At 64.9% G+C, this 223,745-nt stretch carries 202 protein-coding genes, 2 tRNA genes, 1 pseudogene and 2 riboswitches (2 of these 207 only partly in view); of the genes and pseudogenes, 111 read left to right on the top strand and 94 right to left on the bottom strand.

Annotated features, from left to right (window positions below; translation table 11 throughout):
* On the bottom strand, positions 1–495 hold the 5' portion of the coding sequence (locus AB4Y35_RS20410) for a helix-turn-helix transcriptional regulator (RefSeq protein WP_368705667.1). The gene continues 111 nt to the left of window position 1, outside the view; the window shows 495 of its 606 coding nt (coding positions 1–495); it begins with the start codon at positions 493–495; its stop codon lies off the left edge, out of view.
* A gap of 159 nt (positions 496–654) precedes the next feature.
* Between AB4Y35_RS20410 and AB4Y35_RS20405 the strand changes: the two genes are divergently transcribed.
* From AB4Y35_RS20405 to AB4Y35_RS20385, 5 genes are all read left to right on the top strand, one after another.
* On the top strand, positions 655–1,659 hold the full coding sequence (locus AB4Y35_RS20405; RefSeq protein WP_368705666.1) for a catalase family peroxidase: 1,005 nt from the start codon (positions 655–657) through the stop codon (positions 1,657–1,659).
* Between the two features lie 69 nt (positions 1,660–1,728).
* On the top strand, positions 1,729–1,965 hold the full coding sequence (locus AB4Y35_RS20400; protein WP_368705665.1) for a hexameric tyrosine-coordinated heme protein: 237 nt from the start codon (positions 1,729–1,731) through the stop codon (positions 1,963–1,965).
* Between the two features lie 87 nt (positions 1,966–2,052).
* Positions 2,053–2,445: a tautomerase family protein gene (locus AB4Y35_RS20395; protein ID WP_368705664.1), complete on the top strand. Its 393-nt coding sequence runs from the start codon at positions 2,053–2,055 to the stop codon at positions 2,443–2,445.
* 112 nt (positions 2,446–2,557) lie between these two features.
* On the top strand, positions 2,558–3,124 hold the full coding sequence (locus AB4Y35_RS20390) for a helix-turn-helix domain-containing protein (RefSeq protein WP_368705663.1): 567 nt from the start codon (positions 2,558–2,560) through the stop codon (positions 3,122–3,124).
* A gap of 181 nt (positions 3,125–3,305) precedes the next feature.
* Entirely contained in the window at positions 3,306–3,713 is a 408-nt protein-coding gene (locus AB4Y35_RS20385; RefSeq protein WP_368705662.1) for a VOC family protein, read from the top strand.
* Positions 3,714–3,727: 14 nt separating this feature from the next.
* On the opposite strand, the gene AB4Y35_RS20380 is transcribed toward AB4Y35_RS20385, so the two are convergent.
* From AB4Y35_RS20380 to AB4Y35_RS20370, 3 genes are all read right to left on the bottom strand, one after another.
* Positions 3,728–4,966: an amidohydrolase family protein gene (locus tag AB4Y35_RS20380; protein ID WP_368705661.1), complete on the bottom strand. Its 1,239-nt coding sequence runs from the start codon at positions 4,964–4,966 to the stop codon at positions 3,728–3,730.
* Between the two features lie 24 nt (positions 4,967–4,990).
* Complete coding sequence (locus AB4Y35_RS20375; RefSeq protein WP_368705660.1) at positions 4,991–6,298, bottom strand: MFS transporter; 1,308 nt, start codon at positions 6,296–6,298, stop codon at positions 4,991–4,993.
* 168 nt (positions 6,299–6,466) lie between these two features.
* Positions 6,467–7,375: a LysR substrate-binding domain-containing protein gene (locus tag AB4Y35_RS20370; protein ID WP_368705659.1), complete on the bottom strand. Its 909-nt coding sequence runs from the start codon at positions 7,373–7,375 to the stop codon at positions 6,467–6,469.
* Between the two features lie 154 nt (positions 7,376–7,529).
* Between AB4Y35_RS20370 and AB4Y35_RS20365 the strand changes: the two genes are divergently transcribed.
* Together AB4Y35_RS20365 and AB4Y35_RS20360 are read left to right on the top strand one after the other, a co-directional pair.
* Positions 7,530–10,304 (top strand): HAD-IC family P-type ATPase, encoded by a 2,775-nt coding sequence (locus tag AB4Y35_RS20365; protein ID WP_368705658.1) that lies wholly within the window; start codon positions 7,530–7,532, stop codon positions 10,302–10,304.
* A 39-nt stretch (positions 10,305–10,343) separates the two neighbouring features.
* Positions 10,344–12,086, top strand: coding sequence for a Na/Pi cotransporter family protein (locus AB4Y35_RS20360; RefSeq protein WP_368705657.1), 1,743 nt, complete (start codon positions 10,344–10,346; stop codon positions 12,084–12,086).
* A 31-nt stretch (positions 12,087–12,117) separates the two neighbouring features.
* Here the strand turns inward: AB4Y35_RS20360 and AB4Y35_RS20355 are convergent, their stop codons facing one another.
* The 6 genes from AB4Y35_RS20355 to AB4Y35_RS20330 all read right to left on the bottom strand — a co-directional run bounded on the left by AB4Y35_RS20355 (position 12,118) and on the right by AB4Y35_RS20330 (position 18,888).
* Positions 12,118–13,638, bottom strand: coding sequence for an ATP-binding cassette domain-containing protein (locus AB4Y35_RS20355; protein WP_368705656.1), 1,521 nt, complete (start codon positions 13,636–13,638; stop codon positions 12,118–12,120).
* Positions 13,635–14,561, bottom strand: a complete 927-nt coding sequence (locus AB4Y35_RS20350) for a branched-chain amino acid ABC transporter permease (RefSeq protein ID WP_368687316.1) — start codon at positions 14,559–14,561, stop codon at positions 13,635–13,637. The genes AB4Y35_RS20355 and AB4Y35_RS20350 overlap by 4 nt, the downstream gene beginning before the upstream one ends.
* Before the next feature lie 22 nt (positions 14,562–14,583).
* Complete coding sequence (locus AB4Y35_RS20345) at positions 14,584–15,459, bottom strand: branched-chain amino acid ABC transporter permease (protein WP_368687317.1); 876 nt, start codon at positions 15,457–15,459, stop codon at positions 14,584–14,586.
* 91 nt (positions 15,460–15,550) lie between these two features.
* A complete protein-coding gene (locus AB4Y35_RS20340; protein ID WP_368706121.1) occupies positions 15,551–16,813 on the bottom strand; it encodes an ABC transporter substrate-binding protein in 1,263 nt (420 codons plus the stop codon).
* A gap of 227 nt (positions 16,814–17,040) precedes the next feature.
* The gene (locus AB4Y35_RS20335) at positions 17,041–17,448 is read right to left on the bottom strand and encodes a GFA family protein (RefSeq protein WP_368705655.1); all 408 of its coding nucleotides are present in this window, start codon (positions 17,446–17,448) and stop codon (positions 17,041–17,043) included.
* Between the two features lie 63 nt (positions 17,449–17,511).
* On the bottom strand, positions 17,512–18,888 hold the full coding sequence (locus AB4Y35_RS20330) for an NAD-dependent succinate-semialdehyde dehydrogenase (RefSeq protein WP_368705654.1): 1,377 nt from the start codon (positions 18,886–18,888) through the stop codon (positions 17,512–17,514).
* Between AB4Y35_RS20330 and AB4Y35_RS20325 the strand changes: the two genes are divergently transcribed.
* Positions 18,887–19,246 (top strand): hypothetical protein, encoded by a 360-nt coding sequence (locus tag AB4Y35_RS20325; protein WP_368705653.1) that lies wholly within the window; start codon positions 18,887–18,889, stop codon positions 19,244–19,246. The two genes, AB4Y35_RS20330 and AB4Y35_RS20325, sit on opposite strands and share 2 nt — an antisense overlap.
* Positions 19,243–20,319, top strand: a complete 1,077-nt coding sequence (locus AB4Y35_RS20320; RefSeq protein WP_368705652.1) for a LacI family DNA-binding transcriptional regulator — start codon at positions 19,243–19,245, stop codon at positions 20,317–20,319. The genes AB4Y35_RS20325 and AB4Y35_RS20320 overlap by 4 nt, the downstream gene beginning before the upstream one ends.
* Positions 20,320–20,332: 13 nt before the next feature.
* On the opposite strand, the gene AB4Y35_RS20315 is transcribed toward AB4Y35_RS20320, so the two are convergent.
* From AB4Y35_RS20315 to AB4Y35_RS20270, 10 genes are all read right to left on the bottom strand, one after another.
* Positions 20,333–20,587 carry a hypothetical protein gene (locus tag AB4Y35_RS20315; protein ID WP_368705651.1) on the bottom strand — a complete coding sequence of 85 codons (255 nt, stop codon included), beginning with the start codon at positions 20,585–20,587 and terminating at the stop codon, positions 20,333–20,335.
* Between the two features lie 35 nt (positions 20,588–20,622).
* A complete protein-coding gene (locus AB4Y35_RS20310) occupies positions 20,623–21,021 on the bottom strand; it encodes a VOC family protein (protein WP_069267035.1) in 399 nt (132 codons plus the stop codon).
* Between the two features lie 67 nt (positions 21,022–21,088).
* A complete protein-coding gene (locus AB4Y35_RS20305) occupies positions 21,089–22,654 on the bottom strand; it encodes a methyl-accepting chemotaxis protein (protein WP_368705650.1) in 1,566 nt (521 codons plus the stop codon).
* A gap of 239 nt (positions 22,655–22,893) precedes the next feature.
* Positions 22,894–23,334, bottom strand: a complete 441-nt coding sequence (locus tag AB4Y35_RS20300; protein WP_368705649.1) for a CBS domain-containing protein — start codon at positions 23,332–23,334, stop codon at positions 22,894–22,896.
* 171 nt (positions 23,335–23,505) lie between these two features.
* Positions 23,506–24,528 (bottom strand): DUF2891 domain-containing protein, encoded by a 1,023-nt coding sequence (locus AB4Y35_RS20295; RefSeq protein ID WP_368705648.1) that lies wholly within the window; start codon positions 24,526–24,528, stop codon positions 23,506–23,508.
* Positions 24,529–24,538: 10 nt separating this feature from the next.
* Entirely contained in the window at positions 24,539–25,489 is a 951-nt protein-coding gene (locus AB4Y35_RS20290) for a DUF979 domain-containing protein (RefSeq protein ID WP_368705647.1), read from the bottom strand.
* Positions 25,486–26,196, bottom strand: coding sequence for a DUF969 domain-containing protein (locus AB4Y35_RS20285; protein WP_368705646.1), 711 nt, complete (start codon positions 26,194–26,196; stop codon positions 25,486–25,488). Before AB4Y35_RS20285 ends, AB4Y35_RS20290 begins: the two co-directional genes overlap by 4 nt.
* 282 nt (positions 26,197–26,478) lie before the next feature.
* A complete protein-coding gene (locus AB4Y35_RS20280) occupies positions 26,479–27,225 on the bottom strand; it encodes a 2OG-Fe(II) oxygenase (protein ID WP_368705645.1) in 747 nt (248 codons plus the stop codon).
* A 19-nt stretch (positions 27,226–27,244) separates the two neighbouring features.
* Positions 27,245–27,796, bottom strand: coding sequence for a methylated-DNA--[protein]-cysteine S-methyltransferase (locus AB4Y35_RS20275; RefSeq protein ID WP_368705644.1), 552 nt, complete (start codon positions 27,794–27,796; stop codon positions 27,245–27,247).
* A 27-nt stretch (positions 27,797–27,823) separates the two neighbouring features.
* A complete protein-coding gene (locus AB4Y35_RS20270; protein ID WP_368705643.1) occupies positions 27,824–28,549 on the bottom strand; it encodes a 2OG-Fe(II) oxygenase in 726 nt (241 codons plus the stop codon).
* Positions 28,550–28,792: 243 nt separating this feature from the next.
* Here AB4Y35_RS20270 and AB4Y35_RS20265 point away from each other — a divergent pair, with 243 nt between their 5' ends.
* Positions 28,793–29,242: an ester cyclase gene (locus tag AB4Y35_RS20265; RefSeq protein ID WP_368705642.1), complete on the top strand. Its 450-nt coding sequence runs from the start codon at positions 28,793–28,795 to the stop codon at positions 29,240–29,242.
* Positions 29,243–29,434: 192 nt separating this feature from the next.
* On the opposite strand, the gene AB4Y35_RS20260 is transcribed toward AB4Y35_RS20265, so the two are convergent.
* From AB4Y35_RS20260 to AB4Y35_RS20215, 10 genes are all read right to left on the bottom strand, one after another.
* Positions 29,435–29,776 carry a Rieske 2Fe-2S domain-containing protein gene (locus AB4Y35_RS20260; RefSeq protein WP_028204513.1) on the bottom strand — a complete coding sequence of 114 codons (342 nt, stop codon included), beginning with the start codon at positions 29,774–29,776 and terminating at the stop codon, positions 29,435–29,437.
* A 3-nt stretch (positions 29,777–29,779) separates the two neighbouring features.
* A complete protein-coding gene (locus AB4Y35_RS20255) occupies positions 29,780–30,100 on the bottom strand; it encodes a YciI family protein (protein WP_254314915.1) in 321 nt (106 codons plus the stop codon).
* The gene (locus AB4Y35_RS20250) at positions 30,097–30,969 is read right to left on the bottom strand and encodes an intradiol ring-cleavage dioxygenase (protein ID WP_368705641.1); all 873 of its coding nucleotides are present in this window, start codon (positions 30,967–30,969) and stop codon (positions 30,097–30,099) included. Before AB4Y35_RS20250 ends, AB4Y35_RS20255 begins: the two co-directional genes overlap by 4 nt.
* A gap of 55 nt (positions 30,970–31,024) precedes the next feature.
* Positions 31,025–32,092, bottom strand: coding sequence for a maleylacetate reductase (locus AB4Y35_RS20245; RefSeq protein ID WP_368705640.1), 1,068 nt, complete (start codon positions 32,090–32,092; stop codon positions 31,025–31,027).
* Positions 32,093–32,099: 7 nt separating this feature from the next.
* Positions 32,100–33,566: an aldehyde dehydrogenase family protein gene (locus tag AB4Y35_RS20240; RefSeq protein WP_368705639.1), complete on the bottom strand. Its 1,467-nt coding sequence runs from the start codon at positions 33,564–33,566 to the stop codon at positions 32,100–32,102.
* 53 nt (positions 33,567–33,619) lie between these two features.
* A complete protein-coding gene (locus tag AB4Y35_RS20235) occupies positions 33,620–34,639 on the bottom strand; it encodes a hydroxyquinol 1,2-dioxygenase (RefSeq protein ID WP_368705638.1) in 1,020 nt (339 codons plus the stop codon).
* Positions 34,640–34,680: 41 nt separating this feature from the next.
* Positions 34,681–35,175 (bottom strand): hydroxyquinol 1,2-dioxygenase, encoded by a 495-nt coding sequence (locus AB4Y35_RS20230; RefSeq protein WP_368705637.1) that lies wholly within the window; start codon positions 35,173–35,175, stop codon positions 34,681–34,683.
* 130 nt (positions 35,176–35,305) lie between these two features.
* The gene (locus AB4Y35_RS20225) at positions 35,306–36,235 is read right to left on the bottom strand and encodes a LysR substrate-binding domain-containing protein (RefSeq protein ID WP_368695788.1); all 930 of its coding nucleotides are present in this window, start codon (positions 36,233–36,235) and stop codon (positions 35,306–35,308) included.
* A gap of 117 nt (positions 36,236–36,352) precedes the next feature.
* Positions 36,353–37,636: an MFS transporter gene (locus AB4Y35_RS20220; RefSeq protein ID WP_368705636.1), complete on the bottom strand. Its 1,284-nt coding sequence runs from the start codon at positions 37,634–37,636 to the stop codon at positions 36,353–36,355.
* 405 nt (positions 37,637–38,041) lie between these two features.
* Complete coding sequence (locus AB4Y35_RS20215; protein WP_368705635.1) at positions 38,042–39,127, bottom strand: FUSC family protein; 1,086 nt, start codon at positions 39,125–39,127, stop codon at positions 38,042–38,044.
* A gap of 325 nt (positions 39,128–39,452) precedes the next feature.
* Here AB4Y35_RS20215 and AB4Y35_RS20210 point away from each other — a divergent pair, with 325 nt between their 5' ends.
* Positions 39,453–40,463, top strand: a complete 1,011-nt coding sequence (locus AB4Y35_RS20210; protein WP_368705634.1) for a glycosyltransferase family 2 protein — start codon at positions 39,453–39,455, stop codon at positions 40,461–40,463.
* A 16-nt stretch (positions 40,464–40,479) separates the two neighbouring features.
* Here the strand turns inward: AB4Y35_RS20210 and AB4Y35_RS20205 are convergent, their stop codons facing one another.
* The 4 genes from AB4Y35_RS20205 to AB4Y35_RS20190 all read right to left on the bottom strand — a co-directional run bounded on the left by AB4Y35_RS20205 (position 40,480) and on the right by AB4Y35_RS20190 (position 45,451).
* The gene (locus tag AB4Y35_RS20205; RefSeq protein ID WP_368705633.1) at positions 40,480–41,901 is read right to left on the bottom strand and encodes an MmgE/PrpD family protein; all 1,422 of its coding nucleotides are present in this window, start codon (positions 41,899–41,901) and stop codon (positions 40,480–40,482) included.
* 106 nt (positions 41,902–42,007) lie between these two features.
* Complete coding sequence (locus tag AB4Y35_RS20200) at positions 42,008–42,691, bottom strand: MmgE/PrpD family protein (protein WP_368705632.1); 684 nt, start codon at positions 42,689–42,691, stop codon at positions 42,008–42,010.
* Complete coding sequence (locus tag AB4Y35_RS20195; RefSeq protein ID WP_368705631.1) at positions 42,684–44,042, bottom strand: MmgE/PrpD family protein; 1,359 nt, start codon at positions 44,040–44,042, stop codon at positions 42,684–42,686. Before AB4Y35_RS20195 ends, AB4Y35_RS20200 begins: the two co-directional genes overlap by 8 nt.
* Positions 44,039–45,451 carry an MFS transporter gene (locus AB4Y35_RS20190; RefSeq protein ID WP_368695783.1) on the bottom strand — a complete coding sequence of 471 codons (1,413 nt, stop codon included), beginning with the start codon at positions 45,449–45,451 and terminating at the stop codon, positions 44,039–44,041. The genes AB4Y35_RS20195 and AB4Y35_RS20190 overlap by 4 nt, the downstream gene beginning before the upstream one ends.
* A gap of 214 nt (positions 45,452–45,665) precedes the next feature.
* Here AB4Y35_RS20190 and AB4Y35_RS20185 point away from each other — a divergent pair, with 214 nt between their 5' ends.
* Positions 45,666–46,349, top strand: coding sequence for a GntR family transcriptional regulator (locus AB4Y35_RS20185; RefSeq protein ID WP_368705630.1), 684 nt, complete (start codon positions 45,666–45,668; stop codon positions 46,347–46,349).
* Positions 46,350–46,510: 161 nt separating this feature from the next.
* Complete coding sequence (gene argG, locus AB4Y35_RS20180; protein ID WP_110383903.1) at positions 46,511–47,845, top strand: argininosuccinate synthase; 1,335 nt, start codon at positions 46,511–46,513, stop codon at positions 47,843–47,845.
* Positions 47,846–48,080: 235 nt separating this feature from the next.
* Here argG and AB4Y35_RS20175 read toward each other — a convergent pair whose 3' ends face one another.
* The 3 genes from AB4Y35_RS20175 to AB4Y35_RS20165 all read right to left on the bottom strand — a co-directional run bounded on the left by AB4Y35_RS20175 (position 48,081) and on the right by AB4Y35_RS20165 (position 55,010).
* Positions 48,081–49,442, bottom strand: coding sequence for a hypothetical protein (locus tag AB4Y35_RS20175; RefSeq protein ID WP_368705629.1), 1,362 nt, complete (start codon positions 49,440–49,442; stop codon positions 48,081–48,083).
* An 88-nt stretch (positions 49,443–49,530) separates the two neighbouring features.
* Positions 49,531–53,223 (bottom strand): type VI secretion system Vgr family protein, encoded by a 3,693-nt coding sequence (locus tag AB4Y35_RS20170; protein ID WP_368705628.1) that lies wholly within the window; start codon positions 53,221–53,223, stop codon positions 49,531–49,533.
* Between the two features lie 446 nt (positions 53,224–53,669).
* Entirely contained in the window at positions 53,670–55,010 is a 1,341-nt protein-coding gene (locus tag AB4Y35_RS20165; protein ID WP_368696210.1) for a replication initiation protein, read from the bottom strand.
* A gap of 1,395 nt (positions 55,011–56,405) precedes the next feature.
* Here AB4Y35_RS20165 and AB4Y35_RS20160 point away from each other — a divergent pair.
* The 6 genes from AB4Y35_RS20160 (at position 56,406) to AB4Y35_RS20135 (ending at position 67,909) form a co-directional block, all read left to right on the top strand.
* Positions 56,406–57,614: an AAA family ATPase gene (locus AB4Y35_RS20160; protein ID WP_028208684.1), complete on the top strand. Its 1,209-nt coding sequence runs from the start codon at positions 56,406–56,408 to the stop codon at positions 57,612–57,614.
* Positions 57,611–58,606, top strand: coding sequence for a ParB/RepB/Spo0J family partition protein (locus AB4Y35_RS20155; RefSeq protein WP_368687347.1), 996 nt, complete (start codon positions 57,611–57,613; stop codon positions 58,604–58,606). Before AB4Y35_RS20160 ends, AB4Y35_RS20155 begins: the two co-directional genes overlap by 4 nt.
* A gap of 2,900 nt (positions 58,607–61,506) precedes the next feature.
* Positions 61,507–62,757 (top strand): exonuclease SbcCD subunit D, encoded by a 1,251-nt coding sequence (locus AB4Y35_RS20150; protein ID WP_368705627.1) that lies wholly within the window; start codon positions 61,507–61,509, stop codon positions 62,755–62,757.
* Between the two features lie 3 nt (positions 62,758–62,760).
* Positions 62,761–66,231 (top strand): AAA family ATPase, encoded by a 3,471-nt coding sequence (locus AB4Y35_RS20145; RefSeq protein WP_368705626.1) that lies wholly within the window; start codon positions 62,761–62,763, stop codon positions 66,229–66,231.
* A 233-nt stretch (positions 66,232–66,464) separates the two neighbouring features.
* Positions 66,465–66,977 carry an H-NS histone family protein gene (locus tag AB4Y35_RS20140; RefSeq protein ID WP_368705625.1) on the top strand — a complete coding sequence of 171 codons (513 nt, stop codon included), beginning with the start codon at positions 66,465–66,467 and terminating at the stop codon, positions 66,975–66,977.
* A gap of 134 nt (positions 66,978–67,111) precedes the next feature.
* Entirely contained in the window at positions 67,112–67,909 is a 798-nt protein-coding gene (locus AB4Y35_RS20135) for a sulfite exporter TauE/SafE family protein (RefSeq protein ID WP_368705624.1), read from the top strand.
* A gap of 12 nt (positions 67,910–67,921) precedes the next feature.
* Here AB4Y35_RS20135 and AB4Y35_RS20130 read toward each other — a convergent pair whose 3' ends face one another.
* Entirely contained in the window at positions 67,922–69,247 is a 1,326-nt protein-coding gene (locus AB4Y35_RS20130) for an MFS transporter (protein WP_368706120.1), read from the bottom strand.
* Between the two features lie 305 nt (positions 69,248–69,552).
* The gene (locus AB4Y35_RS20125; RefSeq protein ID WP_368705623.1) at positions 69,553–70,962 is read right to left on the bottom strand and encodes a GGDEF domain-containing protein; all 1,410 of its coding nucleotides are present in this window, start codon (positions 70,960–70,962) and stop codon (positions 69,553–69,555) included.
* Between the two features lie 267 nt (positions 70,963–71,229).
* On the opposite strand from AB4Y35_RS20125, the gene AB4Y35_RS20120 reads away from it, so the two are divergent.
* From AB4Y35_RS20120 to AB4Y35_RS20105, 4 genes are all read left to right on the top strand, one after another.
* Positions 71,230–73,116, top strand: coding sequence for an SPFH domain-containing protein (locus AB4Y35_RS20120; RefSeq protein WP_368705622.1), 1,887 nt, complete (start codon positions 71,230–71,232; stop codon positions 73,114–73,116).
* Positions 73,117–73,245: 129 nt separating this feature from the next.
* Positions 73,246–74,229: a protease modulator HflC gene (gene hflC, locus AB4Y35_RS20115; RefSeq protein ID WP_368705621.1), complete on the top strand. Its 984-nt coding sequence runs from the start codon at positions 73,246–73,248 to the stop codon at positions 74,227–74,229.
* Positions 74,226–75,260, top strand: a complete 1,035-nt coding sequence (gene hflK, locus AB4Y35_RS20110) for a protease modulator HflK (protein ID WP_368705620.1) — start codon at positions 74,226–74,228, stop codon at positions 75,258–75,260. Before hflC ends, hflK begins: the two co-directional genes overlap by 4 nt.
* Positions 75,257–77,257, top strand: coding sequence for a heavy metal translocating P-type ATPase (locus AB4Y35_RS20105; protein WP_368705619.1), 2,001 nt, complete (start codon positions 75,257–75,259; stop codon positions 77,255–77,257). The genes hflK and AB4Y35_RS20105 overlap by 4 nt, the downstream gene beginning before the upstream one ends.
* 9 nt (positions 77,258–77,266) lie before the next feature.
* Here the strand turns inward: AB4Y35_RS20105 and AB4Y35_RS20100 are convergent, their stop codons facing one another.
* Positions 77,267–78,175 (bottom strand): LysR family transcriptional regulator, encoded by a 909-nt coding sequence (locus tag AB4Y35_RS20100; protein ID WP_368687357.1) that lies wholly within the window; start codon positions 78,173–78,175, stop codon positions 77,267–77,269.
* 107 nt (positions 78,176–78,282) lie between these two features.
* Here AB4Y35_RS20100 and mdlC point away from each other — a divergent pair, with 107 nt between their 5' ends.
* From mdlC to AB4Y35_RS20075, 5 genes are all read left to right on the top strand, one after another.
* Positions 78,283–79,926, top strand: coding sequence for a benzoylformate decarboxylase (gene mdlC, locus AB4Y35_RS20095; RefSeq protein ID WP_368705618.1), 1,644 nt, complete (start codon positions 78,283–78,285; stop codon positions 79,924–79,926).
* A gap of 49 nt (positions 79,927–79,975) precedes the next feature.
* The gene (locus AB4Y35_RS20090) at positions 79,976–81,427 is read left to right on the top strand and encodes an aldehyde dehydrogenase (RefSeq protein WP_368705617.1); all 1,452 of its coding nucleotides are present in this window, start codon (positions 79,976–79,978) and stop codon (positions 81,425–81,427) included.
* A 9-nt stretch (positions 81,428–81,436) separates the two neighbouring features.
* Positions 81,437–82,360, top strand: coding sequence for a ketopantoate reductase family protein (locus AB4Y35_RS20085; protein WP_368705616.1), 924 nt, complete (start codon positions 81,437–81,439; stop codon positions 82,358–82,360).
* Between the two features lie 74 nt (positions 82,361–82,434).
* On the top strand, positions 82,435–83,832 hold the full coding sequence (locus tag AB4Y35_RS20080) for an MFS transporter (protein ID WP_368705615.1): 1,398 nt from the start codon (positions 82,435–82,437) through the stop codon (positions 83,830–83,832).
* Positions 83,833–84,021: 189 nt separating this feature from the next.
* On the top strand, positions 84,022–85,158 hold the full coding sequence (locus tag AB4Y35_RS20075; protein ID WP_368705614.1) for a porin: 1,137 nt from the start codon (positions 84,022–84,024) through the stop codon (positions 85,156–85,158).
* Between the two features lie 80 nt (positions 85,159–85,238).
* On the opposite strand, the gene AB4Y35_RS20070 is transcribed toward AB4Y35_RS20075, so the two are convergent.
* Positions 85,239–86,387, bottom strand: coding sequence for a branched-chain amino acid ABC transporter substrate-binding protein (locus AB4Y35_RS20070; RefSeq protein WP_368705613.1), 1,149 nt, complete (start codon positions 86,385–86,387; stop codon positions 85,239–85,241).
* A gap of 397 nt (positions 86,388–86,784) precedes the next feature.
* Between AB4Y35_RS20070 and AB4Y35_RS20065 the strand changes: the two genes are divergently transcribed.
* Together AB4Y35_RS20065 and AB4Y35_RS20060 are read left to right on the top strand one after the other, a co-directional pair.
* Positions 86,785–87,627, top strand: a complete 843-nt coding sequence (locus tag AB4Y35_RS20065; RefSeq protein WP_368705612.1) for an intradiol ring-cleavage dioxygenase — start codon at positions 86,785–86,787, stop codon at positions 87,625–87,627.
* Between the two features lie 69 nt (positions 87,628–87,696).
* Positions 87,697–88,287 carry a methyltransferase domain-containing protein gene (locus tag AB4Y35_RS20060; RefSeq protein WP_368705611.1) on the top strand — a complete coding sequence of 197 codons (591 nt, stop codon included), beginning with the start codon at positions 87,697–87,699 and terminating at the stop codon, positions 88,285–88,287.
* Positions 88,288–88,431: 144 nt separating this feature from the next.
* Here AB4Y35_RS20060 and AB4Y35_RS20055 read toward each other — a convergent pair whose 3' ends face one another.
* Together AB4Y35_RS20055 and AB4Y35_RS20050 are read right to left on the bottom strand one after the other, a co-directional pair.
* The gene (locus AB4Y35_RS20055; RefSeq protein WP_368696195.1) at positions 88,432–88,734 is read right to left on the bottom strand and encodes a DUF4148 domain-containing protein; all 303 of its coding nucleotides are present in this window, start codon (positions 88,732–88,734) and stop codon (positions 88,432–88,434) included.
* Positions 88,735–89,040: 306 nt separating this feature from the next.
* Positions 89,041–89,808: a sulfite exporter TauE/SafE family protein gene (locus AB4Y35_RS20050; protein WP_368705610.1), complete on the bottom strand. Its 768-nt coding sequence runs from the start codon at positions 89,806–89,808 to the stop codon at positions 89,041–89,043.
* A 91-nt stretch (positions 89,809–89,899) separates the two neighbouring features.
* On the opposite strand from AB4Y35_RS20050, the gene AB4Y35_RS20045 reads away from it, so the two are divergent.
* On the top strand, positions 89,900–90,781 hold the full coding sequence (locus tag AB4Y35_RS20045) for a LysR substrate-binding domain-containing protein (protein WP_368706119.1): 882 nt from the start codon (positions 89,900–89,902) through the stop codon (positions 90,779–90,781).
* A 47-nt stretch (positions 90,782–90,828) separates the two neighbouring features.
* Here AB4Y35_RS20045 and AB4Y35_RS20040 read toward each other — a convergent pair whose 3' ends face one another.
* From AB4Y35_RS20040 to AB4Y35_RS20030, 3 genes are all read right to left on the bottom strand, one after another.
* Positions 90,829–91,401, bottom strand: a complete 573-nt coding sequence (locus AB4Y35_RS20040; protein ID WP_368705609.1) for an OsmC family protein — start codon at positions 91,399–91,401, stop codon at positions 90,829–90,831.
* A gap of 46 nt (positions 91,402–91,447) precedes the next feature.
* Positions 91,448–92,380: a hypothetical protein gene (locus tag AB4Y35_RS20035; protein WP_368705608.1), complete on the bottom strand. Its 933-nt coding sequence runs from the start codon at positions 92,378–92,380 to the stop codon at positions 91,448–91,450.
* Positions 92,381–92,609: 229 nt separating this feature from the next.
* Entirely contained in the window at positions 92,610–93,653 is a 1,044-nt protein-coding gene (locus AB4Y35_RS20030) for an AraC family transcriptional regulator (protein WP_368706118.1), read from the bottom strand.
* Between the two features lie 466 nt (positions 93,654–94,119).
* Here AB4Y35_RS20030 and AB4Y35_RS20025 point away from each other — a divergent pair, with 466 nt between their 5' ends.
* Positions 94,120–94,299 carry a hypothetical protein gene (locus tag AB4Y35_RS20025; RefSeq protein WP_368705607.1) on the top strand — a complete coding sequence of 60 codons (180 nt, stop codon included), beginning with the start codon at positions 94,120–94,122 and terminating at the stop codon, positions 94,297–94,299.
* Between the two features lie 152 nt (positions 94,300–94,451).
* Here AB4Y35_RS20025 and AB4Y35_RS20020 read toward each other — a convergent pair whose 3' ends face one another.
* Positions 94,452–94,742, bottom strand: coding sequence for a hypothetical protein (locus AB4Y35_RS20020; RefSeq protein WP_368705606.1), 291 nt, complete (start codon positions 94,740–94,742; stop codon positions 94,452–94,454).
* A gap of 246 nt (positions 94,743–94,988) precedes the next feature.
* Here AB4Y35_RS20020 and AB4Y35_RS20015 point away from each other — a divergent pair, with 246 nt between their 5' ends.
* Together AB4Y35_RS20015 and AB4Y35_RS20010 are read left to right on the top strand one after the other, a co-directional pair.
* On the top strand, positions 94,989–96,434 hold the full coding sequence (locus AB4Y35_RS20015; protein WP_368705605.1) for a DEAD/DEAH box helicase: 1,446 nt from the start codon (positions 94,989–94,991) through the stop codon (positions 96,432–96,434).
* A gap of 368 nt (positions 96,435–96,802) precedes the next feature.
* Complete coding sequence (locus tag AB4Y35_RS20010) at positions 96,803–97,678, top strand: LysR substrate-binding domain-containing protein (RefSeq protein ID WP_342919764.1); 876 nt, start codon at positions 96,803–96,805, stop codon at positions 97,676–97,678.
* Positions 97,679–97,695: 17 nt separating this feature from the next.
* On the opposite strand, the gene AB4Y35_RS20005 is transcribed toward AB4Y35_RS20010, so the two are convergent.
* Both AB4Y35_RS20005 and AB4Y35_RS20000 read right to left on the bottom strand, forming a co-directional pair.
* On the bottom strand, positions 97,696–98,778 hold the full coding sequence (locus AB4Y35_RS20005; RefSeq protein WP_368705604.1) for a porin: 1,083 nt from the start codon (positions 98,776–98,778) through the stop codon (positions 97,696–97,698).
* 544 nt (positions 98,779–99,322) lie between these two features.
* Complete coding sequence (locus tag AB4Y35_RS20000; protein WP_368705603.1) at positions 99,323–100,534, bottom strand: polysaccharide pyruvyl transferase family protein; 1,212 nt, start codon at positions 100,532–100,534, stop codon at positions 99,323–99,325.
* Between the two features lie 180 nt (positions 100,535–100,714).
* Here AB4Y35_RS20000 and AB4Y35_RS19995 point away from each other — a divergent pair, with 180 nt between their 5' ends.
* On the top strand, positions 100,715–101,140 hold the full coding sequence (locus AB4Y35_RS19995; RefSeq protein ID WP_028206271.1) for a Fur family transcriptional regulator: 426 nt from the start codon (positions 100,715–100,717) through the stop codon (positions 101,138–101,140).
* A 24-nt stretch (positions 101,141–101,164) separates the two neighbouring features.
* On the opposite strand, the gene AB4Y35_RS19990 is transcribed toward AB4Y35_RS19995, so the two are convergent.
* Positions 101,165–101,338 (bottom strand): zinc-binding dehydrogenase, encoded by a 174-nt coding sequence (locus AB4Y35_RS19990; protein ID WP_368706117.1) that lies wholly within the window; start codon positions 101,336–101,338, stop codon positions 101,165–101,167.
* Between AB4Y35_RS19990 and AB4Y35_RS19985 the strand changes: the two genes are divergently transcribed.
* A complete protein-coding gene (locus AB4Y35_RS19985; RefSeq protein WP_368706116.1) occupies positions 101,306–101,557 on the top strand; it encodes a LysR substrate-binding domain-containing protein in 252 nt (83 codons plus the stop codon). The genes AB4Y35_RS19990 and AB4Y35_RS19985 overlap by 33 nt on opposite strands.
* A gap of 16 nt (positions 101,558–101,573) precedes the next feature.
* On the opposite strand, the gene AB4Y35_RS19980 is transcribed toward AB4Y35_RS19985, so the two are convergent.
* Positions 101,574–102,365, bottom strand: a complete 792-nt coding sequence (locus AB4Y35_RS19980; protein WP_368705602.1) for an HpcH/HpaI aldolase/citrate lyase family protein — start codon at positions 102,363–102,365, stop codon at positions 101,574–101,576.
* A 291-nt stretch (positions 102,366–102,656) separates the two neighbouring features.
* On the opposite strand from AB4Y35_RS19980, the gene AB4Y35_RS19975 reads away from it, so the two are divergent.
* Positions 102,657–103,094, top strand: coding sequence for a PRC-barrel domain-containing protein (locus tag AB4Y35_RS19975; RefSeq protein WP_368687373.1), 438 nt, complete (start codon positions 102,657–102,659; stop codon positions 103,092–103,094).
* 18 nt (positions 103,095–103,112) lie between these two features.
* Here the strand turns inward: AB4Y35_RS19975 and AB4Y35_RS19970 are convergent, their stop codons facing one another.
* On the bottom strand, positions 103,113–103,967 hold the full coding sequence (locus AB4Y35_RS19970) for an urea carboxylase-associated family protein (RefSeq protein ID WP_368687374.1): 855 nt from the start codon (positions 103,965–103,967) through the stop codon (positions 103,113–103,115).
* Positions 103,968–104,238: 271 nt separating this feature from the next.
* Here AB4Y35_RS19970 and AB4Y35_RS19965 point away from each other — a divergent pair, with 271 nt between their 5' ends.
* The 3 genes from AB4Y35_RS19965 (at position 104,239) to AB4Y35_RS19955 (ending at position 106,682) form a co-directional block, all read left to right on the top strand.
* The gene (locus tag AB4Y35_RS19965; RefSeq protein WP_368705601.1) at positions 104,239–105,138 is read left to right on the top strand and encodes a LysR family transcriptional regulator; all 900 of its coding nucleotides are present in this window, start codon (positions 104,239–104,241) and stop codon (positions 105,136–105,138) included.
* A gap of 199 nt (positions 105,139–105,337) precedes the next feature.
* Entirely contained in the window at positions 105,338–105,649 is a 312-nt protein-coding gene (locus tag AB4Y35_RS19960; RefSeq protein ID WP_368705600.1) for an antibiotic biosynthesis monooxygenase, read from the top strand.
* A gap of 19 nt (positions 105,650–105,668) precedes the next feature.
* On the top strand, positions 105,669–106,682 hold the full coding sequence (locus AB4Y35_RS19955) for a zinc-binding alcohol dehydrogenase family protein (protein ID WP_368705599.1): 1,014 nt from the start codon (positions 105,669–105,671) through the stop codon (positions 106,680–106,682).
* A 13-nt stretch (positions 106,683–106,695) separates the two neighbouring features.
* Here the strand turns inward: AB4Y35_RS19955 and AB4Y35_RS19950 are convergent, their stop codons facing one another.
* The 3 genes from AB4Y35_RS19950 to AB4Y35_RS19940 form a co-directional block, all read right to left on the bottom strand.
* Positions 106,696–107,244, bottom strand: coding sequence for a cysteine hydrolase family protein (locus AB4Y35_RS19950; RefSeq protein ID WP_368705598.1), 549 nt, complete (start codon positions 107,242–107,244; stop codon positions 106,696–106,698).
* 263 nt (positions 107,245–107,507) lie between these two features.
* Complete coding sequence (locus AB4Y35_RS19945) at positions 107,508–107,735, bottom strand: hypothetical protein (protein WP_042263805.1); 228 nt, start codon at positions 107,733–107,735, stop codon at positions 107,508–107,510.
* Between the two features lie 246 nt (positions 107,736–107,981).
* Complete coding sequence (locus AB4Y35_RS19940; RefSeq protein ID WP_368687379.1) at positions 107,982–108,476, bottom strand: MarR family winged helix-turn-helix transcriptional regulator; 495 nt, start codon at positions 108,474–108,476, stop codon at positions 107,982–107,984.
* Between the two features lie 198 nt (positions 108,477–108,674).
* On the opposite strand from AB4Y35_RS19940, the gene AB4Y35_RS19935 reads away from it, so the two are divergent.
* The gene (locus tag AB4Y35_RS19935) at positions 108,675–110,696 is read left to right on the top strand and encodes an FAD-dependent oxidoreductase (protein WP_368705597.1); all 2,022 of its coding nucleotides are present in this window, start codon (positions 108,675–108,677) and stop codon (positions 110,694–110,696) included.
* A gap of 45 nt (positions 110,697–110,741) precedes the next feature.
* On the opposite strand, the gene AB4Y35_RS19930 is transcribed toward AB4Y35_RS19935, so the two are convergent.
* Together AB4Y35_RS19930 and AB4Y35_RS19925 are read right to left on the bottom strand one after the other, a co-directional pair.
* A complete protein-coding gene (locus tag AB4Y35_RS19930; RefSeq protein ID WP_368705596.1) occupies positions 110,742–112,043 on the bottom strand; it encodes an MFS transporter in 1,302 nt (433 codons plus the stop codon).
* A gap of 42 nt (positions 112,044–112,085) precedes the next feature.
* Positions 112,086–113,561: a mannitol dehydrogenase family protein gene (locus tag AB4Y35_RS19925; protein WP_368705595.1), complete on the bottom strand. Its 1,476-nt coding sequence runs from the start codon at positions 113,559–113,561 to the stop codon at positions 112,086–112,088.
* 135 nt (positions 113,562–113,696) lie between these two features.
* Between AB4Y35_RS19925 and AB4Y35_RS19920 the strand changes: the two genes are divergently transcribed.
* From AB4Y35_RS19920 to AB4Y35_RS19905, 4 genes are read left to right on the top strand one after another with little or no spacing between them, the layout of a single operon-like run.
* Positions 113,697–114,428, top strand: a complete 732-nt coding sequence (locus AB4Y35_RS19920) for a GntR family transcriptional regulator (RefSeq protein ID WP_368705594.1) — start codon at positions 113,697–113,699, stop codon at positions 114,426–114,428.
* Between the two features lie 19 nt (positions 114,429–114,447).
* The gene (gene manD, locus AB4Y35_RS19915) at positions 114,448–115,656 is read left to right on the top strand and encodes a D-mannonate dehydratase ManD (protein ID WP_133180697.1); all 1,209 of its coding nucleotides are present in this window, start codon (positions 114,448–114,450) and stop codon (positions 115,654–115,656) included.
* 35 nt (positions 115,657–115,691) lie between these two features.
* Positions 115,692–116,720 (top strand): Zn-dependent oxidoreductase, encoded by a 1,029-nt coding sequence (locus tag AB4Y35_RS19910; RefSeq protein WP_368706115.1) that lies wholly within the window; start codon positions 115,692–115,694, stop codon positions 116,718–116,720.
* A 36-nt stretch (positions 116,721–116,756) separates the two neighbouring features.
* Positions 116,757–117,254 (top strand): DUF523 domain-containing protein, encoded by a 498-nt coding sequence (locus AB4Y35_RS19905; protein ID WP_368705593.1) that lies wholly within the window; start codon positions 116,757–116,759, stop codon positions 117,252–117,254.
* A gap of 34 nt (positions 117,255–117,288) precedes the next feature.
* On the opposite strand, the gene AB4Y35_RS19900 is transcribed toward AB4Y35_RS19905, so the two are convergent.
* On the bottom strand, positions 117,289–118,167 hold the full coding sequence (locus tag AB4Y35_RS19900; protein ID WP_368687386.1) for a LysR family transcriptional regulator: 879 nt from the start codon (positions 118,165–118,167) through the stop codon (positions 117,289–117,291).
* Between the two features lie 97 nt (positions 118,168–118,264).
* Here AB4Y35_RS19900 and bla point away from each other — a divergent pair, with 97 nt between their 5' ends.
* Both bla and AB4Y35_RS19890 read left to right on the top strand, forming a co-directional pair.
* A complete protein-coding gene (bla, locus tag AB4Y35_RS19895) occupies positions 118,265–119,170 on the top strand; it encodes a class A beta-lactamase (RefSeq protein WP_368705592.1) in 906 nt (301 codons plus the stop codon).
* A gap of 150 nt (positions 119,171–119,320) precedes the next feature.
* Positions 119,321–121,054 (top strand): methyl-accepting chemotaxis protein, encoded by a 1,734-nt coding sequence (locus tag AB4Y35_RS19890; protein ID WP_368705591.1) that lies wholly within the window; start codon positions 119,321–119,323, stop codon positions 121,052–121,054.
* A 93-nt stretch (positions 121,055–121,147) separates the two neighbouring features.
* Here AB4Y35_RS19890 and AB4Y35_RS19885 read toward each other — a convergent pair whose 3' ends face one another.
* Complete coding sequence (locus AB4Y35_RS19885) at positions 121,148–122,569, bottom strand: aldehyde dehydrogenase family protein (RefSeq protein ID WP_368705590.1); 1,422 nt, start codon at positions 122,567–122,569, stop codon at positions 121,148–121,150.
* A gap of 101 nt (positions 122,570–122,670) precedes the next feature.
* On the opposite strand from AB4Y35_RS19885, the gene AB4Y35_RS19880 reads away from it, so the two are divergent.
* Both AB4Y35_RS19880 and AB4Y35_RS19875 read left to right on the top strand, forming a co-directional pair.
* Complete coding sequence (locus tag AB4Y35_RS19880) at positions 122,671–123,621, top strand: LysR family transcriptional regulator (protein ID WP_368705589.1); 951 nt, start codon at positions 122,671–122,673, stop codon at positions 123,619–123,621.
* Between the two features lie 108 nt (positions 123,622–123,729).
* Positions 123,730–124,482, top strand: a complete 753-nt coding sequence (locus AB4Y35_RS19875) for an SDR family oxidoreductase (protein ID WP_368705588.1) — start codon at positions 123,730–123,732, stop codon at positions 124,480–124,482.
* Here AB4Y35_RS19875 and AB4Y35_RS19870 read toward each other — a convergent pair.
* Positions 124,436–125,377, bottom strand: coding sequence for a LysR family transcriptional regulator (locus AB4Y35_RS19870; protein WP_368705587.1), 942 nt, complete (start codon positions 125,375–125,377; stop codon positions 124,436–124,438). The two genes, AB4Y35_RS19875 and AB4Y35_RS19870, sit on opposite strands and share 47 nt — an antisense overlap.
* A gap of 43 nt (positions 125,378–125,420) precedes the next feature.
* Positions 125,421–125,723 carry a pentapeptide repeat-containing protein gene (locus AB4Y35_RS19865; protein WP_368705586.1) on the bottom strand — a complete coding sequence of 101 codons (303 nt, stop codon included), beginning with the start codon at positions 125,721–125,723 and terminating at the stop codon, positions 125,421–125,423.
* On the opposite strand from AB4Y35_RS19865, the gene AB4Y35_RS19860 reads away from it, so the two are divergent.
* The 3 genes from AB4Y35_RS19860 to AB4Y35_RS19850 all read left to right on the top strand — a co-directional run bounded on the left by AB4Y35_RS19860 (position 125,622) and on the right by AB4Y35_RS19850 (position 128,469).
* Complete coding sequence (locus tag AB4Y35_RS19860; RefSeq protein WP_368705585.1) at positions 125,622–127,898, top strand: TonB-dependent siderophore receptor; 2,277 nt, start codon at positions 125,622–125,624, stop codon at positions 127,896–127,898. The two genes, AB4Y35_RS19865 and AB4Y35_RS19860, sit on opposite strands and share 102 nt — an antisense overlap.
* Before the next feature lie 134 nt (positions 127,899–128,032).
* Positions 128,033–128,117: transfer RNA gene (locus AB4Y35_RS19855), tRNA-Leu, on the top strand.
* A 276-nt stretch (positions 128,118–128,393) separates the two neighbouring features.
* Positions 128,394–128,469, top strand: a tRNA-Ala gene (locus tag AB4Y35_RS19850).
* A 111-nt stretch (positions 128,470–128,580) separates the two neighbouring features.
* Here the strand turns inward: AB4Y35_RS19850 and AB4Y35_RS19845 are convergent.
* A complete protein-coding gene (locus AB4Y35_RS19845) occupies positions 128,581–129,081 on the bottom strand; it encodes an Lrp/AsnC family transcriptional regulator (RefSeq protein ID WP_368696230.1) in 501 nt (166 codons plus the stop codon).
* A gap of 195 nt (positions 129,082–129,276) precedes the next feature.
* Between AB4Y35_RS19845 and AB4Y35_RS19840 the strand changes: the two genes are divergently transcribed.
* The 4 genes from AB4Y35_RS19840 (at position 129,277) to AB4Y35_RS19825 (ending at position 133,852) form a co-directional block, all read left to right on the top strand.
* Positions 129,277–130,293: a 1-aminocyclopropane-1-carboxylate deaminase gene (locus AB4Y35_RS19840; protein WP_368705584.1), complete on the top strand. Its 1,017-nt coding sequence runs from the start codon at positions 129,277–129,279 to the stop codon at positions 130,291–130,293.
* Between the two features lie 521 nt (positions 130,294–130,814).
* Complete coding sequence (locus AB4Y35_RS19835; RefSeq protein ID WP_368705583.1) at positions 130,815–132,485, top strand: MASE1 domain-containing protein; 1,671 nt, start codon at positions 130,815–130,817, stop codon at positions 132,483–132,485.
* Positions 132,486–132,513: 28 nt separating this feature from the next.
* On the top strand, positions 132,514–133,131 hold the full coding sequence (locus AB4Y35_RS19830; RefSeq protein ID WP_368705582.1) for a response regulator: 618 nt from the start codon (positions 132,514–132,516) through the stop codon (positions 133,129–133,131).
* Between the two features lie 412 nt (positions 133,132–133,543).
* Positions 133,544–133,852, top strand: a complete 309-nt coding sequence (locus tag AB4Y35_RS19825; RefSeq protein WP_368696233.1) for a DUF4148 domain-containing protein — start codon at positions 133,544–133,546, stop codon at positions 133,850–133,852.
* A 143-nt stretch (positions 133,853–133,995) separates the two neighbouring features.
* Here the strand turns inward: AB4Y35_RS19825 and AB4Y35_RS19820 are convergent, their stop codons facing one another.
* Entirely contained in the window at positions 133,996–134,568 is a 573-nt protein-coding gene (locus tag AB4Y35_RS19820; protein WP_368705581.1) for an isochorismatase family cysteine hydrolase, read from the bottom strand.
* A gap of 387 nt (positions 134,569–134,955) precedes the next feature.
* On the opposite strand from AB4Y35_RS19820, the gene AB4Y35_RS19815 reads away from it, so the two are divergent.
* Positions 134,956–136,389, top strand: a complete 1,434-nt coding sequence (locus AB4Y35_RS19815; protein ID WP_368705580.1) for a hypothetical protein — start codon at positions 134,956–134,958, stop codon at positions 136,387–136,389.
* Between the two features lie 101 nt (positions 136,390–136,490).
* The gene (locus AB4Y35_RS19810; protein WP_368705579.1) at positions 136,491–137,006 is read left to right on the top strand and encodes a DUF2867 domain-containing protein; all 516 of its coding nucleotides are present in this window, start codon (positions 136,491–136,493) and stop codon (positions 137,004–137,006) included.
* 206 nt (positions 137,007–137,212) lie between these two features.
* Here AB4Y35_RS19810 and AB4Y35_RS19805 read toward each other — a convergent pair whose 3' ends face one another.
* Positions 137,213–137,833 carry an NADPH-dependent F420 reductase gene (locus AB4Y35_RS19805; RefSeq protein ID WP_368705578.1) on the bottom strand — a complete coding sequence of 207 codons (621 nt, stop codon included), beginning with the start codon at positions 137,831–137,833 and terminating at the stop codon, positions 137,213–137,215.
* Between the two features lie 154 nt (positions 137,834–137,987).
* On the opposite strand from AB4Y35_RS19805, the gene AB4Y35_RS19800 reads away from it, so the two are divergent.
* The 4 genes from AB4Y35_RS19800 (at position 137,988) to AB4Y35_RS19785 (ending at position 141,224) form a co-directional block, all read left to right on the top strand.
* A complete protein-coding gene (locus tag AB4Y35_RS19800) occupies positions 137,988–138,440 on the top strand; it encodes a winged helix-turn-helix transcriptional regulator (protein ID WP_368705577.1) in 453 nt (150 codons plus the stop codon).
* Between the two features lie 244 nt (positions 138,441–138,684).
* Complete coding sequence (locus tag AB4Y35_RS19795) at positions 138,685–139,587, top strand: DMT family transporter (protein ID WP_368705576.1); 903 nt, start codon at positions 138,685–138,687, stop codon at positions 139,585–139,587.
* 6 nt (positions 139,588–139,593) lie between these two features.
* Positions 139,594–140,631 (top strand): LysR family transcriptional regulator, encoded by a 1,038-nt coding sequence (locus AB4Y35_RS19790; protein ID WP_368705575.1) that lies wholly within the window; start codon positions 139,594–139,596, stop codon positions 140,629–140,631.
* 98 nt (positions 140,632–140,729) lie between these two features.
* Positions 140,730–141,224, top strand: coding sequence for a GNAT family N-acetyltransferase (locus AB4Y35_RS19785; protein WP_368705574.1), 495 nt, complete (start codon positions 140,730–140,732; stop codon positions 141,222–141,224).
* 1 nt (position 141,225) lies between these two features.
* On the opposite strand, the gene AB4Y35_RS19780 is transcribed toward AB4Y35_RS19785, so the two are convergent.
* From AB4Y35_RS19780 to gcvA, 3 genes are all read right to left on the bottom strand, one after another.
* Positions 141,226–142,605 (bottom strand): MFS transporter, encoded by a 1,380-nt coding sequence (locus AB4Y35_RS19780; RefSeq protein WP_368705573.1) that lies wholly within the window; start codon positions 142,603–142,605, stop codon positions 141,226–141,228.
* Between the two features lie 34 nt (positions 142,606–142,639).
* Positions 142,640–142,951 carry a winged helix-turn-helix transcriptional regulator gene (locus AB4Y35_RS19775; RefSeq protein ID WP_342919801.1) on the bottom strand — a complete coding sequence of 104 codons (312 nt, stop codon included), beginning with the start codon at positions 142,949–142,951 and terminating at the stop codon, positions 142,640–142,642.
* A 130-nt stretch (positions 142,952–143,081) separates the two neighbouring features.
* Positions 143,082–143,981 (bottom strand): transcriptional regulator GcvA, encoded by a 900-nt coding sequence (gcvA, locus tag AB4Y35_RS19770; RefSeq protein WP_368705572.1) that lies wholly within the window; start codon positions 143,979–143,981, stop codon positions 143,082–143,084.
* A gap of 145 nt (positions 143,982–144,126) precedes the next feature.
* Between gcvA and AB4Y35_RS19765 the strand changes: the two genes are divergently transcribed.
* A complete protein-coding gene (locus tag AB4Y35_RS19765) occupies positions 144,127–145,410 on the top strand; it encodes an adenylosuccinate synthase (protein ID WP_368705571.1) in 1,284 nt (427 codons plus the stop codon).
* A gap of 15 nt (positions 145,411–145,425) precedes the next feature.
* On the opposite strand, the gene AB4Y35_RS19760 is transcribed toward AB4Y35_RS19765, so the two are convergent.
* The 3 genes from AB4Y35_RS19760 to AB4Y35_RS19750 are packed head-to-tail and all read right to left on the bottom strand — an operon-like array spanning position 145,426 to position 147,081.
* Positions 145,426–145,836: a VOC family protein gene (locus AB4Y35_RS19760; protein ID WP_368705570.1), complete on the bottom strand. Its 411-nt coding sequence runs from the start codon at positions 145,834–145,836 to the stop codon at positions 145,426–145,428.
* Positions 145,837–145,894: 58 nt separating this feature from the next.
* On the bottom strand, positions 145,895–146,110 hold the full coding sequence (locus tag AB4Y35_RS19755; RefSeq protein ID WP_028208077.1) for a DUF3820 family protein: 216 nt from the start codon (positions 146,108–146,110) through the stop codon (positions 145,895–145,897).
* A gap of 38 nt (positions 146,111–146,148) precedes the next feature.
* The gene (locus tag AB4Y35_RS19750; protein ID WP_368705569.1) at positions 146,149–147,081 is read right to left on the bottom strand and encodes a LysR family transcriptional regulator; all 933 of its coding nucleotides are present in this window, start codon (positions 147,079–147,081) and stop codon (positions 146,149–146,151) included.
* A gap of 119 nt (positions 147,082–147,200) precedes the next feature.
* Here AB4Y35_RS19750 and AB4Y35_RS19745 point away from each other — a divergent pair, with 119 nt between their 5' ends.
* Positions 147,201–148,058 carry an oxidoreductase gene (locus tag AB4Y35_RS19745; protein WP_368705568.1) on the top strand — a complete coding sequence of 286 codons (858 nt, stop codon included), beginning with the start codon at positions 147,201–147,203 and terminating at the stop codon, positions 148,056–148,058.
* Positions 148,059–148,095: 37 nt separating this feature from the next.
* Here the strand turns inward: AB4Y35_RS19745 and AB4Y35_RS19740 are convergent, their stop codons facing one another.
* Positions 148,096–148,719 (bottom strand): glutathione S-transferase family protein, encoded by a 624-nt coding sequence (locus AB4Y35_RS19740; protein ID WP_368706114.1) that lies wholly within the window; start codon positions 148,717–148,719, stop codon positions 148,096–148,098.
* Positions 148,720–148,892: 173 nt separating this feature from the next.
* On the opposite strand from AB4Y35_RS19740, the gene AB4Y35_RS19735 reads away from it, so the two are divergent.
* The gene (locus AB4Y35_RS19735; RefSeq protein WP_368705567.1) at positions 148,893–149,552 is read left to right on the top strand and encodes a glutathione S-transferase family protein; all 660 of its coding nucleotides are present in this window, start codon (positions 148,893–148,895) and stop codon (positions 149,550–149,552) included.
* A gap of 100 nt (positions 149,553–149,652) precedes the next feature.
* On the opposite strand, the gene AB4Y35_RS19730 is transcribed toward AB4Y35_RS19735, so the two are convergent.
* Both AB4Y35_RS19730 and AB4Y35_RS19725 read right to left on the bottom strand, forming a co-directional pair.
* Positions 149,653–149,844, bottom strand: coding sequence for a hypothetical protein (locus AB4Y35_RS19730; RefSeq protein ID WP_368705566.1), 192 nt, complete (start codon positions 149,842–149,844; stop codon positions 149,653–149,655).
* A gap of 67 nt (positions 149,845–149,911) precedes the next feature.
* Entirely contained in the window at positions 149,912–150,544 is a 633-nt protein-coding gene (locus AB4Y35_RS19725) for an ABATE domain-containing protein (RefSeq protein ID WP_368705565.1), read from the bottom strand.
* A gap of 124 nt (positions 150,545–150,668) precedes the next feature.
* Between AB4Y35_RS19725 and AB4Y35_RS19720 the strand changes: the two genes are divergently transcribed.
* From AB4Y35_RS19720 to AB4Y35_RS19650, 15 genes are all read left to right on the top strand, one after another.
* Positions 150,669–151,364, top strand: coding sequence for an alpha/beta hydrolase (locus tag AB4Y35_RS19720; RefSeq protein ID WP_368705564.1), 696 nt, complete (start codon positions 150,669–150,671; stop codon positions 151,362–151,364).
* A 34-nt stretch (positions 151,365–151,398) separates the two neighbouring features.
* Entirely contained in the window at positions 151,399–152,250 is an 852-nt protein-coding gene (locus tag AB4Y35_RS19715) for an alpha/beta fold hydrolase (protein ID WP_368705563.1), read from the top strand.
* A gap of 35 nt (positions 152,251–152,285) precedes the next feature.
* A complete protein-coding gene (locus tag AB4Y35_RS19710) occupies positions 152,286–153,056 on the top strand; it encodes an SDR family oxidoreductase (RefSeq protein ID WP_368705562.1) in 771 nt (256 codons plus the stop codon).
* 354 nt (positions 153,057–153,410) lie between these two features.
* On the top strand, positions 153,411–153,755 hold the full coding sequence (locus tag AB4Y35_RS19705) for a DUF3649 domain-containing protein (RefSeq protein WP_368705561.1): 345 nt from the start codon (positions 153,411–153,413) through the stop codon (positions 153,753–153,755).
* On the top strand, positions 153,752–155,365 hold the full coding sequence (locus AB4Y35_RS19700; protein ID WP_368705560.1) for a PepSY-associated TM helix domain-containing protein: 1,614 nt from the start codon (positions 153,752–153,754) through the stop codon (positions 155,363–155,365). Before AB4Y35_RS19705 ends, AB4Y35_RS19700 begins: the two co-directional genes overlap by 4 nt.
* Positions 155,362–155,646, top strand: a complete 285-nt coding sequence (locus tag AB4Y35_RS19695) for a DUF3325 domain-containing protein (protein WP_368705559.1) — start codon at positions 155,362–155,364, stop codon at positions 155,644–155,646. The genes AB4Y35_RS19700 and AB4Y35_RS19695 overlap by 4 nt, the downstream gene beginning before the upstream one ends.
* A 197-nt stretch (positions 155,647–155,843) precedes the next feature.
* Positions 155,844–157,019: a porin gene (locus AB4Y35_RS19690; protein ID WP_368705558.1), complete on the top strand. Its 1,176-nt coding sequence runs from the start codon at positions 155,844–155,846 to the stop codon at positions 157,017–157,019.
* 289 nt (positions 157,020–157,308) lie between these two features.
* Complete coding sequence (locus tag AB4Y35_RS19685; RefSeq protein WP_342919814.1) at positions 157,309–157,782, top strand: glycine zipper family protein; 474 nt, start codon at positions 157,309–157,311, stop codon at positions 157,780–157,782.
* A 189-nt stretch (positions 157,783–157,971) separates the two neighbouring features.
* Positions 157,972–158,550, top strand: a complete 579-nt coding sequence (locus AB4Y35_RS19680) for a YSC84-related protein (protein WP_342919815.1) — start codon at positions 157,972–157,974, stop codon at positions 158,548–158,550.
* Between the two features lie 12 nt (positions 158,551–158,562).
* Complete coding sequence (locus AB4Y35_RS19675; protein WP_368705557.1) at positions 158,563–159,153, top strand: hypothetical protein; 591 nt, start codon at positions 158,563–158,565, stop codon at positions 159,151–159,153.
* Between the two features lie 96 nt (positions 159,154–159,249).
* Positions 159,250–159,636: a response regulator transcription factor gene (locus AB4Y35_RS19670; protein ID WP_368706113.1), complete on the top strand. Its 387-nt coding sequence runs from the start codon at positions 159,250–159,252 to the stop codon at positions 159,634–159,636.
* Positions 159,637–159,709: 73 nt separating this feature from the next.
* On the top strand, positions 159,710–161,044 hold the full coding sequence (locus tag AB4Y35_RS19665) for a paraquat-inducible protein A (protein ID WP_368689930.1): 1,335 nt from the start codon (positions 159,710–159,712) through the stop codon (positions 161,042–161,044).
* Positions 161,028–162,650, top strand: coding sequence for an intermembrane transport protein PqiB (locus tag AB4Y35_RS19660; RefSeq protein WP_368705556.1), 1,623 nt, complete (start codon positions 161,028–161,030; stop codon positions 162,648–162,650). Before AB4Y35_RS19665 ends, AB4Y35_RS19660 begins: the two co-directional genes overlap by 17 nt.
* Complete coding sequence (locus AB4Y35_RS19655) at positions 162,647–163,279, top strand: membrane integrity-associated transporter subunit PqiC (protein WP_368705555.1); 633 nt, start codon at positions 162,647–162,649, stop codon at positions 163,277–163,279. Before AB4Y35_RS19660 ends, AB4Y35_RS19655 begins: the two co-directional genes overlap by 4 nt.
* Before the next feature lie 19 nt (positions 163,280–163,298).
* Entirely contained in the window at positions 163,299–164,132 is an 834-nt protein-coding gene (locus tag AB4Y35_RS19650) for a hypothetical protein (RefSeq protein ID WP_368705554.1), read from the top strand.
* A gap of 30 nt (positions 164,133–164,162) precedes the next feature.
* On the opposite strand, the gene AB4Y35_RS19645 is transcribed toward AB4Y35_RS19650, so the two are convergent.
* Both AB4Y35_RS19645 and AB4Y35_RS19640 read right to left on the bottom strand, forming a co-directional pair.
* On the bottom strand, positions 164,163–165,080 hold the full coding sequence (locus AB4Y35_RS19645; protein WP_368705553.1) for a DUF2950 domain-containing protein: 918 nt from the start codon (positions 165,078–165,080) through the stop codon (positions 164,163–164,165).
* A gap of 11 nt (positions 165,081–165,091) precedes the next feature.
* Entirely contained in the window at positions 165,092–166,615 is a 1,524-nt protein-coding gene (locus AB4Y35_RS19640; protein ID WP_368705552.1) for a DUF3300 domain-containing protein, read from the bottom strand.
* Between the two features lie 240 nt (positions 166,616–166,855).
* On the opposite strand from AB4Y35_RS19640, the gene AB4Y35_RS19635 reads away from it, so the two are divergent.
* From AB4Y35_RS19635 to AB4Y35_RS19625, 3 genes are all read left to right on the top strand, one after another.
* Positions 166,856–167,083 carry a hypothetical protein gene (locus AB4Y35_RS19635; protein WP_368705551.1) on the top strand — a complete coding sequence of 76 codons (228 nt, stop codon included), beginning with the start codon at positions 166,856–166,858 and terminating at the stop codon, positions 167,081–167,083.
* A 616-nt stretch (positions 167,084–167,699) separates the two neighbouring features.
* Positions 167,700–168,998, top strand: a complete 1,299-nt coding sequence (locus tag AB4Y35_RS19630) for a nitrogen regulation protein NR(II) (RefSeq protein ID WP_368705550.1) — start codon at positions 167,700–167,702, stop codon at positions 168,996–168,998.
* Positions 168,995–169,636, top strand: coding sequence for a response regulator transcription factor (locus AB4Y35_RS19625; protein WP_368705549.1), 642 nt, complete (start codon positions 168,995–168,997; stop codon positions 169,634–169,636). Before AB4Y35_RS19630 ends, AB4Y35_RS19625 begins: the two co-directional genes overlap by 4 nt.
* 44 nt (positions 169,637–169,680) lie before the next feature.
* On the opposite strand, the gene AB4Y35_RS19620 is transcribed toward AB4Y35_RS19625, so the two are convergent.
* Positions 169,681–170,682: an AraC family transcriptional regulator gene (locus AB4Y35_RS19620; RefSeq protein ID WP_368705548.1), complete on the bottom strand. Its 1,002-nt coding sequence runs from the start codon at positions 170,680–170,682 to the stop codon at positions 169,681–169,683.
* Positions 170,683–170,928: 246 nt separating this feature from the next.
* Here AB4Y35_RS19620 and AB4Y35_RS19615 point away from each other — a divergent pair, with 246 nt between their 5' ends.
* The 10 genes from AB4Y35_RS19615 (at position 170,929) to AB4Y35_RS19570 (ending at position 180,396) form a co-directional block, all read left to right on the top strand.
* Entirely contained in the window at positions 170,929–171,984 is a 1,056-nt protein-coding gene (locus AB4Y35_RS19615) for a 3-keto-5-aminohexanoate cleavage protein (RefSeq protein ID WP_324140444.1), read from the top strand.
* A gap of 127 nt (positions 171,985–172,111) precedes the next feature.
* Positions 172,112–173,446 (top strand): MFS transporter, encoded by a 1,335-nt coding sequence (locus AB4Y35_RS19610; protein WP_368705547.1) that lies wholly within the window; start codon positions 172,112–172,114, stop codon positions 173,444–173,446.
* A 74-nt stretch (positions 173,447–173,520) separates the two neighbouring features.
* Complete coding sequence (locus AB4Y35_RS19605; RefSeq protein WP_368705546.1) at positions 173,521–174,501, top strand: quinone oxidoreductase; 981 nt, start codon at positions 173,521–173,523, stop codon at positions 174,499–174,501.
* 10 nt (positions 174,502–174,511) lie between these two features.
* The gene (locus AB4Y35_RS19600; RefSeq protein ID WP_368705545.1) at positions 174,512–175,360 is read left to right on the top strand and encodes a TauD/TfdA dioxygenase family protein; all 849 of its coding nucleotides are present in this window, start codon (positions 174,512–174,514) and stop codon (positions 175,358–175,360) included.
* A gap of 22 nt (positions 175,361–175,382) precedes the next feature.
* Positions 175,383–175,943, top strand: a complete 561-nt coding sequence (locus AB4Y35_RS19595; protein WP_368705544.1) for an RBBP9/YdeN family alpha/beta hydrolase — start codon at positions 175,383–175,385, stop codon at positions 175,941–175,943.
* Positions 175,930–176,640 (top strand): DsbA family oxidoreductase, encoded by a 711-nt coding sequence (locus AB4Y35_RS19590; RefSeq protein WP_368705543.1) that lies wholly within the window; start codon positions 175,930–175,932, stop codon positions 176,638–176,640. Before AB4Y35_RS19595 ends, AB4Y35_RS19590 begins: the two co-directional genes overlap by 14 nt.
* Before the next feature lie 31 nt (positions 176,641–176,671).
* Positions 176,672–177,004 (top strand): Rieske (2Fe-2S) protein, encoded by a 333-nt coding sequence (locus AB4Y35_RS19585; RefSeq protein ID WP_368705542.1) that lies wholly within the window; start codon positions 176,672–176,674, stop codon positions 177,002–177,004.
* A 59-nt stretch (positions 177,005–177,063) separates the two neighbouring features.
* Positions 177,064–178,695, top strand: a complete 1,632-nt coding sequence (locus AB4Y35_RS19580; protein WP_368705541.1) for a 3-(methylthio)propionyl-CoA ligase — start codon at positions 177,064–177,066, stop codon at positions 178,693–178,695.
* Between the two features lie 109 nt (positions 178,696–178,804).
* Complete coding sequence (locus AB4Y35_RS19575) at positions 178,805–179,995, top strand: porin (protein ID WP_368705540.1); 1,191 nt, start codon at positions 178,805–178,807, stop codon at positions 179,993–179,995.
* A gap of 32 nt (positions 179,996–180,027) precedes the next feature.
* Positions 180,028–180,396, top strand: coding sequence for a BON domain-containing protein (locus AB4Y35_RS19570; RefSeq protein WP_368689948.1), 369 nt, complete (start codon positions 180,028–180,030; stop codon positions 180,394–180,396).
* Positions 180,397–180,630: 234 nt separating this feature from the next.
* Here the strand turns inward: AB4Y35_RS19570 and AB4Y35_RS19565 are convergent, their stop codons facing one another.
* Both AB4Y35_RS19565 and AB4Y35_RS19560 read right to left on the bottom strand, forming a co-directional pair.
* On the bottom strand, positions 180,631–181,440 hold the full coding sequence (locus AB4Y35_RS19565) for a DUF2182 domain-containing protein (RefSeq protein WP_368705539.1): 810 nt from the start codon (positions 181,438–181,440) through the stop codon (positions 180,631–180,633).
* 8 nt (positions 181,441–181,448) lie between these two features.
* A complete protein-coding gene (locus tag AB4Y35_RS19560) occupies positions 181,449–182,213 on the bottom strand; it encodes a DUF899 domain-containing protein (protein WP_368705538.1) in 765 nt (254 codons plus the stop codon).
* Between the two features lie 149 nt (positions 182,214–182,362).
* Here AB4Y35_RS19560 and AB4Y35_RS19555 point away from each other — a divergent pair, with 149 nt between their 5' ends.
* Positions 182,363–183,583: a helix-turn-helix domain-containing protein gene (locus tag AB4Y35_RS19555; protein WP_368705537.1), complete on the top strand. Its 1,221-nt coding sequence runs from the start codon at positions 182,363–182,365 to the stop codon at positions 183,581–183,583.
* 35 nt (positions 183,584–183,618) lie between these two features.
* Positions 183,619–184,260: a glutamine cyclotransferase gene (locus tag AB4Y35_RS19550; protein ID WP_368689950.1), complete on the top strand. Its 642-nt coding sequence runs from the start codon at positions 183,619–183,621 to the stop codon at positions 184,258–184,260.
* Between the two features lie 48 nt (positions 184,261–184,308).
* Here AB4Y35_RS19550 and AB4Y35_RS19545 read toward each other — a convergent pair whose 3' ends face one another.
* Entirely contained in the window at positions 184,309–186,240 is a 1,932-nt protein-coding gene (locus AB4Y35_RS19545; protein ID WP_368705536.1) for a TonB-dependent receptor, read from the bottom strand.
* Positions 186,241–186,344: 104 nt separating this feature from the next.
* Positions 186,345–186,527: riboswitch (cobalamin riboswitch) on the bottom strand.
* Between the two features lie 90 nt (positions 186,528–186,617).
* A riboswitch (cobalamin riboswitch) is annotated at positions 186,618–186,752 on the top strand.
* A 246-nt stretch (positions 186,753–186,998) separates the two neighbouring features.
* Here AB4Y35_RS19545 and AB4Y35_RS19540 point away from each other — a divergent pair.
* The gene (locus AB4Y35_RS19540; RefSeq protein WP_368705535.1) at positions 186,999–188,093 is read left to right on the top strand and encodes a porin; all 1,095 of its coding nucleotides are present in this window, start codon (positions 186,999–187,001) and stop codon (positions 188,091–188,093) included.
* Positions 188,094–188,153: 60 nt separating this feature from the next.
* Here AB4Y35_RS19540 and AB4Y35_RS19535 read toward each other — a convergent pair whose 3' ends face one another.
* Together AB4Y35_RS19535 and AB4Y35_RS19530 are read right to left on the bottom strand one after the other, a co-directional pair.
* On the bottom strand, positions 188,154–190,115 hold the full coding sequence (locus AB4Y35_RS19535; protein ID WP_368705534.1) for a phosphatase PAP2 family protein: 1,962 nt from the start codon (positions 190,113–190,115) through the stop codon (positions 188,154–188,156).
* A gap of 159 nt (positions 190,116–190,274) precedes the next feature.
* Positions 190,275–191,858 (bottom strand): MFS transporter, encoded by a 1,584-nt coding sequence (locus AB4Y35_RS19530; RefSeq protein ID WP_368705533.1) that lies wholly within the window; start codon positions 191,856–191,858, stop codon positions 190,275–190,277.
* Between the two features lie 317 nt (positions 191,859–192,175).
* Here AB4Y35_RS19530 and AB4Y35_RS19525 point away from each other — a divergent pair.
* From AB4Y35_RS19525 to AB4Y35_RS19515, 3 genes and pseudogenes are all read left to right on the top strand, one after another.
* Positions 192,176–192,532: pseudogene (locus AB4Y35_RS19525) on the top strand (DUF305 domain-containing protein); the annotation flags it as partial.
* 65 nt (positions 192,533–192,597) lie between these two features.
* Positions 192,598–194,073 carry a YncE family protein gene (locus AB4Y35_RS19520; protein ID WP_368705532.1) on the top strand — a complete coding sequence of 492 codons (1,476 nt, stop codon included), beginning with the start codon at positions 192,598–192,600 and terminating at the stop codon, positions 194,071–194,073.
* Between the two features lie 163 nt (positions 194,074–194,236).
* Complete coding sequence (locus AB4Y35_RS19515; RefSeq protein WP_368705531.1) at positions 194,237–194,629, top strand: hypothetical protein; 393 nt, start codon at positions 194,237–194,239, stop codon at positions 194,627–194,629.
* Between the two features lie 15 nt (positions 194,630–194,644).
* Here the strand turns inward: AB4Y35_RS19515 and AB4Y35_RS19510 are convergent, their stop codons facing one another.
* Positions 194,645–195,556 (bottom strand): CHAD domain-containing protein, encoded by a 912-nt coding sequence (locus tag AB4Y35_RS19510; protein WP_342919849.1) that lies wholly within the window; start codon positions 195,554–195,556, stop codon positions 194,645–194,647.
* Between the two features lie 231 nt (positions 195,557–195,787).
* On the opposite strand from AB4Y35_RS19510, the gene AB4Y35_RS19505 reads away from it, so the two are divergent.
* A complete protein-coding gene (locus AB4Y35_RS19505; RefSeq protein WP_368689958.1) occupies positions 195,788–196,156 on the top strand; it encodes an NUDIX hydrolase in 369 nt (122 codons plus the stop codon).
* Between the two features lie 110 nt (positions 196,157–196,266).
* On the opposite strand, the gene AB4Y35_RS19500 is transcribed toward AB4Y35_RS19505, so the two are convergent.
* Complete coding sequence (locus AB4Y35_RS19500) at positions 196,267–196,755, bottom strand: hypothetical protein (RefSeq protein WP_368705530.1); 489 nt, start codon at positions 196,753–196,755, stop codon at positions 196,267–196,269.
* A gap of 230 nt (positions 196,756–196,985) precedes the next feature.
* On the opposite strand from AB4Y35_RS19500, the gene pstS reads away from it, so the two are divergent.
* Positions 196,986–198,011 (top strand): phosphate ABC transporter substrate-binding protein PstS, encoded by a 1,026-nt coding sequence (gene pstS, locus AB4Y35_RS19495; RefSeq protein ID WP_368705529.1) that lies wholly within the window; start codon positions 196,986–196,988, stop codon positions 198,009–198,011.
* An 81-nt stretch (positions 198,012–198,092) separates the two neighbouring features.
* Here pstS and AB4Y35_RS19490 read toward each other — a convergent pair whose 3' ends face one another.
* The 3 genes from AB4Y35_RS19490 to AB4Y35_RS19480 all read right to left on the bottom strand — a co-directional run bounded on the left by AB4Y35_RS19490 (position 198,093) and on the right by AB4Y35_RS19480 (position 200,593).
* Positions 198,093–198,290, bottom strand: coding sequence for a DUF3562 domain-containing protein (locus AB4Y35_RS19490; protein WP_342919853.1), 198 nt, complete (start codon positions 198,288–198,290; stop codon positions 198,093–198,095).
* A gap of 136 nt (positions 198,291–198,426) precedes the next feature.
* Positions 198,427–199,131, bottom strand: a complete 705-nt coding sequence (locus tag AB4Y35_RS19485; protein WP_368705528.1) for a response regulator — start codon at positions 199,129–199,131, stop codon at positions 198,427–198,429.
* Positions 199,132–199,138: 7 nt separating this feature from the next.
* Positions 199,139–200,593: an ATP-binding protein gene (locus tag AB4Y35_RS19480; RefSeq protein ID WP_368705527.1), complete on the bottom strand. Its 1,455-nt coding sequence runs from the start codon at positions 200,591–200,593 to the stop codon at positions 199,139–199,141.
* 232 nt (positions 200,594–200,825) lie between these two features.
* On the opposite strand from AB4Y35_RS19480, the gene AB4Y35_RS19475 reads away from it, so the two are divergent.
* The 4 genes from AB4Y35_RS19475 to AB4Y35_RS19460 all read left to right on the top strand — a co-directional run bounded on the left by AB4Y35_RS19475 (position 200,826) and on the right by AB4Y35_RS19460 (position 204,951).
* Complete coding sequence (locus tag AB4Y35_RS19475; RefSeq protein WP_342919856.1) at positions 200,826–201,557, top strand: response regulator transcription factor; 732 nt, start codon at positions 200,826–200,828, stop codon at positions 201,555–201,557.
* A 286-nt stretch (positions 201,558–201,843) separates the two neighbouring features.
* Positions 201,844–202,809, top strand: a complete 966-nt coding sequence (locus AB4Y35_RS19470) for a glycosyltransferase family 9 protein (RefSeq protein ID WP_368705526.1) — start codon at positions 201,844–201,846, stop codon at positions 202,807–202,809.
* Positions 202,810–202,898: 89 nt separating this feature from the next.
* Positions 202,899–203,771, top strand: coding sequence for a glycosyltransferase family 9 protein (locus AB4Y35_RS19465; protein WP_368705525.1), 873 nt, complete (start codon positions 202,899–202,901; stop codon positions 203,769–203,771).
* Between the two features lie 67 nt (positions 203,772–203,838).
* Positions 203,839–204,951, top strand: a complete 1,113-nt coding sequence (locus AB4Y35_RS19460; protein ID WP_368705524.1) for a glycosyltransferase family 4 protein — start codon at positions 203,839–203,841, stop codon at positions 204,949–204,951.
* A 9-nt stretch (positions 204,952–204,960) separates the two neighbouring features.
* Here the strand turns inward: AB4Y35_RS19460 and AB4Y35_RS19455 are convergent, their stop codons facing one another.
* The 3 genes from AB4Y35_RS19455 to AB4Y35_RS19445 form a co-directional block, all read right to left on the bottom strand.
* Complete coding sequence (locus AB4Y35_RS19455; RefSeq protein ID WP_368705523.1) at positions 204,961–205,863, bottom strand: transglutaminase N-terminal domain-containing protein; 903 nt, start codon at positions 205,861–205,863, stop codon at positions 204,961–204,963.
* Complete coding sequence (locus AB4Y35_RS19450; protein ID WP_368705522.1) at positions 205,860–208,493, bottom strand: circularly permuted type 2 ATP-grasp protein; 2,634 nt, start codon at positions 208,491–208,493, stop codon at positions 205,860–205,862. Before AB4Y35_RS19450 ends, AB4Y35_RS19455 begins: the two co-directional genes overlap by 4 nt.
* A gap of 77 nt (positions 208,494–208,570) precedes the next feature.
* A complete protein-coding gene (locus AB4Y35_RS19445; RefSeq protein WP_368705521.1) occupies positions 208,571–212,029 on the bottom strand; it encodes a DUF2126 domain-containing protein in 3,459 nt (1,152 codons plus the stop codon).
* Between the two features lie 173 nt (positions 212,030–212,202).
* On the opposite strand from AB4Y35_RS19445, the gene AB4Y35_RS19440 reads away from it, so the two are divergent.
* The gene (locus AB4Y35_RS19440) at positions 212,203–213,276 is read left to right on the top strand and encodes a putative zinc-binding metallopeptidase (protein WP_368705520.1); all 1,074 of its coding nucleotides are present in this window, start codon (positions 212,203–212,205) and stop codon (positions 213,274–213,276) included.
* A 37-nt stretch (positions 213,277–213,313) separates the two neighbouring features.
* On the opposite strand, the gene AB4Y35_RS19435 is transcribed toward AB4Y35_RS19440, so the two are convergent.
* Both AB4Y35_RS19435 and AB4Y35_RS19430 read right to left on the bottom strand, forming a co-directional pair.
* Entirely contained in the window at positions 213,314–214,762 is a 1,449-nt protein-coding gene (locus tag AB4Y35_RS19435; RefSeq protein WP_342919908.1) for a circularly permuted type 2 ATP-grasp protein, read from the bottom strand.
* 167 nt (positions 214,763–214,929) lie between these two features.
* Positions 214,930–215,589, bottom strand: a complete 660-nt coding sequence (locus AB4Y35_RS19430) for a glutathione S-transferase family protein (RefSeq protein ID WP_254315068.1) — start codon at positions 215,587–215,589, stop codon at positions 214,930–214,932.
* A gap of 265 nt (positions 215,590–215,854) precedes the next feature.
* On the opposite strand from AB4Y35_RS19430, the gene AB4Y35_RS19425 reads away from it, so the two are divergent.
* Complete coding sequence (locus AB4Y35_RS19425) at positions 215,855–217,195, top strand: polyhydroxyalkanoate depolymerase (RefSeq protein WP_368705519.1); 1,341 nt, start codon at positions 215,855–215,857, stop codon at positions 217,193–217,195.
* Between the two features lie 19 nt (positions 217,196–217,214).
* Here AB4Y35_RS19425 and AB4Y35_RS19420 read toward each other — a convergent pair whose 3' ends face one another.
* A complete protein-coding gene (locus AB4Y35_RS19420) occupies positions 217,215–217,652 on the bottom strand; it encodes a cupin domain-containing protein (protein ID WP_368705518.1) in 438 nt (145 codons plus the stop codon).
* 206 nt (positions 217,653–217,858) lie between these two features.
* Between AB4Y35_RS19420 and AB4Y35_RS19415 the strand changes: the two genes are divergently transcribed.
* The 4 genes from AB4Y35_RS19415 to AB4Y35_RS19400 all read left to right on the top strand — a co-directional run bounded on the left by AB4Y35_RS19415 (position 217,859) and on the right by AB4Y35_RS19400 (position 222,106).
* Entirely contained in the window at positions 217,859–218,971 is a 1,113-nt protein-coding gene (locus tag AB4Y35_RS19415) for a BMP family ABC transporter substrate-binding protein (RefSeq protein WP_368705517.1), read from the top strand.
* Positions 218,972–218,997: 26 nt separating this feature from the next.
* Positions 218,998–219,534 carry a nucleoside deaminase gene (locus tag AB4Y35_RS19410; protein WP_368689975.1) on the top strand — a complete coding sequence of 179 codons (537 nt, stop codon included), beginning with the start codon at positions 218,998–219,000 and terminating at the stop codon, positions 219,532–219,534.
* 347 nt (positions 219,535–219,881) lie between these two features.
* Positions 219,882–220,649: a ParA family protein gene (locus tag AB4Y35_RS19405; RefSeq protein ID WP_368705516.1), complete on the top strand. Its 768-nt coding sequence runs from the start codon at positions 219,882–219,884 to the stop codon at positions 220,647–220,649.
* Between the two features lie 101 nt (positions 220,650–220,750).
* Positions 220,751–222,106, top strand: coding sequence for a tryptophan leader peptide (locus tag AB4Y35_RS19400; RefSeq protein WP_368705515.1), 1,356 nt, complete (start codon positions 220,751–220,753; stop codon positions 222,104–222,106).
* Between the two features lie 47 nt (positions 222,107–222,153).
* Here the strand turns inward: AB4Y35_RS19400 and AB4Y35_RS19395 are convergent, their stop codons facing one another.
* Positions 222,154–222,915 (bottom strand): ABC transporter permease, encoded by a 762-nt coding sequence (locus AB4Y35_RS19395; protein ID WP_042270119.1) that lies wholly within the window; start codon positions 222,913–222,915, stop codon positions 222,154–222,156.
* Positions 222,912–223,745, bottom strand: partial view of an ABC transporter ATP-binding protein gene (locus tag AB4Y35_RS19390; RefSeq protein ID WP_368705514.1) — the 3' portion only. It continues 165 nt past the right edge of the window; 834 of the gene's 999 nt are visible here — the last part of the coding sequence; its start codon lies beyond the right edge, outside the window; it ends in the stop codon at positions 222,912–222,914. The genes AB4Y35_RS19395 and AB4Y35_RS19390 overlap by 4 nt, the downstream gene beginning before the upstream one ends.

Genomic DNA, 223,745 nt, shown 5'->3' with positions numbered 1-223,745 from the left:
GCATGGCGTTTCGCGCACCGCACCCGCGACCGGGCAGCTGTAGTTGCGGACCATGATTGCATCGCCGTCGGGGACCGCTTCTGTGTGCGCGCCGAGCGCGTCGACGACTGCCATGGCGTCGGCCAGATTCGTCTTGAAGTCGCGTGATGCGGGCAGGCCGTTCTCGCGCGCAAGGCGGCGGCCCGTTTCCGTGAGGATTGCCTCGAGTTCACGGTCGTCGAAGCGATCCTTGAGTGTCGCGAGGAGGCCGAGCAGGAACCCCGGGTACGCGCTCGACGATGCATCTTCACTGCCCGGCGCGGCCTCGTAGAGGACTGCCGGTTTTCCCGGCGTCCCGGTTTGCAGCGATTTACGCCGTTGCACGAGTCCCTCCGCTTCCAGCTGCTTCAACTGCATGTTGATCGCCGTGCGCGTCACGGCCAGCCGTTCGCAGAGCTGGACGACAGTCAACGGTTCTCGTTGCAGCGCGCGCAAGACGTCGTTCTTGGTAGTCACGGGAAAGAGGTATGGATCAGCAGGCGTAGCGGGCGATTATAGCCTCGCCCAGGACGGGACCATATTAACCATAATGACATATATAATTGTCATTATTGTCGATATCAACTAGACTTGCGCTGTCTCGCCCAGCCCACATCCAACCGAAGAGTCCCCAGCATGAACCGATCCGTGCCCCGTTTTTCGTTAGCGATCCTGTTAGCCCTGTCGACGGGGCAAGCCGCGACTGCCCAGACAGCGGCATCCCCGCCCGCTCAAAAGTCGACTCCGGTGCAACTCGTCGACGCCCTGAATGGTGTATTCGGCAAGCATCCGGACGCGCGGGCGGTGCATGCGAAAGGCATCGTGCTCGAAGGCACCTTCACCCCCAGCGCGGCCGCGCCGGGGGTGAGCAAGGCACCGCATTTCCAGACCGCGGTTCCGGTCGTCGTGCGGTTTTCGAACTTCGCCGGCATCCCGGATATCGCCGACGACCATCCTCTCGCGTCGCCGCGCGGCATGGCCATCAAGTTCAAGCTGCCGGACGGCAGCGACACCGATATCGTCGCGCACTCGTTCAACGGATTTCCTTCCGCGACGGCCGACGATTTTCGCGATCTTCTGATTGCCCTCGGAACGAGTGGCCCGAACACACCGAAGCCGACTCCGCTGGACGCCTATCTGGGCAGCCACCCGGTGGCAAAGGCATTCCTCACCGCCCGCAAGCCATTCCCGCGCAGCTATGCGTCGCTGCCCTACTTCGGGGTCAACACGTTCAGGTTCATTGATTCGAAGGGCGTCGTGACGTACGGGCGCTATCAGATCGTGCCGGTTGGCGGCGAACACTACCTGGCGGATGCCGACGCAGCAAAGAAGGCGCCGGATTACCTGCAGTCGGAAATCCGCCAGCGCGTATCGCGTGCGCCGGCGCGGTTCCGTCTCGTTCTGCAGATCGCTCGAGCGGGCGACAAGCTCGACGATCCGTCAGTAGCGTGGTCGAGCGCGCATCGCACCGTGGAACTGGGCACGATCTCGATCACGAAAGCGGTGGCGGACAATCAGGCGGCCCAACGTAGCCTGCTGTTCCTTCCCAACGCCTTGCCGCCCGGCATTGAAGTGGAAGATCCGATGATCAATGCGCGTTCCGCTGCCTACCCGGTCTCGTTCGCCCGCCGCCAGCAATAAACGCCAACGCCGAAATTTGGTACTCGACTACGATTCATTTCGCCATCCTGAACAGATAGGTCCGTCACGATGAATATCACACTGGTTCCCGGCAATACGCTCATCACCGCAACACCGGAAGAAGGGCGCCAACTCGCCGTCAAGATGGCGCGGTTAGTGATCAAGACAACCCAGCCGGATGAGGCTATCCGGGAGAACCTGCGTGACGTGTATGCGAACGACGCGAGCATGCTGCTTCAGGTCGGGCACATCGTGGCGGCTGAGTTCGCCACGATTGCCGCAGCCAATCGCTACTGGCGCGAATAACCCGCTTCAACCCGAATCCCGGCACTCCAGGTCCGGCGGGCTGACGGAGTGCCACCCTGACGCTGTCCCACTCAAGGAGAAGTTCACATGCCAATGCTCAAATTCGACATCATCGAGGGCCGCACCGACGCACAGGTGCGTGCGCTCCTGGACGCCGCCCACGAGGCCATGGTGCAGGCCTTCGACGTACCCGTTACCGATCGCTACCAGAGCGTCACGCAGCATCGTCCTGGCGAGCTGGTGGTGGACGACACCGGACTCGGGTACACGCGATCGAGAGACGTCATCTTGCTGACGGCCGTGAGCCGCAAGCGCACCGAGCCGCAAAAGGTCGAGTTCTATCGCCTGCTCGTCGAAAAGCTGCAAGCCCAATGCGGCATTTCGCCGGACGACGTCATCGTGTCGATCGTCGAGAACGACGACGCGGACTGGTCCTTCGGCCGCGGGCGCGCGCAGTTCATCACCCGGGAACTGACATAGCCTCATGAGATCGGGGCTGCCGCAGTAAAACTGCGGCAGCAGTCGCGCAGCAGAGAGAAGCCAATCTCCATGTCACAGCGATACACCGCAAGCCGGCCCGTATAATCGGCTCATGAACCGACCGCTCACCGACCCCACTCCCGCCATTTCCACGCGCGTGCGCATCGAGCGCGAATCGCGCGGCTGGTCGCTCGCGGACATGGCCGAGCGCTCGGGCGTTTCCAAAGCGATGATCAGCAAGATCGAACGCGGCGAAGCGAGCCCCACCGCTACCGTGCTCGGCCGGCTTTCGGGCGCCTTTGGCCTGCAGCTCTCCATGCTGCTCGCGCTCGCCGAGCAAACCGGCGAGCGTTTGAGCCGCGCCGCCGATCAGCAGATCTGGCAAGACCCCGAAACCGGCTATACGCGCCGGGCCGTCTCGCCGCGCAACGGCGGCATGCTCGACCTCGTGGAGATCGCGTTGCCGGGCGGGGTTCGCGTTGCGTATCCGGCGTCGGCGTTCACGTTCCAGCATCAGCAGATCTGGGTGCGCAGCGGCAAGCTGGTATTCGAGGAAGGCGAACAGGTCCACACGCTCGAAGCCGGCGACTGCCTGCAACTCGGGCCGCCGGCCGACTGCGCGTTCTTCAATCCGGGCAAGGGCCCGTGCGTGTACGTCGTGGCACTCGTGCGCCGCTGAATGCGAGTACGCGCCGCCGCGGCGGCACTCCTGCATCGTTGAATCGGCTATCGCACAGGCGTTTTGCGCGCATGGCGCGTGCATGCCCAATGCGAGTAGCCGAATGTGAGCATTTGCTTATATTCTGAAGTCCTCAGGCGGTAACGGCACAGGGCCGCCGCCACACCATGAGAGACCGACGATGCATGACGTGATTCAAGCCATGAAGCTCAATCACCTGAGCTTCCCCTCTTCCGATACCGCCGCAACGGCGGCCTTCTTCGAGCGCCACCTGGGATTCACCATAGCGGGAACGTGGGAGCAGTCGTATATCCTCAAGCGCCCCGGCTACGACGTGGTGATCGACCATGCAAGCGGCGACGCGCCGGCATGGCCAAGGAATTTCCACGTGGGCTTCGAACTGCCGAGCCTCGACGCCGTGCGCGACCTGTTCGAACGCTTCACGGCAGACGGCGTCCAGATGGAAACCGGCATTTTCAACAATGGCCGCGGGTCGCGCTTTTTCTGCCGCGCGCCGGGCGGCGTCATGTTCGAAATGAATACTCGCGTGGACGCCGCGCCTGAATATCGCGGCACGTTCGACAACTGAATGAGGGTGGGCGCTCAGCCCTCCACCCGCGCCTTCACGATCTTCCCTCGCTGCAGCACGTATTCGATCCGCTCGCCCTCGCCGGCCACCACGCCGATGTCGGCGAGCGGATTGCCATCGAGCACGACCACGTCGGCAATTGCACCTGCTGCGATCACGCCCAGTTCGCCCTTCCTGTTCACGATTTCCGCAGCCACGCTCGTTGCCGAGCGCAGCGCCTCGAGGTTGCCGAGCACTTCCGCGCGAATGCGGAACTCGCCGGTCTGGAACGCGTGCATCTCGCCGAGCAGGTCGGACCCGAACCCCATCTGCACGCCAGCCTTCGCGTAGATCTCGAGCGATTCGCGCCCCTTCTGCTGCACGGAAGCCACCTTCGCCACCGAATCCGGCGGCAGCCCGAACTGCGCGCCGTGCGCGGCCAGCGCGTCGTAGGTCACGAGTGTCGGCACGACGAACGTGCCGAACTCGCGCATCAACTGCGCCGCCGCTTCGTCCACGAGGTTGCCGTGCTCGATCGTGCGCACGCCGCAGCGCACCGCACGCGCGATGGCGCGGCCCGTATAGGCGTGCGCCATCACATAGGTGTTCGCCGCTTCGGCCTCCGCCACGATGGCGCGAATTTCATCTTCGGAGTACTGCGTATTGTCGATGGGGTCCGTCGGCGAGGCCACACCGCCCGACGCCATGATCTTGATCTGCGTGGCGCCCTTCTGGATCTCCTCGCGCACGGCAAGGCGCACCGCATCCACGCCATCCACCACACGCGCGATCGCCCCCGTGCGGAAGCAGCACGAGCACGGTTCGAGCAAATCGCCGCGCGGACGAAAATCGCCGTGACCGCCCGTTTGCGAGAGCGCCTTGCCCGAGGGGAAAATGCGCGGCCCGCGAACCAGGCCCGTTTCCACGGCCTGCATCAGGCTCCAGTCGGCGCCGCCCGCGTCGCGCACGCTCGTGAAGCCGCGCGAGAGCATGGCGTCGAGAATCGGCAGCGAGCGGATGGCCGCAAGGATGTTGGGCTGCGTGGCGTTGGCGCCGAGATTCGCATTCGAGGCCAGCACGTGCACGTGGCAGTCGATCAAGCCCGGCATGACGGTCTTGCCGCGCACGTTGACCACGTTCGCGTTCGGCAGGTCGACGGGGCGATCGGTCACCTCCACGATGCGCTCGTCTTCAATCACGACGTGATGATGTTCGAGCAGCACGCCGCGCTCGAGATCGAGTACGTTGCCGCCTTTAAGGACAGTAATGGTCATTGTCTGGATTCCTGATAGAGTCGTTCAGTTCGTGCGCCGCACTTCTTTCACGAAGAAGGTGCCGACCAGGCTGATTGCGGCCGCGACGATCACGTAGAGCGCGGGCGCCATGTTGCTGCCGGTACGCGCGATGAGCCAGGTGATCAGGAACGGCGCGAAGCCGCCGAAGATCGTGACCGCGAAGTTGTAGGCCACCGAAAGGCCGGTCGAGAGCACCTTGGTCGGGAACAGCTCCGAGAAGGCGGCGAGAATCGGTCCCGTGTAGGCGGCGATCAGCACGCCGAACACAGCCTGAAACACGATGAGCGAGGCGAAGCCGGGCGCGCGGTTGATCCACGCGAACATGGGCCAGGCCAGCACGAGAATCAGCAACGCGGCGCCGCTCAGGAACACGCGCCGGCCCCACGCATCCGCCAGCTTGCCCACGATCGGCGCGCCGCACATGATCATCAGGCCGCCCATCATGCCCGCGGAAAAGCCCGTCGATTGCGGCAGATGCAGCGTGCGCACCGAATAAGTCGGCATGTAGAACAGCAGCACGTAAGTGCAGACCGTCCAGAGAATGACCATCGAGAAGCTCGCGAAGGTCTCGCGCGGGTAGCGCTCGAACACTTCCTTGAGGGGCGAATTGTCTTTCGCCTGCGCTTCCACGGCGCTGAACGCGGGCGTTTCGTCGATCTGGCTGCGGATATAGTAGCCCACCGGACCCACGAGAATGCCGATCAGAAACGGCAGCCGCCAGCCCCAGCTATGCAGCGATTGCGCATCGAGCGACGCCGTGACGAACGTGCCCGTGGCAGCGCCCAGCAGCACCGCGAAGCCGATGCTCGACTGGATCCAGCTCGAATAGTAAGCGCGCTTGCCCGGCGGCGCGTACTCGGTGAGGAACGCCGTCGCCCCGCCCATCTCGCCGCCCGCCGAGAAACCCTGCAGCAGGCGCGCAAGCACGATCAGCAACGGCGCGGCAATGCCCGCCTGCTCGTAGGTGGGCGCGAGCCCGATCAGCGCGGTGCCGAAGGCCATCAGCAGGATGGTGAGCGAGAGCGCTGCCTTGCGGCCCACCTTGTCGGCGTAGATGCCGAGCACGATGCCGCCCACCGGCCGCATGAAAAAGCCCACGCCGAAGGTCGCCACCGTGAGCAGCACGGAGGTCAGTTCGTTGCCGGTCGGAAAGAACAGCTTCGCGATGATCACGGCGAAGAAGCTGTACACCGTGAAGTCGAACCATTCGAGGCCGTTGCCCAATACCGTCGCAATGATCGCGCGGCGGCGCTGCTGCGCGGTCGTCGCGACAGCTTCATGCGCGACGCGAGGTGAAAGCGTTCCTTGCATGGTCTCTTCCTTGTCAGATTAATCGTCGCTGCGCGCCAACGACTACGCGCCCGGAGCTGTCTTACATGCTCCTCATGCTAATGACAGCCCGATTAATTTCTGAAACGAAAGATTCGCATGCATGCATGCGCTGGGCGCATGCGAGGCGCCTGAGCGCCGCCTGGTCCTTCACACTGCCGTTTGCCTCTCCACCTGCTCGAACAGCCAGCGCGTGAATAGACGCGCCGCCTGGTTCTGCGCGCGGTCGTTGGGCGAGATCACGTAGTAGCCGCCTCCGTGGCTCGCCGAGCTTTCGCCCACGCGCACGAGCAAACCGTCTTCGATGCACGCGTCGATCATGTAGCGCCAGCCGAGCGCCACGCCCTGGCCGAGTATGGCGAGCTGCACGAGTTGCGGATAGTGGTTGATCGTGATGCCCTGCGGGGTCTTCGGCATCGTCATGCCGTTAAGGTCGAACCATTCGGGCCACGACATCCACTGGCGCTGGCCGTCTTCGAGCAGCAGCAGCGTTTCGGCCGCCAGATCGGCAGGCGCGAGCGCGCGTCCCGCGAGATAGCCGGGCGAGCAAACGGGAAACACCTCTTCGTTGAAGAGGCGGCGCGCGGTGAAATGCGTGGGCGCCTGCTGGCGCACGTAATACACGCCGACGTCGAACTCCGCGGGCGACATCGTGGCAAGCCCGTCACGCACGATCAGGCGCAGCTTGATGTTGGGATACGCCGCGCGGAATGCCGGCAGGCGCGGCGTGAGCCACAGCACCGCCACGCCCGACGAGCACGCAATGGTCAGTTCGAGGTCGCCGTAGTGCTTCATCACGTCGAAGGTGGCTTCGGCACATTGCGTGAGGAGCCGTTGCACCTGGGCCGCGTATTGTTCGCCGGCTATCGTGAGGCGCAGCGAGCGGTGCTCGCGCACGAACAGCGAGCGGCCGAGAAACTCTTCGAGTTGCTGGATCTGGCGGCTGATCGCGCTTTGCGTGAGGTGCAGTTCGGCGGCCGCGCGCGTGAAGCTGGCGTGACGCACGGCGGCTTCGAACGCGACGAGGCAGGGCAGCGGAGGCAGAGGCGTGATGCGCATGGAATGACTCGGGCGGGTCGTGTCAGGGAGATGTTGCCATACATCTCACGGCGGCAGCCTCCAGCAAAAACGGCACGCGCACCAGGTTGCGCGTGCCTGCCGCGAAAAAAACTTACTATTGCGTTGAATCTCTGCGCAACCAAGGGGGGCGAAGATGAGTTCTGCCGGGAGTGGGGCTAGCGGTGCGGGCGCAGTGCAATGGCACGCCATGCCCGCCGCCGAGATCGAGCGCCAGCTCAACGTGAATCCGTCGCAAGGGCTCGACGTGGCGGACGCCGCACAGCGCCTCGGCACCTATGGGCCGAACGTCCTGCCCCAGGGCAAGAAAAGCGGCCCCTTCGTGCGGTTCCTCGCCCAGTTCAACAACGTGCTCATCTACGTGCTGCTCGCGGCGGGCTTCATCAAGCTGATGCTGAGCCTGTGGCTCGACGCCTCGATCATCTTCGCGGTGGTCATCCTCAACTCGTTGCTGGGTTTCCTGCAGGAAGGGCGCGCCGAGAAAGCACTCGACTCGATTCGCAACATGCTCTCCGCGGAAGCGCGCGTGCTGCGCGCGGGCGAGGTGCGCCTCGTCCCCTCCGACGAGGTCGTGCCCGGCGACATCGTGCTGCTGGAATCGGGCGACAAGATCCCCGCGGACATCCGCCTCGTGGAGGCGCGGAACCTGCGCACGGAGGAGGCGGCGCTCACCGGCGAATCCGTGCCTGCGGAGAAGAACACCGGCGCGGTGCCGGCGCAGGCCACCGTGGGCGACCGCGAGAATATGGCCTTTTCCGGGACGATGGTCCTCTCGGGCCGCGCCACCGGCATCGTCGTGGCGACGGGCAGCCAGACGGAGCTTGGCCGCATCAACCAGATGCTGGCCGAGGTCAGCGCGCTGGAAACGCCGCTGCTACGCCAGATCAAGAAGTTTGGATACGTCATTACGATCGCCATCGGCATCATCAGCGTGCTGCTGTTCGCATGGGGCCACTGGCTCGGCCACATGACCTTCATCCAGTTGTTCCAGGCCGTGGTGGGCATCGCGGTCTCGGTGATCCCGGAAGGGCTGCCGGCGCTCATCACCATCACGCTCGCCATCGGCGTGCAGCGCATGGCGAGGCGCAACGCCATCATCCGCCGCCTGCCCGCGGTCGAGACGCTGGGGTCCGTCTCGCGCATCTGCTCGGACAAGACCGGCACGCTCACCCTCATGGAGATGATGGTGACCTCGGTCGTGACGGCCGACGCGCCCTATGAAGTGACCGGCGACGGCTACGCCCCCGAAGGCGAAGTCCGCGCGGGCGGCAAGGCGCTCGGCGCCGAGCGGCCGGAGGTGCTCACGCTCATGGGCCGCGTATCCATGCTGTGCAATGACGCCGGCCTCTTCGAAGAAGACGGCAAATGGAAAGTGGAAGGCGACCCGACCGAGGGCGCGCTCTACCCGTTCGCCGGCAAGCTCGGCATGGACCGCGCTGCGGAAGCCGCCGCCGCGCCGCGCATCGACGGCATTCCGTTCGAGTCCGAACACAAGTTCATGGCCACGCTGAACCGCTCGGCGCAAGGCGAGATGCTGCTCGTGAAGGGCGCGCCGGAAGTGATCATCGAAAATTGCGATCGCCAGCAAACGGCAAGCGGCCCCGCGCCGCTCGACCGCGAGCGCTTCGCGCGCGAAGGCGAGCGGCTCGCCTCGCAGGGCGAACGCGTGCTGGCGCTCGCGTGGCTGCCCGATCCCGGCCTCGAAGTGGGCAACCTCGGCCCCGAGGACCTGCCGAAGACGCTCGTGCTGCTCGGTCTCGTGGGTCTCATGGACCCGCCGCGCAAGGAGGCGATCGACGCGGTGCGCGAATGCCACGGCGGCGGTATCCGCGTGACGATGATCACGGGCGACCACAAGGTCACGGCCGCCGCGATCGCGGGCATGCTCGGCATCGGCGACGGCAAGACGGCCGTGGCCGGCACCGAGATCGAGGCGATGAACGACGCCGCCTTGCAGGAATGCGTGCGCGACGTGGACGTATTCGCGCGCGCGAGCCCCGAGCACAAGCTGCGGCTCGTGAAGGCGATCCAGGCCAACCGGCAGGTGGTCGCCATGACGGGCGACGGCGTGAACGATGCGCCCGCGCTCAAGAAGGCCGATATCGGCGTGGCGATGGGCATCAAGGGCACCGAAGTCACGAAGGAAGCCGCCGGCATGATCCTCGCCGACGACAATTTCGCCTCGATCTCGGCGGCGGTGAAGGAAGGACGCACGGTCTACAACAACATCGAAAAGGCCATGCTCTTCATGCTGCCCACCAATATCGCCCAGGGCGCCGTGATTGCCATCGCGATCCTGTTCGGCTTCGTGCTGCCGATCACCGCGCCGCAGGTGCTGTGGGTGAACATGGTCACGTCCGTCGCGCTCGGCCTCGTCATTTCCTTCGAGCCTCACGAGGACGACGTGATGCAGCGCCCGCCGCGCTCGATCGACCGTCCTATCGTCACACCATTCGGCGTGTGGCGCATTCTCTTCGTCGGCGCCACGCTCGTGCTCTATACGCTCGCCGCATTCTTCTGGATGAAGTCGCAGGGCGCGGCGGACTCGATGGCGCGCACGGCCGCCGTCAACGCCATCACGCTGGGACAGGTCTTCTATCTGCTCAACAGCCGCTCGCTGATCAATTCGGCGCTATCGGTACGCGCGCACATGGGCAACCCGTATCTCTGGTACGGCATTGGTGCGGTCGTCGTGCTGCAGATCCTGTTCACCTATACGCTGCCCTTTCACGCCGTGTTCAATACCGAGTCCCTGCCGCTCTCGGCCTGGCTCTGGCTCGTGGCGGGCGCGATCCTGTTCTTCCTCGTGGTGGAGCTGGAGAAGCTCGTCATTCGTTCGATACCGGCGCTGAAGAAGTCCGTGAGCCCGCAACAGCGCGGCGCGCCAACAAGGCAGTACCATGACGCGTAGAATCGTTTCGTCCCGTCTCGAGAGCGAGGGCCCAATGCCATGCTGACTGGTGCGAACCTGAACCTGGTCGAGGTGACCGGATTGCTGGTGGGCGGGCTCGCCCTGTTCCTGTTCGGGCTGGATCTGATGACGAGCGCACTCAAAACGATTGCCGGCGCGCGCCTGCAATCGCTGCTGGGTTCGCTCACCGCCAACCGGTTTCGCGGCGTGCTGGCGGGCGCCGGCATTACGGCGCTGCTGAATTCGTCGACCATCACCACGGTGCTGCTGGTGGGCTTCGTTTCCGCGCGGCTCATGACGCTGATGCAGTCCATCCCGATGATCATGGGCGCCAATATCGGCTCGACGCTCACTGCGCAGATCATCGCGTTCAATATCTCCGCGCTCACGCCGTTCATGCTCGGCGGCGGCTTCCTGCTCTATGGCTTCGCGAAGCGCGAAACGCTGCGCGAACTGGGCGGCGCGCTGCTCGGCCTCGGCCTGCTGTTTCTCGGCATCGAAATGATGGGCAACGCGACCCGGCCCCTGCGCGATTACCAGCCGTTCATCGACGCGATGCAGAACATGCGCAATCCGCTCATCGGCATCGTGATCGGCGCGGTGTTCACGGCGGTCGTGCAGAGTTCTGCGGCCACGCTCGCGATCGTGATCGCGCTCGGCAGCCAGGGGTTGATTCCGCTCGAATCGGGCATTGCGCTGATACTCGGCGCCAATGTGGGCACCTGTGGCACGGCGCTGCTCGCTTCAATCGGCAAATCGGCGGAGGCGGCGCAAGTCGGTATCGTTCACCTGATCTTCAACGTGCTCGGGGTGCTGTTCTTCGCCTTCGTGATTCCGCAGTTCGCCGATTTCGTACGCATGATCTCCCCTTCCGCGCCCGAACTGACCGGCACGGCCCGCCTTGCCGCGGAAACGCCGCGCCAGGCCGCCAATGCACACACGGTGTTCAGCGTGTTCAGCACCCTCGTGCTGATCTGGTTTACCGGGCCGATCGCGAAGATCGCCGAACGCCTGGCCCCGGCGCGCCGCGAAGGGTGGCAGGACCCCGGCGTGCCGCGCTACCTCGATGAAACGCTGGTCGAAATGCCGGCGCTCGCCATTGCCCGCGTGCAACTCGAACTGGCTTCGCTCGGCAAGCTCGTGCAGACAGTCGTCGAGCAAAGCGCCATGCTCCTCGTGGAAAGCTCAACGCAGGCGCTTTCCACGGTGACCAACGAGGACAAGTCGGCGGACTCGCTCAGCACCGCCATTCTCACCTATATCGGCAAGCTCTCCGACGCCGTGCAAAGCGACGACGAAGGCCGGCAAGTGGTGGATCTCGCGCGAATTGCGACCTGCCTCGACGCCATCCGCGAAGTGGCCACCACGAGCATGCTCGCGCTAAGCCAGAGGCGCGCCGCGCAAAGCGCGGACGTGACCCTGTTGGCGAGCAACCCCGAGCTGGTGCAATTTGCCAGGTCCGTCATCGAGCATTTCACGCTCGCCGTGCAGATGATCGCGCACCCGGAGGCCGACGTGGTGACTCGCATCGTCAACGCCAAGCCGGAAATCGAAGCCCAGTCCGACTCGGCGCGGCAGCACATCATGTCCGCGCTGCAGCTGCGCAACGAGGGCGCGGCGTTCCTTTTCCGCTTCGCCAACGACGTGATCGAGCAGTTGAACGAGGTGGCGCGGCTTTCCCGTGCCATCGCCAAGGCCACGCGGTGGCTGCACGACGTGAAAGTGCTGGAACCTGAAAGCGCAGAGTCCGTGGCCGAGACCGAGGCAGAAGCTCAGGCATGAAGACACGGCACGCGCGTACTGCGCGTGGCCTTCAACGCGTTGCACCCGAGGTCAGTGCATGAGGAACGGTCGTGGGCACCGCTTCGAGAAAGCCGCGCCCCATCTCCGCCTCGAAACGCGAAGCGCTCCCCTCCCAGACGATGCGCGCATGCTCCAGCACATAAACGCGGTCCGCGTGCGGCAGGGCGAAGCGAACGTTCTGCTCGCCCAGCAGCACCGTAATGGGCGTGGACTGCTGCAGCGCATCGAGCGCTTTCGAAAGCTGTTCGAGGATCACGGGCGCGAGCCCGAGCGTCGGTTCGTCGAGTATCAGCAGCCTGGGCTGGGGCATGAGCGCACGCGCAATGGCCAGCATTTGCTGCTCGCCGCCCGAGAGCGTGCGCGCGGTTTGGCCCTGGCGCGACTTGAGGATCGGAAAGAGGTCGTAGAGCCACGTGAGCTGCTTCTTGCGCACGTCGTCCGATAGATGATAGCCGCCGAGTTCGAGATTCTCGCGCACCGTCATGTCGCCGAACAACTCGCGCGTTTCCGGGCATTGCACGAGGCCCGCGCGCGACACGGCCGCGCCGCTCATGCCCTTCAGGTCGCGGCCGTCGAAGCGGATCGTCCCCTTGTACGGCAGCAAACCCGAGAGCGCGTTGAAGAGCGTGGTCTTGCCCGCGCCGTTGAGGCCAACCACCGATACGAACTCGCCCTCGCGCACGTTGAGGCTCACGCCGTCGAGCGCGCATGCCTTGCCGTACAGCACGCGCAAGTCCGAAACCTCCAGGATGGCGCGCTTCGCCTCGCCCGCGACGCTCGAGCGCTGACGCAGCTCCAGTTTGCTGCCCAGATACACGCGGCGCACCGTTTCGTTTTGCATCACCTCTTCGGCCGTGCCTTCGGCAACGTGCTCGCCAAGGTACATGGCGAGCACGCGGTCGGCGAGCGCTGATAGGCTCTTGACGTTGTGATCGACCAGCAGCACCGCGCGGCCCTCCGCGCGAAAACCGCGGATCAGCTCGGAGAATGCCTCCGATTCCGCAACCGTGAGTCCTGCGAAGGGCTCATCGACGAGCACGACCTGCGGGTCGCGCGCAATCGCTTTCGCCATTTCCATGCGGCGCAAGTCCGCGAACGGCAGTGTGGCAGGATGCCGGTGCATGACGGCGGCCAGACCCACGCGCGCGGCAATTTCCTGCGCGCGCTGATGCACATGCGGCTCGGCCGCGAGCTTGACGAGCGAGTCCGGCAGCAGCGCGAGCTTGATGTGCTCCAGCACCGTTTGCCGATGCAGGGGGCGCGAGTGCTGGAACACGATGCCCACGCCCGCGCGTGCGATGCGATGCGGCGCCCAGCCGGCCATCTCCACGCCGTTCACCTTGACCGAGCCCGCGTTGGGCCGCTCGATGCCCATGATGAGCTTCATCACGGTCGACTTGCCGGACCCGTTGGGTCCGATCAGGCCCAGGATCTCGCCGGGCCGGATGTCGAAGCCAATGTCCTTCACCGCGACCAGACCGCCAAAGCGCTTGGTCAGCCCGCGAACGGAGAGCAGCGGCGTGTCGTTCATTGGCGTTCCCTCGTCCGTAGCAGGTTGCCGAGCAAACCGTCCGGAAAGAACAGCAGCGCCGCCAGCGCCACCGCCGCGACAACGAACGTGTTGAGCTGGCCGAGCGGGCGCAGGAACTCGCCGGCCACGATCAGGAAGATCGATCCGAGCACGGCGCCGAGTATCGTGCGGCGCCCGCCGAGCACGGCCGCGATGATGATCTGCACGCCGACGCTCAGGTCCACCACCGTGCTCACGGATGCCGTGCCTTGATAGAACACCAGCATCGCGCCCGCCACGCCCGAAAACACGGCGCTGATGCAAAAGGCCACGAGCTTGTGCCGCGTGACGTTGAAGCCCAGCGCCTGCGCGCCGGTGGCGTCCTGGCCGCTCGCCTGCAGGATGAGGCCGATGGCCGAGCGGGAGAGGCCGAACAGCAGGATCGCGCAAACCACCAGAAACGCGAGCGCGATCCAGTAGTTGTGGTTGGCGTCGACGGACATCACGTCGGGCACCATCATGCCGATCTCGCCGCCCGTCACGCCCGCGAAAATCACGATGGCGTTCTGCAGCAGCAGCACGGCCACGAGCGTGACGAGGCCGAAGTACGGACCGCGCAGCCGCAGCGCGGGCACCGCGAGCAGCAGGCCGCCCAGCAGCGCGAAGAGGCCGCCCGCGATCACGCAGACAGGAATCGGCAGTCCCCAGTGGGCATCGATGATCGCCGCCGAATAGGCGCCGAGGCCGATCAGGAACGTCGGGCCGAAATTGACCTCGCCGGCAAAGCCGAACAGCAGATCCCACGACATCGCGAATACGCCGAAGTAGTACGCGACCGTGAGCACGCCGAGGATGTACCCCGACATCCACCACGGCAGCGTGGCCGCCGCGACGGCGAGCAACACGGCCACCCACACCCCACGCGAACGAAGAAGACCGGACATGTCGAGTGCTCCCTTCGCTCGGTTAGCGACGGCCCAGGAAGCCCTGGGGCCGCACGTACACGACGAGCACCAGCAGCAGCAGCGCGGGCAGCGGCCGCAGCGTCGGCGCAACGAGATACGCGGTGACGGTCTCCAGATAGCCGACCACATACGCGGCCATCAACGACCCGGAAACGCTGCCGAGCCCGCCCAGCACGACGATGGAGAACGCGCTCGCCGTGAGCTGCCCGGCGTTGTTCGTGCTCACGCCGAGGAACGACGCGAGCAGCACGCCCGCAATGCCCGCCAGCACGCCGTAGATGGTCCACGCGAGCAGATAGATGCGCGAGAGTTCGAAGCCGAGCAGCGTGAGACCGCGCGGATTCATCGAGGCGGCGAGCAGCGCCTTGCCCGCGCGCGTGCGATTCACGAACAGCCAGAGGAGGCCGATCACGGCCCAGCAGACCACGGCGATCATGATCTCGTTGAACGGCACGCGCACGCTGCCGATCATCGCCACGCCGCTGATGAGCGGGCGCATCGTCACCGGGTTGTCGGTGAAGAGCCAGGCCATGCCCTGCTGGATCATGATGCCCCACAGCAAGGTGCCGGTGAGCACGAAGATTTCCTTCTCTTCGCCCGGAATGGCGGCGGAACGCTGGATCGGCCGCACCACCATCAGGTAGGTGACATAGGCCGCGATGAGACCGGCGACCACGCCCAGCAGCGTGCCGAGATAGGTGCCGAGGCCCGCTTCGCCCGCGAGCATCCAGCCCATCAGCGCCGCGACGAGCATCACGCCGCCATGTGCGAGATTCAAGATGCCGGAGACGCCGAAAATCAGCGTGAAGCCGATGGCGCCGAGCGCGTAGAGCGAGCTGATGGCAAAGCCGTCGATGAGGATCTGCAGGAGCAGCATGTCCGGCCTTTCAGGTGGGTTGGCGTGTCGCAACATGCGCCGTGCGGCCCATCGTCAAACGAAGGGCCGCACGGCGCGACGCACTGCGAAGCTAGTTCGCGGCCTGCTGGATCTTGATGAAGGTCGGGAACTTGACCTTGCCGTTCGCAACAGACTTGGGCCAGATCGCGATCTGCTTGCCGTCCTGCCATTGCAGGTTGATGCCGGTGATGTAGCCCGGGCCGTACTTGAGCGCGTGCGTGAACTGGTCGTCCTTGCCGTAGAACTGCCAGCGCCCGATCGTGCCGACGTAATCCGTCTTCTCGAGCGCGGCGACCATCTGGTCCGGATCGGTCGAGCCCTTGTTGCGCTTGATCGCATCCGCGAGGATGTACACGAGGTCATAGGTCGAGAAGCCGCAATACGCGGGCGATACGCCGAACTTCTTCTGATACGCATCCGCGAAGGGCACCGTTTTCGGCGTGATCGCCACGCCCGGCGCCGCGGCGGAAGCCGTGATCACGCCCTCCGTCGCGCCGTTCGTGTCCTTCCAGAAGCTCGTGGTCGTGGCCTGCGAGCTTTGGCCCGACATCGGGATCGGCACCTGCTGATCGTGCCATTGCACCGTCGGCTGCACGCCCACGTGGCTGATGCCCGTGGTGATCGTATCGGGGTGCCTGGCCTCGATCTGGTTGAAAATTGGTGTGAAGTCCGAAGTATCCGGATTGAAGCGGATATGATCGACCACCTTGAGCCCGGCCTTGGGCAGGCATTCCATGAAGCGCTCGTCGAGCGGCTTGGTCCATGCCGCGTCCTCGCTCATCACGACCGTCGACTTCATCTTGAACTGGCCGACGAGAATATCGTGCGAGAAATCGCAGATCGACTGCGCGATGAACGCCGACGTCATCCAGCCGTGGAACGTGTACTTGTAGTGGTCGTAGTCGTCGTGGACGTGCTTCGAAATATCGTTGCTCGCGGCGCCCGGCGTGATAAAGGGCATTTTCAGGCGCGCCGACCAGGGCTCCATGGCGAGCGCCACTTCGCTGATATAGCTGCCGATCACGGCAACCACCTTGTCCTGGGTCGCGGCGCGCTGGAACGCGCGCACGCCGTCCGAGGCCGACGAGTGGTCGTCGTACGCGATGATCTGGATGGGCCGGCCATCCACGCCGCCGCTCGCGTTGATCTCGTCCGCGGCGAGCTGCGCCGCCTTGCTGATCGAAGCGCCCGCCACCGCGGACTCCTCGCTGATCACGCCGATCTTGATCGGCTCACCCGCGGCATGCGCACCGGCCGCGAGGCCCAGCCCTGCCGCCACCATACCCGTCGCCGCTACGCGATGAAGGTTTCGCCACACGCCGTTACTGGACATCATGCATCTCCGATTCGCCAGGATCGTTGAGGAACATCTGCCCACTACATTGCTGCTTTGAAGAATGTGCCCACAACAGTATCACCAGCCTTTACGCGCTCAATCGGGAAAAACGATGACAGGTAACATACGGATAATGCGCTGATTTCATGGTGCAAAGCGGCAAAAATGCGGCCTCGCTGCGCCGCCGGCAGCAAGCGCGAGCCGCCGGAAAACGGCTCAGGACGTCATGGGCTGCGTGGAAAGCGCGCGGCCCCTGCAAAGGGTTCGAGCCATTGCACTGCACGATCCGTATAGATCTCGCTTTGCGGAGACGGCAAGCCTTCCAGGCTATCGAGCGTGCCGGCCTTCACGAGCACGACGCCGGGCATGCCGGAGACCTGGGTCATGACCGGCGAGCCGCAATTGGTGCAGAAGTGACGATACGAGGGCTGGCCACTATCGCCCGTGTCCAGAAAGGCCTTCGTTTCGCCCTGCTGCTCGTAGTCGGCTTCCTTGATGAAGAGGTTGAAGGAGAACAGGCTCCCGCCCTGCTTCTGGCAATGCCTGCAATGGCATATTGCACAACCCACGGGTTCGGCCTTCAACACGTAACGCACGGCCCCGCACAGGCAGCCACCTTGTCGTTCCATCATGATTCGTTATCCGTACTATTGACGATTGGCCGGGCCGCCGTCGCGGCCCGCCATGCTTTGACTTCACGCGACTCCGGCAACGCGCACGAGTTTGCGGTTGATGAATTCGCCGATGCCCAGCTCGGACAGCTCACGGCCGAAACCCGAATTCTTCACGCCGCCAAAAGGCAGGCCCGGAGAATCGGCGAAGCAAGAATTGATGTACACCATGCCGGCTTCGAGACGCGACGCAACCCGCTTCGCGTGCTCGATATCGGCGCCGAATACGAACGAGCCCAACCCGAAGCGCGTGGCGTTCGCCAGTTCGCGCGCTTCCTCCTCGCTGTTCACGACGTAGAAGGACAGCACCGGGCCGAAGGCCTCCTGCTGATAGAGCGGATTGTCCGCGGCAATGTCCGTGACGATCGTCGGCTCGAGATAGAAGCCGGGACGCTCGACGCGCCTGCCGCCATGGACGATACGCGCGCCCGCGGCCTTGGCGTCGGCGATCTGCTTGAGCAGGCCTTCGAGCGCACGCTCGCTGACGACCGGCCCGAGCGCCGTGGTTTCGTCATGCGGATCGCCCACCTTCAGCGCGGCAAAACGCGCTGTCAACGCGGCCAGCATCTGCTCGCCGCGCTCCTTGCCGACCACGATCACGCGCTTGACGTTGACGCAGCCCTGCCCCGAGTTGAAGGTGCGGCCCATCACGCACTGCTCGACGGCAAAGTCGAGCGGCGCGTCTTCGAGAATGATGGCAGGGTCGCTGCCGCCCAGTTCGAGGATCACCTTCTTGAGATTGCGGCCCGCGCGTTCGGCCACGGCAGTCCCGGCGCGCTCGCTGCCCGTGAGGGCGACGCCGCGCACGCGGAAGTCGTCGACGAGCTTCGCCACCTGGTCGATGCTGCAAAAGAGATTGGTATAGACGCCTTCCGGCGCGCCAGCCTCCTCGAACAGGCGCGCAAATGCGAGCGCGCATTGCGGCACGTTTTCGGCATGCTTCATCATGACCACATTGCCGGCAACAAGCTGGGTCGCGGCGACGCGCGCGAGCTGATAGTACGGAAAATTCCAGGGCTCGATGGCGAGGATCACGCCGATGGGCTCGGCAACCAAGGTGGCGCCAGGCTCGCCGGGCAGCGGCTGGGGCGCCAGGAACTGCTCTCCGTTGTTTGCGTAGTAATCCAGAATATCGGCAACGAGTTCGATCTCGCCATAACTCTGGCTCACGATCTTGCCCATTTCCAGCGTGGGATAGCGCGCGTATTCGTCGCGCTTGTCGCGCAGGATGCGCGCGGCCCGCGCGAGGATTTGGGTGCGTTCGGCCACGCTGCGGTGTTTCCAGTCTTCGCGATAGCGCCTGTCTGCCGTCGCCAGAGCAGCGAACACCTGCGTGTCGGATTGCAGCGGAAACTCCTTGACGAATTCTCCCGTAGCGGGATTCACGGTGCTAAAGCTCATGATCTTTGACTCCATTGGACCGTTGGAACAGTCGGCTATTCAAAGCCGCCTTGCGGATGGGGCGCTGCTCGTTCCGGTGGTCGGGCAGCGTGCTTTCGAAAACGATTTCGAAACTAAGATAGCAGCGCTGTCCAGAAATTTCAAGGAACCGGGAAAATTCCCAGAAATCGATTTCGGTCGAAATAAAGCGTCATCGAGCCGGAAGGCCCACCGGGAGCCGCGTCGCGCTGGGGCCGAAATCGTTTTCCGCAGAAATCTCCCCGACGTGCCTCACTTTCGTCCGCGCGGCGTACAATGCCGAAAACGCTTTCGAAGATGCCTCGAGCGGCGTCTGGAGAGGTCAGAGGAGCAGGAATGAACATTCAGGAACTAGCGGCAGCGCTCGAGCTTTCGGTCAGTACCGTTTCGAAGGCGCTGAACGACCGGGACGACGTCAGCCCGGCAACGCGCCAGCGCGTGCTGGAAGCCGCGCAGCGCTACGGCTTTTCTCCGGATCCCGCCGCCCGGCGCCTGCGCAAACAAGCGGCGGACACCATAGCCTTCGTCGTGTCGCCGCCGCAAACGTCGTTCGCTCATCCGTTCTTCCTCGACATGCTGATGGGCGTGAACGAGACCATGGACGACAGCGGCTATCAGGTCATCGTGGCTTCGCCGCGCAGCGTGGAGGGCGAACTCGACGTCTTCAAGCGCCTCATCGAGCGGCAACGCGTGGGCGGCCTGCTGTTCGGGCGCACGCGGCGGCAGGACGAGCGCATCGCGTACCTGCTCGAACGCGACATTCCCTTCGTCGCCTTCGGCCGGAGCGACACGTCCAGCGACTTCCCCTATGTCGACATCGATCATCGCGTGGTCGGGCGCTCGGGGTGTGCGCGCTTCATTGCACTGGGACATCGCCGCATCGGGCTCGTGCACGCTCCCGAGTACCTGACGTTCAGCCATCTCGAACGCCTTGGCTATACCGATGCGCTGCGTGCCGCGGGAATCCGTTTCGACAAGGCGCTCTGCGTCGAGACGGCGATCTCGGAAGAAGGCGGCGCCGAGGCGGCGCGGCGGCTGCTCGACCTGCCCGACCCGCCGACGGCGATCGTGTGCGGACACGACCTGACTGCCCTCGGCGCATTGCGCGGCATCGCGGAGACCGGCCGGGTGCCGGGCCGCGATGTGGGCGTCATCGGCGGCGACAATCATCCCATCGGCCGCTATGTGCAGCCCGCGCTGACCACCTTCACGGCCGAGACGTACCGCGCCGGCAAGCGGATGGCGGAGATGCTGCTCGAACGGCTCGCGGGCAAGTCGCCGCGCGCGCTCCAGGAGGTGTGGACGCCGGAGTTGATCGTCCGTGCGTCAGATGGGCCGCACCGCGGCGAGGGGCACTTTCCGGCGGAAGGCAAAAAGATGGCGTCGAAACGCTCGGGCGTCGCGCGCGCATGAGCGGCGCGACCGCTCACTCGCGGTCCTTGCCCCAACGCCAGCGTGGCGGCTCGCCCTTGAGCCAGCAGACCACCGAAAGTGCGACAGTGGCGAGTATCGCGAGCGCCGCAAACGCATACGGATGCCCGTGCGGTTCAAAAAATATAGCGCTCAAAGCAATCGACAAGACATACACCACGAGTACCATCCAACCCTGCCAGGTGAGCGGAAGTCCCCACCCCCAGCCATAGCGTTTGGCTCGAAACCAGTATTTGCCCGTGCCTGTCATTTCTCCCTCTCCCACGCCTGACCTGATGCGCAGCGTCAGGCCGATGCAGTATGGCACACGGCCTCGACCCGGTTGCCGGCCGGATCGATGAGAAAGGCGGCGTAATAGTCGGCGTGATAGTGCGGCCGCAAGCCCGGGTCGCCATCCGACCGGCCGCCCGCCGCGAGACCGGCTGCATGGAACGCATCGACCTGCGAGCGCGTCGCGGCCTTGAAGCACCAGTGCCGCTTGTTCGGCTCGATGGCGCTGGCATCCAGATAGATGGAAAGATACGAAGACTGCGTTTCGGCCGCGTCGCAACGCTCACCGTAGCCGAGCGCGTTGGGGCGGTCGTAGACCTTCAGCGCACCCAACGCATTCATGATCGCATCGTAGAAGGGACGCGCTGCGTCGAGATCGGGCACGCCGATCGAAACGTGATCGAGAAGCTGCATGGTGCTGGAAGTCCGCAGTCGTGAAGGCACGACTATAACCGGCGCATCACACCATGCAGCGTTTGCCTTACCCCGCGTGACCGGTGCGGAACACCGAAACCGCTGCGTTGAGCCGGTGCGCTTCGTTTTCGAGCGACGATGCCGCGGCCGTTGCCTGCTCGACGAGTGCCGCGTTCTGCTGGGTCACGAGGTCCATCTGTCCCACGGCGACGTTGACCTGATCGATGCCCGTGCTCTGCTCCGCAGCCGCCGATGCGATCTCGTTCATGATCGCACTCACGCGCGCGATCGCTTCGACGATTTCGCTCATCGTCGAGCCCGAGCGCTCGACGAGGCCCGCGCCCGTTTCCACACGCGAGGTCGACGACTCGATCAGTTCCTTGATCTCCTTGGCCGCCGCGGCGCTGCGCTGCGCCAGCGAGCGCACTTCGCTCGCCACCACCGCGAAGCCGCGCCCTTCCTCGCCCGCGCGCGCGGCTTCCACAGCCGCGTTGAGCGCGAGGATGTTGGTCTGGAACGCAATCGCCTCGATCACGCCGACGATCTCGCCCACGCGCCGCGAGTCCCCCACGATGTCCTGCATCGTGCCGACCACTTCGCGCGAGAGCGCGCCGCCCTGCGCGGCGAGGCCGGAAGCGCCCTCGGCGAGCGTGCTGGCCTGGCGTGCGTTTTCTGCGGTCTGCTTGACGGTGGAGGTCAGTTCTTCGATGCTCGCCGCCGTTTCCTCGAGCGAGGCGGCCTGCTCTTCGGTGCGCTGCGAAAGATCCGTATTGCCCGCGGCGATCTCGCTCACGCCCTTGTCGATCGACAGCGCGCCTTCACGCACGCTGCTGACCGTCTTGATGAGTGCATCCTGCATCTGCCGCAGCGCGGCCTGCAGGCGGCCCATTTCGTTGTTGCTCGTCGTCTGCACCGTGCCGCTCAGGTCGCCGGCGGCGATGCGCTGGAACTGCGCGATGGCCGCGTCCACGGGATGCACGATCGCGCGCATGAGCGCCGCGCGGCCGATCCACGCGAACAGCAACGAGAGCACCATGCCCACGCCCACGGCGACGCTCACCGCATTGAAGCGGTCCTGCGCTTCCTGGTAGCGCTGCGCGCCGAGGTCGATCTGGCGCTTCTCGAGCACGAGCATCGCCTTCTCGTAGTTGCTGTAGAGCGACGGCAGCTTGTGGCCCTGCAGTTCCTGGAACGCGGTCTTGTCGCCGGCCTTGAGCGCCGCCAGCGCCGGCTCGACGCCGTCGTGCAGGAAGCTGTTGCGCTTGGCCTGCATGTCGGCGATGAGATCCTGCGCCTCGCCTTCTCCGCTCGCAATCGACAGATAGTGGTCCAGACGCTCGTTCGAGTTCTTCAGGTACTGATCGAAGCGCTTGAGCACCGCGTCCGCGGCATCGTGGTCGCCGAGATCGGAAAGCGATGCGTTGGTGGCGAGCGCGAGGCGCAGACGCAGCAGCTGGCCGGCGCTGCCTTCGAGGTCGGCGACGGCAGGCGTATTGACGGTGTACATGGTGCGCAGCGACTCGTTGCCCGCTCGCATCGACAGGAGTCCTGTGGCGGCGCCGACAATCAGGACGATGCCGAAGAAGGCAATCATCAGGGTCAGGCTCGCGCGTATCGACAGCTTGTGAAGCATTCCTGGTCTCTCTCCGTGGGGCGCGCGGCTCTGGAGGCCGCGCGTGTCCCAGTCGTTTTTCATCGAATGTTCCGGTGCGCCTACCCAGTGCAGCCCATGCCTTCAGGCTGATTAAGCGCCCAGTACATAACAACGGCAGGAGAGCTTGCGAACTTTATGGTTTCCAGCAAAGAAGAACGACCGTTAGCAACGCTTCGTAATACAGACCAATATGTGGGATGCGCGCGATTCAATCCGCATCATGCGCCGGCGTCCTCCACGCCCGCCCCGCCCTCGTCCATCGGCACGAGATAGCGCAGCACGTCGCGCCAGCTCACGATGCCCACGGGGCGAAATTCGGCATCCACGATGGGGATGCACGAAATCTTGTTGGACAGAAAAAGGGCGACAGCGTCGGAGAGGCTCGACTCGGGTCGCAGCGTGAGCGGCTTGCGGCTCATGATCTGGTGCACGCGCTTGTTGAGCGTGCCGAGGTCGCGCGCGGATTCGACCACGCTGTCGATGAACGGGCTGATCGCGCGCAGCAGGTCGCGATCGGAGACGACGCCTTGCAGCTTGCCGTCTTCGACCACGAGCAGGTGGTGAAAGCTCGCTTCGGCGAAAATCTCGCGCACGGTCGCGAGCGTGTCGTCGAAACCAATGGTGACGACACGGCTCGTCATGAATTTCTCTACTTGCATACCTTCCAGACCTGAATGGGTTCGACGTCCCGAGCCGGACGATGCTCGGCAGATTCCGGCTGCAGCTCGGGGCTTCAGCCCGTTATATCGACCGCAGGCGCGTAAATCTTCAGTCTGGAAAGCGGCGCGGGGCACGCGCGAACGGCGCGCCCCATATGGTTCATGCCTTTGTCATGCTTCGAGCGCGAGCGTCGCGAAGGTGGCGAGCCAGTGCTCGCCCATGTAGTCCCCGGCCACGTGGTCGAGCGCGCTGGCCAGATGCAATTGCGCGGCATCGTTGAGGACGGCCACACGTGCGTCGCCCGCGGGCAGCGCGCGTGCAAGTGAGCGCTGACACCACGCGCGGCTCAGGTTCAGCCCGTCGAGGTGGGCGATCTTGCCGTCGCTGCGGTCGGTCACGGTAGCCGGCGTGAAGAGCGTGACCGGCTCTTGTGCCGCGAGGTTGGGCAAAAAGCGCGTGAACCACCGCTCGAAATCCTGCGCGCGCAGTACGCGGCTCATCAGCAAGGCTACGCTCAGCGCGGGCGAAAGGAATTCGTCGCCGCCCGGCTCCCACGCCTGGCAGCCCGCGTCGTTCGCGTGCCAGCGCGTGGCGGTGTCTTCGATCAGCGTCGCCAGCGCCGGACGCGAGGTGGCTTTTGCGGAGTCGTGCGCGAGCGTGAGCGCGAACGCCGTATTGAAGTGAGTGCCCACTCGCAACGGATAGGTCGCCTTCGGCAGGAATTCCTCGAAACGCTCGACGAACCAGTCGGTGAGCGGCGCCAGCGCCGCCTTCCAGCGCGCGGCCTGCGGCAGCTTCATCGACTCGACCAGCGCGTCGACCTGTGCCGCGAGCGCGAGCAGCCATGCCCAGCCATAAGGGCGCTCGAAACCGCGGTTGTGCGCGAGCGTGAGGTAGGCCATCTCACCGGCCATCTTCTCCGGCGTGAAGTGCTCGTCGACCACGGCAACGATCTGCGGCCCCTCGGGCAAGTCGGGAAAGCGCTCCAGCAGATGCAGCACGAGCCAGTAGCCGTGCACGCACGAATGCCAGTCGTAGCTGCCGTAGAAGACGGGATGCAGCGCGCGCGGGCCCTGCACGTCCTGCGGGCCGTCGAGCGAGTGAGTCAGCTTGTTCGGGTACTCGCGCGTGAGGTGGGCAAGCGCGAGCGAGGCGAACTTCGAGGCATGGGCGGCGGTGAGGTGTGTGGTCATCGTGAGCTCATCAGAACCGGAAAACGAAGGCGTACATCAGCAGCGTGTTGACCACGAGCAGCAGCACGGCGGTCGGCCACTGCGCCTTGATCACGCCGTTCTTGTCGTTCAATTCGAGCAGCGCCGCGGGGACGATGTTGAAGTTCGCGGCCATCGGCGTCATGAGCGTGCCGCAGAAGCCGGAGAGCATGCCGATCGCGCCGAGAATCGCCGGGTTGCCGTGGAACTGATGCACGATCAGCGGCAGGCCGATGCCGGCGGTCATCACCGGGAAGGCGGCGAACGCGTTGCCCATGATCATCGTGAAGAGGGCCATGCCGAAAGTGTAGGCGGCCACGACCGCGAACGCCGAATTCTGGGGAATCCAGTTCGTGACGAGCTCGGACACCACGTGGCCGACGCCCGCCGCGGCGAACAGCGCGCCGAGCGCCGCGAGCATCTGCGGCAGGATGGCGGCCCAGCCCACGGCGTCCATGGTGTGCCGCGCGCCCTTGAGCGCCTGCACGGGCGAATCGCGCAACATGACGAGCGCCGCGCCGAACGCAACGAGCGTGGCGACCACGAGCGAAATGAGCGTGACGTTCTTCGCTTCGACGAAGGGCGCGTACTTGAGCGTGAGCGTGCCGACGAGCGTCACCACCGGGATGAGCAGCGCGGGAATGAAGAGCCGGCTGCCGAAGCGCCGCGCCCCTTGCTCGCGGCGCGCCTCGGCTTTGGCATCGTCGTTGGCCGCGGGGCTGCGGCCCAGCTTGCCCGAGCCCGCGAGCAACGCGAGCGCGATGGCGAGACACCCCATCACGAAATGCGGCAGCACGCCGCCGAACAGGAACGTCAGCGCATAGACGCCCCAGAACACGAAGTTGATGACGCGGCGCGGGTTCGCGCGGTCGAGCAAGTTGAAGAGGGCGAACGACGCGAACATCAGGCCCGCGACGACATAGAGCGATTCGAGCTTGATCACGATGCGGCTCCCTGGCGGCTTGCGGCGCGCTGTGCGTTGGCCGCGCCCACGCGGCGCGACAGATCGTGATCGAGCAGCTTCAGGCGCACGCAGTGGATGAGGAGCGCCGCGACCGCGGTGGGAATCGCCCAGACCGAGACCTGCAGCGGCTGCACGATGATGCCGTTCTGTTCGAGGAAGCCCTTGATGAGCAGGATCGACTGGATCGCGATGAAGATGTCTTCGCCGAAGAACACGGCGATGTTGTCGACGGCCGAAGCGTTGGCGCGGATCTGCTGGCGCACGGCGTCGGGCACCTCGCCGAAGCGCTTCGTGGCGGCAGCTTCGGCCATGGGCGCGATCAGCGGACGGACCATCTGCGCGTGGCCACCCAGCGACGTGAGGCCGAGCGCGGCCGTGATCTGGCGGATCACGAAGTAGAGCATCAGCACGCGGCCGGTGGTGGCGGCGTGCACGCGCGAAATGAGGTGCTTTGCCTGCTCGCGCAGGCCGTTGCGCTCGAGCAGCGCGATCACGGGCAGCGTGAGCCAGATGAGGCCCATGTAACGGTTATCGGCGAACGCCTTGCCGAAGGCGCTGACGATCTCGACCGTGTGCAGCCCGCCCGCAAGCCCCGTCGCAATGCCCGCCGCGGTCACGACGAGCAGCGCGTTCAGGCGCAATGCGAAGCCGATCACCACGATCGGCACCCCTATCAAAACCAGCATCTCTCCTCCGCCTTATCGATTTCCGCCGGTCTCGTGGACCCGGCGCGCGCGGGCGCGCTTCCCCGTTGCGCCCAATTCAGCCCGGAAATCTATCACGACAATTTATCGATAAATAGTCGATAAAGTCTTTATGAGGGAACTCCCTGGGCGATGCGCATCGCGTGAAGACGAGTTGGTACCGCCGCGCTGTGGCGCGGCGTGGGGCGGCGTGGGGCGGCGGTGGGCGGGCTGGACAGTTAGTTGCATCTGCCGCGACGGACTGGAATGCCGGCGCGGCTGGATTCAGATGTCGAGGTCGAATGCGCGTTGATCGTTCGCCGCTTGCGGCGCGTCATGGAACGACAACTCGACGCCGATGCGCTCGCCGCTGCGCACCCGGCTGATGGCATGCCGGAGGTTCACGCGGTAGTAAGCGCTGCTGCCCTTGAACGGCCGCTGGGCCGTGGCGATGATCGCCGCGTCGCCCAACCCGAGCGGAACGACCGTCGGGCGCGACTGCATGCGCGGACGCTGCTCGGTCAGCACCAGTTCGCCGCCCGTGAAGTCTTTCCCCGGCGCCGAGAGCAAGGCGACCACTTGCAGCGGAAATACATGCTCGCCGTCACTGCGTTGATGCAGCGCCAGATAGTCGTCGCTGCCGAGCTGGTTCAAATGCGACTGCGCCCGCGTTTGCCCCGCCCGCCGGTTGCGCTGCAGAAATTCATCCAACTGCGCCGGGAATCGATAAGGCATGCCAAGCATCTCGTTCCATCGATTGGCGATGGGCGCCAACTGACGATAGAGGTCCACACGCCATTGCGCCCACGGCTGCGGGAGAGGCGTGCCGAAATACAGCAGATCGCCACAGCCGAGATCGAGCGAGTCGAGCGCAACGCGGCGCAATGCGGTCGATGTGCCGGCTTCGCGCGCGAGCCTGCGGGCTTGGTCCGCGCCGGCTAGCCGAGGCAGTACCGCATAGCCTTCGCTGTCCAGTTGCGCGGCGATTGCGCTCCAATCGAGCTTGTCGAATGGGTCGGCAGATGAAGTCATAGGCAAGGACATATTCGTTTCAAAAACCCGGGAGCGTTGCCGTCTGCGGAACGTCGCGCGTAGCGGGAATCGCCTTCTCGTGTTCGAGCAGCCAGCGCTTGCGATGCAAGCCCCAGGCGTAGCCCTTCAACTCGCCGTTGCTGGCGATCACGCGGTGGCACGGCACGACGATCGCGATGGGATTCGCGCCGTTCGCCGCGCCGATGTCGATCGCCGCGCGCGGGTCTTCGAATCCCAACGCTTTCGCGAGCTTGCCGTAGCTGGTGGTGCTGCCAGCCGAAATCTGGCGCAACGCGGCCCAGACCTTTTCTTCCAGGTCCGAACCGGCCATGACGATCGGCAGAGAATCGAGCGCGGTCAATTCGCCCGAGAAATAACGCGTCATGGCGTCGGCAATCGAAGCCGGCGCGGCGGCGTCGATCCATTCGGCACTGCCGTGACGATCGCGCAAACCACGATGCAGGCGCGAGCGGTGATCGGCGAATTCGAGCGCGTGCAGCCGCTGCTGCGCATCGCTCACCAGCATGAGGTCGCCGAGCGGCGACTCGATATGGCTGAGAAACAGTTGCATGATGCGTTCCTTCGCGTCGTACGCGCACTAACGTGAATCATGAAAAATCAGGCCGACGGTATGACGCTTGCCGCTGCGCACCACGCTCACGCCGTGGCGCATGGCGACCCGGCGCGTGCCGCCGCGCCGGGTCGCAGCCGGGCGCTGGTTGACGGTGAACAGCACCGCGTCGCCCTGCTCCAGCGGAATCACTTCGGCACACTGGCCGTTCGACGCGCTCTGCGTCATCACGAACTCGCCGCCTTCGAAGTCGACGCCGGGCCGTGACAGCAGCATCGCTACCTGCAGCGGAAACACGTGCTCGCCGTAGAGGTCCTGGTGCAGGCAGTTATAGTCGCCCGGGCCGTATTCGAGGATGAGCGGTGTCGGACGTGTTTGCCCTGCGCGGTGGCATTGATCGAGAAAGGCATCGAGGTCGGCCGGGTATTGCGTGTCGATCCCCAGTTGCCCGTTCCAGCGGTTCGCGATCGGCGCGAGGTACGGATAAAGCGCATGCCGCAAGCGCTGAAGCAGCGACGGCAGCGGATACGCGAAGTACTTGTATTCCCCGCGCCCGAAATTGTGACGCGCCATGACGATGCGCGAGCGAAAGCCATCGTCCCTCGCGTACAGGGCGGCGAGTTGCGCGCATTGCTCGGGCCTGAGCACGCGGGGCAGCACGGCGTAGCCGCGCGCGTCGAGCGATCGCTCGATCTCGACCCAGTCGTACGTCGCGGATTCCGGCTTCTCAGTCCGCATGGCCCCGGTTTTCATCGCGTGTGTTCCTCCTCTCGCAAGCGGCATTCTCGCCGATCTCGCCCACAGACCAACGATACGCCAGCGCGCTGCGCGTTCCGATCCGAATGTTGCGCTCTAATTCGGCGCGCGCCACGGCGTGAATGCCACGCGAATGTCACGGCAAGAAACGGGTATCTGCGCGGATTGCCGGTCGATATCGTTCATTTCAGGCGGAGCAATCCTGCTTCGCCGTGAATCGAGATCAGCAAGGAGTCGAACATGTCGATGGAAGAGGACAACAAGGCGATCGTTGGCCGCTGGTTCACGCGTTTCTGGGGCGAAACCTGCGACCTCAGCGTCGTCGACGAGCTAGCCGCGCCGGACATGCTGCTCAAGTATTCGCTGCACGAGCCGCGCCGCGGCCGCGAAGACATCAAGGCGTTCATGAGCGGCTTTCGCGCGGCGTTCCCCAATCTGAACTTCTGGGGCGCCGCCGATCTCATCGCCGAAGGCGAATACGTGGTGGGTCAGTGGGAAGGCGGCGGCACCCATTCGGGCCCGGCGTTCGGCGACTTTCTCGCGGGATCGTTGCCGGCGGCGAGCGACCGCAAGATGCACTTCACCGGCACGACGGTATTGCGCCTGAAAGACGGCAAGATCGTCGAGGAGATCGGGCTCGACGACGGCGTAACGGCGCTCACGCAACTCGGGCTCATCAAGCGAGTCTGATTGCGCGGCGAACGGAACGTCTCACATAGGGAGTCGAATCATGTCAACGGTTGCTCCGCTCCTCGCCCTTCACGCGCTCGCCGCTCAACGCGGCGATGGGCTGCGGCCTGAACTGCTCGCACTGCTCCTGCGTCATGCGCAATCCGGCGCCGGACTCAGCGCGAGCATCGATGGCCCGTGCGTGGAAAACGGTCAGGCGCCGCCGCAATGCGCCACGACGTTGGACTGCGCGTCGAGCCACACGGGAATTGCATCGAGCTTGGCGCCGGCGCACGGGCCTTCGATGCACTGCCCGTCTTCGAAGCGAAACAACGCACTGTGATGCGCGCACATGATCACCTGTGCGCGATACGTCGGCACATGGCCGGGCTCGTAGTCGAGCGGCACCGAGAAGTGCGGGCAGCGGTTCGCGTACGCCCATACTTCGCCGGCCCGCCGCACGACGACGACCGGCCGCCCGGCGAGCGCGGCGTCGATCACGCGCGCGCCGCCGTCGGGCACATCGTCGAGGCAACACAGGCTCACAGTCGGCATGATTCACACCCTTTGCTCAGGATTGCCAAGATTCCAGTCCCACGGACGGATCTCGACGTGTTCGAACAAGCCCGCCAGCGTATAGGGATCGTCGCGCACGAAGCGCATCACGTCGTCGTAGCCTTCCGCCTCGATCACGAGCAGCGTGCCGTTGAGCGCGTCGCAATGCGGCGCGAGCGTCGAGCCGCCCAGCCGCACGAACACCCCACGCTGCGAGGCCGAGCGCAGATAGGTGCGATGCACCGCGCGCTCGCGCTCGCGGACGTCGCGCATGCCGGGCTTGTCGGTGGCGAATACGGCGTAGTAGCGTGTGTGCGGTCTCATGCGCGCTCCAGCACGAAGTCGTAGCGCGCCTCGCGAAAGCCGCCCTCGAAGCCGAACTGCTGCGCGGCCGCCCCACCCGCCGCGTGCTCGCGATAGTCGACGAGCAGCGAGGGCTTCACGCCGAACACCGCGTCCGAATCCAGATACGGGTCGTTCTGGTTGAACAGGTGTGTGACGAGCGCGCTGTGGCCCGGCGCCGTGATCATGAAGTGCAGATGGGCGGGCCGCCACGGATGCCGCCCCGTGGCATTGAGCATGCGGCCCACCGGGCCGTCGGTCGGAATGGGATAGCACACGGGCACGATGGTGCGGAGCGCGTAGCGGCCTTCGGTGTCGGTGCGATAGCGTCCGCGCAGGTTGCCGTGCGGCTGTTCGGTGTCCTGCCCCGAGTACATGCCGTTGTCGGCCGTCTGCCATACGTCGAGCAGCGCGTTCGCCACGGGCTGGCCATCGGTCGTCAGCACGCGGCCATGCACGAGGGCCGGCGTACCCGGCGTGAACGCCATGTTCTCGCCATAGGCGCGTTCGGGCATGCCTTCGATGTAGAACGGGCCGAACACGGTCGTATCGGTCGCGCCGGAAGCATAGCGGTGATTGATCGCATCGACGAGCATCGACACGCCCAGCGTGTCGGACAGCAGGATGAATTCCTGGCGCACGACGTCGTCGCACATCTGGCCCGTCTCGGTCAGGAAGCGGATCGCGGCGAACCACTCCGCCTCCGTCGGCTCGACTTCGCGCACGTAGGCGTGCAGATGGCGCACGAGGCTTTGCATCAGCGTGCGCAGGCGCGCGTCGGGTGTGTTCGCGAACCGGCCCACGACCTGTTCCGTCAAGGCGCGTTCGGCTTCGGTGCCATGCATCGACATGGTTGTCTCCTTTCCGTTGTTTTGTGCGCCACGCACGCGGCGTGGGGCAACCCGGCTAGCGCGGCGCCAGGCCTTCCCACGCGCGTTGCAGCAGTTCGCGGATCGCCGCGCGCTCCAACGGCCGCGGATTGGGATAGGCATTCGTGCACGCGAGATCGGCCGCTTCGTCGAGGCCCGCTTCGGGCATGCCGATCTCCGCGAGCGACACGGGAATGCCTAGCGACTGGTTCAACGCGTAGAGCCGCGGCCCGGCCTCATCCGCATGCGCGCCGCCGAGCGCACGCGCCACGCGCTCGAGCGCGTGCGGCGCGGCCGCGTGGTTGTAGTGCGCCGTATGCGGCAGCATGACCGCATGCGTTTGCGCGTGCGGCAGGTTGAAGGTGCCGCCGAGCGTGTGGCAGAGCTTGTGATGCAGCGCCATGCTCACGGCGCCCAAGGAAGTGCCCGCGAGCCACGCGCCATAGAGCGCGCGACTGCGCATCGCCGCGTCGTCCGGGCGACGCACGACGCCCGGCAGCGCTTCGCCCAGCGCGCGAATCGATTCTTCGGCCATCAGGCTGATCACCGGGTTCGCGTCCTCGGCATAGAGCGCCTCCACCGCGTGCGCGATGGCGTTCACGCCCGAGGCCGCCGAAATGCCGGCGGGCAGCGAGACGGTGAGCGACGGGTCGTAGAGCACGGTGCGCGGCAGCACGCGCAGGTCGCGCCCGGTCTTTTTCAGGCGCCCTTCGGTGAGACCGTAGATGGGCGTCATCTCCGAGCCCGCGTAGGTCGTGGGCACGGCGACGATCGGCAGCGCCGATTCGAGCGCGATGGCCTTGCCGAGGCCGATGGTCGAGCCGCCGCCCACGGCCACGCAGCACTGCGCGTCCAGCGCCGCCGCCGTTTCGCGCGCGGCCCGCGCGACCTCCACGGGCACGTGCATGACCGCTTCGGCATGGATGCCCGCGGCGCGCTCGCCGAGCAGGCGCGCGACTTCTTCAGCGAGCGGCCGCTGCTCGGGCGTCGAGAGGATCAACGCGCGGCGTGCGCCCAGCCGGTCCACCTCTTCGGGCAACCGCGCGAGGTTGCCCCAGCCGAACACCACGCGCGACGGCAAGCCCTGATAAACGAAGCGATCCATACGTGCCTCAACGCTTGAAGTGGGGCGGCACCTGGGCGTCCACGTTGACCCACACCGAGCGGGCCTCCGTGTAGTCGTGCATCGCCTCGAAGCCCATTTCGCGACCGTAGCCCGATTGACCGACGCCGCCGAACGGGCTGCCCGGATTCACGCGCTTGTAGCAGTTCACCCAGCACATGCCCGCGTGAATCTTGCCCGCGATGCTGTGCGCGCGAGAGAGGTCGCGCGTCCACAGGCCGCTGCCGAGACCATAGTCGGTGCCGTTGGCGATGGCGAGCGCCTCTTCGTCGGACTTGAAGCGCAGCACGGTCACGAACGGGCCGAACACCTCTTCCTGCGCGATGCGATCGTCCGGCGTCTTCGCCTCGATCACCGTGGGGCGCACGTAGTAGCCGTTGGCGAGCGCGGGGTCCTGCGGCGCGCTGCCGCCCGTGAGCACGCGCCCGCCCTGCTCGCGCGCCACGTCCACGAAGGCCTTCACGCGCTCCAGATGCTGCAGCGAAGTGAGCGGCCCCATTTCTGTTTCGGGGTCCAAAGGATTGCCGACACGAATCGAGGCGGCGAGCGCCACGAAGCGTTCGAGAAATTCGTCGGCGATGCGCTCGTGCAGCACCAGACGCGAACCCGCAATGCACGCCTGCCCCTGGTTGTGGAAGATCGCCCAGGCCGCGCCGTTGATGGCGGCGTCGAGATTGGCGTCGTCGAACACGATATTGGCGCCCTTGCCGCCCAGTTCGAGCTGCACGCGCTTCAGGTTGCCCTGCGAGGCCTCCACGATGCGCCGCCCCGTGGCCGTCGACCCGGTGAAGGCGATCTTGCCCACGCCCTCGTGCTCCGCGAGCCGCTGCCCGGCCGTATGCCCATAGCCCGGCACGATGTTGACGACACCCGCGGGAAAGCCCACTTCCGCCATCAACTCGACGATGCGCAGCGTGGAAAGCGGCGTGATTTCCGAGGGCTTCAGCACGACCGTGTTGCCGGCCGCGAGCGCCGGGCCCATCTTCCAGCTCGTGAACATGAGCGGGAAATTCCACGGCACGATCTGGCCCACCACGCCTATGGGCGCGCGTTGCACGTAGTTGAGAAAGCCCGTTTCGACCGGAATGACCGAGCCTTGAACCTTGTCGGCCATGCCGCCGAAGTAGCGGAAGCACGCCGCCGTGCGCGGCACGTCCAGCGCGCGTGAATCGCGGATCGGGTGCCCCGTGTCGAGCGATTCCAGTTGCGCGAGTTCTTCGCCGTTCGCTTCGATGGCGTCGGCCAGACGCAGCAGCAGGCGGCCGCGCTCGGCGGCCGGCATCGCCGCCCACTGCGGGAAGGCGCGCGTGGCGGCGGCCACGGCCAGATCGATGTCGGCCGCGGTGGCGGCGGCGATCTTCGTGATCAGCGAGCCGTCGTGCGGATTGAGCACGTCGATGGTGCCGCCCTCGACGGCGTCAACGAAGCGGCCGTCGATGAACAATTGCGTTTGCATGAGTAAATCCTCGGTTGATGCTTAGGCGTGCTGCGTAGCTGCTGGGAACTCGCTCAGAACTCGACCGGATACGGCTTGAGTTCGCCACTCTCGTAGCGCTTGGGCAAGCCGGCGGTCGCGTTCTCCCACACGAGCAGCATCGAACGCTTGGTCGAATAGCCCTGATGGCGGATATCGGCGGGCATGGCGCAAATGTCGCCCGCGCGCATGGTGATGCGTGCGCGCGGCGCGCCGGTGTTCTTGTCGCCGATATCCCAGACGATCTCGTCGGAGAGCTGCAGGAACCACTCCACGCGGTCGTTGCCGTGGAAAACCGGCAGGATGTACTCCTCCGTGGTCGGACAGAACAGGCTCTGGCCGCACACCGAAGTGACCGAGGGATTCCACGTCACGTCCGAGCGCGAGAGGTACTTGAAGAGGTTGAACGCATGCAGCTCGCCTTCGAAACCGGGCTCGGCGTGCACTTCTGGGCTGTCCTGTGGCACGTCGGCGAAGGCGCGGTTCACCGGCAGGTCGTCGCGCAGCGGCGAGTCGCCTTCGAGGCCCGGCATGCGGCGCGTGGCGATGCGCGTGCGCTCGATCGCGGCATCGTTCTCGCCATGCTTGCGGCCGAATGCGGTGCCGGTTTCCTCGGGCGCGGCGAACGGGTCGAAGCCTTCGTTGGTCCAGTCGTGCAGGATCGCCTTGAAGGTCGCCATGATGGTGGGCGTTTCGAAGGTCTCGATATAGTCCACGCCGGCGTCTTTCATGATGCCGTTGAACGAGCCCGCGTACACGTCCACCTTGCCGTAGTGATTGCGCGTGCCGAACACGTGGTCGAAATTCACCCAGCCGTAGAAAAAGCCCCAGGCCACGTCGCGCATCATGGCGCGCAGGAAGGCGTCGGCGGGGATGGCGTGCGTGCGCGTCTGCCCCTTCGCGGGCCACAGCACTTTCACGAAGTATTCGTCGCGCGTGAATTCGAAGGCGCCGAGCGTGTAGCGGCGATAGCCGGTCACGGCGTCGGGCTCGCTCGCGCGTACGGTGTCGGCGGCAAAGCCTGCGGAATGGTCGAGGGTTTCGAGGGTGGCCATTTGGTGTCTCCAGTAGTCGGGTGATCGGTTAGCGCGTGTTGTCAGTGCAGGCAGATATCGGCCCACTTCTGCACCGACAGCTCACCGGCCATGGTCTGCACGAGCGCCACGCCAGCCTTCTGCGCGCTGAAGCGATACGCGCAGCCAGCCGGCAGCAGCGCTTGATGGCCGCGGCGCAGCACCACGTGGCCCATCTTGCGGCCCGCAGGCTGCTCGCCCGCGTCGACCGTACCCGTACCGCCCTCGAGCGGAGCGTCGAGCTTGATGAAGTCGATGCGCACTTCGCCATCCATCAGGATCACGAACTCATCGTGTGCGCAGGCGAACCAGCGCGACTGCCCTTCCGTGCGCAGCACCTCGATCACGTATTCGAGGTTCTTGCCGACCACGACCTTTTCGTAGGGCGCCGAGCTTGCGGCGACTTCGAAGACGTTCGAGAAAACATAGTGGCGGGCGTCGCCGCTCGTGATTTCGATCTCGCCCTTGCGATACTGCTCGAGCGAGCCGAAGGCGGTGTGGAATGACGAATCGGTCATGGCTGTCTCCTGTTTTGGAAGGTTCGTTGGAATCAACTTTAGGAGCGCTGCGCGGCGGTAACAACCGGCGGCCAGGCGACTACGGCATTCGCGTTTCGCAAATAATCGCGGCAGGCAATCGTCGCAGGCGCTAGCGCACCCAGCCGCGCTCGATCAGCGGCACATCCCACGCGGGCTCGGGGCCCAGATACTCGGCCAGAAACTCCACTAGCGCCTTCACTTTCAGGGCCTGGCGCTGCGTGGAGGGATACACGGCGGCAAAGCTCAACGCCGAGAGGTGGTAGTCGGTGAGGATCGGCACGAGCGAGCCGTTGAGGAGCGCCTCGCTCGCCACGAGCGTAGGCAGGCACACCACACCGCCGCCCGTGAGCGCGTAATCGCGCAGCAAATGCACCGAGTTCGAGCGGATCATGCCGGGCAACTCCATCTCCACGACTTCGTCGCCGCGGGTCATCGTCCAGCGGTTGCGCGAGGGATAGCCCGAATAGAGCGCCGTGGTGTGCTGCAGCAATTCACGCGGATGCTGCGGCGCGCCATGCTCTTGCACATACGCGGGGGTGGCGCAAAAGAGCCGGCGCACCGAAAAGAGCCGCCGCTCGATCAGCGAATCGGAGATCGGCGGGAAGATCTGGAATGCGACGTCGAAGCCTTCTTCGATCGGATCGACCACGCGGTCGTTGACGATCACGTCGAGCTGGATGCCGGGATAGCGGCGGTTGAACTCGGCGAGCGGCGCGCCGAAATGGCCCAGCGCGAAGCCCGGCAAGATCTGGATGCGCAGCCTGCCCGTGGGCGTGGCGCGCAGTTCGCGCATCTGGTCCGTCAGTTCGTTCACGCGCCCCACCACCTCCGCGCATTCACGATAAAACGCCTCCCCGACTTCGGAGAGGCGCACGTGCCGCGTGCTGCGATGAAAGAGCGGTGCGTTGACGAACTTCTCCAGTTGCTGGATGCGGTTCGTCACGACCGAACTGGTCACGCCGAGTTGCCGGGCCGCTTCCGCGAAACTGCTCGTTTCCGCCACGCGCACAAAAGCTTCGATGCTCAGGAATCGGTCCATGCTCCTCTCTTCTTCTCGGCTTCGGGCCCTTCAAGTATAGGGCCCGCCTCCGGTCGCTCGCGCCGCTCCTGCACGGGCGGCGCAGCCGCCGAGGACGCCACGGACAGCGCGCGCACGTTACTCGGCCTGCCCCGCTGCAGGCAAGGGCGCGGCGGGCGCAATAGGGGTGGCGGCCTCGCTGCGCCGCAGCTTCGCGGGCGCGGTTTCCTTGAGGAAGAGGCTCACCAGCACGCCGAGGAACACGGCGCCAATCGGCAGCCACAAAATGTTCTGGATACCGAAATGCGCTGCAACAAATCCGGCAAGCGCGGGCGCCACGCCGCCGCCGAAGATTTCACCGGCGCCCACCACGAGGCCGATCGAAGTCGAGACCATGCCGGCCGGCGCGGCTTCGGTGGCAACCGGTCCCGAGAGCAGCGAAACGAGGCCGAGCGTGAAGAACGACGCCGCGAACAGCACCGCGAAGAGCGCGAACGGCTGCGCGCCGAGACCGCGAAACACGATCAGCATGACAGCGGTGCCCACGAAGCCGATGACGCTCGCGAGGCGCCGGCCCAGCAGATCCGAAAGCCCCGGCAAACCGAACTGTCCGACGAAACCGCCAAAGCCGATCGCCGAGGCCACGACGCCCATGCGCTGCGTATCGAGCGACAGGTACTGCGTGAGATAGAGCGGCAGCATGGCGCCGAGCACGAACACGCCCGTCATGGCGCAGAACAGCGCGACCATTGCTACGGGAATGTTGCGGCTGCGGAGCACGTCGCGCCAGTGGCCGCGTTCGGCCTTCACCGCGGATGCATCCGCGTTGCGCGCGGGCGCACTTTGCGGCTCGCGGATCACGCGGTACATCAGCAAGCCGAGAATCAGCCCCGGCACCGAGACGAGCGCGAACACCCAGCGCCACGTCATCACGCCCAGCAACTGCGTGGCGATGATCGGTGCAAGCGCGAGCCCGAACAGCGCAAAGCCGCTTTGCTGAAGCCCGAGATTGAAGCCGCGGCGCTTCGGGTGCGAGGCATCGGCCGTGGCGGCGAAGCTGGTCGGGCAGAACGAACCTTCGGCCACCCCCATCAGCGCGCGCACGGCCAGCAGGCTCGCGAAGCCGCCTGCGAGGCCCGAAAAGCCCGAGAGCAGCGAGAACGCGATGATCGCCGGAATCAGCACCTTGCGCCGGCCCACCTTGTCGGACAGGCCGCCCATGACCGCCGCGAACACGCCCCACGAAAGGCCGAGGATGCCGATGCAATTGCCGACATCCTGCGCGTTGAGGTTGAGGTCTTTCATGATGGACGGGAACAGCGGCGCGATCAGCCAGCGGTCGAGGCCCACGAGGCCGAAGCCCAGCGCCAGCAGCGTCACGGCCTTCCATTCGTAGGCCGTGTCCCATGTGTTCGGTTTCATCTCTGTCTCCTTGGGCCGGCCGCATGCCGCGCCACACGCTCATGGTCGAAAACGGGTGTGCGACGCGACGTGCACCGCTGCACGCTCGCAGGACGCCGTCGACATCGACGAGGCAAAGATAGTCGCAAGCGCGGTGTAATCAGTACCGGATAACGCCCGAATACGTCATTCGCGGATCGCGAATAATCGGGCGCGCAAGGCCGGCGGGCACGGCAGTCGGGACGCTGCGAGCGGGGCGCGCCACGCGATGCGCCGCGGCGCGCCCACCCCAGGACAATTACGGGTAGACGCTCGCTGGCGCGGCGGGCGGTAGGCATTCAACGCATGAGTTGCACGAGCCCGGGCGATCTGCAGGCCGCCGCCGCGCGGATCGCCGGGAAGATCCGCGAGGAATGAGCGCGGCGCTCACGCTTTGCGCAAGTGCTCGGTATGCATGTCGCTCAAACGGCTCAGCAGGATGCCGTAACCGGTCAAATGCCCGAGATAGACGCTCGTGAACACGCCCGTGGCGGGCAGCGCTTCGACGAGCGCATGCAGTTCCTCGCGAGTCAGCGGCGCCACGAGCAGAGCTGGGCGTTCCACCCGCAGGTCCGCCTGGGAAGCCAGTTGCCGGTGTACGTCCACGAGGCGCGCGAGGCCGCGCCGGTAGGCCTCTTTCCATTGTGCGTCGAGCGCCTCGTATTGCGCGTTGAACGTGTCGAGCGTTTCGAGGAAGCCGACGATCGAATCGAATAGCTCGTGGTAGCACGCGAACAGCGGCAGGCGATCGCGATTGCGCTTCAGATGCGCCGACACCCACGACTGCTCCAGGTCCGACTTGAGGAGATCGTGCGCCTGCTTCAGATTGCTGCTCGACACCCGCAGCGCGGCCGTCGCCGATTTCAGCTTCGCGCGGTCCAGCGTGTTCGTCGCGACTTCGTTGAGCAAGGCTTCGGCCTGTGCGTTGCCGTCGTTCACGAGCGTATTTGCCCAGAATCCGTGGTCGGGCGGAAACGCGACCTGCTGAATGATGAAACCGAGCAGCATGCCGAGCACCACGCCGATCAGCCGTTGCTCGAGCAGCGGTATGTGCACGCCCGTGAAGAGCACGAGCGTCATCGGCACGGTGATGCTCGTCATCTGGAACACCGAAGGCCGGATGCGCACGATCGTGAAGATCACGAGCGGCAGCAGGATCACGCCCAGCCACAAATGCGGCGCGGTCAGCCAGATCAGCAGCGTGCCGAGCGGCATCGCCACGAGGTTCGACATCACGCGCTTGTAGAAGTACCCGCGCGCCGCCGAGATGGAACTGCCGAGCGCGAGCGTGAGCATGGCCGAGCCCGAGAGCGCGACCGCCGCCTCGGGATACCCGCACGCGTACGGAACGCCGAAGCCTATCCACATGCCGAGCGTGAGCTTCGTGTATTTCGCGAGTTCGGAGAGGGAAAAGCGTGCGAGCGCACGGCGAAACGGCGTGAGCGGTTTGTGGGCGTAGGAGATGGTGGCCATGGATGCCGTCGGTCGTTTCAGGCGGAGCGCCAATGTTAACGCGAATGCCATGACTGTTCCGGCACTCAGACCCTCCTCGACGACTTCCCGATTATTTTGCGGCCCGGATTTTCTTTCCGATTCGTAAGACCAATCCTCGGCACTTTGTGCGGATGCCCGCCGGTCGGGGCTTTGCGGGCCGCCGTGCGCAAGGCGCATTCCTTGCGAATTATTTTCAATTTCTTTCGCGTTTTGTTCCTTTACCGTCATGTCCACCGGATGAAGTTCGCATTCCGAACCCGTCTTTGCGAACGTCTCCGCATCCCTCAAGCACTGGGGTCTGCCCATGACGACAACAACGAAGGTCTCCATTTGCCTGCCGACGTACAACCGGCCTGAACTGCTGGTTCGCTGCATCGAATCGTGTCTCATGCAAACGCATGCGAACATCGAGATCGTGATCGGCGACGACTCGAGCGACGATCGCACGCAGCAACTGATCGCCTCGCGTTACGGCGACGACCCGCGCATCGCCTACCGGCGCAACATGCCCGCGCTCGGCCAGGCGCCCAACGTGGCCAGCCTCTTCGAGCGCGCGAGTGGAGACAAGATCCTCCTGATCCACGACGACGACTATCTGCTCGTGCACTGCATCGAGAAGCTGCTCGCGCAGTGGGAGCGCTATCCGGATCTGGAAGTCGCGTTCGGCGACCAGTACGAAACCGATCACGACGGGCGCATCATGCAGGCGGCCAGCGAACGCATGAACATCGCGTATCACCGCACGGCCGCCGCCGCGGGACTGCAACATCCGCCGGGCCGCGTGGGCATCGTGCAGATGTTCCCCAACAACGGCTGGCTCGCCGATGCGGCGCTCGTCAAGCGCATCGGCTACGACGACCACTACGGCACCTGCTGCGATTACGTGTTCGGCACGCGCCTGTGCCTCGCGGCAAAGCGCGTGTGCTATGTGAACGAATACGTCTCGTGCTATCGCATTACCGACGTTTCGGTATCCCAGGCAACGCGCACGAGCATCAATGCCTCGTCGATCTCGGCGTGGCGCTTTCTCAAGAGCCTCGCGCTGCCGCCCGAACTCGAACCGGCGCGCAAGCTCGCCATGCGCCGGCTCGTGCCGATCGTGGTCTCGCTGCTCGCGCGCAATCGCGAGGCGCGCGCCGGGCTCCAGCTCGCGCTCGGCAATCTCTACGCGTACCGGTTCGGCTTCAGCCCGCGACTCTACTACCACCTGCTGATGATCTGGAAAGCCACGCGGCGGCCCGGCACGGAGTCCGTTGCGCTATTGGGGATGAAGGACGAGCAGGTCGTGGATACGTCCCGAACGCGCATGCCGTAACGAACACATCAACGCATTACGCCGTGAACAGCGGCCGCAGATCGGCCACGTTCGCGACGTGCTCCAGCGCGTTGATCCGCTCGATCAGTTGCGCGGTCTTTTGCTGACCGAGCACGGGCTCCATGAGATCGCGCGCCTTGTCGTTCACCTGGGCGACGCTCAGCGGGTTCTCTTTCGTGCCGGGCGGAAAGCGCGTGTAGTGGCTCACGGTGCGCCCGTCCGTCAACGTCACCTCGACGATGCCGCCGCGCGGCGCGGCCGGGTCGCGCAGCTTCGGGTCGGCAACGACCGTCACCTTGGCGCGTTGCGCCTGGATTTGCGGATCGCGCATGAGCGAGGCGTCGTGGCTGTCCGCGAACGACACCGCGCCCTTCACGAGCGCCAGCGCCACCATGTGGGCGCAGTTGACGTCGGGCATCGCGCTGTCGCCGACAATGCCGATGGCGTCCGGCGGCACCTTCACCACCACCGAGCGCACCTTGTCCGGGGTGAGCTGATATTGCCGCCGCAGGGTGAGCAAGGCATCGAGCGGCGATTGAATCGGATAGCCCACCGAATACGTCTTGATCGCTGTTTCCGTCACGAAAAAGCGGCTGCCGAGCCGGTCGATCATCGCTTGCGGCTGCGGTTTCGTGGAGAGCGCGATGAAGAGATTGTGCGTACCGTCGAGCACGTCGGCCACGCCGGTCATGCCCGCTTGCACCATCGTCGCCGCCATCACGCCGTTGCGCGCGCCCATGCCCGCGAAATCGAACGCCTTTTCGATGTGGTCGCGATCCTTCACCCAGCTCCACAGTCCCGACACCTGCTGCGCCGCGTAGGAGATCGCATAACGCGTCTGGCGTTCGTCGAGCCGCGCGAGCGCAGCGGCCGCGCCGAGCGCGCCGAACGTCGAGGCCGTGCCTTCCGCGCTGCGATGCGATGCGCGCACGAGATCCGGGCCGAGCGCCATGAGGAGCCGACACGCCGTGTCGTAACCGAGCGCGACGGCACGCACGAGCGCCGCGCCGGATGCGCCCTGCGCTTCGCCCAGCGCGAGTGCGGCGGGCACCGTGGAGCAGCCGGGGTGCGCCTTCGTGACGGGTTCGAAGTCGTCGGTCTCGTCGGAGTGTGCGCACATGGCGTTGGCGAGCGCGGCGTTCACCGTGCTCGTGCGCAGGTCCGAGCCGACGACCGAGGCCTGCGGCGCGCCGCCGAGCGAGCGCACGTATTGCGTCGCCAGCATGCCGGGACGCATGCGCGAGCCGGACACCATCGCGCCAAAAGTATCCAGAATGTGGTTCTTGCATTCGACCAGCACGGCGTCGGGCAACGGCTGGTCGCGCGCAGCGACGAGGTAGCGCGCAAGCTGCGCGGTGATGCCGGTGTCGTCCGGCGACGACGCGGTTGTTGGGGCGTCGGCAGCAAACGCGTGCTTTGCGCCGACGACAGGCAGCATGCTGCACGCCGCGACGCACTGAAGCATGCGGCGGCGCGAAGGCGAAGGCGTTTTTGGCATCGTTATCCGTTCGGAATCCGTATTGAATCGTGCTACCCGGTGCAGCTCATGCGGTAATCGCGCCGGCGTCGAAACGGTAGGCCATCAGTGCGGCCAGCCCGCGCCGTCCGTCTATCGACTGCGCTGCGCTCGTAAAGCCGTGTTTCGCGAGCAAGGCCGCTTCGATGGCATCGGCAGCGGCCTTGCCGGTTTCCAGCGAGCCCATGGCTTCGCCCACGTTGCGCGCGAGCCCGGCCGCCTGCGTCGCGGCGATGCCAAGCGCGTGGCGTGTGTGCAGCGCGTCGAGCGCGAGCAGGCGCGCTGCCGCGAGCGTCGCCCCCACGATGCCGAGCGACGCGGCCACGTTCCAGCGCGCACGGAACGCTTCGTCGTCCACGGCGGCGCCCAGGCGCGCCGAAGCACGCGTGCCGACCGCGACGGCAGCGGCGATATCCTCCTCGGCGGCCCCGAGAGACTCGCCGAGCGTAAGCGCTGCTGCCACGGCGGGCGTGGCGGTCGAGCCCGCATCCAGCGTGGCGAGCGCGGCGCCGAGCTGCCATGCGCGCGAGCGCGCATCGGCAGCCTGCGCGAGCATGGCGCTCAGTGGGCTGGCGTCGCGGGACTGCGCGGCGCAGCGGCGCGCGTTCGCCACGGCGCTGCGCGCGGCTTCGAGTTCGCGCTCGCCAGGCTTCGCGGCGGCAAGCGCCACAAATGCATCGGCAACGGCGGAATGGGCGGCGGGGTTATGCATGAACCAGGTCCTTGTTCGGCGTGCAAAGGGCAAAGAACGCATCGAGACTCGCGGCGCGCTCCACGTTCGCGACGGCGGCGGCAATGCGATCCGCCGCGCCCGCGCCGAGCCGCGGGTCGATCAGCAGACGCACCTTGTCGAGCAACTCGTCGTCGGTCAGGGGCCGCGCGAGACTGCCGCGCGCATGGTCGACGTGATGCGCGACCACGCTGCCGTCGTGCAGCCGCGCCTCGATGTAGACCTCGTCGCGGTTCAAGGCGGGGTCGGGCGCGAGCGTCGTCTTCGCGCGCAGCGCCTTCACGTCGTCGCGCGTCACGCGACTGTCGTCGTATTGCGCGAGGCCCACCTGGCCATCGCACAGCGCGGCGGCCACACCGTGGATCGCGCTGAAACGCGCCTGCAGGCCGTCACGAGGCTGCGGGTTGCCCATCAATTCCGGCACGAGCGGATGACAGCGCACTACGATCGCGTCGATCGAACCGGCGTCCGCAATGCGCTCCGCGATTGCGAGGCCGGCATCGATGGCCGGATGCGCGACGATCCCGCACGGATACGGCTTGTAGGTGTTGAACAGCAATTCCCAGCGCTCGCCGAAATCGCCGTTCATGCGCTCGAAGTCCACCTTCGTCGAGAGCGATCGCGCATAGCCGCCCGGCGCTTCGAAGATGTCCTCGGCGGCGCGCTGCCCGTGCTGGGCGAGCCGTGCCGCATCGATGCCGTTGGCAGCCGCCTTGCCGGGATGAAACGGCTTGGTCATGGTGCCGAAGGCCTCGCGTTGCCCGACGAACATCGAGGCGGCAATCGACACGGCCTCCTTGAGCTGGACTTCGTCGAGGCCGAGCAGCAGCGCCGCCGTGACCGCACAACCAATCACGCCGCACGTGCCCGTGATATGCCAGCCCCGGTCGTAGTGCTCGGGCGAGATCGCCACGCCCACGCGCAATTGCGCCTCGCAGCCCAGCGCGAACGCCGTGAGCGCCTGCGCGCCCGTGGGCCGCGTTTGCGGCGCGAGCGCGGCGAGTACGGCGAGCGTGGCCGCCGCGGGATGGATCACGGTGACGAGATGCGTATCGTCGAAATCATCGAGGTGACCCGCGAAGCCGTTCGCCAGCGCGGCGAAATGCACGTCGATGCGCTCCGTACGACCGAGCACGCCCGCCTCATGGGCGGCGCCGAGATCGCGCGCAGTCGCGAGTATCGCTTCCACGCCCGGATGCGTGCAGGCGCCGATCGTTGTGCCCGCAACGTTGATGAACGAGCGCTTCGCTTCCTGCAGGACGTCGGCGGGCAAGGGGCGCCGTGCCAGTGCATACAGGCCCTGCGCGAACGCGGCGGCGATGGAACCACTCATTGGGACAACTCCTCGAGACGTACACCGTTGGTTTTCGGACCCCACGCGCCGACCGCCACGACGATCACGACCATGGCCGACGAGATCAGCAGGAACACGGCCGGCACGCCGTAGTGCTTGAGCAGCGCCGCGACCCAGAAGCCGACGAAGATCGAACTCACCCGGCTCCAGCTGAAGACGAAGCCCACGGCACGCGCGCGAATGCGCGTGGGATACAGCTCGGCCTGATAGGTGTGGAAGATGCCGATGAGCCAGTTGTTCGCGATCGTCACCGCGCTGCCGAACAGGAGGATCGGCACGGGATCGCGCACCTGGCCGAACATCACGCCCGCCACGGCCACGACGATGGCGCAGCCCACCAGTTGCCACTTGCGCTGGTAGCGCTCCGCGCAGGCCATGGCGCCGATGGCGCCGAGCGGGGTCGTGATGGCGATCACCATGGTGTAGAGCAGCGAATGCGTGATCGTGATGCCCTTCGAGTACAGCAGCACCGGCACCCACGCGCCAAAGCCATACACGCCGAAGGTCTGGCAGAAGTTGAACAGCGACAGCATCACCGTGCGCTTGAAGTAGCGGCCCTGCCACATCTCGATCCACGCGCCGCGCGCCTCCAGCTGGCTCGCATTCGGGCCTTCGGGCGGCTCGGCGAGCGGCTTGCCGGTTTCGGCGACCACCCTGCGCTCGATCTCGTCGACGATCTGGCGCGCCTCGCTCACCCGCCCCTTGCTCTCGAGCCAGCGCGGCGATTCCGGCAAGCCGTGGCGAATGAACCAGATGAACACCGCGCCCGCCGCGCCGATGATCATCACCCACCGCCAGCCTTCCATGCCGAGGAACGTGCGCGGCACGAGCGCGTAGGAGATGACCGCGACCACGGGCACCGAAGTCAGGATGACGAGAATGCTGAACGCCGTGTAGCGCCCGCGTGCATCGCGCGGCGTGAGCTCGGAGATATAAGTGTCGACAGTGATGAGCTGCATGCCGATGCCCACGCCCGCCACGAAGCGCCAGGCGTCCATGCCCAGCGGCGAATGCTGGAAGGCGGCGATGAAGCTCGCCACGGAGTACGTCAGCATGGCGAAGGTGAACACGATGCGCCGCCCGAAGCGGTCGGTGACGCCGCCCAGCGCCACCGTGCCGACGAACATGCCCGCGAAGAACGAGCCCAGAAAGCTGGCGAAGCCGTTCACATCGAAGAGCCCGGCCGTGGTGGCGCGGTACAGGCCGCTGTGGATGAGGCCCAGCGAGATATAGGCCGCCATGAACATTTCGTAGAACTCGAACCATCCGCCCACCGCGATGCGCGCGACGAGCCCGCGGAAGTACCGCGTGGGCGGCAGCCGGTCGAGCCGCGCCGAGACACTCGCCTCGACGTGCGTTGAGCCGGCAATCTCAGTTCCCATGTACATGGCGTCTCCTTGCCTGACGGGTAGTCGAATTGGATTGCGTTTTAGTGTCGACAGTTATATTCAGTATATGGCGAATTTCCGCTTTTCGCAGAGACATTCTCGCCTGAGTGTATACACTTAAGTAACCGACCTGCGACTTCGAAGGCGAAGCAGGCAGCGGATTTGTTACAATCGGCGGCGCTGCGCCCGCTCGCGGCGCCTCGGGGGAAAGCGCATGGATGAAGATGTCGGCGTAATGGCCGCCCCGGACACGGGCGAGCAGTCGAGCGTGGCCGAGATCGTCGACTGGGTGGCGCGCGGCATCATCGAAGGCCGGTTGCGTCCCGGCGACGACCTGAATTCGGTCGATCTCGCCAAACGCTTCGGCGTGAGCCGCACGCCCGTGCGCGAGGCGCTTTTCGCGCTCACGCGCGAAGGACTCGTCGACTGGTCGCCGCGCCGCCGCCCGCGCGTGGCCGCCATGCAGTTGAAGGAAGTGCGCGAGATCTACGCGCTGCGCGCCCTGCTTTACGGCCAGGTGTCGCTCGCGATCGTCGAGCACGCCACAGAGGAAGACATCGCCGCGCTGTGGCGCGCGCATGGCAAGCTCGCCGAAGTCGCGGCAAAGGGTGACGTGGACGGCTACTTCTGGGCCAACGTCGCGTTTCGCGACGAGGAACTGCGTGTGAGCCGCAACGGCATCTTCAAGGAGGTGCTGGACTCCATGCGCATGCGCACGAACCGCCTGCGCCACCTGAGCACCTCGCTGCCGGGCCGCCTGCAGCGCTCCTGCACCGACCACCAGCGGCTGTGCGAGGCGTATGCCGAGCGCGACGGCGTGCTGGCCGCGGCGCTGAACCGGTCGATCGTGATGGGCGCCCTGCGTGCGATCGAAGCGGCCTGGGACACCCTGCGCTGAGCATGGGCCCTTGCTGCGCCCCTTTTTATTAACGCGGATGCCGCGTCGAACGGGGCCTGTGGCCCTCCCCGCCAGGCTTGCCGAAAGGCCGGGGATACAACATACTTGACGATTCGACCGAATTCCTTCCGCATTCTCGTTCTACCGGGTTCTTTCTCATCATGAGCACAATTCTTGAAAGCCTTCCGACCGGCCAAAAGGTCGGTATCGCCTTCTCCGGCGGCCTCGACACCAGCGCCGCGCTGCACTGGATGAAGCTCAAGGGCGCCGTGCCTTACGCCTATACGGCGAACCTGGGCCAGCCCGACGAAGACGACTACGATTCGATCCCGCGCCGCGCGACCGAATACGGCGCCGCCGGTGCACGCCTGATCGACTGCCGCGCGCAGCTCGTGGCGGAAGGCATCGCCGCCCTGCAATGTGGCGCGTTCCACATCTCGACGGCCGGCGTGACGTACTTCAATACGACCCCGATTGGCCGCGCAGTGACGGGCACGATGCTCGTGGCGGCGATGAAGGAAGACGGCGTCAACATCTGGGGCGACGGTTCGACCTACAAGGGCAACGACATCGAGCGCTTCTACCGCTATGGCCTGCTCGTCAATCCGGACCTGAAGATCTACAAGCCGTGGCTCGACCAGCAGTTCATCGACGAACTGGGCGGCCGCTCGGAAATGTCGGAGTTCATGCGCCAGTCGGGCTTCGAATACAAGATGTCGGCCGAGAAGGCCTATTCGACCGACTCGAATCTGCTCGGCGCGACGCACGAAGCGAAGGACCTCGAAAGCCTGGAAAGCGGCATCAAGATCGTGAACCCGATCATGGGCGTGGCGTTCTGGCGCGACGACGTCAAGATCGACCGCGAAGAAGTGACGATCCGCTTCGAGGAAGGCCAGCCGGTCGCGCTGAACGGCCAGACGTTCCCGAACGCCGTGGAACTGCTGCTCGAAGCGAACCGCATCGGCGGCCGTCACGGTCTGGGCATGAGCGACCAGATCGAAAACCGCATCATCGAGGCGAAGAGCCGCGGCATCTACGAAGCCCCGGGTCTGGCGCTGCTCTACATCGCCTATGAGCGCCTCGTGACGGGCATCCACAACGAAGACACCATCGAGCAGTACCGCGAGAACGGCCGCCGTCTGGGCCGCCTGCTGTACCAGGGCCGCTGGTTCGACCCGCAGGCCATCATGCTGCGTGAAACGGCCCAGCACTGGGTGGCGCGCGCCATCACCGGCGAAGTGAAGATCGAACTGCGCCGCGGCAACGACTACTCGATCCTCAGCACGAAGTCGGACAACCTCACGTATCAGCCGGAACGTCTGTCGATGGAGAAGGTCGCCTCGACGTTCTCGCCGCGCGACCGTATCGGCCAGCTGACGATGCGCAACCTCGACATCACCGACACGCGCGAGAAGCTGCGCGTGTACTCGAAGGTCGGTCTGCTCGCGCCGGGTGCGGCTTATACGCTGCCGCAGCTGAACGACGAGAAGAAGTAAGGCGTCGTCGCTTTGTGAAGAAAGGGAAGGCACTGCGCCTTCCCTTTTTTTATGTCTGTGCGGGTTTGCGTCTGGCGTTCGAGTTACCCACAGATTTTGTTGGCAAGGCTGGGGACAACTCGCGCCCAACCGCACCAACCCCCTGTCGCATAAGGGTTTTCGGGCGACGCGCGGGGGAAAGGCTCAATCGTTTCGTTGTGGATGCTGCGGGCACGTCACGCGGGACACGCGACTGTCAGAGCCCCAGCCATTCCCATGTTGTCCCGTCGTCACCCGGCATGCGCTCTCCCCGGCTGCGGGTCACGATGCGCGCGAGGTCGTAGCTGTAGTGCCAGTCCCGGGTCGCCGTACGCGCAAGCCATCGGCCGCTGCGTGGGCAGACAGCGCCAGGGTCACACGTGTGCTCGGTGCCTTCGATGAGATCGGGCGACCATGGCTTGACGGGTGTCGGCGCGCTGCCCGCCCATAGCCACTGCACCGGCTTGCTCAGCTCCGCGCCGGAGGCGGACTCCGTGAACATCTTCACGCTGTCCGTGGGGGCTACGTCCCCGGCCTTGAAGGGCCTGAGCTGAAGGCTGTGAATTGGCATGCCACCGCTCTTTTGCACGGCGCGGTACAGGCCGTCCTCGGCAAAGGTTTCGCCGGGCTTGACCGGTTGCCACGACATGTCCTCGCGGTGCTGCGCTTCCCACTGTTCGCGCTCCTGGGGTGTTGAGGGGTAGTCGCGGTCGACGCTGATGCGGGTTTTGACCGCCTTAAAATCTACTTGCGATGACAGGCCCCAACCATCGCCTTCGAATTCGATTCTCATGAATGCAATTCCTGAGAACTCGAACTCCCCCTTCGAAGCTCTGTAATCGGGATTCGTCCGAAACGTAAGCACTTTGCTATCCCCTGGACTCAGAAAAACGACTCCATCCTGAAACTCGTCCCGGTTAAGCAGCTTTTGACCGCCCAAAGCAAAGCCCCACGATTGTTTTGCATCTTCACGCATACCATTCTTATTAAATTTGGCTATCGCACCGGAACCTAAACGACCGTCAATGGACGTCCCGCCCCATTGATCCGGTGTCTTAAACTTGATCCATCCATTTCCAGAATTTACGAAGCAAACGGACACAATATATCCATCTTTACCGTGCTCAACCTTGCAGGTAGAGAAATCAAGCTTGATAAGTTTCCTGCCGTCCACCCACGCCCGCTCCGAAAGTCTGAATGGCGCATCAAAAATTTCGCGATTGAATCGCTCGGGAATCGTCCGTATAGAGCCGCTCCGATTCACGACTTTCCCGTCTTCAAGACAGGTAACCCTGAACGTGGCGGGTGGGTCATAGGTTTCTGGACCGCCAGTCTGAATATCTTTGTCGCACAATGCCTGCGCTACAGCCTTCAACTCCTGCAAATCCAGGCTTTGTACGTTGAGCATAAAGGTACCAATACCCGTCTGCGAATCCTCGTTAACCGTATCTCCCGTGGCAAAATAAAACCTCCCTTCGCCGTCAAAACTCATCTGTCTTGACCCGTACTCAAGACCACCGGACCACGACAGAGAAAAGCTACCAGGTTTTGGAGCGCTACCATTTGTCTGAATTGCCATCGCCGGCCTCCCTCCCATGGCAAACAAAATCAAGGATGCATACAACACCCTACATATTTGAATCGCATTCCTTCGTATCGCATCCATGCTACTCGTGCTTCCGCAACGTTTGATGGCCCCCCGAAGGTTTGGCCGGTCCACCGCTCGCTGCGCTGTCCTTTGCTTTTGCGGTGGCAGGCGCAACCGGATATCCGACCCGCCACGACTTGTTGGTGTGAGCCGAAAACCATCTGCGAATGTATTCAAGGTAATAGGGTGAAGTCGTTGCCGTGGGGAGGGCGCACCCACCACCCATAAGATTCGTGGCGGTCTCGATGATCCAGAAGTTATTCTTGTTTTTGTTTGCATCGGCACGCTCGAAATCTATGTCCTTGCCTTCCTTGACATATATCGAATGCACGAACCCGCCTTGCTCCCAATATTCGTCAGGGAAGTTAAACAGATGCCCGGTCTCGTGTGCCTTCGTTTGAGTTACTTTTGGCACATTCCCGGCGCCGCTGTTATCGAGCTCGTATTCCGATTCCGGCCAATTTCTCGCATCCGCTCGCTTAGTCGTCGGGAAAATATTAATAACGATGTTCGGATTTAGTGCCGAAGCATCGGCCTCCCTCGTAACATGCACGTCCACGCAAAACTTCACCGCAATCCGGCAACCACACGCGCCACCCTTCTGGCATCCATCGAGAATCAGCTTGTAGTTCCCCTGATTCAGCGTTTTCTCGATCATGTTTTTGTAGGTCGAAGCATCGACTTCTGCCGGATCACGCTCTACCAGCATTAGCCCCTGCGCAGCAAAAGTCTTGCGAGAGTTCGCTCCGTTTTTAAAGGTCTCATACTGCACGACCGCGTAGTTGTTCTTCTCATCACGCAGCGGTTCCCCGGTTGAAGGATTCATTCTGACCAGCAACTTTGGCGCCAATACCGTAACGACTTTTGCGGTCAACGTCTTGCTGCTGGAGTCGTAGCTGAACTGACACGTCGTGATATCCGTCCCAGAGCACATTACTGGATCATCGCCATCCTTAATACGCTCGGTTCTAGTCCAACCATATTTCTGGTAGGCCGGCGTCTCCCGTTCCATGCGGGCGAACTCCGTGAAATCCGGCAGCCTCCAGTCGCATGGCGCTGGACTCTGCAACTGGATCGGATCGGGAGCGACACAATACTGGTTGGTGTTGTCGGGGTCGTTGATAACCAATCCGCCGTTACCTGCCGGACCACCTGCGGAACCCGTCGAGTTCGGTAGCTGCTGCGTCTGTGGCAGCGGCTGCGCGCCCTGCAGCCCTCCGCCACCCGCCGAGGCCAAAGACGTGGTATCAAGCGACGGCGCAGGCGCCACCGCTCCCGTATTCGCCAGTGCCTCCCATTGCGCCGGGAGTGGCGCAGGTGCCGGCGGTGGCACCACGAACTTCGGATTGGTCCGCCACACCTCGCAGTCGGTCGTGTACGGCACGAACTTCGGCGCGAAAGCCGTGCCGCCCAGGTCCATCTGCGCGGGACCGGTGCCCTTCACGCTGGTTGTCCGGAACAGCACCCCGCCGCGCGACCCGATCTCGACGCCTTCGCCGGTCAGCTTCACGTAGGTGCCGTTCACGTTCAGGATGATCTCCTTCGCCGCCTTCACGTGAACCGCGCCGTTGACTGACTCGATCGTCAGGCCTTCCTGCGAGGCGAGCTGCATCCTGCCACGCTGGGCCTGCGCCACGAAGTCACCCGTCGCCGTGATGAGGCTCAGGCCCTTCTGCGTGAACAACGACAGCAAGTCACCTGCCGCCACCGTGAACCGCCTGAGCGTGCTGAAATGAATCCCCTTCTTCGCCGTGCCGACGATCGAGACATCGGCGGCGAGCTGCACGCCATCGCCCGACGCCACGGCGACCGGACCAGGCCCTGTCAACAGCACACCGGGTTTCTTCAGTTCATGCAGACCTGCGTTGATGCCCTTCTGTGCGTCGAGGTCAGCGGGCGTGGCCTTCGACGCTTCAGCGGACTGCGCGAGCGTGCCGGCGAATGCCTGGTGGTCCTTGAACAGCGCGTTGGTCTCATCCATGGCGAGCACCTTGCCGCCACCGCCTGGCTGGTTGTACGCCGTCACCATCACGCCAGCGCCACCACGATTGACCAGATGCGCGCCCGTGCGAAGCTCCGCTCCCGTGCCCCGCTCGTTCAGGTCGCGGTCGGGAATGAAGCCCAGGTGAAGCTGCGAGCGGCCCGAATGCTCCGTACTCAACTCGATGCCCTGCTGCTGCTCCCAGTCGTCGAACCACAGCTTGTTGCCCGAGCGTGTGCGTATCTCGCTGCGCGACATGCGGCGGCGTGAGCTGTTGATGAGGTCCGGGTTTTGGGCGTTCGGAATGAAGGCCACGGCGACCGGCTTGTTGGGATTGCCTTCAAAAAATCCCGCGATACCGAAGTCGCCATCCACCGGCGGCAGGTTCATGCCCGAGTGGTCGCGGCTCGCGAAGGGCCTGGCCATGCGCAGCGGGATACTTTCGCCGCCCTTCGGCCAGTTGCCGAAGTCACAGTGAAAGCGCACGACAATGCGCCCTTCCGCGTCCAGGTAGGGGTACCTGTAGTGATTCGGTGACGTCACCGTGAACCCCAGCGTATGCACGCGCGGCCACTTCGATTCGTCTATCGGCAGCCGGTAGGGCCGGCTGGCAGGAATCGCCTGGAAGGTGTTGCGGTAATTCTCGTTGCGCGCCCCTCGATGCACGACCTTCGAGACGAACAGGCCCTCCTTCGCGTCAAGCGTGCCGTCCGCGGCACCGGCCAGCGTATCGGGCTGCACGATGCAGCCCGGCCGGATCGAGGGCATCGTGGACTTCCCCCTGCAGGTGACCTGCTGCGCACGCGCCGCCTCATGCCGCAGCGTCGCCTCGCGCTTCGCCCCTGCCTCGTCGCCGTGATGCGTGCCCCACACCAGGGGCGTGCCCATGGTCGTGTCGTCATGCTGCTCCGTGCCGAACTCGTCGCGCGCACGCCCCTCCTCGCGGAAGATCATCGCGTGGTTGTCGGCGTCATAGTCCGCGACAATGAACGACGCAGGAATGGTGCGAGTACGCACCTTCAGCGAATAGATCGACTCCTCGAACGTATGCAGCCCCGATGGAGGGCGGTCCTTCAGAGAGAGGGACGGGCGCGTGTAACCGTCGATGTCGTCGGCAATGACCACCACCTCGCCGTGCCGGTCCTCCTCGGTAAACGTGAACAGCCCGGCCTGCTCCATCTCCAGCCGGCAATACGCCCAGTCGCCCATGTTGTACTGGAAGCGGAACGGGTGTTCGGAATGCCGCCGGCGCAGACGCTGCACCACGCGAATCCAGGGGCACACGGCATTGCGCTCGATGACTTCCTGGATGATGTCGGCGGACGTCTTGCCCTGGTATGTCGCGCAGTTGCTGGGGCCGTCCAGCACCGCAAGATGCTGGAGGATTTCGACACGATATGTACAGCCATCACGCGAGTTCGACACCGACTCGAAACGCGAGACGAATCCCGCGAACTTCCGGACCACCGCCCCCTCGTCAACCTGGAACCTGAACCTGGCCAGCTGGCCCAGGATATCCCGGCGCGCCACCGGCCCGGCAGTCGAGACCAGCGCCCTGATCCGGTACGGCTGGCAGCTCTCCTCGCGAACGTCCCACTCGACCACCGACAACCCGGGCGCGCGCCGCTCGCTGCGCTCATCGCGCTCGTACCTGCGAGCCTTGAGGATGATGTCCAGATGCGCAGACTGGCGTCCCGTGACCAGTCTCACCGGTTTGTCCGATTCCGCCATGGGGATTCCCTGTTCTGTAGTCCTGACCAGATGGCGCATCGTGGACACACGCCGCCGGAGCACCATCGCGCATGAGCCGCGGTGGCTTATGCAAGTCGCGAGCTAAGTTTCACGCAGACAGGCGAAACCGGCACTCGGACGCGTCTGAAAAAATCACAGGGGATGACTGATGTGATGCTTCGGTGCCCGCGTGCCCGATCGCCGAGGCGCCCTGGCTCAATCAACGAGCCACGATCGGTATAGCGAAGGCCTCGTGCATTGCGGGCGAGAGTTACCCACAGATTGCGTTGACAAGCTTGTGGAGAACACCCGGGACGAGTGCCCTAAGCCATTGATCGACTGGATGTTTTCTGTTGCGTGAGCGTGGGAGGCAGTGACGGGCCACGGGGGCGAGGCCGCAATACGCCCACCGGCATATCAGCCGTCGAGCGTATTGAAGACACTCACTACGCGGCAAGCTGCTTCATCTTGCCGTAGACGAATTGCCCGAAATACCACGAGAGATCGGAGTGGTTGAGGATATTCACGTCGGAGAGCGCCCCCGCCTCGAGCTTCAGGCGGCGCAGCATGAGCTTGCCGGCCTGCGAGGCGATGTAGAGCCGCACCAGCTCCTTGCGGGTCTTCTCGTCGGCCGATTCGAAGTGCTCGCGGCCTTGCTTGACCTCCTCGTTGCGCTGCGAGCGCGCCTCTTCGTCGCGCGCCGCGATGCTCTGCTTCACCGCCGTGGTCGCCACCGTCTTCGCGGTCTCCTGAGCGGTCGCGGCCACGGCCAGCTCGCTCTGGATCGCCACCATCTTGCGCTCGGCCTCCGAGACCTGCCAGTTGTGGCTCAGCGCCTTCATCAGATAGCCCGCAGGGCTCTTGGTCACCTTGCCCTGGTTGAGCCGGAAACGCGTGTATTCGATGGCCTGCTGGATGCGCTCGTCGGTCCAGCTCATGCGATGCTCCGCGATCACGTCGAACTGCTTGTTGGAGAGGCCGAACTCCTCCTTTAGCGTGAGCAGCAGGTCGTGCGCGTCGGGCTGCCTCGATAGCAGCGCGGCGACCGTGTCCTTGCGCTTCATCCGGAAGCGGATCTTGTTGATTTTGCGCGAGGTTTCCGAGTCGGCCCGGGTTTCGTAGCTGAGGTCGATGTCGGATAGCTCATTGATCTGGCGCACCGCCGGATCGAGGTACTTGGGCCGGAAATGCTTGAACTCCGACGCGCTCGTACCGAGTTTGCCGGGCCAGCGCCGCATGACGTCGAGCTCGATCCAGTCGGTCAACCCGGCCGCCACGAAGGGCAGCACGTAGTCGTAGATCGCGCGCGCGTAGGTCTGCGAGAACGACGCCGTGATGCACAGGTTCAGCCAGTGATGCTTGTCGGGCCCGGTGATGTGGCGCAGCATGAGCGGCGGAATGCGGAACTGGATGCGCCCCTTGCCGATCTTGACGCTGCCCATCAGCTGCTCGGAAATCCACTGGTCGTCTTCGCTGGGCGCGCGGTCGGGCGGCGTGTCGGTCACCTCGATCAGCACGCGCTGCGCTTCCTTGATGACGCTCTGCAAATGGCGCACGTTGCGGCTCTCATAGCGCATGAGCCACTTGAAGTAGTTCAGGTCGACGTCGTAGATATCGCGCGGCGCGGGTTCCTGGGCGGCAATGAAATAGGCGGCGTCGATGAAACGGCGCGAAGACAGCCCAAGCCCATTGATGGCGACGAACACGTTGTTGCGCTGAAAACCGATCTCGCGCGTGCTCTCATTGATCGGCTGGCCGGACATCTCCTCAAAGAGACCCAGCGACATCTGCAGTGTTGTAGTCCTTCGCCCGCTCTCCTCCGACATACGCACGCTCTCCCCGTCGACATTGGCGGGCACTCTATCACTACGCAAACACAAGTCAACACAATAAACGTTACCTCAAACAGGCACCCGATTCGGCTCGCGCACAAAAAACGTACCTGATCGCACAAATATCTCTACAGCGACCGCACATAAAACGGCACCTGGCCGCACATAAAACGGTGCAGCGAGCACATAGAACGGTGCTTTTGCAGGGCAAGTGTTTGAAATGAAAGAAAACGCGTGCGTACGTTAGTTGGTTGGTGGGTTTTTATCTTTAAGTAAACAAACAAACCGCTCGCAAAAAAGATGCTCAACGCAAAATTCGACGTGTTGTGTCTCGCGATGCAGTCAGGGAATTCAAGGCGGAATAGCTTCAAAGCCCCGCGCGTAAAGGCTCCCAGTGTTGCAACACCTGGACTCGATCTGCCTTTCGCCAGCCGAAATCCGTGGGAGGGTAACGATTTCTGTGCAGTTGCGGTGGTCTATGGAAGTGGTTTATGTGCAGAAGGTCTATAAGCGATCCAGGATCGGATTGAATGCGCTGACGGAGGTCGGTGGGACGCGACTCAGGAGTGACTTTCCGACGCGAGGAATGGAAGGCAACGGATTTTGTGCACGGGCGAGCGACTCCGTGATAGCAACGTTTTTTGTGCTCATCCTGGAGGTTGGGGCTGAAGGTAACGGTTATTGTGCGGTGGCGGTGCGGTGGTTCGGTCGTTCGCAGTCTGCGTGAGGTAACGAAATTTGTGCAGTTTTGAAGTGGGAGACTCGTCCTGGTGGAATTGGACCGCCTGGAGATAGGGAAACGGCGGCCGTACCTCACTTGGAGCGCGAATCGGGTAACGGTTTTTGTGCAATGCGGTTGCCGGGCGCGCGCGACAAGGCTTTCTCAGCGCGTACGGTAACGGTTTTTGTGCAATTGTGGCCGGCCAGACTGGGTAGCAGAAATCTGGAAGCACAAAAATCGTTACCCGGCCGCTAGATCTGACTGTGCTGGGAGTTCAGGCGGTGGAACTGCACAAAAACCGTGACTACGCGAGGCGGATGTGAGCGATAAAGCTCGCACGGAAAGATCCGCAGCTGGATTTGCACAAAAACCTCGACCGGTGATGTCGCGGCGAAGTGCTCTGGCCCTGGTGATTTGCACAAAAAATAGGCATACCGGAGGGAAAGGGTCTACAGCGGCCTTGGTGGCGTTGCCGGGTGCGCTGGTACTTTGCCCTTGGGAATGTTGCACGAGGGCAATATAGGCCGTTTTGAAGGGTCATTTTTTTTCATATCGCCCTCAATTAGTGTGTTTTCATACGCTTTTGCTGTATTCTACGCTTTATCCAAATTCTGATAAAAAGCGTATTAATGGCGAAAACTATCGAATTGCCGTCGATCGATCGACGTGTGGATCTTTCCGCGATCACTGAATTTGCCGAAGAGGCCGGTCGTCTATCTGAAGAGCTTCGGGAGATGATGCTGGCGCCGCGGCCGCGAAAGATGGCGCCCACATTTACCTCCGCTCAGGTCGCAGAGATGTGCGGCATTGATCGCATCAAACTGAACAACCTGCTCGCCACCCGCGAGGGACTCCCGCAAGGCGTGGCGCAAGGGTCCGGGCGCAGCCGGGTCTTCACCCTCCCCGAAGCGAGAACCTGGGTCCAGCAGGTTTCCGATATTTATCAGACACCGCTCCATACCGGCGTGCGCGATGCCGACGGCAAGGTGATCCTCGTTGCCAACTTCAAGGGCGGCTCGACGAAGACGACTACGACCATGTGTCTCGCCCAAGGCCTGACCTTGCGTGGTCGCAAGGTTCTGCTGATCGACCTCGATCCGCAAGCGTCGCTGACGGAGCTCTGCGGTCTGTATGCCGAAAAGGAAGTGACTGAGGATAGCACGGTCCTGCCGTTCATCTACGACCCGCACATGGAAGGCGGTTTGCTCAATTTCGTGCAGGAAACCTACTGGGACGGGCTCGACGTCATTCCCGCGCACCCCACGCTGTTTTCCGCGGAGTTCCATATTCCCGGTACCGTGATCAAGAACCCGGGGTTCAAGTTCTGGGATCTGCTGCGCCAGGGCGTTGAGGTGCTGCGCAAGCAATATGACTACATCATTCTGGATACGGCGCCGTCGCTGTCCTACCTCACGATCAACGCGCTCATGGCCGCCGATGCGATGGTCATGCCGCTCGTGCCCGAGAGCCTGGACTTCATCAGCTCGGTGTCGTTCTGGAGCCTGTTTTCGGACCTCGCGCACACGATCATGGAACGCGGCGACGAGAAGACATACGACTTCGTTTCCGTCCTGCTTTCGAAAGTCGACTACGGCAAGACGTCATCGGCACCGGTTGTGCGCTCGTGGGTGCAGCGGACTTACAAGGACTGGGTGAACGCACTCGAGGTGCCGGCCAGCTCCGCGATGAGTAACGGCGCACTCGCCATGGCGACCGTGTTCGACATCAGCAAGGGAGACCTCGCTGACAAGACGGTGGCGCGCGTGCGTCAGCCGCTGACTGATTACGTACAGTGGATCGACGATCTTTACGTAGAACAATGGAGGGCCGGCAAGTGAGTTCATTCCGCGACAAAATGGCGGCGAAGACCCGTGAACTCGGTTCGTCTTCGGAGCGGCCAGCCGCCGAACGGCCGGCAGCCGTTGCTCCGGCCGAGCCGCGCCGCAGCAGCGCATTCAAGACCGGGCCCGGCATGCTCGGCGCGTTGGCGGTGGCACAGCAGCGCATCCAGGAACTGGAGAACACGAGCGACAAGCTCATGCTTCCCGTGAACGCGATTCAGCCGAACCCGTGGCAGCCGCGCAAGATTTTCAGCGACGAAGGCCTTGCCTCGCTGGCTGAATCGATCCGCGAAGTCGGGCTTGTCGAGCCGGTCGTTGTTCGCCGCGCGGAGAACGGCTATCAGCTGATCGCCGGCGAGCGACGTCTTCGTGCGCACGCCCTGATTCAGGCGCAGGACATTCGTGCCTCCGTGATCGAGTGCTCCGATCAGGATATGGCAGTGCTCGCACTGGTGGAAAACGTCGGCCGCGAAGACCTCACCGATTACGAGATCGGGCAATCGCTAAGGCGCGCCGAACGGGAGTTTCCGACCCGCAAGCGCATGGCGGAGGCGTTGGGAATGTCGCGCAAAGGCCTCTACCGCTTTTTGGCCTTTGAGAATCTGCCCGATTTCATTCGACGCGATCTTGATTTGAATCCGCGACTGCTCGGCGGGTCGGCCGCTGACGAGGTCGTTTCGGCAATCAAGAAGTTCGGTTCGGCGGGTCTTTCGGCAGCGCGCGAGTTGTGGCCGGCCGTGGTCGGCCGGACGCTGGATCAAGGCAAGCTGGCCGCGGCGATCGGCGCGCAGGCCAGTCGGGGTGAATCGACGGAAAGCGTATCCGAGCGCAGCATCGAGAAGATCTTTTCGGGCAAGAGCCACGCCGGTAGCATCACCAAGGACACCAACAGCTTTACGGTGAAGCTCAAGACGGGCGTGTTGTCGGATGCCCAGGAAACGCAAATTAGGGAGCTGATTAGTCAGCTGTTCAATGTGAAACCCGGCTGATTGAGCCTCGAGGTTGTTGGTGTGGATGGGAGCCCGCTTTGGCGGGCTTTTTCTTTTTGCGCGTTAGATTGTGTGTCGAGTTGACACACAGGGGCTCGTTGGACGAGAGCGAGGGGCGTGTGTCGAGTCGACACACGGGCAAGGTAAATCGAGCTGGGCGGCGCGGGCTATGACAATGCTGCGCACGATGCGTGGATTCCGGTTGCAGTCAGCGTGTCGAGGGTTGGTCGGTGGGGGACGGCGCACCCAGACGTTGGGACCGTCGATCGGCCTCGTGTGTCGAGTTGACACATAGGAGCTCGTTGGACGAGCGCGTGAGGCGTGGGGCGAGCGTGTGTCGAGTCGACACACGGGCAAGGTAAATCGTGGCGGGGAGGTGCGGGTTATGACAATGCTGCGCACGGCGCGTGGATTCCGGTTGCAGGCAGCGCGTCGAGGGTTGGTCGTTGGGGGCGGCGCATCCAGACGTTGGGGCCGTTAACCTGCCTCGTGTGTCGAGTCGACACACAGCGGTGAAAAGGTGTTTGGCTTGCGTCGTGTCGAGTTGAGTGGTTATCGATAATGTCTGCGTTCGTCCGGCGATCGGTTATGTGTCGACTCGACACACGACCGATGATCATGCTTGTCGAAAGACGAAACATGTAGCCGCCTCGAGTACTCCGTTGGCGACGCTCACGGGTTGCCGGCGGTGTGAGGCGCGCTCTAGAGCCACGATCGGCGGTCCTCGAATTCATTTGCTTGGGGTTAGGCGCTGTGTCGAGTCGACACACGCGGACCGCGGCTGCAAACCGCGAGAGTCATGGGACGCGTAACAACGAGCATGGGGATGACGTCATCTCGCCAGCGCCTTCATCGTGCTGTGTGTGCGAGGACGATTCATCGCTTGTTCGCTCGCATGCTGACTTGCCACCCGGAGCAGTGTGTCGAGTCGACACACTGTCGCGGCTTCATCGCGGTCGCCGCCTGAGGAGATTGCGATCCAGGACAAACCTCATCGTTGGGACGGGAACGAAGGATGAGGTCATCTCCTCGGCTGCACTCGTCGTGCGGTGTGCCATGGTCCATCGCTCGGTTGCTGAACTGTTGGCCGAGGCGATGTGTCGAGTCGACACACGGTCGTTGCCACCCCGCGGGGGCGGTCTCTGGTGACCGTGATCTGGAACATGCCACATCGGTGGCGCGCGCGGTTCGTGAGGAAGCGAATACGTCCAAAGCGCTTGGTGGCCCCTAGGTGTGAAAAGGCGATCCACTCGCGCAGATCTCCCGCGCGCCCGGCCGCCGCGGGTGCAATCGGCGTTGCCAGCACGTGTGTCGTATCGTGCGTGCGCGTGTGTCGACTCGACACACCGCCGGCATTTCCCAACCCATTGCGGCTCCTAATGGGGGTACCCGCTCGCCAGTGGAAGACGAAGCCGCCTCCGCCACTCCGACTGAGATCAAGCTGCTTTAAAGAACTGGAGAAGCGCCATGTTCCGCATCGTCTCCTGGAGAACGAGTGCTGCCGGCAATCGGCGGGGCATTTGCATGGTCCGATGGGCTGCATCGCACGATCCACCGGCCGCTCCTATGACTTGCAGTTGCCGGTTGCCGTATGCACCAACTGCGACGTTGCGCCAACTCCTGGGTTGACCGCCAAAGCGCCCGCACAGGCAGTCGTCCACACGGCTTGGAGCCATGCCTTACCAACATCGCCGACCTCGGGTTCCCCGACGCCTTTACGGCGATGAACGCCCTCCATCCATGCGTCACGACAAAACTCACGCATTGTGCTCATGCTCAATCAGTGTACGAGCGCTGTCAGCCCGTTGAGCCGACGTTTTGGCGGTGGCGGGCGGCGCCATGTACTCGCGTCCGCCGCTTGCGCTTTGCCTTGAGATTCCACCCGGTTGCCTCCGGCACAGCCGACGCAGCGCCGCCCAGTAATGCTCACGAGACGCCTGTTTTAGAGAGGACCGGCAAGCCCAGCGAGCGACAGAACGGATAGCCTGCGGGTCAGAGGCGAGCCCGCTGTGCGCGGTGTGGGAGTGGGGTAGGACCGCTCGTCACGGTAACGTGCCACGGCGCTTGGTCTCCGCGTTCCCGCGCTGAGCTTGCCCGGTTATTCGTTGCTCATCCGGCGAGCGACGGTAGACGGTAGAGCGTGACTTCTCGTGACTGAATAGATCGCCTACATTCGTCCAACAACTAAGTGCTTCTAATGCAACTAACTGTCTACGTCAGTCAGCACCGCCGAGGATGAAGCGAGCGATGGCGGCCGCGTGCGCCCAGTGCTCCGGCCACCTAAAACGAGAAAGCCACGTAGCGATCAGCGCTCCAACATCGAGAAAATACAGCAGAGAAGTGGAGCACCACAGGTAAGCGAGCGAACCGCACAGTGGCCTAAACGACGCGAACAGCAGCCACATCGCGAAAAGCCAAGCGGCGCGACGCGCCGATCCAGCCTCAGAAAGCCACCAATCCACCGTGAAACATTTCACTCAAAACCGAGAAATCGGCGAAACTCTTATCCCGTCGGCGTTTCATGCTTGAAGCAATCCAAATTCTAGTACTTGTTTCACGGGCATAACGGCTCTCCGACCCCGAAACACAGTCAGGATGGTGGTCAACGAACTAAAACTCACCTCGTCGGTGCCAATCGTATATTTCAATACGTATTTTGTAGTTCTCGAACTTCGAGCTGAAGTCATGTGCGAAGCAGCGCTTTACCCCGCGACGTTACCTGAAGCCGCCCCATCCGCGTCGATTAAAATTGGGCCCCATTGCCGAGTCACATTCCAGGGCTTCGATCCGGGCCCATAGTCGTGCTCACATCGCCGGCGCGCATCACTTGCCGCTCGCGCGATCAAGCAGCAATCGCCCTTTCTCCATTCAGCGCCCGCAAACACCATAGAGGACACGTCGTGAAGTTCATCCACGCGGCAGACCTACACCTCGACAGCCCGCTCCATGGCCTGAGCGCCTATCCCGATGCGCCGGTCGCCCAATTGCGAAACGCCACGCGCGAGGCGTTGCGCCTGCTCGTCGATCGCGCCATCGAAGAAGAGGTTGCGTTCGTCGTCATCGCTGGCGATCTCTACGACGGCGACTGGAAGGACCACAACACCGGCATCTTCTTCGGCCAGCAGATGGGACGTCTGCGCAAGGCGGGCATTCGCGTCTTCGCGTTGTGGGGCAACCACGACGCGGAAAGCGAAATGACCAGGAAACTCACATTGCCGGACAACGTGGTGGTGTTCAGTCATCGCAAGCCTGAAACCCACGCGCTGCACGACATCAAGGTGGCGCTGCATGGGCAGAGCTTCAAGGACAAGGCCGTGGTCGAAAATCTCGCCGTGGGCTACCCGTCGCGGGTTTCCGGTTACTACAACATCGGTGTGCTCCACACCGCGCTCGAGGGCTATGCCGCGCACGCGACTTACGCGCCATGCACGCGTGCCGAATTGCACGCGAAGGGCTACGACTACTGGGCACTCGGCCACGTCCACGAATTTCAGCAGTGGGCGGAAGAGTCGACCATCGTCTTCCCCGGCAATCTGCAGGGCCGGCACATCCGCGAAACGGGGCGCCGCGGCGCCGTGCTCGTGAGCATCGAGGGCGGCCGCACGGAGGTCGAGCGTCTCTACCTCGACGTGCTGCGCTGGGAGTCGGTGCGTGTCGACGCGAGCGACTGCGAAAGCGTCGCGGATCTGTCGCGCAAGATCGGCGCTGCGCTCGAAGCGCTGTTGGCCGTCGACGCGCACGTGCCGCGCGCGGTGCGCGTGACGGTGACGGGCAAGTCGCCGGCCCATGGACTCTTTTTCGGGCGCGCCACGCAATTGCGCGCCGAGGTGCTCAATCAGATCGGCATTATCGGCAATGACAAGCTGTGGCTCGAAAAGGTCAAGCTCGAAACGAGCGCCGCCGATACGGCTGCTGCACAGAACGAGCAGATCGAAGCGATTGCCGATCTCAAACTGCTACTCGAAGCCGCCACGCAAGACGCCGAATTTCTCGCACTGCTCGAACGCGATTTGCGTGCCTTCGTCGGCAAGGTGCGCAGCGAAGTGAAAGAAGACGCGCCACTGCTCGAACTCGCCCGCGAGGGCAAACTCGCGGCGCTGGTGGAGCAGGTCGGCCCCGCGCTGCTTGCGCGCCTTTCCACGGGAGAATGACCAGTGCGTCTCAAGCAACTCGATTTGATCAAATACGGCAAGTTCACCGATACGACACTGCCGTTTCCCCATGCGGCGCACGATTTCCACGTCATCGTGGGGCCGAACGAAGCGGGCAAGTCCACGGTGCGGACCGCCGTGTCGGAGTTGTTGTTCGGCATGCGCCTGCAAACGCCGCTCGACTTTCTCCATAACACGCCGGAATTGCGCATTGGCGGCGTTCTGGAAAACGGCGCGGCCGAGCAACGATTTCATCGCGCGCGCGGCCGCAACTCGCTGCGCACTCCGCAGGACGACAAACTGCCCGACGACTTTCTCGCCGCATTTCTCGACGGCACGAGCAAGGAGTTCTTCGAGCAGATGTTCGGCCTCGATCATGCGCGGCTCGTTGAAGGCGGCCGCAGCATTCTCGACGCATCGGACAAACTCGGCCAGGTGTTGTTCGAATCGGCGGCGGGTGTGGGTAGCCTCGGGCCCGTGCGCGAGGAGCTCGAGAATCGCGCGGCCGAACTTTGGGCTCCGCGACGCAGTGGCAGTGCGTATGCACAGGCGGAAACGTCGTTCGCCGAGGCAACGAGCGAACTGAAGGCCGCGCAGGTGCGCACGCGCGATTGGGTCGAGAAGAAAGACGCGCTCGAAGCGGTCGAACAAGCAATCGAGCGGTTGCGCGCCGAACAGCGCAGTCTCGAATCGCAGCGCTCGAAGCTCGAACGCGTGCGCCGCCTCGCTCCCTATATAGAAGAGCTTGCGCTCAAGCAGCACGAGTTGGCCGCGTTGGGCGAGGTCGTCGATCTACCGCCCACCGCGCATGCCGATCTGTTGAAGGCGCAAGCCGACATCGCCGCCGAGCGCAAAGTGCAGGAAGCGCGCCAGGCCGATCTTGCAGGCAAAAAAGCGTCACGCGATGCGATCGAGCCCGATCGTGCGGCACTCGCACTCGCAGCCGAAATCGACGCGCTCGACACGCTGCGCGGCGAATGCGTCAATCATCCGCGCGAATTGCTGGTGCGTGAAACCGAGATCCGCAACTATCTCGACGCTGCCTTTGCCGCTGCGGCCCAGCTCGGCTGGCCGGGTGATGAAGCCGCATTGCGCGCGGCGCTGCCCGGCGCGCTCGCGCTGAAGACGGTGACGAACCTGCTGCGCGATCACGGTCTTCGCGAGCAGGCGCTCACTACGGCACGCGAGGCATATGACGAACAGACGCGCAAGCTCGCTCAATTGCAGGAGCAGCTTGCGCGCCTGCCCGGCATCGACGTGCCGCATGCGTTGCACGCGGCGCTCGACGATGCGCGCGAATTCCGCAACAGTGTGACGAAGGAAAGCGCGCTCGAACGCGAACTGGCGGACGCGCAGCGCACGGTCGAAGAGAAACGCCAACTGCTGGGCCAGTGGAGCAAGCCGGTGCCGGCGTTGCGCGCGCTCGATCTGCCATCGGCCACGCGTCTGGCCGCACTGCAAAAGGAAGAAAGCGAGCGCCAGAGCGCGGTGGCCGCAGCGCGAGATGCGGCAGCGGCCGCACAAGAGGATATCGAGCGATTCGAATTGCAGGAGACGCATTTCACGCAGGGCAACAAGGTTGTCACGACTGCCGAAGTGCAGGCGGCGCGCACGCGCCGCGACAGCGCGTGGGACGAAGTCAGGCAGGCGCGCGTCAGTCTCGCGGATGGCGCACCCGCCGTGGACGACGCGATGCGCCTCGCCGACGAACTCGTCGACGCGCAACTCGGCACCTCGCAGGCGGCGGCTACATTGCAGAACTTGCGTCAGCAAGTCGAAACGGCGCGCGCGAATGCGCAGCGCAAGCTTGCGACGTTGAGCGAACGCGAGCGCGAACTTGAAGCCTTTCGCAATTCCTGGACGCAAATTGCCATTGACGCGCAACTGGCTGGCATGACGCTTGCGGACATGGGCGCGTGGCTCGCGAATCGTGAAGCGGCGCTCAATGCACAGAGTGAAAGCGATCGCCGCGCGAGCGAGCTTGAAGCGCGTCGAGCGGCGCGCATCGCCGCGCATGCGGCGCTGCTCGAAACCTTGCGCCCGGTCGCACAGGCGAACGAAGACGATGCGCTGACGACGTTGATCGGCATGGCGGAAACCGTCGTGCAATCGGCTCACAAGAGCGCCGTGCAGCGCGAAGGTCTGGAAGCACAGATTCGTGACGCCGAGCGTGCGAGTGAATCCGCGCAATCCCGTTTGACGATTGAACAGGACGCCTACGCAAAGTGGCAGACGCAATGGCGCGAGGCGCTCGCGCAAGCGAATCTCGGCGCACGCGCGGCGACGCTCGCGGCGGCGGAAGGCGCCGTCGAACTCGCCAATGCCATTGCGGCCGCTTTTTCGGATGCCGAAGCACCCCGCAACCGCATTCGCGCGATTCGCACGCAATTAGCGATGCTGGAAGCCGACGCGCGACGCCTCGCCGAGACGCTCGCGCCCGAATGGCCCGTGTCGAGCGACGGCATCGACGTGGCGCGTCAGCTCGCGGCGCGGCTCGCAACCGCGCGCGAAACGGCGAAATCTCTCGCCCAGGCCGATGCCGACGCGCAGGTCGCCCGCACGCGCGTAGCCGATGCCGCCGCGGCGGTAGCGGGCGCACAGGCGCGCATCGAGCCCATTCTGAAACTCGCGGGCGTGAACGAAATCGACGCGGCATTGCCGCTCGCCGAGCGTTCCGACGCGCGTCGCGCGCTGTCGAAAGCGATCTCGGCGGCGCGGGACACGCTCGTGCGCGAAGGCGACGGACTTGCACAGGAGGCCATCGCGGCAGAGATTGCGGAGCAGCCCATCACCGAGGTACCCGCGCTGCTCGCAACCGTGAACCAGCAACGCGAAGCGGGCGACCGCGCGTTGAGCGAGTGCCTGCAGCAACAGGTGAGCGCGAGGCAAGAGTTCGACGCGATCAACGGCCAGGCCAATGCGGCGCTCGCCGAAGCGAAGCGCCAGGAAGCCTTGAGCGCCATGGGCGACGCCGCGGAGCAATATCTCGAAGCCGCGACCGCGAGCCGCCTGCTCAAATGGGCAACGGATCGTTATCGCGATCAGAAGCAGGGGCCGATGCTGCGTCGCGCGGGGGAAATATTCAGGGGACTCACGCTCGGTGATTTCGCGCGGCTCGTGGTCGATAACGAACGCAATCCGCCCGCATTGCATGCGCGCCGCAGCACCGGCAAAACCGTGGAAGTGAGTGGAATGAGTGAAGGCACGCGCGACCAGCTTTTTCTCGCGCTGCGCATCGCTGCCCTCGAATTGCAGCTGGTGAGCAAGGCGGCGCTGCCCTTCGTTGCCGACGATCTCTTCATCAATTTCGACGACGAGCGCGCAAAGGCCGGTTTCGCGGCATTACGGAATCTCTCCGCGAAAACCCAGGTGTTGTTTCTGACGCACCACGATCACCTTTTGCCCATGATTCGCGAGATATTCGGCACGCAGGTCAATGTCGTCGAATTGCAGCGCACGCCTCTCGTTGCGTAGCGGTGCGAATGTTTCTCAATGAGAATTCATGGGAACTTTGTTTGCGGAACGATCAATAGTCTGATCAGGAAACATGTTTTTCACTACAAAACATTCGTTTAAATTTGCCAGCGTGCGGGATTTGACTTCATAATCACCTTGTCTTTCGCGACGCCCCGGCCGACAAGATCGCAATTCGATCGGCCACTGATGGTTGAAGGGTGTCCGTAAAAACCGTGAATAAGGAGGTGTGAATGGTCACCCTGGATGCAATTCAATCGAAGATCGCAAAGCTGCAAAAGCAGGCCGAATCGATCGTGGAAAAACAAGCGTCGGTCGGTCTCACGAAAATTCGCGATCTGATGGCCAAACATGGCCTGAGCGTGGCCGACATCGACCGCTTCGTCGGCAAGAAGCGTGGCCGCAAGCCTGGCAAAGGCGTCAAAGCCGCAGGTCCGAAGCGCACTGTTGCGGCCAAATATGCCGATCCGAAAACGGGCGCCACGTGGACCGGCCGCGGCCGTGCGCCGGCATGGATTCGCGACGTGAAAGACCGTTCGAAATTCCTGATCGACGGCAGCGCGGCAAAGACCGCGACCAAGGCCGCACGCAAACCGCGCGCCAATGCCGCGGCGGTGAAAAAGACCGCGGCGAAGCGCGCCAAGGCCGCACCGGCGAAGAGAGCCGCACCCGCAAAGCGGGCGGCGCGTAAAACGGCGGGCCGTCGAGCCGCCACAAAGTCGGCACAAGCCGCAGCGGCTGCTTAATTAAGTCGCTGAGAAAAGCGCACAAGCGAAATTCGTTTGCGTACCGGTGGCCGCGCCGGCATTTCGACGCCCGCGGCCACTTTCTCATGAGCGGCGCGCGTAACGACGCGCGCCTATTGCCCTGATCGTCACCGATGTCCGGCCTTTCTTTTTCCTCGGGCCTTCTCGCGCCCCATCTGCAGTCGCTCGACGTCCTTCAATTGCTCGGCATTGCGGTTGCGCTCGTGCTGGGCGGTATGGTGAAGGGCGTGACGGGCATTGGCGTGCCGCTCGTGGCCATGCCCATCGTCACGCAATTTTTGCCGGTCAAGGAAGCAGTGCTGCTGCTGTCCATGCCGATCATTCTCGGCAATATTCCGCAGGCGCTGGAGGGGGGCGAAATGCTGCCTACCGTGCGCAATATCGCGGCGCCATTAATTGGCACCGTGATCGGCAATGTGATTGGGGTTTCCGTGCTGATCGCGCTGGAGCCGCATCACGCCCAGGCGGCATCGGGCGTGGCGTTGATCGTGGCGGCTTTGCTGTTGCTCGTCTCGCCGCGTTTCAAGCTCGCGCCCGCGCTCGCGCGGCCAGTGGGTTTTGCGCTCGGTTTCGGGGCGGCGCTCATGGAGAGCATTGCCGCCGTGCCAGGGCCCTTGCTCGCCATGTATCTGATCGCGTCGGGCGCCACGGGCCGCGCCTTCACGAAACAGATCGCGATCATTCTCGTCGTTTCGGTCATCACGCTCATCACGACGTTCAGCCACGGCGCGCACGCCAATCTCGTCGATCTCGCGATTTCGGCGGCGGCCAGCGTGCCCGCCATCGCGGGCATGCTGCTCATTCGACCGTTGCGCGACCGCTTGCATCCGCTCGCATTTCGCGTGGTCGTGCTCGTGTGCGTGCTGGCCGCTGCTTTCCAGATGATCGTCAAATCGCACGTGCTGTTTTGACGATCGCCTGACTCAATGGCTGATCGATTCGAGCGAGAGCCCGCGCGTCACCGGCCCTAGCAGAATCATCACGATGCCCACGAGCATCGAAGCGCCGATGAACACCGCGACGCCAGGCACACCGTAATGATGGAGCAGGATGCCGATGGCCAACCCCGCGAACGCGGCGGCGATGCGGCTCCACGAGTACACGAAGCCGACGGCGCGCGCGCGGATACGCGTCGGGTAAAGCTCGGCCTGGTAACCGTGATAGGCATAGGACATCACGTTCGAAGCGAGCGTGAACAGCACGCCCAGCACGATCAGGACCCACGGCTGCGTGGCTTGCGCGAATAGCGTAATCACCACGGCCATCATCAGGAGGCCGCCGACGATCTGCGTCTTGCGCTCCAGCTTGTCGGCGAACCACACGCCAATCAGCGGCCCGAACGGATTGGCGATGGCAATCACGAAGGCGTACGCAAGACTCTGCGTGATGTGGACGCCGCGCGCGATCAGCAGCGTCGGCACCCACGCGGCGAAGCCATAAAAGCCGATCACCTGCGCCATGTTGAAGATCGACAGAATCACCGTGCGCCGCAAATACGGTGCGCGCAACACTTCGCCAAGCGAGCCGCGCCCGGCCTTTTCAAGCGAGATCGCCCCGAGCGGCGGCAGAGCCGTGCCCGTTTCGGCGCTGACGCGCCGTTCGATGTCTGCAACGATGCGTTCCGCTTCGTCCTCACGGCCATTGCGCGCGAGCCAGCGCGGGCTCTCGGGAATGCTCCGGCGCAGGAACCACACCACCACCGCGCCCACCGAGCCGATCAGGATCACCACGCGCCAGTAGTCGAGGCCGATAGGATGCGAGTCCTTGAGGATATAGGCGAGAAACGCGACCACGGGCACCACGCTGAACGTGATGAACTGGTTGACTGCGTAGGCGCGGCCGCGCTCGCCGCTCGGGATCAGCTCGGAAATATACGTGTCGATGGTCACGAGCTCGATGCCAATGCCGATGCCCGCAATGAAGCGCCAGATATTGAGCGCCTGGCCACTCGTCTGAAACGCCATGATCGCCGTGCAGACGATGTACCAGATCAGCGACCACGTGAAGATCATGCGCCGCCCGAACCGGTCGGCGACCTGGCCGAACGCGAGCGCGCCGACCCACAGCCCGGCGAAGGTCGAGAATACGAAGGTGCCGAAGCCGGCCACCTTGAGCGGCCCGAGTGCGGAAAAGAAGCCGAGCGATTCCGGTGTGAAGAGACCCGAATGCACCATGCCGGGCGCGACATAGCCCGTGAAGAAGAGGTCGTAAAACTCGAATACGCCGCCGAGCGACAGCAGAATCACCATCGACCAGACTGTGCGCGACGGCGGCAGCCGGTCGAAACGGGCGGCAATTTCCGCCGATTTTTCAATGGACATCCCGATTCCTCATTACATTTTGAAAGCGTGTGGGGAACAAAATGTGCATGCATCGATGTATTTGCATGGGTTGCGCGCGACGTATGCAAATGCCGATACAGGCCATAGCACGCACTTTATTGATGCATTGACATCGAAGCACCTGGTTGAAACCCAAATGCGTTGCGCTTATGGCAATGCCGCGCTTCGCAATGCCGCTCATGCCAACGCAAGCGGCAACGAATCGGCACGCTTTACGCGATGCTCGCGCCTGTGTGGCTCACGCGGTTGCGGCCGGCGTGTTTGGCCGCATACAACGCGGCATCGGCGGCTTCGATCAGCGCATTGGGGGACGACGCAACGATCGCGTCACGGGTGGCGCAGCCCGCGCTCACCGTGACGAGGCCGCCTGCGGCGGGAGAGGGAATGCCGAGCTGCTCGACGGCGGCGCGTGCGCGTTCGGCGAGCGCCGCGGCTTCATCCGCGCCGGTACCGGGCAGGACGAGCGCGAATTCTTCGCCGCCATAGCGCGCGACGAAACCGCCCGGTGTGTGCAGCGTGCTTGCCAGCGTGGCGGCGAGCGCGCCCGCGACGGCGCCGAGGCAGGCGTCGCCGTGCAGATGGCCGAAAGCGTCGTTGTAGTGCTTGAAGTGATCGACATCGAGCATCACGAGCGAAAGCGGCTGGCCGCTGTGCGCGGCGCGCTCGAAGGCCTCGCGGAACTGCTCGTCGAAATAGCTGCGGTTGTAGACACGCGTGAGCGCATCGCGCGCGGAGGCGCGGATCAGCGTCGCGTGTTCTTCCGCGAGCTGGCGATAGAGCGCCGTCACTTCCCACACCAGCACGCACACGAGCACGCCTGGCGCGAACATGCTGAACACGCGCGCGACATACCAGCCCACCGTGAAGCGCTCGATGCTGAGCGTATTGAGCGCGGCGTCGACGAGCGAGGCGAGCAGCGCCACCACGATCCACAAATCGAGCACGAGGCGCAGCCGTCCCTTGAGCAGCACGAGCGCGATGGCGATCAGGTTGAGCGCGCAAATCACGAGGCCCGCGAGATTGTTCGCGATGACCGACGCCGGCGAGAAAGCAGCGGCCGGCACAGCGTCCGCAACGTCGTGAAACGGCGAGGCGAGATCGACGTGCGTGACGAGCACGCCGAGCAGGGCGGCGACCGCCGCCGGGCCCGCGATGAGCAGCCAGCCGCGCGCGTCGAGACGTTCGCGGGCGAACGGCGGGGCGGGCAGGCGCTTTCTCACCAGTTCGGCCACGATGACGAGCGCGGGAAAGCCGGCGTGCCAGAACACCCACATCCATTCGGCGCTATACGGGAGCGCGCCGAACAAACCCGTGCGCGCGAACACGCCAGGAAACATCAACAGCTGCAGCGCGACGGTAATGGCCGTGAACGCGTAGGCGCCGCCCAGCGCGGCGAGCATGGCCACGCGCGTAGCCGCGAAACGCGCGCCCAGCAGGAACGCCGCGATGCTCGACGTGGTGAACACGGTGAGCGCGCACATCGGCATGAACGGGGCGATGCCGGGCAAGGCGTCGCGCGCCCGCGGCGCCGCGAGCGCAAGCGTGAGGAGGATCGCAAACGCGCATACGCTGGCGAAGAGCGCCTGCCTGCGTGTTGCCGGACCGATCAGCAAGCCGTCCATATGATGACTTTGGGGTCGATGCGCAGCTCGAGAATTGTGATCGGGGTGTGATAGCGCGAGGGGCCGCTCGCGTCCGGAAAGCAGACTAAATTGACTGAAGGTATTGTGCTCCGAATCGGCTAAATAGTGGGGCACGGATGCACGCGGCCAGTTATATTGAGTTTCGGTTTTGAGCGCGCTACATTGGGCGCGCGAATTTCAGCGTCGCGCGATCGGTGGTCGTTACGCGCGGGCCTGATTCATGTAATTTGCATGTAAGGATTGCTGATGATGCATCGCGTATCGCGCGACCACCGCGAAGGCTATGGCTGGCTCGGCGGTCGTGCGGGCCAGACGAGGCTTGGCTGGTCCGCGTTGGGGTTGGCTTGCGTGTTCGGCGCGCTGGCTTTCGTTTCCGCTGTGCCGTTCGATGCGCGGCTATGCGCCGTGATGTCGAGCGCGTGCCTCAATCTCTTCATCGTCGTCTTCGGCGCGCGGCTGTTGGCGGCGCGCGTGCCAGCCGGCGAACCGGTCGCGAAGACTGCACTGCACCTCTTGCGCCTCGCGTTCCAGCGCAATTCGGAGGCCGCCGATATGCGCGGCCTGCTGCAGTCGCTTCCGTGGCAAGGTTGGATCGCGCCGCTCGCCGCACTCGTTTCGCTTGCGTTCGCCATCTCCGCGTGGACGACTCCCGCGTTTGCGCCAACGGTTTCGCAACGTGAATCGGCGCCGTTTCTCGTCGCGGGAGCCGCTGCACTCGTCATCGCTTTTGCTGCGCTCGTGGCCGAGCGCTTTCATGCGCAGCGCGCCGCACAATCGCGCGAATCCGCCGCGCTCGCAGGGTTGTTGCGCGTGGTGCTCGTCGCGGCCTTGAGTATGGCGGCATCGGTCGCGGCGCTGGCTTATGCGGGCGAGCCGCTTACGTGGCTCGTGCGCATCGTCGCCCTGCTTTCCGGCGTGATTGCCGTCGAACTCGGCCTGCGCGCGCTGCTCGCAGCGTTGGCCAAGCCCGGCGAGGACCGCATCCTGCATAGCAGCATCGCGGGCCTGCTGAGCGTGCAGGCACGTCCGGTCGCCGCACTCAATGCCCAATTGCGCATGCGCTATGGCATCGATCTGCGGCAGAACTGGGCGCTCCAGAGCTTCGTTCGCCTCCTGCCAGGCGCGTTGGTGGCCATGGTGGTGGCGGGGTGGCTGCTTGGCGGGGTGACGATCCTCGGTCCCGATCAGCGCGCCGTGTACGAGCGCTTCGGCGCACCTGTCGCCGTGTGGCAGCCGGGCCTGCATGTGGGCCTGCCCTGGCCCTTCGGCCGCGCGCGCGTAATCGACAACGGCGCGGTCCATCAACTGATCGTCTCGGGCAGCGCGAACGACAGCAGCCGCGCCGCGCCTGCCGTTTCCGCCGATGGCGACACACCCGCGCAATTGAATCGCCTGTGGGACGTGGCGCATCCCTGGGAGACGACTCAGGTGATCGCGGGCACGAGCGGCGCGCAGCAGGCGTTCCAGATCGTGAGCGCGGACGTGCGGCTCGACTATCGTGTCGGCCTCACGGACGCGGCGGCGCGCGCGTCGCTCTATCGAGCGGTCGACATGGACGACACGGTGCGCTCGATCGCGAACCGCGAGGTCGTGCGTTACCTCGCGTCGCGCACGCTGCCGTCGCTGCTCGACACGCCACAAACGGCCATGGCCCGCGCGTTGCGCGGCGCCGTGCAGCACGAGCTGGACCGGCTCGCGAGCGGCATCGAGGTCGTGGCCGTGGTGATCGAGAGCGTGCACCCGCCCGCGGGCGCGGCCGCCGCGTATCACGGCGTGCAGGCCGCGCAGATTCGCGCGCAGGCCAGTGTGGTGCAGGCGCACGGCTTTGCGGCGACGGCGCTCGGGCAAGCGCAGCAGCAGGCGATCGAGACCGTCGCGCTGGGCAGCGCGAACGCGGCCGACACGCTTGCCGCCGCGCGCGCCCAGCAGATCGGCTTCGACGCCGATGTGATCGCGCAGCAGCTCGGCGGCCCGGCATTCGGCTTCGAGTATTACCTGCACAGCCTGCAAAAAGGGCTAAAAAACGCGAGCGTGACCGTGATCGACGATCGGCTCGCGAGCGGCAGCCGCGCGACGATCGACCTGCGCACGTTGAGCCCGGCCACGGCGGCAGGCATGAAGAAGGCGTGGTGACCCGTTACCCCATAGACAGAGCAAGGTGATTCGAACGTGAGCCTTTTGCATACGCACGGCGATGCGCATTCCCATCATCATCATGACCACGGCGCACGCGGCTCCGGTGGTTCAGTCGGATCGGCGCCTGTGAATCCGCGGCGTTTTGCGTTGCGCGTGGTGTTCGCGCTGTTCTGCGTGATCGTCGCGCTCATCGTGGCGAGCGTCGTGCAGGTGCGCGAGGGCGAGGCCACTGTCGTCACGCGCTTTGGCGACCCCGTGCGCGTGCTGCTGCGGCCCGGTCTCGCGTGGCGCCTGCCCGCGCCCATCGAGGCCGCGGTGCCGGTGGACCTGCGCCTGCACACGACTTCGAGCGGCCTGCAGGACGTCGGCACGCGCGATGGTTTGCGCATCATCGTGCAGGCCTATGTGGCCTGGCGCGTGCCCGCCAACGCGAACGACATCGGCCGCTTCGTGCGCGCGGTGCGCAACGAACCCGACGAAGCCGCGCGCCAGATTCGCTCGCTGGTCGGTTCGGCCTTGCAGACCACGTCGGCCGGCTTCGATCTCGCCTCGCTCGTGAATACCGATCCGTCGCAGGTCCGCATCGGCGCATTCGAAGAGGCGCTGCGCCGCCAGGTCGATGCGCAGGTGTATGCGGCCTATGGCGTGCACGTCGTGCAGGTGGGCCTCGAGCGTCTCACGCTGCCCGCCGTGACGCTGGCGGCGACCGTCGATCGCATGCGCGCCGAGCGCGAGACCGTGGCCGCGCAACGCACGGCCGAAGGCCTGCGCGAAGCGGCGCAGATCCGCTCGGACGCCGATCGCGACGCGCGCGTGCTGATCGCCGACGCCAACGTGAAAGCCGCCGATATCGAGGCGCAATCGCGCAAGGATGCCGCGGCGATCTACGGCAAGAGCTATGCCGCCGATCCGCAGCTCTATACGATGCTGCGCTCGCTCGACACGCTCGGCACGGTCGTCAATAGCAACACGAACCTGATCCTGCGCACCGACGCCGCGCCGTTCCGCGCACTGGTGCAGGGGCCGCCCGGGCTCGGTGCGGCCGCGGCGCCGTCGGGCGCTGTCGTTGCGCCCGCAACCACTGCGCACGCTCGCGGACACACGCCATGAGCACGAGCGACAACGTCCCGGCGCTCGGGCCCGGCGCACAGGCGGTGCGTCTGTCGTTCTGGTTCGTGGCGGCGCTGGCCGTGCTGGCCGCGCTCGCGTGGGCCACGTCGAACGTGCGCCGCATTCCCGCCGACAGCAGCGCCGTCGTGATGCGTTTTGGCGCCTACGTGCGCAGCCAGGGCGCGGGGCTGCTCGTCGCGTTGCCGCGGCCGTTCGAAACGGTGCTGCTCGTGCCGGGCAGCGAGCGTGTGCTCGAGCGGCGCATCGTCTCGCTCACGCGCGATCCGGGTGCGCCCGCGCAATTGAGCGATGCCAGCGACGCGCTTGCGGGTTCCGGCTACGTGCTCACGGGCGATAACGGCGTCGTGCAGGTGAGCGCGACGCTGTTCTACCGTGTGAGCGACCCTTACGCGTATGCGTTGCAGCTCGAGCATCTCGACGCCGCGCTCGAGCGCATCGTCTCGGCCGCGGTGGCCCAAACCGCGGCGCAACGCGACCTCGATTCGATCCTCGTCGCGCGCCCGGAGATGGTGGCCGCCGATCAGCAGATGGCCGCGCGCCGCGAGCAATTGCGCGGCGATCTCGCGCGCGCGGTCCAGCGTCAGCTCGACGCGCTGACTGCCGCGCATGCGGGGCTCGGCATCGAGGTCTCGCGCATGGATCTGCAAGCGTCGTTTCCGGCCTCGGCGGTCGATGCGTTCAATGCCGTGCTGACTTCGCTGCAGAACGCCGAGCGCGATGTCGCGCAGGCGCGCACGCTCGCCGAAAAGACGCGGCAGCACGCGCAGCAAAGCGCCGACCGCATCGTGCAGGACGCGCAAGCGAGCGCGGCGGAGCGCGTGGCGACGGCGCAGTCGGAAACCTCGACGATCGCGCAGCTCGAAGCGGCGCTCGGCGCGAACCACGATCCGGGGCTGCTTGCGCGCGCGTATCGCGACCGCGTGCAGGCGGTGCTCGCGCACGCCGCGCGCGTGACGACGCTCGACCCCAACGACGCATCGAGCCTCGTGCTGCCGGGGCGCGCGCCATGACGACGCCATACGAAACGCCGACGAGTCATCGCGCACCCGGCGCCGCGCAGGAAGCCAGATCCACGCACGCCAACGGCCACGGCCACGCGCGCGAGGGTCAAGAAGGTCACGAAGCTGACGCAGGGCCATCCGTTGCCACGCTCGTCATGTCGGACGCCGAGCGCCGCGCCATCACGCGCCACACGTTGCTCGCGCTATTCGCGGGTGCCTTGCTGCTGCTCTCGCTCGCATGGCCGCATCTGGCGCGCGGCAACGCCACGCTTGCGCAAGTGCTGGCTGCGGCGGCCTCGCTCGTGGTCGCGCCGCCCGTGTTCGCGGGCGCGTGGCGCAGCCTCAGGACGCCGAGTCTGCACGGCGTGACCGACCGCCTCATTGCGCTCGCCATGCTGGGCGCCTGGGCCGTGGGCGACATGACGACGGCGGCGCTCCTGCCCATCGTGATGACCTTCGGTCACGCGCTCGAAGAGCGCAGCGTGCTCGGCTCGCAGGAAGCGATCCGTGCGCTGGGCCGCCTCACTGCCGGCGACGTACGGCGCGTGAGCGCCGCGGGCGCGATCGAGACCGTGCCCTATGACGCGCTGCGCCCCGGCGACGTCGTCGATGTGCTGCCCGGCTCGCGGGTGCCCGCGGACGGCATCGTGCGGCACGGCCGCTCGGCCATCGACAACGGGCCGATCACGGGCGAATCGTTGCCGCAGGATGCGCGCGAGGGCGCGCGCGTCTTCGGCGGCGCGATGAATCTGGATGGCCCGCTGCGCGTGGAGATCACGCACGTCGGCAAGGCCTCGACGCTGGGCAAGGTCGTCGAACTGATGCAGCGTGCCGAAGCCGCGAAGCCGCCCATCACGCAGGCGCTCGAACGCTATATGGACGCCTACCTCGCGCTCGTGCTGCTGATCGCGGCGATCGTCTGGTTCGTGAGCGCGAATGCTTCGGCCATGCTGGCGGTGATCGTCGCCGCGTGCCCATGCGCGCTCGTGCTGGCGGCGCCTTCCACCGCGATCGCCGGGATCGCGGCGGGCGCGCGGCGCGGGATCCTGTTCAGGAATGCGGCCTTTATCGACGCGCTGGCCGAGATCGATACGCTCGTGATCGACAAGACCGGCACGCTCACGCACGGCGAGTTGCGCGTGACGACGGTGGTGCTGCAGCCGGGCGCGGACGAAGCCGGCACGCTGGCGCTGGCCGCGCAGCTCGCCCAGGTCAGCGCGCATCCCGTGTGTCGCGCGCTGCTGCGCTACGGCGCGCCGGGGACGCCGCACACCGGGCCGCCCCCGCACGCGCGCGAACTGCGCGGCCTCGGCGTGCTCGCGACGATGCCGGAAGGCGAGGCCGTGCTGGGCCGCCATGACCTGCTCGAACAATACGTGAGCGCGCTGCCGCCCACGCCCGCGCAGCTGGACGGCCCATGCGCAGGCATCGCGCTCAACGGCCGCCTGCTCGCATGGTTCGGTTTCGCCGACACGCTGCGCCCGGAAGCCCGCGAAGCGCTGGACGGGATGCGTGCGCTCGGCATCGAGCGTGCGACGCTGCTTACGGGCGACCGCGAGCGTGTGGCGCACCGCGTGGCCGCCGAAGTGGGCATCGACACCGTGGTGGCGCACGCGCTGCCGCACGACAAACTCGACTATGTGCTCGGCGAGATCGGCGCGGGGCGCCGCCCGATGGTGGTCGGCGACGGCCTGAACGACGTGCTCGCGATCAAGGCCGGTGCGACCAGCGTGGCGATGGGCGAACGCGGCATCGATATCGCCGTGGCCGCCGCCGATATCGTGCTGCTCGCCGACGACCTGCGCCGCGTGCCGGACAGCGTGCGCCTCGGGCGGCGCTGCCGGCGCATCGCGACGGCGAATGCGGCGATCGGGCTCGCGTGGACGGTGGCCGTCATCACGCTGGCGGCACTAGGCGTGCTGAGCGCCGTGGCGAGCGCGCTGCTGCACAACGTCGGCACGTTCGTGGTGATCGCGAACGCGGGGCGTCTCCTGCGCGACGAATGACGAACGCCGTTAGTGCGGCACCGCCGTCAGGGTGCGCAACTGCTCCAGCAGCTTCACCGCCGGGCTCGGCAGAATGCCGTGGCGCCGGCGAAACGCGGTGAGCGTGCGCCGGCCCTCGACTCCCGGCATGTCCAGGGTATCGAACACACCCGCCTTGCTTTCCGTGAGGTACATCGTCGATGCCATCCAGCTCAGGAACCCCGAGCGCGCCACGAGGCTCTTGAGCGCCGTGATCGAGCGCGTTTGCACCACCACGTTCGGCAGGCCCAGCCCTTGCGCCGCGAAGACCTGCTCCATGTGCTCGAACGGCGCCGTGCCGCGCGGCGGAATCGCCCATTGCTCGTTCAAGGTGTCTGCGAGCGTGAGGTCGGGTTTCGCGCGCAACGGATGATCGTGCGCCGCCACCACGTAGCTGGAATCCTCCCAGCGGCAATCGCCGATCGCTGCGATTTCGTCGGTATCGGGCACGGCCATGCTGAGCGCGAGATCGATCTCGCGTTTGACGAGCGCATCGGCGAGCCGGTCCCACACGCCTTCGAGAATCTCGACGCGCAGCCCCGGCCAGCGCCGCAGCACGCCGCTCACGGCGAGCGGCAGCACGAGGCTCGCAATGCTGCCCACCGCGCCCACGCGGATCGTGCCGCGCGCGAGGCCGCGCATGGCGTCGATTTCCTCGCGCGCCTGCTCGGCTTCGCGCTGCAGCAGGATGGCGTGCGGCAGGAGCGCCTCGCCCACGGCGGTGAGGTGCATGCCGCGCGAATGGCGCTCGAACAGCGGCGCGCCCACTTGCTCCTCGAGACGGCGGATCGCGCGCGAGAGCGCGGGCTGGGTCACGTGCAGCGTTTCCGCCGCGCGCCCGAGACTGCCTGCGGACACGATGGTCGCGAACGCCTGGAGTTGCTGGAGGTTGTAAGTCATGCCCAAAGGTAATGGCTTTTGGCGAAATCCGCAATTTTCGGTTACCTGCAGCGTCGCGATAATGATCCTCCATTGAACGACGCGCTTTTTTCGACAGGAGGCCTTGGATGACTGGCAGCGCGCCTCAGCAGAATCAGCAGAAGCAGGACACCACGGCGCCCGGCGGCGCTTATACCGTGCGCGACGCGGTCATCGACTTCGCGCGCCGCGTGGGCATGACCTCGGTCTTCGCGAACCCCGGCTCGACCGAGCTGCCCATGTTCCGCGACTTTCCCGCCGACTTCCGCTACGTGCTCGGCCTCCAGGAGGCGGTCGTGGTCGGCATGGCCGACGGCTATGCGCAGGCCACCGGCAACGCGGCGCTCGTGAACCTGCACTCGGCGGCGGGCGTGGGCAACGCCATGGGCAACCTCTTCACGGCGTTTCGCAACCGCACGCCGCTCGTCGTCACGGCGGGCCAGCAGGCGCGTTCGATCCTGCCGTTCGACCCGTTTCTCGCGGCCACCCAGGCCACCGAGCTGCCCAAGCCCTATGTGAAGTGGAGCATCGAGCCGGCGCGCGCGCAGGACGTGCCGCTCGCGATTGCGCGCGCCTATGCGATCGCCATGCAGGAGCCGCGCGGCCCGGTGTTCGTGTCGATTCCCGTGGACGACTGGGACCAGCCGGCCGAACGCGTGCCCGAGCGCGCGCTCGCGCACACCACGCGCCCCGAGCCCGCGATGCTGGCGAGCATCGGCGCAGCGCTCGACGCGTGCGCGCGCCCCGTCTTCGTGGTGGGCGGCGCGGTGGATCGCGCGGGCGCGGCCGACGAGGTGGTGCGGCTCGCGGAGCGCCATCGTGCGCGCGTGTTCGTCGCCCCCATGACGGGCCGTTGCAGCTTTCCGGAAAAGCATCCGCTGTTCGCGGGCTTTCTGCCGGCCATGCGCGAGCGCATCGTCGAGCTGCTCGGCGGGCACGATCTCGTGTTCGCGATCGGCGCGCCGGCTTTCACCTATCACGTGGAGGGCCACGGGCCGCACGTGCCGCCGGGCGCCGCGCTGTGCCAGTTGATCGACGATCCGAACACCGCCGCGTGGACGCCCGAGGGCATGGCCGCAGTGGGCAATGTGAGGCTGGGCGTGCTGGATCTGCTGGAGCGGCCCGCGCCGGCCGTCGAGCGTGCGATGCCCGCGCCGCGCGCCGTACCGCCCCGCGCCGTGCCGCCGGCTGAGCCGGGCGAGCGCATGTCGGTTGCCTATGCGCTGCAAACGCTCGCCGAAGTGCGCGACGCGGGCACGACCGTCGTCGAGGAAGCGCCCAGCTCGCGGCCGGTGATGCAGGCGTATCTGCCCTACGAGCGCCCCGGCACGTTCCTCACGATGGACAGCGGCGGCCTGGGCTACGGCATGCCCGCTGCCGTGGGCGTGGCGCTCGCAAGGCCTGGCGAGCGCGTGATCGCGCTGATCGGCGACGGCTCCAGCATGTACTCGATCCAGGCGATCTGGAGCGCGGTGCAGCTCGAGTTGCCGATTACCTTCGTCATCCTGAACAACACGCGCTACGCCGCGCTGCAGGACTTCGCGCCGGTGTTCGGTTTCGCGCCGACCGACCCGGTGCAGGGCACCGACCTGCCGGGGCTCGATTTCGTCACGCTGGCCGCGGGCATGGGCTGCCCCGGCGTGCGCGTGAGCGAGGCCGGGCCGTTACGCGATACGCTTGGCCGCGCGCTGGCCGGGCAGGGCCCGAAGCTGGTCGAGCTGCTCGTCGCCTGAACGGTGCGCGCGCAACCCATCGAATTCACGTAAAGCGAGGAAAAAGGACATGCAAACCGTAACGATGCTGATCGACGGCGAAGCGGTGCAGGCACGCAACGGGGCGACGTTCGAGCGCCGCAATCCGCTCGACGGTACGGTGGCGAGCCGCGCGCCCGCAGGCACAGTGGAAGATGCCGTGGCCGCCGTCGATGCCGCCGCCGCCGCATTTCCGGTGTGGTCGGCCATGGGCCCGAGCGAACGGCGTGCGTTGCTCACGAAGGCCGCGCACGCGCTCGAAGCCAAAGCCGAAGCGTTCGCCGCCGCGATGGCCGCGGAAACCGGCGCGTCGGGCATCTGGGCGGGCTTCAACGTGCATCTCGCGGCGGCGGGCCTGATCGAGGCCGCCGCGCTCACCACGCAGATCGGCGGCGAGCTGATTCCCTCCGACGTGCCCGGCAGCCTCGCCATGGGCGTGCGCCAGCCGGCGGGCGTCGTGCTCGGCCTCGCGCCGTGGAATGCGCCGGTGATCCTCGCGGTGCGCGCCATCGCGCTGCCACTCGCGTGCGGCAATACCGTCGTGCTGAAGGGCTCGGAGATCTGCCCGGCCACGCATGGTCTCATCATCGCGGCGATGCAGGAGGCGGGCCTGCCGCGCGGCACCGTCAACTTCGTGACGAATGCGCCCGCCGACGCGGCGCGCGTGGTCGAAGCCATGATCGCGCACCCGAAAGTGCGCCGCGTGAACTTCACGGGCTCCACGCGCGTGGGCCGCATCATCGCCGAAACCTGTGCGCGCCATCTGAAGCCATCGGTGCTCGAACTGGGCGGCAAGGCCCCGCTCGTCGTGCTCGACGATGCCGATATCGAAGCGGCGGCGCACGCGGCCGCGTTCGGCGCGTTCGCCAACTCCGGGCAGATCTGCATGTCGACGGAGCGCATCATCGTCGATGACAGCATTGCCGACGCCTTCGTCGCGCGTCTCGGCGAGCGCGCCCGCGCGCTGCCGCTCGGCGACCCGCGCAAGGGCCCGGTCGTGCTCGGCTCGGTGGTGGACATGAGCACCGTCGAGCGCTGCAACGCGCTGATCGACGACGCGCTCGCCAAAGGCGCGACCCTCGTCTGCGGCGGCAAGGCCGACAGCACGCTGATGCCCGCCACGCTGCTCGATCACGTCATGCCCGAGATGCGTCTCTATCACGACGAATCGTTCGGCCCCGTGAAGGGCATCGTGCGCGTGCGTGGCGAGGACGCCGCGATTGCCTGCGCGAACGACAACGCGTACGGGCTTTCGTCGGCCGTGTTCAGCCGCGATGCGGCGCGCGCGTGGCGCGTCGCGCAGCGCATCGAGTCGGGCATCTGCCACATCAACGGGCCGACCGTGCACGACGAAGCGCAGATGCCGTTCGGCGGCGTGAAGGAGAGCGGCTTCGGGCGCTTCGGCGGCAAGGCGGGCATTGCCGAATTCACCGAACTGCGCTGGATCACGCTGCAGACGGCGCCGCGCCACTATCCGTTCTAAGGGCGCGCCATGCATATCGCCATCCTCGGCGCGGGCGCGATGGGCTCGCTGTTCGGCGGCCTGCTCGCCGTTGCGGGCCATCGCGTCACGCTGCTCGACGTCGATGAAGCGCACCTGAAGGCGATCAACGAAACCGGTCTGCGGCTCACGACCGATGCGGGCGAGCGCGTCGTCACGAATCTCGAAGCGTTGCGGCCGGAGGCGGCGACCACGCCAGCCGATCTGCTGATCGTCTTCACCAAGACGCTGCACACGCAGGCGGCGCTCGGCGCGGCGCACGCCGTGCTCGGGCCGCAAACCGCATTGCTCTCGCTGCAGAATGGCCTCGGCAACACCGAGCGTCTCGCGCGGTTCGCGGACCCGGCGCGCGTGATGATCGGCGTGACGACCTGGCCCGCCGACAAGAACGGCCCTGGCCGTGTGAGTTCGCACGGGCAGGGCGTGATCCGCCTGATGAGCGCGGACGGTGCGGACTCGCCGATGCTTTCCTGCACGGTCCAGGCGCTCAACGACGCCGGCCTCGCCTGCAGCGCGGACGCCGATGTCTGGGCCGCGATCTGGGAGAAGGTCGCGTTCAACGCGGCGCTCAACAGCCTGTGCGCGGTGACGGGCTGCACCGTCGGCGAACTCACGAACGTGCCGGACGGCGAGGCGCTCGCGCTCAAGATCGTCGCGGAAGTCGCGGCGGTGGCGCACGCGCACGGCGTGGCCGTGAACGAAGCGGAGGTGGCCGACAACGTGCGGCATGCGCTCGCGCATCACCGCGCGCATCGGCCTTCGATGCTCCAGGACGTGCTCGCAGGACGCAAGACCGAGATCGAGGCCATCAACGGCGCGGTCGTCGAGGCCGCGCGCATGCGTGCGATCGCCGTGCCGAATACGGCGGCGCTGTTGCATCTCGTGCGCCTCGTCGATGCGAAGGAATCCGTATGAACCAGGTAGTCAACGTCGCGACACCATGACAAACGAATGACTGCGCGTCCACAGCGCAGCAAAGGAGACAATTCATGACGTATGCCACGCCCGCTCCCGCCTCGGGAGCGACGCCGCACGAGAGCGCCGCCATCGCCGGCGGCACGGTCGATATCGGCCGCACGCTCGACGAAGGCGCGTATTCCACGCTGCAGAAGTTCGCCGTGGTGCTGGCGGCCCTGTCGATCGTCGTCGACGGCTTCGACAGCCAGTTGATCGGCTTCGCGATCCCGGTGCTGATCAAGGAGTGGGGCATTACGCGCAATGCGTTCGCGCCCGTCGTGGCGGCGGGGCTGATCGGCATGGGCTTCGGCAGCGCATTCGCCGGCCTGTTCGCGGATCGCTTCGGACGCCGCTGGGCCGTGGTCGGCAGCGTGCTCGTGTTCGGCACGGCGACCTGCGCGATCGGCCTCGCGCCGAACGTGGCGGCCATCGCCGCGCTGCGCTTCATTGCCGGCTTCGGCATTGGCGGCGCGCTGCCGAGTTCGACGACGATGACGGCCGAATTCACGCCCGCGCGCTTTCGCACCTTCGCGGTGACGGCAACCATCGTGTGCGTGCCGCTCGGCGGCATGCTGGCGGGCATTTTCGCGGCGCAAGTGCTGCCGGTGTACGGCTGGCGCGGGCTCTTTTTCGCAGGCGGCGTGCTGCCCCTCGTGCTTGCGCTCGTGCTGCTCGTGGCGCTGCCCGAGTCGCCGCGCTTTCTCGCACGCCGTCCCAGGCGCTGGCCCGAACTCGTGCGCCTGCTCGGCCGCATGGCGCGCGAGGTTGCGCCGGACGCGGCGTTCACCGACGTGCGCGAGCAAAGCGCCGAAAAGCACGTGGGCTTCACGGCGCTCTTTCGCGACGGCCGCGCACGCGACACCGTGGCGATCTGGTGGGCGTTCTTCATGTGCCTGCTCGCCGTGTACAGCGCATTCAGCTGGCTGCCCGCCATGCTGACGAGCGAAGGCCTGAGCGTCTCGCTCGCCGGTTACGGGCTGAGCGCGTACAACCTGGGCGGCGTGATCGGCGCGTTGCTGTGCGCGCTCGCCATTGCGCGCTTCGGCTCGCGCGGGCCGCTCCTGCTGTGCTGCGCGGGCGGCGCGGCGAGCGCCTGGGTGATGCTCGGCGTGGGCGCGACCCAGCACACGGGCTTGCTCATCGCGGGTCTCGGCCTGCACGGGCTGTTCGTCAATGCGGTGCAATCGACCATGTACGCGCTGTGTGCCTATGTCTACCCAACGGGCGTGCGCGCGACGGGCACGGCCTCGGCGCTGGCGTTCGGCCGCGTGGGCGCGATCCTGAGCGCGTTTGCCGGCGCGGTGGTGATTACCGCAGGCGGCGCGGCAGGCTATCTGACGATGCTCGGCGCAGCCATGGCGCTGGTGCTGATCGCGCTGGCCATGGTTGGCCGTCATATCCCGAAGCGCGCGGGACAGCAGCGGATTTGACCCATTCCTGAGACCGGGCGATGGCGCGGACCCGCGCCATCACGTCCGGTCGGCCAGTTCTTTCAATCAAGAGTCCTAAAAAACGACACGTAACAAGGCTGCGTGTCGCCTTTTCACGCGTCGAATCGACAACAACGTCCGGCTCGCGGCGAATCCGCGAGACCGGAACACCAGGAGAACACGGAGATCATGAAACTTCGGATCGCAGCAGGGCTGGCCTGCGCGGGCCTCAGCGCGTCGGCGTTCGCGCAGGGCAGCGTCACGCTTTACGGCATCGTCGATACCGGCGTCGAATACGTCTCGCATGCGAACGCGGCGGGTGACAGCGTGGTGCGCATGCCCGGCATTACCGGCGAGATGCCTTCGCGCTGGGGCGTGCGCGGCAGCGAGGGGCTGGGCGGCGGGTGGTCAACGATTTTCGCGCTGGAGAGCGGCTTCAACATGCGCGGCGGCACCTTGAACCAGGGCGGCCGGCTGTTCGGGCGCCAGGCGTGGGTGGGCATGAGCAGTCCCTACGGCAGCCTGACGTTCGGGCGTCAGTACACCATGACGTTCTGGGCGATCGCCGACGCCGATCTGCTCGGACCGGACATCTACGGCGGCACGGCTTCGTTCGACCAGTACCTGCCGAGTTCGCGCAGCGACAACACGATCGTCTACAAGGGCAGCTACGGCGGCTTCACACTCGGCGCGACGTGGTCATTCGGACGCGATTCGGCCGGCACCGGCAATTCGCCGGGCCAGGGCACCTGCGCGGGGCCCGTGCCGGGCAGTTCGCAGTCTTGCCGCGAATGGTCGGCGATGCTGCGCTACGACCGCAATGGCTACGGCGTCGCCGCTGCCTATGACGAACAACGCGGCGGGCCCGGCGCGGCGGCGAACCTGTACGACGGCACGCCGACCTTCGCACTGACGAACCCGGGCGACACCGACGTGCGCATCCAGCTCAACGGCTACGGCCATATCGGCGCGCTGCGCATCGGCGGCGGCTGGCTGGGCAGGCGCGTCGACACGGTTTCGGCTGAAACGCCCAACGTGCATTCGGACCAGTTCTATCTCACGGCACAGTATCCGGTGACGGCGGCCTTTATCGTCGATGGCGGCGTGTACCGCATCGTCAACAGCGACCACGACACGCGCGGCACGATTGCGGCGCTGCGCAGCACGTATCAGCTTTCCAAGCGATCAGCCGTTTATCTGCAGGGCGCGTATTTGTGGAACAGCGCGAAGGCGGCCTATACGGTGAGCCAGGGCGGCGGCGGCACGACGCCCGCAGCGGGGGCGGGGCAACTGGGGATCATGGCGGGGATCCGGCACAGCTTCTAGGAATGCGGCGACCGGTGGCGGTGCCATCCCGCACTTTGTACGCGGACCTCGCCTGAACGAGGCGAGGTCCGCGTGGGCGATCAGAGACCGCTTACCGTCTTGACCGTCACCCACTGGCCGTTCTTCACCTGATAGACCGTGGACGAACCGTTCTTGAGCGAGCCATTCGCGTTGTACTCGATATGGCCGGTAATGCCGTCGAAGGCGATGCTTTGCATCTTCGTGCGATAGTCGTCGGGCTTGGTCGAATTGGCGGCCTGCATCGCCTTGATGGCGGCCCACGCCGCGTCGTAGCCGAACGGCGCGTAAGAGAGCACGTCGACGCCATACTTCTGCTTGAAGCGGTCGGCGAACTTCGCGCCGACCGGCGTGCTGTCGAGCGGCCGGCCGTACTCCCACGCCATGGCGCCTTCGGACACGTCGCCCGCGAGTTTGACGAAGTCCACATCCTTCACGCCGCCGCCGCCCACGTACTGCGCCTTGATGCCGAGTTGGGCCATCTGTTTCATGATGCCGGCCGCCTGCGGGTTGAGGGCGCCCACGAAAATCAGATCGGGGTTCTTGCTCTTGATGTTCGTGAGCTGCGTCTTGAAGTCCGTCGCCTGGTTCGTCGTGTACTCGCGGTCGACGATCTCGCCGCCGTGCGCTTTGACGGCCTTCACGAACTCGTCGGCTTCGCCCTGGCCAAAGGCCGTGCGGTCGTCGATGACGGCGATGCGTTTGGCCTTCGTCGTCGTGACCGCGTAGGCGCCCGCGGTGCCCGCGTTTTGCGCGTCGCTCGAGATCACCATGAAGATGTTCTTGAAGCCGCGGCCGCTGATGACCGGGTTCGTGGCGGCCGGATCGATGTCGGGCAGGCCCGCCTTTTCGTACAGCTCGGAAGCGGGAATGGTCGTGCCCGAGTTGAAGTGGCCGACGACGACCGAAACGCCTTCGTCCACGAGCTTTTGCGCGACCTGCACGCCCACGCGCGGGTCGGCCTGATCGTCTTCGGCGACGAGTTCGAACGAGACGGGCTGACCGTTGATTTTGACGCCTTGCGCCTTGGCGTCGTCGAGGGCCATCTTGACGCCGTTTTCCAGGTCCTTGCCGTAACTGGCGTTCGGTCCGGTGAGCGGCGCGGCAAAACCGATTTTAACGACGGTATCCGCGCGCGAGGCGAGCGGTGCAACAGCGAGAAGTGCTCCAGCGGCAACTGCGATAGGGGTAAGAGTCTTCGCAAAACGCATGTTGTTTCCTTTGTCGGCAAGCATGGGTTCACTGCTGTGGCGTGCATACCGGCCGGGCGCGCCCGCGTTGTCTGCTTCGCGCGGTCGGCGGCCGGTTCACGACTCTCTTGTTCGCGTCGACTGCGGGTTGGGCTCCTCCAGAATGGGCGTGGAATCGATCGAACCGCCCCGCACGCAAGACGCCGGGGCGAGACGCTGAGAGCGACTATAGGAAGCCAATATCGCTTCGTCTTGACCGTTCACGACGGCTTCCATGCGCATTTCTGCATAGCCGGGCAAATCGGGGCAATCAGGGCAAGTACGCCCTGCCGGCGCGAAATAAGGCGTAATAGAAATGTAATCGACATGCGCGCCGGCTCCGGTAAAGTCCCGCCATCACGCGCAATGCAGCACAACAATGACATCACGCCTGTCACGACGAGAATTCATCAAACTGACGATCGCGGTCGGCACGACTGTCGCGTCCATCGATACGAGCCCTGCGGCCTTCGCGAGCGCCGCGCCTTGCCGGCTCACGCCCGAGCAGGAAGTCGGCCCTTACTGGATCGACGGAGACCTCGTGCGCCGCGACATCCGGGAGGGCAGGCCGGGCTTGCCGTTGACGCTCGATATCGCGCTCACCGATGCGAGAACGTGTGCGCCGCTCGTTGGCGCCGCGGTCGACATATGGCAATGCGATGCAATGGGCGTCTATTCGGGCTACACGAAGATGGAACTGCCGCCCCCGCCCGATTTCGATCCGAAGGCGCCCGGCCGCCCGTCGGCAGGGCTGCCCCCTGGTCCGCCGCCCATGACGCCGCCCACGCTGCGGCCCACCGACCACCAGACCTTCCTGCGCGGCATTCAGCACACCGATCGCGCGGGCATCGTCACGTTCGAGACCATCGTGCCGGGCATCTATCCCGGGCGCACCAACCACATCCATTTCAAGGTCCGCACGGCAAGCGCGTCGCAACCGCAGCGCACGCACGTTTCGCACGTCGGCCAGGTCTTCTTGCCGGAATCGTTGATGGTGACGCTGATGCAACTCGATCCGTATCGCAGCCACGCGATCCAGCGGACCACGCAGAGCGAAGACCCGGTATTCGTCGATCAGTCCGGCTCGTCGATGATCGCAAGCGCGCGCCCTATTGCCGTTGATGGCCGCTTAACCGGGTTGCGTGCACGCGTGAGTGCGGTGGTCGATCCCGATGCGCAGCCTCAGCCGGTCGAACCGCTTCCGGGGCCTCCCGCGCACTGATCAAGACCGCACCGGGAGAGTGGCTGCGAAGCTGGCCCAGGAGGCGCTGATAGACTTCTCGCATGCGACATGGGAGAAGCGATCGTGGGTGCGTTCGAGCGTGTTTTGATGCGAGCATTCGGTCGACCCGAAGGCATCCTCGGCCGGCTCGGCGGCACAGTCATGGCAAGGCTGAACCAGCCGTGCGCGGCCTGGGTGATCGGCCTTCTCGAGATTCGGCAACACGACCGCGTGCTTGAAATCGGCTTTGGGCCTGGCGCGGGTATTCAGCTTCTCGCTGCAACGGTACCCTCGGGGCATGTTGACGGCATCGATCCATCACAGGAAATGCTGGCGCAAGCCACAGCCCGGAATGCCGTTGCAATCGCCCGCGGCCGGGTCGGTCTGCGAATCGGCTCAGTGGAGCGGTTGCCATTCGAGGCCAGCACCTTCGACAAGGTGCTGGCCATCAACTCCATGCAGGTTTGGCCGGACGCCGAAACCGGCCTGGCCGCGATACGGCGCGCCATGAAAGCCGGGGGTGCCGTCGCGCTCGGTTTCACCACTTATTCGGGCCAACAGCCGGGCGGATTGATCGAACGACTAACCGCCGCTGGCTTCGTCGAAGCGAAGCTGGTCGAAACAGAGAAGGCTTTTTGCGTGCTCGCTGTCAAGCCATGAGCACACGTAACGGACCAGGAGCAGGCGTTGGCCTCTTCCTTTCGGGCTCCTGAACGGCGCGAAGCGCATGGCACGACGCTCCACGCCGCCCCGGGGAGAGACGGCATGCTCTCCAATCGCCCAACCTGGTCAGACGAAAAGGGCTTATGACCCGCCAAAGAACACCGGCTTCATCCCAGTCGGGCTGGCCGGATGGCCCATCTGCGACGAGCCGTTCATTGCAGGGCCGTAGCCGCTACCCTGCCCGGCGGCGCTAGCGTCGGCGGCCGGCATACCGGAGGGAAAGTCGACGGTATTCGCATTGGCCGGATTGAAGCCGGCTTGCTGAAGCTGGGCGATCTCGCCCTGCACTTGCGCGCGCGTCAGCCCCGCATCCGACTGCGCCAGCGATGCAACTGGCACAGCCATGACGGCGACCGCGCAAACTGTGTGGACTAGCGTCTTCATAATGGCCCACCTCCGGGTTAGTGACACCGGCTGACTCGTGCTGCAAACGGCCCGCTCATCCGAACCCTGGTTCGACCCCTTGCCAGTCTTTGCAGCGCTAAAGCGTTATCGTTGTCGTCTATTCCGATCGTATGCGCGAGTGATCGTTTTGACCTCCATCATTTGATGGAGGCTCTCGAAAAGCGGCGGCGAATCGATACCCAGGGCGTTACTGCCGAGGCCTGCGGAACTGTGCCGCGAGACTGGCCAGGATGGCCAGTGTTCCCACCGTTTCCAACAAGGCGCAGAGCATGGTGTCCTCACTCTTTAGCGATGCTGCAGCAGGGGCGCGTAGGTTTTCACGAAGAACGCCAGCGTGATGCAGGAGGTGACAAGCAGCGTGACGGCGCGAATGACGCGCGGCGGCGTCCGGCGCCCGAGCCGGGCGCCGCTGTATCCCCCGATGATTGCGCCCACGAGCATGACCAGCGTCTCCGGCCAGTGCACTGCGTTGGCCACGATGAACGCAAGTACCGCCACCATGTTCGCCGCACTGACCAGCAGCGTGCGCGGCGCGTTGAGATGCTTGATGTCGGAATTGTCGAGCAGTCCCCATATCGCAATCATCATGATCCCGACCGCGCCACCAAAGTAGCCGCCATAGACGCCGAGCATGAACTGCACAGCCAGTACCGCGTTCGCGTGAATGTGCCAGCGTGCGCGCAACGCCTCGCCAATGCGCCGCCCGAACGCGAGCGCGATGGACGCAACCAGAAGCAGCCATGGCAGCACGAACGTGAACGCTGCCGATGACGTCCCCAGCAACAGCAGCGCGCCGGCAAGGCCGCCGCAGAGCGTCGTCGCCAGCAGCGCGCGAAGCGGCACGGTGCCCACCGGGCGCAGTCCGTCGCGATAGGCCCACGCGCTGGCCAGGCCGCCCGGGAACAGCGCGACCGTGCTCGAAGTGTTCGCTTGAACCGGAGGCACGCCCGCGGCAATCAGCGCCGGCAAGCTGACGAACGAGCCGCCCCCTGCCAGCGCATTCATCGCGCCAGCCGCCAATCCAGCGGAAAAAACTAAAGCCATCGAGTTCATGGAAGCGATGTTAGTCGCCGCGCCGGGTTCTCACAATCTGGCATTTCCGGTGCTAGACTTCGGAAATTCCGAAGAGATGACACTTGATGCTATGCGCTTCGACTTGACGGATATGCGGCTGTTCCTGAGCGTGGTGGAATGCGGGAGCCTGACACAAGGTGCCCGCACGATGCATCTGGCGCTCGCCTCGGTGAGCGAACGCATTGCCAGCATGGAGGCGGCATTGGGTGCGCCGTTACTGGAGCGCAACCGCCGTGGCGTGCGCACGACCGCTGCAGGCGACGCGCTGGTTCGCCATGCCCGTTCGATTTTGGGCCAGGTCGAAATGATGCGCGGCGAACTGCGAACCTACGCAACGGGCTTGAAAGGCCGCATCAGGCTGCTATCCAACACCGCCGCCATGGCGGCGTTCCTGCCGCCGCAGCTTTGCCGATTTCTGGCCGCGCATCGCGACCTGTCGATCGACCTGGAGGAGCGGCCCAGTGCGGAGATCGTCCAGATCCTCGTGGACAGGCGCGCGGATCTGGGCGTCGTTGCGGACATAACGGACCTCGGCACGCTGCAGACGCATCTGATCGCCCGTGACCAGCTCGTCGTGGTCGTCGGCCAGTCGCATCGTTTCGCCCAGCAAGCGGACGTCGCCTTTGCCGATATCCTCGGTGAGCCCATCGTGGGCGTGGCGGACACGGCGCTCGAAACCCATCTCGCGGAACGTGCGTCGCGCCTGGGACGCCAGCTCGACTACCGCATTCAGTTGCGCAACATCGAACATGTGGCCATGCACGTCGAAGCCGGGATCGGCATTTCGATCCTTTCCGCTGGGCTCGCCGGGAAACTCCGCAGCGACGTGGTGGTGCTGCCGCTGGCGGAGGCGTGGGCGACGCGGCGGCTCTATCTCTGTGCGCGCGACTTCGCCGCCCTCACTCCGCACGCGGGCCTGCTCGCGCAGCAATTGCGGCAGGGCGCGCCGTAGACACGATGCATCGGGAGGACTCGCCGCGCGGCGCCCCATGTTGCCATTCACTCGACCACGAGCGTCGATTTCAACCCAACCGCATTCGCGAGGTTGTAGACGTTCGGCGACGTCGCCATCACCGCCTCATGCACTTGCGCGAATTGCTCCTTCGTACCGTCTCCCCTGATACGAACGGTGTAGCGCAAACTCTCGTAGCCGTTCGCGATCTGCGCGTCGAGTCCGAGAAATCCCCTCAGATCGATGTCGCCCTCGGTTTCGATCTCGAGCGATTGCAGTGTGATCCCGCGAAGGGCGCATTGCGCGACATAGCCCACCGTCATGCATGCGTTCAACGCCGCAATAAGATGCTCCTGAGGATTTGCGAATCGATTCGAACCGCCGAGTTCGCAAGGCTCGTCGATATCGATCGTGAAACGGCGCGGCACCTGCTGGCCACCCATTGAAAATCCTTCGACCGCCGAGCGACTGCGCGTCTGGCCCAGCCAGGCAGTCGCGACTCGCCAGCTGGTCGCCGCTTTCGACGCATCGCGCCTGACGTCTTCGACGAGCGCAAGCAGATCGTCGACGTTGAGGCCGTTGACGATGTGCGTGTCAGTCGACTGTGCATTGGCATTCATGTTTCACTCTCCTTTCGCTGATTGCTGCATTCATGTCCGGCTTTGCTCAATGCAATGTGGCGAGCGCAGCCCGGATACGCACCCCCTGCTCTTCGGAGACGAGCCGATCGAGCACCTGCGCGAAATGGGGATGATGCATGCCGGAATGGATGTACTGCCAACGGTATGCGTGATGGAAATTCGCTTCGATCGAGGCGGCTTCGGCCTCGCCGAAGGCACGCCCGCAGTTCGCAATGAAATAGCGCGAATCCGCTGCCGCCTGCACGCGCAAAATGCCGTCGATCGCAACCACCAGGTCAATGAATTCATTGACCGCATCGTCGCGCGCCGCTTCCGTCAGCGTGGCGTCGTGCCGTTTCCATTCGAGTTCGTCGAGAATCGCGTGCTGACTCTCTTCCTTCCAGTGATAAAGAAAGACATTCCTGAACAGTTCGGATAGCTGATCGTCTGCATGAATGCTCTGTCGGTAGTGAATCTGCGTGAAGAGTTCGATATGCAGCGTCATGGCCTGCACGGCCCAGGTGCTTTTGCCGAGAACCACGGCGGCAATCGCGTCAGGATCGACGTCGAAGCGATAACCGGGAGGCAGCGTTTCGCCGATCATACTTTCGATGCGTCGAAAGAGCGCCTGGTGTTTGAGTTCTTCATCGCTGAAGCGCACGAGCGCTTCGAGCGCCACCTGATCACCCAGCCAGTAGTCGCGGCTCACTTCCAGCACCTTGGCGTTGATGAAGCGCTCGACCAGTCCGAACACGTTCGCGTAGGTGCGCCCCTGAATCTGGCTGACGAAGCGCTTCTCGTGCTCCGAGAGCAGGGTGAAATCCGGCACCAGCGAGAGTCCGTCTGGCAAATACTTCTGCGACATGTCGAAGGTACGGCCGCCAATCACGTCACGGTCGATGTCCCAATTGACCATTTTCGAAGCCCGAATGCATCGGGCGTAGCGATCGCGATCGGACGGGCGCAATACTGCGTTCATGGAGATTCTCCCAATATGGACCGTGATGCGGTCCCGCGTTGAGTGTCGATTCACCCGGCAGGGCCAGTCGGACGATCTGGCATTCGGGCACGCTCAATTTACGATTGGGAGTCTTGAAGTTCTATGATCGAGTCGCCGAACGAATTGACTGAAACGCCTTATTGACTCATTGATGCACACTTCGAACCAGGAGAAGTTATCGTGACCGCACTGCGTTTCGAAAGATGCGTCACTGATCCGGCAATGCCACAGCACCACTCGTACGTTCCAGGTGCTGCGCTGATGCCGCCACGCCGCTAGTCTTTTCTTTGTTCTTGCGCCAGCCTGCGGGCGGCATGCCGAATTCACGTCTGAACGCACGGCTGAACGCGGCTTCCGATTCATAGCCGATCTGTTCCGCAACCGCGGTGAGCGGCTTGCTACCGGTGAGAAGTTCGTGCGCCGCAATCTGCATGCGCCATCTCGCGAGGTATTGCATGGGCGGCTGCCCGAGAAGTTCGGTGAAGCGCTGCGCCAGGGCGGAACGCGACAAGCCCACTTTGCGCGCAAGCTCATCGACGGTCCACGGATAGGCCGCCTGCGCATGAAGCAACGAGAGCGCACGTCCAACGTAGCGATCGCGCACGCCGGCCAGCCACCCGGTCTGGTTCTCAGGCAGCGCTTCAATACAGCTACGGATCGCTTCGACAAACAGCAGTTCCGATAGCCTGGCAAGCACAATCGTGCCCCCAGCGCGTGATTCGGCTGCTTCAGCGGCCGCAAGTTTGAGAGAAGACTCCAGCCATGCCGCACGCGGATCCTGGCGCATGTCGATCTTGAAGAGTCGCGGCAATGATGAGAGCAGCGGATTGTTCAACGTATCGTCGCAAGCCAGAAAGCCGCACACGATGCGCGTCGCCGCGCCGCCGCCGCCATGGGACAGCGTCATCACTTCACCGGGCGCTGCCGCCATCTGTCCGGCCAGCAGCGAGTCCGACGGCACGGGCGAAAGATCGATCGCGCTGCCGATGATGTGCGTTTCACCCTGAGGCACCACGATCAGTTCTCCGGCGTGGACGTGAATGGCCGAACCGGGATCGTCGGACAGCTTCACCCAGCAATTCCCCTCGACGACCAGATGATAGGAAACGACACGCTCGGAAGCCGGCAAATACGCGCCGCAGAGCGATGCGTCGGTGCGGCCGATCAAACACCACGGCGCGGTGAATGCCCCGTTCAGAAACACGGCGCCGCTCAGACGAACAGCGCGCAGTACATCGGAGACAGCATCCATGGATAGCTCGCGTGAAATGCGCATTCCCGGGCGAGAAATCTGGCGCCGGTCGTTCGTCGCCATGGCCGAGCGCTACATCTTATACCCGCGAATTCATTTGATGACAGTCTCCTTACTGATGATTTCGCCATGCTTAATGAAGCACTTCGCGTGTCTCCCAGCGAACTGATCGCGTGCTTGCTTCATCTGGATGACCTGGCGTCATTGAGGGCGTCCGGCAACGGACACGCGACGCGGCGGCGAGAAGTGGACGATCGGTCAAGAAAGATCGACGTCCGGGCAGGACGGCAATGGCTTGCCGCAGGCAGAGTTCATCACAGGAAGGAACATCGCTGATCAGCCTCACGCGTACTTCGCAATCAACCCTTCCTTGGAGCCTGGAAGTTAGTCGCGTCACCCACCTTGCACGAATCGGTTCACGCACCGTGAGTCGCCGCTTCGGGCAATACGATAGCGTGAGATACCGATGAAACGCCTGATAAGCCGTGCGATGTACCACCCGATCATTGCGTTATCCGTTTTCTATCTGGCCGAAGTCATGCATCACGTCGACTACAGCGTCTTTGGCGCGCTGCTGGTTCTGGCCGCGAAAACGACCTCGCGTGTTTTAAGTGCGATCAGTCGCGATAGTGGATCGACTGGGTAAAACGCAGTCGTACGCCCAAAGCTGCCGCCGGATCGACGTTCGACTGACGGGCGGATAGTGGTCGGATGCTGCCCTTTATCATGCGAGGCACTTCCGAGACGATCTGGCCCGATTCGTGACTATCGATATCGCAGACACGCAATGATGCGTGGTCAGGCGAGCACAACCTCGGCAAGGAACGTCGCGAAGTAGTCGTCGTCCAGCCATCCTGAAACGTGCTTTGACGCTTCGATGCGCTGGATTTCGCTCTGTCCTTTATCCGTCAGGACGGCGATCCGCAATGTGGGGAGATACTTCGTACTGGGGGGAGGTTTCTGGTCTACGGTCTGGATCAAACCCTGCGCGCGAAGCAACGTGAAGATTGCCGGTCGCTTGTGCCACGGTATTTGTCGATGCAAAGCAAGTCGAAGAGCTTCTAGTACAGCGCCATTGTTGAATTCCATGAGGATCCTTCTGGTGTTCGACTGAAACGTCCTGCTGGCTCTGGGTACCTACAGTAGCACATGAAGCGGTTCTGTACGATGACACACCAATACGGAACCTTTCATGTCCAGCGATGATGCCGGCGCGGCGCGCGGCACCGCTACGTTATTCAGCGGTGTTCACAGCGATCTTCTCGACCATCGAAGCTGCGCGGCGAAATCAGCGCGGCAACCGCTAAAATTGCGGTTTTAGCCCGGAATATGCCAATGTCCTTTGCCTCGCTTGGCCTGATCGAACCCTTGCTGCGTAACGTGCAAGACCTCAATTACCAGACACCTACGCCGGTGCAGGCCAAGGCGATTCCTGCCGTGCTCAGTGGCAAGGACGTCATGGCTGGGGCACAGACCGGCACTGGCAAAACGGCGGGTTTTGCGCTGCCGCTGCTGCAACGGCTGGTGCAACACGGCCCGGCGGCGTCCAGCAACCGCGCGCGCGTTCTGGTGCTGGTGCCCACGCGTGAACTGGCTGAGCAAGTGCTGCAAAGCTTTATCGCTTACGGCAAAGGCCTCGACTTGCGATTGCTGGCCGCCTACGGCGGCGTGAGTATCAACCCGCAGATGATGAAGCTGCGCAAAGGCGTCGACGTGCTCGTTGCCACGCCGGGCCGTTTGCTGGATCTCAATCGCCAGAACGCCGTGCAGTTTGATCAGGTGCAAACGCTGGTGCTGGACGAAGCCGACCGCATGCTGGATCTGGGCTTTGCGCGCGAGCTCAACGCCGTCTTTGCTGCCTTGCCGGTTCAGCGCCAGACCCTGCTGTTCTCCGCCACGTTTACCGACGATATCCGCGCCATGGCGGCGGGCATTCTGCGTAGCCCCGTCAATATCAGCGTCAGCCCGCCCAATGCCACGGCCAGCAAGATCAAGCAGTGGGTGGTGCCGGTGGATAAAAGGAACAAGCCTGACCTCTTCATGCACCTCGTGGCAGAGAACAACTGGGAGCACGCGCTGGTGTTCGTCAAAACCCGCAGTGGCGTCGATTATCTGGCGGCCATGCTGGATGAAGCGGGCTATGCGGTCGACACCATCCATGGCGACAAACCGCAACCCGCGCGCCTGCGTGCGCTGGAGCGCTTCAAGACGGGCGAAGTCAATATGCTGGTGGCCACCGATGTGGCTGCGCGCGGGCTCGATATCGACGACCTGCCGCTGGTGATCAACGTCGATCTGCCGATCGTGGCGCAAGACTACGTGCACCGTATTGGCCGTACCGGCCGCGCGGGCGCCAGCGGCGTGGCGGTGTCGCTCGTCTGTGCCGACGAAGCGCCGCAACTGGCCGCGATTGAAGCGCTGATCCGGCAAACGCTGCCCCGTGAAGAAGAGCCGGGTTTTGAAGCCGAACACCGCGTGCCGCAAACCAGCGCGACGGGCCAGCTCATCAAGAAACCCAAAAAGCCCAAGAAGCCCAAAGTGCCGCAAGCTGCGCCGGGTGCCATGCAGGTGCCCGGCAAAAAACCGCTCCCGCAGAGTGGGGAAAACAAGCGCAAGCCTGCGGCGCAGCGCGTTGTTGCCGCGGGTAAGGACACGAGTTTCACGAGCGGTAGCCCATTCAGCGTGCAGAAGCCGCGCAGCAAACCCGCCACCAAGCCAGCTGCGGGTTCACGCAAGCCGGCTGGCAAACCCGCTGGTGGCCGCGGTAAACGCCAACCCTGATCCGTTGGGATGAGCAACGCCGGCACAACCGGGCTCAGCGCGGCCAGTGCCTGCGAGAGACGACAGCGAAGCTTACGGCGATCGCACCTGCCGCCGCGCGAAGCGGTGCCTCGTGCGTCACGTCGCCGAAGCGAGAACGGCGAGTGCGCCCTTTGCGCGAATCGGAGTTGCTGACCAGGGGCGTATTGGATTCGCTGACGACCGCCGGGTTGCCGGTGGCCTCGGATTCAGGGGCTGCGTGGGGGCCGTCAGCCGGCAAGGTTCGAATTGGCATTGCGGATGATTCTCGAGAAGGATATGTCCGTATTGAACTCCCCGCCGATCGATCAGTAAAATGAATGTTCTTACCAGTACGATTACTTTTCCGAATGGAACTGAAATTACTGAGGACGTTTCTGACGGTGACCGAGCTGCGCCATTTCAGCCGCGCGGCGGATGCGCTGCATATGAGTCAGCCGGCACTCAGCAAGCAGATCGGTGCGTTGGAGGCGAGCCTCGGTGGCAGGCTGTTCGAACGCGGTCGGCACGGTGCGCAGCTCACGCCATTCGGCGAGACGTTCCTGTCCGATGCACAGGCGCTCGTACGCGACGCCGATGAAATCCTGTTGCGCGCGCGAGAAGCGAGCAGCGGCCGGCACGGCCATCTGCGCCTCGGGATCTGCCTGTCCGTACTGACGATTGTGCCGAAGCTCATCGCCGATTTTCGAGAGCAGCATCCCGCTGTCACCGTCACCCTGAGCGACCTCTCTTCCGCCGAGCAAACGCGCCGTCTTCTGGCGGGCAAGCTGGATGCCGGCTTCCTTCGCTTGCCCGCCGCGGATGGTCTCTCGTCGTTCAAAGTCGTAGACGAGGGACTTGCACTCGCATTGCCGCCGCACCTTCGGTACACACGCCTTCCGGCGAATCTCGACGCGCTCAATGAAACCGGCTTCATCTCGCTAGTGCGTGCACGCGGGCCGGGGCTCGCTGCACAGATCGACCGATGGTGCATCGAGCACCGCTTCGTGCCGAAGGTGACGCAGCAGGCCGAAGACATCCAGTCGGTCCTGACTTCGGTCGCCGCGGGCGTGGGCATTGCGTTCATTCCCTCTCGCGCACGACACCTGCTGCGGGATGCTACGGTACTGCCGCTTCATGGCAAAAACGCGAAGTGGCGCGTGGGACTCGCATGGCCTTCCATGCGCGAAGATCCGGTTACGGCGCGCTTTGTTGCGTTCTTGCGCGCCGCAATGAAAGGTGCGTAATGGCTGCGCCGCCGTTCTCAGAACTTGTGTACCAGGCCGACCCCAATGCCGCGCGTGTCGCTGCCGGGAGCGACCGTCAAGCCCGAATACGCGGTGCCGGAGAGCGTGTATTGCGCCTGATTCCGGTTCTGGAGAAAGCCGGCCGCGGTATAGAGTTCGGTCGCTTTGGACAGCGAGTACTCGAACAGCAGGCCTAACTGCTGCGCGTTGTTGCCCTTGCCGGTGCGATCGTGCAGGTAACCGTACATCAGCGACACCAACGCAAATGGCGAGACCTGGTACGAGTCCGATACCTGGTAGACCTCGTGCTGCATGTATTTCGGCGTATTCGTCAGATTCTCCGTGTGGTACGCCAGCCAGATGCGGTTGGACCCGATCGCGTACGATGCGCCCGCGTTGAACACGGTAAATACCGCGCCAGGACCCGCGGCAGCGCCGCCCGCTAGCGTATAGCTCCCACCCGCTCCGACGGCTGGCTCGTCTCCTCGTTCATAGCCCGCCGCCACATTCAACGGCCCGTTGATGTACTGGATGACGGCGTTGTAGAACCCGATGCCGTTGCCCGACGTCGCCGGATCGCGCAAGGCCACCATAAATTTGCCATTCAACCCGCCAAACGTGGGCGTGTAGTAGGAGATAGCATTGTTCGCGCGGATGATCAGGCCGTTGAAATTATTCATGGGCGAAGCAATGCTTTTGACCCAGCTCGGATCCATTGCCGCCTGGAGCACATCGTATTGCGGCGAGTTTTGCAGGCCGAAGCGCACTTCCCCGAAGCCACCGGACATGCCGACATACGCCAGTCGGTTGAAGGCCTTGGTCGAGTCCGTCGCTGCACCCGTCTGTCCGGAGAAGGCTTGCTCCAACTGGAAATTGACGTGCAGCCCGTTGCCGATATCCTCGCTGCCCTTAAAGCCGTAGCGTGTCGAGAAGAGCCCGCCGGGTACGGCGCGGACCGCCGAATTGCCGCCGCTCGAACTTTGATAGACGAAGCCATTGTCGAGCACGCCATAGAGCGTGACCGACGACTGCGCGAACGCGTAAGGGGCGCACGCGCAGGACAAGACTGCGCCGGATGCGAGAGTGATAAACCTCTTCATGCGGAATCTCCATTGCATCGGTATGCCGGTGCTTTTATAAATATTTATCTGGTACGTACTGCTAATATGTAAGGCCATACCGTGGTCGATCGGGCGTGCCGATGCCCCGATACGCCCCGATAGGCCACGGTATTACGGATGGAGGGTTGATTTCGACGCGGCCCGTCGAGTGGCGGTCTGTCGAATCGAAGGCCGGTGATGGCGGGACAAGCTAATGGCCATACGTGGTTTCGCTGTTCAATCTGATCTCCGTTGATTGCATGTTCCTTTGCGTGATCGATGTGGATTCCGGCGATAGACGCATCGAATATCCTTCGGCAAGGTTAATTGCGCGCAAGGCGGTGGGTCCATGTATAAAACTTAGATTGAATGGTATTTTTTTACTTTCATTCGGACCGGGTAAACCAGTATCGATTCGTCGAATCGCGCGCAGGCGCTGCAATTCACCGGACGGTGTATGGAAGAGAAAAATTTGCGAATGGTTGTGCGAAAAACGTCTGGCGGAGGGCAGTGTCGTCGCCGTCTTACAGGGCTTTCGCACGGCCTATAGCCGATGCTCGGCAACCACGGTTTCGAATTCCACCCGATAGCGCCGTGCAAGTGCGGATGCGGTTTCGCGCAGTGATTCGCGATCGGTCGCCAGTGCATTGGCAACCGCATCGGCAAGATTGCCTGGATTCACAACGCCCGCGAGACCCGCTGCTTCCCATGTCCGCACATAAGCCGCATGCTTGCTTGCCGCGAGAGAATGATCAGGATGACTGATATTGACGCGAGGCAGCGCGTACGCCATCGCAACGATGCGACCGTGCAGGCTGCTGCCGCAATAGAGGCGGCTTCCAGCAATCAGCGCACAGGTGTCCCAGACGTTCAGCGAGGCAAACACGCGAACGTGAGCCGCGCGCAGTCGAGCCGCGAGCCGCTCGTACACCGCGAGGTCGTCATGCCAGGGAGCGGCGCCCGCGCGAAACAGCACAATCCCCAGGCCGTACCCGTGCGCGGCGAGTTCGAGCTGGGTGGCGAGCGTATCGAGCGTGGCATCGTCGCCGAAGTCAGCGCTGAATTGCACGGCTGCATAACCGCGCGGGAACGCCTGCCGCACGTCGCGCAGTGCGAGGGCCGTGGCGTGCCGGCGTATTGCCGAGCCGAACAGGACCGCCGTCATCGTGGCGGGGTCCGGTATCAGGCGGGCTGCGATGCCCCGTTGCGCGAGCAGCGCCTGGGTTTGACGGTCGCGCACGCTCACCGCGTCCGCGGATTGCAGTGCGGCGAGCACGTCGGCGCCCAACTGCGCATTGCGCGCATCGAGATCGACGCCGCCCACCGCGTTGAACGAGAGATGCCTCACGCGCACGTCCGGCAACGCGCACTTCGAAAGCACATACGGCGCGAGCGACGCCACGCCGACATGCCGGTGCGCCCACGCGCGCCCGTCGCGCAGCCATGCATCCTCGGCGGCGATGAGCGCCGGCACGCGCTGCGGCGGTGCGAGCATCACGGCGGCCTCCCACGCATTGCAGGTCAGCAACTCGCCGCCTGCGTGGATCACGTTCACCGGGCGGCCGCGCGCGAAAGCGGCGATACGCGCGAGTGCAACCGTGGCTGGCCCGCCATCGCCACGCGGATCGCGTGCGGCGAGCCCGGCGAACAGCAGTTCGCGGCGTGGCAGCATGCGCGCCGCCACCAGCGCGATCAGCAGGTCGCCGAAGTTGTGCCGGTCGAATGCGCCGAAGATCACCGTGGGCGTGGAAGCCATGCGGGCCTCAGGTCGTACTTTGGTTCAATATCCGTCAGTCCCATATTCGATTCATACGGCGCCGCAGCATAAAGTGGGGCCGCAAGTCAGGCCGCAAGGTGCCGCTCCCCATACTGACATAAGGAAACCTTAAGCATTCTCGGGGAAACTGTCGGCCTTGCCGACGTGTTTTTCCTGCGTATGAGAACGGTCTACTCCGAACTGAAGAGCGCGCGACTGCGCCCTACATCCAGCCGCGTGGCCGTGCTGAAGGTATTTCATGACGCGCCGCACGAGCATCTAACGGCCGACCAGGTCTTTCGCCGCATCGCAAAAGATGTGGAGCAATGCAGCCTGGCGAGCGTCTATCGCGCGCTTGCGCAGCTGATGGAATCGTCGCTGCTCGACAGCACGTGGGTTGGTGAAACACGCGTGGTGTACGAGCTTGGGCGTGGCGCGCCGCACGCGCACCTCGTGTGCGAAAGCTGCAAGACCGTGGTGGACATCGACGAGCCGATGCTGCAGGAGCAGCACGCCGCCATCGCGGCGGCAAAGCGCTTTCGCTATACGCATTCGAGTCTCGTCGTTTTCGGGCTTTGCGCCCAGTGCGCCGCGGCTTCGTCGTGAACCGGCGCATGGCCGGCGCAAAATTCAGAGCGTGACGACCACTTTTCCGAACGGCTCGTTCGACTCCAGATAGCGGTGCGCCTCGACGATCTGCTCGAAGGGGAACGTCCTCGCCATGACGGCTACAGCTTTACCGGCGAGGCCGAGGGCGAGCCGCCCGTCGAGATCACGCCGCCCAGCCGCTTTCGTCTGGACGATCTTGCCGCGATCGCCGACGCCGTCGCGGCGGGCGAAGGGCTCGGATGGCTGCCGTTCTGGCTCGTGCGCGAGCGGGTTCGCGAAGGCGCGCTGGTGGAGTTGTTGCCTGCGCAACGGGTTTTTCTCTACGATGCGTACGCGATATGGCTACGCACGCCGCACGTGCCGGTGCGAGTGCGGCTGGCCGTGGAGGAACCGGCGCAGGCGTTGATGGAGTGAAAATGAGCGAGTCGCCCTAGCTTTTCTCCGCGGGCGCCGTCGCCGCCTGGACGATGCCGCGCGCCGCCTGCTCGATCATCACCACGTCGAACGCGAGCAGCAACATGCGGTAGCCGGCGGCGCGCTTCCTCTGCGCCGTTTGCGCGTCGAGCGCCACGCCGCCCAGCGGCGTGCCCGCGCGCTTCACCTTCTCCTCGGCCTTGTGCACGAGCGCCTGTACGTCAGGGTGATCGAACTGGCCCGGCACGCCAAGGCTCATCGAAAGATCGAACGAGGCGATCGCTGCCACGTCGATGCCTGGCACCGCAAGAATCTCATCGAGCCGCTCGATGGATTGTGCGTCCTCGATCGTGATGATGTTGAGCAGTTCCGAATCCGCGACGCGAATGTAATCGGGGCCGCTCACGCCCCAGCGCGCGGCGGCGAGCGAAGGCGCGAAGCCGCGCGAGCCGTTGGGCGGATAGCGCAGCGACTCGCTCGCCTTGCGCGCGAGTTCGGGCGTGGCAATCATCGGGAAGTTGATGCCCATGGCGCCCGTTTCCAGCGCGGTCTTGACGAGCCAGGGCTCGGTCCACGGAATCCGCACGATGGGGGTGACCGGCGTGCCGCGCGTGGCGGCCACCATGGCGTGGAGGCTGTGCACGTCGATGGGGCCGTGCTCCATGTCGAAGATCAGCACGTCCACGCCGCTCGCCGCGAGTACCTGCACGAGCCCCACGCTCGGCAGCTCGACCATGAAAGCGGTCAGGTTTTCGCCGGCCGCGAGTCTGGCCTTGGCGCGATTGTGGCGGGTGGGCAGGGCGGACATGTCGTTCTCCAGGAGCCGGGGCGGCGTGATGTCCGTGCCGAACTCCGTACGTTTTCCATACTAGTCGAGCATGCGCGCGTTGCCCGATTATCTCCAGCAATGGTTCCCAGAAGCCTTCCGAAGGCCGGGTGGCGCATTTACGCCAGGGCTTGCCTGCTTCGTGCTTGCTCGCGCAAGCAGCTTGAGCGCACCGCCGCCCCATACCGGCTACCATGACATCCCGCCTGCAGTCTCGCACTGACTCGCAACGACTCGCGCGGCGAAATAACTGGAATACAGGAGCGAAAGAAAATGCTTTTCCGCAAGACGATGTTGGCCGTAGCCGCATTCAGCGCCGTGCTGGCCAGTGCCAGCGCGCATGCCCAGATCGCGGGCGCGCAGCCCTTGAGCGTTTCGGTCGAGCAGTCGCAGGCGCTGCTCGAAGGCTGGAGCGTGAAGAAGAGCGTACTCGGCAAGCCCGTTTATAACGACGACAACGTGAAGATCGGCACCGTGCGCGACCTGATCGTGGCGCCGGACGGCTCGGTTTCCGCGGCCATCGTTTCGGCGGGCGGTTTCCTCGGCGTCGGCTCGCACGACGTAGCCGTGCCCATCGCGTCGCTCGACGTGCGCCAGGGCAATCTCTATCTGCCCGGCGCGACCAAGGAAGCACTGAAGGCCACGCCCGCGTTCCAGTACGCGAAGGTCGAATCGCCGCCGAAGCCGAAGAAGGTCGAGAAGCAGCAGTAAGCCTTCAGCCGTCGCGATTCAGCAGCCGCACTTCCAGTCCGGCTGCTGCAACGCCATGCCGTGCAGGCCGCGATATTCCGCGACGGGCGGCGACGACCAGCCTGCCAGCAGCGCGGGCGCCAGCCGGTAGATCTCGATGCCGAGCGGCCGGCAGACTTCCAGCGGGTCGCGTGCATCGGGTCCCCACATCGGCAGCGAAAGATCGCCGCCGGGGCAGGTGGAAAGCGCGCACAACAGGTCGATCTCGGCGAAAAACTCGAGATAGTCGCCCTTCTTCGCCGGGCAGGCCTTCATGAAATACTTGTCCTCCAGATTCAGGCCCGTGCACTGGAACACGTTGAGCACGTCGTGCACGTCGTATTCGGTGAGCCCGTACGGCGCGATGGCGCGCGTGAGGTTCGAGTGACAGTGAAAATGAAAGTCCTCGCCGGTCAGCATGCGGTTCACGTAGGGGTCGCAGCGTGTGCCGAGCAGGTCGTGAACACGTCCGCCGTGCTCGTCCACGCCGTAGTCGGCGAGGCTGTCGTCGGTGATGGTGACGAGCGGGCGCAGGAAGGGCAGCGTCGACCACAGGCGGTCGAAGGTGCTCACATGCGCCTGCTGGAGCTGGCGCGTGCGCGAAGCCCACATGCGTTCGCGCGGATCGTGCCGGTTCCACAAGTTGAGGTCGGCCACCTGCGGGCCTTCGATCGTCACGATGCGGAACACGTGTCCCGCGGGCACGCTCCACGCTTGCCCCGAGCGTATCGGCACGACGATCGATTCGATTAGCTCGCGCTGATCCTTCTCTTCGGCGATGCGGCGGTAAAAGGGCTTGTTCACGTCGAGCGCGGAGCCCTTGGTCGACTGGTAGGCGGCGGGATAATTCAGCATTGTCTCGTACTCCTGTATGAAACGACCTGTACCCGCATTCGCGATGCCGATGGCGCTCAGCGCAGCGTTAGCGGGATGTCTGCTGGGGAGTATAGGAATCGCGCAACGGTAAGCCAAAGATTGTTCAACGATCGCAAGGCTGGGGACTCGCGGACTCTTTTGCGTGTTCGGGGCTACCCGCCCGTGCGGTGCCTTCGTGTACAGTTCGCTTACTCCATGACCGCGGCGCCTGCTTCCGAGGCGCGCGCAGCCCAACGAGACGCGACGGTACATGATCAGACTGGAAGACCTCGTCATCTTTATCAGTGCGGCGGACAACGGCAGCCTCTCGGCCGCCGCACGTCAACTCGATCTCACGCCCGCGGTGGCGAGCGCGGGCCTCAAGCGCCTCGAAACCGAACTCGGCACGCGCCTGCTCTCACGCTCCACGCGCAGCCTGCGTCTCACGCCGGACGGCGAGCGCTACCTCGAATACGCGCGCGGCGTCATGGAGCAGGTGGAGGCGGGCCAGAACGCCGTGGCGCATGGGCGCAAGATGATCGGCGGCACGGTGTCGCTGTCGATTCCCTCCGACCTCGGGCGCAACGTGCTCGCGCCCTGGTTCGACGACTTTCAGGCGCAGCATCCTGCGGTGTCGTTCCAGGTGCACATTGGCGACCACGTGACCGACATGTTCCGATCGCCGGTTTCCGTAGCGATCCGCTACGGCGTGCCCGAAGATTCCACCCTCGTGGCGCTGCCCCTCGCGCCCGACAACCGGCGCGTGCTGTGCGCCGCGCCCGGCTATTTCGCGCGTCACGGCAAACCCGCGACGCCCGCCGATCTCTCGCGCCACAACTGTCTGCGCTTCGCGCTGAGCGACACGCTGCACGACCGCTGGACCTTCTATCGCGGCGACGAAGCGAGCGTCGTGAACGTGCATGGCAACCGCAGCAGCGACGACGGCGAACTCGTGCGCCGCTGGGCCGTGGCGGGGCATGGCCTTGCGTACAAGTCGCGTCTGGACGTGCTCGCCGATATCCAGGCGGGCCGCCTCGAAACCGCGCTCGATGCGTTTCAGGGCGAAGGCGCGCCGCTGCATCTCGTCTGCGCGCACCGCACGATGCTCTCGCCGACCGTCAACGCACTGCGCGATTGGCTGCGCGATCGCATCGCCGCGTTTCTTGCCTGACGTGTGATTGCGCAGTAGGTCCGCCACCCGGCCCGACCGCCATCGGGCATGCCTCCATTCGTCGTTCCCGCCGCCTCCGCCGCTCGATCGCGCACTCGATCTTCAAAACAGCTTTGAAGGTGAATTCGCCGTTTGCCGCTAGGCGCGCCGGACGCACTGGCCGATTATTCATACCAACACGAACGGCACGGAGGCTCGAATGATCGTCGCGATAGGCCGCTTTTACCTGCGCGCCGACAAGATTTCGCACTTCGAGGCCGCCTGGCTGCGCGTATGCCCGCTGCTCACGAACAAGCCGGGGTATCGCGGGCACCGCCTCGGTCCGCAGTGCGAAGACGAAGGCTGCTACGTGCTGGAAGTGGAATGGGACTCCCTCGACGCACAGAGCGCGTTCATGATGCACGGCGATTTCCAGACCTTCCTGCACGCGCTGTGGCCGTACTTCTCGGCCGACCCCGACCTCTATCACTTCGAGCCGCTCGTTCAATCAAGCCGGTTTCCCGCAATTTGACTGTCTGGAGGTATTCACGATGAAAGCGATTGGTTATTACCGCAATCTCCCCATCAGCGACCCCGAATCGCTGATCGATCTCGAACTCCCCGAGCCGCAGCCGGGCCCGCGCGATCTGCTCGTTGAAGTGCACGCGGTGTCGGTCAACCCGGTCGACGTGAAGGTGCGCGCGAACAGGGCGCCCGAAAACGGCGAGCCGAAAGTGATCGGCTGGGACGCGAGCGGCGTCGTGCGCGCCGTGGGCCGGGACGTGACGCTCTTCAAGCCGGGCGACCGGGTGTGGTATGCGGGCTCGCTGCTGCGCCCGGGCACCAACAGCGAACTGCACGTGGTCGACGAGCGCATCGTGGGCCGCATGCCGCAAAGCCTGAACTTCGCCGAGGCGGCGGCGTTGCCGCTCACCTCCATCACGGCGTGGGAGTTGCTGTTCGACCGCCTCGGGGTGCCCGAGGGCACGATGCCGTCCGGCGACTCGCTGCTCGTGATCGGCGCGGCGGGCGGCGTGGGCTCGATTCTCGTGCAGTTGGCGCGCAAGCTCACGGGCCTCACGGTGATCGGCACGGCGTCGCGGCCCGAAACGTCGAAGTGGGTGAGCGAACTGGGCGCGCATCACGTCATCGATCATACGAAGCCGCTTTCGCACGAGCTCGAGCGTATCGGCATGGAAGGCGTGGACTATATCGCGAGCCTGAACCAGACCGACCGTCACTTCGACGAGATCGTCGCCTCGATCAATCCGCAGGGGCATCTCGCGCTGATCGACGACCCGGAGCTGTTCGACTTCCGCAAGCTCAAGATGAAGAGCGTGGCCCTGCATTGGGAGTTCATGTTTACGCGCTCGATGTTCGGGACGAAAGACCAGATTCGCCAGCATGATCTGCTCGACCGCATGGCTTCGCTCATCGACGAGGGCGTACTGCGAACGACCCTCAACGAGAGCTTTGGGACCATCAACGCGGCAAACCTGCGCCGGGCGCACGAACTCGTGGAAACCAACCGCTCGCGCGGCAAGCTCGTGCTCGAAGGGTTTTAAATCGCGCCGATCGTTACTCAACCGCGCGGTCGAACGCGCAATCGGCCGTGCTCGCGAGCCTGACGAACGGGCCGCTCAAGGTGCGGTTGTGGTGCTCGATGATCGACGCGGCGCGCAGCACGGGCGTATCCATGGTCGTGTGGGCGTCCGCGACGAGCAGCGCGTGAAAGCCCAGGTCGCCCGCGGCGCGGCAGGTCGAGTCCACGCAGTACTCGGTCTGCATGCCCGCGATGACGAGTTCGCCCACGTTGGCGCACGCGAGCCTTGCCGCGAGATCGGTGCCGGTAAAGCAACTGGGGCGGCGCTTCTCGAACACGCTGTCGATGTGCGGGTCGATGGCGAGCGCCGGCAGCAATTGCGCGAGCGGACTGCCCGGCTCGATGGGCGAGCCCGGCGGCCCGACGTGACGCGCGGCGAAGACCGGCGCGCGCACCTTGCGCGCCTCGGCAATCAGCTGCCTGATATTGGCGAGTACGCGCTGACCTTCAAACGGTGCGTTAGGGCCATTGAACAAGCCTTCCTGCATATCGATGACGAGCAGGGCACGAGCGAGGCTGGACATGAGGGTTCTCCGCTAGTTGCGCCCGCAACGCACGGAGAAACGACAAGGCCCCGTCCATTGCTGGCGGGGCCTTGTGATCGATACGAAATCTAACGTACGCGCACCGAACTCACGACCCGCCGGAAGCGGTCGTGGTAGTCGTCGAGGTGAGGATGGGCGCGTTCATGAGGACGATCATGCAGGAGGCGGCCTGAGGCGTCAACCGTGTTGCGCGCGTTGCCTGCACGGCTCGTCGGCAAGCGACGCCGTCGAGCGTGAGCGCATCAGCGTGAAGTGTCGGGGCGCTTCCAGTGCGCGTTGGCGTGCTTGTCCGTAATGCGGACCTTGGCCAGCAGCGGCTTATAGCCTCTCAGGACGATCTCGCTGATCGCGAGAAGCTCGGAGCGAAAGATGTTCTCGGCGAATTTGCTGCCGTCCGCGAACTCCAGGGCGTAGCCATCGATTGGCCCCCATTGGCCTCTCGGTAACGGTTCGATATAGACGTCCATCATCAGTCTCCATTGATTAACAAGCGAATAAGAAGCGTCATTGGATTCAGTCTATCGCAGTGAAAGACGGCTTCCCCGCGGGTTTTTGGCGACGCAATTTCCTTGCTGTTCAATGGTTTACGTGATGTCTTTCACGATAAGAGAAGATCTCCTTCGATGTGCAATTGCTGGCCGGCGTCGGGAAATGCGGAATTTGCACACACCGGGCGCGCATTGCACGATATGAAAGCGCGAGCGCGCATTCACAATTCACTCCTCTTCGCGCGGCGCCGGTTCGCCGAGATCGATCTCGTCCATGCCCTTGTTCAACTGATTGAGGAAGTGCACGAGCGAAACCTTGTCGTCGAAGCGAAAGCTCGCGAGCGCCTGGCGATAGAACTCGTAGATCTTCGGCTGCAGGCTCTCCCAGAACACCTTGCCCTGGTCCGTGAGCACGACCTTTTTCGCGCGCCGGTCCACGGTGTCGGCCACGCGCAGCACATGCTCGTCGCGCTCGAGGCGCTTGAGCACGCCGTCGAGACTCTGGCGGCTCACCACGAGATAGTCGGCCAGTTCGGAAAACGACATGCCCTCCGCAACCTGCGGGCGCGACAGCGCGCCGAGCACCGACCATTGCACGGTCGTGATGCCGAGCGCCTTGGTCGTCTGCCGGTCGAGCGTGTTGCCCGCCTGGAACAGCCGGAAGAACAAGCGGTTGTGAATCGACGAGACGGATTGATCGTACGAAGGGTCGTTCTGGGTCATGGGCGCCTTTCGGTCGCCGCGCGAGTGCGGCGGGCAATGAGACAAATACCTGATACGAAAATAGTGAAGGGAGTGGGCGCGCCGTCCATTTGGGCAATACCCCTCCTCGTACCCTCAATATATATCATGATGTTGACGTAATTAGGGGCCTCGCCTAGAGTGTGGAAACGACGCACGAGAATATCAAGAGACATCCCCATGGCGACCTACGACCGGCTTTTGACCCCGCTTCGCGTTGGCGCGACGCTGCTGCCCAACCGCATGGTGATGGGCGCGATGCACACGCGGCTCGAAACGCTCGACCGTCCGCATGAGCGCCTCGCCGCGTTCTATGCGGCGCGCGCGGCTGGCGAGATCGGCCTGATTCTGAGCGGCGGGTTCTCGCCGAACGCCGAAGGCGTGATGGAGGCCGGTGGCCCGCTCTTCAATCGCGCGGAGCAGGTCGACGAGCATCGCGCCGTGACGCGCGCGGTTCACGAGATGGGCGGCAAGATCGTGCTGCAGATCCTGCACGCGGGTCGTTATGCGAAGGTGCCGGAGTGCGTGGGACCGACGGCCGCCAAGGCGAGAATCAACGCGTACGCGCCTCGCGCGCTCAGTACTCAGGAAGTGCGCGCCACCATCGACGACTTCGCCAGCACGGCGGCGCTGGCGGTCCAGGCCGGCTACGACGGCGTGGAGATCATGGGCTCGGAAGGCTATCTCATCAACGAGTTCACGGCCGCCGTCACCAACGCGCGCGACGACGAATTCGGCGGCGACTTCGCAGGCCGCATCCGCTTTGCGCTCGACATCGTGCGCGCCGTGCGCGCGCAAATGGGCTGCGAGCCCATGCTGATCTACCGCATCTCTTCCATCGACCTCGTGGATGGCGGCATGAGCGGCGCCGAGATCGCGGCGTTCGCGAAGGAGATCGAAGCGGCCGGCGCGGACCTCATCAACACGGGCGTGGGCTGGCACGAATCGGCGGTGCCGACCATCGCGGCATGCGTGCCGCGCGCGGCCTGGCGCGACGCGATTCGCAACGTCAAAGAGGCGGTGTCGATTCCGGTGATGGCGTCGAACCGCATCAACACGCCCGAGGTCGCGGAAGAACTGATCGCCTCGGGGGTGGCCGATCTCGTTTCGATGGCGCGCCCGCTGCTCGCCGACCCGGACTTCGCGAAGAAGACGCGGCTTGGCGTGGCCGACGAAATCAACACCTGCATCGGCTGCAATCAGGCCTGCCTCGACCGCATCTTCACGGAACGCACCGCGACCTGCCTCGTCAATCCGCGCGCGGGGCGCGAGATCGAGTTCGCGCCGGGCAAGGCCTTGCAGCCCAAACGTATCGCGGTCGTGGGCGGCGGGCCTGCCGGCATGGCGTTTGCGATCAACGCCGCTGAACGTGGCCATACGCTCACGCTGTTCGAAGCGCATGCGCGGCTGGGCGGGCAGCTGAATCTGGCAAAGGTCGTCCCCGGCAAAGCCGAGTTTCACGAGATGCTGCGCTATTTCGAGGTGCGGCTAAAGCGGCTTGGCGTGACGTTGCGGCTCGGGCAGGCCGCAACGGCCGATGAACTCGCCAGCGAGGCGTTCGACGAGATCGTCATCGCCACCGGCGTCACGCCGCGCGTGCCCGATATCGTGGGTGTCGATCATCCGAAGGCGGTGTCGTATCTCGACGTGCTCGCGGGCAAGGTCGAAGTGGGCGCGCGCGTGGCGATCGTCGGCGCGGGCGGCATCGGTTTCGACGTGGCCGAGTATCTGCTGGGCGATGCGCAGGAATCACTGGACCGTGATGCGTTTTTCCGCGTGTGGGGCGTCGATCCCGCGAATGCGGATGCGGGCGGACTCTCGCGTAGCGATGCTCATGGCGCGCCGCGCCGTAGCGTTCACATGTTCCAGCGCAAGGAGGAACCGCTCGGCAGGGGCCTCGGCAAATCGACGGGATGGATCCTGAAGGCCCGCTTGCGCAAGGCCAACGTGATGATGACGTCGGGCGTGACCTATGACGCGATCGACGACGAAGGTCTGCATTATCGCGTCGATGGCAAGGCGCATGTGCTCGCCGTCGATCATGTCGTGCTGTGCGCGGGGCAGAATTCGAACCGGACGCTCTACGATGAACTCGTCGCGCGCGCAGCGAAACCGAAGGTGATAGGCGGCGCTGACGTCGCCGCCGAACTCGATGCGTTGCGTGCCATCGATCAGGCCACGCGGCTCGCGATGACGATGTGACGTCGCCGCCGGCGCGCGCTAGCTCACGCGCTGGTTACGCGCTGGTTACGAATACGCCTCGTCCGCGAGCGGCGCGCGCTTGCGGGTGTCGCGAATGAAAATTGCCGAGAGCGCCGCGCCGGTGAGCGCAACCACGCCGGCCAGCGCGAACGCGGTGGCGAACGAGCCGCTGCGCTCCACCAGGAAGCCCGTCACGGCCGGTCCGATCACGCCCGAAAGACTACCCACGCAGTGCATGCAGCCGCTCACGCTGCCTACCCTGGCCGAATGCACGACGTCCTGCACGATCGCCCAGTAGAGCGCACCCGTCGCATAGAGCAGGAAGAGCGCAACGGACATCAGCGCGATGGCCGCGACAGCGGTATGCACGAGGCCGGCAACGCCCACGCACACGCCCGTCGCCGCGAGGCAAGTGGACAGGACGAGCTTGCGTGAGAGCATGAGCTTGCCGGTCCAGCGGAAGATCGCATCGGAGATCGCGCCGCCCGCCGCGAGGCCGACGGTGCCCACGAGCCAGGGCACGACCGTGGCGAGACTCATCTCGCGGATGTTGAGGTGATGCGCCTGCACGAGGTAGCTGGGGAACCAGCTCAGAAAGAAGAACAGCACGTAGTTGTAGGCGAAGAACGCCACGGCCGCCGCGATCACGAGCGGCTGGCGCAGCCATGCCGAGAGCGGCAACGAGGCGGCACTGTCGGGCACCGTGTGGGTCGCGCGCGCAACACCCGGTCCACGCTGCGCGGGCTCGGCTTCGTCGAGCGTGCTGACGAAGCGGCTCTCCGAAGGACGGTCGGCCGTGAGCAGCATCCACGCGACGCACCATACGAGGCCGATCGCGCAGATGATCCAGAACGCCGGGCGCCAGCCGAAGCTGATCGCGAGCAGCCCGATAATCGGGCCGGCAATCGCGCCGCCAAGTGGCGAGCCGGCGCTCAGGAGTCCCATGGAAGTCGCTGCGATGTCGTGCGGCATCCAGTTGTTGACCATCTTGTTCGCGCCTGCGCAGAGCGGTCCTTCGGCCATGCCGAACAGCACGCGCAGCACGAGCAGGCTCGCGAAGCCCACGGCCACGGCCGTGAGCCCGCAGAAGATCGACCACAGCCCGACCGCGAGAACATACACGATCTTCGGCCCGAGCTTGTCGCTCGCGAGGCCGCCCACGAAGTTGAACAGCGCATAGCCCACGAAGAAGCTGCTGAATACGATGCCCATCTGCGCCGCATCGATGCCGAGGTCCTTTTGCACGAGCGGTGCAGTGATCGAAAGCGCCACCCGGTCGAGGTAGTTGATGCCGTAGACGAGGAATAACAGGAAAACGGTTATCCATCCCATCGTGCGTTGTTTCATGTTCTGTCTCCAGTCCTTATAGATATGGGCGCGCGTGCGGCGTCAGGCCGGCGCGGGGCAGGTCAGCAGCGCGTTCGTGCCGTGCCGGCGCAGCGCTCGCAGATGTCCGGCGAGCCGCTCGGCGAACGCCTGCGGCCACGGCGTTGCGCCAAATACGCTCGTGTGCGAGAGGGCGGCCTGCACGGTGTCGAGCGTCGTGCTCGCGCCGCGCAGCTTCGCGGCGAGCGCGGGGGCGCCAGGATCGCTCACCACGAGCGACGCGCCCGTGTCGCTGCGTTCGGTCGCGAGGTAGTGCAGCCAGGCGGCGAGCGCGCGTTCGAGATGGGGACGCTCGATACCGCGCGCCAGGCTCTCGCGCAGCGCGGGTAGCCAGCGCACCGGCACTTTCTGCGTGCCGTCCGTCGCGATCTGGCTGGTACGGTGCGCAAGCGTCGGGTTGGCAAAGCGCGCCAGCAGGTCCTGGCAGTACGCATGAACGTCGAAGCCGGGCGGGACCGTCACGGTGGCGAGCAGGTCCTCGGTCATCAGCGCGCGCACGAAGGCGGCCATGGCGGGATCGTCCATCGCATCGGACACGGTTTCGCGCCCGCGCAACTGGCCCACGTACGCAAGCGCCGAATGCGAGCCGTTCAGGAGACGCAGTTTCATGGCCTCGTATGGATGCACATCGCGTGTGAGCAGCGCGCCCGCGTCTTCCCACGCGGGGCGCGGGCCGCTGAAGCGGTCTTCGATGACCCACTGGGTGAACGGTTCGCACACGATCGCGGCTTCATCGCGCAGGCCGAGTTGCGCGGCAGCCGCGTCGAGCGAAGCGGGCGTGGCGGCCGGTACGATGCGATCGACCATCGTGTTGGGAAACGCGATTGTTTCGCCGATGCGGCGCGCGAGCGCCGGGTCGAACTGCTCCGCATACTGGATCAGCAGTTTGCGCAGCGTGTCGCCGTTGGCCTGCATGTTGTCGCAGCAGACCACGGTGAGCGGCGCGCCGGCGGAGCGGCTGCGGATGCCCGCGGCGAGCACGCCGAGCGTGGTGCGCGGCGCATCGGGTGTCATGAGGTCGTGGCGGATGCCCGGGTCGCCGGCGTCCAGCTCGGCGCCGGCGGGCGCGAGGCTGTAGCCCTTCTCGGTCACGGTCAGGCTCACGATGGCGACGCCGGGGTCGGCAATCGTGCCGAGCACCCGGTCCATCGCCTCGGGCGCGTAAAGCGCGCCGCGCAGCGCGCCGACCACGCGGCACGCCGCCGTCTCGCCGCTGCGCTCGGTCACCGAATAGAGGTGGTCCTGGGCGGCCAGCACCTGCGGCACGCGCCGCTCGCGCAGGCTCACGCCGACGATGCCCCAGCGCGTGTCGCCGCGCTCGAGCAGCGTTTCCGTATAGAGCGCCTGGTGCGCGCGATGAAACGCACCGAGCCCGAGATGGACGATGCCGGGGCGCACGCGCTGGCGGTCGTACCCTGGCTGGCGCACGGTCGCCGCGATTTTGGTTAGTGAGCGCTCACACAGAGGAGGTGTTGTCATTGCCATGTACCATGGTACGGATGCGAATGACCGAAGCTTAGTCCGATGTTTTATCTCGTTTTATCGGGGTTAACGCTATGGTGTGACTGTATGGTGCATTTGCTACCATGGTACAAACAGTCATCCGTTACCGACATGAGCCAGACCGTCATCGAACCGCAAGAGGACACCGTCCTCGCCGCACTGAGCGGTTTCGTCGCCAATCCCGACGCTTCTTATCGCCCCCAGGTGCACGCCTTTCTGCGCGACGCCATCGTGCGCGGCACGCTGCCGCCGCGCGCAAGCCTTTCCGAAGCCGCGATTGCCGAAGCGCTGCAGGTCAGCCGCACGCCGGTGCGCGAAGCGCTTGCGCAGCTCGCCGACGAGCATCTCGTCAACATCTACCGCAAGGTCGGCACGATCGTCGCGCCGATCTCCGTGTCGCAGCTCGAAGAGGGACGCTTCGCGCGCAGCACGCTCGAATGCGCGAACCACGTGCAGCTGGCCCAGACCATCACGCCCGACCAGCTCGCGGAGTTCGGCCGGATCGTCGACGAACAGCGCGACGCCGTCGCGCGCGGCGACGTGGACCGCTTCTTCGATCTCGACGAGCTGATGCATCGCCGCCTGTTCGAATTCGCGGGCCGCGCGCATGTGTGGGAAATGCTGCAGCCGATGAAGCGCCAGTTCGACCGCGTGCGCTGGCTGCTGCTCGACCGCGTGGCGGACCACGCGCAGCGCGCGCTGCGCGAGCACGAGCTGATCCTCGCGCATATCGCCTCGCGCAACTTCGCGCAGCTGGGCGCGACGGTGGCGAGCCATATCGACCGCGTGGGCTCGCATCTGCCGGAAGTGCAGGCGCGCGTGCCCGACTATTTCGTCGAATGAAAGAGAGTGGAGACAGCAATTGAAGATTGAACGGCTGCAGACGATCGTCACCTGCCCCGGCCGCAATTTCGTGACGGTGAAGATCGTGACCGACGAAGGCGTGTACGGTCTCGGCGACGCGACGCTCAACGGCCGCGAACTGGCCGTGCGCGCGTACCTCGAAGATCACGTGTTTCCGTGCCTCGTGGGCCGCGATCCCCGCAATATCGAGGACATCTGGCAATACCTTTATCGCGGCGCGTACTGGCGGCGCGGCCCGGTCACGATGACGGCGATCGCCGCGATCGACATGGCGCTCTGGGATATCAAGGGCAAGCTCGCGAACATGCCCGTTTATCAGCTGCTGGGCGGCAAGAGCCGCGAAGGGCTGATGGTCTACGGACACGCAAACGGGCGCGACCACGAGGAAGCCATCGACGCGGTGCGCCAGCACGTGGAGGAGGGCTACCAGGCGATTCGCGTGCAGTCGGGCGTGCCCGGTCTCGACAAGGTGTATGGCGTGGGCAAGGTCAAGGGCGAATACGAACCCGCCCAGAAGGGGCTGCCGCCCGAGGAGCCGTGGGACACGGCGCTCTATCTGCGCCATACGCCCGAACTCTTTCGCAAGGTGCGCGAGGCCGTGGGCTTCGGCCCGCATCTGCTGCACGACGCGCACCACCGCCTCACGCCGATCGAGGCCGCGCGCCTGGGCCGCGACCTCGAGCCGTATCGCCTCTTCTGGCTGGAAGACGCGACACCGGCCGAGAACCAGGAGAGTTTCCGCCTGATCCGCAGCCACACCAGCACGCCGCTCGCCGTGGGCGAGGTGTTCAACTCGATCTGGGACTGCAAGGACCTGATACGCGAGCAGCTCATCGACTATATCCGCGCGACCATCGTGCACGCGGGCGGCATCACGCATATGCGCCGCATTGCCGATTACGCGGCCATGTACCAGGTGCGTACGGGCTTTCACGGCGCCACCGATCTTTCGCCGGTCTGCATGGCCGCCGCCGTGAACTTCGGCCTGTGGGCACCGAACTTCGGCATTCAGGAACTGATGCCGCACAACGCGCTCACGAATGCCGTGTTCCCGCATCAGTATCGCTTCGAGAACGGCTTCCTCGTGATGGACGACGCGCCGGGGCTCGGCGTGGACATCGACGAGACGCTGGCCGCGAAGTATCCCTATGAACGCGCCTATCTGCCGGTCGCCCGCCTGCGCGACGGGTCGATGTGGAACTGGTAGGCATACCTGATCAAATATTCATGGAAGCGTCCACTATGTTGAGCGTCGTAGTCGATCGACCGAACAGCCTCGCCGTGCGCGAGGTGCCCACGCCTACGCCCGCCGCGGGAGAAGTGCGCGTGCGGGTGCGTTATGCGGGCATCTGCGGCTCGGACCTGCACATCTATCGCGGGCACAATCCGTTCGTCTCGTATCCGCGCATCATCGGCCACGAGTTCGTGGGCCGCATCGAGTCCGTGGGCGAGGGTGTCGACGCCGCGCGCGTGGGCGAACTCGTGGCCGTCGATCCCGTCATCAGCTGCGGGCGTTGCCACGCATGCCAGATCGGGCGGCAGAACGTGTGCCGCAATCTCGTCGTGCTGGGCGTGCATCGAGACGGCGGTTTCAGCGAGTACGTGTGCGCGCCGGCGCGCAACGCGTACCGCATTCCCGAGCGTATTGCGCAATCTTGCGCGGCGATCGTGGAGCCGTTCGCCGTGGCGGCGAACGTCACGGCGCGCACCGGCGTGCTGGACAGCGACGTGGCGCTGATCTACGGCGCGGGCACCGTGGGGCTCACGATCCTGCAGGTGCTCAAGCGCGTGTACGGCGTGCGTACGTTCATTACGGATCAGCTCGACGAGCGGCTCGAACTCGCACGCAGCTGCGGGGCGCAAGCCGACGAAACGATCAACACGCGCAACGAGCCGCTGGCCGACGCGCTGCGCGCGCGCGGCGTGGAAGACGGCCCCACGCTGATTTTCGACGCGGTGGGCCATCCGTCCATCCTCGAAGAAGCGGTGAGGCTCGCGGCGCCCGCGGGACGTGTCGGGCTGCTCGGCTTTTCGTCGACACCTTCGGCCATCGCGCAGCAGGAGCTGACGAAAAAGGAGCTTACGTTGTGCGCCTCGCGTCTGAACTGCGCGATGTTCCCGACCGTGATCGACTGGCTGGAGCGCGGGCTCGTCACACCGGAATCGATCATCACGCACAAGGTGGATTTTCGCGAGGTGAGCAGCGCGTTCGAGCTGGCGGAGCACAATCCGCGCGAAACCTGCAAGGTGTTGCTCGACTTCGGCGCGTAAAATACGGGGCATTCGTGCAATGGAACCTCGTCGCGCATGCTCCCCCGAATACTCGTTAGCGCTTGCCTGCTTGGCCGTCCGGTTCGATACGACGGCTCGGCGAAAACCGTTGCGCATGCACTGATCGAGCAGTGGCAGCGCGAAGGGCGGCTCGTGCCCGTTTGCCCGGAAGTCTCGGGCGGGTTCGGCGTGCCGAGGCCGCCTGCGGAGATTGCAAACGCCGCTTCGGGCGCCGCGGTGCTGGCAGGCATCGCACACGTGATCGATGCGCGCGGCGAGGACGTCTCCGCGTTTTTCGTCGAAGGCGCACGCGTCGCGCTCGAACTGGCGCTAGCGCACGACTGCCGCTTTGCGTTGCTGACCGATGGCAGCCCTTCGTGCGGCAGCCGTGCGATTTACGATGGCAGTTTCGCGGGCCACAAACACGCGGGCGCGGGAGTGACGACTGCGTTGCTGCGCGAGCACGGCATCGAGGTTTTTGCCGAATCGGCAATCGAAGCGCTTCATGCGCGGCTCATGCAGGCAAGCGCGTAGCACGTAGCACGATTACCGCGACGGTAAACGCGCATCACGCTTCCTCGCCGCTGCCGGCTTCCTTCACGATCCATTGTTTGAACGCGCGCATGGCGGGCGTCGCCATCTTCCCCTTTTGCGACGTGAGCCAGTAGCTTCCCGCCTGCACCTCGATATCGAAGGGCCGCACGAGCCTGCCCGCCGCGAGATCTCTCTCGAACATCGAAACCGGGGCGAGCGCGATGCCCGCGCCCTGCATTGCCGCTTCCACCATGAGCCGCGACGAATCGAATACGGGTCCGCGCACGGGACGTGGCGCGAGCCCGGCGGCTTCGAACCAGAGCGTCCAGTCGTCGGCGCGATACGAGCGCAGCAGTTTTTCGTTGGCAAGATCGGCAGGGCTCTGCAGACGCTGCGCGATATCGGGCGTGCAAAGCGCGGCGAGCGGCGCGTCGAACAGCTTCGCAGCGCGCGAACCCGGCCAGGTGCCGTCGCCGAACCGGATGGCGAAGTCGAGGCCTTCGCCCGCGAGATCGACGAGATTGTTGTTCGTCATGATGCGCAGTTCGACGAACGGATGCGCGTCGTGGAACGACTTCAGGCGCGGCATCAACCAGCCCACTGCGAAGGTCCCCACGGCTCCCACAGTCAGCACCTCGTGAAAGTGGCCGCCTTCGAATTGCCGCAACACGGCTTCGATACGGTCGAACGCATCCGTGAGCACGGGGCGCAGTGCGAGACCTTCGTCGGTGATCGCGAGGCCGCGCGGCAGACGCTTGAAGAGGGTTGCACCAAGCCGCTCCTCGAGCGTTCGGACCTGCTGGCTCACGGCCGCCTGAGTGACGTTCAGCTCGCTCGCCGCGCGTGTGAAGCTCAGGTGCCGCGCCGACGTTTCGAAGGCGCGCAGGGCATTGAGGGGCAGATACGTTCGCATGAGTGAGCCATAAGTTTTTCTGGGGCAACGCGCAATTTATCATCGTTTGTCAGCCCGTGGAGAACACGCGATAGTGGCGGCACTTGAAGGAGAGGCCATGATCACGCGACGTAGATTCACGATGACGGTGTTGGGCAGTGCGATAGCTGGCGTTGCATCTCAGGCATTCGGTGCGACGGCGGGACAGGCGCCGGAAGCGGGCGCGGTGCCCGCCGGCGCAGTGGAAAAGCAGCTCGCCGCCATTGAGGCGCAGGCAGGCGGGCGGCTCGGCGTGGCGATGCTCGATACGGCGAACGGACACGTGCGCGGGTGGCGCATGCACGAGCGCTTTCCGATGTGCAGCACGTTCAAGGTGTTGCTCGCATCGGCCGTGTTGACGCGCAAGGATCACGGTAAGGAAGACCTCGCGCGCAAGATCGTGTATTCGCCTGCGCAAGTCGTGTCGTATTCGCCCGTGAGCGGACCGCGCGCGGGCAGTGAGGGCATGACGGTCGCCGAGCTGTGCGAAGCCGCGCTCACGCGCAGCGACAACACGGCGGCCAACCTGCTGCTGGAGAGCATCGGCGGCCCTGCGGCGATAACCGCTTTTGCGCGCAGCCTTGGCGACCCGGTCACGCGCCTCGACCGCAACGAGACCACGCTCAACGAAGCGATCCCCGGCGATCCGCGCGATACGACCATGCCTGCCGCCATGGTCGCGAACCTGCGTGAATTGCTGCTGGGTGAGCGTCTTTCTGCGGCATCGCGCGAGCAGCTCGTTGCATGGCTCGTCGCCAACAAGACCGGCGACGCGCGTTTGCGCGCCGGCTTGCCGAAGGACTGGCGCGTGGGCGACAAGACCGGTACCGGCGACCGGGGCACGGCGAACGATGTGGCCATCGTCTGGCCCACCGGACGCGCGCCGATCCTCGTCACGACCTATCTCACGGGCGCGACGCACGCGAGTTCGGCGCAGCGCGATGCGGCGATCGCACAGGTCGGAGTATGGGTGGCGAGTCTTTGACGCAATTGATACGGCATCCTAATCGTATGAAAAGAGACCGAACGTTCGCTCGACGCGCGCGTTCCTTACGCGTTGTTATATTTGCAACAGTGACTTAATTTTTTGGCGTCGATGTCGTCAATAGGGATGACCTCTCACTACGGCGTCCCCATGTCATTCCTTACCAGAATCAAGATCGGCCCGCGTCTCGGCGCGGGCTTTGCCATTGTGTTGCTCCTGCTCGGCGCAGTGGGCGGGATCGGGCTGCTGCAGGCGTCGCGCATTTTCGACGGCACGCAGGAAATCGGCACGAACTGGCTGCCTAGCGTCGAAACGCTCGGCAACATGCGCAATCAAGCTCAGGATGTGCGCCGCACGTCGCTGCGCATGCTGATCGCCAGCGACGCCAGCGAGAAGGCCTCGCTGCACGACCGTCATGCCCAGATGATCAGCCAGTTCGGCACCATGCTGGACGGCTATTCGAAGCTGGTCTCTTCGGCCGAGGAGCGCCGCTTGTTCGAGTCGATCGGCACGGCCTGGTCGCACTATGTGGACGACGACAAGAAAGTCGAAGCGCTCGCCAATTCGGCTGACGGAGGCTCGGCCGAAGCGCGTGCCGCGGTTTCGACCACGTCCGCGCAATCGTTTCAATCGGTCATGGAACTCATCAACCAGGACGTGACCCTCAATCACAACGGTTCGACCGCCGAAGTCGCCGCGGCGAAGGCGGCGTACCACAGCGCGTTCGCCTGGACCATCGCGCTGATCGTGATCGCGATCGGGTTCGGTGCGACGATTGCGCTCTTCATCACGCGTTCGATCACGGGCCCGATCGCGCGTGCCGTGGACGTGGCCGAAACGGTGGCGCGCGGCGACCTGACCGCACGCATCGACGTGGACGGCACCGACGAGTCGGCTCAGTTGCTCGGCGCGCTGCGCCACATGAACGAGCGGCTCGTCGACCTCGTGGGCCGCGTGCGCACGGGCAGCGAAGGCATTGCGACGGCTTCCGCGCAGATCGCGGCGGGCAACACCGACCTGAGCCAGCGCACCGAAGAGCAGGCCGCTTCGCTCGAAGAAACGGCGGCGAGCATGGAAGAGCTCACGGCGACCGTCAAGCAGAACGCCGACAACGCGACCCAGGGCAACACGCTGGCGGGCCAGGCTTCGCAAACGGCCACGCGCGGCGGCGAAGTGGTGGGCCGTGTGGTCGATACGATGCGCGACATCGCAAACAGCTCCGAGCAGGTCGCGCAGATCATCTCGGTGATCGAGGGCATTGCCTTCCAGACCAACATCCTGGCGCTCAACGCGGCCGTGGAAGCGGCGCGTGCGGGCGAACAGGGCCGCGGCTTCGCGGTGGTGGCCGGCGAAGTGCGTACGCTCGCGCAGCGCAGCGCGACGGCGGCGCGTGAAATCAAGGAACTGATCGGCGTATCGGTCGAGCGCGTCAACAACGGCACGGCGCTCGTGGACGACGCGGGCCGCACGATGGGCGAGATCGTGCAATCGGTCAAGCGCGTGGCCGACCTGATGAACGAGATTTCGGCGGCTTCGGGCGAGCAGCGCACCGGCATCGAGCAGGTCAACCAGGCCGTCACGCAGATGGACGAAGTCACGCAGCAGAACGCGGCGCTCGTCGAGGAAGCGTCGGCAGCGGCGCAGTCGATGTCCTCGCAGGCAGCGGCATTGCGCGAGCTGGTCTCGGTGTTCAACATCGGCTCGGCGGGCCGTGCGGCAACGACGAGCATCGCGCCGGTGGCGAAGGTAGCTGCTAGCGCAACGGTCAAGCGTCCTGCGGCTTCGAGGCCCGCGCCGGTGCGCGCTCCCGCTGCGCCCGCGCCGAAGGCGGAACGCCGTGAACCGGCAGCCGCCGCGTCCGATGACGACTGGCAGACCTTCTGATGGTCTTCTGATGTAGCGCGCTAAAGCGCAGTTAAAACGCCCCGGTTAGCAGCACAACCGGGGCGTTTGTTTTTTGACGCGGCTAAACGCGCATCAAAGCACGCCAAGCGTGGACTTCGGTTCCAGAAACGCTTCGATTCCGAACGCACCATACTCGCGCCCGATCCCCGATTGCTTGAAGCCGCCAAACGGCGCAGCCGGCTCATGGGCGAGCGTGTTGACGAGCACGCGGCCCGCTTCGATCTGCGCGGCCACGCGGCGCGCACGCGCGACATCGGGCGAGAGCACGTAGGCTTGCAGGCCATAGGGCGTATCGTTGGCGATCTCGATGGCGTGTTCGGTGTCGCAATACGCGATGATCGAAAGCACCGGTCCGAAAATCTCCTCGCGCGCGATGGTCATGTCGTTCGTCACGCCGCTGAACACGGTGGGGCGCACGAACCAGCCCGACTCGATGCCCTCGGGCCGCCCTGCGCCGCCCGCAATCAGGCGTGCGCCTTCGTCGATGCCGATGCCGATATAGCGCTGCACGCGTTCCCATTGCTTCTGGCTCACCATCGGGCCGACGCTCGTGCGCGTGTCGCGGGGATCGCCCGCCTGAAACTGCGCCACCGCTTCCACGACGCGCGCTTCGAATTCGACGAGCCGCGACTGCGGCACCAGAATGCGCGTACCCGCAATGCACGCCTGTCCGCTGTTCATGAAGCCAGCCTGCAGCGCGAGCGGCACGGCTTCGTCGAAATTCGCGTCGTCGAGCACGATGACCGGCGACTTGCCGCCCAGTTCGAGCGTCACGCGCTTGAGCGTTTCCGCCGCCGTGCGCAGGATCGACTTGCCCACCGCGGTCGAGCCCGTGAACGAGATCTTGGCGACGTCGGGATGCCCGGCGATGCGCGCGCCCACGGTGTCGCCGCGGCCCGTGACGATGTTGAAGAGGCCCGCGGGCAAGCCCGCCGAATGCAGCGCTTCGGTCACGATGCGCGTCTGCAGCGCGCTCATTTCGCTCGGCTTGATGACGGCCGTGCAGCCCGCCGCGAGCGCGGCCGCGAGCTTGCCGCAGATGAAGCCCGCGTTGCTGTTCCAGGGCGTGATCAGCCCCGCCACGCCGAGCGGCTGCATGGTGACCTCGGCTGTGCCTGCGCGCCGCGTGAACGCGTAGCCTTCCAGCGTCTGCGCGGCGTCGCGCAGCACGTTGGAGGCGTGCTGGGCCATCCAGCGGCCGCGCGAGACCGGCGCGCCGTACTCTTGCACGATCGCTTCGAAAAGCGCGTCCTCGCTCGCAACGACGGCCTCGTGCAGCGCCATCAGCATCTCGATGCGCTGCGCTTTCGGGGTGCGCGAAAACGCCGGGAACGCGCGCTTCGCGGCGGCGATGGCCGCGTCCGCGTCCGCCGCGTCGGCGAGGCGCACGCGGCCGATCACGGCCTCGGTCGCGGGGTTGAAGAGGTCGAAGTATTCCTCGCCGTGTGGCGTGACGAATGCGCCGTCGAGATAGATTTTGTCGATGATCTGCATGGCTGCTCCAGAAAACGTGAGTCGATGAAGGCAAGATAGACGCCTCGCATTGCGTTGACTAGCCGTACAATGGCGCATGACCTGTTGAGCGATTTGGGACAATGAAAACATCGGGCCTGGTGGAACTCGAAGCCGTGCTGGCCGTGGCGCGCCATCGCAGCTTTCGTGCGGCAGCGGACGAACTGAGCGTGTCGACTTCGGCGCTCAGCCACGCGGTGGCGGCGCTGGAAGCACGCATCGGCGTGCGCCTCTTCAACCGCACCACGCGCAGCGTGGCGTTGACGGAGGCGGGCGCGCAGTTCGTGGGCAGCGTCGCGCCGGCGTTGTCCACGATCCGCGAGGCGCTCGACCAGGCGGGCAGCTTTCGCGACACGCCGTCCGGCACGCTGCGCATCAATGCTTCGGTGGGCGCGGCGAAGCAGGTCATGCCCGTTTTCATCGCCTATCTGCAGCACTATCCCGAGATGAAGCTCGATCTCGTCACGGAAGGGCGGCTCATCGACATCGTGGTCGAAGGCTACGACGCCGGCATTCGTCTGGCCGAAACGGTGCCGCAGGACATGATCGCCGTGCCTTTCGGCGACCGTCAGCGTTTCTCGGTGGTTGGTAGTCCGGACTACTTTGCGAAGCACAAGCCGCCGCGCACACCTGCCGATCTGAAGGCGCACCGCTGCATACGCAGCCGCATGCCGAGCGGGCAAATCTACCAGTGGGAGTTCGAGCGGCGCGGCCAGGCCGTGCGCGTGGAGGTGGAGGGCACGTTGACGCTCGACGAGCCCGGTCTCATGCTCGCGGCCGCGCGCGACGGACTCGGCCTTGCGTATCTGACCGAATGGAACGTGAACGCGGACCTGGCGGCGGGCACGCTCGTACGTGTGCTGGAGGACTGGACGCCGCCGCTCGACGGGCTCTGCCTCTATTACCCAGGGCGGCGGCACGCGCCGGCGGGATTGCGCGCGCTGATCGAGACGATTCGCGAGTATGCCGACGCCGTGCGCAAGCGTGCGTCTTCTCCCGCGAAAAAGAGACGGCGCGGGGCTGCCAAGGGATGATCGCGGCGTGCGCGATCATCGCCGGTTCCGATCGCGACTATCGTGGATTCCCGTTTCCGTTGCGTGCGGTCCGAACGCAATACTGACCTCTCCACAATGGAGAGACGCATGGAAACGGACATCACGCATCGAACCGCGCGCACGAACGAGCGCGTTCTGATTGTCGGCGGCAGCTCTGGCATGGGCTTCGCGCTCGCGAAGAGCCTGCTGGAAGACGGCGCACAGGTCATCATCGCCGGGCGTTCGCACACAAGGCTCGCCGAGGCGAAGCAACGCCTGCCGCATGCACACAACGTGCGCACGTTCGCCGTCGATATCGCAAGGGAGCAGCAGGTGGCCGAGCTGTTCGCGTTCACGGGGCCGCTCGATCACATCGTGACGACCGCCGCCGATATCGAAGGCGCGTATCAGCTCTTGCCGTCACTCGAACTCGAAGCCGCACGGCGCGTGGTCGACTCGAAGTTCATCGGCCCGTTGCTCCTCGCCAGGCACGGCGCGCCCGTGCTCGCGCCCAACGGCTCGATCACGTTCACGTCGGGTATCGCCGCCTATCGGCCCGCGCCGCGCGGCTCGGTCGTCGCGGCCATCAACGGCGCGCTCGCCTCGCTCGCCCGTGCACTGGCCGTCGAGCTAGGGCCGCAACGCGTGAACGTGGTCTCGCCGGGCTGGGTGGATACGCCGATCTGGACGTTCGTCGCCGGCGACGCGAAGCAGGACACGCTCGACGCGATGGCCGCGCGCTTGCCCGTCGGCCGCGTGGGGCAGCCCGAGGACATCGCTCACGCCATCCGCTTTCTCATGGAGAACGGCTTCGTTACGGGGACAGTGCTGCATGTCGAAGGCGGTCACCGGCTGTCGTGACGATGCCGGGGGTCTGGCGCGAGGCCGCGAGGAACTCGCGCAGCACCGCGGGCTGGCTACGCCGTGCGCGCCAGCTCATCACGACAGGCACGCTCGCCGCCTCGCCCGCCCACGCGAGCACCGTGAGCGGCTCGCGAGCGTCCGCAGCGACGAGCGCGGGCACGATCGCGCAGCCCAGCCCGCTTTCCACGAGGCGCACGATCGCCGCGAGGCTGCCGAACTCGCCGGCGAGACGTGGCCGTTGCGGCGCACCTTGCGGGCGAACGGCAAACGCGGCCTCGAACATCTGGCGGTAGACGCAGCCTGGTTCCGTGACGAGGAACGCTTCGTCCGCGAGATCGGTGGGCGTGACGGCCGCGCGCCCCGCGAGCCGATGCCGGGGCGGCGCAATCACGACGAGCGGCTCGCGCCCGATCACTTCGCTTTCGACACCAGGCACGGGCACCGGCTCGCCGAACGCGAAGCAGACATCGAGCGTGCCGCCCTTCACGCCGCTGCGCAGCGCTTCGCTGCCCGCCACCTTCAACTGCAGTTCCGTGGCCGGATGCGCTTGCCGGAACGCCGCGAGCAACGGCGGCAAGCGTGAGACGCTGAGTGTTTCAAGCGCGCCGACGCTCAACGCGCCCGCCGTCACGCCGGCGGCTTCCGTAACCGAGGCGCGCGCCTCCTCGGCGAGGCTGAGCAGATCGCCCGCGTAGTCGTGCAGGCGCTTGCCCGCTTCGGTCAACGAGAGCTTGCGCCGCGAGCGGTCGAGCAACGCCACGCCAAGGTCCGCTTCGAGCGCCTGAATCTGCTCGGTGACGCTCGACTGCGCGAGGTGAACCTGCTCGGCGGCCCGCGTGAAGTTCAAGGTCCGCGCCACGGCGAGGAAGGTCTTGAGATGGCGGAGTTCCATGGTCTGCTCTCGAGGGCTGGCCCTGGGCGATAAGAGGTGCATCTTACGCCGTGAAGCGGACGGTGGCACAGGCCATGATCCGCTTACACCAGTCATACATCGCTGTTGCATTTCCCCGACAGGCAGTGAGCCCATCTTTTGAAATAAGAATAATTCGCATTATCATCTCGCTCTTTCGCTGATCGGGGCCGGATGGCAGTGCGGCCCGGACAGCGCTCGTTGAACGCAAAGAAGAAGGGAAAGCATGGCTTCGGGGAAGCGCACGTCGCACACACGCATGTCGCAAACGCGCACGTCGCACACGCGCATGTCGCAAACGCGCATGTCGCAAACGCGCACGTCGCACACACGCATGTCGCAAACGCGCACGCAACAATGGCGCAGGATCTGCGCCCACGCGATCATCCACTCCACGCTGGCAGCGGGCATCGCCGGCATCGCACACGCGGCACACGCGGCAGACGCCGACGCGGCGAGCGCAGCGCCAAACCCAACCGCAGCGGCCGACGAATCCACCCAGCTCGCGCCCGTCAAGATCACGGGCAGCAAGACTCAGGGCTACGCGCCGCAAACCGTCGAGACGGGTCAATACCGCGGCATGGATGCGCTCGATGTGCCGGCCACGGTGAACGTCGTTACGCGCTCGGTCATGGACGCCCAAGGCGACACCGGCCTCTACGACGCGCTGCGCAACGTCGCGGGCGTGACGCGCCAGCAGCTCAACGGACTCGCGTACGACAACCTCTCGGTGCGCGGCATCCCGCTCGACAATCGCTCGAGCTTCTACCTCGACGGCCTGCTTCCCATCGACAACAACATCTGGATGCCGATGGAGAACAAGGAGCGCGTGGAAGTGCTCAAGGGGGCGTCCGCGCTGTACTACGGCTTCGGTGCGCCGGCGGGCATCGTCAACATGGTGATGAAGCGCGCGGGCAGCGAGCCTGTCACGAGCATTTCGGTGCTCGGCGACTCGAACGGTTCGATCGGCGTCGCCGCCGACATCGCGCGCCGCTTCGGCCCGAGCGACCAGTTCGGCATCCGCGTGAACGCGATGGACGAGCACGTCGAAACGCCCATTGACGGGAATCGCGGCTACCGCAAGTTCGTGAGCGCCGCGCTCGACTGGCGCGTGAACGACAAGCTCAAGCTGCAATACGATCTCGAGCACATCGAAACGCGCATCGTCGAACAGGCGGGGATTGCGCCGCTTACTGCCGTGAGCGGCAAGATCACGCTGCCCGCCATGCCCGACCCCTCGAAGCTGCTCGTGCCGAACAACAGGCCGACCACGGCGAGTGCCACGTCGCAGCTCGTGCGCGCCGACTATGCGTTCAACGACCACTGGAGCGCGATGCTCTCGCTCGGCCAGTCGATCACGCGGCGCGACCGCTGGGCCTGGGTGTTCCAGAAGTACAACGTCGCGACCGGCGCGGGCACGCTGCAGGGCAGCCAGCAATATGGGCAGATGTACGAGAACAAGAACGTGCGCCTCGAAGTGAACGGCGACTTCAAGACCGGACCGTTCACGCATACGGTCACGACCGGTGTCGTGCAGAACTGGCTGTTTCAGCCGGACTTCACGACGTACACGTATACGGCGGCGCAAAACCTCTACGATCCCATCGACATCACGACGCTCAAGCAAAGCGGCAGCGCGCGGCAGTTCTACGCGCAGCACGTGCGCAACAGCGGCATCTATCTGTTCGACCAGATCGACATCACCCCGCGCCTGCAAATCGTGGCCGGCGTGCGCCGCTCGGAGTACATGACCTCGCAGGCCGGTACACCGAGTTCCGATATCAACCACACGTCGCCGTCGGGCAGCATCACTTACCGCATCACACCGCAGACGAGCGTCTACGCGAGCTACGTCGAGGCGCTCGAATCGGCGGGCAGCGCGCCGGCCACGGCCGTCAACGCGAACCAGATCCTGCCCGCGGCGGTGAGCCGTCAGCAGGAAGTGGGCGTGCGCACGCGCCTCGCCGGGAATACGCTCGTATCGCTTGCGCTCTTCAACCTCAAACAGGCCAGCGCCGAAACGAATGCCGACAACGTCTATGTGATGGACGGCAACGCGCGTTATCGCGGCGTGGAGTTTTCGGTGCAGGGCGATGTGACGAAGGACGTTTCGCTCACGGCATCGGCCGTTTATCTCGACGCGAAGCAGATCGATTCTTCCGACCCGACGCTCGTCGGCAAGACGCCGGAGAATACGCCCCACGTCACGGCGAGCCTGTTTGCCGAATATCGCGTGCCGGTGCTCGCGGGTCTTTCGGTGAATGGTGGCATCTACTACGTGGGGCCGCGCCAGGTGAACAACGCGAACCAGGCGCAGATCGGCGGTTATACGCTGTTGACCGCGGGCGTGCGTTACGCGACGCGCGTGTACGGCAAACGCGTTTCGGTGCAGGCGAATCTGGAGAACGCGGCCAACCGGCGCTACTGGAGCGCGGCGGGGTCGAATCAGCTGGGCGTGGGACTCGGACGCACGCTCGAATTGACTTCAACGCTGGAGTTTTAAGCGTCGGCGCGAGGCTTCAAAAAATCTTCACACAGGGCCTTCAAAAATGCGCGACGAGTCGATACAATGGCGACCCTTCGAGCCCACGAGGCGAGAGTGAACGGGATCTAACGAGTCCCGGGTCGTATTGGATTGCCGACGTGGTGAAATTGGTAGACACGCTATCTTGAGGGGGTAGTGGCGAAAGCTGTGCGAGTTCGAGTCTCGCCGTCGGCACCAAAATTGAATTCAGAATCTTGCGCTGAAACTGCGTGGTGATACTGGAACGAATTGCATTCGCGCGCTTGTGCTGCGAATGGCGCAAGAGAGCCGGCTCATGAGCCGGCTTTTTGCTTTTGCGGGCAATCTTAAGGACTCCAGTATAGTTCATGGCGAGCGCGAGAGTGCTTGCGAGGTTGTGTGCGCCGCGTATATAATCGCCGCTCTTCGAGCAGGTCCATTAGCCGACATTGCTCGATTCTGCGTCATCCCACTGGCGCGGAAGTCGTTCTGTACGGGGGTATAGCTCAGCTGGGAGAGCGCTTGCATGGCATGCAAGAGGTCAGCGGTTCGATCCCGCTTACCTCCACCAACAGAACGCGCGGCCTTCGGGCACGTTGCTTCATCATCCTGATTCACTTCCCCACGCCGCATCGAAATTCACGCAGCCATTTTCAATGGATCGCCTTCGCGCGCGCACCGTTCACAGCGGCAACGCATGCGTCGACAGAATCTCCTTGAGCACCATGAAGCTGCGGACCTGCCGCACGCCCGGCAAATACAACAACTGCTCTGCATGCAGCTGGTTGAAGCTTTCGTTGTCGCGCGTGCGCACCAGCATGAAGTAATCGAATTCGCCGGTCACGACGTGGCACTCCACGCAGCCTGAAACCTTCTGGGCCGCTTTCTCGAATGCGGCGAACGCTTCGGGTGTCGAGCGGTCGAGCACGAAGCCGATCACGACGAGCATGCCTGCGCCGAGCGCCTTCGGATCGAGCAGCGCGACGATTCCGCGTATCAGCCCCAACTCCTTGAGCCGTTCCACACGCCGCAGGCACGCGGGCGCGCTGAGCTTCACTTTGGCCGCGAGGCTGACGTTGGAAATCGATGCGTCCTGCTGCAAATGCCGGAGGATCGCGCGATCGATGCGATCCAATGCGGGTGGCTCATGCGGTGTAGCGGGAGAGCGTCTGGTTAATTTCATTGCGTCCTTAAGCCGTTTTACAAATTAAAAGTGTTCAGAAGTCAGCGCGAATGCTTTAAACGTAGGTCGTCGATATTTTTTTAGCAAGCTCATTTCGCGGCAACGCGCCTAACATTTCTCCATCGGATTGCGCGTATCAGGCGCGTACCGACCGTTGACCACGCCCCGCATGAGCCGACCTCCCGGAGATATTCGATGAACCTCCAGCGTTTCTCCCGTTATCCACTTACGTTCGGACCCACGCCCATCCAGCCGCTCAAGCGCCTGAGCCAGCATCTGGGCGGCAAGGTCGAGCTCTACGCGAAGCGCGAGGACTGCAACAGCGGGCTCGCGTTCGGTGGCAACAAGACGCGCAAGCTCGAGTACCTGATTCCCGACGCGCTCGCGCAGGGTTGCGACACGCTGGTCTCGATTGGCGGCATCCAGTCGAACCAGACGCGTCAGGTTGCAGCCGTCGCCGCGCATCTCGGCATGAAGTGCGTGCTGGTTCAGGAGAACTGGGTCAACTACTCCGATGCCGTCTACGACCGCGTCGGCAACATCCAGATGTCGCGCATGATGGGCGCGGACGTGCGGCTCGTGCCAGACGGCTTCGACATCGGCATTCGACCGAGTTGGGAGGAAGCGCTCGAGAGCGTGCGTGCGGCGGGCGGCAAACCGTATGCGATACCGGCGGGCTGCTCGGAGCATCCGCTCGGCGGCCTCGGTTTCGTGGGCTTTGCCGAGGAAGTGCGGGCGCAGGAGGCGCAACTGGGCTTCAAGTTCGACTACATCGTCGTGTGCTCGGTGACGGGCAGCACGCAGGCGGGCATGGTGGTCGGCTTTGCGGCGGATGGCCGGGCGGACCGCGTGATCGGCATCGACGCTTCGGCGACGCCGGAGAAGACGCACGCGCAAATCACGCGCATTGCGCGTCATACCGCCGGGCTCGTCGATCTCAGCCGCGATATCAGCGAAAAGGACGTGATTCTCGACACGCGTTACGGCGGCCCGGAGTACGGGTTGCCGAACGAAGGCACGCTGGAGGCGATTCGCCTGTGCGCGCGCCTGGAAGGCGTGCTGACCGATCCCGTGTACGAGGGCAAGTCGATGCACGGCATGATCGACAAAGTGCGCCGCGGCGAATTCGAGCCGGGGTCGAAGGTGCTGTACGCACATCTGGGCGGTGTGCCGGCGTTGAGCGCGTACAGCTTCATCTTCCGCGACGGCTGAGTTCAAGCGTGGGTTTGCTGGCGCGCGAGGCGGGCGCCACGGACTTTGACTTTGATCACGGCGTGCAGGGCGAAGCGCATCGACAATGGCGCCCTACACGTCGTGGGAGTGCCGGGCCCTGTTGCCTCTCCTGCGAACTCCGCGCCGGGCTTCTTAGCCCGGCGTTTTTTTTGGCGGGATTCGAATCGATCTGACAAGAGCCGTTCAAGCGACTTCATTCGGGCAAGCATCAACGAGCGGATAACCTGACGTTGTTGAAAGGCGCTACGACATGAGGACGTAAGCGGTTCGACGGCTGCGGCGTTGGCGACCGTCGTCGGAATGCGGCCGTAACGTGAAGCACTTCACGCATAAGGAGTGCTGTGTAGTGTTTGATTAACGCGGTGGGTGCCACCACAATCATGAGGTCAGGTCGAGAACAAGCGCCGAGTGACTCCCGGACTGACGGGCGGCTCCCTCCGCGTTCACCCCCAGGGAGCACGTAGCGTATTCGCACTCCGGCTTCTGGATTGGAAGCGAAAATGGCTACCATTCGGGACACTTCCAGATTCGGCCTCTTCCTGTACACCGGAATGGTTGCCCTGGCGTATTTCGCCGGTGCAAAGCTGGGCCTTTCGTATGCGGTAGTGGGCGGTGCAATCTCTCTCGTATGGCCTTCCAGCGGCATCGCTCTCGTTGCGCTGCTCGCACTCGGCATCGAAGTCGCCCCGGGGATTGCCGTTGGGTCCTTCCTCGCCAACGTGTCGGGCGGCGTGCCTGCAGCCGTGGCCGCGGCGATAGGCATCGGCTCCATGGCCGGACCGTTGACGGCGGCGCTATTGCTCAACCGCGCGACACGATTCCAGATCACCCTCGCGCGCATCAACGATGTGCTGGCCTTCATCGCCCTCGCTGCGGTGACGAGTACGGCAGTCAGTGCGCTGGTCGGCACGACCGCCCTGCTGGGAGGGGGACTCGTGCCTGCCGCCGGGTACCCCGCAGCCTTTCTGAAATGGTGGCTCGGCGACATGATGGGGGTCCTCGTCGTGGCGCCGGCCCTGTGCAGCTTCCTCACGTATTCGAACCCTCTCCGGTCCGCACGGCGGATCATGGAAGCGTGTGGAATGATTGCTGCGACCTTTTGGGTGAGCTACCTCATCTTCGGTGCCCCGCAACTTGCCGGGCACGGCTACTACCCTGCAGCGCTCGCGATTTTTCCATTCGTTATCTGGGCGGCGCTGCGCTTCGATCGCCTGGGCGCCAGCATCGTGACGCTGATGGTCTCGGTCGTGGCTATCTGGGGCACGACCCACGGCACGGGGCCGTTTGCTGCCGAATCTGCTGTGGACAGCCTCGTGAGGTGGTGCGCCTTCGCGAACGTCGTGGCGGCGACGGGACTGTTGCTGGCGGCGGCACGCGCCCAGGAACGGGGCGCCCATGACCTGCTGCAGGCGGCCCACATCGAACTGGAGCGACGCGTCGAGGAGCGCACCGAAGACCTGGAGAAGGCAAACAACGAGCTAACAGAGGAGATGGAGCGACGCCGTTTGCTGGAAGGGGAATTGATCCGGATCGGCGATCAGCAGCAGAGACTCATCGGCCAGGAACTGCACGACGGACTTGGGCAACACCTGACCAGCCTGGGACTGTATTGCGCGGCCTTGAATCAGAAACTGCAGACCCAGGGCCACCCGGCCGCCGCCGACGCCGCTATCGTCGTCGGCCTGGTGAAGCAGGCGTCCCTGATGACCCGCAGGATTGCCCATGGCCTCGATCCGGTCGCGATGGAATACGGTGGACTTGCGGACGCACTGCATGCGCTGGCTGAGACGGCAGGCGCGCTCAACGGCGTGGATTGCAAGCTGCGGATCGCGCCGGATGTGGACTTGCTGGACCCGCTGCTGCAGATCAACCTGTACCGAGCCGCACAGGAAGCCGTCAACAACGCGCTGAAATATTGTCATGGCCACCGCATCTGGATCGACCTCGAGCGGGCGGGCGGTCTGCAGACGCTTTCGATCAGTGACGACGGGGTAGGCATCGGACCGGAAGAAATGGAGCGTGCCGCGGGTCTTGGACTGCACAACCTGCGTCACCGGGCGAGCCTTCTGGGTGGCTCCTGCACCGTGACCCGCAATGGCTTGGGCGGCACCACCGTCGCCATTAGCTATCCGCTACCGGAGGGTACTGGCCATGCAGAGGAAGTGCGCTAGCCCAGGCCGTGCGACTCAAATCCTGATCGTGGATGATCACCCCATCATCCGGGACGGGATGACGCTCTTGCTCAATCTGCAAGAGGATCTGCACGTCTGCTGTGCAGCGGGCAGCGCCGAAGAAGCGCTCGCGGCAATGGAGTGTCTGCCCGACATGGCCATTGTGGACATCAGTCTGCAGACGGACTCCGGCCTCGAACTGGTCAAGACGCTGCGGCACCGCTATCCGGATCTGGCAATCCTTGTCCTCAGCATGCATGACGAAAGCTTGTTTGCCGAACGCGCACTGCGCTCCGGGGCAAACGGGTATCTGATGAAACTCGAGGCCACGGAGCATGTCGTGAGCGCCATCCGCGAAGTGCTGGCGGGCAATATCTACATGAGCGCCGCCATGCACGAGAAGCTCGCGCGGGCAATTGCCGTTCCACACAAAAGGCCCGAGGGCCAAATTGCGAACCTTTCAGAAAGGGAATTCGAAGTTCTGCACCTGATCGGACTCGGCTTCAGCACCCGCGATATCGCAGAGAAGCTGAGCCGGAGCGTGAAGACCATCGAAGCGCACCAGGCCAATATCAAGGAAAAGCTGAGCATCCGCAGCGGCAAGGAACTGACGCGCTTCGCAATTCAGTGGATCGAGAACCAATAGGGCTGAGCCTGCCCGCTGAATAAGGCAATCCCCTAGGCTCTTTTAGGACGGGCGCCTGTTTCATGCACATGGGGCCGGCGCTTACAGTCGTATCTACCCAACACCGAGCACTCTGCCGCCGGTGCGTTTGCCGAAGCCGTACAACAGCAAGCGCATGGCGATGCGAGCCTGCGCGACGCTCGCCGTCGCCTCCCTCGAGCGCGGATCGTTTGCATATGTTCAATCCAGTCGTGATCAAGGCAGGGGGTTCGCTTTGAGCATGACCTTGTTCGTTACAGGAGGAAATCAGCGGAGTTGTGCGGCCAGCTCGCTTGAACGCACCCTGCTTCACTGCATCGATGGGTCGTTGACGCCGGTTGCATACAAGAAGGCTTGTCGAACCGTACGTGGCAATCGTTGGAGGTAGCTCATCATGAAATACCTTGCTCAAACTGTCGTTATCCTTACTATCGCGGCTGCTCCGGTTCTCTCGTTCGCACAGTCGAACGGCCCCGTGACGACTGAACAGGTTCGCGCCGAGCTCGTTCAGCTCGAACAGGCTGGCTACCACGTCGGTGACGGCGACAATGCAAGCTATCCAGCTGATATCCAGGCTGCCGAAGCACGTGTGGCCGCGCAGAACGGCGGGAGCAGTTACGGCGGGATGGTCAGCGGATCGTCAGCGTCCGGCGCGCCAGCGGCGGCCATTACCGGTTTGAAGCCGGTTTACTTCGGTCAGTAAGACACTGCGTTGACGGACTGTCTTGCGCGGTCTCGCAGCACTTCGCACTAACGCATCACACGTTACGCGAAAGCCCCTCTCCCGAATCGAGAGGGGCTTTTTGATTGCTTCGCGGAGTTTGGGGGAGAGAAGGCAGGGATCGTCTAGGCGAGCAGCAGCAAGGCGTCCGCGAGCGAGAGTACCGTGGTGCGCGAATCGAATGCGGTGGAGAACAGGTGTTCATGTACCACCGGATCCGGGTCGTAGCAGCAGTCCTTGACCGTGTACAGGCGGAAGTCCGCGTCGCTTGCATACGCGACCGACGACAGCACAACACCGGTCGATGCAATGCCGACCATGATCAGCGAATCGATACCGTGTGCGAGCAGTCGCGCCTGCAAATCGGTGCCGAAGAACACACTGGCCCGGTGGGCAACGATGACCGGTTCGCCAGCCCGCTGGCCCAGCTCCGGCGAGGTCTGGTCGTCGACGAAGCGACCGAGTTGCTTGATTCCTTGCCCGTTCTTGTTCAATGGGCTGACTTCCGGATAGCCCGGACTGAAGCGGAGGTTGGCGAAATAAACGCTGACGCCTTTGGTCCGCGCCGCGTCGCAGAGCTTGCGCGTATTGGCAAGCAAGGCCGGCGCGACCGAAGGAAAGAGCCCGAGAATGTCGGTCTGATAGTGCATGACGAGAAGCGCGGTTTGGGCCGGCGCGATTGCCGGAATCGACTCCATTCACAATTCTCCTGTCTTTCGACACGCGGTTCCTGTTCACGACGCGAGAACGTCGAACGCGGAGAATCATCCATTGGCAAAACGACGCTCCGCTGCCGCGGAAATAGTACTTTATGTCGTCACGCATGGTTAGCCATGCAGACGAAGTATCGTCTGCGTGTCATCCTCAAGCCCGAGAATGGGCGTTGACCAGGCTTCGATCGGGCCGGCTTATGCCTGTTGCATGATGTGCGCTTCCGAGGCTGCGACGTCGGCCCGAGCGTGGGAGAATGCATGGTCGAGTTGGACTGGACGCCATAACCTGCGGTGGGTGGCGCGCGTGGTTTGTTTTGCTGTGTGTTTCCTTCACCGGGCATACGCGGCCCGACTTTCGAGCGAGTGCAAATCATGCACCAGGACCTGATCAACGCCTTGACCATCATTGGCGCCATTTCCCCCGTCGGTCGCCTGAAAATCGAAACTAAATTGCGCGATCTGTCGCAGCAGGAACAATTGCAGATCGTCGCCTTGATCAAAAGCGCCGATAACCTCGCGTACTTCTGGCAGGGCAGCTGGGTGCAGGCGGCGCGCGCCTGGCTGCTGGTGCGTGTGGTCGAGTGGATCTCGCTGGGCTCGTTCGTGCCGCCCAATGACCAGACGCAGATGATCGGGTGGGTCGGGCAGCTGCGCACCATGGCAGAAACGGTGGTGCGCCAGCAGTTGCTCGAGCTGGTCACCGGCCGCGCCACGCTGGATGCACTGGCGCTGGCGCAGTGCAATCTCGACCGGCAGTCATGGCAGCCGAAGGTGGCCTTTACTGAACCGCTGAAGCACAACGATAACAAGTTCTGCTATCTCGTCCATGCCATGCGTCCGAGCACCGGGTTGATCGCGCCGACCAGGGACACGCTCAAAATGCACGAGTACACGGTGAAAAAGCTGGGGCGTTTCATCGAGAAGGGCAGCGACGGCACGCTAACGCTGAAATCGGCCGAGCTTTACCTGACTGCCCCCAGCACGATCGAAGCCGAGATGCTCAGTTGCTCGCTGATCTGCGAAAACCGCAAAAAGCTATATGGCAACTTCAGCTTCGGTTTCATCCTCCAGGCACCGAGCACCAATATCTGTATCGCCAGTCCGAGTGATCTGGCGATTTCCAACTCCCAGGCGCGCGCCGCTGTGCTGGCCATGCAGCCCACGCCTTTGCACCGGCTGGTACAGGTGGACGCCTTCCTGGAGTCGCTGCTTGGCCTGTATCAGCAGCCGCTGAAGTCGCCGTCGCAAATCCTGGCGCTCAGTTCGCCGACCGGGCACAACGAAGTCGTGGTGTTGGGCTTTGCCGGCAAGGAGCGGGTGAAGATCGCCGGCATCTTCATCAAGGTCACCAGCAAGAACATGCTATGGCAGTCCTTCGTGAATGACGATGCCGCGCACTGCCTGCGCGGCATGATTCTGACGTGTGCCGATATGTGTGGGGTGCCTATCGTGCCGATTCAGGACGATAACGACAAATGCCCCGGCTCGGAGATCGGCTTCCACGAATGGCTGGAGGGGAGAAAGGCCTCGCCGAGTCCCGGGAGCAGTCCGTCGATCCAGGCGACGCCTTCGCTGTCGACCGCCGGTTCCTCGTCGCTGGTGCTTGGTGACACGGTTTCGGTCTACCGCGATCGGGACCTTATCCGCGAATACGACATGATCGCTATCCGTCAGGATGCCAGAATGTACTTGCAGCAAGGCATGGCTCCGGAGCAGGTGCATCGGCACCTGCACGATCAAGGTGGGTTGCCGCATCAGGTGGTGGAGCGTGTGCTGGAGTCGCTGGGGCATCGCAATTACATGTGAACGGTGTGGCGCGCAGGGATCTTTGCCGGCCGTTGTGCAGGTTTGAGTCGGTCCGCATTTCGCCTGCCCCTATGACACTGGAAATATCAACAGGGGTACTCATGACAAACAAAGTCTTGCTGATTCCCACGCCGACGGCGGCAATTCGTGCGTCAGGATTGACACACATTGATTTCGCCGATGGTTATTCCGGCCAGGCAGATCGAACCTACGTCGACGCCGAACAAGCCGCGCGCGCCGTGTTCGCCGATCCGCCACACATGGTCCGATGTCTGATGGCCTTGCGCAACGGAATCGTGGCGCCGTTCGGACTAAGGGCAAGTGTTGACTTTAGCGATCGCGGGCTGGGGAAAATTGACGTGTTTCCGATTATTTCAAGTACGGGCACAGAGGTCGTCGTCGGTGGTAACGACAAGCATCTGGATTTTCGGATCTGGATAAGCATTCAACCGAGTCCGAAGGGATCGGAAGTGATGATTTCAACGTTGGTCAAAATCAACAATCTCCTTGGTCGAGCCTACTTGTTTGTCATCATGCCCTTTCATAAGCTCCTGTCTCGCTCGATGCTGCAACGGGCGGTCAATCGGCGCGAGAACGCGTCTTCGGGAGCCATGTAGGTCGAGCGGAAAGTAGCCTGGGCTTGCAGCCAGCATTGAACCACGAAGATCGCATTGTGGCGGCCTCCAGGTGAACCATTGCTTTGCAGGACACGTCGACCATGACGACGCGAACCGGCGAGACTGGCAGGAAAGAAATCGTCGCGGTTCGGCCAATACACGACATTCACCGGGGGCAACGCCGACACCGTCGTTGCCCCAACCGGTCAGTCAATCGTAGGCAAGACGAACCGTTCATTGAACGTAAGATTGACGCCCACGAGCGGTCCGCCGGTTTGCTGGAGCCTGCCGCCAGCCGCGAGGGAGCCGAGATCGAGGCTGTAGAAACCGATCTCCTCGATCAGGTCGCTCACCCGCTTTTTAGCGTCCGCATCGTCCCCGGACACGAAGAACGCGGTCTTGCGCTTCAACGGCGAAAAGTCCGAGATCCAGGACATCGGAACCGTGTTGAACGCCTTGACGACCTTCGCTCCCGGCGCGAGATCGGCGACGATCTCGCTCGACGTGCGACCGGTGGTGTCGCCTAGCGTCAAAGGCTGAATGCTGGCAACGCGGTTGGTCGTATCCACCAGGATCCGGCCCTTCCAGTTGCCGACTGAAAACAACGCTGCCTGCACGTTCCACCATTTGGTGGCAAGCACGACGAGGTCCTGCTCGGCAGCCTCCTGCGCCGTTCCGGCGGCGGCACCGGAACCCAATTCCGCCACAAGCCCGGCGAGCGACTCAGGCCCACGCGAGTTACTAAGTACAACCTGGTGACCAACTGATAGAGCGTGTCTGGAGATCGTCTGTGCGACAGGGCCGGCGCCGATAAAACCAATTTTCATTTCGAAATCCCTTGCTGTCATGGGGTTGATTGTTCGTGGGGTGCGATCCAGCAACCGCACTCAACGTACAACCCATGCTAGCCATGTTACTTGCAAAATACAAGTAAACCTGGAAAATTCACTTGTATCATGCAAGCGATGTTAAGATCCAGTCATGAAAACGACGTGCAAAGAAGACGTGCGGTCCCATTGCGCAGTGAACTACGGCGTGGAGATCTTTGGCGACAGGTGGTCGCTCCTGATCGTCCGCGACATCGTTTTCACTGGCAAGAAAACGTATGGCGAATTCCTGAAATCGGAAGAAGGCATCGCGACCAATGTCCTGGCTTCCCGCCTCGCCTTTCTTGAGGAGCAGGGAATTCTCGCGAGGGCGCCTAACCCCGACGATAGACGGAAGGACTTCTACACTCTGACCGAGAAGGGTCTGGATCTCATCCCCGTCCTGCTCAACATCGTTCTTTGGAGCGCGAAGCACGATTCGAAGTCGTACATGCGGCGACAGAAGGAGTTCGTTGCTCGATTGAATCGAAGCCCCCTGGAGGTGAGCGAAGAGATGAAGTCGTTGGTCCGCAACGGCGGGTGTTTCTTTCCCGAGGGCGAGCGGTAAGCAAGACGGCAGGTGCGCCCTGTAGTGGTTGGACCCTGGAAGCGGCCGCTACAGCTTGGGTAGGGTGATCGTCCGCTTCGGATCGACTACGGGCGCCCGCTCCGGTCCGCAATATTCTTTTCGCATACTGCGCATGCCCGCGACGATCATCGCACTCGATGACGGCACTCCCCGCGGCCACTTTCGCCGTTTCGGCGCAGGCCATATGCGATGATGCCAATACTCCTTACATTTGCGCATCGCCATGCCATCCTCCAGCGCAACACGAACTACATCGCTTGCGCTCAACAGCGTGGCCACCATACTGGCTTCGATGTTTTGCTTTGCCGTGGTGGATGCACTGGCGAAGACGGTCGCGCTGCAATATCCCGCCAATGAAGTCACGTTCTTCCGAATGCTCTTCGGTCTGGTGCCCGCTGTGGCGATGTGCTGCCGGGGACGCCGTTCACTAACGGAGCGCCTCGCCAACATCGACATCAAAGGGCAGACTGCGCGTGCGCTGACGCTCCTCGGCGCATCGGGACTCTTCTTTGCCGGCTTACCGTACGTCCCATTGGGAGAAGCGGTTGCACTCGCGTATTCGGAAACGCTCATCGTGATCCTGCTCGCCCCTTTGATTTTGCGAGAGCGATTGACGGGAAGTGGCGTCGCCGCGGCGCTCGTCGGATTCTGCGGTGTGCTGCTCGTGGTGCGCCCGGGTGGCGGTCAGTCAAGCTGGCTCGGTCCGATGTTCCTTCTCCTCAGCGCTTTCTTCGGGGCGCTCTCCATCGTCCAGATCAAGCGCATACGATCTACCGACGACTCGGCGACGACGGTTCTGTTTTTCACCCTCGTAGGGACGGTCGTTACCGGTCTTACTGTCGTGTTCAACTGGCGCACCCCATCTGTGGAGGCGCTCTTGATCATGGCACTCCTTGGCGCTTTCGCGACCGCAGGTCAGATCTTGATGACGGTCGCTTTCCGCCAGGCGGACGTCGGGAAGCTCGCCCCGTATAACTACACGAGCATCGTCTGGGCGGCGCTATTCGGTTACGTCATCTGGGGCGAGCTGCTTCAGCCCCTGTCCCTCGTGGGTATGGCACTTATCGTCGGCAGCGCCATTTCGGTCTCGGTTGGCCGGAAAGACAAGGAGGGGCCGCTCGCCTGATGAGTCATGCGCCGGCGTTCGGCCAGGAGGTATGACGTCGGGTGGAAGAGGTGCATACTGCATTTTTCCCAAATGAATATGCACAGTATGCACGCCGCTCTGAGACGCCTCGATCTGAACCTGCTGCTCGTGTTCGACGCCCTCTATCGCCACCGTAGCGTGGCGGCGGCGGCCGACGAACTCGCCCTGAGCGCGTCTGCGTGCAGTCACGCGCTGTCGCGCCTGCGCGGCACGCTGGGCGACGATCTTTTCGTGCGTTATGGCAGTGCGATGCAGCCCACGGCGCTCGCCGACCAGATTTCGCAGGCCGTCGCCGACGCGCTTCGCCTTCTCTCGGACAATCTGGGCTCGGCGGGTCCGTTCGTCCCGGCGACGAGCACGCAGACGTTCACGCTTGCGGCCACGGACTTCACCGCGTTCGCGCTGTTGCCGGGCTTGATGGCGCGGCTACAGGCGCTTGCGCCTGACTTGCGGGTGAACGTCGTGTACTCCAGTCACCGCGATTCGTTGGAAGATCTCGCGGCGGGCCGGGCGCATTTCGCACTCAGTTTCGCCGATGCGGATAGCACGTCGTGCGAGGGAGTGGAGTCACTGGACTGTTTCACCGATGAGTATGTCGTCGCCGCGCGAAAGCCTCATCCGCGCGTTTCGGATTCGCTGTCGATCGAGCAGTATCTGCATGAGAAGCACGTGGCCGTGCTGCCGTGGACGAGTTCGGGCAGTGTGATCGACGCGGCGCTGATGAAAAGCGGCTATCGTCGCCGGGTCGCGGTCCAGTTGCCGAGTCTGATGGCCGCGCCGTTCATCGTGGCCAACACCGAGCTATTGCTCACGCTGCCGCGACGGGCCGCCGAACAGCTGAGCAAGGCCACGCCCCTCGCTATTTTCCCGACACCCTTCGAAAGCCCCGGTTACACCCTCAGGGTCTACTTCCACATTCGGCACGCGGGTATCGCCGCTCATGCATGGATGCGCGAACAGTTGATTCGTGCGCTCGATGAGGGGCACGACCTGAAGCCGCCTTCGAAGCGAGGCAAACAATGAACTGCATAGCGTGCAGCCCGCGCTGAAGACAATTCAGCACAGGGATTCGTCCCGGATCTTATGATCCGGGATTGCTATTTTGCTGATCGACGCCTTCCATGACGAACGACATCCACTTTCGCGCGGCCTCGCCAGCCGACGCTGACCGCTGCTACGAAATCGAGATCTCCGCCTACGAAGGCGACGAAGCGGCAACGCGGGAGAAAATCGCGACGCGTATCGCCCAGTACCCCGAAGGTTTCCTCGTCATGGAACGGGGCGGCCGGATCATCGGCTTCATCAACTCGGGGTGCGCCTACGATGTCGTGATGTCGGACGAAGCGTTCAAGGAGCTCGTCGGACACGACGCAGCGGCGCCAAACGTCGTCATCATGTCCGTCGTCGTCGACCCCGCCGAGCAAGGCAAAGGCTACTCGACGCTGCTGATGGAGACTTTCGTTGACCGCATGCGAGCGCTGGGCAAAGCCACCATCCACCTGATGTGCAAGGATCGGCACGTCGATCTGTACCGCAAGTTTGGCTACGAGTACGTGAGGCCGTCCGCATCCGACCACGGCGGCATGGCGTGGCACGAGATGATCCTCGTGCTCTGACTCAGCGATTCTGCTCGGACACCTCTCCGGCATCGGCATCGGTCGCGCGCGCATCGTTGCGCGAAACCCCCGCGTTCCCGGCTGACGCTGTTGCCGCGCCCGTCTCTGCCGGCGGCATCGGTCCAGCCGCCTCGTCGCCGAGCAAGGGGCGCTCGGGGTGCACGAACAGCCATAGCAGCGCTCCGCAGGCGGCCGCCGCGCCGATCACGATCATGCCGCTCGCCCAGCTATGCGTGACCTTGACGATCAACGCCAGCGTCATGGGGCCCGCGACGTTCGAGAGGGCGCCCCACACGTTCGTCCAGCCCGACATGACACCGGCAAACGCGCGCCCGAGATCCTGCGTGGCCGACCACACGACCACCTGCACGAATCCCACCGCGGCAAAGGACAGGCACAGCAAGCCGATGACCATCGCGATCGAATCCGCGCGCGAAGCCGCCGTCAATGCGAGCGCGCTCACGACGAATCCGGTCATTGCAACGGGCGTGCGCGCCCGATAGATCGAGCCGGTCTTTCGAAGCAGCCAGTCGCTGAACGCGCCCGCGACGAATACCGCCACGAACACGGCAACCCAGGGCAACGATGTGTACAGACCCATCGCCTTGAGCGAGAGTCCGCGCGCACGCATGAGGTAGGTCGGCAGCCACGTCGTATAGAAGCTCTGGATCAGCACCAGCAGGAAGTACTGGACACCGAAGACCCAGAAGCGCCACTGCCTCAGGCAGCGCCTGAGCGCACCCCTGGCCGCCACGCGCTCGGGTGGCTGGCCGGCTGCGATGGACTCGACCTCTGCCTTCGTGATGAGCGGATGTGCGGCCGGCGTGTCGCGGTAGCCGAACCACCAGATCGCGCCGAGCAGCAGGCCCAGTGCGCCGAACCCGAAGAAAACGGCATGCCAGCCGAAGCGCGCGATGGTCCACGCCGTGAGCGGCGCCGAGACGATCGGGCCGAGATAGAGTCCCGCGAGCAGCAGGGCGTTGCCTTTTGCGCGCTCGCGGGCCGGAATCCAGCGCTTGAGTGCGACGACACTGCTCGACCAGTCCGCCGACTGCGCCCCGCCCAGCACGAGCCGGCAGCCGAAGAGCCAGGCGAACGAGGTGCCCAGCGGAGTGGCGAGCATCATGAGCGACCAGAGCGTGCTCGTGCCGAACAGCACCTTGCGCGACCCGAAGCGTTCGGCAGCGCGGCCGGCTGGTATCTGCCCGATTGCATAGGCCCAGAAGTAGATCGTGAGAATCATCGACATCTCGACGATCGACAGGCCCAGTTCGTTCTGGATCGTCGGGGCCGCGACAGCCATGGCCGTGCGGTCGAGCGTCATCACGAACGTCAGTGGCGCAACGAGCAATGCCACGATCTTCCAGCGGAGATGGTTCACGGTGTGCAACATCCCTTGTATGAGAGACCGCGAATTACGCCTCGCGGTCGGCGTGATCGGGATCGGCGGCTTCGAACCCTACTGGATCGCGCTCGGCCCACTGACGCGCCCAGGCCAGCAGCGGCTGCAACGCGGCCAGAAGATTCCTGCCTTCGGCTGTCATCCGGTAACCGCCGTCGCCATGCTCGACGAGACCGGACGCCCGCATTTCCGCGAGCCGCGTATTGAGCAGGCGGGCATTGGTGTCGCACGCTTCCTGGAGCGCGCGAAACGTCAGCGCCTCGCCGCGAAGTTCCCACAGGATCCGCAGTGCGGTACGCCGCCCGAGCAGGTCCAGCACGACCATGATCGGCCGTCCGGTGGTCGAGCCGCGTACGGGTTGTCCTGGCCGTGGAATTTTCATGCTTTACTTTTTAAAGCATCGAATCCAGGCTGTCAACCGGTGAGCGCGGAACGTGCGATGCGTCGATCCAGCGCTATGCATGATGCGAAAAGCGCTGGCCGAGTTCGCGCAACCACGTGAGAAAGGTGTTGATCGCAGGATCGTCGAGGCGTGCTTCGCGGACATAGCTGCAGTAGCGCCATGCCGGTAGGGCGGGGCCGTCGAACGGAAACACGAGACGGCCCTCTTTGACGTCGAGCGCGACCAGTGCGGTAGGACCCATTGCGATGCCCAGACCGTCGATGGCGGCTTGCAGGGTCAAGTAAAAGTGATCCAGTTGCTGGGAATGGCGCGTGGCAAGGCCTGGGTGGCCGCTCGCCGCAAGCCATTCCGCCCAGAGGCCGGGATAGGTCGCCGTGTGCAGCAGGGTATGGTGCGCCAGGTCCGCAACGCGGCGTATCGGGTGAGACTCCAGCACCCTGGGTGAACACACCGGCAGCCGGACTTCCGATAAAAATTCCTTGACCGCATACCCCGCCGACTTCTGCTCGCTGCCGCGAATCGCCACGTCGCACTCGTCGCCGAGCTTTTCGATGGGCTCATCCGAAGTCGTCAGCCGGACTTCCACCGCCGGATTGCTCAGCTGGAAGCTGGAGAGCTGCGGCAATAGCCAGCGCAACGCGAACGTCGTTGGCGCGTTGACCCTCACGATCTGCGCGCGCGTGGCCCGAAGCTGCTCACTGGTGGCCAGGGCGATGCGATCCAGCGCCGCCGATACCTCGGCCAGGTAGGCGCGCCCCGACGCGGTCAAGACGACCCTGCGGCCGCGACGCTCGAACAGGTCGAGTCCAAGCCAGTCCTCCAGTTGCCGAACCTGTCGGCTAACGGCCCCGTGCGTGACGCAAAGCTCCTCGGCCGCCATGGAAAAACTCTCCGCGCGTGCGGCGGCTTCGAATACGCGCAGGGCGTTCAACGGCGGCAGACGACGCGACATCAGCCCAAACTCCTATGTGACTTTTCCTGACAAGTCCCGTGAGTTTACATCGCTTTTCGTCGCCGAGGCGTAGCCCTATATTGAGCCCCTTTGCAGCAGTTCCGGTTCTGGATCTGTTCGATTAACTCACCAGGGGAAATCTCGCATGTCGAATGTCGTCGTGGTCGGCGCGCAGTGGGGCGATGAGGGAAAGGGCCGGATCGTGGACTGGCTCGCGGAGAAGGCGGATATCGTCGTCCGTTACAACGGTGGCCACAACGCCGGGCACACGCTGGTGGTGGACGGCCGGACCTACAAGCTGGCGCTGCTGCCCAGCGGCGTCGTGCGCGGGAAGCTGGGCCTGATCGGCAATGGCGTCGCGCTCGACCCCGAGGCGCTGTTCGCGGAAATCGACCGTATGGCGGCGCTGGGCGTGCGCGTCACGCCGGAGGTGCTGCAGATCGCCGAGACGGCCACGCTGGTCCTGCCGGTGCATCGCGCGCTCGACGCTGCCCAGGAACGGATGCGCGCGAAGCCGCTCGGCACGACCTTGCGCGGCATTGGTCCGGCATACGAAGACAAGGTCGGGCGCCGCGGCCTGCGCGTGTGCGACCTGGCCGAACCGGAACTGCTGGCCCAGAAGCTCGACGTTCTGCTCGAGCACCACAACGCCTGGCTGCGCGGCTCGGGCCAGGCGCCATTCCCGCGCGAGCCGATGCTGAGCGGCCTGCTTGCCATGGCGCCGCGCATCCTGCCGTTCGTGGGCCGCGTCTGGGAGCAGCTCGACCACGCCCATACGTCGGGCAAACGCGTGGTATTCGAAGGCTCGCAGGCGGTCATGCTCGACGTGGATTGGGGCAGCTACCCCTACGTGACGTCTTCGAGCACCGTTGCCGCCGGCGCGGCCAGCGGCGCCGGCATCGCGCCGTCGCAACTGGGGCGCGTGCTTGGCGTCAGCAAGGTCTATGCGACGCGGGTCGGCGAAGGCCCGTTCACGTCGGAGCTGGACGGCGCGCTCGGCGACGTGCTGCGGCAGCGCGGCGGCGAGTACGGGGTCAACACGGGTCGCCCGCGCCGCTGCGGCTGGCTGGACACCGTGCAACTGCGTCAGAGCTGCAAAGTCGCGGGCATCAACCAGCTCGCGCTGACCAAGCTCGATGTGCTCGATGGCTTCGAGTCGGTGCAGCTCTGTGTGGGCTATCTGCTCGATGGGGAGCGCATCGACTACATGCCATCCACGAACGCCGAGCAGCAGCGCCTGCAGCCGGTTCTCAGGCGCTTCGATGGCTGGGCCGGTTCGACCCGGGGCATCCGCTCCTGGGGCGACCTGCCGCCACAGGCAGCGGCGCTGATCGAAGCGATCCAGAACGAAGTCGGCGTGCCCGCGGCGATGGTCACCACCGGTCCTGAGCGCGACGATGCGATTGTCCTGCAGTCCCCATTCGCGTAATGCCCGAATGTCGGCCTAACCTTCGCCGGCCATCCTCGAACGGATCTCGGCAGCCGAGAGGTCGCGCTGATGGGTGGCGATCTGCCAGGTGTTTCCCCACGGATCCCTGACCATCGCGCGCCTGTCGCCGTATGGCAGGTCGGCCGGAACCTCGAGCGAGACCGCGTTTGCCGCAATCGCGCGCTGATAGGTCGAATCGGTGTCCTGAACGTAGACGTACAGAAATGCCGGCATCGGCTCGCGCAGGCCGTCCGAGCCGCTCACCATCACGACGGAATCGCCGATCCTGATTTCGGCAGGCAGGCCGTCGCGGAACGCGCCCTGCGCCTGAAACACCGTCTTGATGAAGGCGACCAGGTCCTCCGCGTCGCGTACGACGATTCGCGGCGTGACGGTATGCCATCCATCGGGCTGAAAATTGGCCATGTCGGGCAGCCTCGCAAGAGATTCGCCCGAGCATTGTCCGCCGCGTGCCCGGTTGGCGCTAGCCGCGTTTGCGCAGCGGCTCGAGCAAGCCTTTCAAGCCGTTATGGTCCAGCTCCTGCATGAGCGCGAGCAGACGGCCGATCTCGCCGGGCGGGAACCCTTCGCGGGCGAACCAGTTGAGGTAATGCCCCGGCAGGTCGGCGATGAGCCGGCCCTTGTATTTACCGAAGGGCATGGCGAGGGTGACAAGGCGTTCGAGGTCTTGGGCTTGCATGGCGGTATTGTGCACGCCCTCGCGTTTGCGCGCGAATGCTACCGGGCGCGAAGCTCGGACGGATCGAGGAAAAAGTCCCGGTTGCCGGCCATGCGCTCGACCATGAAGTCGATGAACGTCTTCACACGCAGGGACTGTTCGGTTCGATGCCGGTAGTAGATAAAAATCGTGCCGTATTCGGTGACGTGCTGCATCAGCAACGGAACGAGTCGTCCGCTTCGGATATGCGTCGTGGTGTTGAAGCTGCCCAACTGCCCGATGCCGAGACCCGCAAGCACCGCCTGCGTTTCCAGTTCGGTGTCGTTCACGCAGATGGCGGCGGGCACGTCGCGATAGACGATCTCGTCGCCGACACGGAACTGCCACTGCGCGAGCTTGCCCGTATTGGCGCGCCGGTAGCCGGTGCAGCGATGTTGCGCGAGTTCTTCGATGGTCTGCGGCGCGCCGTTGCGCTCGATATATTCCGGCGATGCGCACACGATCAGCTGAATCGGCACCAGCCGGCGCGCGATCGAGCCGCCCGCAGGCGGCGGTCCGCCGCGAAACCCCACATCGGAGCGGTCGGTCACGAGATCCGTGAACTGATCGTCGAATTGCACTTCGAGTTGCACGTTCTGATAACGCTTCTGGAATTCCTCGAAGTACGGCCACAGGACCGGCAGCCCGAAGGCGCGCGGCGCGCTCACGCGCAGCATGCCGGCCACGTCTTCTTTCGAGCGCCGGGCCTCGTCGAGCGCGGACGAGAGAATGGCGAGCGCCGGCTCCACGCTTTCGAGAAGCCGTTGACCCTCTTCCGTGAGGCTCAGCTTGCGGGTGGTCCGGTGAAAGAGCCGCACGCCCAGTTCCTTCTCCAGCTGCATCACCGCATGGCTCGCAGCCTGCGGCGAGATGCCTTGATCGACCGCCGCGCCACGCAGGCTGCCGAGCGCCGCGGCACGGACGAACGTGGTGATCGCACGAATCTCGTTCATTTCCGGAGCGCCCCATTCGCAAATAAAAGTTGATTATCTCGCCAGTAATATACGGCTAGTTTGTGTCAATCGCCGCGCCTACCATGGCATCACCTCATCACACACGTAGGAGAGACATCATGGCTGACGCTCAACAAGGTGGTTTCAAGCGCGTATGGTTCATCACTGGCGCCTCGCGTGGCATCGGCGCCTTGATCGCCGAAGCGGCGCTCGCGGACGGCAACGCGGTCGTGGCCGCCGGACGTAACGTCCGGGCCATCGTCGAGCGTCTTGGGGACTCGGCTGCGTTGCTGCCGGTCGCGCTGGACGTCACCGACGAGGCGCAGGCAAAGGCGGCAGTGCAGGCGGCGGTTGAAAAGTTCGGCCGCGTCGACGTGCTGGTCAACAATGCCGGCTTCGGTCTGCTGGGCGCAGTGGAAGAATCCGCCGACAAGGACGTGCGCCGCATGTACGACACGAATGTATTCGGCCTGCTGAACGTCACGCGTGCGGTGTTGCCGACGATGCGCGCCAACCGCTCGGGTCACGTGATCAATATTTCATCGATCGGCGGCTACCGCGCCGCGGCCGGATTTGGCGTGTACTCGTCGACGAAGTTCGCCGTCGAAGGCATTACGGAAGCGTTGCATGCCGAGTTGAAGCCGCTCGGCATTCACGCGACCGTGGTCGAGCCGGGCTATTTCCGCACCGACTTTCTGGACGCTTCCTCGCTGCTCGTCGCGCCGGACGTGATCGACGACTACGACGAAACCTCGGGCGCCGTTCGCCGCAAGGCCGTGCAAATGAATCACAACCAGCCCGGCGATCCGACGAAGCTGGCCGCCGCCTTGATCACGCTGGTCGACGCGTCGAACCCGCCATTGCGCCTTCCGCTCGGCACGGACACGCTCGCCGCCATTGCCGCGAAAAACGTTTACGTGACGCAGGAAATGCAAACGTGGCAGGCGCTGTCGGCATCGACCGACTTCCCTGCCTGAGTGCCCTGGCAAGTCGACCTGCGGCCCGTGCCGTTCCTCACGGCGTCCCGTTTGCGCAATGCGCGGCAAACCCGGGCCGTTCGGCCAGCCGTTCGAAATAGGCAGAAACAGCCGGCAAATGCGGATGCTCGAACGGCGTGCCGAACCAGCGGTTCACCGACAACCCGACGGGAATATCGGCAAGCGAGAATTGCGCGCCGGCGACGAACGCGCCGGTCGCCTGCAGCCGCGCGTCGAGAATGCGCATGTGCCGGGCCCAGTTCTCGATGGAAAGCGCGATTTCGCCGGGTGTCTGGTGAGCCGGCGACACTCTGACCCGGGCGAGAAATGCATAGCTCCACGAACGGTTCAGGTCGGTCGCCTGCCAGTCCATCCATTGATCGACGCGAGCCCGCTCAACCGCATCGGCAGGATAGAGATGCGCGCCGCCATAGCGCGACGCCAGATAGCGGATGATGGTGTTCGACTCCCACAGAACGAAATCGCCATCTCTGATGACCGGCACGAGCGCGTTGGGATTCAAGGCGAGGAACGCCGGCGTATGCGTCGAGCGAAGGCCCGAGCCCCAATCCTCACGCTCGAAGGGGAGGTTCAGTTCGACACAGGTCCAGAGCACCTTGCGAACGTTGATGGACGATGCTTTGCCGAGGATGTTGAGCATATCGAAAGGAAAAAGAGGGGGCCGCGCCCGTGCACGATACGTCATGCATGTGGCCGCGGCCATGTACAGTTCCCCGAACCTGCGCCGCTCCAGTTCCCGGCAACGCTTGCAATCCGCACGCAAGCGGTGCATGGTTCAACGACTTCCCCCGGCTCGAACCAGGAGACTCAACGATGTCGCTCGCGCTATATGGTCATCCGTTTTCCTCGTACACGCAGAAGGTGCTCATCGCGCTGTACGAGAACGACACGCCTTTCGAGTTCCGCGGCGTCGGTCCGGATTCGCCCGAGCATACGGCGCAGTGGCTGCAACGCTGGCCGCTGCGCAAGTTTCCGGTGCTCGTGGACGGCGAGCGCAACGTTGCGGAAACCAGCATCATCATCGAATACCTGCAGCTCGCGCATCCCGGGCCGGTGCGCCTGCTGCCCGCCGATCCCATGGCCGCGCTCGACGTGCGCTTTCTCGACCGCTTCTTCGACCTGCACGTCATGACGCCCGTGCAACGCGCCGTGGACGGCGCGTTGACCGGCGACCCGGCGCGGCGCGACGAAGGGCGCGCCTTCGCGGAGGAAAAGCTCGAACTCGCCTACGCATGGCTCGAAGGCCACCTCGCTGGCAAAACGTGGGCGGCGGGCGAGGACTATACGATGGCCGACTGCGCCGCGTCTTCGTCGCTTTTCTACGCGGACTGGACGCATCGCATCGCCCCGGCGTATCCCGTGCTGCGTGCCTATCGCGAGCGCCTGCTCGCGCGGCCCTCCTTCGCGCGGGCCGTGAACGAGGCGCGGCCGTATCGTCCGCTCTTTCCGCTCGGTGCGCCGGATCGCGATTGAGAACGCAATTTCACTAAGGGATGCGAAGTATACGGGGCAGCATTGTGAAAGAGGCTTGCGCGATGCCATGCAAGCCTCTTTCGCTTTACAGACAGCGGAATCAGCCCACCGAAGGCTCCCCTTCGCCGGACTGCTTGCCGGGGCGGTCGGCGGGCGACTGCTTGCGCGACTTGTCATCGCGTTCGGGCATGGCGCTGCGCTGGTCGTCGCTGTGCTCGGTGTGTTTCTGCTGCGGTTTTTCGCTGGCCTGGCTGGCGCCATGTTCATCGGGCTTTGGGGTGCTGGCGGTCATCGTTCCTCTCCCGTTCCGGTAGACCCGCCTGACCCCGCAAGGCCCGCGCCCGGCGCGTGAATCGGCCCTAAGCGCTTTCGCGCTCCTTGAGCCGTTTGCGGTGCGCGGCAACTTTCGCGCGATTCCCGCAGATCGCCATGCTGCACCAGCGGCGCGCGTGCCCGCGCGTGTGGTCGGCGAACAGCAGCGTGCATTTCGGGCCTTCGCAGGCTTTCACGTGCGTGAAGTCCTGCTCGCAGACGAGTTTCGCCAGCGCCTCGGCAATGGGCATCAAGAGCGATTCCGGCGTATTCCAGCGGCGATTCACGCGGTATTCGAACGCCGCCGCGCCCTCACTGCCGGCCGCAACGACTTCGCCATAGCGGTCGTCACGCGCAAGCAACTCGTTGAGCGGCGCGAGTTCGCCCAGATCGGCGCCAGCGAGCGGCCGACCTTTTCTTTCCCGCACGAAGCGCCTGAACCATTCGCGTAGCGCGCGCGCCTCGCCCGCCACGGCGTCGAACTCACCCGCGGTGAACTGCGCGCGCAGGGCGGCAAGCACCGGTGCGGCGACCATGCCCGCCTGTTCGAGCCAGGACAGCAAACCTTCGCCGTCGGCGATCCAGTCGATCGGCACGTCTACCGGTGTAGCAACCGAGTTCAGGAAGTCGAGCCCCGGCGCGTCGGCCACGAATATCGCCGGTATGGGACGGAAGTCCATTTTCTTGCCGCAAAAGGGTAATCAGGGTGCATTCAGTGTAACCACACAAATCGTACTTGACAAGTTACATCTCTGGTGAGTAACCTCTAAAACATCATCAATACGGTTACACAAGGAGCGAAGCATGTCTCACGGCAAAACGAGCGTGGTGCTGGCGCACGGCGCCTGGGCGGATGGGTCGAGCTGGAGCAAGGTGATCGAGCGGCTGAACCGGTTGGGCATCGACGCCGTGGCGGCGCCGCTGCCGCTCGCATCGCTCGGGGACGACGTGGCGGCGCTCGAGCGCACGCTCGAACGGGTCGAGGGGCCGGTCGTGCTGGCCGGCCACGCGTACGCGGGGGCCGTGATCGGCGCCACGCGTGCTGCGAACGTCGCGGCGCTGGTGTACGTGGCCGCGCTCGCGCCCGACGAAGGCGAAACGGTGGCCGACGTGTTCTATCGCGGCAAGACGCACCCGCAGGCACCGCAACTCGCGCCCGACCGGCACGGCTGGATCTGGCTGCCGCAGGAGGCGTTTGCGAACGCGTTCGCGCAGCACGCCACCGCGCACGAGGCGGCGGCGCTCGCCGCGATCCAGCGCCCGATTGCGGCGGCGTGTATTGGCGAAGCGGTGGCGCGGCCGCTCTGGAGAGACCGGCCGGCCTGGTTTCTCGTCGCGGGCGAGGACCGCATGATCGATCCCGATACGCAGCGCTTCATGGCCAGCCGGATGAACGCCCAGATCCGCGTCCATGAAGTCGATCACACGCCAAGCGTCACGGCGCCCGATGCCGTGGCCGAGGTCATTGCCGAAGCCGTTCGGTCCGTCTCTTCGCGCTAAACGCGCGGTTTTCCGTTCACCTCTGGAGGAATCCATGCCTGCCATTGCCTACCGCCGTGCCGATGTCGACGGCTTCAACGTGTTCTACCGGGAAGCCGGGCGCGTCGGCGCGCCGAAGCTCCTGCTGTTGCACGGCTTTCCGAGTGCCGGCCACATGTTCCGCGACCTCATTCCGAAGCTGGCCGACCGCTTTCATATCGTCGCGCCGGATCTGCCGGGCTTCGGTCAATCGGACCTGCCGGACCGGGACCAGTTCGCGTACACGTTCGAGAACATCGCGAAGGTGATGGGGCGCTTCACCGAGCACATCGGTTTCGACCGGTTCGCGGTCTACGTGTTCGACTACGGTGCGCCCACGGGCTTTCGCCTCGCGCTCGCGCATCCCGAGCGCATCACGGCGATCATTTCGCAAAACGGCAACGCCTACGAGGAAGGCCTGAGCGACGGCTGGAATCCGATTCGCGCCTACTGGCAGGACGCGTCGCCGGCCAATCGCGAGGCACTGCGTGCGATGCTCTCGCGCGAAGCGACGATCTGGCAATACACGCACGGCGTGCCCGATGCGTCGGCGGTGTCGCCGGACGGCTATTCGCTCGACGACTACTATATGAACCGCCCCGGCGCGCACGAGATCCAGCTCGATTTGTTCCGCGACTATCGGAACAACGTCGCGCTCTACCCCGAGTTTCAGGCGTATTTCCGCACGCATCGGCCGCCGTTTCTCGCCGTGTGGGGCAAGAACGATCCGTTCTTCCTGCCTCCGGGCGCGGAGGCATTCAAGCGCGACTTGCCGCAAGCCGTGGTGCGCTTTTTCGACACCGGCCACTTCGCACTGGAAACGCACGCCGACGAGATCGCCACGGCGATCACGGAATTTCTCGGGTGATGGTTGGCAATACTGATCGAATGAGGAGCGGGAAGATGGCCGAAAAAGTCGCAATCGTAACGGGCGCAAGCCAGGGTATTGGCCGGTCGACGGCCGTGAGGCTGGCGCGTGACTTCGACGCGATCGCCGTGGTGGCGCGCAGCCGCGAGCAGCTCGAAGAGACCGCCGCGCAGGTGAGGGACGCGGGCGCCGAGGCGCTCGTCATCGACATCGATCTCTCGCTTGCCGATGCTGCGCGGCAAGTGGTCGAGCAAACGCTCGCGGCGTACGGACGGATCGACGCCTTGCTCAACATTGCGGGCGCGGTGCCGCAAATCGATCTGTTTGAAATGACCGACGAGCAATGGGAGCGCGGTCTCGCGCTCAAACTGCACGGTGCGCGACGCTTGACGATCGAAGCGTGGCCGGCGCTGAAGGCCAGCTCGGGCGCGGTCGTGCTGATGTCGGGCAATTCGGCCGTGTTCCCGAAGGCGCCTTATGCGGCCGTGGGCACGATCAACGCGGCGATCGTCGCGCTGGCGAAGGCCTTTTCGGATCGCGGCATCGCGGACGGCGTGCAGGTCAACAGCGTGCTGCCCGGCCCCGTGATGACGGGCCGCCGCCAGTCGTATCTGGAGCACTGGGCGCCGCTGCATGACATGAGCGTCGAGGAAGCCACGGCGAAGTTCCCGGCCGAAGCCGGCATTGCGCGCTACGGCATGCCCGGGGAAATCGCCGAACTGATGGCGTTCATCGTCTCGCCGGGCGCGCACTGGATGACCGGCACGACGCTCAGGATGGACGGCGGCGAGGTCAAGTCGATCTGAGCGGCGAGGCGCGCTGGTTCCCGCACTGGCGCGCCTCGCATTACCGGATGGATGTGCGTACAACAGATGACGCAGGCGCTCGCCTGCGTTTGCGCTCGGGCCCTCCGTTTTGCCCACATTGCGCGCACGGGGTATCATCACGACCTCGTCGGTAATACATCAACGCCCCCCAATACGATCCGGACACCTCGCGTGAAGCGCAGGTGAGCATCGGCGCGCGCCTTCGCAGGCCGCCGCGTCCGGTGCAGATCGACATCTCAAGCTTGCAGGAAAGGTCATGAAACGAGATTTGGCGGGGTGGGTGTTGACTACGCGGTCGTCGGGGGACGCCGCTGCAGTCGTGCGGGCGGGGGCATGAGCGCCGCGCTCGACCGCTTGCGCCGCGTGGGCCCGCTTGCCGCGCGTATCGCCGCCGCCATATTCGGCGGCTATGCGCTGGGCGCCCTCGCGAGCGTGGCTGCGCTCGCGCTGCCGATGAGCGCGCCGCAAGGCGTCATCACGGGCATGCTCGCGAGCTTCGTTTTCTACGTAGGCGCCGTGATCTGGGTTTTTCTCGCGCGCAGTGCACGGCGCGCGTGGGCCGGTCTGTTGCTCGTGGCGCTGCCGCTCGCGCTGGCGGCATGGTGGGCTTCGTCGCCGGTTGCGCACGCAACGTCTGCCGCAGCGGTTGCAGCGGCGACGGGAGGCGCGCACCAATGAAACACCCGGAAAAACAACCGCAAGCGCGCGGCGTGCGCCAGAGCATGTCCGATCTCCATACGTGGGCCGGCCTGCTCGTCGGCTGGATTCTCTACGCGATGTTCCTGACTGGCACGGTCAGCTACTTCAAGGAGGAGATCTCGCAATGGATGCGGCCCGAACTCGCACATCAGCAGGTCCCGCCCGACCCCGCCGCCGTCGCGCAGCGCGTGAGCGGCACGCTCGCAACGCTCGCGGCGGGCAGCCCGCAGTGGAGCATGCAGCTGCCGACCGCGCGCAGCAATATCGCCAGCGCGTTCTGGCGCATGCCGGCGACGGCGTCAGGCCAGCGCGCCTTCGGCGAAGCGACCTTCGATCCCGCCACGGGCGCAAAGGTCAGCGCGCGCGACACACTGGGCGGCGAGTTCTTCTATCGCTTCCATTTCCAGTTCTATTACCTGCCGGTGATGTGGGGACGCTGGCTGGCGGGCCTGTGCGCGATGTTCATGCTGGTGGCGATCGTGAGCGGCGTGATCACGCACAAGAAGATCTTCGTCGACTTCTTCACGTTCCGCTGGGGCAAGGGCCAGCGTTCCTGGCTCGACGCCCATAACGCGCTTTCGGTATTCGGCCTGCCGTTTCACCTCATGATCACGTACACGGGCCTCGTCACGTTGATGACGATGTACATGCCCTGGGGCGCGCAAACCGCACTGAAGACGCCTGCGCAGCGCGAAGCGCTGACCGCGCAGATGAGCGCGTATATCCAGCCCGGCAGTCCGCTCGGCGTAAAAGCCCCGCTCGCGCCGGTCGACGCGATGGTGCGCGAAGCACAGGCGCGCTGGGGACGCGACAACGTGTTGCGCGTGACGGTGACGAACCCCGGCGACGCTAGCGCGCGCGTGGCGGTTGCGCGGGGCGAGGCGGCGCGCGTGTCGATGAGCCCGCAGTACCTGCTGTTCGATGGCGTGAGCGGCAAATTGCTCGACGTGAAGGATAGCGTCGGCGGCGCGGCAGAAACACGCGGTGTGCTGTACGCGCTGCATATGGGGCGCTTCAGCGACCTGCAGTTGCGCTGGCTGTATTTCATCGTGAGTCTCGCGGGCACGGCGATGGTCGGTACCGGCCTCGTGATGTGGACCGTGAAGCGCCGCCAGAAGCTGCCCGATCCCGAGCGGCCGTACTTCGGCTTTCGCCTCGTGGAGCGCCTGAATATCGCGAGCATCGCCGGCCTTTCCATCGCGATGACAGGCTATTTGTGGGCCAACCGCCTGCTGCCGGTTGCGCTGACGCATCGGGCCGAAGCCGAAATCAACGCGTTCTTCGCGATCTGGGCGGCTACGCTGCTTTACGCGCTCGCGCGCCCCGCGAAACGCGCGTGGATCGAGTTGCTGTGGTTCGCGTCTGCGTTGCTGGCGTTGTTGCCCGTGCTCAATGCGTTGACGACCCAGCGCCCGCTCTGGCGCAGCCTCGCGAATGGCGACTGGGTCTATGCCGGCTTCGATCTGATGATGTGGGCGCTCGCCGCGCTGCACGCCGCGCTCGCGATGCGCGCGGCGCGCCACCGGCCGCGTGCGAAGGCGGCGGGCAAGCGCCGCGAGAGTGCGCTTGCGGCGCAGGAGGACGCATGATGCCGCTTTTCGCTTTGGTGTTGTGCGTGCCCGCCTTTGCATGCCTCGCGACGGCCATGGAGCGTCATCAGGAGGCGCTGTTCGGCGCGCGGTTGCCCGCCGTGCTTTCCCGCGTTCTGCGCGGTGCCGGATGGTGCGCGTTGCTTGTTGCACTGTGGCTTGCGGTGGCGGCGAAGGGCTGGGCGCTCGGGCTCGTCTGGTATAGCGGCTGCACGAGTCTCGCAGCAGGCATCGTGTATGGACTCCTGATCGTTTATGCGCAGCGAACATCGGCGCGGTGACGGAAGGGCGTCGCGGTATTTGCAAACATGCCGGTTTCAATGCCTTATTTAAGCTGCGGTTACAGAACGCCGTCCTTCATTCACGTTGCATTGGGTGTCTTGCGCCGACAACGGCACCAATTTCACGCGGGGGTCGTTCCGGAGCAAGCGACTAATATAGGAATACCGATTACCCGGTGCGTGAAGGAGTTGCAAACATGAAAAAGCTTGCGCTTATGTTGCTTCCTGTTCCGCTCACCATGCTGGCGCCGGTCGCTCAAGCGCAAAGCAGCGTTACCCTGTACGGCGTGATCGACGAAGCCTTTCAGTTCGTCCACAACGCCGACGCTCAGGGCAACAACCTGTATCGGATGCAAGGCGGCAATCTGCAGGGGTCCCGCTGGGGCTTGAAGGGAACGGAGGATCTGGGCGGCGGCCTGAAGGCGATCTTCCAGCTGGAAAGCGGATTCGATATCAATAGCGGCAAGATGGGCAGCTACAACGGCAATACCTTGCTATTTGGCCGTCAAGCCTTCGTTGGATTGACGCACCAGCAGTATGGAACGCTGACACTGGGTCGCCAGTACGACCCGGTCGTCGACATGGTCCAGCCGCTTACCGCAGACAATTACTGGGGCAGCACCTTCACGACGCCGGGCGACGTCGACAACAACGACAACAGCTCTCGTACGAACAATGCGATCAAGTATCTCTCGCCGCAATTCGCGGGCTTCCAGATCGAAGGCATGTATGCGTTTGGCGGCGTGGCGGGCGCGACCGGTTCGCAGCAGACCTGGTCGGCGGCCGCGAGCTATGTGACTGGCCCGTTCAGCATCGCGGCGGGCTACGTCCGTATGACTAACGCCAACTCCACGATTCCTCGCACCGGCTGGACCAGCACTTCGGACGGCACCTTCGACGGCGGTTTCCAGAACCTCGCTTACGAAACCGCCAAATGGGTCGGCATTGGCTCCGTCGCGCTGCAATACGTGGCCGGACCGTGGACGTTCGGCGGCCGGTATAGCAATGCGCAGTACAAGGCCGATGCGCAATCGCTTTTCCCATCCAACCAGCGCTACAACGTCGCTGGCGGTTTCGTGAACTATGCGCTCACGCCGGCGTCGCTCATCGGTGTCGGCTATACGTGGACGCACAGCGCAGGCGACACCTCGGCGACCTATAACCAGGTCTCGCTGGGCGGCGACTACAACCTCTCCAAGCGGACCGACGTGTACCTGGTCGGCGCGTGGCAGCACGCCAACGGCACGCAGCGCGTACCGACCGCAACGGGTTCCATTCTGACCACCGCGGTCGCTTCCGTGGCGGACTACGGGCTGAACGGCAGTTCGAGTTCGCAAATCATGGTGAGCCTCGGCATTCGCCACAAGTTCTGATTCCCCGCCGTCTCTCTTCTACGCCCGCCACACCGCATGGCCGTACCGGCCGTGCGCTGGCGGGCGCTTCATGGCGCCTGTCAGCCGCTGTGGCTGGCGGTAGGACCATGGTCTGATTGTCTTCGCCGTGCCGCTCCCACATCATTGAATGGACCACTGCGCCGGTCGCACGGCGCGGTGCTTGCCCGCATTCGGGCGTCGTGCCGTCGGCACGACTGTCGCTTCCCAACCTCCCGCCGATAGCAGCAGGCGTAATCGGCGCGCTCTCGCACGCGCTCAAGGAGTTGATATGGATACCTATATAAATCGTCGGACCGGCGCCCTGTGCGCCGCCGTGCTGCTTGCGATGAGTGCCGCGCAGGCAACGCCTATCGCCTATCCGGCGAAAGGGCAGAGTGCGCAGCAACAGCATGCGGACGAATCGGCGTGCTACTCGTGGGCGAAGAGCAACACGGGTATCGACCCGAAGCAGGTTGCGTCGACGCCACCGCCGCCTTCGGGCCCGGCCGTGGGCGGCGGCCAGCGTGTCCAGGGCGCGGCGCGCGGCGCGGCGGGCGGCGCGGTGATCGGCGCGATCACCGGCGACGCGGGCAAGGGCGCTGCAGTGGGCGCGGCGGCCGGCACGATGGTGGGCGGCTCGCGTGCGCGGCAGGAACGGCGTGCCCAGCAGGCCAACGCCCAGCAACAGCAGCAGGGCGCAATCGACACGTTCAACCGCGCCTTTGCCGCGTGCATGCAAGGGCGCGGCTACACGGTCCAGTAGCGGCCGCGATGCTTGCTGTGGCTCGCGGCGGCGTAAGACCAAGGTCCGATTTGTCCTGTGCGCCGCGTCTGCGACTATGTAACTGAACGATGAGCAACGATGTGCGAGCAACGTCTCATTTCCGCGTGACGTTCGATCCGCATGCGTGAGTGCCGTATCCGGGCTGTCTAAACTCAATGGAGGACAACAATGAAGCGACGGATTTTTGTGCTTACGGCGGCGGCCGCGGCTGGGCTGGCTGCAGCGGGTTGCAGCACGACCACGAGCAGTGGGACGAGCGGCGCGACCGACGCGGCGAAACGCCAGGAGATCGATGCGGCCGTGGACGGCACGATGTCCCGGCTGTTCTCGACGGTCCCGGGCTCGCAGGAACTCGTGTCCAAGTCGCAAGGCGTACTGGTGTTTCCATCGGTCGGCAAGGCAGCGTTCATTATCGGCGGGTCGTATGGCCAGGGTGCGTTGCGCGTAGGCGGATCGACGGTCGGTTACTACAGCACGGCGGCCGCTTCGTTCGGCTTGCAGGCAGGGGTGCAGTCCACCGCCGTGATCTTCCTCTTCATGACGCAGGAGTCGCTCGACAAATTCCGCAACTCGAAGGGCTGGTCGGTTGGCGGCGACGTTGCCGTTACGCTCGTCAAGGTCGGTGCGAACGGGCAGATCGACACGAGAACCGCAACGGCGCCGGTCCAGGCGATCGTGATGACCAATACGGGCATCATGGCCGATGCGTCGGTCGCCGGCACCAAGGTGACGAAGCTCGATTTGTAACAGGAGGTCGCGATGCCGTACCTCAAATGGATTGTTTCCGCAGTCATCGTAGCCGCGGCGCAGCTTGCCGCGGCCCAGGGCCAGACGACGGCCAACGTGACGCACGAGCCGGGCAAGGCGACCGTCACCGGCATGCACAAGGTGACGGCGACCATCACGAAGATCGACACCGACACCCGCACCGTCACGCTCAAGCGTCACGACGGCAAGCTGGTCGAAGCCGAGCTGGGACCGGAAGTCAGAAACTTCGACCAACTAAAGGTCGGCGATGTCGTGACGATGACCTATAAGGAATCGCTCACGCTGAGCCTGAAGAAGGGCGGCGGCGGCGAGACCTCGGTGCAGGAAACGCCGCAGGTCGAGCGGGCGGCTGCCGGCGAGAAGCCCGGCGGCATGGTCGGGCGTGAGGTGAAGGTCACGGCGAATGTCGTGGCGGTCGACACCAAAACGAAAACGGTCACCCTGATGGGACCCGAAGGGGGGACGATGGACCTGCGGGTCGAGGATCCGCAACAGCTTGCAAACGTGCAGGTCGGCGATCAGGTCGAGGCAGTGTATACGGAAGCGTTCGCCGTATCCGTCAAGCCTGCACAACACAAGTAGTCGCGCATGGGGCAGCCGCTTGCGCTCAGGATGCCGGTCGGCGCGCACGGCGGCGCCGCTCTGGCTGTCCTCACCGGTAACCGAACGCTAAGTCAAATGAACAACGTGACACGATCCGTGGCCGTCGTCGACGACGAGGAGTCGGTCGGGCGAGCGATCCAGCGCCTGTTGAAATCGGTCGGCATCGACTCCGACGTGTACACCAGCGGCGAGGCCTTTCTCGACGCGCTGGCGGCCGCGGCGCCCCACGCGCCGGCGTGCGTGGTTCTCGATATCCAGATGCCCGGCATCAACGGTATCGAGGTACAGCGCCGGCTGGGCGGCACCGGCATCCAGTGCATCGTGATCACGGCGCACGACGATGCGCGCGTGCGCGAGCAGGCACAGGCGGCCGGCGCGGTTGCGTACCTGCGCAAGCCGTTCGACGACTCCGCGCTCATCGGCGCGGTCCATGCAGTGCTTGGCGTGCTGCCACCGGGCTGACGCCCCCGCATGCCGAATCGGTACAGCGACGATGAATCGACCACGCCACGACCGGATTCCGGGAGGCCCCGCAATGAAGCGCGCCGAGCTTCTTGTCTGCCACGACTGCGATCTCATGCAGCGCGGCGCGCCTTGCCCGCCGGGGGGCACGCTGCGCTGCCTGCGCTGTAACGCCGAACTCGAAAGGAATCTACCGGAAAGCCTCGGCCGTGCGCTCGCGTTCGCGTTGGGCGCGCTCGTGCTGTTCGTCATTTCCAACCTGTATCCGATCGTCGGGCTCTCGGTGAACGGCAATCTCGTGCGCACGACGCTGTGGCATGCGGTCGAGATTCTCTATCTCGACGGCATGTGGCCCATCGCGGCGCTGGTGTTCGCCACGACGATCTTCATGCCGGGCATGCAGGTCGTGTGTCTGCTCGCCCTCCTCGTGCCGCTCGCGATGAATCGCGCGCCGTGGCAGGCGCCGCTCCTGTTTCGTGCGATGTACATCGCACGGCCCTGGGGCATGACCGAGGTGCTGATACTCGGCCTGCTGGTCGCGCTCGTGAAGCTGTCCCATATCGCCACGGTCGTGACGGGCGTTGCGTTGTGGTCGTTCGGCGCGTTGATGCTGGTGCTCGCGGGCGCGAGCGCGGCGTTCGACGCGCGCCAGTTCTGGTCGCGTGTGGCGCGGGCGACGCAGCCGGCCAGCGCGGTCAGGGTGCCCGACGCGCCCGGCGTGACGACGAACTTCGCGTCTGGCGAGGCGGCCGGAACGCGCGGGGAGCACGCCGCAGGCCCGCTCACGGGCGCCGCGTGCGGCATCGCGCGCTGCCATGCATGCGGGATGCTCGCGCGCATGCCAGCGGCGGCGCATGCGGCGACGTGCCCGCGCTGCGGCAGCGCGCTGCATATGCGCAAGGTCGCGAGCCTCTCGCGCACCTGGGCGCTGCTGGTCGCGGCGATGGTGCTGTACGTCCCGGCGAACGTACTGCCCGTCATGGACACGAGTTCGCTGTTCGGCACGCAGAAGGACACGATCATGAGCGGCGTGGTGTATCTGTGGGTGTCGGGTTCCTGGCCGCTTGCGCTGCTCGTGTTCATTGCCAGCATCGCCGTGCCCATGCTGAAGATTCTCGGGCTTTCGTATCTGACGTGGACCACGCAGCGCCGCTGGACATGGCTGCCCGAGCAGCGCACGCGCATCTACCGGCTGATCGAACTGGTCGGCCGCTGGTCGATGCTCGACATCTACGTGATCACGATGCTCGTCGCGCTGGTGCAGTTCAACGCGCTCGCCACGATCAAGGCGGGCCCCGCGGCGATCGCTTTCGGCGCCGTCGTGATCCTCACGATGTTCGCCGCGAACATGTTCGACCCGCGTCTCATCTGGGACGCGATGGAGCGCGAAAATGGCAGCGCCCGGTAACGACAATTCCTTGCCGGACCTGCCCGAGGCGAAGCCGGTGCGCGGCTCGCGCTGGCGCATGCAGATCGTCTGGCTCGTGCCGATCGTCGCGGTGCTGATTGGCGGCTGGCTCGCCGCCAAGGCGATCATCGAGGAAGGGCCGACCATCACGATCAGCTTCAAGACCGGCGACGGCCTCGAGGCCGGCAAAACGAAGATCAAGTACAAGGATGTCGACATCGGCGTGGTGAAGGCGGTCACGCTCTCGCCCGATCACAAGCGTGTGATCGCGACGGGCGAGCTGGTGAAAGATGCGGCGAGCATGCTCGTCGACAACACGCGCTTCTGGGTCGTGCGTCCGCGCATTTCGGGCGGCACGGTGTCGGGCCTGGGCACGCTGCTCTCCGGCTCGTTTGTCGGCATGGATGAAGGCAACTCCAGCAAGGCGCGCCACGACTTCGTGGGGCTCGAAGTGCCGCCCGTGATTCCGAGCGATATTCCGGGGCGCGAATTCGTGCTGCACAGCGTGAACATGGGCTCGCTCGATGTCGGCTCGCCGGTGTTCTTCCGCCGTCTCCAGGTCGGGCAGATCGCTTCGTATGAAATGGACCCGAACGGCAAGGGCGTGACGCTGCGTGTGTTCGTGAACGCACCCTACGACAGGTTCGTGCGCAGCGATACACGCTTCTGGCACGCGAGCGGGCTCGACGTCTCGCTCAGCCCGGATGGCGTGCAGATCAACACGCAGTCGGTGGTGTCGATGCTGATTGGCGGCGTGGCGTTCGAAATGCCCGACGACGCCAGCAGCGAATCGCCCGAGGCCGACGCCGAATCGAAGTTCGAGCTTTACGCCACGCACGCCGACTCGATGAAGGTGCATGACCGCATAGTCGACACCTACGTCGTGACGTTCTACGACTCGGTGCGCGGGCTGACCGTCGGCGCGCCCGTCGATTTCCGCGGCGTCGTGATCGGCGAGGTCACACGCATCTACACGCGCTTCGACCCGGTCAAGAAACAGTTCAGCATTCCTGTCGAAATCAACCTGTATCCGGAGCGCTTTACGTCGCGCTTCGAGAACGGCCAGCCGGCCGGGCGCCTCACTGCGCAGCCGCGCCAGCTTGCCGAGTTCCTCGTTGCCAGCGGCTTCCGGTTCCAGCTGCGCTCGGGTAATCCGCTCACGGGACAGCTCTACGTCGCGTTCGACGTCTTCCCGGACGCGCCGAAGGCGAAGATCGACTGGGCGAGAACGCCGCCCGAGATGCCGACGGTGCCGCGCACGTTGCAGTCGCTGCAGGATTCGCTCACGCGGCTGCTCGCGAAGCTCAACGGCATTCCGTTCGAGGCGATCGGCGCGAGTGCGCAGCGCACGCTGCAAAGCGCGAACGACGTGGTGGCGAAGCTCGGTACCGATGTCGTGCCGCAGGCGCACGACACGCTCTCGGCGGCAAAATCCACGCTCAACTCGGCCACCGACGCCTTGCAGCCCGATTCGCAGCTCCAGCAGAACACGAGCGACGCCATGCGTGAACTGGCCCGCACCGCCGCGTCCGTGCGCATGCTCACGGATTATCTCGAGCGCCATCCCGAGGCCGTGGTGCAAGGCAAACCTGGAGGCAAGCAGTGAACCGCCGCAACCCGACCCTGCCTGCCGTTTTCGCCGCTGCGATAGCGTGGCTCGCCGGCTGCTCTTCGCCGTCGCCCACGTTCTATGCGCTGCGCGCCGACGAATCGGGCGCCGCAACGGCCAGCACGTCGCCCGCCGTGCCGACGAGCGCCGCTGCACTCGATGTCATCGTCGGCCCCGTGACCGTGCCCGATATGGTGGATCGCCCGCAAATCGTCACGCGCAATCCGGACAACACGATCCAGATGAACGAGTTCGCGCGCTGGGCCACGCCGCTCAAACTGGACGTCGGGCGCGTCGTTGCCGCGGACCTTGCGCAGCGGCTCGGTACGGCGCACGTCTCGACGTTCGATGGCGCGGCCACGCCGCCGGTCTGGCGCGTTCGCGTCGATATCACGCGCATCGACAGCGTACTGGGAGATTCGGTGACGATCGATGCGCAATGGGTCGTGCGCCCGCCGGGTCACCAGGCGCTGACGCTCGGGCACACGGTGGCGCACGAGCAGGTGACGGGCCAGGACTACGGCGCGCTCGTCGACGCGCACGATCGCGCGCTCGCCACCATCAGCGCCGACATTGCGGCCGCGATTCGCGCGGACCACGCAACCGTTGGCAGCGCGACGGAGTGAGCGCGCCACGCGGGATCTCATGAAGACGTTGCGTTGTGCGTTTTTCGCACTGACCGCGGCGCTGGCGCTGGCCGGCCACGATGCGTCGGGCAGCGTGCCGCGCAACGAGGACACGCCAGCGGGACTCTTCGCGGTGCTCGATTACGTGGTCGCGCCCGCCGAGCCGACGTCCGCGCAGAGCGCGGTCGCGTTGCGCGAGGCCGGCGTGGAGCAGGAGACGATCAAGGCGCGCATCGTCGAAGCCTGGTTCTACCGGCTGCGTGCGGACCCGGCCGTAGCGGTTGCGGTGCCCGGCGGCGTGGCGGGCCTCGAGGCGCGGCTGCGCGACGACGCGGCGCGCGAGCGCCTGATCCGCGGCGGCATTGCGCGCCTGACGCCGCAGGACCGGCTCGCGTACTTCACACTGCTCGCGAAATACATGGGCCGCGCGGCGCGCGGCAATTGCCAGGGCATGGCGAGCGTGCAGGACATTGGCCAGAGCATTTCGATCGGCAGCATGAGCGATGCCGACACGGCCGAATATTTCTCGTTGCTTTATCGCGTGGTGGTCCGTTCCGTGCTCGCCGCGCCGGTCACGCTGCCCGCGCCCGTGGCGTACGAGCGGGCGCTGCGGCATCTGGACGACGCGGTCAACGCCGCGCTTGCTGGCGATCCGCAGTCCGTGGCGCGGCTCGAGCGCGTCACGAACGGCGGGCCGGACGCCACGATGGCCGATATCTGCTGGGCGAGCGCGGTGCTCATGCGCTCGACGGCGGCCATGAGCGCTCCCGACCGCGATGCGCTACTGCTCTACATGCTCGGCGAAGACGCACCGGCGCGAACGCCTGCCCCCCAACCCGCCCACGCGCCCTGACACGCAGTGGCGCTGTGGCGGTGTTGCGTGTCACGGCGAAGCCTTCGACCAGCCCGGACCCGGATCGAAAGACGTCATCGCTTCGGCTTTCGCCGCGCCTTCCGGGCCGAGATCGCGTTCGTAGACCTGGCCGTCGTGGCTCACCATGAATGTCTTGATACCCGTGTCGCCGTACCGCACCGGCCACGCAACGACGCCGAAGCCGCCGAACAGCTTGTTGTCGACCATGTAGTTATACGCGCCGCCGGGCGCGTGCGGACCCTGCGAGGTCAGCAGCTTGTAGTGGTAGCCGTAGTAACCGGCGTTTTCGGCGTTGCGCGCGCCGGCCTTGAGGAATGCGACGCCTAGCGGGCTCGGCGTGGCGTCGGGGCCGGTCGGCCAGTACAGCCCGTCCTGCTTGCCCGGCGTACTCGCGAGCTTGCTGGCGTAGACCAGCATGTTGCTGCCGTCGTGATAGGTTTGCGCATATTCGCGCTGCGCGTCGTAGACCGCGAGCATCGTCTGCATCACGGCAAGTTCGTTGCGGCCGATGCGGCGCACGCGCATTTCCTCGACTCCGGCGTGCGTGTCGAAGTGCCAGCCCTGGGCGGTTTTGACGAGCGGGACCGGAAAGGTCCAGCCGTCGTCGCCAACGGCGATCATCGCGTGATTTGCATCGGTATCCTGAATGGCGTGCGAGGTCTGCCATTCACTCAGGAATTTGTCGCGGATCTCCGCACCGACCGGCGGGATGAGCTGGCGGAAATCGGCGCCAAAGAGCGTGCGCAGTTCCGCTTCGTCGTTGCCGGCCACGGCGTCCCCGAACGCGGCCATCGCCGCGTCGGGCGTAGCGAAGGTGTTTTGTCCGGCGGCCGCGCAAGGCCGCGGCGCGTACGCGAGGAGTGCAATGGCAATCGCCGCTGCGACTGCAGCCGATGCAGCCGGACGGAGAAACTCATGTCTGTTCATGGCCGTTCTCCCTAGCGTCTGCCGCCGCCACGACCGCCGCCGCCGCCGCGCATCCCGCCGCCGCCGCTCGGACGATTGAACCCTGAAGATTGCATGCTGGAGCGGCCGCGACTCGCGTCGCGCTGGGTGGCACCGCCGCCGCCCACACCCTGGAAGGCGCCATCGCGGCCGCCACCGCCGCCGTAGCTCCCGCCACCGCCGCCGCCATACCCGCCGCCTGCCCCGGTACTCACGCGATTGCTCCCGCCGGCATTGTTAGCCATGCCGCCGCGATTGCCTGCGGCACCGTTATTACCGATGTTCCCGCGATTGCCGCCCGCTCCGTTGTCGGCGATGTTCCCACGATTGCCGCCGGCGCCGTTATCGCCGAGATTCCCGCGGTTACCTCCGGCGCCGCTATTGCCAGGATTCCCGCGATTGCCACCCGCTCCGTTGTCGGCGATGTTCGCGCGGTTGCCCACACTCGCGTTATTGCCCGGGCCCCCGCGATTGCCGAGATTGCCCTGATTCCCGCGGTTGCCATTGCCCAGGCCCTGGCCGCCTGCACCGCCGCCCGTGCGGTTGCCGCGATCGGCCACGCTGGCGCCGTTCTGGCCGTTGCGGCCGCGATAGTCGCGGCGGCCGTCGGCGCCCGCCACGTTGTTGCCGAATTTCTCGCGCGTGGCATTGTCACGGTAGGCAACGCCCTGGCGGTGGCTCGAATCGTGCTGCCACTTGCCTCCCTGGACCTTCGTGCTGTCGAAGTTGCGATTGACGTTGCGCGCCTTGTCCACGTTGATGTTGACGTCGCCGCCGCCCCAGTTGCAGTTGCCGAAGATCGCACCGGCGGCGGCGAGCCCGACGCCCCACGCGAAGCCGGTCATCAGCGCGCCGCCGGGATAGTAGGCGGGATAGGGCGGCCAGGCGTACGGCGGGTAGGCCGGGTAGCTCCACGCGCCGTACACGACCGTGGGGTTGTACGCGGGCACGTAGATCACCTCGGGGTTGGCAGGCTCGATCTTCACGATGGTCTGGCTGGTCTGGCCGCCTTGCGCCGGCGGCTGTTCGACCACGACCTTCTGCTGCTCGTTGCTCTTCAGGTTGCCCGAGTCCTGCGCGCGTGCACGCAGGCGCTGTACCGCGGCGAGCACATCCTTTTCCTGGGCGAGGAAGGCGTCACCGAGCTTCTGGGTCCAGTCGAGCTTGTCGTTCATCGGCTCGAGCGCCTGCGGGAACGCGACGAGCGATTTCACGCTCGTGTCCCACGGCTGGTCCTGCACGGCTTTCACGGCTTCGTCGCCCTTCAGCTTCGGGTGCTCCTTGACCCAGCGCGCCGCGTGCACGATCTCGAGCGGGTAGGTCGATGCCATCAGGACTTGCGCGAGCACCGAATCGGGATAGAGCGCAATGGGCGCGACCAGCGCCTCGAGCTCCTCGGGTTTATAGGGGGCGGGCTGCGGCGCGTCTTGCGCGCGCACCGCCTGAGCGCCTGCCACGAGCAACGCGAGCACGAGCAGGCAGAGCGTGTACGTGCGTTGTTTGATCCATGAGGTCATGGCCGATCCTTCCATTCGTTTGCTCAACCGGACTGCGGGACGGATAGCGACAACGTGAAGGGGCGAGCGCGTGCGCGCGCATTCTTGTTCGAGTGTGGCGAGGCGGAGAGCCCCACGGGTATAGTCCGGTAAGGCACTCTGTGCTGGCAATCGGACCAGAGTCCTATTGACACCGCAATGGCGGCGCAATGATGCTATTCACTCGTCGAGGGTGGCAGCGCCGGTACCTGGAGATCCCAAATGAAAATGCGTTTTGCTGCGCTGTGTGCGGTGGTGCTCCTGCTGTGTGCGCCCGCCTTCATGTCTGAAGTATTTGCGCAAGCGGGAACGATGGGTACGAAGCAGATGCGGGACGTGCAGCGGAAAGCAGAGCACAAGGCCCGCTCGAACCAGTCCCAGCAACACGGTCAGCAAAATTCGACGCAGCATCATGCGGCGAGTGCAGCCGCCCCGGCCTCGGCGCCTTGATCGACAACGGCGCCCAACGAGCCGTCACGCGCTCGAGCTGTGACGGATCCTGCACGGCCATTTAGCGCATTCATTTCCAGATCGAAATAATGGCTACGGCTATTTCATAAAAAACAGAATAGATAATTCAAGCAACAACCAGCATGGTTCGCTATTCATATTGAATAGAAGTGATTGCGCGAGCCATTTACAGAAATCAAATAAAACGTTCGCAAATATTTCCGGCTAATAGTCAGTGTATATAGGCCGGTGAAAGCGCATTCAAGGCATGGAGCGCTTGAAAGGCGTTGTATGCGGAAAAAGTTATCGAAAACAATTGCGCACGGAACGAATCATCGGCAATTTCTTTCATATAATAAACGCGCGGTGAAAGCGTAAGTGACGCGGTTCCGCAATCATGATCCCATCCGTTCTTTTCTTCAATGACTGACTCATTCTCCGCAACTGCCGGAGCATTCTTCGAAAATCAAAAGTAGGCGGTAGTCAGTATTGGGGCGCAGCCTGCCCCGCGAATGGCCGGAATTCTGGTGCTCGTCAAATCCGCCCCGCCTGGGCGCTGAAGCGTTTGAAACGTTTCGCAGGCTGCCGCAGCAGGGCAGCGTAGCCGGAGGACACCGTGATCAGGGCAGACATGGGGAACGAAAAACTAAAACTGAACAGATCGAGAGCCGAGCACGCAGCGGCCAGCCTGCTGGCGTGGCTCGACAGGATCAAGCCGCGCACGCTTCCGAACGGGAAGGCTTTGGCCGCTCGCAACACCGGCCACGCAACGGCGCAGGCCACGCAGGCCATTGCGCAAAGCCTGCACAGCGTTCTCGAAGTCGTGCCCGCGGCGGCGCTCGTGATCGACGAAGCGGGCAGCGTCGCATGGGCCAATGGCATGGCCACCCGCGTGCTCGGCTACGCCCTGGGCGAGTTGACCGGCATGCGCATCGAAAACGTGCTCGTGGCCTGGCGTAGAGACGCGCGCCCCGTATCGTTCGGCGCACTGAAGTCCGCGGACGGACTGCCGCATAGCGTGACGCGCGTGGCCATCGCGCGCTCGAAGAACGGCGCCGATATCGACGTGCATGTGAGCGCTTCGGCGTCGCTCGCGGCCGGTCCCACGGCGCGCATGGTGGTCGTCATCGAACCGGAAAGTCACGACACGACGCTCGCGGTGTCCAGCAGCGAGCCACGCCGGCTGCGTCGGGAACGGGCGTCCGAAGTGGGCGACATGGCTGCCGCGCTGGCGCACGAAGTCGACCAGCCGCTCACGGCCATTCTCAGCAACGCGCAGGCGGCGCAGCGGTTTCTCGCCCAGAGCCCGCCGGCCATGAGCGACCTGCGGGAACTGCTTGGCGAGGTCGTATCCGACAGCACGCGGGCGCACGCGATCATCCGCAAGATGCGCCAGTCCGCGCGCTGCGAGCCGCCCGAACTGTGCCCGGTCGATGTCGGCAGCCTCGTGCGCGACGTGGTGCGCCTGCTGCGCCGCGAGACGGAGACCTGTGGCGCGGCAGTGGGCGCGCGCATCGACGACGGCCTGCCGCAAGTGCATGGCGATGCGGTTCAACTGCAGCAGGTGCTCGTCAATCTGCTGCTGAATGCGCTCGATGCGGTGCATGACTGCCGCGCGGAAGACCGCCGGGTGTGCATCGTCGTCACGGCGAGCGAGGATCGCGGCAAGGTGCGCCTCGCCATCCGCGATCATGGGCCGGGTGTCGACGCCGACCGGCTCGTCACGCTGTTCAAGCCGTTCATGACGTCCAAGCCGCAAGGGCTGGGTCTGGGCCTCTCCATCAGCCGCACCATCGTGATGGCGCACGGCGGCCAGCTCTGGGCCGAGCGCAACGTCGATAGCGGCCTGACGTTCCATATCGAACTTCCCGCGGAGGGCGCGTGCGTGCAGACGACTACGCGTTTTTCACCATGAATTCGCCAGCTTCCATCGTGTTCGTCGTGGACGACGACGAGCACGTTCGCAACGCACTCTGCCGCTTGCTGCGATCCGGCGGCTACACGGCGGAGGCCTACGGCAGCGCCAGCGCCTTCCTGCGCGGCGCGGACCTGGCGAGCGCGCCTGCCTGCCTGCTGCTCGATCTCCAGTTGCCCGACTTGAGCGGCATTGAATTGCAGCAGCAGCTCGAGGGCAGGGTGCCGATCGTCTTCGTTTCGGGCCACGGCGACATGAATACGGCGGTGCGGGCGATGAAGGCGGGCGCGTCGGATTTCCTGACGAAGCCGATCGACGCGCAGGTGCTGTTCGAAGCCACGTCGCGCGCGCTCGAACTCGCCTGCCATCTGTTCGAACAGCGCGAGCAGCGCGCGGAGATCCAGCGCCGGGTGGAAAAGCTCACGCCGCGCGAGCGCGAGGTCATGGCGCTCGTGGTGACGGGCCGGCCGAACAAGCTCGTGGCCGACGAGCTGGGCGCGGCGGAGAAAACGATCAAGATTCACCGGGCGCGCGTCATGGAGAAGATGAAGGCGAACTCGCTTGCCGATCTGGTGCGGCTCATGACCACGTTCGATGCCGACGCGCCCGAGCTGCACCCGCTTCCGCATACGGGCTGAGGGACCAGGGGACCAGCGCGCAGGGCACGCGCGCCGTCGTCCCGTCACTTCAAATGGCTATTGCGCCAGTCGCGCGGCGTCATGCCGAAGCGTGCGCTGAACCAGTTCGTGAACGAGCCCTGCTGGGCGTAGCCGAGCAGGTCGGACACACGTCCGATGGGATAGCGCGGGTTGCTCATGTAGCGCACGGCAAGTTCGCCACGCACTTCCTCCACGAGCCGCGTGAAGCTCGTATCGGCGACCCCGAGCTGGCGCTGCATGGTGCGCACGCTCAGCCGCAGATGCGCGGCCACGCCTTCGACGCTGGCCTGCTCGAGCGGCAGCAGCAGGTAGATCGCCTTGCGCACTTCGAGCGCCGTGGAATCGACGCCCGTCGCGTTGAGCGATTCGGCGAGGCTTTCCGCGTAGCGCACCAGTTCCGGGTCGGCGGCGGGGTTCGGGTAGTCGAGGTCGGCGGCCGTGCAGACGATGCCGTTGAAGTCGCTGCCGAATTCCAGCGGACAGCCGAAAAAACGCCGGTGAAACGTGAGGCTGGGCGGCGACCGGTGAACGAAGTGCACCGCGCGCGGTTTCCAGTGCTCGCCCAGCAGCGCGCTGGAGTGGCGCGCGAGCACGCCCACGGCGAGTTCGATGGCCTGGTAGGTCGGCGTGCCCGGATCGACGACCAGTTCCTCGCGGATCGTGACGGTTGCGCCCGCGTCTTCGACGTACACCGCGAGCGCTTCGTTGAGCAGGTGCCGGTATTCGGCCGTGGCGAGCAGCACCTCGCGCAGCGTGCGCTTGTGCGCGAGCAGAATGTTGACCACGCCGGTGCCGAACTTGTGGCGCGTCTCGGCCATTTGCAGCGCGAAGGTCGGGCACGCCGCCTTTTCCGCCGAACGCTCGAGCAACCGGCACGCGGCGGCGGCGGGAATGCGGTGATCGGGGTTCGCGAGCGCTGCGGCGTCCACGCCCGTCTCGTGGGCAAGCTCGACCGGGTTCAGTCCCACGCGCTTTGCCACGTCGAAATAGCCGCTCAGCGAGACCGAGCTCAGCGTCGTTTCCATTGTCGTGTCTCCTCTTTGCTGCAGCCTCGTTGCGCTTCTTCAGCCCGCCAAACATGGGCTTGCGCTTATCTCGGTGTTAACGCCTGGTGGCGCGAAAAGCTAAAACGATGGCGTGCGATCAGAAAAGTGTAGCGCAGGATTGCCGTATCGTGCATCTCAACGGATCAGCCACGTTCCGAGCGGTATTTCAGGCTCCTGGCCATGTTGCCAAACGTTGAAATCCCGTCACCCATATTGGAGAACACGATGCAATTCCTCGACGATTCGCTGCACCCCGAGAACCAGGACAAGGTTGTGATTACCACCGCGCCGTATGGCCCGGAATGGATGCCCGAAGACTTCCCGGAAGACATTCCGGTGACGATGGAAGAACAGATCCAGAAGGCCGTGGACTGCTACAACGCGGGCGCAACGGTGCTGCACCTGCACGTGCGCGAACTCGACGGCAAGGGCTCCAAGCGCCTGTCGAAGTTCAACGAGCTGATCGCAGGCGTGCGCGCTGCGGTGCCGGACATGATCATCCAGGTGGGCGGCTCGATCTCGTTCGCGCCGGAAGACGATGGCCAGGCCGCCAAGTGGCTTTCGGACGACACGCGCCACATGCTGGCCGACCTCGAACCGAAGCCGGACCAGGTGACCGTGGCGATCAACACCACGCAGATGAACATCATGGAGCTGCTCTATCCGGAATACCTGGAGGGCACGTCGCTGGCGCATCCGGCGCTCATGGCCGCGTACAGCGAAATGACGGTGCCGGCCGGCCCGGCATGGGTGGAGGAGCATCTGCGCCGCCTGCAGGCTTCGGGCATCCAGCCGCACTTCCAGCTGACGGGCATCCACGCGCTCGAAACGCTCGACCGCCTCGTGCGCAAGGGCGCGTACAAGGGGCCGCTGAACCTCACGTGGATCGGCATCGGCGGCGGCTTCGACGGCCCGAACCCGTTCAACTTCTTCAACTTCGTGCACCGTGCGCCCGATGGCTGCACCGTCACCGCCGAGTCGCTGCTCAAGAACGTGCTGCCGTTCAACATGATGGCGATGTCCATGGGCCTGCACCCGCGCTGCGGCATTGAAGATACGATCATCGACCAGCACGGCAAGCGCTTCACGTCGGTGCAGCAGATCGAGCAGTGCGTGCGCGTGGCGCGCGAACTGGGCCGCGAAATTGCCACGGGCAAGGAAGCGCGCGAGATCTACCGCATCGGCGTGCAGTACGAGACGGTCGACGAAACGCTCGCGGCCAACGGCATGGCGCCGAACCGCGTGGCCGGCGTGAAGAACCTGCCGCTGCGCGCGGCGTAATCGAAGTGAGGCCCGGCGCCGCGGGCGCGGGCCTCGAAACGGATGTCTGGCGCTTGCCTTGCGGCCGCCGGCAGACCTGAGAGAACAACGGAACCCGACGAAGAGCGGGCTAGCACGGAGACAACCCATGCTTACAACGCATGCCGAGCCCACCGCGGGCGAATTGACGACGACCAGAACGAGCGTGCCCGCTTATGCGTGGGTGGTGTTCGCCTTGACGGTCGGGCTGCTGCTTTCGGATTACATGTCGCGGCAGGTCCTGAATGCCGTGTTCCCGCTGCTCAAGACCACATGGAATCTTTCTGACACGCAGCTCGGCTCGCTGAGCAGCGTGGTCGCGCTGATGGTGGGCGTGCTCACGTTTCCGCTGTCGGTGCTCGCCGACCGCTGGGGCCGCGTGAAGAGCATCGTCCTGATGGCGGCGCTGTGGAGCATCGCCACGCTTGGCTGCGCGCTCTCGACGAACTACGGCGAAATGCTGCTTGCACGCGCGTTCGTCGGCATCGGCGAAGCGGCTTATGGCAGCGTGGGGATTGCCGTTGTGTTGAGTATTTTCCCGGTGCGTCTGCGCTCCACGATTACGGGCGCGTTCATGGCGGGCGGCGCGTTCGGCTCGGTGCTGGGCATGGCGCTGGGCGGTGCGGTGGCGGCGCAGCTTGGCTGGCGCGCGGCGTTTGGCGCGATGGCGGTCATGGGGATCGTGCTGGTCGTGATCTATCGCATCGTCGTCACGGAAAAGCGCATTGCCCCGCTGCAGCCGGCAAGCGTGAGCCGCGAGGCGAATGGCCTCGGCATGCGCATGAGCCTGCGCGCGCTGCTCAAGGGCCTGTTTTCCACGCGCTCCGTGGTGTGCGCGTATGTGGGCAGCGGCGTGCATCTGCTCGTGCCGGCGGCCGTGTGGAGCTGGCTGCCGAGCTTTCTGAACCGCTACTACGGCATGGCGACCGGCAAAGCGGCCGCGACCGCCGCGCTGTTCGTGCTGGTGACGGGCATTGGCATGGTGGTGTGCGGCAACCTCGCGGACCGCTTCAGCAAGGATAACGGCGCGCGCAAATGGAGCATTGCCATTGCGTACTGCCTGATCTGCTTCGCGCTGCTCGCGGTCGGCTTGCGCATGCCGGCGGGCCCGGCACAGCTGGTACTGATCGGCGCGGCCATGTTCTTCTGCGCTGGCGCAGCGGGCCCCTCGGGCGCGATGGTGGCGAACCTCACGCCGCCCTCGATCCACGCCTCGGCGTTCGCCACGCTCACGCTGGCGAACAACCTGCTCGGCCTCGCGCCCGCCGCGGTGCTCACGGGCATGGCCGCCGACCATATCGGCCTGCTTGGCGCGCTGCAGCTCGTACCGTTTGCGCCGCTCGTGGCGGCAGTGGTTTTCCTGATCGGCAAGCGCAATTACGCCGTCGATCTGGATCGTGTGAACGCACTGCGCGAAGAAGCCGGTGGTCACGCACAACGATGAAATTGAACAGGCAGTTTGAGTCCGCTTGACCGGGTTCGAGTCAATGCGTTTGAGTAAAGGATAGGAGATTGAACATGGCGAAAGCAGTGCGCTTCCACGAAACCGGCGGTCCCGAAGTCTTGCGCTACGAGAGCGTCGAAGTGGGCGATCCCGGCCCCGGACAGGTCCGCCTGCGCCATGAGGCAGTCGGCCTGAATTTCGCGGATACCTACTTCCGCTCCGGCCTGTACCCCGTGCCGCTGCCTGCCGGCATGGGCGTGGAAGCCGCGGGCGTGGTCGAGGCCGTGGGCCCCGAAGTGAGCAACGTGGCGGTGGGCGACCGCGTGACCTACACCGGCTTCATCAACACGCTCGGCGCGTACAGCACCGAACGCCTGATTCCGGCGGCCCCGCTCATCAAGCTGCCCGACGCGATCGCGTGCGAAACGGCGGCCGGCATGACCATGCGAGGCCTCACCTCGTCGTACCTCATGCGCCGCATCCACGACTTCAAGGCCGGCGACACGATCCTGTTGCATGCAGCGGCAGGCGGTGTCGGTCTGATCGTCTCGCAGTGGGCGAAGCTGCTGGGCCTCACGGTGATCGGCACGGTGTCGAGCGAGGCGAAGGGCGAAGTGGCGCGCGCGCATGGCTGCGATCACATCGTGTACTACGGCCGCGAAGATGTCGCGAAGCGCGTGCGCGAACTGACCAACGGCGTGGGCGTGAACGTGGTGTTCGACAGCGTGGGCAAGGACACCTTCGAGGCGTCGCTCGACTCGCTCAAGCGCCGCGGCCTGATGGTTTGCGTCGGCACGGCTTCGGGTCCGATTCCGCCGTTCAATCCGCAGATCCTCGCGATGAAGGGCTCGCTCTATCTCACGCGCCCGGCGCTGGCGGACTACATCGCCGACCCCGCGGAGAAGAACGAGCTGGCCGGCGAGCTGTTCGGGCATGTTGCGGCGGGCCGCATCAAGATCGAACTGAACCAGCGTTACGCGCTGGAAGACGCGGTGCAGGCGCATCGCGACCTCGAAGCACGCAAGACGACGGGGTCGTCGGTCTTCGTCATCTGAGGAGCGCAGCATGAAAGTCGAACAACTGACCTATGCCATCGGCGCGGAACTGACCGGCGTGAATCTCGCCGATGCCGTTCACGACGACGGGCTCTTCGCCGAGATTCGCGCGGCGCTGCTCAAGCACCGCGTCCTGTTCCTGCGCGACCAGAACATCACGCGCACCGAACACGTGGCGTTCGCGCGCCGCTTCGGCGAGCTGGAGGATCATCCGGTGGCGGGCAGCGACCCTGAGCATCCGGGCCTCGTGCGCATCTACAAGAACCCGGAGCAGCCCAACGACCGCTACGAAAACGCGTGGCACGCGGACGCTACCTGGCGCGAGGCGCCGCAGTTCGGCGCGGTGCTGCGCTGCGTGGAGTGCCCGCCCGTGGGCGGCGACACGATGTGGGCGAACATGGTGCTCGCCTACGAGAAGCTGCCGGAACACGTCAAGGCGCAGATTGCCGGCCTGTATGCGCGCCACAGCATCGAGGCGAGCTTCGGCGCGGCCATGCCGATCGAGAAGCGCCATGCCTTGAAGGCGCAGTTTCCCGATGCGGAACACCCGGTGGTGCGCACGCATCCGGAGACCGGAGAGAAAGTGCTGTTCGTGAGCGCATTCACGACGCACTTCACGAACTATCACACGCCCGAGCGCGTGCGCTTCGGGCAGGACGCCAATCCGGGCGCGGGCGACCTGCTGCGCTATCTCGTGAGCCAGGCCTATATTCCGGAGTACCAGGTACGCTGGCGCTGGAAGCCGAACAGCATCGCGATCTGGGACAACCGCAGCACCCAGCACTATGCGGTGATGGACTACCCGCCGTGCCACCGCAAGATGGAACGCGCCGGCATCGTCGGCGACAGGCCGTACTGAAGCGCGCAGGAGACCTTTACAAATGACGCTGAAGACCACACCGACCATCCTGATGGTCCCGGGGTTGCGCGACCACGTGGCGGAGCACTGGCAAACGCTGCTGCAGCAAAAGCTGCCCAACGCCGCTTCGGTGCCGCCGCTCGAGCACGACAAGCTCAGCTGCGCGGCGCGCGTGGCCGCGCTCGACGCGGCGCTCGCGAAGATCGACGGCCCCGTCATTCTCGTCGCGCACAGCGCGGGCGTGATGATCACCGTGCATTGGGCGCAGCAGCACAGCCGCAAGATTCACGGCGCGCTGCTCGCCGCGCCGGCCGACCTCGAAACGCCGCTGCCACCGGGCTACCCGGCATTCGATGCATTGGCCGAGCACGGCTGGAACCCGATTCCGCGCAAGCCGCTGCCATTCCCGAGCATCGTGGGCGCAAGCCGCAACGACCCGCTCGCGAGCTTCGAGCGCGTGGAAGCCATGGCGAAGGACTGGGGCAGCAGCCTCGTCGACCTGGGCGAAGTCGGTCACCTGAACCCCGCAGCGGGTTTTGGCGAATGGCCCATGGCGGAGATGTTGATTCATGAACTTGTCTGATCAAAAGTGGGCGGCGCAGGCGAGTCGCGACGCGGGCGAGCCGCCCGTGCTGACGATCGAAGCCTTCTTCGACTTCATCTGCCCGTGGTGCCTGATCGGCAAGCGCAATCTGGACGAAGCGGTCGCGCGTTTCGCGAATTCGCGGCCCGATGTGCGCGTGCGGGTGCAGTGGCGCTCGCACCAGCTGCTGCCGTGGACGCCGCTCGAAGGCATGCCGTATCAGACGTTCTATCGCGACCGCCTGGGCAGCGCCGAAGCGGTGGCTGCGCGGCGCGCACAGGTGCAGCGCGCGGGGCGTGACGCGGGTGTCGAGTTCGCGTTCGATCGCATCGAAGTGCTGCCGAACACCGCCGCCGCACACGACCTCGTCACGTTTGCCGCGAGCCGCGGCACGCGCGAACAGAGCGCGGCGCTGATCGACCGCGTGCTCAAGGCCTACTTCATGGAAGGCCAGAACATCGGCGATTACGCGGTGCTCGAGCGTCTCGGTCTCGAGTGCGGCCTCGAGCGCGAGAGCCTGGCGGCGCACATGGCCGCGTCGGAGCGCCTCGCGGACCCGACCGGTCAGCGCGTGCCCTACGCCGACCCGCAGGTGAACGGCGTGCCGTATTTCGTGTTCAACACGGGTTATTCGCTCTCGGGCGTGTATTCGCCGGTGGCGATGGCGGGCACGATGGCGCTGGCGGTCGAACACTGAAGCGAGCTGAAGGAAGGCGAGGGGAACGGGAATGACACGTGAAGTACCGGTCGGCATGGCCGACGAACTTGCGCCGGGCGAGCGCAAGCTGGTTTTCGTCGATGGCCGCAGCATCGTCCTGTTCAACATCGAAGGACAGCTGCACGCGATCGACAATTCGTGCCCCCACAACGGCGCCTCGCTCGCGAGCGGCCCGCTCGAAGGATGCGTGGTGCGCTGCCCGGCGCATGGACTGCGCTTCGACGTGCGCAGCGGCTGTATGCCGGGCGCGGGCGGGCTGAAGCTCACGACATTTCCGGTGCGTACCGTGGAAGGAAAGCTGCTGGTGAGCGTGCTGGAAACGCCGGCTTCGAGCCAGGCATAGCCGCGCGGCATCGCATTCAAGAATCGCACACGTACAAAAGTCACTTAGGATAGCAAACCATGCAAGGTCTGATGATGGAGCAACCGCTCCTGGTTGCTTCGCTGCTCAAGCACGCAGAACGCCATCACGGCGCGCGGGAAATCGTCTCGCGCCGTGTGGAAGGCGATATTCACCGCTACCGTTATCAGGATCTCGCGCAGCGCGCGCGCCGCATGGCGAATGCGCTGTCGGGCCTCGTCATTGCGCCGGGCGAGCGTGTGGCGACGCTGGCATGGAATGGCTACCGTCACATGGAGCTGTACTTCGCGGTATCGGGTTCGGGCGCCGTGCTCCATACGCTGAATCCGCGCCTGCATGCCGACCAGCTCGTGTACATCATCGAGCATGCGCAGGACCGCGTGATCTTCTTCGATCTCACGTTCCTGCCGCTCATCGAAAGCGTCGCGTCACGCGTGACGACGCCGAAGTTCTTCATTGCCATGACCGATCGCGCGCATATGCCGCGCAACCATGGCCTTGGATCGAGACTCCTCTGCTATGAGGACCTGATCGACAATCACAAGGACGTTTTCGAATGGCCGCTGCTCGATGAAAACAGCGCCTCGTCGCTCTGCTATACGTCGGGCACGACCGGCAACCCGAAAGGCGTGCTCTATAGCCACCGCTCGACACTGCTGCACACCTTCGCGGCGGCGCTGCCCGACGCGCTGAACTGCTCGGCGCGCGACACGATCCTGCCGGTGGTGCCGATGTTCCATGTGAATGCGTGGGGCCTGCCGTACATCGCCTGCATGACCGGCGCGAAGCTCGTGTTTCCGGGCCCGGCGCTCGACGGCAAGTCGCTGTATCAACTGATCGAGGAAGAGCAGGTCACGGTGTCGGCTGGCGTACCGACGGTCTGGCAAGGGCTGCTTTCGCACGTCGAGTCGGTAGCAGGTTCGTTTTCCTCCATGCGCCGGACGATTATCGGCGGCGCGCCGTGCCCGACCGCAATGACCCAGGCGTTCCAGAAGCGCCATCACGTCGACGTCCTGCATGCATGGGGCATGACCGAGCTGAGCCCGGTCGGCACGGTTTGCAGCTTCAAGGCGCATCAGACCGAACTGGCCGAAGACGAGCGCTATGCGCTGCAGGCGAAGCAGGGGCGCTCGGTGTTCGGCATCGATATGAAGATCGTCGACGCCGCGGGCGAGGAGCTGCCCTGGGACGGCAATGCCGCCGGCGACCTGCAGGTGCGCGGCCACTGGGTCGCGAGCGAATACTTCGGCGGCGACTACGCCTCGCCGCTGCAGGACGGCTGGTTCCCGACCGGCGACGTAGCGAAGATCGATGCCGACGGTTTCATGCAGATCGTGGACCGCAGCAAGGACGTCATCAAGTCCGGCGGCGAGTGGATCAGCTCCGCCGACATCGAGAACGTCGCGAGCCTGCACCCCGAAGTCGCGACGGCGGTGTGCACTGCGGCGCGCCACCCGAAGTGGGACGAGCGGCCGCTCTTGCTGATCGTGAAGAAACCGGGCAGCGCGCTCGAAGCCGACGACCTGCTCACGTTCTTCGACGGCCGCGTGGCGAAATGGTGGAAACCCGACGCCGTGCTGTTCATCGACGCCGTGCCGATCGGCGCGACGGGCAAGGTGCTCAAGAACCAGTTGCGCGACCAGTACGGCGGCCATTATTTGCAAGCTGGTTAAGGCCCCTGGTCACAGAGTTTCATTCAGGCAATACCCTTCAGGTTATACCCATCAGGCAACAACAAAAGACGCCGGGTCCACCTGGCGGCCACACACACGGAGAGAGGCAATGAAATTGAAGTTCGGCAGCGTGGCAGCGCTGGTCCTGTTCGCCAGCGCGGCGCATGCGCAGTCGTCGGTCACGCTTTATGGCGTGGTGGACTCCGGTCTGCTTTACCAGAGCACGTCGGCGCAGCATGCCTTCGCGCCCAAGACAGTGGGCGGCAAACTATTCAACGGCAACGCGGGCTCTATCTTTGCGCTCAAGGACGGCGGCATCTACTCGAGCATCTTCGGCATGAAGGGCAGGGAAGACCTTGGCGGCGGATACGCGGCCAACTTCAAGCTCCAGGGATCGTTCAACAGCTCCAACGGGCAGACGGGACTGAACAGCTCGGCAACGGCGAGCGCGATTTTCAACCAGGTCACCACCATTGGCCTTTCGGGTCCGTTCGGCAAGATCGACTTCGGCCGCCAGTTTGCGCCGATGGCCTACGCCATGGCCGAAACGGACGTGCGTAATGCGCAGTACTTCGGCAGCACGCTGACTGCCTGGCTGACCATGAACACGATGTCGGGCTGGGCGGGGAACAACACGAATGCCCAGATTGGCGCGCTTTACGACGACAATGCGATTGTCTATAACTCGCCGTCGTTTTACGGTCTTTCGACTGCACTCGAATACGCGCCCGGCGGCGTGGCAGGGCAGCCCCAGGGCGGCACGCGCGAGTCGGCCATTCTCAAGTACTCGGGCTTTGGCCTGAACGCCGATGCCGTCTACTACAACGGTCACGATGCGAACCCGTACGGGTACTCGAACCCGCCGACTGCCGCGCCGGCAACCGGCCAGAACAACAACCGCTTCATCTATTTCGGCGCGAAATACACCTGGCACGGGCTCTCGGTCTCGGGCTCGTTCGCCAACGGCCGCAATCCGGCCAACACGAACGGGGTGCCGAAGTCACTGGTTGTCTCCGGTGATTTTGACATGTGGACGGGCGGTCTTGGCTATCGCTTCTCGCCGGCGCTCAACGTCACTTCGGGCGTCTACTACCTGAAGGACAACCGGAACAACTCGAACCAGTCGACTGCCTACGTACTCGGCGCCGAGTACAACATCTCGGGACGCACGCTGGTTTATGCCCAGGGCGGCTATGTGTCCAACCGCGGCCAGATGAACCAGGAGCTCATTTACGGCACGCCTGTCGCCCCGGGTCGCAACACCACGGCTGTCAACGTCGGCCTGCGCCATACCTTTTAAGCCGCGAGCAGAAGCCACCATTGGAGTATGGAATGAACACATTTAACAAGACCCTCAGCCTTGCACTCGTCACGCTGCTCGCCGCGGCGTCCCTGAACGCTTCGGCCCAAACCGAGGCCAGCGCGCCCAGCGCCACGGCCTCGGCGGCGGCCAGCACCGAGGCACCCGCGACGCCGAGCAACACCAAGCTGCGGCGCGCGGTGTACCGCGCGCTCGCGAAGCACAAGGAAATTCAAGGCGGCAGTATCGGCGTCAGTGCCAAAAATGGGGCGATTACGCTCAATGGCACGGTCACGGATGCGGCGCAGGTCGACAGAGCCGCCGAGATCGCCAGGGGCGTTCCTGGCGTGACCTCGGTGACGAACAAGCTGACGGTTCAGAAACCTTTAGGCGGCATGTGAGCCGCCACCAGAGGCGCGGAGTGCGGTGAGGCCGGGAGTCCCCCCGGTCGCGCCGGGCTTCGCCCGGCAGCACGGAGGTTGAATCCAGTCGGCCTCCTGCTGTTACTCCGGACTGCTAATAACAATCCGGAGCGTCGATCAGACTCGTGTGCAGGCGCGAGTCTGGAGGCGTGAGTTCGACGTTAGAGTCGGAGCGTTTTATCGCCGTTTCGCGAGTGCGGAACGGCGATTTTTTTATGCAGCCAACGCCCGCACCAGCATCACCAGGCCCGCCGCAATCGCAGCCGCGCCAATCCCGCGTGCGACTCTTGTGCCGCCCGGCATCCACCGCTCCGCCGCGATCGCCGCCGCGACCAGCGCCATCGCAGGCCGATCCATCACGCCCGCCGCAAGCAGCGCCGCCATCAAATTTCCGCAGCAGTACAGGCAATGCCGGCCGAGCTTCAGGCCGTGACGCAGCGCAGCCTGCATATCGAACCGCGCATGCCCGCACGACGGCACGTTCCCGCAGCACGCAAGCCACCGCGCTTTCCACGCGGAGAACTGCAGCACGCCCGCCATCACGACGACCACACCGGCCAGGGCCGGCGCGCTATGCGCTAGCGCTGGCGCCTCGACGGCCAGCGCGGTGAGTTGCGCCCCCGCCGCGAACACGAGCCCCCCGACTACGAGCCACACGAAGAAGTAACCCGCACCGGCCATCACCGTCATCCCACCCGCACGCGCTGCGCGTGCGTCGCCCAGCGCCTCGAAATACCGCCACAAAGCGGGTGCGACCGCGGGCAACATCATTGCGACCATCATCACATTCCACATGCCGGCAAACGATACGGCGGCGTCGAACCAGGTGCGTCCGCACATGGGCGTCCAGAGCGTGGACATCGTCCAGCCGCCGGGCATCGGCGTGCCACCCATCGCCTGCATCGAAGCGCACCAGACGAACGTCGCCGCCGCGCTCGCCGCGCAGACCAGCGACGCAACGCCAAAGAAAATCGCGCGCGGTGTACCGCCGCGCAGCCGTACCGTCATGCCGACGTTATCCATGATGCGCCTCAGCTCTCTGCGTACTCGTCATGCCGGTGCCACCAGATGCCGGCCTCGTTGCGTCCCTTCGGCGCGCGGTCGAGCCACTGGTACATGCCCCACACACCATCGAGGCCGCGCGCATAGGTCGAGTACGTGTGATAGACCACGCCGTCCTCGAGCACGAACGCGCTCAGGCCCGGACGGTCGCGCGTGTAGGTCGCCGCGTCGGTGCCGCAGCTCGCCGCGAACTCGGCAACAGGGGCGGGCGGCGGATTCATGTCCATGGCCTGGCCGCTGCGCGCGTAGTTGTATTCGATGTCGCCCGCGCGCTGCTGCGCCGTGGTGAACGACACGTTGAAATCGAAGTTGAAGTCGTTGCCGCTCGACGAGGCCCACGGGAAATGCCATCCCATGCGCTTGCGGTAGCTGAGCAGTTTCGCGAGCGGCGCGCGCGAGACCGCCATGAGCCGCACGTCGTGATTCGCGAGATGCACGGCGATGCCTTCGAAACCATCCGCAATCGACGAGCACGACGGACAGCCCGCCGCGTAATCCGGTCCGAACATGAAGTGATAAACGAGCAGTTGCGAGCGCCCCTTGAAGAGATCGGCGAGCGTGGCGCCGCCGTCTTCGGTTTCGAAGCGATAGGTCTTGTCGACGCGCACCCACGGCAACGCCTGGCGTTGCTGCGCCAGTGCGTCGCCGCGGCGCGTGTGTTCTTTCTCGGCGGCGAGCAGTGCGATGCGCGCCGCAAGCCAGTCTTCGCGCGTTCCTGTGGTATGGGTTGCCATTGCCTGGTCCTCCTATGGATTCACTATGGTGGTGGCGCGCTGCGCGCATCGCCATGCCGTTCGATCGATGATTCGTTTGATCGCCGTGTTAGATTAGGTCCGGACCGAGGAGGAGGGGGAGTGACAAGTGTGGCGGGATTCCCATGACCATGGATTCGTTGATCACGGCGGCGGCGCGCGCGCTCGCCGCCGGTGATCCGCTCGGCGCGCTGAACCGGGTCGCGTTGCGCGACGACGCGCCCGCGCTCGCGCTGCGCGGCATCGCCATGGCGCAGCTCGGCGACTTCGCGCGCGCCAAGGCGCTGCTGCGCAGCGCGGCGCGCGGCTTCGGCTCGCGCGAGGCCGTGGCGCGTGCACGCTGTGTCGTCGCCGAGGCCGAAATCGCGCTTGCCTCACGCGATCTCGGCTGGCCGACCGATACGCTCGCTGCGGCGCGGCAAACGCTCGAGGCCCATGGCGACCGCCTCAATGCCGCGCACGCGCGCTACCTGGAAATTCGCCGGTTGCTGCTCATCGGCCGCCTCGACGAGGCCGGCGGCATGCTTGCCGAAGCCGATCCCGCGCCGCTGCCGCCCGCATTGCGCGCGGCGCACGAACTGATCGCCGCCGGCATTGCCATGCGGCGCATTCAGACGCAGGCGGCGCGGCGCGCGCTCTCCGCGGCCGCGCGCGCCGCGCGTCAGGCGGGCATCGCGGCGCTGAGCGCCGAGATCGAGAGCGCCGCGCTGCTGTTGACCTCGCCCGCTGCGCGCCTCATCGCGCGCGGTGAAGAGCGGGTGCTGCTGCTGGAAGACGTCGAGGCGCTGCTCGCCTCGAAGGCGCTCGTCGTGGACGCGTGCCGCTACGTCGCGCGCGAGGGCCCGACCGTCATCGAACTCGCAAGACGGCCCGTGCTGTTCGTGCTCGCCCGCGCGCTCGCCGAGGCGTGGCCCGCCGACGTGCCGCGCGACGCGCTCATCGCCCGCGCCTTTCGCACGAAGCACGCCGACGAAACGCACCGCGCCCGCCTGCGCGTGGAAATCGGCCGCTTGCGCACGCTGATGCGCGACGTGGCCGAGATCGGCGCGACCCAGCAGGGCTTCGCGCTGGCGCCGCGCCACGCGAGCGAAGTGGTGGTGCTGGCGCGGCCCGTGGAAGAAAAGCACGCCGCCGTGCTGGCTTTTCTCGCTGACGGCGAATCGTGGTCGAGTTCGGCGCTGGCGCTCGCGCTCGGCGCGAGCCAGCGCACCGTGCAGCGCGCGCTCGACTCGCTCGCCGCGGAGGACAAGGTGCAGTCGTTCGGCTACGGCCGCGCGCGCCGCTGGACCACGCCGCCCGTCCCCGGATTCGCGACGACCTTGTTACTCCCCGCGCCGCTGCCAGGCGACTAGGATGAACGCCTGTCCCGTCATTCAAGGAGGAAACCATGAAACGAACGACTGCCGAAATCGTCCGCGAGTACGGCCCTTTTCCCGGCATCGAGAAGGTGGGCGGGGTCTCGTACGACGGTAAGCAGGTGTGGTTCGCCGTGGGCGAGCGCATCGCGTCGCTCGATCCGCAGAGCGGCCAGACGCAGCGCTCGATCGACATTGCGGCGCACGCGGGCACGGCGTTCGACGGCCGGCATCTGTTTCAGATCGCCGAGGACCGCATCCACAAGATCGACCCTGAAACGGGCCGCGTGCTTGCCACGATTCCCGCGCCTGGAGGCGGCGGCGACTCGGGACTCGCGTGGGCGGACGGCACGCTCTGGGTCGGGGTGTATCGCGAGCGCAAGATCCATCAGGTCGATCCGCAGACGGGCGCGATCCTGCGCACGCTCGAATCGAGCCGCTTCGTCACGGGCGTGACGTGGGTGGACGGCGAACTGTGGCACGGCACCTGGGAAGGCGACGAGAGCGACTTGCGGCGCATCGATCCGGGCACGGGCGAAGTGCTGGAACAGCTCGACATGCCGCCGGGCACCGCCGTTTCGGGGCTGGAGTCCGATGGCGGCGAGCAGTTCTTCTGCGGCGGCGGCAACAGCGGGAAGATTCGCGCGGTGCGGCGGCCGAAGCGCGAGGGCTAGGCGAGCGGGCGCGCGAAACGCTTGAACGCACCCGCTCGCACGCAACGCTCAGAACGTATAGGTCACCTTGCCAAACGCCGTGCGCCCCAGCGTGTTGTACCCGTATGCGGTCACGTACTGCCGGTTGAACACGTTCGCCAGCGTGGCCGAAAGCGCGAGATGCGCATTGACCTTGTACGACGCGCGCAGGCTCACCGTGGTCCACGAAGGCAGGTAGATCGTGTTGAGCTGGTCGTCGAACGTCGAGCCGTTATACAGCAGCGAAACGCCGGTACTGAGCGCGTGGAGCTGGAACTCGTCCCATGTGTGATCCACGCTCAGGCTCGCCGTCTGGCGCGGGCGGCGATTGAGCCAGGTCTGGTCGGTCACGTCCTGCGGATTCAGGATCCCCACCGTGAGGCTCACCGGCGTGGACTTGCCGAGCGTGCCCTTGTACGAGAGGTCGAGCCCCTGAATGTGCGCGCGGCCCACGTTCACGGGCAGGAAGGTCTGCGAGTTGTACGTGATGAGGTCGTGCACGCGCGTGTCGTACACGGCTGCCGTGAACGTGCCGATCGACGTGGTGGCGTCGAGCGCGGCTTCGACCGAATCGCTGCGTTCGGGCAGCAGGTTGGGGTTCGAGTAGCCCGGATAGTAGAGGTCGTTGAAGGTCGGCAGGCGGAACGCGTTGCCGTACGAAACGCGCGCCGTGTAGACCGGCGTGATCGCCCACGACAGTGCGACGTTGCCCGTATTCACCGATTGCCCCTGCACGATCTCGTGCCGCCCCGCCAGAAACAGCGTGACGGGCCCGAGCGTGGTGGACTGATGCATCGACACGGCCGAATCGTTGCGCGCGGGCAGGCCGCCCGGCACATCCACGGGCAGGAACGCCATCTCGCGCGTGTAGTCGTAGGCGAGCTTGGTCTCGCCGTCGAGCGGCATGCCGAAGAGCGTGTGGCCTCTTTCCTGATGCGTGATCGACGTGGAGGTGGAAAAGCGCGTCGAGTCGATCTCGTCGGTCGGGATCGTCGGGTCGTTCGAATAGAGGAACTGACGGTCCGTCGCGTAGCCCACCGACTGGTCGAACTGCGTGGTCGGCGTGATGTCGAGGTGGAACGCGAGGCCGGTCGTGAGCTGGTTGTCGCGCTGGCGGTCGTTGCCCCCCGCGTTGTCGTACGAGAGATCGGAGCGGTGGTAGAGCGCGAAGGTCGAGATCGACCAGTTGTCGTGCGCGTAGCCAAGGCGCGCGTCCAGGTTCTGCGCGTGGTACGCGTTGCGGCCGTCTTCGTGGCCGTAGGCCCAGGGCTGGGTCGCGTCGATGCCCGCCGTGTTGTAGTCGTGCAGGCCCAGCGAGTAGGTGAGGCCGCTCAGTGCGGAAAGCGGCCCGGTCGAGCCGATCGTGCCCGAGGTGCGCACCTGCGTGTCGAAGGTCTTGTTCGAGCCGCCGCCGAACGAGACGGTGGTCTGGTTCGGCTGGTTCGACGCATGACGCGTGAAGAGCTGCACGACGCCGCCCACGGCATCCGCGCCGAACGAGGCGGCTGCGGGGCCCGAGATCACTTCGACGCGGTCGAACGAGGCGGTCGCCAGATCGGCCCATTCGGCCGTGCCCGTGGTGACGGAGCCTATGCGTATGCCGTCGATGAACACGGCCACCTGGTCGGCCGACGACCCGCGGATGCTCACCCCCGTGTACGACCCCGGCCCGCCGGTCTGCGAGACGGTGACGCCGGGCAGCGTGGCGAGCGCCTGCGCGATGCTGGGGTCGGCGGGGGAGACGCGGTCGAGGTCCTCGCGCGTGAGCACCTGGGTGCTTGCGTAGCGCTGGTCGAACGATTGCGGCAGATGCTGCGCGTCGCCCACGACGAGGATATTGGGCAGCGTGGTGCCGTCGCCGGCTTGCTGCTGTGTCTGGGTGGGCGATGCGTCCGCGGCATGCGCGGATTGCCACGCACAGGCGAGCGCGGCGGAAGTCAAAACGAATTGGCGAAACTTCATGATGCGGTGGCTGGAAACAGCTCCTGAAAAACGGGCTGTCCGTGCAACGGGCGATCGCCGCGTGGGCGGTGCTTTTGCGCATTGGGGATCCCCGCCCGCTGCGGCTGCTGGACTCGGCTGATGGCAGGTCTCCTGGCTCGCGGGTCGACGTCCGTTGCCGGCCTTCCCGGTTTCCCAGTGGCACGCTCTGGCATGGACTCGCCGCTAACAGTTGCGGGGGCAGCCGCAGTCTTGCACTGCGTTCCCTTTTGATCCCGTCGCCGGGAACCATCAGCGCGCAAGGGTAATGGCCGCGCATTCGCCGCGTCAACCTTTGACGTGTGTCGTGTGGCGAAAACACCCGGTTTGGCCGCTCCCGCAACTTACGCTATCCTTGCAGCTGTTTTTCGCGCGTAGGCGCTGCACGAGCGAAACGCAGCAGGGAAGCCGGTGAGAATCCGGCGCGGTCGCGCCACTGTGACTGGCTGTCAATCGAGCCAGAAGTCAGACCTCGCTACGTTTATTTCACGACTCATTCCCGGGCGCGTAACCCAAGGAGCCGTCAATGCACACCCTCCTACCTTGGAAAAGCGGGCCAATCCGGCCGCCACCACCGGCCCCGATGCGGCGTAGACCGCTCACGGGCCACCAGGCGTTCGCTGTTCAAAAGCACGCTGGAAATTGACAGATTAACGACGACGTCGGGGCACCTCGCCGCAACAAGCGAGGGCTGACGGCGCTCGTCCATGCATTCTTTACAAGCACAAACAAGAAGACTCATGAACAAGCACATTCTGGCCGCCCTCGGCGGGGCGGCGTTGGCATTCACAGGCGCCGGCGCCTCGGCGCAGCAGGTCACGTTGTACGGTGAGATCGACGCTAGCGTCGACTATGTCAGCGACGTTGCGGGCCGCAGCCAGTATCGCGCAGGCTCGGGCCTGATCGACGGCAGTTTTTGGGGCCTGCAGGGCAGCGAGGATCTCGGCGGCGGCAACGCTGCGATCTTTCGCCTCGAGCGCGGTTTCTCGGTCACCTCCGGCGAAGCCTTCAACGACCATCCGTTCTATGTTGGTCTGCAATCCGAACGATTTGGCACGATCACGCTGGGCCGTCAGTACGACACGATGCACGACTACTTCGCCCCGTTTACGCTGACGGGCGGTGCGGGCGGCACGGCATTCGCGCACCCGTTCGACAACGACAACGCCAACAATTCGTGGCTCGCCTCGAACGCCGTGAAGTTCGCGAGCGCCACATACGGCGGTTTCAGCGCCGGCGCGATGTACGCGTTTTCGAACGCGGCGGGGCGCTTTGCGCAGAACCGCGCCTACGGTTTCGGCGCGCATTACGAGGGCGGCCCGTTCAGCGCCGGCGTGGCTTGGATGCACATCGACGGACGCGGCGCCTCTTCGGTGGGTGCGTACGACACGTCGGTGCTGCCGGGTGCGGGCCTCGTGCCGACTGAGGTCGCGGTGCAGCGCGAAGACACCATTGGCGCGGGCATGAGCTACGCGCTCGGCGACGTGACGCTCGGCGCAGCCTGGTCACGTTCCATTCATACGGGTGTGAGCGAGGCCGATGGCGGCGTGCCGCTGCCGTCGATCGCCTTCAGCAACTACGAAGTGAATGCGCTTTGGCAGGTGACGCCCGCGTTCTCGCTGGCGGGCATGTATGCCTATACGGGCGCGACCTCCGCACATTGGCATCAAGGTGCGCTGCAGGCCGACTATCAGCTGTCGAAACGCACGGACGTGTATACCGAGGCCGTCTATCAGCGCGCGTCGTCCGGTGCGTTTGCGATGATCAACACCTGCGACCCGTCGGGCGGCCGCAACCAGGTGCTCGTGGCGGCGGGCATCCGGCATCGCTTCTGATTCACACGCAAAGCGGCCCCGAACCATCGCGATTCGGGGCCGCTTTGCTGAGTGACTACATCACGAGGCCGAGAGCTTCACCGAAACGCCGGTCGAAGAATAAACGGGCGTGGCCTTGAAACCATCCACCGTGACCGTTGCGAATTTCACCGATGCGCCGCTGCCGTCGATCACGTCGATCGTGTCGCCCGCCTTCGGCGTATAGCCGTTCACGAACTTCACATGCAGCGTGCCGCCCGCCACCGTGAGCTGGCCGCCCACGCGCAGGCGTCCGCCGCCGTTGCCGTCGATGTCGAGTTCGAGCGTCGTGCCGTCGAGCTGCGTATACTTGCCCGCCACCGTCAACGGCGCGCTCGTCGCCACGGCCACGCCGCCGCCCGACCCGACGTACACGTCGCCGTTGCCGAAGGCCGTGGTCGACGCTGCAGCGAGCACGCCGCCGCTCACCTGCGAGCCTCCCGTATAGCTGTTGTTGCCCGCGAGCGTGAGCGTGCCGCTGCCCTGCAGCGTGAGCTTGCCCGAGCCGGCGATGTCGTTGCGCCAGGTGTCGGCGGCGTTGAAGCCACCCTGGGTCGCGTCCATGGCCACGATCACGTTGCCGCTGAACGCGCCATAACCGTCTGCAGCGCTAAACATGTTCAGACGGCCCCAGCCTTCGGTGTCGTCCATGACCGGATAGCCCGAGACGACTTCGGTCGTCTTCAGCACGACGCGGCGCTGGCTGGCGCTCAGGTACGGGAAGCGCGTTTCGAGCAGCACCTCGGCGCCCTTCGGCACGACGGGCGGTGCTTCGGTCGATTCGATCTGGCTGAAGCCGAACGTCATACGGCGCGCAAATTCCGACTTGTTGGTCGCATAGTCGGCAAAGCGGTCGGTCGCGGTCGTGGCCGAATGCGCGAAGGCGGGGAAGGTCGTGGCGCTCGTGCCGGTGGCCTGTTCGAGCGCGCTGTGCGCCTGCGCGTAGGCCGCGCTCTTGAGCGTGGCGTTCGCGGGGTCGTAGAGATTCGCGGCAGTGGCAGCCAGCGCGAACATGCGGCCGCCGATCACGTCGAGCGGCGAATGCATGCCCGCGAGAATGCGGTTTTCGCCGAGTTCGAGGCCGCGACTCGCCATTTCCTGGTAGCGCTCGGGCACGAGGTACGCCATGGTCATCGCGTCGCGCATGGCTTCGGCTTCGTGGCCGCTGATGAAGCCGCCGTCCGTCGAAGGCGTCGTGCTGATGGCCGGCACGAGCGTGGGATCGACCACGACGCTCGTGCTCCAGCGGAACGGCCGCGCGTACTTGTAGAAGCGCTTGGCGGGCTCGGTGGAAGCGTTGTTGCCCATCGTGTTGAGCAGGTCGACCACCTTGCCGAAGGTCGCGTTGCTCGTGCTGCCCACGCCCGTGTTGTTGCCCGAGTCGTTGTAGAGCGTCGTGGTCGCGTCCGCGGGAATCGATGTGATGCTCGTGGTTTGCTGCGCAGCCGAGCGCCAGGCGGCGGTGAGCGGCCCCATGCCGTCGGTCACGCTGTAGCCCTTGCCGCGCCGGTCGTCGTAGTAGGCCGCGTCGGCCTGCGCCTGGCTGCGCTGCGTCGTTGCGGTCACGACGTACTGGATGTTCGCGTTCAGCACCGTGCTGTTGAGGATCGTGCCGTTGGGCGTGCCGTCGGTGGGGACGCCCGTCCACGTCGACTGCACGACCGCGGGGAACGTGCCGTTGGCCGGCGCGGAAACGCCCGCGTCCACGAGCAGCGTGAGCGGCTGCCAGAGATCGAGGAAGCGTGCCACCACGCGCACGCCCGCGTTGGTCGCGAGCGTGGCGTAGCGCGCGTCGCCGCGCTGGTTGGTCGCGATGTTGTCGACGAAGGCGGGGACGTCGGGAATCGGTGCGTTGTCCACGAAGCCGGGGTCGGCAGGCGGCGCGGGAATGGCGGCAGTGGTGGCGGGATCGCTATTGCCGCCTCCGCAGGCGGTCAGCGCGGCAACGCTGGTAAGCACTGCCAGGTAGACCGGCAGTGCAATTCGATGGCGTGATGCGGGCATGCTGAGGGCTCCGTCGTCGTGATTGATGCTGTGTGATTATTTGTGACTGACGGCGGCGAATTATGCTTACCCTCGATTACTCCCTAATTACTAATTTATTACGCTGATGTTAAACGGTAATAGAAATGAAGTGCCGGTGAAATATTTTGCGTCGTTCATTTACGGCTGCGCCTCGAGATAACCGACCCGCACGGGCGGCACGAACCACGCGAGACACAGGCCGGCCAGCGCGGCCACGGCAGCGACGATCAGGCCCATATGGATCGAGTCCACGAGCGCGCTGCGCGCCGAGTTCATCATCGCGTCGCCGGCGTGGCCGGCGCTCACGAGGCGGCTGATCAGCGCGGCCTGGTCGGCGCGGTCCACGAGCAGTTCGGGACTCGCAAACGACTTGAACCACTGCGTCGCCTGATACGAGTCGAGCGAGCGATTCACGCCCATGGTGTAAACATGCCCGAGCAGCGCGCCCGTCATCGCCGTGCCCAGCATGCCGCCGAACGTGCGCAGCGATTGCAGCATCGCCGTGGCAGCGCCGAGATGGTCGCGCGAGACGATCTGCTGCGAGCAGACCGTGAGGCTCGTGCCCACGAGGCCCAGCCCCAGGCCGCTCGCGCCCATGCACGCCATCCACACGAGGTGCGGCTCGTTGCCTCGCAGCACGACCACCGCGAGGCTCGCGAAAGCGGACAACGCGAAGCCGACGTAGAGGATCGCGTTGGCGCGCCGGATGCGCGTGACCACGCGATTGTTCACGAAACTGCCGACCGTCGTGCCGAGCAGCAGCGGCGTGATCAGCATGCCCGAGGCGCGCGGCGACATCGCATAGCCGCCCTGGAACAGCAGCGGCACATAGAACACGAGCGAGAACAACGCAAACCCGCCCAGCACCGACATCGCAAAGAGCGGCCCGAGCTTGCGGTCGAGCAGCATGTCCACGGGGATGATCGGATAGCCCATGCGCTTTTCCCAGAAGAAAAGCGTCAGCGAACACACCAGCACGATCACGGCGAGCACGATCGTCGAAGTCGTCCAGCCCTGCCTCGGCAAAAGCTCGATGGCGAGCTGCAGCGCGCCGAACGTGACGGCGACGACGCACGCGCCGAGCCAGTCGAGACGCAGCCGCGCGCCTTCGCGGGCATGGTGCAGATGCGGCAGGAAAGCGTGCACGAAGAAGAGCGCCACCACGCCCACCGGCACGTTGACGAAGAACACGAGGCGCCAGCTGCCGTGCTGGGTCAACATGCCCCCGAGCGTTGGCCCGACCACGTTCGCCAGGCCGAACGCAGAGGAGACGAACACCAGCCAGCGCAGGCGCAGCCGCGGATCGGGGAACAGGTCGGCGACGGTCGCGAACACCGTCCCCATCATGATGCCGCCGCCGATGCCCTGCAGGCCGCGCGCGAGCACGAGAAACAGCATGTTGGTCGCGATCCCGCAGAGCACCGAGGCGAGGGTGAAGAGCAGGATGGCTGCCAGCATGAAGGGCTTGCGGCCGAACAGATCGCCCAGACGCCCGAAGATCGGAATCGTGATGACCGACGCAAGCATGTAAGCCGTCGCGACCCATGCATAGAGCTCGAAGCCCTTGAGCTCCGCGACGATGCGCGGCAGTGCGGTGCCGACGATGGTCTGGTCGAGCGCGATCAGCATCGAAACCGATGCGACGCCGAGCATCGCCAATACCGACTCGCGAAACGGCAACAGCTGCCGCGCTTGATCGTGAAGCCCAATGCTCGTGGCCATGTAGCGCTCCTCACCGCGGCGACGCGGCTAATCTGCTATGCGGTGCCCGGCAAAAGATCAATCGGTCGGGCCCGCGCGTGCGACCTTCTCGCGCTGTGCAATGATGGTACGCCCGCTTACGCGAATGTCACGGGGCGAACGCGCTATCAAGGAAGTTATTCCACCGGGCCCGCGCGAGGCTCGTGAGCCGGGAAGCGTTTGCCAACGTTTCGCGGTTCGTCGATCCGCAATTCAATTTCGCCAGGCATGGAGTAAATCGGTGAGTCCGTTGTTTGCCTTCACGTCGAACGGGATTCGACCGATACGGAGGGGACGTCATGAACGCTGCAATTCGACTCGTTTTGCGGGCAACGGTGAGCGGTGCGGCCGTGCTTTCCCTGGCCGGTCTATGCGCCGCGTCGTCGGGTGACGCGGGATCGTCTCGCGATAGTGAAGAAGGCTCGTTTCTCTCTGAAAACGACGCCGCCATGACGAAGATGATGGCGGGGATGGCGGCCAGGCCCACGGGCGACATCGACCGCGATTTCGTCGCAACAATGATTCCCCATCACCAGGGGGCCATCGATATGGCCATGGCGGAACTGCGGCATGGACACAACGAACAGTTACGCCGGATCGCCCAGGAGATCGTGGTCGAGCAACAGCAGGAGATCGTTGCCATGCGCCTCGCGGTGCATGACGCGAACCCGGCGCCTATGTCGCACTGACCCACTCGCATCAAAACGCAGGAGACAACGTCATGAAAACCAACGCCATGCTTGGCGCGGCCCTGACCGCCGTCGCGCTTGCCGCCGCCACGCTCGCCGAGGCGGGGCAGGTCCCCGGTTCGCTCGCGGCCGCCGATATTCCGGTGAGCCATCGGGACCGCGTTTATTCGTCTGATCAGTTTTCGAACACCGTGTCGATCATCGACCCCGCGGCCAATCGTCTGGTCGGTGTCATCCGCCTCGGTGAACCGACTCCGGCCAACTTCAGCCCGCTCTATCACGGTCAGTTGCTCGTGCACGGGATGGGCTTTTCTCCCGATCACCGCACGCTGGCCATTGTCTCCATCGGCTCGAACTCGGTGAGCTTCATCGATACGCAAACCAATGCGGTCAAGCACGTGACCTATGTGGGCCGCTCCCCGCACGAGGCCTTCTTCACGCCCGACGGCAAGGAGGTGTGGGTGACCGTGCGCGGTGAGAATTACGTCGATGTGCTCGACGGCAAGACCTTCGAGGAGAAGACGCGCATTGTCGTGCCAGCCGGGCCGGGCATGCAGATCTTCTCGCCCGATGGAAAGTACGGGTATATCTGCTCGTCGTTCAACCCGGAAACCGATGTCGTTTCGGTAGCCGATCACAAGGTCGTGGCCCGCGTCACACAGGCGAGCCCGTTCTGCCCGAACATCGCGGCGACGCCGGATGGCCGGCAGGTCTGGTTCACGTTGAAGGATGTGGGCAAGACGCAGGTGTTCGACGCCCGCCCGCCGTTTGCGCTGCTGAAAACGCTCGATACGGGGCCGATCACCAATCATGTGAACATCGTGCAGAACGCCCACGGCATGTTTGCGTACGTGACGGTGGGCGGCCTGAACCAGATCAAGGTGTTCCGCACCGACGACTTCTCGCAGGTGGCGACCATTGCGGTCGGCAGCCTGCCGCACGGCATCTGGCCGTCGGGCGACGGCACGCGTGTCTACGTGGGCCTCGAAAACGGCGATGCGCTGACGGCAATCGACACGCTGACCAACCAGGTCGTCGCCACGGTGCCGGTCGGCCAGGCGCCGCAAGCCGTGGCGTACGTGCCGGACGCCGTGCCGGATGGCGACGGTACGGCCAACACGCAGCCGCTCGGCGCGGCGGGCGAGGCAACACACGTCATGCTGGTTCCGGTGGGTGACGCCGCGGCCGACCGTGGCGCTGCGCCCACTTCGGTGGCGTTGTTCGATCAGGGATTGCTGCAGGTGCTGCAGGCTGCGGTGACGGGATTGCAGGCGGGCCAGCCGTATTTCCTCGGACTTTCGGACCACGCCGACGGCAGTGGCCGCATCGACGTCCTCGCGAGCTTCAAGGCCAACCCGGCCGGCTCCGCGATCGTCAACACGCTGGGGCAGATTCGACAGGTCGTCGTGCCTGGCACGCCGGGCGTGTCCGATCACCGACGATATCTCGTGATCGCGCCGAGCGTGGGCGGCGCGCCCGGACCGGCAGTGCAGGTGCAGGCCTTGTGAAGATCCCAGGAATCGTCTTCGTCATTTCGAATTCCTTAGTAAAGACTTACGGCTCGCGGGCGACACTGTTTGTTTGCCCACGTACGGAAGCGCCCGACGCTTGACGCCTGCTTCTGCGGGAAGCTAACTGACGGTGATCGGTACCCGAAAGCGAGGTGACGCAATGAGCGCTTCCCGCAATCTGGCTAACAGCCAGCTTACCGTCCTGCTCCTGATCCTTCTGGTGCATGGCACGGCCAATGCCGCCGGCGATCGCGCGGCGCCCACCGCCTCACCTGGCTTCGAACCGAGCGAGCTTTCGACGGACTGCGTCGACCGCGAATATCGCGGGAAAAATGCCAGACTGGGACTCGACTACACCGACCTGATCAACAACTGCGGCGCATCCGTCATCATCACGTGGCAGTCGTTCAACAACGGCGCGCCGCAAACGGAAGGCGGGGGAATGGGACAATCGGAATGCATACCGCCCGGCGGTTCCATCACCACCGCGTCGCGCGAGCGGCTCGGTACGGCGAGTGAGAATCTGCCCGTTAGCGTCGTGACCTGCCAGTGATGGCAGCTTGCTGGTTCAGTCGGTAATGGCTCTCACCCTTCGCGAGGCCACGTCGATTCGCTGGTACTTCATGGCTTCCAGCCACTGCAATGACTTCTCGACGATGTCGGCAGGCACCTCGTCGAATGTCGTGTTGCGGATCAAGGTCTCGCTCGCGGCAATGTCGTTGAACTCCCCCAGCGTCTTTTGCACGGACGTGAGCTCCTTGATGGTGCGCTCGTGCCCGCCTTTGATCACGGGTTGAAAAAACTCGAGCAGATAGCGCAGCTTTTTACCGGCCTTGCGCACGTCATGAAGACTCTCCTCGTGGCCGGCCTCGCTTCGCGCGGCGCGTCTGCTGCGCTTTCGAAGCGTGCGCTGCGCCATGCGGACTCGCCGCCTGGCAAACGCGCGGATCGGCAGATCATCGCAACTCGACTGCAGCGTGGTTTGCGCGCGCAGCACGGCGTCGTTCAGAAATGCCTCGACGGCGTCGCTCTTGATCATGGCCTGGCTATGCGCCACCGCTTGCGCGCGCTTCTCGCGCGCGGCGCTCACGAGCAGTTCGATGGAGGCGTCTGACTTCTGTGCGGTTTTGAGGAGATCGCCTGCGATGTCCCAGTCGCGCGTGCCGCCCGCCACGGCGGCCAGGCGCTTGAATTCTTCGCTGGCGTGCGCGGTGGCTTCCTCGCCGAGCCAGGGCGAGTACGCCCAATACAAGGCACGAAGTTTTCTGAAGGCCACCCGAAGCTGATGAAACGCTTCGGGGTCGACTTCTGTTGCGAGGGATTTCGTTCTTTGCACCACCTCGACGACCACTGGCATGGCCAATGACGAGAAGGTGCTGGCGATGGAGGTCTTGCTGGTGAGTGACGCAGCGGAGCGGCGCCGATCGATTCTGAAGCGAGTGCGCGGCCGTGGCAGCGGCCAGTCACCGTCCATATCCATTTCAACCTCGAGTCTCACAAAAACGGGTTGGCCCAAACCATACCATATGGCCGGTTGGCAATCTAATCTTTGTGACGATTTGATGAAGTGTGCAAATTCTGACAAGTTGACAGCCTTTGCGTCACCCGCAGGTTGAACTTCTGATTTTCTGTATTACGATGCTTACCTACGTCAGGCGTTGCTTTACGGATGCATCGAGAAGCGCCCCCCGGAACGAAGTGGGAGTTCGAGTTGAAGAAACGGGCCACCGTGATCTGTCGTAGAGGTAAGCGAATACTCCTGGTAGCACGCAGTCAGTCGAAGTGGGCACTACCGGGTGGCATATTGAAGCGCGGTGAGCATCTTACGGAGACCGCGCTTCGGGAACTCAAGGAGGAGACGCGGCTGCTGGGCAAGTCGGCCAGGTACCTGTTCGACATTCGCGGCAAGCAGAAACACCATCACGTGTTCTCCTGCGAAATACCGAGGCAGGCCAAGGCACGGCCGAGCAGCGAGATCGCCAGGTGTCGATGGGTCCATCTCGACGACATCCCGCGCCTGCTCACCAGCGGACCAACAACCGATATCGTGCGGCTGATCAACCAGCGGCGCAGGAAGTAACACCACGGCCCTCGTGGTGAGGGATTGAACGCCCACGGCGTTCAATCCGGATGCATCTGCCTTCCTCAGGCCAATACTTCAAGCCCATCGTCACCAACGCTTCGCGCCCATCAGGCGTTTTCGTCGCCTTTGGCCGGACGGCCCGTCTTGACGGTCTCGAGCGCTTCGATCGCAGCCAGCAGCCGCTTCTGCGGGGCCGCTTCCAGCAGTTGAAGGCCGGCGCGCAGAATCTCGCTCTTTCTCACCGCAACACCGGCCTCCAGGCACTTGCGCTTGAGGAGGGCGATGCGCTGGTAGTCCGTCTTGGGCATCGTGAAGCTGTCGCGCACGACCTTGTCTTTCTTCACGCGCTTGGCCTTGACCTTTTCCGCAGGCGCGGCTGCAGGAGCGGGAGCCGGTGCCTCTGCAGCGCCGTTAGCGGGCTTCGCCGCCGCTTTGGATACCGCCTTTTTGCGTTTGGACTTTACCGCCGCTTCCGCAGCAGCTGCCGCAGCGGGCTTTGCTGCTTCGCTTTGCGCTTCCGCGGTTGCCTCGGCTGCCGCGGACTTCGGGAAGTGGAACGCCTTCTTGGTGGGTTTGCGTGTGGTCGCTACAGTCATCTCGATCTCCGGTCTGAAAACGGTATAAACAGTATATACGGTTTATTGCGACATTCCACCCGCGCCGCGATCTGCCTTCGAACTTGTTCAGTGAGTCCTTGCTAACACGTCTGCTGAATGGTGACATCAGCATCCATAAGTTCTCTTTTGCGATCCGCTGCGGTGTCACCCAATCGTCACATTGCGTACGTAACGTCCAGCGCATCAATAACGATTTTAAGGAGTACGGGATGAGAGTCAGTCTCTTTGCGATTGTCATTCTCGCGCTGGGCACGGGCATCGCCCAGGCTGCGGACATCACGGGCGCGGGCAGCACCTTCGCAGCGCCGATCTACACGAAATGGGCCGACGCCTATCAAAAGTCGGGCGGCGGCAAGGTGAATTACCAGGGCATCGGTTCGTCGGGCGGCATCAAGCAGATTCAGGCCAAGACCGTCGACTTCGCGGGTTCGGACGCCCCGCTCAAGGATGACCAGCTGGCCAAGGACGGCCTCTTCCAGTTCCCGACGGTGGTCGGCGGCGTCGTGCCGGCGATCAACGTGCCGGGCATCAAGGCCGGCGAGATCACGCTGTCGGGCCCGGTGCTAGGCGACATCTACCTCGGCAAGATCAAGAAGTGGAACGATCCGGCCATCGTCGCGCTGAACCCGAAGGTCAAGCTGCCTGACCTCGACATCGCCGTGGTGCGCCGCGCCGACGGCTCGGGCACCAGCTTCATCTGGACGAATTACCTCTCGAAGGTCAACCCCGAGTGGAAGAGCAAGGTCGGCGAAGGCACGACCGTGAACTGGCCGACGGGTACGGGCGGCAAGGGCAACGACGGCGTCGCGGCCTTCGTGCAGCGTCTGCCGGGCGCAATCGGCTACGTCGAGTGGGCGTACGCGAAGCAGAACCACATGGTCTACGCCGCGATGAAGAACGAAGCGGGCGCGGTCGTTCAGCCGAGCACCGAAACGTTCAAGGCGGCGGCCGCCGGCGCGGACTGGAAGAAGTCGTTCTACCAGATCCTCACCAACGAGCCGGGCAAAGACGCATGGCCGGTGGTCGGCGCGACCTTCGTGCTGCTGCACACGGCGCAGGACAAGCCTGAGCAGGGCAAGGAAACGCTCAAGTTCTTCGACTGGGCATTCAAGAACGGCTCGTCCGCCGCCGATAGCCTCGACTACATCTCGCTGCCGGAGTCGGTCGTCAGCGAAATCAAGTCGCAGTGGAAGGAGAAGGTCAAGGACGCGAGCGGCAAGCCGATCGCACCTTAACCTGCAATGGAATGCGGGCGCGCGCATGCATGGCGCGCGCCTGCATCTCCCGCCACTCGGAGCGTTCGGGGCTGCACGAGCCTAGTGCGCGTCTGTGCGCAAACTCCGCAGATTTTCGCGCACGCGCCGCGCGACCAGTACGGTCAGGTAATCCATGATGCGCGCGCCGTCGCTGAATGCCGCCCAGGTTTCTTCGTACATCCTGGAAACGGTCTCCATGGGAGCATGGGTCTCGGCTGCAATCGCCTTTACGAGTTCTTCTGCGGCGTGCTGGTTCATCGATGCCTCCATGCGTATAGAGGGGAACGCGGGAAGGCCATTAGACTGCATCGCGCGTCCGGCACGCCAATACATTTAGCCTATCTACCGGCGCCTCTCGTTCGATGCGGATTCGTCGGTGTACAGCCTGTCAAATTCATTCGCCGGCAGGCGCGATCTCCAGGCGATAACCCACACCGTAAATCGAGCGGATCATGTCCTGCTCGGGCCGGATCGACTGGATCTTGCGCCGCAGGTTCTTGACGTGCGAGTCGATCGTGCGGTCGGCCACGACCCGGTGATCGTCGTATAGCGCGCGCAGAAGGAAGTCGCGCGCGTAAATGCGGCCCGGGCCCGAATGCAGCAGCGCGAGCAAACGAAATTCGATGGGCGTGAGGTGCAGATCGCGGCCGTCCAGGCGCGCGGCGTGTTGCGTAACATCGATCGAAAACGGCGAGGCCACGGTGCCTTCCGCCTCCTGGTGCGCGCGCGCCAGCAGTTCGGCACGACGCAGGATCGCTTTCACACGTGCTACGACTTCGCGCGGACTGAACGGTTTGCACACGTAGTCGTCGGCACCCAGTTCGAGCCCGAGCAAACGGTCGATTTCGTCCACGCGCGCCGTGATGATCATCACGGGAATGGCGGAGAACGTGCGAAGTTCGCGGCACACGTCGAGGCCGCTGCGTCCGGGCAGCATCAGGTCGAGCAGCACCATCGACGGTTGATGTTCGCGCACGTAGGGCACGACCTCGCGGCCGTCCGCCAGGATCGTCGTGGCGAAATCTTCCTTCGCGAGGTAATCGGCGAGCAGGGCCGCGAGCTTCGGCTCATCTTCGACGATGAGGATGGACGGCCGCATGGTCGGATCAATCATGTTGCGTGTGTAGGCGAGGAAGTTGGACCAGGATCCGCAGCCCGCCGAGCGGGGAGCGCGATGCCTCGATGGTGCCGCCGTGCTGCTCCACGATGTGCTTGCACAATGCGAGCCCGAGACCCGCACCGCCGCTTTGACGGCTGCGCGATGGATCGACGCGGAAGAACCGGTCGAACAGATGCGGCAGCAGCGGCGCAGGAACCGGCGGAAACGAGTCTTGAACGTCGACATGGATGTCGTGGTCGTTCGACGTGACCGAAAGCCTCACGCGGCCACCGGCATTGGTGTAGCGCAGCGCGTTTTCCAGCAGGTTTTTCCACAGTTGCGTGAGGCGATAAGGATCGCCCGAGAGCGTGGCGTGCGCGTCGTCGGGATCGAATTCCAGCGCGATGTCCTTGGCGGCGAGGCGCTCGCGAAATACGTCGCACGAAGCTTCGACGATAGGCACGAGATCGAGCGGCACTTTCTCGAACGAGAGCTGGCCGATGTCAGCCAGCGACAGTTCGTAGAGGTCGTCGATCAGCTGGCTGAGCATCGCGACTTCGGACTGCAGAGAAGCGATGGTCGCCGCGTCGGGTCGGCGCACGCCGTCCTCGATCGCCTCGAGCTCGCCGCGCAGCACCGAGAGGGGCGTGCGCAACTCATGCGAAATATCGGCGATGAAGTCGCGCCGGTCGCTTTCGGCTTTTTCGAGCGACGCCGCGAGCCGGTTGAAATCGCTCGCGAGCATCTGCAATTCGTCGCTGCCTTTGGCCGGCACGCGCGTGGCGTAGTCGCCGCCCGCGAGGCGATGCGTGGCCGTGACGATCCGCTTGATCGGCGTGAGCAGCGTACGCGCGAGGATGATCGACATGGCGGCGGAGAGCAACGCGGTAAAGCCCACGATGATCCACGTCGCCTGCAGCTGGCGGTCCTTGAAGCGCTGTTCCGCCTGGTTGATGAGCGAGTTGGGTCCCGCCACTGCGATCCAGCCGACCGTTTGGCCCTTGACACGCAGCGGATGGCGTACGGCGTCGGGCGGCGGGGGCGGCCCCGCGCTCGTGACGCGCTTCATGTTTGCGTCGTAAAGCGTGTAGGGCGGGCGAAACGGCCGCGGGCGTCCGGCAAGGCCGGGGGCGAAGGGACCGCCGTTGCCGTCGTCGCCGTGGAAGCCGCCCGGCGCGTCGGGCGGGCGGCCGTCGCCCGGCGGCGCGCCTGGCGGCGGCCCGCCATCGAATGGAGGCCGGTCTTGCGTGGACTCGCGAGCGAAATCCCAATTGCCATGCTGGGCGTACGAGGCTTCCAGTTCCTGCTGGAGCGCCGCCAGTTCGCTCGCACTTTGCTCCTGCAGAAAATCCACGAAGCCGAATTCGAAACTCGTCCGGATCGCGACGCCCATGGCCACCGCGGCGAGCACGCAAGCCGAAAGAATCGCGAGGAAGAGTTTGGAGGTGACGCTGACTTTCATGACGGGTTCAGCAGGGAGCGATAGAGGCGAGTGCGAAATTATTCGGCACTATTTTCGCCCGAAGCGTACCGTAAGGGGTACGTGGCCCGTCCGAATCCACATTTTCTCCAGATTTCCCTTCTTTTTCCTGCACCGTTGTTCCGTATGATCCGCTGCAGATCGAAGCGCATCCATGCGTTCGTGCGCGGGATCCGGATGGAATGACGTGCATCACAGAGGAAGGGACAGATCGATGGACATTCACGTGCTGCTTGTCGAACCCGATCAGGCGTATCGGGACGACCTGCGTACTTATTTGCAGCGGCAGCAGATCGCGGTGTCGGTGCTGTATGGCGTCGAGCGGCTGGAGCAGCGTCTCGCGCGCGAAACCCCTTCGCTCATCATCCTGCGGCACGATGCGCTCAGGATCGACGGCATCGCAGCGCTGCGCACGCTGCGTGAGCGAGGGTGGCTGACGCCCGCCATCATCGTGAGCGAGTCCGCCGACGTGGCCGACAAGGTGCTCGCTTTCGAATTCGGCGCCAACGACTATATGGTCGATCCGTTCGATCCGCGCGAACTGCTCGCGCGCCTGCATCATGCATTGCGCTGCAAGATCGATTACCCTGCGTCGCCGCGTAGAGAGACGAAGTACGTCTTCGACGGCTTCGAACTCGACGCCATCGACAACCAGCTGTTCAGGGACGGCCTCAAGATTCCCGCGCCTCCGCTGGTGCTCGCGGTGCTCGCGGTGTTCGCCGCGAACCGCCTGCGGCCGCTTTCGCGCGAGCGCATCGTGAGCATGATCGATCGCAATTCGTCGCTGCACGCGCGCAGCGTCGACGTCGTCGTCTTTCGTCTGCGCAAGCTGCTCGGCCTGTCGCCCTGCGGCCGCCAATATATTCAAACGCGTTACAGGGATGGTTATGTGTTTTGCCCTGACGACGCGCTTCCCGATCTGGACCAGGCTGCTGCCCGCGCGTGAAAAAAACCCGGCGATGCGCCGGGTATGCAAAGGGTTGAAGGTAAAGCACCGTTCATCCGCGGTCGAGGCTTCCCGCGCAATGTCAGGCGAAGACCAGCGTAGCAGGTGACGTCGCATTCACGAAGCCCAGAAACATTGCTAATTCTTTACGTGTAATCGGGCGCGTAACGTTCGCGCGCACCGGCGTGGCGCGAAAGAAATGCGCAGAAAGATCACGTAACCCGCGAATCGCGCCACAGTGGCACCATGCGTGTCCATAGCCGAAACCCGATCAGACACGCAACCGATGCCACAACCCGCCCGTGTGAGTCACGCACAGTACGACACGCCAGCAACGGGTCCCTCCATTGCGCACGCGAAAGCACCCAACGCGGCGTTCGTGATGTCGCCGGCGCTAGGGGATTCGCTGAATCTGCTGGTCATCGCGCACAACCTCGTGCGAGCGGGCTGGCAGGTGGAAATATTCGGAGATCATGCGTGGTCGCTTGCGCGCTGGTTCCCGCAGCTGTCGATGAACCCTGCGCTCGGCGAGGAAGCAGCGCGCGACAGGCTGGCGAGCTTCGGCGTCGTGGTGCAGATGCACCGGGACCGGCCGTTCAAGCATCTGCGCACATGGCATCCGGGCTTCGTCGACCTGCACGATGTCGAATATGCCGATGACGGCCGGTGCATGGCGCAGCGTTTTGCGGCGTTCGCAGCGGCTCATTTCGGATTGCAAACCGTCGAGATATCGAACGGCATTCGCGCGCCGCTGGAGTTTCAGCACCGCCGTTACGCCCAACGCGTGGCGGTGCATCCGGAGGCCAGCACGGCCGACAAGCGCTGGCTGGCGCAGCGCTTCATCGGCTTATCCCGGCGTTTGAGCGGGGAAGGCTTTGCGCCTGAGTTCGTGGTTGCCGACAGCGAGCGCTCGCACTGGCTGCCGCTTGCCAGCGTAGCGCCGCCGTTGCGCTCGTTTCGCGATACGGCCGGGCTTGCGGCGTGGCTCTACGAATCGGGCTGGTTCATCGGCAACGATTCGGGCTTGGGGCATCTCGCTTCGGCGCTCGGCATTCCGACGCTGACCGTATTTCGTCGGCGACGTATCGCGCAACGCTGGCGCCCGGGATTTCAGCGCGGCGAGATCGTGCTGCCGCCGTGGTGGGTGCCGACCGCGGGGCTCAAGGAAAAGTGGTGGCGCGAAAGCATCTCGGTGAGACGCGTGTACCGGGCCTTTCGGACATTGCGGGCGCGCGTGGCGTCGATGACCTGAAGCCTGCATCGCGATAAACGCATGGCGGGGTCCGCTACGCATGCCGAATATAAATTTAGTCTTGCTAACGTATAAGCCTTCGCACAAAAATGAAAATTCAGATCCAGGGCAGTGTTGCGGTGGCGTTGCCGCCGCCAATCGGCGACAGCCTCATCGGGCTCGTGCTCGTCAACAATCTGATTCGCAACGGCTACCGTCCAATCGTGTTTGGCTGGGTAGCCGAGCAGCTCGCGGACTGGTTTCCCCATATGACGGTCGGATATCAGGCCGCGTACGCGGGCGCCTTCGACACGGTGATCGAACTGCGTCCGACCGAGTTCGGGCCGATGCTGAGCCGCACCGGCAAGACGGTTCGTCTGGCTGAACTGCCCGAATACGGCGGCGGGAAGCACATGGTCGACCGCATCGTCGATATTGCTGCGAATGTGTTCGGGTTACGCGACGTGACGCATTCGAACGGGCTCGTCGTGCCGCCTGGCGTGCAGCGTGGTCGTTTCGCGGATCGTGTCGTGATCCATCCGACCGGTAGCCATCGGGAAAAAATGTGGAGCCGCGAGAAGTTTCTCGCGCTGGCCCACGAACTCAAGCGCGCTCAGTTGCATCCGAGCTTTCTCGTTGCGCCCGGCGAGTTCGCCGCCTGGCGCGAAAGCACCGTGCAAGGCCACGAGGTTCACTCGCTGCCGCGACTCGAAGACGTGGCGACGTGGATCGCCGAGTCGGCTTGGTTCATCGGCAACGACTCGGGTCTGGGCCACCTCGCTTCATCGATCGGCGTGCCCACGCTCACGCTTTTCATGCGGCGCGGCCTGGCACGTACGTGGCGCCCCTGCTGGGGACCCGGCCAGGTCGTATTGCCGCCCAACGTCATCCCGTTCGGCAATCTGAAGGAGCTGCTATGGACGAAGCTGCTCAGCGTAAGCCGTGTGATGGCGCACTTTCAGGCGCTGCAGGCGCGCTCATGAGCGCAAGCCGTCAAACGCGGCCCTGCACGAAGGACTGGATCGGCAAACGTTTGAGGAGCGGATCCCCATGAAACTCGGTGTTTCCTGCAATGTCATGAAGCATAGCGGCGGCATGGAACGCTATGCGAGAGACCTCGCGCGCGGCATTGCCGAGCGCGGCTTTCGACCCGCCTATTTTGCGCGGAAGCTCGACCACGCGCTGCCGGAGTATGCGATGGTCGAGCCGCATCGCATCAACGTGTCGTTTCTGCCGGGCAAGCTGCGCGACGCCTGGTTCTCGTGGCGGCTGCGCCGCGCGAAGCGCGTCGCGGACGTGGATGTCATGATCGGCTGCAACCGCGTCGACAGTTCGGATATTGCGGTGTGTGGCGGCACCCATCGCGGGTTTCTGCGCGCAACGGGCCGCAGACTCAAGCTTGCCGACCGTTGGCAGATTGCGCTGGAAGAACGCCTGTATGCCAATGCGGCGATCATTCTCGCGCACTCACCGTTGATGCGTGACGAGTTGATCGAACTGTACGGGATCGATGAAGCCAGGGTGCGCATTCTGCGTCCCCCGGTCGATATGGCGCGTTTCACGCCTGTCGATGCGGCGGCTCGCGCTTCGCTGCGCAAGCGGCTCGGCTTCCAGGACAACGAGTGCGTGCTGCTCTTTCCGTCGAGCAGTCATGTGCGCAAGGGACTCCCGCTCATTGAAGCCGCCGTGCGAGACCTGAAGGAGCCCGTCGTCGTCGCGGTCGCGGGCCGCCCGGTAGCCAGTCACTCGCCGCACGTGCGCTACATCGGCTTTCAGCGCGAAATCGAAGACTGCTTTCGCGCGTCGGACTTCACGATCCTGGCGTCCGCCTATGAGCCGTTCGGGCTGGTGGGGATCGAATCGGTCATGTGCGGCACGCCGGTGATCATGCCGTCGACGATGGGTTGCGGCGACGTGATCGCCACGCATGCGAAACACGTGTTCGAGCGGGGAGATGTGCGGTCGCTGCGCGAGACGATCAGGCGCGCAGTCGCGAGCCGGCTTGTCGGAGAGAACCATAACGAGAACGGGCAAGCCGTCCTTTACGACGCCAGCGTGGCCGGGCACGTCGACTCGCTGCTTTCGCTGGCCAGCCAGGTTCACACCAGGTGGAGCATCAGCCCGTTGGCGCCTTATGCGGCGCCGCTTCGACGCTGGGTCTGAGCGCGGCCGTCATTCCGCCCTCACGTCGACCGCCACATCCACCTGATGCGAGCCGCCGCCAAGAATGACGCCGCGCAGGAGCGACACGTCGGTGTAGTCGCGGCCGATGGCGAGCGTCACGTGGCCCTGGTCGGCGAGCACGTCGTTGGTCGGATCGAGATCGATCCAGCCGGCAGGGGGGGCAGACGGCGCCGAAGGCACGTAGAGCGACACCCACGCATGCGAGGCGTCCGCGCCGATCATCGGTTGAGCGCCGTCGGGCGGGTCGTTGCGCAGATAGCCGCTCACGTAGCGCGCGGCGAGCCCGACCGAGCGCAGGCAGCCGATCATCACCTGGGCGAAATCCTGACACACGCCATGGCGCAATTCGAAGGCGCGCGCGGCGGGCGTGTCGAACGACGTCGCCGAAGGGCGGTACGCGAAGTCCGCGTGGATGCGATGCATCAGGTCGATTGCGCCGGCCAGAACCGGCGCGGCGGGCGCGAAACTCTCCAGCGCGTAGGCGCGCAATTCCGGCAGCAAGGCGATATTCGGCGAGGCGAAGCAGAACTCCGACTCCGCATGGAAGGCGCCGCCCGCCGTGTAGCGCAGCGTTCGCGCGACGTCTTCCCAGGCCGGCGTGCCGTCTGCGTCGAGCGTCGCGTAGCGCGGCGAGAGCAGCACGCTCGTTTCGCTCGTCATCTGCAAGTAGTCGTGTGGAGCGTCGAACGAGAAGTAGAGCACCTCGTTGCCGAAGGCGTCGCGGCGGCTCGTCTGATACGACGGCGCGGGTTCGATACGCTCGCGGTGCGCGAGCACGCGCTGCCAGGGCAGGTCGAGCGGGCGGATGGTCGCGAGATGCTGCGCGGTCTCGACGAGCGTCGAATAGCGGTAGGTCGTGCGGTGCGTGACCGCGAGGCGCGTGCCGTTCATGACCAGACCTGCGCGGCGAGCGGCGCGGCGTGGCTGAACCAGCGCGCGCTGATCTCGTTCGACATCGCGGCCATCCGCTCGGCGAGGCTGTCGCACAGTGCGGTGAGCGCGGGGTAGCGGCCGTCGTCGCCGGGCTCGCAGAGCGCCTCCAGCGTCGGCAGCGCCTCGACGGACGCGAGCTGCGAGGCGAACGGCTCACGTTTCGGGCCGCGCGCCGCCTGGGCGATTTCGTCGAGCCGCGCGCGCAGCCGCGCATAGACGCCATAGAGCCCGCGCGGATTGGTCGGGTCGGTCACGATCACGTCGAGCAGGGCCGGCACTTCGAGGCGCCCCGGATACAGCGAGCGATACGTGAGCGTGCTGTCGAACAGTTGCAGCAGCACGTCGAAGCCCGCTGGCGTGGCGAGCGTGCGTTCGTGCGCGGCGATGCGGAGCATGGTGGCCAACGCGGCTACGCGTTCGATATGGCGCCCCGCGAACAACAGACGCCAGGCTTCGTCGCGGGTCATGCGGTCGCCCTGGCAGCCGCTGACGGCGCTCAACTGGGTGGCGAGCGCATCGAGCGCGCCCATCAGCGCCATGCGATCGTACGGCGTGGGACGCCTGAATTCGATCGCCGCACCCTGACGCGCCGCCGCAGGCACGAGCGAAAGCGCGTGAAGCGCGTCGCGGAAGTCGTTGCGCGAGGCGAGCACGGTGCGCCAGTGATCGTTCGAAAGCCGGCCGCGAATCTCGCCGCACGCGTACGCCTGGCTCGCGAGCGTGCGACCGATGCCCGTTGCGCCCGCATTCTCGTGCAGATTGGCCACGAGCACGCGCTCGAAGTCGTCGAGGCTGTGCCGGGCCTCGCTGACCGTGGACGGCACGAGTCCGTTGGCGGCGGCAAGTTCGATGAAGGTGCCGAACAGCTCTTCCGCGTCGCTGCCTTCTAGCGAGCCGAGAATGAGCCGGCACAGGCGCACGCCGTTTTCGGCGCGCTCGCCGTAACGCCCGGCCCAGAACAGGTTCTCCGCCGCGCGGCTCGGCACGCGGCGGCGCTCGCGGCGCAACTCGCCGGGCTTGATCGGGCTCGGCAGGAGCGTGAAGGTCGAACCGGGCTGGCTCGACAGGACCCAGGTATCCACGCTGCTGCCGCCCATCTGCATCGATACGGATTCCTGATGTTCGGCCGCGAGGCGCGTGAAGCCGCCAGGCAGCACACGCCAGCCGCATTCCTGGTCGGCAATCGCGTAGACGCGCAGCACGGCAGGCCGCGCGCCGAGCATGCCCGCGCCGGTTTCATAGCGCGGCGTATAGCTGTAGCACAGCGGCTGCTGGACTGTGAAGGCGTCAGGCAGCTGCTCGATACGCTCGCGCCAGTCGGCGAGCGTTTGCATGCCGGCGGCGAGTCCGGGCGGCGCGGATGGCGCGTTCGCCGCGCCCGGCCACGTCGGCACGAGCAGCGCCTCGGGGACCTGCGCGAGCGCATCGCGCCAGGCCGCGTCTTCGCCGCACCACCAGGTCGCGATGCCCGGCAGCGCCAGCTCCTCGCCGAGCAGCGCCTGCGCGATGCCGGGCATGAAGCCGTGCAGCGCGGGCGATTCGACGAAGCCCGCGCCGGGCACGTTCGAGACCATCACGTTGCCCGCGCGCATGACCTGCAGCAGGCCCGGCACGCCGATGGTCGAGTCGGCGCGAAGCTCGACCGGGTCGCAAAAGGTGTCGTCGAGGCGGCGCAGCACGGCGTGCACGCGCTCCAGCCCGTCGAGCGTTTTCAGGTACAGCATGTCGTCGCGCACCGTGAGGTCCTTGCCCTCGACGAGCGTGAGGCCGAGGTAGCGCGCGAGGAACACGTGCTCGAAATAGGTCTCGCTGAACGGCCCCGGCGTGAGCAGCACGATATGCGCGGACGCGCCGCTCACGCTGCGCTCGTCGGCGCTCATGATCGCGCGTGCGGCCGCCGCGAGCGTGGCGACGAGCTGCGAATAGGACGGCGCGAGCCGGTGCACCCGCATGGTGCGAAACGGCTCGGCGAAGAGGCTCGAGACGATCAGCCGGTTTTCCAGCAGATAGCCGAGTCCCGAGGGCGCTTCCGTGCGGTGCGAGACGACGGTCCACTGGCCTTCGGGCGAGCGCGCGAGATCGAGCGCGACGATCTGCAGATACTGGCGGCCGGGCGGCACGAAGCCCTTCACGGCGCGCAGATAGCCCGGGTGGCCGAACACCAGTGCGGGCGGCAGCAGCCCGCGCGCGAGCAGGGTTTGCGGCCCGTAGATATCGGCGACGATCTCGTTGAGCAGGCGCGCGCGCTGCGCGGCGCCGCGCTCGATCTGCGCCCATTCGGCTTCGTCGATGATGAACGGCAGCACGTCGAGCGCCCACGGCCGCGGTCCGCCCGCGTCCGCGTAGACGTTATAGGTGATGTCGTTCTCTCGCACCTGGCGCGCGACCGACGCGGCGGCGCCGTCGAATCCCGCCACGCCCGGCTTGCCGAGCAGCCCGAAGAACTGCCGCCACGGCTCGCGCAGCTCGCCTCCCGCCGTTTGCAGTTCGTCCCAGTGTCCGGCGCGCACCGGCAGCGTGCGCAGCGGCGCGCTCGCCGGCTCGACGCTGGCGGAGGAATCGAACGGCAGGGTGGATTGGGTGGGCAAGATCGTGGGTCGTGGCAGCGCGCCTCGTTCATGAGGCGCGCCTTCGGTTAGGGCTCTTGACGGGTTATCGGCCGCAATCAGCCGCGGCGTAGATCCAGTGTGAACGGAAATTCGAGGCTGCGCTCGGGCGGCGCCATTTCGACGGGCCCCGGCGTATGGCCGGTCGTGAAGAAGCGCGCGCGCCGCCGGCTCTCGGCCTCGTAGGCGTTGACCGGAAACGTCTGATAATTGCGGCCGCCCGGATGCGCAACATGATACTGGCATCCGCCGATCGCGCGCGCGCTCCAGCTGTCGACGATATCGATCGTGAGCGGCGCGTGCACAGCGATGGTCGGATGCAGCGACGCCGCCTGTTGCCACGCGCGAAAGCGCACACCCGCCACGCTCTCGCTCACGCGTCCGGTGGGCTGAAGCGGCAGCGCGCGGCCGTTCACGGTCACGACGTGACGGTTTTCGTTGATGCCGAGCACGCGCACTTCGAGCCGCTCCACCGACGAATCGACATAGCGCACCGTCGTGCCGGCCCCGCCTTCCTCGCCCATCACGTTCCACGGTTCGAGCGCATGGCGCACCGAGAGCGCGATACCGCTCGTCTGCAGCTCGCCGACCAGCGGGAAGCGGAATTCGAAGTGCGGCGCGAACCAGGCGGGATCGAGCGCGAATCCCGCCGCGGACGTTTCGGCGAGCACGTCGTCGAAATCCATCTGCACGAAGGTCGAGAGCATGAAGCGGTCGTGCAGCTCGGTGCCCCAGCGCGTGAGGCGCTGCGTGTACGGCGTCTTCCAGAAGCGCGCTACGAGCGCGCGCAGCAGCAGTTGCTGCGCGAGGCTCATGCGCGCGTGCGGCGGCATTTCGAAACCGCGCAGCTCGAGCAGACCGAGGCGGCCGGTCGGGCCGTCGGGCGAGTAGAGCTTGTCGATGCAGAACTCGGCGCGATGCGTGTTGCCGGTCACGTCGATGAGGATGTTGCGCAGCGTGCGGTCGATGAGCCAGGGCGGCACGCGCGGTCCGTCGTCGAAGGGGCTCCCGAAGCCGCGCAGCAAGTCCACTTGACGCTGGATTTCGGCGAACGCCACTTCCAGTTCGTAGACCTGATCGTTGCGCGCTTCGTCCACGCGCGGCGCCTGGCTCGTCGGCCCGATGAAGAGGCCCGAAAACAGGTACGACAGCGACGGATGGTTGTGCCAGTAGGCCACGAGGCTCGCGAGCAGGTCGGGGCGGCGCAGGAACGGGCTGTCGGCGGGCGTGGCGCCGCCGAGCACGAGGTGATTGCCGCCGCCGGTGCCGGTGTGGCGGCCGTCGAGCATGAACTTCTCGGTGGAGAGCAGGGTTTCGTGCGCGGCCTGATAGAGGAATTCGGTGCGCTCGATCAGCTCGTCCCAGTTCGACGACGGGTGGATGTTGACCTCGATCACGCCGGGGTCGGGCGTGACCTGGAGCATTTTCAGGCGCGGGTCGCGCGGCGGCGGATAGCCTTCGATCACGACGGGCAGCGCCAGCTCGGCGGCGGTGGCTTCGACGGCGGCCAGCAGGTCGAGGTAGTCGTCGAGTTCGGCGAGCGGCGGCATGAAGACATGAAGCTGGCCTTGCGCGCGGCCGAAGGCGGCGGCTTCGGCTTTCGGCCCGGCGGCGCGCGTGGGGTCGCGTGCTTCGACGCACAGTGCGGTGCGGTGCGTCCAGGCGGCGGATTCGCCGCGCTCGGGGTAGCGGTTTGTTTCGGGTCCGTTCGCGCCCCCCGCGCTTCCCGCGTTTTCTTCGCGCCGCGATGACGCGGCAGCATCGAATCCCGCCTCGTACTGCATGCGCAACTCGGCCGCGCTGCGCAGCGGCGCAGGCGCGGCGAACGGATCGCGCGCGTGCTGCAACGGGTAGTCGCCCGCCGCGACCCACGGCAGCGAATCGAGCGGCAGACGGTAGCCCATCGGCGAGTCGCCGGGAATCAGGTACATGCGTTCGTCGCGGAAGAACCACGGGCCGCTCACCCAGCGCGGGCCCTGCAGGGCGGGTTGTGCCGCAGGCGGCTCGCCGCGCTCGCACGCGAGCGGCAGCACGTAGCCGGTCACGGTATCGAGGCCCGCATCGAACACGCGGCGCAGCCGCATGCGCTCCAGCTCGTCGTCGAGACGCGAGTCGAACGGATCGACGTTCACGGGCAGACGGCGCTCGCGCCACAGGTAATACCAGGTGTCTTCGTAGCCCGGCTGGACGTGTCGCGGATCGACCGCGAGCTTCGCCGCGAGGTGTTCGATGAAGCGCTGGGCGTCCGCCGCGGTGTGGTGGGTCGGCGAGCGCTCGTCGGCGAAGAGCGCGGGATCGCGCCAGCAGGGCTGGCCGTCCGCGCGCCAGAAAAGCGAAAGCGCCCAGCGCGGCAGCTGCTCGCCTGGATACCACTTTCCCTGGCCGATATGCAGAAAGCCCAGCGCGCCGTAGTGCGCGCGCAGCTTGTCCATCAGCGCGATGGCGTAGCGGCGCTTGGTCGGGCCGAGCGCATCGGTGTTCCATTCGGGCGCGTCGCGGTCGCCCGCCGCCACGAAGGTCGGCTCGCCGCCCATCGTGAGACGCACGTCCTGGCCGGCGAGCGCGGCGTCCACCTGGACTCCCATCGCGTGCATATCGGCCCATTGCGCTTCGGTGTAGGGCTTCGTCACGCGCGGCGTTTCGAGCACGCGCGAAATCGACATTGCATGCGAAAACTCGACTTCGCATTCGTCGAGCGCGCCCGAGATCGGCGCGGCGCTGCCGGGCTCCGGCGTGCATGCCACCGGAATATGGCCTTCGCCCGCGAGCAGGCCCGAGGTCGGATCGAGCCCGATCCAGCCCGCGCCCGGCAGATAGACCTCGCACCAGGCGTGCAGGTCGGTGAAGTCGGCTTCGGCGCCGCGCGGGCCGTCGATCGCCTTGACGTCGGGCGTGAGCTGCAGCAGATAGCCCGACACGAAGCGCGCCGCGAGCCCGAGCTGACGCAGCGTCTGCACGAGCAGCCAGCCCGTGTCGCGGCACGAGCCGGAGCCTTTCTCCAGCGTTTCCTCGGGCGTCTGCACGCCCGGCTCCATGCGGATCAGGTAGCCGATCTCGCGTTGCAGGCGCTGGTTCAGCTCGACGAGGAAGTCGATCGTCACGCGCGGCGTGCGATCGATCGTCTCGACGAACGCGGCGAAGCGCGGCGTCGGCTCGCTGTGCGCCAGATACGGCGCAAGCTCCGCGGCCAGCTCGGGCGCGTACGCGAACGGAAAGCGCTCGGCGCTCGGTTCGAGAAAGAAGTCGAACGGGTTGTAGACCGCCATTTCCGCGACCAGATCGATCGTGACGCGGAACTCGCGCGTCGGCTCGGGAAACGCGAGCCGCGCCTGATAGTTGGCGAACGGGTCCTGCTGCCAGTTGACGAAATGACCGGCGGGCTCCACGCGCATCGAGTACGAGAGGATGGGCGTGCGGCAGTGCGGCGCGGGGCGCAGGCGCACCACGTGAGGCGCGAGATGCACGAGCCGGTCATAGCGATACTGCGTGACATGGTTTAACGCGACACGGATGGACACACCCGACTCCTCGTTCGACGTGGATGGAATGGCGGAAAAGGTGCACGGCGCAGCGCGCCTATGATGCGCATGGCGCGAGTGCAGGATGTGACAGCGGCGGCCACGCGAGTGCGAGGCACGCCGCGTGCTGCGCGAGGCACCGTGGCCCGCGCGGCCCTCACAGGAATGCGGCGATGAAGACCTTTCACTGCGATCACTGCAGTCAGCTGGTGTTTTTCGAAAACGAGCGCTGCGAGCGGTGCGAGTCGCGCCTGGGCTACGTGCCGCAGACGGGCGAGATGCACGCGTTCGAGGATGCGGGCGAAGGCCGCTGGCGCAGCCTGAATGCGCCGGCAAACGGCGCGCTCTTTCGCCAGTGCCACAACTACGCGGTCGAAAACGTCTGCAACGGCATGATCCCGGCCGACAGCGACGACACGCTGTGCCGCGCGTGCCAGTTCACGCGCACGATTCCCGACCTCTCGCGGCCCGAGAACCGCCTGTACTGGTATCGCCTCGAGACGGCCAAGCGGCGCCTGCTCTACACGCTGGGGGCGCTCGGCCTGCCGCTCGTCACGCGCGCCGAAGACCCGGAACATGGCCTGCAATTCGAGTTTCTCGAAGAGACGGGCGACGGCCAGCGCATCATGACGGGCCACGATCACGGCCTCATCACGATGAACATCGCCGAGGCCGACGACGCGCATCGCGAGCGCACGCGCGTCTCGCTGCACGAGCCGTATCGCGCCTTGCTGGGGCATTTCCGCCACGAGGTTGGCCACTACTATTTCGATCGTCTCGTCGCGCAGGAGCCGACGGGGCGTTGGCTCGAACCGTTTCGCCGCCGCTTCGGCGACGAACGCGCCGACTATGCCGCCGCGCTCGCCGCGCATTACGCCGACGGCCCCGCGCCCGACTGGGCCGAGCGCCACGTGAGCGCGTATGCGTCCGTGCATCCGTGGGAGGACTGGGCCGAGACGTGGGCGCATTACCTGCATATCGCCGATACGCTCGACACGGCCACGGCCTGCGGCCTCGCACTGCTGCCCGACAGCCCGGACGAGCCCACGCTGGTCGATCAGACGCCGGTGGACGAGGCGAGCTTCGACAGCCTGATGGCGCGCTGGTTTCCGCTCACCTATGCGCTCAACAGCCTGAACCGCAGCCTCGGCATGCCCGACGGCTACCCGTTCGCGCTGGCAACGCCTGTCATCGACAAGTTGCGCTTCGTTCATCGCGTGATCTCGGCTTCGTCTTCGCGGCCGTGAACGCCCACGCGCCGCGCGAGTTCGTTGCTGCGCGGGCTCAGCGCTCCAGCACCCAGGTGTCCTTCGTGCCGCCGCCCTGCGAGGAATTGACCACGAGCGAGCCCTCGCGCAGCGCCACCCGCGTGAGCCCGCCCGGCACCATGCGCACCTCCTTGCCCGAGAGCACGAACGGACGCAGGTCGATGTGGCGCGGCGCGACGCCCGATTCGACCCACGTCGGGCAGGTGGAAAGCGAGAGCGTGGGCTGCGCGATGTACTTGTCCGGGTTCGCAATGAGCGCCGCGCGAAACGCCTCGATCTCGGCGCGCGTGGCGGCGGGACCGATCAGCATGCCGTAGCCGCCCGCGCCGTGCGTTTCCTTCACGACCAGCTCCGGCAGATGGTCGAGCACGTAGCGCAGGTCGTCGGCCTTGCGGCACATCCACGTGGGCACGTTCTTGAGCAGCGGTTCCTCGCCCAGATAGAAGCGCACCATGTCGGGCACGTAGGGGTAGATCGACTTGTCGTCGGCCACACCCGTGCCTACCGCGTTGCACAGCGTCACGTTGCCCTTGCGGTAGACGTTCATGAGGCCCGCCGCGCCGAGCGCCGAGTCGGAGCGGAAAACGAGCGGGTCGAGAAAGTCGTCGTCCACTCGCCGGTAGATCACGTCCACGCGCTGCCGGCCCTGCGTGGTGCGCATATAGAGGTGATCGTTCTCGACGAACAGGTCCTGGCCTTCCACGAGCTCGACGCCCATTTGCTGCGCGAGGAACGCGTGTTCGAAGTAGGCCGAGTTGTACATGCCCGGCGTGAGCAGCACGACCGTCGGGTTGTCAGTGCCCGACGGCGCGGCGGCGCGCAGCGTGTCGAGCAGCAGGTCGGGGTAGTGCGCAACCGGCGCCACGCGATTGCGCACGAACAGATCGGGAAAGAGCCGCATCATCATCTTGCGGTTTTCCAGCATGTACGAGACGCCGGAGGGCACGCGCAGATTGTCCTCGAGCACGTAGAACTCGCCCTCGCCGGCGCGCACGATATCGATGCCCGCGATATGCGCGTAGATGTCGTGCGCGACGTGCACGCCCTGCATCTCGGGGCGGTACTGCGCGTTGCGCAGGATCTGGTCGGCGGGCACGATGCCGCGCTTGACGATCTCCTGCTCGTGATAGATGTCGTGGATGAAGCGGTTGAGCGCATTCACGCGCTGGCGCAGGCCGCGCTCGAGCGTGTTCCACTCCTGGCGCTGGAAGATGCGCGGGATCACGTCGAACGGAATCGTACGCTCGGTGCCCGCACCCGATACGTCCTTTTCGCCATACACGGCGAAGGTGATGCCCACGCGTCGGAAGATGGCATCGGCTTCGGTGCGCTTCTTGAGCATCTGCTGCTCGCTCTGGCTGCGCATCCAGGCGAAGAATTCGCGGTAGTGGGCGCGCGGCTCGCCGGCCTGCGCGAACGCCGTGGCGGCCAGGCCCCGAACGTCGAACTCCCCGTACTCGAACATCTCGTTGAAGACTGTTGGCGTCATGTGCGTTTTTCCGTTCGCTGTTTTTTTGCGCGCGCTTGTTCAGGCTTGTTCGTGCCGGGCTGCAATGGGGCGATGCAACTTCCATGCCGATGCCAGGCCTGAGAGCGCAAGCCCTCATGCTCAATGCTGGTGCACGGCGCCGCTCAGAACTCCATATCGAGTTCGTCGATGTCCTCGGTTTCCGACTGGGCCGCCGCGATCCATTCGGCGACGTAAGGCTGCTTGAGCACGCGCATGCAGTAGTCGCCGATGTCGGGGTCGATCGGCACGTCATAAGTGAGCAGGCGCGTGACGACGGGCGCGTACATCGCATCCGCCGCCCCGATCTCGCCAAAGAGCCAGGGGCCGCCATATTTCTGCAGGCATTCGCGCCAGATAGTCACGATGCGCGCGATGTCGTCCTGCGCGCGCGACCAGACGCGAAAGTTCGGAAAGTGGCCGCGCAGGTTCATCGGCAGCGCGGAGCGCAGCGCGCTGAAGCCCGAATGCATTTCCCCGCACACCGAGCGGCAGTGCGCGCGCGCCGTGCGGTCCGCGGGCAACAGCTGCGCCTGCGGCTGGATCTCGTTGAGGTATTCGCAGATCGCGAGCGTGTCCCAGACCGCAATGCCGTCGTGGCGCAGGCAGGGAACGAGAATCGAAGGCGAGAGCAGCAGCAGTTCGGCACGCGTGGCCGCGTCGTCGAGCGGCACCGTCACCGTGTCGAATTCGAGTCCGGCGAGTCGGGCAAGCAGCCAGCCGCGCATGGACCACGACGAATAATTCCGGCTGCTGATCGTCAGGGTCGTATTCGTCTGACTCATGGAGAGCTCCTGAACGGTGAGGACATGGCGGCTAACAGTGCGACGCTCAGGAAGCCGCATGCACCGAATGCGCGCATCGCTCCTGCATGCACCGCTCGCGCGAACTGGCCGCACTACATTGCGGCATGCAGGAAGGCGCAACCGCCGCTTTGCGCGAAGCGCCCGCGCGCCTGGCCGTGCAGGTGCAAGCACTGTGCCAATGAACGCTTCTGGCATACGTATTGCCTGCTTCGCTTCGCGTTCAAGACAATCGAGACCACTGCCCATGAACCTGCTCGCCTATCTGGCCTACCAGACGCTCGCGGACTTGACGAGGTTCGGGCGCACCACTGCGTCGTTCTCGCGCGCGGCGCTTGCGGCGTGGCCCGCGCTCGCGTGCGGTTTCGACGCGCGCTATCTCGACGCCTGGTGGGAGCAGATCGAGCTTGCCGGGCTCTCGCACGCGCGGCCGCCGTTCGACATCGATGGGGTGGAGGTGGATGGCGTGCACACGCCGGTGACCGAAGCCGTCGTCAAGCGCACGCCGTTCGCCTCGCTGCTGCACTTTCGCAAGGACGTCGCCACGCCGCAGCCGCGCGTGCTGCTCGTCGCACCGATGTCGGGGCACTTCGCGACGTTGCTGCGCGGCACCGTGCGCACCATGCTCGCCGACCACGACGTCTATATCACCGACTGGCACAACCCGCGCGACGTGCCCTTGTCGGCGGGGCGCTTCGGCTTCGACGAATACGTCGAGCACGTCATGTCCTTCATCCGGCGGATCGGCCCCGATGCGCATCTGGTGGCGATCTGCCAGCCCACGGTCGCGGCGCTCGCGGCCGTAGCGTTGATGGCCGCCGACAACGATCCCGCGCAGCCCGCGAGCATGACGCTGATGGCGGGACCGATCGATTGCCGCGTGAATCCCACCAGGGTCAACGATCTCGCCAACAGCAAGCCGATCAGGTGGTTCGAGCGCCATCTCATCAGCGCAGTGCCAGGCGGTTTCCCCGGCGCGCAGCGGCGCGTGTATCCGGGTTTCGTGCAGCTCAGTGCGTTCATGTCGATGAACCTCGAGCGTCATCTCGCTTCGTTCGAGGAGATGCGCCACGAGCGGGCGAAGGGCGACCCCACGAGGGCGGATGCGCTCAACGTGTTCTACCGCGAGTACTTCGCCACCTCCGATCTCACCGCGGAGTTCTACCTGGAAACGGTCAGCTCGGTGTTTCAGGAATACGCCCTGCCGTTGGGCAAGCTTAAGGTGGGCGAGCGTCTCGTGGAGCCGCACGCGATCCGCCGCACCGCGCTGCTCACGATCGAAGGCGAGAAGGACGATATCTGCGCGGTCGGCCAGACCGTTGCCGCCCACGACCTGTGCCGGGGGCTGCGCCCTTATATGAAGACGCATCACGTGCAGACGGGCGTGGGCCACTACGGCGTCTTCAATGGGCGCCGCTGGGACACGCAGATCTATCCGCTCGTGCGTTCGACGATTCACGACCACGAGCCGCGTGCACGGCGCATCGCGGCGCCGGAGGCGATGGGCGACGATCGGGTGACCCTGCGCGCGCTGCTCGATGCAGACGCGCATGCGGCAACGGCCATCAGCCGCGCCGCCGCAACATAGCCCACCCAGGGCGGCCGCCTCAGATTGCGGGGCTCGCCGGCCAGGGCGTCGGCGCGGGCACGGCGCAGGGCGCTTCCACATCGATCGACTTGAAGTCGGCGGGGCTCACGATTTCGAGGTACTCCATGTCGGGCGAGTAATCGAACAGGTAATGGGCGATGCCCGGCGCCTGGTGCACGCAGTCGCCCGCTTCGACGAGCGTTTCCTTGTCGCCGTACATGAAGCGCGCCCAGCCCTTGAGCATGATGACGATATGAAACTCTGCCTCATGCCGGTGCCAGCCCGTGCCCAGTTCCGGCGCAAGATTTGCCCTGACGAGTTGCGCGACCACCTTGCCATGCGTGGCTCTGGCGATGCCCAGATCGCGATAGACAAAGAAGTCGCGCAGCCCGCCGCCCGTGAACGAAGTGTCCTGCGGCTTGACGTGCGAAAAATCGGTGGCAAGTGCGGTTTGCATGACAAGTCTCCCGGGCGCAAAGGTTGGAGGGGCAACGGGTTCGGCAAGCACGACGCGTTCCAGCGTGAAGCCATCGGCGATAGCGTGCTCCAACGACGCAATGAGCGTTATATCGATTCCGTTATTCATCACATAATGAATCGAAATATCGGCCTCAATTTTGACTGACCAGTATCTGACTTTCCATTCCCTGTTTCGGAGACCTCATGGCAACAAGATTCGCTCGCGCGGCGGTGCGCTCGCTGCGCGTCATGGCTACGCTATTCGCCGCGCTCGGCGCCTGTGCCGCGCTGAGCGCCACGGCGACCGCTGCGGCCCCGATGGGCGTCGCGTTCGTCTACCTCGGCAACCCCGGCGACGCAGGCTGGACCTACGCGCACGAACAGGGCGTGAAGGCGATCGAAGCGAAGTTCGGCGACAAGATCAAGGTCACGCGTGTGGAAAACGTGCCCGAATCGGCCGACTCGGAGCGCGTGTTTCGCGACCTCGCGAGCAAGGGCAACAAGATCATCGTGGGCTCGAGCTTCGGCTTTCAGGACTTCGAACTGAAGACCGCAAAGGATTATCCCGACGTCGTCTTCGAGCATGCGACCGGATACAAGAAGGCCGCGAACTTCGCGACCTATGACGTGCGCACGTACCAGAGCGCGTACCTGGCCGGTCTCGTCGGCGGCTATACGACGAAGACGAATACGCTCGGCTTCGTCGCCTCGGTGCCGGTGCCTGAAGTGGTGCGCAACATCAATGCTTTCACGATGGGCGCGCGTTCGGTCAATCCGAATGCGAAGGTCAAGGTCATCTGGATCAATAGCTGGTTCGATCCGGGCAAAGAGAAACAGGCCGCCGAAACGCTGATCGGCCAGGGCGCGGACGTGCTGATCCAGAACACCGACTCGACGGCGACGATGCAGACGGCCGAGCAGAAGAAAGTACACGCATTCGGTTGGGACTCCGATATGAAGAAGTTCGGCCCGAATGCCCAGTTGGGGGCTTGCGTGAGTTACTGGGGCGTCTACTACTCTCACCTGATCGACCAGGTGCAAGCGGGCACGTGGACCAACACGCCGACGTGGTGGGGCCTCAAGGAAAAAGCCATCGACCTCGCCGATATCAACACCGCAACCGTCTCGCCTGCCGCGCAAAAGGCGCTTGCGCAAAAGCGCGACGACATCATCGCCGGCAAATTCGATCCGTTCGCGGGGCCCATCAAGGATCAGAGCGGCGCGATCAAGGTGGCGGCGGGCACATCGCTGCCCGACGCCGAGTTGCTGCGGCTGAACTGGTTCGTGCAGGGCGTGGACGGCGCATTGCCGAAATGAAATTGCCCACAAGGAGGAGACAAGCTTTGAGCCTGACCATTTCCCCACAAGAGAACGCTTCTGAATTCCCCGAGCAAGGGCTCGCGCCGACGCGTGAACAGATCGTCCGCCATTTGCGCCACGCAAGCGTGGTCGCAGAACGCGCGACGCAGTTGGGCCATCACCCGTTCGGCGCCATTCTCGTCGGGCCCGATCAGGAATCGGTTCTGATCGAACAGGGCAATGTCGATACCGTCAATCATGCGGAAGCCGTGCTCGCGCGCATTGCCGCGCTCAACTTCACGCCGCAATTCTTGTGGAGTTGCACGCTGTATACGACGGTCGAGCCGTGCTGCATGTGCGCGGGCACGGCCTATTGGGCGAACATCGGGCGCGTGGTGTTCGGCATGACCGAAGAGCGGTTGCTGCAGGCCACGGGCAATCACGCGGAGAACCCGACGATGAGCGTGTCGTCGCGCTATGTTTTCGATCATTGCCAGAAGCGCGTGGACCTGATCGGACCCGTAGCCGAGGTCGAGGAAGAGGTGATGCAGGTGCAGCGCAAATTTTGGGGACACGCGTGAAGAAAGACTTTGTAATCGCGCGAAATTGCGCTTTAAGTCACCTGACCTATGCTTAACGCACCGGCATCCATTTGAACAGGAGAAACGCAAATGAAAGCTCGGCGCATCTTTGCAGCCCTGTTGGCTCTATCGCTTGTCCTGGCGCTGCCAGCCACCGCAAGTTACGCATGCGACGGTGGTACTGGTTATAACCAGCCTGGCTCTGGAAAATGAAGCGGTTATGTAATTAACCGCGTGCCTGCGCTTGCCAGGAAAACCGCCGCCAAAAATCTTTTTTGCAGCGCCGCATCGGGTATGCTCATCCCCATCCATCTCATTGATTGAGAGAGAAACAGGGGAGCGAAGACATGCGGCGTGTGGTGTTCAATCAGAAGGGTGGCGTAGGCAAGTCAACGATCGTTTGCAATCTCGCTGCGATCAGCGCGAACGAGGGCCGGCGTACGCTCGTCATCGACCTCGACGCGCAGGCAAATTCGAGCCAGTACCTGCTCGGCGAGGCTTCCACCGACGCGAAGCCCAACGTCGCCGACTTCTTCGAAACCGCGCTGACGTTCAGCTTCCGGCCGGTCGAGGTCACCTCGTTCATTCATTCGACACCGTTCGAGAATCTCGACGTGATGCCCGCGCATGCCGATCTCGACACGCTGCACGGCAAGCTCGAGTCGCGCTACAAGATCTACAAGCTGCGCGACGCGCTCAAAGAGCTCGACATGTACGATGCGATCTACATCGACACGCCGCCTGCGCTGAACTTCTACACGCGCTCGGCGCTGATCGCGGTCGAGCGCTGCCTCATTCCATTCGATTGCGACGACTTCTCGCGCCGCGCGCTCTATACGCTGCTCGAGAACGTGAAGGAAATTCAGCAGGACCACAATGCCGGGCTCACGGTCGAAGGGATCGTCATCAACCAGTTCCAGCCGCGCGCGAGCCTGCCGCAGCAACTCGTCGACGAACTCGTCGAAGAAGGGTTGCCGGTGCTGTCGTCGCGGCTGTCCTCGTCGGTGAAGATTCGCGAATCGCATCAGCAGGCCAAGCCCGTCGTTCACCTCGATCCGGCACACAAGCTCACGCGCGAATTCCTCGCGCTCCATCAGGAACTGAGCGGGACCTGAAGGGCAAGCGCGGACATCACCGGTTTACGCCCTCGGCGGAGTGTGCAAGTATCCCTCGCAGCGAGTCGCACCAAGACTCTTGCTCTCTTGCGAGGTGCAGAATGGACTGGAGGTTCTGGAAGACAGAAAAGCGCCAGGAAGAGGCGCGCAACTGGCCCACCAATACGCATGAATCGATACGCCAACTCCTGGGCATGTACCAGGGCGTCGGCACGCCGCCGTTTGCGAACTGGGCCGCGCCCGGCATCGCATTCACACCCGAAGTCGAATCGATCGCCCAAAATGGGGTCAAGGGCTACCAGCTCGCCCTCTGGTTCTGGCTCTTTGCCGAGAAGCACGGCACCATCGCGGCGAGAATGGCGCGCGAAACGTTCTGCCTGCTGGCCGATGCGGCGCAGCCGTCGTCGGGAGACGCGATCGATGCGCTCCTCGATCAGGAAAACCGCCTCGCGCGTGCCGTCGAGGCGGTTTCCGCCGAGCAGCGCGCGTTCAGGCTGGAAGGCATGAGTGTCGAACTGCCGATGGAATTCTTTCTGGCCACGGGCACGCTCAGGCTCAGACCGGACTCGCCTTATGCGGGGGACGAGGCCGCCTCCCTGCAAGGCAACGACTACAAGCTGGCGGACTGCTTTCGCCACGCGACCGACGAAGCGCTGTCCGTGTTCCGGCCGATGATCCAGGCGGTCGAATTCGACGCGAAGACTTTGCCCAACTGGAAATGGAGCGCCCGGCCGGGCGCGGCCGAGCGGCATCTGCAGCGGCGCTACAGCAATCCGCTCTTTCCGCTGCACCGGCAGATGGTGACGGCCCACGACGTGCATGAGGCGCGTCTCGCCGACAACCTGGCGCTGCAGGATGTTCGCAACGAACTCAATGACGTGAGGCGCGCATTCTTCGAAAAGCCGGAACTGCCGTTGAACTGGCTCGCGTACCTCGAAAGCTTTCGGGACGAGGTGGACAGGCTCGATGAACGACGGCTCGTCGCGGGTGGTCAGAACGCGGCGCTCGGCGAAGCGATTGCGGCGCTGCGTGCCGACATTCTGGCGCCGTGGCGCGCCGAGATTCAGAAGAATCGCCATAGCCTCGCCACGCTCGAGCAGGACGAAGCGCGCAGGGCCGAACGGCGTGCAATGCTGTACGGCTGCGACTGGACCGCGCAACTGCTCAGTCACGGCTCGCTGATCCCGCCGGACGAAGTCGTTCCCGCTTTGCTGAGCGAATCTCCCGCGGACCTGGAGAAGGCGGTGACCGGCCTGCAGTCGGATCCGCGCCTGCACGAAACGCTGGCGCACTGCCGGGCCGTTGCGCATCGGCTCGTGAACGAGCTGCGCGCGGCCGGTCACAACTTCCCCGATATGACCGACAAGCTGCGCATTCTGGACGGCTCGTTCGACGCTCCCCTGAACGGCCAGCACGAACGGCCGCTCGACGGCGCGCCGGGAGAGGTGCCGGCCTGAAATTCGAGGTGGGCACCCGGCTAGTTAGCCAACGTCAGTCGCTAACGTCAGGTTTTCAGCCGGTAGCCCGTCTTGAAGATCCACGCGGTGATCGCGAGGAACAGCGCGAGAAAGGCGGCCGTCATGCCGAGACTCACGCCGACGTCGACATCGGCGAGCCCGTAGAAGCTCCAGCGAAAACCGCTGATGAGATAGACGATCGGGTTGAACAGCGTGATCACCTTCCACGCCGTCGGCAGCATGTCGACCGAGTAGAAGGCGCCGCCGAGGAAGGTCAGCGGCGTGATGACGAGCAGCGGCACGATCTGCAGCTTCTCGAAGTTGTCCGCCCAGATGCCGATGATGAAACCGAGCAGGCTGAACGTGACCGCGGTGAGCAGCAGGAACAGCGCCATCCACACGGGATGCTGGATCTGGATCGGCACGAAGAGCGCCGCGGTCGCGAGGATGATGAGGCCGAGCACGACCGACTTGGTCGCTGCCGCGCCGACATAGCTGACCACGATTTCGAGGTAGGACACGGGCGCCGAGAGCAGCTCGTAGATCGTGCCCGTGAAGCGCGGGAAGTAGATGCCGAACGACGCGTTCGAGATGCTCTGCGAGAGCAGCGAGAGCATGATCAGGCCCGGCACGATGAACGCGCCGTAGCTGACGCCGTTCACTTCCTTGATGCGCGAACCGATGGCGGAGCCGAATACGATGAAGTAGAGCGAGGTCGAAATGACCGGTGCGACGATGCTCTGCATCAGCGTGCGCCGCGTGCGCGCCATTTCGAACCGGTAGATGGCGCGAATTGCGTAGTGGTTCATCGGGAGGTTACCTGTCCTTTGCCGTCTTCTGCGACCGAAGCTGTAGCAGCGGGCCGTGAAGCGGCCGCCGGGTCCTTATGGACGAGACTCACGAAGATGTCCTCCAGCGAACTCTGGCTCGTTTTCAGGTCCGTGAAGCCGATGCCGGCCTCGTTCAGGTTCTTGAGCAGCGTCGTGATGATGTCGTTGCGTTCGTTTTCGCTGTCGTAGGTATAGATGAGTTCGGCGCCGCCATCGGCCAGTTCCAGCCCCCACGCGGCGAGCCCATCCGGAATCGCGCCCAGCGGGGCGTCGAGCTGCAGCGTCAGCTGTTTGCGGCCGAGCTTGCGCATCAGCTCGTCCTTGTGCTCGACGAGCATGATCTTGCCCGCGTTGATGACGCCGATGCGGTCGGCCATCTCCTCCGCCTCGTCGATGTAGTGCGTCGTCAGGATGATCGTCACGCCGTTCGCCTTGAGGCCGCGCACGAGTTCCCACATGTCGCGGCGCAACTCGACGTCCACGCCCGCCGTCGGCTCGTCCAGAAACAGGACTTGCGGCTCGTGTGCGAGCGCCTTCGCGATCAGCACGCGGCGCTTCATGCCGCCCGAGAGCGTCATGATCTTGTTGTTCCGCTTCTCCCACAGCGAGAGGTCGCGCAGCACGCGCTCGACATAGGCGGGGTTGGGCGGCTTGCCGAACAGGCCGCGGCTGAACGATACGGTGGCCCAGACCGTTTCGAACGCGTCGGTCGTCAGCTCCTGCGGCACGAGGCCGATCAGCGAGCGCGCGGCGCGGTAGTCGGTGAGGATATCGTGACCGGCCACGCGCACACTGCCTTCGCTCGCATT

The organism is Paraburkholderia sp. EG286A, from assembly GCF_040965375.1.
Classification (GTDB): Bacteria; Pseudomonadota; Gammaproteobacteria; order Burkholderiales; family Burkholderiaceae; genus Paraburkholderia.
Note: the sequence above shows the minus strand (reverse complement) of the source record. Positions and strands in the feature narration are given on the sequence as shown.

What these genes read in the sequence shown, in the direction of transcription:
- AB4Y35_RS19935 (WP_368705597.1), top strand. Translation starts at nt 108,675, where the DNA reads ATGGCGACCTACGACCGGCTTTTGACCCCGCTTCGCGTTGGCGCGACG.
- AB4Y35_RS20130 (WP_368706120.1), bottom strand. Translation starts at nt 69,247, where the DNA reads ATGGTGATTCTGCTGTCGCTCGGCGGCGTATTCGAGTTTTACGACCTC.
- AB4Y35_RS19775 (WP_342919801.1), bottom strand. Translation starts at nt 142,951, where the DNA reads ATGGTCGTGCTGGACCTGCTCGGGCGGCGTACCGCACTGCGGATCCTG.
- AB4Y35_RS20385 (WP_368705662.1), top strand. Translation starts at nt 3,306, where the DNA reads ATGCATGACGTGATTCAAGCCATGAAGCTCAATCACCTGAGCTTCCCC.
- AB4Y35_RS19825 (WP_368696233.1), top strand. Translation starts at nt 133,544, where the DNA reads ATGAAATACCTTGCTCAAACTGTCGTTATCCTTACTATCGCGGCTGCT.
- AB4Y35_RS19685 (WP_342919814.1), top strand. Translation starts at nt 157,309, where the DNA reads ATGGATACCTATATAAATCGTCGGACCGGCGCCCTGTGCGCCGCCGTG.
- AB4Y35_RS19595 (WP_368705544.1), top strand. Translation starts at nt 175,383, where the DNA reads ATGACGCTGAAGACCACACCGACCATCCTGATGGTCCCGGGGTTGCGC.
- AB4Y35_RS19580 (WP_368705541.1), top strand. Translation starts at nt 177,064, where the DNA reads ATGCAAGGTCTGATGATGGAGCAACCGCTCCTGGTTGCTTCGCTGCTC.
- AB4Y35_RS19440 (WP_368705520.1), top strand. Translation starts at nt 212,203, where the DNA reads ATGAAGACCTTTCACTGCGATCACTGCAGTCAGCTGGTGTTTTTCGAA.
- AB4Y35_RS20075 (WP_368705614.1), top strand. Translation starts at nt 84,022, where the DNA reads ATGAAACTTCGGATCGCAGCAGGGCTGGCCTGCGCGGGCCTCAGCGCG.
- AB4Y35_RS19950 (WP_368705598.1), bottom strand. Translation starts at nt 107,244, where the DNA reads ATGTCCAGCCTCGCTCGTGCCCTGCTCGTCATCGATATGCAGGAAGGC.
- AB4Y35_RS20270 (WP_368705643.1), bottom strand. Translation starts at nt 28,549, where the DNA reads ATGAAAACCGGGGCCATGCGGACTGAGAAGCCGGAATCCGCGACGTAC.
- AB4Y35_RS19725 (WP_368705565.1), bottom strand. Translation starts at nt 150,544, where the DNA reads ATGGACTTCCGTCCCATACCGGCGATATTCGTGGCCGACGCGCCGGGG.
- AB4Y35_RS20195 (WP_368705631.1), bottom strand. Translation starts at nt 44,042, where the DNA reads ATGAGTGGTTCCATCGCCGCCGCGTTCGCGCAGGGCCTGTATGCACTG.
- AB4Y35_RS20245 (WP_368705640.1), bottom strand. Translation starts at nt 32,092, where the DNA reads ATGGATCGCTTCGTTTATCAGGGCTTGCCGTCGCGCGTGGTGTTCGGC.
- AB4Y35_RS20045 (WP_368706119.1), top strand. Translation starts at nt 89,900, where the DNA reads ATGCGCTTCGACTTGACGGATATGCGGCTGTTCCTGAGCGTGGTGGAA.
- AB4Y35_RS19565 (WP_368705539.1), bottom strand. Translation starts at nt 181,440, where the DNA reads ATGGATAACGTCGGCATGACGGTACGGCTGCGCGGCGGTACACCGCGC.
- AB4Y35_RS19700 (WP_368705560.1), top strand. Translation starts at nt 153,752, where the DNA reads ATGAAACACCCGGAAAAACAACCGCAAGCGCGCGGCGTGCGCCAGAGC.
- AB4Y35_RS19555 (WP_368705537.1), top strand. Translation starts at nt 182,363, where the DNA reads ATGGATTCGTTGATCACGGCGGCGGCGCGCGCGCTCGCCGCCGGTGAT.
- AB4Y35_RS19635 (WP_368705551.1), top strand. Translation starts at nt 166,856, where the DNA reads ATGAAAATGCGTTTTGCTGCGCTGTGTGCGGTGGTGCTCCTGCTGTGT.
- AB4Y35_RS20305 (WP_368705650.1), bottom strand. Translation starts at nt 22,654, where the DNA reads ATGCTTCACAAGCTGTCGATACGCGCGAGCCTGACCCTGATGATTGCC.
- AB4Y35_RS20355 (WP_368705656.1), bottom strand. Translation starts at nt 13,638, where the DNA reads ATGAACGACACGCCGCTGCTCTCCGTTCGCGGGCTGACCAAGCGCTTT.
- AB4Y35_RS19755 (WP_028208077.1), bottom strand. Translation starts at nt 146,110, where the DNA reads ATGCAAGCCCAAGACCTCGAACGCCTTGTCACCCTCGCCATGCCCTTC.
- AB4Y35_RS20350 (WP_368687316.1), bottom strand. Translation starts at nt 14,561, where the DNA reads ATGTCCGGTCTTCTTCGTTCGCGTGGGGTGTGGGTGGCCGTGTTGCTC.
- AB4Y35_RS19940 (WP_368687379.1), bottom strand. Translation starts at nt 108,476, where the DNA reads ATGACCCAGAACGACCCTTCGTACGATCAATCCGTCTCGTCGATTCAC.
- AB4Y35_RS19585 (WP_368705542.1), top strand. Translation starts at nt 176,672, where the DNA reads ATGACACGTGAAGTACCGGTCGGCATGGCCGACGAACTTGCGCCGGGC.
- AB4Y35_RS20105 (WP_368705619.1), top strand. Translation starts at nt 75,257, where the DNA reads ATGACGACGCCATACGAAACGCCGACGAGTCATCGCGCACCCGGCGCC.
- AB4Y35_RS19905 (WP_368705593.1), top strand. Translation starts at nt 116,757, where the DNA reads ATGCTCCCCCGAATACTCGTTAGCGCTTGCCTGCTTGGCCGTCCGGTT.
- AB4Y35_RS19510 (WP_342919849.1), bottom strand. Translation starts at nt 195,556, where the DNA reads ATGGATATGGACGGTGACTGGCCGCTGCCACGGCCGCGCACTCGCTTC.
- AB4Y35_RS19980 (WP_368705602.1), bottom strand. Translation starts at nt 102,365, where the DNA reads ATGTCCGCCCTGCCCACCCGCCACAATCGCGCCAAGGCCAGACTCGCG.
- AB4Y35_RS20060 (WP_368705611.1), top strand. Translation starts at nt 87,697, where the DNA reads ATGGGAGAAGCGATCGTGGGTGCGTTCGAGCGTGTTTTGATGCGAGCA.
- AB4Y35_RS19615 (WP_324140444.1), top strand. Translation starts at nt 170,929, where the DNA reads ATGCAATTCCTCGACGATTCGCTGCACCCCGAGAACCAGGACAAGGTT.
- AB4Y35_RS19975 (WP_368687373.1), top strand. Translation starts at nt 102,657, where the DNA reads ATGCTTTTCCGCAAGACGATGTTGGCCGTAGCCGCATTCAGCGCCGTG.
- AB4Y35_RS19430 (WP_254315068.1), bottom strand. Translation starts at nt 215,589, where the DNA reads ATGAGTCAGACGAATACGACCCTGACGATCAGCAGCCGGAATTATTCG.
- AB4Y35_RS20370 (WP_368705659.1), bottom strand. Translation starts at nt 7,375, where the DNA reads ATGCGCATCACGCCTCTGCCTCCGCTGCCCTGCCTCGTCGCGTTCGAA.
- AB4Y35_RS19400 (WP_368705515.1), top strand. Translation starts at nt 220,751, where the DNA reads ATGGACTGGAGGTTCTGGAAGACAGAAAAGCGCCAGGAAGAGGCGCGC.
- AB4Y35_RS20230 (WP_368705637.1), bottom strand. Translation starts at nt 35,175, where the DNA reads ATGACCGATTCGTCATTCCACACCGCCTTCGGCTCGCTCGAGCAGTAT.
- AB4Y35_RS19750 (WP_368705569.1), bottom strand. Translation starts at nt 147,081, where the DNA reads ATGAACGAGATTCGTGCGATCACCACGTTCGTCCGTGCCGCGGCGCTC.
- AB4Y35_RS20395 (WP_368705664.1), top strand. Translation starts at nt 2,053, where the DNA reads ATGCCAATGCTCAAATTCGACATCATCGAGGGCCGCACCGACGCACAG.
- AB4Y35_RS19925 (WP_368705595.1), bottom strand. Translation starts at nt 113,561, where the DNA reads ATGACAACACCTCCTCTGTGTGAGCGCTCACTAACCAAAATCGCGGCG.
- AB4Y35_RS19460 (WP_368705524.1), top strand. Translation starts at nt 203,839, where the DNA reads ATGAAACTCGGTGTTTCCTGCAATGTCATGAAGCATAGCGGCGGCATG.
- AB4Y35_RS19800 (WP_368705577.1), top strand. Translation starts at nt 137,988, where the DNA reads ATGAAAACGACGTGCAAAGAAGACGTGCGGTCCCATTGCGCAGTGAAC.
- AB4Y35_RS19710 (WP_368705562.1), top strand. Translation starts at nt 152,286, where the DNA reads ATGGCCGAAAAAGTCGCAATCGTAACGGGCGCAAGCCAGGGTATTGGC.
- AB4Y35_RS19485 (WP_368705528.1), bottom strand. Translation starts at nt 199,131, where the DNA reads ATGCGGCCGTCCATCCTCATCGTCGAAGATGAGCCGAAGCTCGCGGCC.
- AB4Y35_RS20330 (WP_368705654.1), bottom strand. Translation starts at nt 18,888, where the DNA reads ATGAGCTTTAGCACCGTGAATCCCGCTACGGGAGAATTCGTCAAGGAG.
- AB4Y35_RS19475 (WP_342919856.1), top strand. Translation starts at nt 200,826, where the DNA reads ATGGACATTCACGTGCTGCTTGTCGAACCCGATCAGGCGTATCGGGAC.
- AB4Y35_RS19690 (WP_368705558.1), top strand. Translation starts at nt 155,844, where the DNA reads ATGAAAAAGCTTGCGCTTATGTTGCTTCCTGTTCCGCTCACCATGCTG.
- AB4Y35_RS20015 (WP_368705605.1), top strand. Translation starts at nt 94,989, where the DNA reads ATGTCCTTTGCCTCGCTTGGCCTGATCGAACCCTTGCTGCGTAACGTG.
- AB4Y35_RS19545 (WP_368705536.1), bottom strand. Translation starts at nt 186,240, where the DNA reads ATGAAGTTTCGCCAATTCGTTTTGACTTCCGCCGCGCTCGCCTGTGCG.
- AB4Y35_RS20010 (WP_342919764.1), top strand. Translation starts at nt 96,803, where the DNA reads ATGGAACTGAAATTACTGAGGACGTTTCTGACGGTGACCGAGCTGCGC.
- AB4Y35_RS19860 (WP_368705585.1), top strand. Translation starts at nt 125,622, where the DNA reads ATGGCTTCGGGGAAGCGCACGTCGCACACACGCATGTCGCAAACGCGC.
- AB4Y35_RS20120 (WP_368705622.1), top strand. Translation starts at nt 71,230, where the DNA reads ATGATGCATCGCGTATCGCGCGACCACCGCGAAGGCTATGGCTGGCTC.
- AB4Y35_RS19490 (WP_342919853.1), bottom strand. Translation starts at nt 198,290, where the DNA reads ATGAACCAGCACGCCGCAGAAGAACTCGTAAAGGCGATTGCAGCCGAG.
- AB4Y35_RS19620 (WP_368705548.1), bottom strand. Translation starts at nt 170,682, where the DNA reads ATGGAAACGACGCTGAGCTCGGTCTCGCTGAGCGGCTATTTCGACGTG.
- AB4Y35_RS20140 (WP_368705625.1), top strand. Translation starts at nt 66,465, where the DNA reads ATGGTCACCCTGGATGCAATTCAATCGAAGATCGCAAAGCTGCAAAAG.
- AB4Y35_RS20325 (WP_368705653.1), top strand. Translation starts at nt 18,887, where the DNA reads ATGATCTTTGACTCCATTGGACCGTTGGAACAGTCGGCTATTCAAAGC.
- AB4Y35_RS19965 (WP_368705601.1), top strand. Translation starts at nt 104,239, where the DNA reads ATGATCAGACTGGAAGACCTCGTCATCTTTATCAGTGCGGCGGACAAC.
- AB4Y35_RS20160 (WP_028208684.1), top strand. Translation starts at nt 56,406, where the DNA reads ATGGCGAAAACTATCGAATTGCCGTCGATCGATCGACGTGTGGATCTT.
- AB4Y35_RS19675 (WP_368705557.1), top strand. Translation starts at nt 158,563, where the DNA reads ATGCCGTACCTCAAATGGATTGTTTCCGCAGTCATCGTAGCCGCGGCG.
- AB4Y35_RS20100 (WP_368687357.1), bottom strand. Translation starts at nt 78,175, where the DNA reads ATGACTTACAACCTCCAGCAACTCCAGGCGTTCGCGACCATCGTGTCC.
- AB4Y35_RS19730 (WP_368705566.1), bottom strand. Translation starts at nt 149,844, where the DNA reads ATGACCGCCAGCACCCCAAAGCCCGATGAACATGGCGCCAGCCAGGCC.
- AB4Y35_RS20020 (WP_368705606.1), bottom strand. Translation starts at nt 94,742, where the DNA reads ATGGAATTCAACAATGGCGCTGTACTAGAAGCTCTTCGACTTGCTTTG.
- AB4Y35_RS19760 (WP_368705570.1), bottom strand. Translation starts at nt 145,836, where the DNA reads ATGGCCAATTTTCAGCCCGATGGATGGCATACCGTCACGCCGCGAATC.
- AB4Y35_RS19805 (WP_368705578.1), bottom strand. Translation starts at nt 137,833, where the DNA reads ATGAAAATTGGTTTTATCGGCGCCGGCCCTGTCGCACAGACGATCTCC.
- AB4Y35_RS20320 (WP_368705652.1), top strand. Translation starts at nt 19,243, where the DNA reads ATGAACATTCAGGAACTAGCGGCAGCGCTCGAGCTTTCGGTCAGTACC.
- AB4Y35_RS20310 (WP_069267035.1), bottom strand. Translation starts at nt 21,021, where the DNA reads ATGCAGCTTCTCGATCACGTTTCGATCGGCGTGCCCGATCTCGACGCA.
- AB4Y35_RS20085 (WP_368705616.1), top strand. Translation starts at nt 81,437, where the DNA reads ATGCATATCGCCATCCTCGGCGCGGGCGCGATGGGCTCGCTGTTCGGC.
- AB4Y35_RS19570 (WP_368689948.1), top strand. Translation starts at nt 180,028, where the DNA reads ATGAACACATTTAACAAGACCCTCAGCCTTGCACTCGTCACGCTGCTC.
- AB4Y35_RS20225 (WP_368695788.1), bottom strand. Translation starts at nt 36,235, where the DNA reads ATGGACCGATTCCTGAGCATCGAAGCTTTTGTGCGCGTGGCGGAAACG.
- AB4Y35_RS20250 (WP_368705641.1), bottom strand. Translation starts at nt 30,969, where the DNA reads ATGTCGATGCATGGCACCGAAGCCGAACGCGCCTTGACGGAACAGGTC.
- AB4Y35_RS20255 (WP_254314915.1), bottom strand. Translation starts at nt 30,100, where the DNA reads ATGAGACCGCACACACGCTACTACGCCGTATTCGCCACCGACAAGCCC.
- AB4Y35_RS20260 (WP_028204513.1), bottom strand. Translation starts at nt 29,776, where the DNA reads ATGCCGACTGTGAGCCTGTGTTGCCTCGACGATGTGCCCGACGGCGGC.
- AB4Y35_RS19670 (WP_368706113.1), top strand. Translation starts at nt 159,250, where the DNA reads ATGAACAACGTGACACGATCCGTGGCCGTCGTCGACGACGAGGAGTCG.
- AB4Y35_RS19520 (WP_368705532.1), top strand. Translation starts at nt 192,598, where the DNA reads ATGAAAACCAACGCCATGCTTGGCGCGGCCCTGACCGCCGTCGCGCTT.
- AB4Y35_RS20205 (WP_368705633.1), bottom strand. Translation starts at nt 41,901, where the DNA reads ATGCTGCCTGTCGTCGGCGCAAAGCACGCGTTTGCTGCCGACGCCCCA.
- AB4Y35_RS19465 (WP_368705525.1), top strand. Translation starts at nt 202,899, where the DNA reads ATGAAAATTCAGATCCAGGGCAGTGTTGCGGTGGCGTTGCCGCCGCCA.
- AB4Y35_RS19960 (WP_368705600.1), top strand. Translation starts at nt 105,338, where the DNA reads ATGATCGTCGCGATAGGCCGCTTTTACCTGCGCGCCGACAAGATTTCG.
- AB4Y35_RS19600 (WP_368705545.1), top strand. Translation starts at nt 174,512, where the DNA reads ATGAAAGTCGAACAACTGACCTATGCCATCGGCGCGGAACTGACCGGC.
- AB4Y35_RS19840 (WP_368705584.1), top strand. Translation starts at nt 129,277, where the DNA reads ATGAACCTCCAGCGTTTCTCCCGTTATCCACTTACGTTCGGACCCACG.
- AB4Y35_RS19540 (WP_368705535.1), top strand. Translation starts at nt 186,999, where the DNA reads ATGAACAAGCACATTCTGGCCGCCCTCGGCGGGGCGGCGTTGGCATTC.
- AB4Y35_RS20360 (WP_368705657.1), top strand. Translation starts at nt 10,344, where the DNA reads ATGCTGACTGGTGCGAACCTGAACCTGGTCGAGGTGACCGGATTGCTG.
- AB4Y35_RS19900 (WP_368687386.1), bottom strand. Translation starts at nt 118,167, where the DNA reads ATGCGAACGTATCTGCCCCTCAATGCCCTGCGCGCCTTCGAAACGTCG.
- AB4Y35_RS19435 (WP_342919908.1), bottom strand. Translation starts at nt 214,762, where the DNA reads ATGTTCGAGTACGGGGAGTTCGACGTTCGGGGCCTGGCCGCCACGGCG.
- AB4Y35_RS20405 (WP_368705666.1), top strand. Translation starts at nt 655, where the DNA reads ATGAACCGATCCGTGCCCCGTTTTTCGTTAGCGATCCTGTTAGCCCTG.
- AB4Y35_RS19785 (WP_368705574.1), top strand. Translation starts at nt 140,730, where the DNA reads ATGACGAACGACATCCACTTTCGCGCGGCCTCGCCAGCCGACGCTGAC.
- AB4Y35_RS19405 (WP_368705516.1), top strand. Translation starts at nt 219,882, where the DNA reads ATGCGGCGTGTGGTGTTCAATCAGAAGGGTGGCGTAGGCAAGTCAACG.
- AB4Y35_RS19795 (WP_368705576.1), top strand. Translation starts at nt 138,685, where the DNA reads ATGCCATCCTCCAGCGCAACACGAACTACATCGCTTGCGCTCAACAGC.
- AB4Y35_RS19610 (WP_368705547.1), top strand. Translation starts at nt 172,112, where the DNA reads ATGCTTACAACGCATGCCGAGCCCACCGCGGGCGAATTGACGACGACC.
- AB4Y35_RS19765 (WP_368705571.1), top strand. Translation starts at nt 144,127, where the DNA reads ATGTCGAATGTCGTCGTGGTCGGCGCGCAGTGGGGCGATGAGGGAAAG.
- AB4Y35_RS20090 (WP_368705617.1), top strand. Translation starts at nt 79,976, where the DNA reads ATGCAAACCGTAACGATGCTGATCGACGGCGAAGCGGTGCAGGCACGC.
- AB4Y35_RS19665 (WP_368689930.1), top strand. Translation starts at nt 159,710, where the DNA reads ATGAAGCGCGCCGAGCTTCTTGTCTGCCACGACTGCGATCTCATGCAG.
- argG (WP_110383903.1), top strand. Translation starts at nt 46,511, where the DNA reads ATGAGCACAATTCTTGAAAGCCTTCCGACCGGCCAAAAGGTCGGTATC.
- AB4Y35_RS20210 (WP_368705634.1), top strand. Translation starts at nt 39,453, where the DNA reads ATGACGACAACAACGAAGGTCTCCATTTGCCTGCCGACGTACAACCGG.
- AB4Y35_RS20040 (WP_368705609.1), bottom strand. Translation starts at nt 91,401, where the DNA reads ATGAATGCCAATGCACAGTCGACTGACACGCACATCGTCAACGGCCTC.
- AB4Y35_RS19640 (WP_368705552.1), bottom strand. Translation starts at nt 166,615, where the DNA reads ATGACCTCATGGATCAAACAACGCACGTACACGCTCTGCCTGCTCGTG.
- AB4Y35_RS20390 (WP_368705663.1), top strand. Translation starts at nt 2,558, where the DNA reads ATGAACCGACCGCTCACCGACCCCACTCCCGCCATTTCCACGCGCGTG.
- pstS (WP_368705529.1), top strand. Translation starts at nt 196,986, where the DNA reads ATGAGAGTCAGTCTCTTTGCGATTGTCATTCTCGCGCTGGGCACGGGC.
- AB4Y35_RS19820 (WP_368705581.1), bottom strand. Translation starts at nt 134,568, where the DNA reads ATGGAGTCGATTCCGGCAATCGCGCCGGCCCAAACCGCGCTTCTCGTC.
- AB4Y35_RS19745 (WP_368705568.1), top strand. Translation starts at nt 147,201, where the DNA reads ATGGCTGACGCTCAACAAGGTGGTTTCAAGCGCGTATGGTTCATCACT.
- AB4Y35_RS19660 (WP_368705556.1), top strand. Translation starts at nt 161,028, where the DNA reads ATGGCAGCGCCCGGTAACGACAATTCCTTGCCGGACCTGCCCGAGGCG.
- AB4Y35_RS20135 (WP_368705624.1), top strand. Translation starts at nt 67,112, where the DNA reads ATGTCCGGCCTTTCTTTTTCCTCGGGCCTTCTCGCGCCCCATCTGCAG.
- AB4Y35_RS19420 (WP_368705518.1), bottom strand. Translation starts at nt 217,652, where the DNA reads ATGCAAACCGCACTTGCCACCGATTTTTCGCACGTCAAGCCGCAGGAC.
- AB4Y35_RS19945 (WP_042263805.1), bottom strand. Translation starts at nt 107,735, where the DNA reads ATGATGGACGTCTATATCGAACCGTTACCGAGAGGCCAATGGGGGCCA.
- AB4Y35_RS20070 (WP_368705613.1), bottom strand. Translation starts at nt 86,387, where the DNA reads ATGCGTTTTGCGAAGACTCTTACCCCTATCGCAGTTGCCGCTGGAGCA.
- AB4Y35_RS19815 (WP_368705580.1), top strand. Translation starts at nt 134,956, where the DNA reads ATGCACCAGGACCTGATCAACGCCTTGACCATCATTGGCGCCATTTCC.
- AB4Y35_RS19970 (WP_368687374.1), bottom strand. Translation starts at nt 103,967, where the DNA reads ATGCTGAATTATCCCGCCGCCTACCAGTCGACCAAGGGCTCCGCGCTC.
- AB4Y35_RS20380 (WP_368705661.1), bottom strand. Translation starts at nt 4,966, where the DNA reads ATGACCATTACTGTCCTTAAAGGCGGCAACGTACTCGATCTCGAGCGC.
- AB4Y35_RS20055 (WP_368696195.1), bottom strand. Translation starts at nt 88,734, where the DNA reads ATGAAGACGCTAGTCCACACAGTTTGCGCGGTCGCCGTCATGGCTGTG.
- AB4Y35_RS20335 (WP_368705655.1), bottom strand. Translation starts at nt 17,448, where the DNA reads ATGATGGAACGACAAGGTGGCTGCCTGTGCGGGGCCGTGCGTTACGTG.
- AB4Y35_RS20275 (WP_368705644.1), bottom strand. Translation starts at nt 27,796, where the DNA reads ATGCAACTGTTTCTCAGCCATATCGAGTCGCCGCTCGGCGACCTCATG.
- AB4Y35_RS20340 (WP_368706121.1), bottom strand. Translation starts at nt 16,813, where the DNA reads ATGTCCAGTAACGGCGTGTGGCGAAACCTTCATCGCGTAGCGGCGACG.
- AB4Y35_RS19550 (WP_368689950.1), top strand. Translation starts at nt 183,619, where the DNA reads ATGAAACGAACGACTGCCGAAATCGTCCGCGAGTACGGCCCTTTTCCC.
- AB4Y35_RS19480 (WP_368705527.1), bottom strand. Translation starts at nt 200,593, where the DNA reads ATGAAAGTCAGCGTCACCTCCAAACTCTTCCTCGCGATTCTTTCGGCT.
- AB4Y35_RS20190 (WP_368695783.1), bottom strand. Translation starts at nt 45,451, where the DNA reads ATGTACATGGGAACTGAGATTGCCGGCTCAACGCACGTCGAGGCGAGT.
- AB4Y35_RS20080 (WP_368705615.1), top strand. Translation starts at nt 82,435, where the DNA reads ATGACGTATGCCACGCCCGCTCCCGCCTCGGGAGCGACGCCGCACGAG.
- AB4Y35_RS20025 (WP_368705607.1), top strand. Translation starts at nt 94,120, where the DNA reads ATGAAACGCCTGATAAGCCGTGCGATGTACCACCCGATCATTGCGTTA.
- AB4Y35_RS19415 (WP_368705517.1), top strand. Translation starts at nt 217,859, where the DNA reads ATGGCAACAAGATTCGCTCGCGCGGCGGTGCGCTCGCTGCGCGTCATG.
- AB4Y35_RS19705 (WP_368705561.1), top strand. Translation starts at nt 153,411, where the DNA reads ATGAGCGCCGCGCTCGACCGCTTGCGCCGCGTGGGCCCGCTTGCCGCG.
- AB4Y35_RS20200 (WP_368705632.1), bottom strand. Translation starts at nt 42,691, where the DNA reads ATGCATAACCCCGCCGCCCATTCCGCCGTTGCCGATGCATTTGTGGCG.
- AB4Y35_RS19500 (WP_368705530.1), bottom strand. Translation starts at nt 196,755, where the DNA reads ATGACTGTAGCGACCACACGCAAACCCACCAAGAAGGCGTTCCACTTC.
- AB4Y35_RS19590 (WP_368705543.1), top strand. Translation starts at nt 175,930, where the DNA reads ATGAACTTGTCTGATCAAAAGTGGGCGGCGCAGGCGAGTCGCGACGCG.
- AB4Y35_RS19680 (WP_342919815.1), top strand. Translation starts at nt 157,972, where the DNA reads ATGAAGCGACGGATTTTTGTGCTTACGGCGGCGGCCGCGGCTGGGCTG.
- AB4Y35_RS20000 (WP_368705603.1), bottom strand. Translation starts at nt 100,534, where the DNA reads ATGGCTTCCACGCCCACGGTGATCTTCGGCGCATTCGACCGGCACAAC.
- AB4Y35_RS19870 (WP_368705587.1), bottom strand. Translation starts at nt 125,377, where the DNA reads ATGGAACTCCGCCATCTCAAGACCTTCCTCGCCGTGGCGCGGACCTTG.
- AB4Y35_RS19920 (WP_368705594.1), top strand. Translation starts at nt 113,697, where the DNA reads ATGAGCCAGACCGTCATCGAACCGCAAGAGGACACCGTCCTCGCCGCA.
- AB4Y35_RS20315 (WP_368705651.1), bottom strand. Translation starts at nt 20,587, where the DNA reads ATGACAGGCACGGGCAAATACTGGTTTCGAGCCAAACGCTATGGCTGG.
- AB4Y35_RS19715 (WP_368705563.1), top strand. Translation starts at nt 151,399, where the DNA reads ATGCCTGCCATTGCCTACCGCCGTGCCGATGTCGACGGCTTCAACGTG.
- AB4Y35_RS20280 (WP_368705645.1), bottom strand. Translation starts at nt 27,225, where the DNA reads ATGACTTCATCTGCCGACCCATTCGACAAGCTCGATTGGAGCGCAATC.
- AB4Y35_RS20125 (WP_368705623.1), bottom strand. Translation starts at nt 70,962, where the DNA reads ATGGACGGCTTGCTGATCGGTCCGGCAACACGCAGGCAGGCGCTCTTC.
- AB4Y35_RS19890 (WP_368705591.1), top strand. Translation starts at nt 119,321, where the DNA reads ATGTCATTCCTTACCAGAATCAAGATCGGCCCGCGTCTCGGCGCGGGC.
- AB4Y35_RS19650 (WP_368705554.1), top strand. Translation starts at nt 163,299, where the DNA reads ATGAAGACGTTGCGTTGTGCGTTTTTCGCACTGACCGCGGCGCTGGCG.
- AB4Y35_RS19845 (WP_368696230.1), bottom strand. Translation starts at nt 129,081, where the DNA reads ATGAAATTAACCAGACGCTCTCCCGCTACACCGCATGAGCCACCCGCA.
- AB4Y35_RS19735 (WP_368705567.1), top strand. Translation starts at nt 148,893, where the DNA reads ATGTCGCTCGCGCTATATGGTCATCCGTTTTCCTCGTACACGCAGAAG.
- AB4Y35_RS20300 (WP_368705649.1), bottom strand. Translation starts at nt 23,334, where the DNA reads ATGCAAGTAGAGAAATTCATGACGAGCCGTGTCGTCACCATTGGTTTC.
- AB4Y35_RS19790 (WP_368705575.1), top strand. Translation starts at nt 139,594, where the DNA reads ATGCGCCGGCGTTCGGCCAGGAGGTATGACGTCGGGTGGAAGAGGTGC.
- AB4Y35_RS19810 (WP_368705579.1), top strand. Translation starts at nt 136,491, where the DNA reads ATGACAAACAAAGTCTTGCTGATTCCCACGCCGACGGCGGCAATTCGT.
- AB4Y35_RS20065 (WP_368705612.1), top strand. Translation starts at nt 86,785, where the DNA reads ATGACATCACGCCTGTCACGACGAGAATTCATCAAACTGACGATCGCG.
- bla (WP_368705592.1), top strand. Translation starts at nt 118,265, where the DNA reads ATGATCACGCGACGTAGATTCACGATGACGGTGTTGGGCAGTGCGATA.
- AB4Y35_RS20265 (WP_368705642.1), top strand. Translation starts at nt 28,793, where the DNA reads ATGTCGATGGAAGAGGACAACAAGGCGATCGTTGGCCGCTGGTTCACG.
- AB4Y35_RS19535 (WP_368705534.1), bottom strand. Translation starts at nt 190,115, where the DNA reads ATGCCCGCATCACGCCATCGAATTGCACTGCCGGTCTACCTGGCAGTG.
- AB4Y35_RS20185 (WP_368705630.1), top strand. Translation starts at nt 45,666, where the DNA reads ATGGATGAAGATGTCGGCGTAATGGCCGCCCCGGACACGGGCGAGCAG.
- AB4Y35_RS19835 (WP_368705583.1), top strand. Translation starts at nt 130,815, where the DNA reads ATGGCTACCATTCGGGACACTTCCAGATTCGGCCTCTTCCTGTACACC.
- AB4Y35_RS19880 (WP_368705589.1), top strand. Translation starts at nt 122,671, where the DNA reads ATGAAAACATCGGGCCTGGTGGAACTCGAAGCCGTGCTGGCCGTGGCG.
- AB4Y35_RS19875 (WP_368705588.1), top strand. Translation starts at nt 123,730, where the DNA reads ATGGAAACGGACATCACGCATCGAACCGCGCGCACGAACGAGCGCGTT.
- AB4Y35_RS20005 (WP_368705604.1), bottom strand. Translation starts at nt 98,778, where the DNA reads ATGAAGAGGTTTATCACTCTCGCATCCGGCGCAGTCTTGTCCTGCGCG.
- AB4Y35_RS20165 (WP_368696210.1), bottom strand. Translation starts at nt 55,010, where the DNA reads ATGTCGCTGGGTCTCTTTGAGGAGATGTCCGGCCAGCCGATCAATGAG.
- hflK (WP_368705620.1), top strand. Translation starts at nt 74,226, where the DNA reads ATGAGCACGAGCGACAACGTCCCGGCGCTCGGGCCCGGCGCACAGGCG.
- AB4Y35_RS19625 (WP_368705549.1), top strand. Translation starts at nt 168,995, where the DNA reads ATGAATTCGCCAGCTTCCATCGTGTTCGTCGTGGACGACGACGAGCAC.
- AB4Y35_RS19605 (WP_368705546.1), top strand. Translation starts at nt 173,521, where the DNA reads ATGGCGAAAGCAGTGCGCTTCCACGAAACCGGCGGTCCCGAAGTCTTG.
- AB4Y35_RS19455 (WP_368705523.1), bottom strand. Translation starts at nt 205,863, where the DNA reads ATGAACGGCACGCGCCTCGCGGTCACGCACCGCACGACCTACCGCTAT.
- AB4Y35_RS19695 (WP_368705559.1), top strand. Translation starts at nt 155,362, where the DNA reads ATGATGCCGCTTTTCGCTTTGGTGTTGTGCGTGCCCGCCTTTGCATGC.
- AB4Y35_RS19575 (WP_368705540.1), top strand. Translation starts at nt 178,805, where the DNA reads ATGAAATTGAAGTTCGGCAGCGTGGCAGCGCTGGTCCTGTTCGCCAGC.
- AB4Y35_RS19425 (WP_368705519.1), top strand. Translation starts at nt 215,855, where the DNA reads ATGAACCTGCTCGCCTATCTGGCCTACCAGACGCTCGCGGACTTGACG.
- AB4Y35_RS20170 (WP_368705628.1), bottom strand. Translation starts at nt 53,223, where the DNA reads ATGGCGGAATCGGACAAACCGGTGAGACTGGTCACGGGACGCCAGTCT.
- AB4Y35_RS20375 (WP_368705660.1), bottom strand. Translation starts at nt 6,298, where the DNA reads ATGCAAGGAACGCTTTCACCTCGCGTCGCGCATGAAGCTGTCGCGACG.
- AB4Y35_RS20240 (WP_368705639.1), bottom strand. Translation starts at nt 33,566, where the DNA reads ATGCAAACGCAATTGTTCATCGACGGCCGCTTCGTTGACGCCGTCGAG.
- AB4Y35_RS20295 (WP_368705648.1), bottom strand. Translation starts at nt 24,528, where the DNA reads ATGACCACACACCTCACCGCCGCCCATGCCTCGAAGTTCGCCTCGCTC.
- AB4Y35_RS20365 (WP_368705658.1), top strand. Translation starts at nt 7,530, where the DNA reads ATGAGTTCTGCCGGGAGTGGGGCTAGCGGTGCGGGCGCAGTGCAATGG.
- AB4Y35_RS20400 (WP_368705665.1), top strand. Translation starts at nt 1,729, where the DNA reads ATGAATATCACACTGGTTCCCGGCAATACGCTCATCACCGCAACACCG.
- AB4Y35_RS20215 (WP_368705635.1), bottom strand. Translation starts at nt 39,127, where the DNA reads ATGGCCACCATCTCCTACGCCCACAAACCGCTCACGCCGTTTCGCCGT.
- gcvA (WP_368705572.1), bottom strand. Translation starts at nt 143,981, where the DNA reads ATGTCGCGTCGTCTGCCGCCGTTGAACGCCCTGCGCGTATTCGAAGCC.
- AB4Y35_RS19645 (WP_368705553.1), bottom strand. Translation starts at nt 165,080, where the DNA reads ATGAACAGACATGAGTTTCTCCGTCCGGCTGCATCGGCTGCAGTCGCA.
- AB4Y35_RS20220 (WP_368705636.1), bottom strand. Translation starts at nt 37,636, where the DNA reads ATGAAACCGAACACATGGGACACGGCCTACGAATGGAAGGCCGTGACG.
- AB4Y35_RS19720 (WP_368705564.1), top strand. Translation starts at nt 150,669, where the DNA reads ATGTCTCACGGCAAAACGAGCGTGGTGCTGGCGCACGGCGCCTGGGCG.
- mdlC (WP_368705618.1), top strand. Translation starts at nt 78,283, where the DNA reads ATGACTGGCAGCGCGCCTCAGCAGAATCAGCAGAAGCAGGACACCACG.
- AB4Y35_RS20035 (WP_368705608.1), bottom strand. Translation starts at nt 92,380, where the DNA reads ATGAACGCAGTATTGCGCCCGTCCGATCGCGATCGCTACGCCCGATGC.
- AB4Y35_RS19740 (WP_368706114.1), bottom strand. Translation starts at nt 148,719, where the DNA reads ATGCTCAACATCCTCGGCAAAGCATCGTCCATCAACGTTCGCAAGGTG.
- AB4Y35_RS19470 (WP_368705526.1), top strand. Translation starts at nt 201,844, where the DNA reads ATGCCACAACCCGCCCGTGTGAGTCACGCACAGTACGACACGCCAGCA.
- AB4Y35_RS19560 (WP_368705538.1), bottom strand. Translation starts at nt 182,213, where the DNA reads ATGGCAACCCATACCACAGGAACGCGCGAAGACTGGCTTGCGGCGCGC.
- AB4Y35_RS20175 (WP_368705629.1), bottom strand. Translation starts at nt 49,442, where the DNA reads ATGGCAATTCAGACAAATGGTAGCGCTCCAAAACCTGGTAGCTTTTCT.
- AB4Y35_RS20345 (WP_368687317.1), bottom strand. Translation starts at nt 15,459, where the DNA reads ATGCTGCTCCTGCAGATCCTCATCGACGGCTTTGCCATCAGCTCGCTC.
- AB4Y35_RS19930 (WP_368705596.1), bottom strand. Translation starts at nt 112,043, where the DNA reads ATGAAACAACGCACGATGGGATGGATAACCGTTTTCCTGTTATTCCTC.
- AB4Y35_RS20050 (WP_368705610.1), bottom strand. Translation starts at nt 89,808, where the DNA reads ATGAACTCGATGGCTTTAGTTTTTTCCGCTGGATTGGCGGCTGGCGCG.
- AB4Y35_RS20285 (WP_368705646.1), bottom strand. Translation starts at nt 26,196, where the DNA reads ATGCTGGTTTTGATAGGGGTGCCGATCGTGGTGATCGGCTTCGCATTG.
- AB4Y35_RS19955 (WP_368705599.1), top strand. Translation starts at nt 105,669, where the DNA reads ATGAAAGCGATTGGTTATTACCGCAATCTCCCCATCAGCGACCCCGAA.
- AB4Y35_RS19530 (WP_368705533.1), bottom strand. Translation starts at nt 191,858, where the DNA reads ATGGCCACGAGCATTGGGCTTCACGATCAAGCGCGGCAGCTGTTGCCG.
- AB4Y35_RS20030 (WP_368706118.1), bottom strand. Translation starts at nt 93,653, where the DNA reads ATGGATGCTGTCTCCGATGTACTGCGCGCTGTTCGTCTGAGCGGCGCC.
- AB4Y35_RS19515 (WP_368705531.1), top strand. Translation starts at nt 194,237, where the DNA reads ATGAGCGCTTCCCGCAATCTGGCTAACAGCCAGCTTACCGTCCTGCTC.
- AB4Y35_RS19395 (WP_042270119.1), bottom strand. Translation starts at nt 222,915, where the DNA reads ATGAACCACTACGCAATTCGCGCCATCTACCGGTTCGAAATGGCGCGC.
- AB4Y35_RS19910 (WP_368706115.1), top strand. Translation starts at nt 115,692, where the DNA reads ATGTTGAGCGTCGTAGTCGATCGACCGAACAGCCTCGCCGTGCGCGAG.
- AB4Y35_RS19995 (WP_028206271.1), top strand. Translation starts at nt 100,715, where the DNA reads ATGAGAACGGTCTACTCCGAACTGAAGAGCGCGCGACTGCGCCCTACA.
- AB4Y35_RS20235 (WP_368705638.1), bottom strand. Translation starts at nt 34,639, where the DNA reads ATGGCCACCCTCGAAACCCTCGACCATTCCGCAGGCTTTGCCGCCGAC.
- AB4Y35_RS19885 (WP_368705590.1), bottom strand. Translation starts at nt 122,569, where the DNA reads ATGCAGATCATCGACAAAATCTATCTCGACGGCGCATTCGTCACGCCA.